The organism is Brevundimonas sp. PAMC22021 (assembly GCF_019443405.1).
Classification (GTDB): Bacteria; Pseudomonadota; Alphaproteobacteria; order Caulobacterales; family Caulobacteraceae; genus Brevundimonas.
In genome coordinates this window covers 453059-674950 of sequence record NZ_CP080376.1, presented here as the reverse complement: position 1 = coordinate 674950, position 221892 = coordinate 453059, and the positions used below count along the sequence as shown (strand labels likewise).

Here is a 221892-nt window from a genome sequence, read left to right as displayed (position 1 = left end):
CCAGACGCTGGTGCTGGTGAATGAATGCACCGGCTGGACCGAGGTCGGCTCGCTGTTTCTCAAGGCCGACCGGCGCAAGGGCGGCGCAGGGCGGCTGCTCAGTCAGTCGCGCTACATGCTGATCGGCGCCCAGCCGGACCTGTTCGCCGACACCGTGCTGGCCGAGTTGCGGGGCGTCTTCACCCCCGACGGCGCCTGCCCCTTCTGGGACCACGTGGCGCACAAGTTCTTTCCCATGGCGTTCGACGATGCCGACCGGATGACGGGCTCAACCGACAAGCAGTTCATCCTGGACCTCGCGCCCCGCCACCCGATCTATGTCGAACTGCTGCCGGAGCCCGCCCGCGCGGTGATCGGCAAGGTGCATCCGCAAGGCGATCCCGCCATGGCGCTGCTGGAGAGCGAGGGCTTCCGCCCCAACGGCCTGGTGGACATCTTCGACGCCGGCCCCACCGTCTCCTGCCCGCGCGATCACATCCGCACGGTGCGCGATGCACGCGTGCTGACCGTCGAGATCGCGGACGCCATCGACGCGGAACTGCCGGCGCTGATCTCCACCGACAGCATCGCCGCGTTTCGCGCCGTTCGCGCCCGGGCCGACATCCACGGCGACACCGTCCGCCTTGCCTCCGACACGGCGGCGGCGCTCAAGATCAGCCCCGGCGACATCGTGCGAGTGAAATCATGACCGTGTTCCAGTCCATCGACCCCGCCAGCGAAGAGATCGTGTGGGAGGGCGAAGCCGCCTCTCCAACCGAGGTTCAAGCCGCCGTGGACCGCGCCCGCGCCGCGTTCGAGCCCTGGGCCGACCGCCCCCGCGCCGAGCGCATCGAGGCGGTAAAACGCTACCAGGCCGTGCTCAAGGACCGCACGCCGCAGATGGCCGAGGCGATCAGCCGCGAGACCGGCAAGCCGCTGTGGGAAACCACCGCCGAACTCGGCTCCATGGTCGGCAAGGTGGACATCTCCATCCGCGCCTATGAGGCGCGCACGGGCGAGCGGGCGGGCGACACCGCATTCGGCCGCGCGGTCTTGCGCCACCGTCCGCACGGGGTGGCGGCGGTGCTGGGACCGTTCAACTTTCCCGGCCACCTGCCGAACGGCCACATCGTGCCGGCGCTGCTGGCCGGCGACACCGTGGTCTTCAAGCCGTCGGAAGAGACCCCCCTGACCGGCCAGCTGATGGCCGAGGCGTTCGAGGCGGCGGACTTGCCGACGGGCGTGCTGAACGTCGTGCAGGGCGGGCGGGAAACCGGCGCCGCGCTGCTGGACGCCGGCATCGACGCCCTGATGTTCACCGGCTCGGGCGCGGCCGGCGCGCACTTCCGGCGCAAGTTCGCCGACGATCCGCACGTCATCCTGGCGCTGGAGCTGGGCGGTAACAATCCGCTGGTGGTCTGGGACGCGGCCGACGCCGAGGCCGTGGCCGGCATCATCGTGCAGTCCGCCTTTGTCACCACCGGCCAGCGCTGCTCCTGCGCGCGCCGTCTGATCGTGCCGGAAGGCGCGCAGGGCGATGCGATCGTGGAGGCGGTGGCCGCCCTGTCGGACCGCCTGACGTTCGCGCCCTGGAACAGCGACCGCGAGCCCTACGCCGGCCCGCTGATCTCCGCCCGCGCGGCGGCCGGCGCGCTGGAGGCGCTGCAGCAGCGGATCGATGCGGGCGCCAGGGTGATCCGCCCCTCCGGTCCCGTCGCAAACCTGCCCGGCGCCTTTGTCCGGCCGGCGGTCATCGACGTCACCGGCGTGGACGTGCCGGACGAGGAGATGTTCGCCCCCTTCCTCCAGGTGACCCGTGTCGCCGCCTTCGACCAGGCGGTGCAGGCGGCGAACGCCACCCGCTACGGTCTGTCGGCAGGCCTGGTCAGCGACGATCCGGCGCTTTGGGACCGCTTCATCCGCCGCATCCGCGCAGGCGTGGTCAACTTCAACCGCCCGACGACCGGCGCGGCCGGCGACATGCCGTTCGGCGGCCTGGGCGCGTCGGGCAACCACCGGCCCAGCGCCTACTACGCCGCCGACTACTGCGCTTATCCGGTGGCCAGCTTCGAGGCGGCTTCGGTGAAGAGCATAGAGGGCGAGATCAGGGGTCTGCGATGACCCATGCGGTCGAGGCCAACGCCGACGGCTTGATCGGGCCGACGCACTCCTACGCCGGGCTGTCGCCGGGCAATCTCGCTTCCAGCCTGAACCGGGGCGAGGCCTCCAACCCGCGCGCGGCGGTGCTGCAGGGCCTGGACAAGATGAAGCGGCTGGCGGACCTCGGCCTGCCGCAGTTCGTCCTGCCGCCGCACGAGCGGCCGAACATCCCTTTCCTGCGCACGCTGGGCTTTGCCGGCTCGGACGACCAGGTGCTGGAGCGCGCCTGGACGGACGCGCCGTCCTTCGCCGCCGCCGCCTGCTCGGCCTCGCCCATGTGGGCCGCCAACGCGGCGACGGTAACGCCGAGCGCGGACTCTGCCGACGGCCGCGTGCACTTCACGCCCGCGAACCTTCACACCAACCTTCATCGCTCGCTCGAGCATGAACAGACGAAGCGCGCGCTGAACGCCCTGTTCCCCGATCCCGACCGGTTCGCCGTCCACGACGCCCTGTCCTCCGTCGCCCATCTGGCCGACGAGGGCGCGGCCAACCACGTGCGCCTGTGCCGCGACCATGGCGAGCCGGGCGTGAACCTGCTGGTCTGGGGTCGAGAGGCGTTTCAGCCCTGGGAAGGTCCCTTCCCTGCTCGTCAGACGCGTGAGGCCTGCGACGCTGTCGTCCGCCGCCACGGCATGGGTCGGTCGGTATTGGCCCAACAGGGGCGGGCCGCCATCGCCGGCGGGACCTTCCACAACGACGTGGTCTGCGTCGGATCGCTGGACACCCTGTTCCACCACGAGCTGGCGTTCGAGGACACGGACGGGACGCGGGATACGATCCGTCGCGCCGCCGAGGGCCTGTTCGATCCGATCTTTGTGGAGGTCGCCTTGTCGGATCTGGCGCTGGCCGACGCCATCTCCTCCTATCTGTTCAACTCCATGCTGGTCCGCGTTCCAGGCGAGGATCGGCTGACGCTGATCTGTCCGACCGAGACCCGCGACAATCCCCGCGCCCATGCAGTGGCCGAAGGCGTCGCCTCATCCAACGGTCCGATCGGCCGGGTCGACTATGTCGATGTGCGCCAGTCGATGCGCAACGGCGGTGGGCCGGCCTGCCTGCGTCTGCGCGTCGTGCTGACGGATGCGGAGCTGGCGGCGGCCAACGCGGCCATGCGCCTGACTGACGAACTGCACGGCGCGCTCAGCGTCTGGGGCGCCACCTGGTATCGCGATCGCCTGACGCCCGCCGACCTCGCCGATCCGCAGCTGCTAGTCGAGAGCCGGGGCGCGCTGGACGAGCTGACGCAGATCCTGGGGCTCGGCGGCGGCTTTTATCCGTTCCAGCGCGGATAGAAGCGCTCAGGTCAGGCGGCGAAGCGGCCGCCCCGCGCGGCATAGCTCTGGGTCCCGCGCGTGATGACCCGGTCGCCCGGCAGCACGGCGTCGACGGCGATCTCGCCCTGCCCCTTCAGCGCGTCGTACACGGGCCCGAAGTCCTTCAGCGTCTCGGCCTTCAGCGCCTCCAGGCTGTCGATGACGAAATAGACCTGCTGGAAGTCGTCGATGCGGTAGAGGGTGCGCATCACCCGCTCCAGATCAAAGCCAATGCGGTTCGGCGACGGATCGTCCAGCGCGAACACGCTTTCGGTCGCCGAGGACACGATGCCCGCGCCGTAGATGCGCAGGCCCTCCGCCTCCTGCATCAGGCCGAATTCGACCGTGTACCAGTAGAGCCTGGCCAAGTTCGCCAGCATGCCCAGCGACGCCGCGCGCTGCCCGCCCTTGCCGTAGGCCTCCATATAGGCGGCGAAGTCGGGGTCGGTCAGCATCGGCACGTGGCCGAAGACGTCGTGGAAGATGTCCGGCTCCTGCAGGTAGTCCAGTTGATCCGGCTTGCGGATGAACTGGCCCGAGACGAAGCGGCGGTTGGCCAGGTGGTCGAAGAAGACGTCGTCCGGAACCAGGCCCGGCACGCACACCACGCTCCAGCCGGTCAGGGCTTGAAGCTTCGGGTTGATGACGTCGAAATCGGGAATGCCGCCGGCGTTCAGGTCCAGCGCGTCCAGCCCCCGCAGAAAGGCGTCGCAGGCGCGGCCCGGCAGGATGGTCATCTGTCGTGCGTACAGCGTGTCCCAGGTCTGGTGCTCGACCTCGGTATAACCCTGCCAGTTCTGCGGGATGGTCCAGTCGGCGGCGGCGCCTTCAGGCGGCTTGTCGAACACGTGCTCGAAATCGGACATGGGAACTCCCGAGGCTCTGCTGGCGGCGCTTGCCCGCGCCTTGTCCTCTCACCTTAGCGCCGCCCGGCCGCATGGGCCAAGTCGGTCAGTGGCCACCGGTGAGTGGATGGGCTGATCCATCGGCGCGTGATGGCCGGCGGCATCGACGCTGAACCAGCGGCGCTGATCCGCCTCGGACAGAGTCAGGGCGTGCGAGGCGTCGCGCAACGCCGCCTCGGCTGCATAGGCGACGAAGCCGCCGTTCTCGCCGATCGCATAGACGCGGTAGAAGGGCTGATCCGGCGCGATCAGGCCCTCCTGCTGAACGGAGCCGTCATAGACCGGATCAACATCCAGAACCGCGCCCTGGAAGGCGCCGTCATAGTGCCGAACGATCTGACCGATGTGAAAACGGGCGTTGCGGAACTGAGCCATGCCCGGAAGGTACGACCCCGATCCTGAGCAGGACGCCAACGCCGCCGTTCATCTTCGTGACAGATTGGCTTGGCGCGGAGCGAACCGGCGGGCTAGAGTCTTGGGGAACGGGCGCCGCTTTGGACCGCCCAAAGGACGACACGGCCATGCCGGAGACCCGCGGCGCGCCAGCAGGGCGCGACGAGCGGTCCCCCGCTTCCTCCCCGACCGGTCGGTCGGGCGGCCGGGAAGCATCGGGTCGGGAGGCGCCGCTGTATGGCGCGCTCGACCTCGGGACCAACAACTGCCGCCTGCTGATCGCCAGGCCGGCGCGCGACGGCGGCTTTCGCGTCGTGGACAGCTTCAGCCGCATCGTGCGGCTGGGCGAAGGTCTGACGCGCACCGGCCGGCTGGATGAACGGGCCATGGACCGGGCCTATGACGCCTTGGCCCTGTGCGCCGAGCGCATTGCGCGCAAAGGCGTGGACGCCGGCCGCCTGTCCGCCGTCGCCACCCAGGCCTGCCGCGCCGCCGAGAACGGCGAGGCCTTCGTCGAGCGCGTACGGCGGGGCACCGGTCTCGCTCTTCGCATCATCGACCCGGCCGAAGAGGCGCGGCTGGCGGTCGAGGGCTGCATGAACCTGATCGATCCGTCGGCCGAGGCGGTGCTGGTGATCGACGTGGGCGGCGGCTCGACGGAAATGTCCTGGCTGACCCGCAAGGCCGAGGGCTGGAGCGCCGCGGCCTGGATGTCGGCGCCGCTGGGCGTCGTCAGCCTGGCTGAGCGACATCCTGAGCCGAGCGGCGGCGGCGGGGCCTGGTACGAGGCCATGGTGGCCGACATGGGCGCGGCGATCGCGGCGGGCGGCATCGACGATCCGGCGCTGAAGACGCTGTTCGCCGGCGAGCGGGTTCACATGGTGGGTACATCGGGCGCGATCACCAGCCTGGCCGGCATTCACCTGAAGCTGCCCCGCTACAATCGCGACCGCGTGGACGGTCTATGGATGACGCGCGCGGACTGCGAGGCGGCGGCCGACCGGCTGAAGGCTCTGGGTCCCGACGGGCGCGCCAAGGAGGCCTGCATCGGCCCGGATCGCGCCGATCTGGTGCTGGCCGGCGCTGCGATTCTGGAGGCGGTGCAGCGGGCCTGGCCGTGCGAGCGGGTGCGCGTCGCCGACCGGGGCCTGCGCGAAGGCCTGCTGCTGCAGCGGATGCGCGAGGACCGACGCCCGCCCCGCCGACGCCGGCGACGCGGACGCGGTGTCGGACGCACCGCTCAGGGCGCGGCCTGAGCGGTCTCCTCGACCGGAACCTCGATGTCGCACGGCGAGAAGTCGGCGCCCCTCGCCTGCCGCGCCTGATCGACCAGGGCGCGAAAGGCGGGCGAGCGCGTATCCATGACGCGGATCGCCGGCCGCTCCGCTTGCGGCAGGTCGGACGCCACCCGCACCCGGGTCATGCGGTCCGGCTCGCTGACGATGCCGTCCGGATTGGGACTGGCCTTCAGCGCGCGCACCACCGACAGCCCCGAGATCACCCGGCCCCAGACGGTGTATCGCTTGTCCAGCGACGGATAGGCCTGGCGCATCAGAAAGAACTGGCTGTTGGCGCTGTCGTTCGGCTCGTCGCGAGCCATGCCGGCGACGCCGGGGCAGTAGAGGCCCCAGCCGTGAACCTTGCCGTCGGTGGTGCCCGGCATCAGTGCATCGGGCTGGGTCTGCACCGGCAAGGCGCCCATGAAGCCCACGACCGCGCCCGCCGGCTCGGCCACTCCGGCAAAGGCCGAACCCGGCCCGCGCCGGAAGGTGAACTCGGCCTTCAGGTCCGGATACCAGCTCTGGCCGTCGCCGGTGCCCAGCGGATCGCCGGTCTGGGCCATGAACCAGTCGATCACGCGGTGCCAAGCCAGGCCGTCGTAGAAGCCCTTGCCGGCCAGCAGCCTGATCCGCTCGACATGCGCCGGCGCGATCTCGGGCGACATCTCCACCAGGATGCGGCCGCGCGTGGTGTCGATCACCAAGAGATCGGCGGCGTCCGGCGTGCGCCATTCGGCGGCAGGCGGTGCGGGCGGAGGCGGCGTCTCCTGACGCGCGAACGCCGGCGCGGCGCTGAACAGCATCAGGACGGCCCCCGCCGCCGCCATCTGGATACGCATGGTCCCCCCCCTCTTCTTGCCTGCAGATCAGGCGCCGGAAACCTCCGCCGCCGGCTGGACGTCGCAGATGTTGAAGGCTGAGCCCTTGGCGGCGCGCGCCTCGGCCAGCGTCTGGGCGAAGGCCGGCCCGCGCGGGTCCTGCACGCGCACCGTCGGCGCCTCGCCCGCAGGCATCGTCGAAGCCATGCGTGCGCGCGTCATCACGTCCGGATCGATCACCGCGCCGTCCTGGCTTTCGGCGCCGGGCTTCAGCGCGCGCACCACGTCCAGACCCGAGACGATGCGGCCGAAGGCGGTGTAGATCCCGTTCAACCCGTCGTTCCGACCGGTCATCAGATAGAATTGGCTGTTGGCGCTGTCGGGCGAGGACGAGCGCGCCATGCCGAACACGCCGGGGCAGAACAGGCCGTGGGCGTCGACCTTGAAGTCGGCGGTGATCATCATCTGGGCGTCCGGTTGGGTCTGGACCGGCAGGGTACCGACCAGCCCGACCAGGCCTGCGCCCGCGTTCGGCACAGGCATGAAGCCGGCGTCGCGGCCTCGGCGGAAAGTGAACTCGCCCTTCAGGTCCGGCAGGTCGCTGCCGCCCTCGCCGGTGCCCTGCGGATCGCCCGTCTGGGCCATGAAGTTCGGGATCACGCGGTGGAACTTCAGCCCGTCATAGAAGCCCTGATTGGCCAGGGTGCGGACGCGCTCCACGTGGTTCGGCGCAGCGAGCGGCGACAGCTCGACCAGGATGCGTCCCTTGGCCGTGTCGATGACCATGAGGTTCTCGGGCGAAACCGTGCGCCAGTCCGACGCCGCCTGGGCTTGAGCCGGAGACTGCGCGAACGCCCCCGACACGCCGGTCGCCGCCACAAGCACGGCTGCCGCCGCCATCACCGAAAGACGCATACCCTTACTTCCCGTTCTTGACCTTGGAGCGCACCCGCGCGGCGACGGCCGGGCTGACGAAGCTGTCGATCGCGCCGTCCAGACGTGCGATTTCCTTCACCAGCCGCGAGGCGATCGCCTGGTGCCGCGGATCGGCCATCAGGAACACGGTCTCGATGTCCTGATTGAGGCGCTGGTTCATGGCCGTCATCTGGAACTCGTACTCGAAGTCCGCGACCGCGCGCAGGCCCCGGATGATGACGTTGGCGTGCAGTTCTTCGGCGAAATGCATCAACAGGGTCGAGAACGGCTGCACCACGATCTCGCCGGGGATGTGCGACACGGCCTCGCGCAGCATCTCCACCCGTTCGTCGGTCGAGAACAGCGGTCCCTTGTCGTCGTTCTTGGCCACGCCGATGACGACGCGGTCCACCAGCTTGGCCGCGCGCGCGATGATGTCGGTATGCCCGTTGGTGACCGGATCAAAGGTGCCCGGATACAGCCCGATGCGCATCTGCGGCGTCTCTCCCCCAGCCTGTCCGGCGCGACGTCCATGGGCGTTTAGCAGGTGGGAAAGCCGAGGCCTAGCGGCGAGCCCGCATCAGATCGGCTGCGGCGGCTGGGCGGTCCAGCAGGCGCGGATAGGATCCATCAGCAGAGGGTCAGCGTCGAACCGCTTGCCGTCGATGGCGGCGATGGGGCAGACCGGCGTCGCGCTGTTGCAGAGAAAGGCGGCGTCGAAACCGGCGATGTCCTGCGCCGCGATGGGCCGGGTTTCACAAGGCAGGCCCGCGGATTGCAGGCCGCGCTCGATCAGCGCCTGGGTCACGCCGCACAGCATCGCCGCCTGAGGCCAGACGATACGATCGCCCGAGATGAAGCCTACGTTCCACAGGCTGCCTTCGGAGATGCGGCCGGCCGCGTCCGTGAACAGGGCGTCGTCGAACCCAGCCACACGGGCGGCGCGACGCGCGCGGATCAGGCCGAAGATCGCGGTGTGCTTCAACTCGGGCGCCTCGCGCTCGTAGGGTTGGACCGTCAGCCGGACCGATGCGGCAAGCGGCGCGACCGGGTCCGCCGTCATTGTCAGGACGCGAGGCCGGCCCGACCATGACGGCGATCGCGGCCAGACCTCCGGCGAGAACAGGCTGACGCGCAGCCAGGCGGCGGTGCGCCCTTCGACGGCGCGCCGCATCAGGCGGCGCAGTTCCTCCTCGTCCGGCGCTTGCCCGAACAGCGCCTCGGCCGAACGCGCCAGCCGATCCAGATGCAGGTCCAGCCCGCGGACCGCCCCGCCCTCGACGGCGAAGGAGGTGTAGGCGCCGTAGTTGACCAGGGCCAGATAGGCCAGATCGTCGGCCAAGGCCGGCGCCCCGTCGATCAGGATCTCGGCCATGGGCTTGCGCGACGAGGCGTCAGCCCTCGCCGCCCTCCTCGACATCCGGCGATGCGTCCGAGACAGCGTCGTCGCCGCTTTCGGGCAGACGCTCGACCGAGACCACGCGCTCATCCCCGCTTGTGCGGAAGATGGTCACGCCCTGGGCGGCGCGTCCGGCCACGCGCACCTGTCCGACGCGCGTGCGGATCATCTGGCCACCCGAGGTGACCATCAGCAGGTCGTCGCTTTCCTCAACCGGGAAGGCGGCGGCCAGACGCGTGCCGGCGCGACCGCCCAGACCGTGAGCCGTCAGCCCCTGCCCGCCCCGGCCGGTGCGGCGATACTCATAGGCCGAGGATCGCTTGCCGAAGCCGGTGTCGGTGACCGACAGGATGAACTGCTCGGCCGCGCCCAGTTCCGCGAAGCGGTCGGGCGAGATCGGCGCATCGGCATTGGCGTCGTCGCCGACCTCCTCCTCGATGGCCTCGGGCGCCGCATCCTCGATGCTTTCGCCGGTGGCGCGACGGTTGGCGACCGCCAGCTTCAGATAGGCGGCGCGCTCGTCCGGCGTTGCATTGACCCGGCCCAGCACGGCCATGGAGATGACCTGGTCGTCGCCGTTCAGGCGGATGCCGCGCACGCCGGTCGAGTCGCGGCCCTTGAACACCCGCACGTCGTCCGCCTTGAAGCGGATCGCCCGCCCGTTGCGCGTGGTCAGCAGGATGTCGTCCTCGGCGGTGCACAGGCCCACGCCCACCATGTGGTCGTTGTTTTCCAGCTTCATCGCCATCTTGCCGGCACGGTTGACCGTTGCGAAGTCGCTCAGCTTGTTGCGTCGCACATCGCCCGAGCGGGTGGCGAACATGATGTCGTAGTTCCCCCAGTCCGCCTCGTTCTCCGGCAGGGGCAGGACGTTCATGATGCTGTCGCCCGGCTCGATCGGCAGCAGATTGACGAACGCCTTGCCGCGCGATTGCGGATTGCCCAGCGGCAGGCGCCACACCTTCAGCTTGTAGGCCTTGCCGTTGGTGGCGAAGAACAGCACCGGCGTGTGGGTCGAGGCGCTGAACACGCCGGTGATGGCGTCCTCGTCCTTCATCGACATGCCGGACTTGCCCTTGCCGCCACGGTGCTGGGTCCGATAGGCGTTCAGGGCGACGCGCTTGACGTAGCCGCCGTGGGTGACGGTGACGACCATGTCCTCGCGCGGGATCAGGTCTTCGTCCTCCATCTCGGCGTCGCCTTCGCCGATCAGGGTCCGGCGGGGGACCGCGAACTGGTCCTTCACCGCGATCAGGTCATCGCGGATGATCGCCAGGACGTTCTTGCGATCCGACAGGATGGTCAGGTGGCCCTGGATGGTGTCGGCCAGACCCCGCGCCTCGCCAAAGATGTCGTCGCGGCCGAGACCGGTCAGGCGCGCCAGCGTCAGCGCCAGGATGGCGCGCGCCTGCTCGTCCGTCAGCCGGATCTTGTCGCCCTCGACGATCACCGTGCGGGGGTCGGCGATCAGTTCGACCAGCGCCATCATGTCGCCGACCGGCCAGGGCTTGGCCTGCAGCCGCTCGCGCGCCTCGGCCGGATCGGCGGAGGAGCGGATGATGTGGATCACCTCGTCGATGTTGGCGACGGCGACGGCCAGGCCGACCAGCACGTGGCCCCGGTCGCGCGCCTTGTTCAGCTCGAACTTGACGCGGCGGACCACCACCTCTTCGCGGAAGTCGAGGAAGACCTCCAGCAGCTGACGCAGGCCCATCTGCTCGGGCCGGCCGTGGTTCAGCGCCAGCATGTTGACGCCGAACGAGCTTTGCAGCGCCGTCCAGCGATACAGCTGGTTCAGGATCACGTCGCCCGAGGCGTCGCGCTTCAGCTCGATCACCATGCGCATGCCCTGGCGGTCGGACTCGTCGCGGACGTCGGCGATGCCTTCCAGGCGCTTTTCGCGGACCATCTCGGCGATGCGTTCGATCAGGGTCTGCTTGTTCACCTGGAAGGGCAGTTCGGTGACGATGATCGCCTCGCGGTCCTTGCGGATCTCCTCGATGGAGGCGCGGCCGCGCACCACCACCGAGCCGCGACCGTCCCTCAGCGCATTGCGCGGCGCGGTACGCCCCATGATCTCGCCGCCGGTCGGAAAGTCCGGCCCCGGCACGATGTCCAGGATGGCGTCGTCCGAGATGTTCGGATCGTCCAGCAGGGCGACCGCCGCGTCGATGATCTCGCCCAGATTATGCGGCGGAATGTTGGTGGCCATGCCGACCGCGATGCCGCCCGCGCCGTTGACCAGCAGGTTCGGGATGCGGCTGGGCAGGACGACCGGCTCCAGCTCCTTTTCGTCGTAGTTCGGCTGGAAATCGACGGTGTCCTTGTCGATGTCAGCCAGCAGCGCGACCGCAGCCGGCGCCATGCGCGCTTCGGTGTAGCGCATGGAGGCCGGCATATCGCCGTCGACCGAACCGAAGTTGCCCTGGCCGTCGACCAGCATCAGCCCCATCGAGAAGGGCTGCGCCATGCGAACCAGCGCCATGTAGACCGACGCATCGCCATGCGGGTGGAACCGGCCCAGCACGTCGCCGACCACGCGGGCGCACTTCGAATACGACCGATCCGGCGTCATGTTCAGGTCGTGCATCGAATACAGGATGCGCCGATGCACCGGCTTCAGCCCGTCGCGCGCGTCCGGCAGGGCCCGACTGACGATCACGCTCATGGCGTAGTCGAGGTACGAACGCTTCAGTTCGTCCTCGATGGTGATGGTCGAAATGTCGCCCGAGGCGCCGCCCGGCCCGGCCGGGGGTGCGGCGTTTGTGTAGCTGTCGTCGGTCAAGGAAGCGTGGCTCTATTCGCCGGAATCGGAACGTGATCCGCTGCTGCGGTTTCTAGCATCCGACACCCCGGACGCCAAATCGACAGCCGCCCGACAGGCCGTCAGTACAAGGACATCCCCATGCGCACGCTTCTTCTCGCCGCCCTCGCCTCGACCGTCGCCGGTTCAGCCCTGGCGCAGACGCCGGCCCCCGCCCCCGCGCCCGCGCCCCAGCCGGTTGGCAGCGCCATGCTGAAGACGGCGGACGGCGGCGACGCGGGCATGGTCACGGCCTACCACGGACCGCTGGGCGTGGTGTTCAAGGTCGAAGGCAAGGGCTGGCCTGAAGGATGGCACGGCGTCCACCTGCACGCGGTCGGAACCTGCGAGGGACCCAAGTTCACCTCGGCCGGCGGCCACGTGAACCATGCCGACCAGGCGCGGCCGCACGGCCTGCTGAACGCCAACGGCGGTCCCGACCTCGGCGATCTTCAGAACGTCTACGCCCACGCGGACGGCACGGCCAACGCCGAGGTCTATCTGGCGGCGGCCGGCCTGAACATGCAGCCGCAGGATCTGCTGGACAGCGACGGCCTGTCGTTCCTGGTGCACGTCAACCGCGACGACCACGTCAGCCAGCCGATCGGCGGCGCGGGCGATCGCATCGCCTGCGGCGTGTTCCAGGCCGCTCGGTAGGCTCTCTCGTCAGGCCTTGGCCGCGCCGGCCCGCAAGCCGCGCTCGGCCAGGGCGACGATGGCGACGCCGCTCATCGCCACGGCCGCGCCGATCAGGATCTGGGACGTCAGGATGTCGCCCATCAGGCCCCAGCCGATCAGGATGGACACCACGGGCGTGGCCAGCAGATAGGGCGTGACGCGTCCGGCCTCGCGCCGCTGCACCAGCCAGAACAGCAGGGTCGTCGCCAGGACCGAGGACACGATTCCGGCCCAAAGCAGCGACAGCCAGACCAGCGGCGTCGCGCCTCGCATCGCCTCCCATTGGCCGTGCTCGAACACGGCCGAGCCAAAGGCCATGATCGGCAGGGTGGCGGCGGCCAGCAAGCCCTGCATCTTCAGCGGCGGAATGGAGGTGGTCCGTCTGGCCACCACCGTGGTCAGAGCCCAGGCCGCGCCCGCCGCGATCGCCACCAGGATGGCCCGCCAGTCCTCCAGAGCATGCGCATCCAGCGTCATCCAGGCCACGCCGCCAAAGGCCACGGCCATGCCGGCCGCCGCGGCGCGACTGAGCCGCTCGCCAAGCAGCAGAAAGGCGAACAGGCTGGTCAGCGGGATCCAGAGCTGGTTGGCGACCGTGACCGGCGTCACGTCCTGCGCCAGCCAATAGGCCACATACAGCAGGCCGTACTGCAGGGCGCCGCCCACCAGCACGATCAGCAGCAGGCTCTTCCAGTCGGGAAACGGGGGCCGAACGAAGCCGACAAGGCAGACGGTCGCGATGGCGAACCGCAGGGCGCCGACCAGCAGCGGCGGCAGGCTTTCTGTCGCCAGCTTGCCCGCCGCATTGTTGACGCCCCACACCACGATGATCGCCAAGATCGCGCCGATCTCCAGCCGCGTCAGGGCGTGGGGCTTGAACGTGGCGGGATCAGGGGCGGTCATTCCCCTGCTATGCCACGGCGCGGCCGGCGGGTCGGCTCACTTCGCGTGACCCGAGGTTTCCACGCCTCAGAATGGAATGTCGTCGTTCAGGTCGTAGCTCTCGCGCGGTCCGGACGGCTTGTTGGCGCCGCCGGTGGAGAAGCCGGACGAATAGTCGTCGTCGTTGCCGCGACCGCCGCCATAACCGCCACCCTGGCCTGAGCCTTCACCGCGTCCGCCCAGCATGGTCAGTTCGCCCTTGAACCGGCTGACGACGATCTCGGTGGAGTATTTCTCGACGCCCTGCTGATCGGTCCATTTGCGCGTCTGCAGCGCGCCTTCGATGTAGACGGTCGAGCCCTTCTTTACGTAGTTCTCGACCACCTTGACGATGTTGTCGTTGAAGACGACGACGCGGTGCCACTCGGTCTTTTCCTTGCGCTCGCCCGAGGACTTGTCGCGCCAGGTCTCGGAGGTGGCGATCGAAAGATTGGCGATGCGATCGCCGTTAGGCATGGAACGAATTTCGGGGTCGCGCCCGAGATTGCCGATGAGGATGACCTTGTTGACGCTGCCGGCCATGGCTTTCTTCCTTTTCGTCGTTCGCCGCCGAGGGGCGATCAGGGTCGTGGTCGATGAGGGTTCGGAGAGCCTAGCTCAACGAGAACAGAATGTGAACGTCCATTCAGATGTGGATCACTGAGGCGCCGGCGGCGCGGCCACCGCGACCGGCGCGCCGTCGATGCCGCGTTGGATCGCGCCGGGGATCGCCAGCCGTCCGTCGCCGGTCCGCGCCAGGGCGAAGAAGCGGGCGCCGTTCAGCGACTGGGCGAAGCTGACGCCCTCGCGGTTGATGAAGATGTAGCGGCCCTGATAGGCGCCGGTGATGTCCTGCTTGGAGCCGCCCATGCGCAGGAACTGCACCCGCATCTCCTCCAGCCGCGCCGCGCAGTATTCGATCTGCGGCTGGTCGCGCACCAGGATGTTGTAGGCCAGCTCGGCCCCCGTCTCCTGATTGACGTGGTAGCAGACGCCCGGCTCGAAGTCGGGCTCGTTCGAGCTGGCGCAGGCGGACAGGGCCAGCGGAGCCGAAAGCAGCAGGGAAGCGAGAAGAAGCGCGCGCATGGGTCCTTACAGGCTCGGGAACTGACAGTTGCGGTCCTGTTCGGCCAGGGTGCGGAACCGGACGTTGTCTCCGGATTGTTCGACCCGGCCCGGCACCAACCGCAGGGTTGAGCCGCCCCAGCGGCCGTACTGCGCGTCGCCCGGCCGCACGCACATGCCCGAATACAGCGCCTGGACACAGGCGTTCAGGCTCATGCCCGACGAGATCTGGCGCCAATCCGAACCCGTGTGACGCAGGCACTGCTGACCGGCCGAGGCGGGCTGCGCCTGGGGCTGAGGATTGGATGGACGGATGGGGTTTTCCTCGATGGGCGCAGGCTCCATCTCGTCGATCTCGACGCTGGGCAGCTCCGGCGGAGGCGCAAAGGCCGCCGTGGGCGCCGCCGCCAGCGCGCCGGTCGCATCCAGCCCCACATCGAGAGCGTCGGTGGCCAGGCCGTTGCGCTGGGCGCAGTCGGCCAAGGTGGCCATGCCCACGAACTGGCCGTCGACGAAACACCGAAGTTCGCGCGTCGGCTCCAGGCTCGGCGCCTCGGCCAGGTCCACCGTCAGGCCGCCGCGAGAGGCCGGCGGCGCTTCCGGCGTCTGGTCTCCCCCGCCGCTGAACACCAGCGCCAGCACGATGGCGGCGATGATCACAAGGCCGGCGCCGATGGCGATAATGATGCGGTTGTCGTTGGGGCTCGCCATGGGGCTCAATAACCCCGGCCAAGGCTGCGCCGTCAAACGAAAAGGGGCGGCTCGGCCGTTACGCTGTCAGCCGGCTGAGCGCCGCCTGATAGGCCGAGGCCTTGCTGTTCCAGTAGGCGGCGCCGGCGCTGCTGCCCGTCGCGATGCTGGTCGGGGCCGTGGCGCTTTGCGGCGCCAGCGAGCGATAGGCCGAACGGATCGAGGACAGGGCCGCGAGGATGGCGTCGGACGCCGACTTCACCGCCGCCTCGTCATCCAGGCTCAAGGTGTTCGGCAGGTTGAGACCAAAGGTTTCGATCGCATCCTTGTCGTCCAAATCCTTCAAGCCGACATAGCCGGCCTTGAGACCCAGGCCTGCGAGCGCGTCCTTGCCCGCCGGTCCCGAGGTGATGATCGCACCGCCCTTGTCCGCAAGGCCGGTGATCGACAGGCGCTGCACCGGCGGGGTCACCGTGCTGTCGGTGGTGACCGCGACCTTGACCTGACGCCCCGCCGCCGTCTCGATGCGCCGGGCCAGGGTTTCCAGCGTGTCCTTGGCGGTGATGGTGAGGGTCGTTGCGCGACCCCGCCCGTCGCCGCGGGCGACCGAGAACTGGTCTCCCACACGCAGCGACGTCGCCAGGGTCAGGTATTTGGGATCGGACTGGGCGATCTGGCCGCTGGGAAGGCCAAGGCGGTCCAGCACGCTGGCGCCATCGGCCACCACGGCCAAGGCGCTGGGCGTCGCCTGATCACCCTCGCCCCGCCAGGTCCGACTGTATTCGATCGTACCGGTGTCCGGGTCGATCCGGGCCAGATAGGCGCGAGTCGGATCGGTCGTCTTTGCGGTCGCGGCGCGGTCAGCGACGCCCGTGATCCAGACCTTGCCGTTCGTGATCTTCACGTCGGCGGCCGTGTCGTCGCCGGCCCCGCCGTAGTAGGTCAGCCGGTCCGTGCTCGCGGCCTGGAGGTCCGTCGACAGGCTGGCGACAAAGGCGTCCGAGCCGCCGGACGCCGCCTTGGTGATCGTGCCCGCATCCAGTGCAGGGTTGGTCGTGGCGCCGGCGACGATCAGGCGACCGGTCTCGACCGCGAGCCCCGCGATCTCGCCGCGCATCTGTCCGAGATCGCGCATGGAGGCCAGCGTCGGACGACCCGCCTCGTCCAGCGTGAAACGGCGCACCACCGCGCGTCCGTTCTCGACCCCGGCCGTGTAGAGGTCGGAACCGCTGACGGTTATCGCCTGGACCGAGTCGTCGCCTGTGGAGCCGAACTGGCGCGTGGCGATGTTGGTGGCGGTGACCGGCGCCAGAGCATTGGCCTGTCTCGACGAATAGGCCTGCACATAGCCGTCCCAGCCGCCGATGGCCGAGGCCCCGCTCATCGCCGACTTGGCGCGCCCGGCGACATAGACCACGCCGTCGGCGCCGAACGAGACCGCCGTCGCCTCGTCTGCTGCACGCGCGCCGCGACGTTGGGTCCATTGTTCCTTGCCGCTCGCATCGAACACGGTGACGAAGCTGTCGGCCACGCCGGCCGCATCGCCGCTCTTGCCGTCGTCCAGCGCGCCGATCACCGATCCGGCGACGGCCACCCGACCATCCGGCGCCACAGACAGGGCGTAGCCGTTGGCCTGGCTGGCGGCGCCCAGCACCTGGCTGGAGATCACCTTGCCGGCCTTGTCGACCTTCAGCAGGGCGACATCGCTCTGTCCCTTGATCGGCTGGGCGCCCAGGCCCTGATCGAGGTCCGCCACCATCCAGATCGAGCCGTCCGGCGCCGTGGCGCTGGCGCGCACGGCCGTGACGCCTTCGGGCAGGTCGGTCCGGCCCGACTGCCCTTCCACCCAGAAGGTGGAGTTGACGCCGGCCTGCGCCGGGTCGGCCGTTCCGCCGTCCGCCTGGAATTTGACGACCTGCTGCGTCCCGCCGGCGCCGGCCTTTTGCACCACATAGACGGCGTCGCTGGTCTCGGGGGCCGACAGGGTCAGGGTTTCGCCGATCACGCCGTTGATCTTCAGCGCCCATTGATCCGGCCCGGCCGGCAAGGTGATGGTCTGCGATCCGGCCGCGATCGTACGCGGCTCGGCCTTGATCTGCTGCTTGGCGAGACGGGTGGCCACGCCGGTTTCGGCCAGCCTGGCGTTGATATGGCCGATCACCGCATCCATCGTGCGCGGCTTGTCGCCAAGATTGGCCAGGTCGATGTCCAGCGTCTTCAACCCGCCGACCGTCTTCAGCGACAGGGTGAAGCGCACGTCGCCCTCGAACGCCTTCACCGGCTCGCTGGCCGAGCCCTTGTGGATCGGCGCGCCCTGATAGACGGCGTTGGCCTTTTCCACGCCTGCGGTAGTCTTGCTGGAGGTGGCCGACAGCCCCTGCACCAGCCGCACCTCCTTCATGGAGGCCGCGCCGACGTAGGCGGAGGCTTCGGCCAGCCCGGAGGCGAACCGCTTTCTGAGCTGGGCCAGTTCGGTGGAAGTCACCCCCGCCTCGCCGGCGCGCGTAGCCAGCGCCGACAGGCTGGTCAGGCCCTTATAGAGGGCGAACAGCTTGCTGTAGTCGGACGAGGCGCCTTTGACGTCCAGATCGACTTCGGATTCGGAGATCAGGCTGCGCGAGCGCAGGGCCTCGCGCACCAGTTCGCTCTGCTCGGTCTTGACCACCGTCGTGGACCAGGGCGCGGTCGGCTGCCGCTTGGCGGCCGCCGCGAGGACGGCCGTGGACACGGAGGCGCCGGCGCTGGTCGAAACGCCGAACAGGCCCAGAACATAGCTGTTGCTGATCATCGGGCGGCTCCTGCGGCGACGCTAGGGGACGACCTCTAACAACAGCTTAAGCGTTGGGCTTAGTTCTGGAACAGCGACAGGATCGTCTGCGGCGCAGCGTTTGCGATCGACAGCGCCTGCACGCCCAGCTGCTGCTTGGTCTGCAGCGCGGTCAGACGCGCGCTTTCCTTGGCCAGGTCCGCATCCACCAGATTGCCGATGCCGGTTTCCAGACTGTCGGCCAGCTTGCTGGTGAACAGCAGCTGGTTGTCCAGCGACTTCGAGCCGGTGCCCAGCTTGGTCAGCGTGCTGGTGACGTAGTTGATGGAGTCGTCGACCTGCTTCATCAGCGCCGACCATTCACCGGCGCGCGCCGTTTCGTCGGCCACGGCGTTCGCGGGCGTGGTCACCGCATCGTCGCTGTGGACCTTCGCCGAGGCGCGACGGACTGTGAACGAATCGGAGGCGACCTTGATGCCCGTGGCCGCGCCATTGCTGGCCGAGCCGGCGGCGCCCGCCCCCGTCACCGTGCCGGCCGTCGTGGTCGTGCCCGCGTCCTTCTGAGTGGTGTACAGGCCGAAGTTGACGCCGGCGACGTTGATGGTGGTCTTGCCGTCGGCGCTGGCCAGCGCCTTCAGCGACTTGCCCGTGGCGGTCTCGGTGGCCACCGTCGACTTGCCGACAAGCGCGCCGTTGGCGTCCAGGTTGGCGATCATGTTGACGCCGTTGAAGCTGGCGCCCTGGATCGTGGTGTTGATCTGCGTCGCCAGGTTCTTGAAGTCTTCCTCATAGGCGTCGAGGCTGGCCTTGTCGGCGCTGGGATCGGAGGCCGCGAGCACCAGGTTGCGCATCTGGCTGAGCAGATCCTTGACCGTATCGCCCGCCGCCATGGCGACGTCGATGGTCGATTGCCCCCGCTGAAGCGACTGCTTCACCGGTTCCAGCGCGTTCATCTGGTTGGTCTGGTTCTGGGCCACGGCCCACAGGGCGCCGTTGTCCTTGGCGCTGTTGATCACCTTGCCAGTGTTCACGCGGCTCTGCGTGTCGTCCAACTGCCGATTGGTGGCGTTGAGGTTCTGCAGTGCGACGAGCGCCGAGCGGTTGGTGTTCACGCTGTTGGTCATGGTCCGGCCCCTAGCTTCGTAGGGCGACCGTTAACCACGAAATATGTGCAGATGGTTAACGCGAGGAAACCATCGGCGTCAGCGTTGGTCCGATCAGACGTCGGCGACGATGATGCGGCCCTGGCGATAGGTCGGATCGTCGGCCAGCTTTTGCACCTCTTCGCGAGGCCACTGGCGCACCACCTCTCCGGTCTGACGATCCACGGTCTTGTAGACAAAGCCGTCGTTCGCCGCCTCGATCACCAGGCGATAGCGCGCGGCGTCGGCCGAGGCGGATGCGGCAGGCGAGATTGCCTGAACGGGAGAAGCCGGGATGTTTGCGGGCGTTACGCTGGGTACTGGAGCGACATGATCTGACATCATCCTCCGCGCGACCAGGCCGCGCCCCCTTGAGAGATTGGGAAGAAGAGGGAGACGGGCGAACCCGCCTCCCCCTCAAAGGCCTTAGCGGAACAGGCTGAGCAGAACCGAGCTCGACGAGTTCGCGATCGACAGAGCCTGCACGCCCAGCTGTTGCTTGGTTTGCAGGGCCGTCAGCTTGGCGCTTTCCTTGGCCAGGTCGGCGTCCACCAGGTTGCCGATCCCCGTTTCCAGGGTGTCCTGCAGCTTGGAGGTGAAGGTCAGCTGGTTGTCCAGCGCCTTCGAGCCGGTGCCCAGCTTGGTCAGCGAGCTCGTCACGTAAGTGATCGAGTCGTCGACCTGCTTCATCAGGTTCGACCATTCCGCCGTGCGGGCCGTTTCGTTCGCGGCGGTGCCGAGGCCTGCGTCGGAGTGGACCTTCGCCGCGGTGCGAGCCGCCGTGAAGGAGTCCGAAGCGACCTTGACGCCCGAAGCGCCGGCGTTGGTGGCGCTGCCGGCGGCGCCCGCGACAGTCGCGGTGCCCGCAACCGTGCCGGTGCGGCCATCGGCCGTGTACAGGCCGAAGTTCAGGCCGGTCACTTCAATGGCGTTCTTGCCATCGGCGCTGGCCAGAGCCTTCAGCGACTTGCCGGTGGCGGTCTGGGTCGCGGCGTCCGACTTGTTCACCACGACGCCGTTGGCGTCCAGGTTGGCGATCATGTTGACGCCGTTGAAGTTGGCGCCCTGAATGGTCGTCGTAATCTGCTTGGCGAGGTTCTTGAAGTCCTCCTCGTACGCGTCCAGGCTGGCCTTGTCGGCGCTGGGATCCGAAGCCGCCAGAACCAGGCTCTTCATCTGGCCCAGGACGTCCTTGACCGTCTCGCCGGCCGACATCGCGACGTCGATGGTCGACTGACCGCGTTGAAGCGATTGCTTCACCGCATCCAGCGAGTTCATCTGAACCGTCTGCGATTGAGCGATCGACCAGATCGCGCCATTGTCCTTGGCGCTGGTGATCGCCTTGCCGGTGTTGATGCGGCCTTGGGTGGTTTCCAGAGCGCGATTGGTCGCGTTCAGGTTCTGCAGCGCAACGGAAGCGCCATAGTTGGTGTTGATGCTGTTAGCCATCGGTAGTCATCCTTCTGGATCAATGGCGCCGTTCTGACGCCCCGAGCCTTATGCTCGCGCCGACCGTTTCAAGCGGCGCGCCATGTCGCCGGTACGGAAACCTTCGCCTTTTCAACAATGGTGATGACTGACCGCTCGGCAAGTTTCGGCGACGCTCGGCAAAAGGCGCCGCCGCCCGGCAGATCTTGCCGACCTCAACACGCGTCAGTGTCCGTCCGATCTTGGCCGCCACCGACGGGAGGGCTTGTTCGTCTCGGCTGACCAGGCGTCCATCATGGATCGTTCGGCCAGCAGCGTCTCGACCGCCAGTCGCCGTGCGCCGTCGCACCGCACCAGTTGCTCGCCTCGCTGAACATAGGCGGTCTCGAGATCGGCAAGGGTGGCGGCGTCGGGCACCACGGCCATGTCGCACGGCCGGCTTGCCGCCTCAGGCAGGACCAGGCGCGGCGCAGCCATCGACATCGGGGGCGAGGCGGCACAGCTCGCGGTCATGCTCGCGCAGACGGCGAAGGCGATCGGGATCAAGGGGCGTGTGTGCATCGTCGGCGCTCCGGGCCTGAGTGACGGCGGTCGCGGTCGCGCGCGCCGCCTGGGTCGTGGTGTCGTTGAAGATGTCCAAGCGGCGCTGCTGGGTGGCTTCGCCTTGCTGCTCGAGGCGTCGCGCCGTCTCTGCTGCGCGACCCGCCGCCGCCTGCGCCTGGGCTGTGTCGAGTCGCCTCCGGTCCAGCCCCAGCGGGTCCCACCTAAAACCGAGCCCGCCCGCCAGCACCGCAACAACCAGGATCCCGCCAATAGCCAAGGCCAGCCATCCGAGCGGCGTCAGCATCCTCAGCCCGGCCTTCATGGATAGTCCTTTCGACTGAGTTCGAAATGCGGGCCGTCGCGCAGGCGCGGCCAGTCGCCTCCCCAGATCAGCGACACGCCAAGCTCGAGAGCCGCCGCCTTGAAGGTCTTGGCGATGCGCGGATACAGCGGCCAGTCCCAGCGCACCTGCCCATCGACCAGGGCGGCGATATCCACCGCATGGCCGGTCAGGTGCCGCGAGTTCAGTGTGCGGCTGGCCCCGGCCTTGACCAGCTGCGCCTGGCGCGCGGCGGTCCGCAGTCCCTCCGTCACCATAAAGTCGATGTCGGAGCGGCCGATGGCGCCCTCGACCACGGCGATCAGATCGGAATGGACGCCCTTCAGGCGCTGGCGCGAACGAAGAGAGAGACGAAAGCTCATGCCCCTCCTCCCTGCGCAAGCCGGAGCCGCAGGTTGGCCGAGAGGGCCACCAGTTGCTGCGCCGTGGGCGCCACCAGATAAAGCACCAGCATCAGCGCCAGCAGCGTCATCAGCCCGTGCGCGATCTCCGCCATCTGCTCGGGTCCCGCGCGCTCGACCAGCCGATCCAGCAGCCGCCACAGGCCAAAGCTGGCGACGAACACATACAGGCGGCGCCACAGCCATTGCGCCTCGGGCACGGCGGTCATCGGCCGTCCTCCTCGTCATGGCGGTCGCGCGGCGAGGCGAAGCCCGTGACGGCCCAGCAGTCGTCCTCGGTCAGGTGGTCGGGAGCCTCCCAGGCGTCCTCGTCCAGGAGGGCGAAATCCTCGTCGGCGATCATGGGCGGCCCTGCCCGCCGACCATCATGCCTGCAAGGCGCAGGTCGCCATCGTCGCCGTCGCTCGCCGACAGGCGGGGTGGGCCCATGCGGGCGCTGATATCGTCTTTCACGCGTGATCTCCGTTGATGTCGGAGATCAGTCTGGGTCAGCCTCGAACCCCGGCGAGCCGATAGGGCACCAACGCCCGCAAAGGCGGGAATTTACCGGGATTGGCGGGTCGAACTGCGCAGGCGTGGCGCCTGAACCGTGCAGAGGGGAAGCGCGGGGAGACCAGGTGGAAGGGCTAGGTCGGCCTCCCCGCGTGACAGGACCCGGCTGTCAGGCGCCGCACGCACCGAGTGAGGTCAAATGCGCGCGAGAGCCCTGTCGATTCCTAGCTACGAGGCATGGCTCCGCGCGGATGCGAGAAATGTGCGTCAGAGCGTCTGGATGTCGCCCGAGGCGACCACGGGACCATCCGGCTTGTTTGGCGCAGGCGTATGGCCGGGCGCCTCCATGGAGATGGCGAGTTGAGCCACCTGGCCGATCTGCGCCGACAGGTCCGGCGCGACCAGTTGGCGCGACGGCTGCTGGCCGTTGATCGCGCCCACCAGCTGGACCCCGCCGTCCGGCAGCATCAGCCACAGGTGCGGCACGCGCGCATCCTGCTGCGCCGAGCGCAACGGCGCCAGGTAGACCGTCTCTGTGGCGCTGTCGTAGACGACGGTTGCGAACGCCTGCCCCCCTGGGGTCGACAGGGTCGCGATGCGCGCGATCTCGGGCGCCTGCACGGCTTCGGGCGCGGCAGGCGGCGCAACGGGCGGCGAAACGACCGGCTCAGGGCGAGTCAGCATCACCGCAAAGGCCGCGATGCTGGCGGCCAGGAGGCCCGTGGACGCCACGGCCCAGCGCCGCCAGAACACCAGCCTGCGATTGTCGTTTGCCGGCGCGACCAGGCCAGCCTCGATCCGCGCCCAGAGCGCGGTCGACGGCTGCACCGGCGCGATTTCGCCAAACAGGCCGGCGAAACGCACGTTCCACGCCTCGACCTCCGCGGCGAAGGCCGGATCAGCCTCCTGACGCGCGCGCGCCGCCGCCTCGGCCTCGCGGTCCAGTACCCGCAGCGCCAGTTCCGCCGCCAGCAGATCGCCGCCATCGATGTCCACGGCGTCGGTCATCGGTCCAGACAGTCCCGCAGCCGCATCAGCCCACGGCGAATCCAGCTCTTCATCGTCCCGAGCGGGGCCGCCTCGCGCTCGGCCAGCACCTCATAGGTCGCGCCTTCAAAGAAGGCTGTGCGGATCACGCGCCGCGTGCGGTCGTCCAGGTCGTCCATGCAGGCGTTCAGCCGCGCGGCGTCTTCGCTCCGCTCGACCTGCGTAGACGCCAGTGGCGCCGCGTCCGGCACGTGGGTCGCTGCATCCACCGGCACGGCGCGGCGATCGCCGCCCATAGCCCTCAGCCGATCGATCGCGCGATTGCGGGCGATGGTCGCCAGCCAGGTAATCGGGCTTGCCCTTGCGGGATCGAACCGATCCGCCTTGCGCCACACTGTGAGATAGATGTCCTGCAACACGTCCTCGGCCAACTGACGATCAGCCAAGATACGGAGGCAAACGCCCAACAGTTTCGCCGAGGTGGCCTCATAGACGATTCTGAACGCCGCGCGGTCGCCCTCGCCGGCCCGTCCCAAGGCGTCCGCCAGTTCGTCGCGGGTCAACGTCGCGCTCATCCAGGCCCCTGTTTCAGCCAAAGTGGGAATTGCGGGCGCCCGCGCATGTGCGTCAAGTCAATCATGCAGATAGACGATCCGTCGCAGGGCCGGATCGAGACGGACGGTCTCCTGATGTCGCTCGTGATCGCCGGTCGCGCGGGCGTTGGCCTCGCTGTCTTCGACCCAGTGGGTGCTCTCGATCTCCTTTTGCAGCGCCTTGGCCGCCAGCAGTTGGCCCGGGAAGAAGGTGTCCACGATGTCCCCGAACAGCGGCACCGAGCCCGTGGCGGTGTCCACTCCCATATAGGCCGCCATCTTGGCCAGGGTGGAACGCGAAGCGCCGATCCTCAGCGCCTGAACGATCAGCCATCCGCCGGTCCCGACGGTGTACAGCGTGCCCGCCACCGGAATCCAGGTCAGCAGGGCGTCCATGCCGACGCCGAAGGGTCCGATCGAGATGGCGCGGTCCGACAGCTTCTTGACGCCCTCGACATCAGACCAGATCTTTTCGATATCCTGCAGACTGCGTCTGGCCATGCGTCGTTCCTCAAGCGTCGCCTTAACGCGTCATCGCTTCCTGCGTTCACCCCTATCGAGGTCGAGGCCATCTATGCTCAGGCTTGCGGCCAATTTGCTGGCGGGCGCCGCCTTTGTCGGTTTCGGCGCGATCGGCTTGGCGGCGCTGAGCCGCATCGGGCATCGCTGGGTGGACATTCTGGCCCAGTTCACCGCCCCCGCGCTGGCGGCCGTGGCGATCATGGTCCTCGTCTGCCTGGTTCTTCGGCTCTGGCCGGCCGCATTGATCGGCGCTGGAGCCGCCCTGCTGCTGCTCCTGGCCGCCTGGCCGCAATGGGCGCCGCCGCGCGGCCGGGCCGATCCTCAGAGCGCGACCATTCGGCTGTATTCGGCGAACCTTTGGGCGTGGAATGAGCAGGTCGAGGACATCGCCCGCTCCATCCAGGCCGCGCAGGCGGACATGGTGATCCTGGTGGAGCTGGGCGATGCGCCCGCGGCGCAGATCGATCAGTTGCTGGCCGCTTATCCGCACCGGATCTCCACTCCGCGCGTCGATCGGCCGACCGGCGCCGCGCGCACGGTGATCGCCTCCCGATGGCCGATCCTGCGCACCATCGAAGACAAGCCGGACGGTCTTCACGCCATCGGCGCGGTGATCGACAGTCCGCTCGGGCCGCTGAACCTGGTCGCCGTTCACCTGACGCGCCCTTGGCCGTATCAGTATCAGTGGGGCCAGATCACCCAGGTCATGGCGCTGGCCGAGGTGCGCGCAAGCCTGACAGGGCCCGTCATCGTGGCGGGCGACTTCAACAGCGTGTCCAGCGCCCGCATCGGTCGGCAGGTCCAGTCGCAGATCGGCCTGATCCCCGCGCCCGGCTTTCCAGGCACCTGGCCGACGCGCCTTCCGGCCTTCGCCGGCATGACCATCGACCAGGTGTATCGCTCGCCCGACCTGGCGCTGGTCAGGCGCGGCCTTGGCGCGCCCACCGGCTCCGATCACCGCCCGGTGGTCACCGAGTTTCGGTCGGCCCTGCGCTGATCGCCGCCACCAGCGCGTCCAGGCGCGCCGCGTGTCCGGCGTCGGGGAAATCGTCGGTGATCCAGCCTTGTTCGAACGCCTTCAGCAGCCGCCCTGTCGCCGGCCCGGGCGCAACGCCTCGCGCCGCAAGATCGCGCCCGCCGACCGGCATCGCCGGCGGGGTCCAGGCTCGCGTCGCCTCCAGCAGGGGCGCGGGGTCGCCCCCTTGCCGTGCGGCGGATTTCAGCAGGCGATCCTCGAACGTCTGGCGGCCGAGGCGGTAGACGCCCGCGCGCGCCGCCTTATTCCCCATCGTTGAACTGATCTCGCCGGAAGGATCAGCTGCGGCGACCAGCCTGTCCCGTTGCGCGTTCGACAGGCGCAGGCGAGCCGCCGCCGTCGCCGCCTCGGCGTCGGACAACAGCATCGACAGCCGCAGCAGCGGGTCGGGTGTCAGGCGCGTCAGGGCGTCGAACGCATCCAGGTCGGCTTCGCTGTCCGTCAGCCGTGCGAGTATCCCGGCCCTAGCCATGGCTCGCGCCGCCGCGCGCGGATCAGGGGCGGCCAGCAGCTTCAACAGCTCCTTGGACACCCGTTCGGCCGACAGCCACTCCACCCCTTCCGCCAGACGCGCGCAGGCCGCCAAACCGTCGGCGTCCGGCTCGCCTCGGCCGTACCAGGCAAAGAAGCGAAAGAAGCGAAGGATACGCAGATAGTCCTCCCGGATGCGCGCCTCCGGTTCGCCGACAAAGACGATCCGCCCCGCCGCCGCGTCGGACAGGCCGCCGCCGGTCGGGTCGAACACCCGCCCCACCGCATCAGCGTAGAGGGCGTTCAGGCGGAAATCCCGGCGCGCCGCGTCTTCCGCCCAGTCTTCGCTGAAGGCCACCACGGCGCGCCGTCCGTCGGTCTCCACGTCGCGCCGCAGGGTGGTGATTTCGAACGGACGTCCGTTCGCCACGGCGGTCACCGTTCCATGTTCGATCCCGGTCGGGATCGCCTTCAATCCCCGCGCCTTCAGCGCCGCCATTGTCGCCTTGGGCTGCAGCCGGGTCGCGATATCGATGTCGTCGACGTCTTGGCCCATCAGGCTATTCCGCACGCAGCCGCCGACAAAGCGCGCGCAGCCGACCCCTCCGGCAGCCTCCAGCGCCGACATGACCGCGTGCGTTGCCGGCAGGGTCAGCCAAGCCGCGGCCAGGGTTGCGCTCACGACGCTTCTCTGTTCGCCGCGGCGCCGTACATCCGCTCGTGCAGCCCCTTCAGCATGCCCGCCGTCGCGCCCCAGATGTAGCGCTCCTCCCATGGCATCGCCCAGAACCAGCGGGTCATCCCCTCGTGCACCAGCGAGTCCCGCCGGTGGTTGGCGACGTTCATCAGGAAGTCCCAGGGCGTCTCGAACACGTCGGCCACCTCTTCCGGCGACGGCCGCAGGATCGGCGCGGTTGCGATCCAGCCGACCACCGGCGTGATCAGGAAACCCGTCCCGCTCTCATAGGCGTCGGACAGGCCCAGCACCTCGACCTCGTCGGGCGGCAGGCCGATCTCCTCCCACGCCTCCCTCAGCGCCGCATCCACCGCGGTCTCGCCCGGATCGAGCCGTCCGCCCGGAAAGGCGATCTGACCGGTGTGGCTGGTCAGGGTGTCGGCCCGCCGGGTCAGCAGCACGGTCGCCCCCTCGTCCCTCGCCATCACGGAGACCAGCACGGCCGCCTGCCTCAGCGAGCGTTCGGGCCGCGCCGCATCGGGATTGAGATCGAAGTCCGAGCGGGCGGCGCCGGCGTCGGCCCGCCAGTCGGTTGCCGGGATAAGGCGCTCCGTCAGTCGGCGTCGCAGGGCGGACAGATCCACGCCTCAGGCCTCGCCCAGCACGAACGCCGTTCCGGCCGACCGTACAACAAGGAGCTCCGAGGCGGGCTCCGCCATCTCGACCAGCTCGTAGAAGACCGGCCTTGTGATCCGCGCCCACAGGTCGCTGCGCACCCGCACGGCCGGCTGCGGCTCGCCGGTGACAGAATTGGTCTCGACCACGATCGGATGGTCGGCGTCGGCCGCCACCTCGTCACCGACATCGGTGGTGAAGACCAGCGTCTGGCCCTGTCGTTCGACGGCTGTGGCGCGGAACGGCAGATCCTCGACCTGGATGCGCATCTTCTCGCCGGGCGTGACCAGGTGATAGCCGTCCGGGTCCTTGCGCAGGATGGTCGAAAACAGCCGCACCAGTTCGGTCCGGCCGATGGGTGAGCCTTCGTGCATCCACACGCCGTCGCGCCCGATCACGATATCGATGTCGCCGCAGTGGGTGGGATGCCACAGATGCACCGGCGCGGGTCCGCGACCAGGCGCCTGGCGCGCCGCCTGCGCCACGCCTTCCAAGCCTGTGGTGTTGTTCTCGTCGCCCTGATCCATCGCCGCTGAACCTAGGCCGGCAGGAGGCGATGCGGAAGGCGTCAGCCCGCGCGAACCGCGCCGGCCGCCGAGGCTTGCGTGACGGGCGCCCACAGCACGCGGCGGCGATCCACCGGTCCCGGCAGCGTCACGTCCGGCGCGGCGACAAAGCCGAACCGCTGAAAATAGGGCGGATCGCCGACCAGCAGCACGCCGCTGGCGTGCGTCGCTCGGGCATGATCCAGACAGGCCTGGACCAGAGCCGCGCCCTGCCCGTCGCCGCGTCGCCCCGCGTCCACCGCGATCGGCCCCAGAAACAGCGCCGGCGTCTCGCCCACCACGATGGGCCATAGCCGCACCGCGCCGGTGACCTCGCCCTGGGTTTCGACAACGAACCCTGCCGTCGGACGCGAGCCTTCGCGCAGACGTTCCGCCGTCTTGGCGTAGCGGCCAGGACCGAAGGCGGCCTCGACCAGGGCGTCCACCGCGTGTTTGTGGCGCGCAGCCTCGGGCTGGACGGGCGTATCGACAGGGAGGGCGGGGGCGGCTTGCAGCATGGGCGCGCGCACCTAGGCGCAACGGGCCGGCAGATCAACCGCCCTTGGAGAAGTCCGGCGCGCGTTTCTGGCTGAAGGCCATGAATGCCTCCATCGCCTCGGGGCTGCGCATCTGTTCGGAGAACTGCGCGCCTTCGCGTTGCATCAACGACCAGATGCCCTCCGCGTCGCGCATCAGGGCCTTGGTCTTGCGCAGGGAGTTGGGGGCACGAGCCGCCAGCTTGTTGGCCAGTTCCGCGGCTGTCGCTTCCACTTCGTCGGATCGGACCGCCCGATTGACCAAGCCCCAGGCCAAGGCCGTTCGACCATCCACCGCTTCGCCCAGCGCGAACAGCTCGAACGCCCGCTGGTGCCCGATCACGCCCGGCAGCAGCAGCGACGAGGCCGCCTCGGGCGTCAGGGCCAGGTTGACGAACGGCGCGGACATCAGGGCGTCCTCGGCCGCGACCACCAGGTCGCAATGCAGCAGCAGCGTCAGGCCGATGCCGACCGCCCTGCCCTTCACCGCCGCCACCGCCGGCTTGTCCAGATCGGCCATGGCCTTCAGGAAGCGGAACACCGGCATGTCGGAGGGCGCGGTTCCGCCCGCCCCCAGCGCCGCGAAATCGGCGATGTCGTTGCCTGCCGAAAAGCTGTCGCCCTCCGCGCGGAACAGCAGCACGCGCACGGCGTCGTCCGCAGCGGCGCCTTCGACCGCCTGCGCCAGCGCGGCGTACATGGCCTGGGTGATGGCGTTCTTCTTCTCGGGCCGGTTCAGCGTGATCGTCAGCACGCCCGCTTGAAGTGTCGTCAGAACCTGTTCGCTCACCGTCGTCTCCCGCCGCCGCCCGCCACGCGGGTTCACGATCGCAACGATCCATAGCGGTCGATTGTCGGGGCCGTCCACCGCGCGACGCCTTGACGCGGCCACACACGCGATCCAAGGCTCCGCATCCCCCGCTTCCAGGAGGCATCATGCCCAGCACGTTTCCGGCTCTGAGCGACGCCCTGAAGGGCGCTCTGGCCGCCATTCTCGTGGCCGCGCCGGCCCTGTTCGGCGCCGCCGTCCCCGCCGCCGCGCAAGATACCCAGTCGCAGATCCAGCGCAACAATCTCGGCCGTCAGCAGGACACGGAGCGCCAGGAGCGCGGAAACCGCCGCGATCGCCGCGCCGCGCCCGCCGCCGCGCCCACCCAGACGCCGGAAGAGGCCAGGGCGGGCGCTCAGGCCGCGCTGACGGCCGCCGGATCGTCCTGCCAGGTCACGGAGGCGACGCTGCGCGGGCAAACCGCCGACAAGACCAATGTGTACGAAGCCATCTGCGCTGCGGGTCCTGGTTTCATCGTCGTTACGTCCACGCCGCCGCAGGCGTCGGACTGCGTGCTGCTGGCCGCGTCGGCCGAGGCCGTCCGCGCCAAGGACCCGGCCGCCGACGTCGGCACCGTCTGCACCCTGCCGGCCAACCAGAATGCGCAAGCCGTGATTTTCGGCTACGCCAAGGAAGCCGGCGTCTCCTGTCAGGTCGATCAGGGCGTGCTGCGCGGCCAGTCTTCCGCCGGCAAGCCCATCTATGAGATCGGCTGTGTGGGTTCCGACGGCGCCTGGATCGAACAGACCGCCGACAACGGCTGGGACGTGACGCCCTGCCTGCAACTGGGCGCCAGCGGTCAGACCTGCAACTTCACCACGGCCGACGAGCAGAACGCGGACGTGAAGAAGCTGCTGGCCGGCACGCCCGGTGAAGCCTGCGACGTGCAGCAGATCCGCCTGATGGGTCAGAACGCGCGCGGGACCTTCATGGAGGCCAAGTGCGCGGCGGCGGACACCGGCTATGTGGTGCGCGTCAGCGAAGGCGTGGTTGGGGACGTCTATACCTGCGCCGAGGCCGCCCACATCGGCGGCGGTTGCACCCTGACCACGGCCGCCGCAGCCGCTCCGGCCACGACCGAAAACTAATCGTCTTACGGGGCTGCTGATGAAGACGCCGTCCGTTCGCGGGCGGCGTCTTTGTTTTTGGGGCGACGCAGCCTAGCCTGCTGCGCCATGCGCATCGCCACCTGGAACGTCAACTCGGTCAACGCCCGCCTGCCCACCATCCTTGCGTGGATGGAGGCCGCCCAGCCCGACGTCGCCTGCTTTCAGGAGATCAAGTGCGTGGACGAGAAGTTCCCGCGCGAGGCCTTCGAGAGCCTGGGCTACAATGTCGAGACCCACGGCCAGAAGAGCTACAACGGCGTTGCGCTGCTGTCGAAGCACCCGCTGTCGGACATCCGGCGCGGCCTGCCTGGCGACGAGGCGGACGAGCAGGCCCGCTACATCGAGGCGGTGGTCGAGGGGCCCCGTCCCGTGCGCGTCGCCTCCATCTATCTGCCGAACGGCAATCCGATCGGCACCGACAAGTTCCCCTACAAGCTGCGGTGGTTCGAGCGGCTGAACGCCCATGCGCGCAGCCTGCTCGCCTTTGAGGAGCCGCTGGCGCTGTGCGGCGACTACAACGTCATCCCCGAGCGGCACGACGTGCGAAACCCGGAAGCCTGGACCGGCGACGCCCTGTTTCAGCCGGAAAGCCGTCGCGCGTTTCGCGCGCTCAAGGCCATCGGTCTGGCCGACGCCAGCGTGCTGGGCAAGCAGCCGCCGGGCTCCTTCACCTTCTGGGACTATCAGGCCGGCGCCTGGCCGCGCGATCTCGGCATCCGCATCGACTTCGCCCTGCTGTCGCCCCAGGCGGCCGACCGCTTCCGTGCGATCGAGACGCATCGCGACGCACGGGACATGGAAAAGCCCAGCGATCACGTGCCGGTCGTTGTCGATCTGGACCTGGAGGCCTGATCCGTGGGCGAGGCGTTTCGGGTGGTCCTGCTGGTCGGGCTGGTCGCGGCGCTTCTGACCACCGGGGCGCTGGGCCTGTCCTGGTGGATGGAGCCGGACCGCCGCATCCGCCGCGCCTTGTCCAAGGCGCTGGGCGGCGTTCCCGAAGCGGAAGCCGTCTCGGTCGGCGAGGGCAAGGCCTGCGCCCTCAACTTCAGCGGCGGTCAACTGGTCGTGCTGTGGGGCCTGGGCGCTCACGGTCTCGCCTACGACTTCAACGAGGTCGAGGGCGGCGAGATCATCGTCGACGGCCATGTGGTGGCCCGCGTTCGCCGCGACGAGGCGCGCAAGTCACTGGATGTCATGGTCCCCGACGCAGAGCAGATCGTGCTGCGCCTGATGTTCGACGACGCGCGCCATCCCGAGTTCGAGCTGGCCCTGTGGGACGCCGCTGCGCCCGCACCCACCGGCTCGCCTGCCGAGGCGATGCGGCTGGGCCGGCGCTGGCTTTCGCATGTCGAGGCCCTGCTGAAGGACTGAGGGCCTCTTCCGCACCTCGACGCGGGACGCTACAAGCCCCACCTCTCCTGCAACCGACCACCGCCTTGCCAAAGGAGGCCGCCATGGCCCGCCTTTTCGACGCCTATGTCGTCGCCGACTGGACCGCCGCCGAGACCAAGAAGACCGGCGAGAACTCGCTGTGGATCGGCGTGGCCAAGCGCGACGTGCGCTTCCGTCTGTATTCGGAGACGCATAACGTCGCCACGCGCGCCGAGGGCGAAAAGCTGCTGTCTTCGATCCTGGCCGACCACAGGAAGCGCGGCGACCAGGTCCTGGTCGGATTCGACTTCAACCTGGGTTATCCGGCCGGTACGGCCGCGCGGCTGAAGCTGGACGGCGAACAGGCGCCCTGGCAGGCGATGTGGAAGTTCATCGCCGCCAATGTCGTCGACAAGGCGGACAACACCAACAACCGCTATCAGGTCGCGGCCAAGATGAACCGGCTGATGACCGACGAGGCCTGGCCGCTGTGGGGCGCGCCGGCCAAGCAGGCGCAGCGTTGGCTGACCACCACCAAGCCGCCGCAAGGCGCTGGCGACATTCCCGAGTTCCGCGCGACCGAGAACGCGGCGCGCAAGGGCAAGCTTCAGCCCAAGAGCGTGTGGCAGATGCACGGCGCGGGTGCGGTCGGCGGCCAGACCCTGGTGGGCGTGCCGGCCGTGCGTCGCCTGCTGGAGAGCCTTGGTCCCGCCGGCGCCGTGTGGCCGTTCGGGACAGGCTGGCGCGAGCTGACGCCCGCCGATGTCGAGCCGCTGTCGGTGCTGGCGGTCGAGGTCTGGCCGTCGATCTTCAACGCCAAGCCCAATCCGGGCGAGATCAAGGACCAGGCCCAGGTCCGCGTCGCCGCCGAAACCCTCGCCCAGATGGACGACCGGGGCGAGCTGGCCAAGGCCTTCGCCCCTCCGAAGGACGCCTCGCCCGAGCTGGTCGCCCAGGTCGAGGGCGAGGAAGGCTGGATTCTGGGCGTCTGAGGCGTATCAGCCGAGCACGTCGTTGTAGTCCGGGTGGCGCTTGTGCCAGGCGACCGCGTATCCGCAGCGGGGCTGGAGCTTCAGCCCCTCCCCCCGCGCATGCTCGGCGAGGCTCTGCATGAAGCGCCCGGCAGCGCCTGATCCGCGCAGCGCCGGATCGGCCTCGACATGCAGGATCACGCGCCGCTCGCCTTGCGACGCATAGTCGGCCCACACGGGCTTCTCCTCGCCGCCGGCGTCGAACCCCTGCTCGAACCGCTGTTCGGCGGCATTGTCTTTGAACGCGCTCATTGGCTGGTCTCCTTCGGCAGGATCAACCGTCGGCGCCCGGCCGTGTTCCGCTCAGATCGGCCGATCGCCCAGCAGCGCCAGCAGGCCCAGCACGCTCTTCACCGTGAACCAGATGCTGAGCAGGAACCACATCAGCAGGAACAGGAAGAAGAACGGAATGCCGATCAGGATCAGCGACGCCAGGCCGCTGATGGCCATTCCGATCCAGGCCACGATGGTCCACCAGAACACCGACCAGAACAGGCGGATCTGCGCTTCGATGTGCTGGCGTGCGACGCCGCTCGACGAGCCCCGCGCAACATAGGAAACGACCAGCCCCACCAGCACCAGCACGTTGGCGCTGGGGATCGACAGGATGAACAGCACCCAGGCGGCCATCGCCGCCAACTTGCCCTGCGAAGGTCCGGGGCCAGTCGCGTTGTGGTGCAGGTCTCTATCGCTCATGGTCTCGTTTCCCTCAGATCAGCCAGGTTCCGGGTCGATTGATCGGCTGCCCGGCCTTCAGCTTGAACACGCCAAAGGCTCCCCGCACCAGCACCCACACGGCCGCCAGAAACAGCACGATCACGCCCACATTGACGATGATCAGGACCACGCCCAACGCGGCCGCCGCCGCCGCGATCCACAGGGTGCGCCGCTGAAAGACGAAGTGGCCGGCCTCCAGCGCATTATCCGGCATGGACCGGTTCCTCACCGCCAGCAGCCCGATGACCGCCGAGACGCCGATCGTCGGCACGGCCAGCAGGATCAGGATGTAGACGGCGTACAGTTCCGGCGACACGCCCGCGGCGGTCGTCGCCCGCACGCCGAGATCACGCACGCTCGGCCTCGGGTGGCGACCTGCCGTCGGGACGAGCCCTGGAGCCTGCGTCCGCGCGTCCTCGCGCTGCTGTCCACGCAGCGAGGCGGCCGAGGCGAAGCCGATCTCGGCGTCGTGATCGTGATTGTCGCCGGGCTCGGCCATTCGAAGGAAGGTGCTTCTTTGCTGGCGCCGCTCACGGGCGGCGGAGGGTTCGGGGGACAATGGCGGCGCCGGCGGCGGCGCGCAACCGTCTCAGCGGGACAGCACCACCTCGCAGCCCGGCGAGGCGTGGCCGCCCAGAGCCCCCGGCTTGTCGATCCGCACCGTCGCGCGCCGCACCCGCTCGTCTTCCAGGCACGCGCTCGCCAGCCGGTCGGCAAAGGTCTCCACCAGGCCGACATGCCCATCGGCGGCGATGGCGCGGGCGGCCTGCGCCACGGTTTCGTAGTTGATGGTGTCGGACAGGCGCGTGATCGACTGCGGCTGCAGTTCCAGAGTGACCTCGATCACCAGCGTCTGCAATCTGCCATGCTCGTGATCATAGACGCCGATGCCCGCCTCGATCCGCAGGTCGCGCACGAAGACGCGCAGAGCTTCGCGCCGAAAGCCGTCGCTGGTCTGAGGGGACATGACGGCTACTCCAGGATGTCGGGCGTGCGCCAGGCCAGGTGCTGACCGCCATCGACGGCGATCATCTGGCCCGTCACCATCTCGGCCTGCGTCAGCCACAGCACGGCCTGAGCTACGGCTTCCGGGCTGCCGGGGCGCGCCAGGGGGATGGCTGCGGCTTCGGCTTCGAACTCGGCGGACGTCTGGTGGACGGAAGCCAGCGTCGGCCCCGGCCCTACGCCGTTCACCCGCACGCGCGGCGCCAGCGCCTGCGCCAGGGTGCGCGTCGCCCACCACAGGGCGTTCCGCGACAGGCTGTAGGAAAAGAAGCGCGGATCGGGCTTCAGCACCCGCTGGTCCAGCAGGTTGACCACGGACGCCCCGTCCTGCGCCTGTTCCGCGAACGCTTCGGCCAGCACGATCGGCGCGCGAACATTGGTCTCCATGTGCCGATCCCACAGCGCGCGGCTCAGGGCGCCGACGCGGTCGTCCTCGAACACGGAAGCGTTGTTGACCAGCACGCTCAGCGGACCCGCCTTGGCGACCGCTTCCGGGATCAGGGCGCGAACAGCCGCTTCATCCGACAGGTCCGCGCGCACCACCGCCGCGCGCCGACCGAGAGCTCTGACGTCGTCCGCCAGCGCTTCCGCCGCCTCGACCGACGCGTGGCAATGGATCGCGATGTCATGGCCGGCGCGCGCCAGCTCAAGGCAGATGGCCCGGCCGATTCGCTTGGCGCCGCCAGTGACCAGCGCCGCGCCCGGCCCGGCCTCAGTCAACCCGACCGAACTCGAAATAGTTGATGGCGGCGAGAACGGCGACGAAACCGAGAATGATCGCGAGGGCCAGCATGGCGTGCTCCTGTGAAGGCCTACGGCATAAGGTGCCGATCGTCCGCTCGCAAGCGGCGCGCGCCGTCGCCGTCTGCTAGGATCGGGCGATGAACCCCGCGATTCTGCCGATCCTCGTCGTTATTCTGGCCGGAGGCGCGACCGCGCTCCAGGCGCCGACCAATGCGCGGCTGGCGACGGCGGTCGGATCGCCGGTGAATGCGGCCTTTGTGTCTTTCGCCGTAGGCACGATCGCACTGGCGGTCGCCGCCGCCGTCCTGCACGCGCGGCCGGACGTGACGGCGACCAGGGCCCTGCCCGCCTATGCGTGGTTCGGCGGACTCTACGGCGCTTGCTTCGTGGTCGCAGCGGCCTGGGGCGTGCCCCGGCTGGGCGCCGCCATGACCATCACCCTGATGGTGGCGGGCCAGCTGGCGCTCAGCCTGCTTCTGGATCACTTCGGCGCCTTGGGCGTGCCGCGCCAGCCGCTGAACTTCGGCCGCATCGCCGGGGTCGCCCTTGTGTTCGCCGGCGTCCTTCTGGTCCGGCGCTCCTGATCCTATATCCCGCCCGATGACCGAGGAGACCCTGAGCGCGCCGTCCGGCAGCGACCTGAAGGCCGCCGCCCTGATCCGCGACGAGGCCAATCGCGCGCCGGACAAGCCGGGCGTCTATCGCATGTACGGCGAGGACGGCGCCTGCCTCTATGTCGGCAAGGCGCGCTCGCTGAAGAAGCGCATCCTGCAGTATGCGCAGGGCCGCTTTCACACCCAGCGCATCGGCCACATGGTGTCGCTGACACGCTCGATGGAGCTGGTTGTCACCGCCTCAGAGCGGGAAGCCCTGCTGCTCGAATCCAACTTCATCAAGAAGCTGAAGCCGCGCTTCAACGTGGTGCTACGCGACGACAAGTCGTTCGCGGAGCTGATGATCCGTCGCGACCACCGAGCGCCGCAGGTTCGCAAGCATCGCGGCGCGCACACCGTGCCCGGCGACTACTTCGGGCCCTTCGCCTCGACCTGGGCGGTGAACCGGACGCTGAACACCCTGCAGAAGGCGTTTCTGCTGCGCTCCTGCTCGGACAGCGTGTTCGAGACCCGCACCCGGCCCTGCATGCTGCACCAGATCAAGCGCTGTTCGGCGCCCTGCACCGGCCTGATTTCGCTGGAGGACTACAGCGCCCTGGTGACGGAGGCCGAGAGCTTCCTGCGCGGCAAGTCGCGCGCGGTGATCGGCCGCTTGTCACAGGACATGACCGCCGCCGCCGAGGACATGGATTTCGAACAGGCCGCGCGCATCCGCGACCGCATCCGCGCCTTGTCGGCCATCGCCATGGAGAACTCGGTCAGCGCCGAGGGCGTGGCCGAGGCCGATGTCTTCGCCCTGCACACCGATGGCGGCCAGGCCTGCGTGCAGGTGTTCTTCTATCGCGCGGGCCAGAACTGGGGCGGGCGCGCCTACTTCCCGCGCGTGGACCGGGCCGACACCGACCCGGAAATCCTCGCCGCCTTCCTGGGCCAGTTCTACGAAGACAAGCCGATCCCGCGCCTGATCCTGTCCAGCGTCCGTCCGCACGAGCTGGAGCTGCTGGAAGAGGCCTTTTCGATGAAGGGCGACCGCAAGGTCGAGATCGCGCGGCCCCTGCGCGGCGACAAGCTGTCGCTGGTGGATCACGCCCTGACCAACGCCCGCGAGGCGCTGGGTCGCCGGTTGGCCGAGAGCTCGGCCCAGGGCAAGATCCTGGACGAGGTGTGCGAGGCCTTCGGCCTGGAGGGCCGGCCCGAGCGGATCGAGATCTACGACAACGCCCATATCCAGGGGACCAACGCCGTAGGCGGGATGGTGGTCGCGGGGCCGGAGGGGTTCCGCAAGAACCAGTACCGCAAGTTCAACATCCGGGGCGAAGACCTCGCGCCCGGCGACGACTACGGCATGATGCGCGAAGTCATGCGCCGCCGCTTCTCGCGCCTGGTCAAGGACGAGGAGGCGGGCGAGGAGGTCGAACGGCCCGACCTGCTGCTGATCGACGGCGGCGCGGGCCAGCTGGCCGAGGTGCTCAAGGTCATGGCCGAATTGGGGGTTCACGACATCTCCGTGGTCGGCGTGGCCAAGGGACCGGACCGCGACGCGGGGCTGGAGAAGTTCTTCATGCCGGGCAAGCCGCCCTTCATGCTGCCGCTGAAGTCGCCGGCGCTCTACTACCTGCAGCGCCTGCGCGACGAGGCCCACCGCTTCGCCAACGGCGCCCACGCCAAGCGCCGTTCGATGGACATCAAGAAGAACCCGCTGGACGAGATCGAAGGCGTCGGCCCCGGCCGCAAGAAGGCCCTGCTGCACGCCTTCGGCTCGGCCAAGGGCGTCGGCCGCGCCTCCGTGGTCGATCTGGTCAAGGTGGCCGGCGTCAACCAGGCGCTGGCTGAGCGCATCCACGCCTTCTTCCACAAGGCCTGACGCGGCCTCGCCTCACCACTCCAGCAGGGTCAGACCGGGTATGTCGCGGAAATCGTCACCGTTCATGGTAACCAGCACCGCCTCGTCCACGATCGCTTGAGCGGCAATCATTCTGTCGAGCACCTTGCGACGGGAGAAGCCCGCCTCCCTCACAATCCGGCCGTATGCCGCAGCGTCTCGTCTGTCAAAGGGGCGAACCTCGACGGTCTGGAGCAGAGCCTCCAAGCGAAGACTTCTGAGATCAGCCTCCTTGCGCGACAAGCCGGCTTCAAGTTCGACCACTGTGACGATCGAGAAGGCGAGCGTGTCAGAAGTCGCCCTGATCAGCTCGCCGATCCTCTCGTCGCCATCTCGGAGATGGATGGCGACGTTCGTATCCAACATCAGCAAACGCTATAGCCCCTTGCGGATCGGAGCGATGAATGGCGGCCGCTTACCGACGCTGGAGGGTTTCGGAAGCGCATTCAGCTTGTCCATCATCTCTCTTACGGTTGGCCGCTTAAGGACCATGGTCACCACGTCGCCCCTACGTTCGATCTCGACCTCGACGCCGGGACCGAAGGAGATTTCCTTGGGCAGGCGTACGGCGTCGCTGTTCCCGCTGCGGAATGTTCGGCTCACGATCGGCATGACCACCTCCTTGTATATACGCGTATACACCATTTCTCCGACGCGCGCGAACGGCTAAGGCGGAATCATGACCGACGACATCGACGAACTGACAGCCGGCTATCGCCGCTTTCGCGCCGAGACTTGGCCGGAGGCGCGGGCTGAATACGGGGCCTTGGCTTCCGAGGGGCAGAAGCCGCACACCCTGATCGTCGCCTGCTCGGACAGCCGCGCCGATCCGGCGTTGATCTTTGACGCCGCGCCGGGCGAGCTGTTCGTGGTGCGCAACGTCGCCAATCTAGTGCCGCCCTATGAGCCGGACGGCCAGCTTCACGGCGTGTCGGCCGCCTTGGAGTTCGGCGTCAAGGTGCTGAAGGTCCGGCGCATCGTGGTCATGGGCCATGCCTCCTGCGGCGGCGTGGGCGCGATGCTGAAGGGTGCGCCCGAGGACTGCCCCGATTTCGTGGCGCCCTGGGTCGCCCAGGGCACGCCGGTGGTCCAGCACGTGGCGGAAACCGTCGAGCCCGATCAGGTCGTCCGCGCCGCCGAAGAAGCCATTGTTCGCCTGTCGATCCGGAACCTGCGCACCTTTCCCTGGATCGCCGAGCGGGAGGCGGCCGGCCAGCTGACGCTTAACGGATTGCATTTCGGCATCGCCGATGGCGTCCTGACCCGCCTGACCCAGGCGCCGCGTTTCGAGCCGCTGTCGACGGACTGAAGACGTGGACGTCTTCTTTATCAACCTGGATCGGGCCGCCGACCGTCGCGCCTTCATGGAGGCGCAAGGGAAGGCGCGGGGCGTTCGGCTTCAGCGGCTGCGCGCGACCGAACCCAAGGACTTGGCGCCGGGCGAATACGAGCGGTTCGCCGACGCCTGGGAGCGCAAGCTGACGCCCAACGAAATCGCCCTGCTGCGCTCGCATGCGGCGCTGTGGCGGATGGCGCTGGATCGTCCGGGAGGGCTGGTGGTGCTGGAGGACGACGCGGTGCTGTCGCCGCGGTTCGCCGGCGTCGTTCAGCGGCTTCCGCAAGGCTATGACCTGATCAATCTGGAAGATTTCGGCCGCGCCAAATTCTTCGCCCGCCGGCCGGGCGAGGTGCAAGCCGACTTCAGCATCACCCGCGTCATCCGCGACAAGACCGGCTCGGCCGCCTACCACGTTTCGCCCGCCGGAGCCGCCAAACTGCTCACGCTGATGGAGACCACCGCCGCGCCGTCCGACGCCTTTCTGTTCGCTGTCGCGCGGCTGAACATGGCGCAGGTAGAGCCGGCCCTGGCGCGTCAGGCCCACATCCTGACCGAGCGCGGCTTCGATCCCGGCATCACCATCGCCACCTCCATCTGCAAGGAGCGGATCGGCGCGCCAAAGGAGCGCAAGCGGCCGATCTTCAGAGTTCGCAGGGTGGCGACGCAGTTTCGTCTGGCGGGGCTGCATCTACGCCGCCTATTTGATGTGGTGCTGCGGCCAGTCGCCTTTGACGATGACGAGTTCCGCGCCATCCTGCCGATCCGGATCGATCAGGCCTGATCCCAGAGGCGGCGATAGACGGCGTTGAGCCCCTCGGCCTCCGCCTCAAGCGAGAAGTGAGCTTCCACCCGCCTGCGCGCCGCCTCGCCCGCCGCCGTCCTTCCCGCTTCGTCGTCGAGCCACCGCGCCACCGCCGCCGCCATGGCCTCCACGTCGCCCGGCGGGATCAGCGAACCGGTCTCGCCCTCGATCACCAGCTTTGGGAAGGCGCCGACGGTGGTGGCGACCACGGGCGCGCCGGACGCCATCGCCTCCAGCGGCGTCACGCCGAAGCCCTCCCAACGCTGGGGCGCGACGTAAAGAGATAGTGCGCGGTAGTAGGCCGGCGTCTCCAGCGGCCCCACCTCGCCGGGGAAGAGGATGCGGTCGCTAAGCCCCGCCGCCGCCACACGCGCCTTCAAGGCGTCCAGAAATCCCTGGTGCTCGCCCGTCGCGCGACCCAGCACCACGGCCTTGACGTCCGGACGATCAGGCAGGACCCGGATCATGGCGTCGATGAAGACGTCCGTGCCCTTCTGCCGTCGGATGCGCCCGAAGCAGCCGACCAGGCGACCGCTGGGCGGCAGATCGGCCGGACGCGCCTCGCCGTCGAAGGCTGGCCGGAACACCCCTGTGTCGATGCCGTGCATCACCACAGTTGACGATCTCTGCAGATAGGCGGCGGTGAATTCCGACACCGACACCACCGCATCCATCCGCCCGATCAGAAATCGGCTCCAGCCGGTGTGCTTCCTTTGCGAGGCGCTGGTGAAGACCAGCTTCATCGGAAATCGCAACAGGTCCCGCAGGACCACGCCCGCCAGCATCTCGACGTTGCGGCGCGCATGCCAGATGCGGAACGGCCGGTCCGCCGGACGCCTCGCCAGGCGCGGGAGGTCGCGAAAGCGTATCTGCGGGATTTCGCCCGGCACGACCGGCCCCAGCACGGCGAGCCGCAGCGACCGGGCCTGCACGGGCGCCACGCGGAACAGGGTCGTGGTCACGCCTGACAGCCGCCGCTTGAAGTTGGGCGCGATCACCTGCGGATCGGGAACAAGGGTCCTCATGTCCCATGCCTAGCGAAGATGCGGCAACGCTGCATAGGGAAGACTTGCGACGATCCGGCGGCTAGAAGCGTTGGCTTTACAGTTCATCGCTGTTTTCTCGAGGCCGACCGTGACCCCGACCCGCCCCAATCCGATCCCCAACATCCTGACCGCGATCCGGCTGGCGGCCGGGGTGGTGATGTTCACCATGCTGGCGGGGGCGGCGCCTGGCGCGCTGGATGCGATCCTGTCGCCGCAGGCGCAGCAGGACTTCGGCGTCTGGGCCTTTTGGATTTTCGTGATCGCGGCCTCGACAGACTGGGTCGACGGCTTTCTGGCGCGCCGCTGGAACGCGGTCAGCCGCTGGGGCGCGATCCTGGACCCCATCGCGGACAAGGTGCTGATCACCGGCGCCATCCTGGGCGTTCTGGCCTCGGGATCCCTGCCCGGCATCGCCCTGCCCTGCGGTCTGATCCTGTTCCGGGAGTTTGCGGTGTCGGCCCTGCGCGAGACCACGGCCGGCCGTGTTCAGTTGCCAGTCACCCTGTTGGCCAAGTGGAAGACCACGCTGCAGATGGTGGCCCTGGCCGCGCTTCAGCTGACGCTGCTGTGGCCGGCGTTCGGCTTGCAGCAGGCGGACGGATCGCCGCTGTCATGGCAGCCGGCGTTCGAGTCGTTCGCCGTCTTCCTGATCTGGTTCGCCGCCGTGATCACCGTCTGGACCGGCTGGCAGTACTTCCGCGAGGCGCGCCGCCAGATGGGCGGCGTCTAGGGTCGCAGCGTCAGGCCGGCCGGCGAGGCCTCGAAGCGCGACAGCCGTCCCAGATAGCTCATGCCCAGAAGCGAATGGGCCAGACCCTCTTCCACCACCAGGGCCTCGACCTTGCGCACCGTGGCGCCGGCGACGGACACCGACGCCAGCGTGACGGAAGCGGCCTTGGCTTCTCCCGACGCCGTCTGCACCGCGCGATCGAAGTCATCCGGCGTGACCTTCAGGCCCAAGCGCTGGGCGTCCTGACGCGTCAGAGCCACCACCGTGGCGCCGGTGTCGACCAGCACCCGCACCGCGCGGCCGTCGATCTCGGCCTCGGCCCAGTAGTGGCCGTCGGCGCCGCGCACCACCTGGGCCGCCTGTCCGCTGGCCGGCGGCGACATGGCGGGCGCCGTTGTCGCCACCGCGGCCTGCGCTTGGCCGCCCGAGGACAGGTGGTTCAAGCCATAGGCGGCGCCCAGCGACGCCAGCAGGGCCGCGCCGAGGACGAATGACGACTGAATGGCCTTGTCGAACATGAGAACCCACACAGGATGATCGCCGGTCGTGCGACCATCTCGGGTTCTAAGGGCTTACGGTTGGTGTGGGATGAAGCGACGTGCCTGACGAAAGGTTACGGCTCAGCCGGCGTCGGGAGAATGGCGAGCCCGGCGCGACGGCAGTTCGGCCATTACCCGGGCGCGGCCTTCCTCGCCGAGCGCCCGCCAGCCGCCGATCTCCTGCAGAGTGCGATAGCAGCCAAGGCACAGGCCGGACGCGCCATCGACGGTGCAGACCTGTACGCAGGGGCTGGCGATGGATCTGGGCGGACCGGGCGACCTGCTGCTCACCGCCAACGAGCCAATTTCATCCGTTTCTTGCATTTATGTCGCAAACCTGTCATATAGAAGCCGACGCGAAACGACTGAAGCGGGTGAGATCCCCCCACAAGCACGACGCGTCTCTTTTCATCGTTCTGCGAAAGGAGACGCCAAGATGAACGATAAGGAGCGCAACCTCCAGCACGCCATGATGTCCTTCGCCCTGTGGGGCGGGATGCTGGTGAACACGCGGCACATGCCGTCCAACGCGGGTCGGGTGGTCAGCCACCCCTCGAACTTCGTGCCCATCGAGATCAAGAAGCGCGGCTGAACGCGGCCTCTTGATCCGCAAACAAAGCCCCGGCCGTTGCGCCGGGGCTTTTTGCATCCGGGCCTTGCCTGACGCGACGGCGCGGGTGGATGACGGGGGTTGGTCTCAGGAGAAAACGCCCATGCCGCTGATCGCCGAGGAACGCCTGGACGGTGAGGACGGCCCGATCCTGCTCTGGACGCTGGACCGCGAAGCACGGTTGAACGCCCTGCCCGATCTCGGTGACGGCAAGGAGGTCGCGGCGGCGTGCGAGCGGGTCAACGCCGATCCTTCGGTACGCTGCGTGGTGCTGACCGGCGCTGGCCGCGCCTTTTCGGCCGGGGGCGACCTGACGGCCATGCGCGACCGGCGCGACCTGTTCGAGGGCAATGGCGTCCAAGTCCGGGAACGCTACCGCCGCGTCGTCCACCGCATCGTGCGGTCCCTCTATGGGCTGGAGGTTCCTTTGGTGGCGGCCGTGAATGGACCGGCCATGGGACTGGGCTGCGACATTGCGGGTCTGGCGGACATCCGCATCGCTTCGGAGCGCGCCATCTTCGGCGTGCCGTTCCTGAAGCTGGGCATTATTCCGGGCGACGGCGGCTCCTGGCTGTTGCCGCGCAACGTCGGCTATGCCCGCGCGGCCGAGATGCTGTTCACCGCCCGCTCCATCGACGCGGAAACCGCCGAACGGTGGGGCCTGGTCAACCGCGTCGTCGCGCACGAGCAGTTGATGGATGAGGCCACATCCGTCGCGCGCCAGATCGCGAGCCAGCCGCCGCAGGCGCTGCGCATGGCCAAGGCCCTGCTGCGGCAAGGCCGAGACGCCAACTTCGATCAGATGCTGGAGATGTCGGCGGCCCTGCAGGCGCTGGCTCACCTGACCGACGACCATGCCGAGGGCGTCGACGCCGTCCTGAACAAGCGGCCGGCGAACTTCACCGGCCGCTGAGCGGTCCTGTCGATTACGCCGCCGGCTTCATTGCGCGGTCGGGACCAATGCCCGCCGCGGCGGCGCGCGGCGCGCCGGCGGTCTCGCCCGGCTTCATGAACTTGACCAGCACTCGCTGACCGATCAGCAGCGGCGCGTCGCCGGCTGAGACCACGACCTCGACCACCCGCTCATCCGTGCGTTGCGAGGGATCGTCCGAAGCCAGCTTGCGGGCGCCGAACACGGCGGCGCGGCGCATCACCGATCCGATATAGACCTTGCTGGCGTCGCCCTCTGGCGAAATCTCGACCGCCTGACCGTCGCGCAGGTTGGGCAGGTCGCTTTCCACCACCTCGGCGCGGATGATGCGCGGCGCGTCCGGCTCCAGGTCGAACATGGTGGAGACGTTCAGGGTCGATGCGCCCGCGCCCGGATTGGCGTAGCGGCGAACGATGCGGCCGGACATCGGCGCGCGGATCACCGTCAGTTCCTGGTTGTAGCGAGCCTGGTCGTACTGGGCGCGCGCGGTCTGCACCGCCGCCTGCTGGGCTTGCATCTGGGCCTGGGCGGTGGAGATGGCGTCCTGCGCCTGGTCCATGCGCTGGGCGGCGACGAAGTTGGTGGCGACGAGACGGCCCAGCCGCTCATGCTCGCGCTGAGCCGTGCGGATGGCGACGCGGGTCTGGGCCATCTGGCTTTCGGCCTGCGACACGGCGGCGGCGGCGCTCTGGACGGCCAAGCGGGCTTCGTCGTCCTCCTGGCGGGCCAGGATCTGGCCGGCGGTGACGCGTTCGCCTTCCTGCACCAGCACCTCGCGCACCACGCCGCCGCGTCGCGCCGCGACCTGGATCAGGCCGCCCTCGATGTCCACGCGCCCGTTGGCGATGGCGGCATAGGGGCTCTCGACCTTGGTCTGGGCGGCCTTGTCCAGCTCGGCCTTCTTGGCCTTGCCGGCCGCCTGCAGGCTCATGAATCCCACGATCACGACGATGACCAGCAGGATGCCGATCCAGAAGCGCTTCTTCTTCAGCAGGGCAGGCATGGGCGTTCGGTCCTAAAAGTCGATCGTTTCAGTGGTGCGACGCCAGAACGGCGTCCGGATTGGGGATGCGGCGCTGGTCGTCCAGGATCTTGCCGTCCTCGATGTGGATGACCCGGTCGGCCCAGGCCTCCAGGCGGGGATCGTGGGTCACGCAGATGACGGCGGCGCCGTGCTCGGTCGCCGCGCGGCGCAGCAGGCGGATCACGACCTGGCCGTTCTCGCCGTCGAGCGCCGAGGTCGGCTCGTCCGCAAACAGGATCTTGGGGTCCTTGGCCAGGGCGCGGGCGATCGCCACGCGCTGCTTTTCACCGCCGGACAGGGCCGCCGGGCGTTGATGCAGGCGGTGACCGAGCCCGACTTCCTCCAGCGCGACGGTGGCGCGCTTCCTGGCCTGGCCGGACGTCAGCCCCTGAAACTTCAGCACCGTCTCCACCTGTTGCAAGGCGGTCAGCGAGGGGAACAGGTTGAAGCCCTGGAAGATGAAGCCGCAGTTATCCAGGCGGAACTTGTCGATCCTGCCCGAGGAGAATTTCCACAGGTCGTCGACATCCAGCACGTCCACCCGCCCCTCTTCCGGCTTCAACAGGCCCGACAGCGCCGCGATCAGCGTCGACTTGCCCGAACCGGACGGCCCCATGACCATGGTCAGATCGCCGTGCTTGGCGTCGAAATCGACGTCCTTCAGCACCTCGACCCAGGCCTTGCCGGACTTGAACCGCTTGACCAGACCCTTGGCTTCGATCGCGAAGTCGCCGTGCTTGCCGTGAACTTTCGTATGGATGTTCATCGCAGCAGATCCGCAGGCTGGCTCTTCTTCAGGATGCCGAGCGAAAGCAGGCCCGAGCCGACCGCGATCAGGATCAGGCCGCCGCCCACGATCAGCAGCAGCAGCAACGGCATGGCGATGACCACCGCTCCGGCGCGTGCCGCCAGCGACAGCAGCCAGGTCAGGGCGACAGCGGCGATCACGCCCACCACCCCGACCCAGAAGCTCAGCTCCACCACGATCCGGCGCAAGGATCCCATGCCGACGCCCAGTGCTCTGAGCGAGGCGAACTCCTTGATGTTGGCCATGATCGCGCCGCGCAGCGTCTGCCAGGTGATGGCCACGCCGATGATGACGCCAAGGACGGCGCAGCCGCCGATGATGATCATCAGGATGCCTTCCTCGAACATCGCGCCCTGATTGGCTTCGGCCAGCTGCGCGCGCGTCCAGGCTTTCCATTGCCCGTTTCCGGCTGCGTTCAGCTGCGTCGCGACCACGTCGGATTGAGCGGGATCACGCAGCTTGACCATCAGCGGCCCGACGCGCGGCCCCGTGTCGGCCTGTCCAAGCATCCGCAGGGTGTCGCGCGACATCACGATCGTCGGCTGCATCATGTTGGGATAGCCGCGCATGATGCCGACCACCGTCACCGTCTGACCGTTGAACAGGGCCTTGTCGCCAAGCTTGACGCCCAGCGGAACCAGAGCCGTCTCGTCGATCGCGACGGTGTAGGGTTGGCGCAACGCATCAACCAGTTCGTCCGAATAATCGACCGGGATGGTGACCGAGCCTGGCGCCGTGTCGATGATGTTCACCAGCACCTGCTTCTGGCGCGGCGCGCCTTGGCGGGCGCGTTCGGCCTGCGTCGCCGTGGGATCGACCTCGCGGATGTTCTGGAAATTGCCGCCCGTCATGTCGAGCGGCTTCACCTCGACCACTTCCGGGTGGTTGTAGGCCAGGGGGATGAAACGGCGCGGCACACCCGAAGGGCCGCTGAACAGCGCCTTGGCGCCCGGCTGCATGATGAAGATGTCGGCGCTGGATCGCTCGATGGCGGCCGTGAAGCTCTTGCCGATGCCGATGAAGACGCCGGTCATGGCCAGCACCAGCAGGCCCGACAGCGCAAGCGCCATCACCGCCGCCATGTAGCGGCGCCACTCGAACAGCAGCGTGGAAAGCGCAAGCGACATCAGCGTCATCGTCCCCCGATCACGGTTCTCATGTGCGGCCATCCTCGCCGGGGGCCAAGTTAAATCGGGGTAAGCTTGCGCGACCGAAGGGCCGATTGTGCACACGCCACAGCGGCGCTAAGGGCGAAGGGGCTTGGCGCGGCCGGCATGGCGGCGTTAGTTATGAAATAACAGCAGGGGCAATCCAGCTCCTCGCCGGGAGATCCGCACCAGATGTCGCTTCGCTCCATTCGCCTGTCCGCCTCGCTCGCAGCCCTGGGCGCCGCGACCGCCGTCCTGTCGCTTCCCGCCGCGCCCGCCCGCGCCGACGAGGGCATGTGGACGTTCGACAACTTCCCCGTCGCGACGGTGAACGAGAAGTACGGCACGAACATCGACCAGGCCTGGCTGGACCGCGTCCGCAACGCTGCGGTGCGCCTGCAGGGCTGCTCGGCCTCCATGGTCTCGAACGAAGGCCTGATCCTGACCAACCACCACTGCGTGGTGTCGTGCGTGCAGGACCTGTCCACGGCCGAGAACGACTACGTCAAGAACGGCTGGATGCCCGCCACGCGCGAGGAAGAAAAGAAGTGCCCCGGCCAGACGGCCGAAATCCTGACGGACATCGTCGATGTGACCGACCGCGTCACGGGCGCCGGCCAGGGCCTGGAAGGCGCCGCCTTTGTGCAGGCGCGCGCGGCCGAGATCGACCGCATCCAGAAGGAGACCTGCGGCGACGATCAGAAGCTGACCTGCCAGGTGATCAGCTTCTATCGCGGCGGCCAGTACAAGCTCTACAAGTTCCGCAAGTACGACGACGTGCGTCTGGTGTTCGCGCCCGAGTTCCAGGCGGCCTTCTTTGGCGGCGATCCCGACAACTTCAACTTCCCGCGCTACGCGCTCGATGCGGCCTTCCTGCGCGCCTATGAGGACGGCAAGCCCGTCTCCTCGCCCAACTTCCTGAAGTGGAACCCGAACGCGCCGAGCGAAGGCGACGTGACCTTTGTGGCGGGCAATCCCGGCACCACCCAGCGCCTGCTGACCGTGGCGCAGCTGGAGGCCCTGCGCGACCAGCAGCTGCCGCTCAGCCTTATCCAGACCTCCGAACTGCGCGGTCGCCTGCTCGAGTATTCGACCACGGGCGAGGAGGCCAAGCGCGTTTCGGTCGATCCGATCTTCGGCCTGGAGAACGGCTTCAAGGTTCAGTACGGCCAGCAGGGCGCCCTGACCGACCCCGCCTTCATGGCGACCAAGCGCCAGGAGGAGGCGGACCTGCGCCAGCGCGTCGCCGCCGACCCGGCCCTCGCCCAACGCATCGGCGACCCGTGGGCCGATCTGGAGCGCGTGTCCGCGGCCCAGCGCGACCTGTTCCTGCCCTATCGCCAGCTGGAAGGCGCGGCCGGTCAGCGTTCGTCGCTGTACAGCTACGCCAAGGCCATCGTGCGCGCCTCCAAGGAGCGCGCCAAGCCGGCGGCCGAGCGCCGCGCCGGCTATGGCGAGGCCGACATCGCCAATCTGGGTCGCCGCCTGGCCACCGAGACGCCGATCTCCAACGATCTGGAAAAGATCTATCTCGACTTCTGGCTGGCCAAGACGCGCGAGTACCTGACGGTCGACAACGCCGATGTGAAGGCGCTGCTGGGCAAGGAAAGCCCCGAGCAAATCGCCACGCGTCTGGTGGACGGCACCAGGCTGGGCGACCCCGCCTTCCGCGCCCAGGCCCTGGCCATGACGCCGGAGCAGCTGGCCGCGTCGGGCGATCCGATGATCGCCTTTGTGCTGGCCAACGACGACGCGGCCCAGGCCGTTCGCACCCAGTGGGAATCGGCCGTGTCCGGCCCCACCAGCCGCGCAGGCGAAAAGATCGCCCAGGCCCGCTTCGCCGCCTACGGCACCAACCTCTACCCGGACGCCACCTTCTCGCTGCGCCTGTCCTATGGGGCGGTGAAGGGCTGGACCCATCGCGGCGTGACGGTCGAGCCCTTCACCAAGATCGGCGGCCTCTATGAGCGCAACACCGGCGCCGAGCCGTTCAACGCGGCCGAGGACTGGCTGGCCGCCGAGGACCGGATCAACAAGGACACCGTCTACGACTTCGTTTCGACCAACGACATCATCGGCGGCAACTCGGGCTCGCCCGTGATCAACGCCAAGGGTGAAGTGATCGGCGCAGCCTTTGACGGCAACATCCACTCGCTGGGCGGCAGCTTCGGCTACGACGGCGAACTGAACCGCACGGTGACGGTCTCCACCGCCGCCGTCACCGAGGCCCTGCGCACCGTCTACAACCAGCCGCGCCTCCTGGAAGAACTGGGCGTGCGGTAAGACGACCTGCTCTCCTCCCCATCGTCCGCGATGGGGAGGGGGACCGCGAAGCGGTGGAGGGGTTCTTTCCGCCGCACGAACGATCGTGGTGTATCGAAGAACCCCTCCGTCACGGCGCAGACGCGCCGCGCCACCTCCCCGCTCTCTTCGCGAGCATGGAGGAGAAAAGGATTTCCCATGCGTCTCGCCCTCGCCGCTTCCGCCGCCGTTCTCGCCCTCGCCGCCGCCGCCTCGGCCAGCGCGGAAGAAGGCATGTGGACGTTCGACAACTTCCCCATCGCGCGCGCCAACCAGACGCTGGGGACAACCATCGACCAGGCCTGGCTCGACAAGGTGCGGATGTCGTCGGTGAAGTTCGGCGGCTGCTCGGCGGGCCTCGTGTCCGGCGAGGCGCTGGTGATGACCAACAACCACTGCGTGGCCACCTGCGTCGCCAACCTGTCCACGCCGCAGGTCAACTACGCCGAGACGGGCTTCACGCCCAGGACACGCGAAGAGGAGCGCCGCTGCCCCGGCGCCTCCGCCGAAATCCTGACCGACATTTCCGACGTGACCGAGCGGATGCAAAAGGCCGGCGAGGGTCTGTCCGGCCAGGCCTTCACCCAGGCGCGCGATGCGGAGGCCGGCCGGATCGAGAGCGAAGGCTGCGCGGGCGATGCGAAAGTCCGCTGCCAGGTGGTCAGCCTGTATCGCGGCGGCCAGTTCAAGCTCTACACCTTCCGGCGCTACACCGACGTGCGCCTAGCCTTTGCGCCCGAGGATCGCGCGGCGACCTTCGGCGGCGACCTGGACAACTTCTCCTTCCCGCGCTTCGCCATCGATGCGGCCTTTATCCGCCTGTACGAGGACGGCAAGCCGGTCGAGACGCCCGTCCACTTCACCTGGAACGCCGAGCGGCCGACCGAGGGCGAGCCGGTGTTCGTGTCCGGCAATCCCGGCGCGACCCAGCGCCTTCTGACCCAGGCGCAGCTGTCCACCGTGCGCGACGTGGTCCTGCCTATGGACCAGCTGATCGCCTCCGAACTGCGCGGCCGGCTGATCCGCTTCTCGGAAGAGAGCGAGCAGAACGCCTTTATCGCAATGGACCCGATCGTGGGCCTGGAGAACACCTACAAGCGCGGACGCGGACGCCAGGCCGCCCTGATCGACGCCGCCTTCACCGGCCGCCTGGCCGAGGCCGAAACCGATTTCCGTCAACGGGTCGCCGCCGACCCGGCACTGGCCTCGTCTGGCGATCCCTGGGCCGCGCTGGAGGCCGTGCAGCCGATCCAGCGCGAGCTCTATCCGGCCTACAGCCTGCTGGAAGGACGCGCGGGCGGCGGCTCGTCGCTGTACGGGGCCGCCGTGACCCTGGTGCGCGCCGCGCAGGAACGCGCCAAGCCCAGCGCCGAGCGCCTGGCCGAGTTCGCCGACAGCCGCCTGCCCGCGCTCGAGCAGCGCATTCTGGCCGAACGCCCCGTCTATCCGGCGCTGGAGCAGGTGCAGCTGGAATGGTGGCTGTCCAAGACGCGCGAATGGCTGACCGTCGATGATCCGCGCGTGCGCGGCCTTCTGGGCCAGGAGAGCCCCGAAGCGCTGTCGGCGCGGCTGGTCGAAGGCTCGACCCTCGGCGATCCGGCCGCGCGCCGCGCCCTGTGGGAGGGCGGCCTGCCCGCCATCCAGGCCTCGAGCGACCCGCTGATCCAGCATGTGCTGCGGACTGACGCCGCGGCCCGCACCGTTCGCGCCGAATGGGAGGAAAAGGTCCAGGCCCCGACCGACCGCGCCTCCGAACAGCTCGCCGCCGCCCGCTTCGCCGTCTATGGCGACAGCGTCTATCCGGACGCCACCGGCACCCTGCGCCTGACCTATGGCCGGATCGAAGGCTCGGACGTGCCCGGCCAGCGCTGGGGCGCCTTCACCACCTTCGACGGCCTGTGGGACCGCGCGACGGCCGCCGCGCCCTTCGACGTCGCGCCCAAACTCCTGGCGGCCAAGGACCGGATCGACGGCGACACGGTGCTGAACATGGCCCTGTCCACCGACACCATCGGCGGCTCGTCCGGCTCGCCGGCCATCAATGCGCGGGGCGAGATCGTCGGGGCCAACTTCGACTCGACCGTGCTGAGCCAGCGCAACGCCTATGGCTACGACCGGGCGGTGAACCGCAGCGTGATCGTGACCACGGGCGCGGTGACGACGGCGCTGCGCGACGTCTACGGCATGGATGGCCTGGTGCAGGAGCTGGGCGTCCGGCGTTGAGCCCCCTCGCCTTTCGCCCGGCCACGGCAGGCGACATCGCGCGCCTGCACCCGCTGAGCGAGCGGGCCTATCGCGGCGAGACGGCGCGCGCAGGCTGGACGCACGAGGCCGACCTCTTGGACGGTCAGCGCACCGACGCGGCCGAGCTGGCGGCCCTGATCGCCGATCCGGCGCGCGTGCTGCTGATGGCCGAAAAGGACGGCGACGTGATCGGCTGTGTCCAGGTCGTGGACTTGGGCGCCGGCCTCGCCTATCTCGGCATGCTGACGGTCGATCCCGACCGTCAGGCCGGCGGACTGGGTCGTCAGGTGCTGGCGGCGGCGGAAGACCTGGCCCGCGCCGCCTTGCGCGCTCGCCGCATCGAGATGACCGTCATCGCCCAGCGCCGCGAACTGATCGCCTGGTACGAGCGGCGCGGCTACCGCCTGACCGGAGAGAGCCGCCCCTTCCCGATGAACGATCCTCGCTTCGGCCTGCCGCTCGAGCCGCTGTCCTTTGTGGTGCTGGACAAGCGGCTCTAGCCAAACTGCTGTGGCTCGCCGGCGCTGTCCCGGGCGCCTGCGCCGAAGGCGCAGTGCTGGGGTGCGGCGCTGAACGCGGACGACTGCGGCCCTTCATGTAAGCCGCCGCGCGTCTTTTTCGCTGCGACAGCAGGCCGCACCCTTGCGAAACGGACATGGATGTCCACTTTGTTTTGCATGAGCCGCCCCGCCCGCAAGGATGTTGTCCAGAACCGCACCGCCCTGCTGCACGCGGCAAGGGATGTGCTGGCCGAACAGGGGCTGGAGGCGCCGCTGGACCTCATCGCGGAACGTGCAGGCGTAGGCCGCGCAACGCTCTATCGTCACTTCGCGGACCGGACCGAACTGGTGCTGGCCGTGCTGATCGACGGCGTCGAGGACCTGCATCGCCGTACAGTCGAGCAGGGCGATGCGCCGGAAGTCTTCTTCTGGTTCCTGGACGAGCTGGCCGCGCTGCTGATCCGGAACGCCGGCCTGTCCGGCGTGTTGCGAACGGTGCGGTCTCCTGACGCGCTGACGCCGCTTCGATCCAAGCTGGCGGAGGCAGGCGCAGCCCCTCTTGCACGCGCACAGGCCGCCGGGCTCGTGCGAAAGGATCTGGGTCCCATGGACGTGCGGCTGATCGCGACGCTTCTGGCCTCCGGCTTCCAGAACGCGGACGCCGCCGAGCGAGAGGCGGTTAGCCTGCGCACTCGCGCCATCATCCTAGACGGCCTCCGCGCGAGGCCCCAATGAAGCCGCGCCACGACCCGGCCTGGGAGGCCTACGCCGCCACCCTGCAGCCGCACGAGATGCCGATGTTCCCCGGATCGCCGGCGACGCCCGCGCATCCGACACGCCGGCGGCTGCAATACGCCCTGACCGGGCTGCTAGTCGCCATGACTGGCAGCTTCGGCAATGCGGCGGTGACCGCCAATCTGCAGAATCTTCAAGGCGCCCTCGGCATCACGCCGTTCGAGGCGGCCTGGCTGCCGGTCGTCTTTGTGATGACCAACGCCTGCATGAACCTGATCCTGGTCAAGTTCCGCATGCAGTACGGCCTGCGCCTGTTCACCCAGATCGCGCTGGCGCTGTTCGTGCTGGTGACCTTCGCCTCGCTGTTCGCGCACGATTACGGCTGGGCGCTGGCCAGCCGGGCAGCGGCGGGCATAGCGGCCGCGCCGCTGACCAGTCTGGGATTTCTTTATCTGATCCAGGCCTTTCCTCCGGCCCATCGGCTGAAGGGACTGATCCTCGGCATCGGCCTGGCGGGTTTCGCCGTGCCGCTGGCTCGCCTGACGGTTCCGCACCTGCTGCAGATCGGCGAATGGCGGGCGGTGTATCTGCTCGAGATGGGCCTGGCCCTGATGTGCTGGGCCGCGACGATCCTTCTGAAGCTCCCGCTGTCGCAGCGGTTCAGAGTGTTCGACCGGCTGGACTTCGTCACCTTCGCCCTGTTCGCGCCGGGCGTGGCGCTGCTGTGCGCGGTGCTGGGCCTCGGCCGCATCGTCTGGTGGACGCAGGCCGCCTGGATCGGCTGGGCGCTGGTCGGCGCCATTGTGCTGCTGACGCTGGCGGTGATCGTGGAGCACAACCGGCGTACGCCGCTGATCAACACCCGCTGGCTGGCGGGCGCAGACCTGTTGCGGTTGCTGGGCGCCGTTCTGCTGCTGCGCATCGTCCTGTCCGAACAAACGGCGGGCGCGGTGGGCTTTCTTCAGGTGGTGGGGCTCGGACCGGATCAGCTGCACGGCCTGTTTGTCGTTATCCTGATCTCGGTCGCAGCGGGCACCCTGGTCAGCGCCTTCACCCTGAACCTCAACAAGCTGAACAAGCCGATCGCCATCGCTCTCGCCCTGATCGCCGTCGGCGCCTTTATCGACAGCCATTCCACCGGGCTGACGCGGCCGGTGAACCTCTATTTCAGCCAGGCCCTGATCGGCTTCGCCTCGGCCATGTTCATCGGACCGGCGCTGATGATCGGCATCACCAAGGTGCTTCAGCAGGGCAAGCAGCACTTCATCAGCTTCATTGTCATGTTCTCGCTGCTTCAGAACGTGGGCGGGCTGGCCGGCTCGGCCCTGACCGGAACCGTTCAGGTCATGCGCGAGAAGTTTCACTCCAGCCAGTTGGCGGAAGGGATCACCCTGACGGATCCTCAGGTGGTGCAGCGCCTCCAGCAACTGTCGGCCGCCTATGGCCGCACCCTGACCGACCCCGCCCTGCGTCAGGCCGAGGGGGTGCAGCTGTTGAGCCAGCAGGTGGCGCAGCAGGCCAATGTCCTCGCCTACAACGACGTCTTCCTGATGATCTCGGCGCTGGCCGCCTTGGGATGCCTGTGGGTGACGATCAACCATCTGCGTCCGCGCTGGAAGGCGCGACGCGCCGCCCGCAACGACGAGGCCGCGCAAGCCGCGGCCGTCGCCGCCGCCGACTGAACGAGCCCGCCATGACCGACACCGCCCCTCCTGCTCCCGCTCCTGCCGCCACCACGCCGGAACCGAAAAAGCGCATCCTCTGGACCGCCATCATCGCCGGCGTGGCCGTCGTTGGCGTCCTGCTGGTGCTCTACGCCTGGAAGCTGCCGCCCTTCGCCAGCGGGGTGCAGACCACCGACAACGCCTATGTGCGCGGCCAGGTGACGCTGATCAGCCCGCAGGTCGCCGGCTATGCGACCGAGGTGGCGGTTCAGGATTATCAGGTCGTGCAGGCGGGTCAGGTGCTGGTCCAGATCGACGACCGCATCTATCGCCAGCGGCTGGAGCAGGCGCAGGCCTCGCTGCATTCGGCTCAAGCCGCGCTGTCCAACTCGGCGCAGAGCCAGGCCTCGGCGCGCGGCTCGGTGGCCCAGCAGCGCGCCTCCATCGCCGGGGCCGAGGCGACGCTGGCGAGAGCCCAGGCCGACGCCAACCGCGCCCGCACCCTGAAGGCCGGCGGCTGGGTCGCCCAGGCCAATGTCGACATCGCCGAGGCCGCCCTGCGCTCGGCCCAGGCCCAAGTCGCCCAAGCTCGCGCCGCCGAAAGCATCGCAGAGACCGGCGTCACCTCGGCCGTGGTAAGCCGCGAAAGCCTGGTCGCGGCGGTCGAGAACGCGCGCGCCGCCGTGCGCCTGGCCGAGATCGACCTGGCCAACACCCGCATCACCGCGCCCAGAGCCGGCCGGCTGGGCGAAATCGGCGTGCGCCAGGGCCAGTACGTCACCGCCGGGACCCAGCTGATGGGCCTGGTGCCCGACGCGGTCTGGGTGGTCGCCAACATGAAGGAGACCCAGATGCGCAACATCCGCGTCGGCCAGCCGGTCGAGCTCAGCATAGATGCGCTGGGTCGTCAGGCGCTGCGTGGTCGGGTCGAGCGCATCTCGCCGGCGACAGGGTCGGAGTTCAGCGTGATCCGGCCGGACAACGCCACCGGCAATTTCACCAAGGTGGCCCAGCGCATCCCGGTGCGCGTCCGGATCGAGCCGAACCAGCCGCTGGCCGAGCGCCTCAGCCCCGGCATGTCGGTGGTGGCGCGCATCGACACGGCGGCCGAACCGAACTGACGAGCGGCCGCACCAAAGGCGACCTGCGGGCTCTTGCAGCTTTTCAACCGTTGCGGATGTTGGTCGATGTCGATGAAGGTGAGGATCATGCAGCCAAATTCCGAAATCTACCCGGTTTCCAACGAAGCGGCGGCCCGCGCCCACATGGACGCCGCGGCCTATGAGGCGGCGCGGACGGCCGCCCGCAATGCGCCGGACGCTTTCTGGGCCGAGCAGGCGGCGCGGCTCGACTGGATCCAGTCTCCGACCGAGATCAAGGACGTGTCGTTCAACAAGGACGACTTCCGCATCCGCTGGTTCGCCGACGGGATGCTGAACGTCTCGGCCAACTGCATCGACCGGCATCTGCCGCACCGCGCGGACGAGACCGCCATCCTGTGGGAAGGGGACGATCCGGCGGACAGCCGCGCCATCACCTACGGCGAACTGCACGCCCAAGTGTGCCGCATGGCCAATGTGCTGAAACGCCACGGCGTCCGGAAAGGCGACCGCGTCACCCTCTATCTGCCGATGATCTCGGAGGCCGCCTACGCGATGCTGGCGTGCGCGCGGATCGGGGCGGTGCACTCGGTGGTGTTCGGCGGCTTTTCGCCCGACAGCCTGTGCGGCCGGATCGAGGATTGCGGCTCGACCCTGGTGATCACCGCCGACGAGGGCCTGCGCGGCGGCAAGTCTGTGCCGCTGAAGGCCAATGTCGACGCCGCTTTGGAGAAGGTGTCGGTCGACGCCGTGCTGGTTGTCCGCCGCACCGGCGCGGACGTGCCGATGCAGGCCGGACGCGATTTCGACTATGCGGCCGAAGCGGCCGAGGTGGAGGCCGACTGCCCGCCAGAGCCGATGAACGCCGAGGATCCGCTGTTCATTCTCTACACCTCCGGCTCGACCGGAAAGCCCAAGGGGGTGCTGCACACCACCGGCGGCTATCTGTTCTGGGCGGCGTGGACGCACGAGCTGGTGTTCGACTATCGCCCCGGCGAAGTCTTCTGGTGCACCGCCGACGTGGGCTGGGTGACGGGTCACTCGTACGTCGTCTACGGGCCGCTGGCGAACGGGGCGACCAGCCTGATGTTCGAGGGCGTGCCAAACTATCCGACCGTCAGCCGGTTCTGGGAGGTCATCGACAAGCACAAGGTCGATATCTTCTACACCGCGCCCACCGCCCTGCGGGCCCTGATGCGAGAGGGCGACGGGCCGGTGAAGGCCAGTTCGCGCGCCAGCTTGCGCCTGCTGGGCACGGTGGGAGAGCCGATCAACCCGGAGGCCTGGCGCTGGTACCACGAGGTGGTGGGCGAAGGCCGACTGCCCATCGTGGACACCTGGTGGCAGACCGAGACGGGCGGCATCCTGGTCTCGCCCCTGCCGGGCGCCACTGCCCTGAAGCCCGGATCGGCGACCAAGCCGCTGCCGGGGGTGGAGCTGCAGCTGGTCGATGGGGAAGGCGGCGTGCTGGACGGCGCTGCGTCCGGAAACCTCGTCATCACCGACAGCTGGCCGGGCCAGATGCGCACTGTGTACGGCGATCATCAGCGGTTCTTCGACACCTATTTCTCGACCTATCCGGGCAAGTATTTCACCGGCGACGGCTGCCGCCGGGACGAGGACGGCTATTACTGGATCACCGGCCGGGTGGACGATGTGATCAACGTCTCGGGCCACCGCATGGGCACCGCCGAGGTCGAGTCCGCCCTGGTGCTGCACGACGACGTAGCCGAGGCGGCGGTGGTCGGCTTTCCCCACGACATCAAGGGCCAGGGCATCTACGCCTACGTCACTCTGAACACCGGCGTCGAACCGACGGAGGATCTGCGGCGCGGACTGATCGCCCATGTCCGCAAGGAGATCGGCCCCATCGCCGCGCCGGACGTGATCCAGTGGGCGCCGGGCCTGCCCAAGACCCGCTCGGGCAAGATCATGCGCCGCATCCTGCGCAAGATCGCGGAGAACGACATCGGCGCGCTGGGCGACACCTCCACCCTGGCCGATCCGTCGGTGGTGGACGATCTGGTGAAGAACCGCGCGGGGTGACGGCCACGACTTCGGCCCCGCAGCGGCCGAGGCCGGTGCGAGGTTGGAGGGCGGGCGGAGCGCCGGGCCTTCGCCCGGAGTGTGGGTAGTGGTTACCGTTTCGACGAAAGCTGACGCCCCGCGCGGGTGGTTGGCTGCAAGCTCGGGGCGGAGGATGGTGGCGGTCTTATCGCCTAACCCCATAAGCCTGCGGCGGGCAGGCAGCCCTGCGAGGCTGTCCCCGGACCGGCCGAGTATCCCCCCGACCCTCCGACTTCGGGGCGATCCCCGACGCCGGCGGGGTCCGGCCGACAAGACCGAACCCCTCCCGCTCCATCCGCTCCCGCCGCTCGCAAGGTCGCAGGCCAGGCGAGCCCTCCAGTGCGACGAGACCGATGCAGGGTGGCACGAGTTTGAACCCAGGCGGGGAAGTCGGGGAGAGGAAGGCGTAGGCCATTGTTTCCGTGGCGTTCGTCACCGCTGATGCGCTGCCTGCGACTTTATTCCCGTCATCCTCGCCCTTGTGGCGAGGATCCAGACTCCCGGTGCGAACCGGCCGAGACCGGGAGTCTGGACCCTCGGGTGGAGACAAAGCTCGCGTGCGAGCGACGCGACGGCCCGAGGGTGACGGGGAGAGTGGGAGGTATGGGGAGCTTCTCCCTCCCCGTTCGGGGAGGGAGAAGGCTGGTCTCCTCTCCTCCCCATCGGCGATGGGGAGGTGGCGCGGCGCGCTTGCGCCGTGACGGAGGGGGTGGCGCGGCGGCAACAACCCCTCCACCGCTGCGCGGTCCCCCTCCCCATTGCATGGGGAGGAGAAAGACGCCCTACCCCTTCATCCGCCAGGTCGCGCCTTGTGGGCCGTCCATGACGACGACGTTCAGGGCGTTCAGGCGGTCGCGGATGCGGTCGGCTTCGGGCCAGTCCTTGGCGGCGCGGGCTGAGGCGCGTTGCTCCAGCAGCACCTCGACCTCGGCGCGCAGGTCATCGGAGACCTGGCCTTCCAACCAGGCGGCCGGATCGGACTGCAACACGCCCAGGATGGCGGCGCAGGCGATCAGCCGCCCCTTGGCCTCCGCCACCGACGCATGGTCGCCGGCCGTCATGCCGCGTTCGATCTCGCTGGACAGGGCGAACAGGCTGGCCATGGCGCCCGGCGTGTTCAGGTCGTCCTCGACGGATTTCAGGAAGTCGGCCGGCGGACCGACCTCCGCCGCCTGCACGTCCGCCGAACGGTGCAGCGCTCCATACAGCCGGTCCAGCGCCTTGCGGCTCTGGTCCAGCAGAGCCTGGTTCCAGTCCAGCGGCTGTCGATAGTGAGCGGACAGCAGCGCCCAGCGCACCACCTCGCCCGGCATCGCCTGCACCAGATCGTGTAGCAACAGGACGTTGCCGACCGACTTGGACATCTTCTCGGCGTCCACGGTCAGAAAGCCGTTGTGCATCCAGTAGCGGGCGTATTCGTCGTGCGCCTGGTCTTTCGTGGCGCAGCCGTGGGCGCAGACGCCTTGAGCGATCTCGTTCTCGTGGTGCGGGAACACCAGGTCGATGCCGCCGCCGTGAATGTCGATGGGCAGGCCCAGCGTCTGTTCGATCATGGCCGAGCATTCGATGTGCCAGCCGGGGCGACCCTCGCCCCAGGGGGAAGGCCACGACGGCTCGTCAGCCTTGGACGGCTTCCACAGCACGAAATCGTGCGGGTTCTTCTTGTAGGGCGCCACCTCGACGCGGGCGCCGGCGATCATGTCGTCCAGGTTCCGGCCCGACAGCGCGCCGTAGGACGGATAGGAGGAGACGTCGAACAGCACATGCCCCTCGGCCGCATAGGCGCAGCCGGCGTCGATGATGGCCCCGATCTGATCGACGATGGCGGGGATGTAGTCGGTCACATGAGGCGTGATGTCCGGCGGGGACACGTTCAGCCGCTTCATGTCCTCCAGATAGGCCGCCTCGTAGCGGGCCGTGACCTCGCCTATCGGGACGCCCTCGCGCGAGGCCTTTTGATTGATCTTGTCGTCCACGTCGGTGACGTTGCGGGCGTAGATCACCTGCGGATAGGTGCGGCGCAGCAGCCGCACCAGAACGTCGAACACGACCGGCGGCCGCGCATTGCCGATGTGGGCGTAGTCGTAGACCGTGGGGCCGCAGACATAGAGGGTCACCCGGCTCGGATCGCGCGGTTCGAAGGGGCGCTTTTCACGGCGCAGGGTGTCGTGGATGTGCAGCGGCATCGAGGAACGGCTTTGCGTTTTCTTGCGGGACGGAGGCTCTGTCCCATATAGCGGCCTGATAAACAGTCCCGTCGGATTGTGAAACCGCAAGCGGCGGGCGCTTTTTGGGCCCCGCGCGTCTGGATCGTCGCATGACCCCTGTTCCCGCCAAGCCCGTTCTGGTCAGCACCGACAGCCCGGTCCAGCGCCCCACCCGCGAGCAGGCGCTGGAGGCGGTGCGGACGCTGATCGCATGGGCCGGCGACGACCCCGCGCGCCCCGGCCTGATCGACACGCCCAAGCGGGTGGTCGACGCCTATGGCGAATGGTTCGACGGCTATGCGGCCGATGCGGGCAAGGAACTGAGCCGGACGTTCGAGGACGTGCAGGGCTATGACGACATGGTCATCCTGCGCGACATCGAGGTGGAAAGCCATTGCGAGCACCACCTCGCCCCGTTCCTGGGCAAGGCCTATGTCGCCTATCTGCCGGGCGAGAAGGTCGTGGGCATCTCCAAGCTGGCGCGGGTGGTGGAGATCTTCGCGCGGCGCCTGCAGAACCAGGAAACCCTGACCAACGACATCGTGGACGCCATCGAATCGCACCTGCAGCCGCGCGGCGTGGCGGTGCTGGTCGATGCGGCGCACCAGTGCATGACGACGCGCGGGGTGCATCACCGGCATGTCTCGACCCTGACGACGCGCTTCACCGGGGCGTTCAAGGCCGATCCGCAGCTGGCCGACCGGTTCCTGAAGCTGGCGCGCGGCTGAATCTCCGGCGCGGCGACGAGACCGCTTTACAAGCCGGTTAAGGGACGCCAAGACACGGTTCGAGGATTGTTTCAGCGCCAGCCGATCAGGCCGGCCACAGATTTCGGAGACGTCACGACATGGGCGCCAAACTTTCCGGGCCGGGCGGCCAGGGCGGCAAGACCATCCAGCAGAACGCGGACATCAACGTCACGCCGTTCGTCGACATCATGCTGGTGCTGCTGATCATCTTCATGGTCGCCGCGCCGCTGGCCACCGTGTCGATCCGCCTGGACCTGCCGCCGGCCGTGCCGCCGACGACCCCGACCGAGATGAAGGAACCGGTGTACATCACCATCCAGGAATCGGGTCAGATCTACATCGCCCAGGACGAGATCCAGCTCGCCAACCTGCCGCAAGCCGTCTGCGCGGCTCTGGGCGGCGGCGCCTGCCGCGAGGAGCGTGTGTTCGTGCGCGCTCAGCCGGAAGTGAAGTACGAGCAGTTCATGGAAGTGATGAACTCCATGCAGGCCAACGGCTTCTTCAAGGTCGGCCTGCTGAACGAAGACATCGAATAGGCTCTCGCCTCTTCTCCAAGGATCAGGGCCGCGTTCCTTTCGGGACGCGGCCTTTTTCTTTGCCCGCAGCCTTGCCGGAGAGGACGCATCCGGTTCTTGATGGCCCCTTGCCGCCTTGAGGAGCCCGCCATGCATCGCCGCACCTTTTTGTCCGCCCTGCCCTCCAGCGCCCTGGCGGCCGGTGCGCTGTCCACCGGGGCTGCGAAGGCTCAGACGGGACAACCGCCCGCGCCCGGCCGTCCGACCGAGGCCGCACCGGCTCCGGCCCGCCCCGATCCTTACGCCGGCATCGGCATCGGCGACCGGATAACCGGACCGAAGTTCGCCGGTCGCTCCACCGTCTGGGGTGCGAACGGCGCGGCGGCGACCGCGCACCCGACGGCGACGCTGATCGGAATCGACACCCTCCGGCGCGGAGGCTCGGCCATCGATGCGGCCATCGCCATCAATGCGGCCCTGGGCTTTCTGGAGCCCGTGGCCAACGGCATCGGCGGCGACGCCTTCTGCATGCTGTGGGACCCGAAGCTGCGAAAGGTCGTCGGCTTCAACGGTTCGGGGAACAGCCCGCGCGGTTTGAGCCTGGAGACCGCGCGGTCCAGGGCCATCGACGGCTATTTGCCGCGCTACGGCGCCGTCACCGTCAACGTGCCGGGCACGGTGGACGCCTGGTGGAGCGCGCACCAGCGCTACGGCAAGCTGCCGTGGAAGGAGGTGCTGCTGCCGGTGGCCGAGTTGTGCGAACAGGGCGCGCCCGTCCCGCAGGTCATCGCCTACTACCTCGAACGCAACATGGCCGCCTTTGACCGCGGCCGCATCCCGATCGAGGAGAACGACAACCGAAAGCGCGTCTATGCGCCCGGCGGGGCGACGCCCAAGGTCGGGCAGATGTTCGCCAACCCGTTCCTCGGCAAGACGCTGAGGATGATCGCCGAGGGCGGGCGCGACGCCTTCTACGAGGGGCCGCTGGCCGAGCAGATGGAGGGCTACTTCCGCCGCATCGGCGGCTGGCTGACCCGCGCCGACTTGGCCGCACACAGCACCGAATGGGTCGAGCCGATCCGCACCGACTATCGCGGGGTCGAGGTCTATGGGCTGGGACCGAACACGCAAGGGCTGTCGACCAACCAGATCCTGAACATCTGCGAGCAGTTCGACCTGAAGGGCATGGGGTTCCAGTCGGCGGCGTCGCTGCACGTCCAGGCCGAGGCCAAGCGGCTGGCGTTCGAGGACCGCGCCCGCTACTTCGCCGATCCGCGCTTTTCCGACATTCCGGTCGAGTGGCTGAACTCCAAGGCCTATGCGGCCGAGCGGGCGCGGCTGATCCGGCCCGACCGGATCATGGATCGCGTCATGCCCGGCGACGCCCCGCACCACGGGGACACCACCTATTTCAGCGTGGCCGACAAGGACGGGATGATGGTCAGCTGGATCCAGTCCAACTATCGCGGCATGGGCTCGGGCCTGGTTCCGGATGACGGCCAGGGCCAGCCGCTGGGCTTCATGTTCCAGGACAGGGGCGAGCTGTTCGCCCTGACCGACGGTCACCCGAACGTCTATGCGCCGGGCAAGCGGCCGTTCCAGACCATCATTCCCGGCTTCACGGTCAAGGATGGCGAGCCGTGGATGGCGTTCGGCGTCATGGGCGGCGGCATGCAGCCGCAGGGCCAGGCGCAAATCGTCATCAACATGGTGGATTACGGCCTCGATGCGCAGGAGGCCGGGGACGCCCCGCGCTGGCAGCACTACGGCTCGTCCGAACCAACCGGCCAGCCGCAGGAAGGCGCGGGCGTGCTGCACCTCGAGAGCGGCGTGCCGGAAGCGACCAAGGCGCAGCTGCGCGCCATGGGCTGGACGCTGGGACCGCCGGACGGCGGCTTCGGCGGCTACCAGAATGTCATGCGCCAGCAGAACCCGGACGGCCGCTGGACCTACGGCGCCGCCACCGAGATGCGCAAGGATGGGATCGCGCTGGCTTACTGAGTTGCGGGTTGAGGCGGGGAGTATTACCTTCTCGACCGAGAGGTAATACAATGCGCATCACGTCGAAAGGCCAGGTCACCATCCCCGCCGACATCCGCGCACAGGCGGGGCTGCTGCCGCATACCGAAGTGGACTTTCACTACGACGGCAACGTCGTGACCGTGGTGCGCAGCGGCGAACGGACTGGCGGTCGCGGCAGGCGGTTGACCGAGCACATGGCCGGTTTCGGTGACCGGCTCACGATGAGCGCCGACGAAGTCATGGCGCTGACGCGCGGCGAATGAGCGTTCTTGTCGACAGCAATGTCCTTATCGACCTGATCGACCGCACGTCGGACTGGCGGGTTTGGTCGATCGAACAGGTGGAACGACTCGTCGACGGAGGCGAAGTCCTGCTGATCGACCCGATCATCTATGCGGAAGTGTCGATCCCGTTCACCGATCCAGCCGACGTGGACGCCATGCTTGCGCTGTTGGAGCGCGAAGCCCTGCCGTTCGAGGCCGCGTTCGCGGCCGGCAAGGCGTTCCAGACCTATCGTCGCCGAGGCGGCGCCCGCAGCGCGCCCCTGCCCGACTTCTTCATCGGCGCGCACGCGCTGGTCCGCGGCCACCGGCTGCTGACGCGCGACGCAGCACGCTACAGGACCTATTTCCCCGAGGTGGAGCTGATCGCGCCGTGACACGGGACGATGTCCACGCCCTGCTGATGTCCTTTCCGGGCGCGGAGACGGCGGTCTCCTATGGTCATCCCTCGTACAAGGTGCGGGGCAAGTTCTTTACCTGGTTCTGGCCCGACGCGCCCGACTGCCTGGTGGTCCAGCTGGACAGCCTCGACCAGCGCGACATGCTGGCCGAGGCGGAGCCTGACACCTTTGTGGTCACCGATCACCACCGGCCGCATCCTATTCTGCTGGCGCGCATCGAAAGCGTCGATCCCGCCTGGCTGCGCTCGGCGCTGACCCGACGCTGGCGCAAGATCGCGCCTGCGTCGCTGCGGAAAGCGCATCCGGCCCTTACGCCGGAGGAACCGGACGCCTAACTGCACCCTTCCCCGACAAAGGAGCTTTCCATGGCCTATGGCGACCAGCCCACCCTCACCGCCGGCGACGTGCAGATTCCCCTGCTGGGCTTCGGCACCTGGCAGCTGGAGCCGGAGGACGCGCGCCGCATGGTCGCCGAGGCCCTGCGCATCGGCTATCGCCACATCGACACGGCGAAAATCTACAACAACGAGGAAGCCGTCGGCCAAGGCATCCGGGACTCGGGCGTCAACCGCGACGACATCTTCCTGACCACCAAGATCTGGGTCGAGGACTTCGCGAACGGCGATCTGCAGCGCGCGGCGCAAGGATCGGTGGAGCGGCTGGGCTTCACCCCCGACCTGCTGCTGCTGCACTGGCCCAAGGTGCAGCCGTCGTTCGAGGAGACGCTGGAGGCGTTGAACGACGCCCGCGCCCAGGGCCTGACACGCGACATCGGCCTGTCCAACTTTCCGTCAAAGGAGTTCCGTCAGGCGCAGGACCTGTCGGAGTCGAGACTGCTGACCAACCAGGTCGAGTATCACCCCTATCTGAAGCTGACGCCGCTGCTGGAGACGGCCAAGGCGCTGGGCTCGTCGATCACCGCCTGGTCGCCGCTGGCCCAGGGCAAGATCGCCGACGACGCCGCGATCAGCGAGATCGCCCGGGCGCACGGCAAGACCAACGGCCAGGTCACGCTGCGCTGGCTGATCCAGCAGAATGTCATCGCCATTCCCCGCACCACCAAGGAAGGCCGCGCGCGCGAGAATTTCGACATCTTCGATTTCGAGCTGTCGAACGAAGAGGTGGCGCGCATCCATGGCCTGGCGCGTCCCGATGGCCGTCTCGGCGACTGGATTGACCCGGCCTTCCAATGGGATGATGTTGCCGCATAAGGGGCCGTCGCCCGACAGAGCCCCAGCCAGGGAGTGCGGCCATGGGCTCTGTTCTGGGTTTTCCCGGCGTCGATCCGACGGATGCGGCGATCGGCGCGCGGTTGAAGCGATGGCGGGATCAGCGCGGCATGGCGCCCGAGGTCCTGGCGCGCGATCTCGGCGTCACGCCGGAGGCCCTGCGCCGGATGGAGGCGGGACGGGAGCATCTCAGCATGCTCCAGGTCGACGCCGCGACCCGCGCCCTGCATCTGCCGGTCTGGGCGCTGGTGTCGGATACGCGCGCCTACTGACGCGGCGGCGCGCCCGATGAGCGCGCGTATGTATCGCGGGCTGTTCGCCGTTGTCGCCTGGCTGGCGCTGGCCGTTCAGGTCGCGCTTGCCGTCGATGGCAAGGCCGGTTGGGATGTCGCGGCCGCCATCGTCCGGCTGTTCAGCTTCTTCACCATCCTGACCAATCTGCTGGTGGCGCTGGCCTTCACCGGGCCGCTGCTGAGAGACCACCGGCGGCTGGCGCGCTGGAGCGCCAGCGAAGGCGTGCGGGCCTCGGTGGCCATGTACATCACCGTGGTCGGCGTCATCTATCACCTGCTGCTGGCGCCCTACTGGAACCCGACGGGATGGTTGCTGGTGGTCAACGTCGTGCTGCACACCGTCACGCCCACAGCCTTTGTGCTCGACTGGCTGTTGTTCACGCCCAAGGGTCGGCTGAGGTGGATCGATGCGGCCAAGTGGCTGGGCTTTCCGCTGGTCTACGGCGTCTGGACGGTGGCGCACGGCCTCGTCTCCGGCTGGTGGCCCTATGGCTTCGTTGATCCGGACCGGATCGGATGGGGCGGACTGGGCGTCAGCCTGTTGGCCTTCGCCGCCTTCTTCTACGCCCTGGGCCTGCTGATCGTGGCCATGGACCGGGTTCTGTCTCGCCGCGCGAGGCGTGACAGCGCGCCGTCCGCCCTTTAGGCCAGCGACCGAGACCTGGAGCGACCGATGGCCTACCGATCCCTGCGCGAGTTCATGGCGAAACTGGAGGCGCAAGGGGAGCTGGTGCGGGTGTCCGAGCCCGTGTCCACCGTGCTTGAGATGACGGAAATCCAGACGCGGCTGCTGCGCAACGGCGGACCGGCCGTGCTGTTTGAAAAGCCGGTGATGCCGGACGGCTCGATCAGCCCGATCCCGTGCCTGGCCAATCTGTTCGGCACGGTGAAACGGGTCGCCATGGGCGTGACGCTGGAGGGCAAGGATCGCACCACCACCGGCGAACTTCGCGAGGTCGGCGAACTGCTGGCCTTTTTGCGCAATCCGACGCCGCCGCGCGGCTTCGCCGACGCCATGGAGATGCTGCCGCTGGCCAAGACGGTGATGTCGATGCGGCCCAAGACCGTGGGGCGTGCGCCGGTGCAGGAGGTGGTGCTGACCGGCGACCGGATCGATCTGACCGCCCTGCCGGTGCAGTCATGCTGGCCCGGAGAGCCCGCGCCGCTGATCACCTGGGGCTTGGTGGTGACCAAGGGGCCGAGCGAGGATCGTGAGGACGACTTCAACCTCGGCATCTATCGCATGCAGGTGCTGGGCAAGGATCGGGCGATAATGCGCTGGCTGGCCCATCGGGGCGGGGCCCAGCACTACGCCCGGCACAAAAAGGTCCGGCCGAAGGAGCCCCTGCCCTGCGCCGTCGTGCTTGGGGCCGATCCGGGCACGATCCTGGCGGCGGTGACGCCGGTGCCGGACACCCTGTCGGAATACCAGTTCGCCGGCCTGATGCGCGGCGCCAAGGCCGAACTGGCCCCGTGCAAGACCGTGCCGCTGATGGTGCCGGCGCAGGCCGAGATCGTGCTGGAGGGCCACGTCCTGCTGGACGCGTTCGAGGACGAAGGCCCCTACGGCGACCACACCGGCTATTACAACTCGGTCGAGAAGTTCCCGGTGTTCCAGGTCAGCGCCGTCACCATGCGCAAGGACCCGATCTATCTGACCACCTTCACCGGCCGTCCGCCGGATGAGCCCAGTGTGCTGGGCGAGGCGCTGAACGAGGTGTTCATTCCCCTGCTGCGCCAGCAGTTCCCCGAGATCACGGACTTCTGGCTACCGCCCGAGGGGTGCAGCTACCGCATCGCCGTGGTGTCGATGAAGAAGGCCTATCCCGGCCACGCCAAGCGAGTGATGCTGGGCGTGTGGAGCTACCTGCGCCAGTTCATGTACACCAAGTGGGTGATCGTCGTGGACCACGACATCGACGCCCGCGATTGGAAGGACGTGATGTGGGCCATCTCCACCAAGATGGACCCGGCGCGCGACATCACCGTGATCGAGTCGACGCCCATCGACTATCTGGATTTCGCCAGCCCGGAGAGCGGCCTGGGCTCCAAGATCGGCCTGGACGCCACCGACAAATGGCCGCCCGAGACCAAGCGGGAGTGGGGCGAGGAAATCCGCATGGACGAGGCGGTGGTTGAGCGGGTCAGCGAGATGTGGGGGCGGCTCGGCTTGCCGGGCGACAGCAAGCCGATCTGGAAGTAGCGCGAAGGTCGCGTTATAACTTTGTTGCAACGGAGACGGCGATGGCCAGCAAGGTCCGAAAGATCGGCAACTCGGCGGGCGTCATCCTGCCCAAATCCGCACTTGCGGCGCTTGGCGTGAGCGAGGGCGCGGCTGTGGAGTTCGTCTATGAGCCGGGCAAAGTCAGCATCACGCCCGCCCGGCGTGAGGTTCGTGAAGGCTGGGCCGACGATTTCGCGGCGCTCGCGGCCGAGGGACTGGCCGTTGAGGATCGGGAATGGCTGGAGGCGGATCTGACGCCCGATTCGCAAGACGAATGGGACGCATTTTCGGAAGAGGACATGGCGCGTATCGAAGCGCAACTTCGCGCCGATGGCGTGGTGAAAGCTTAGGTGGTCAGGCGCGGCGAAATCTGGTGGGTCCGCCTCGACCCGACCATAGGCCATGAGATCCGTAAGACCCGCCCCTGCCTGATCGTTTCGCCCGACCAGATGAACCGGAGCGGAACATCGATCATCGTGCCTCTAACCGGTGGCGGCCATCGGCGCTTCCGATTCCCCACATCCGTAGCCGAAAAGCCGGGAGCCGCCGCGGCGGATCAGGTTCGCACGATTGATCACGCTCGTCTGAGTCGGCGTATCGGCGATGCGGAGCCGAGCATTCTGGCCGGCGTCCTCGCCATTCTGCGCGAAATGTTCGAAGACTGACGCCATGCTCCGCCTCGTCTCACTTACAGCACTCACCGCCTTCGTAATCGCAACTCCGACAATGTCCCAAGACCTTGATCTCGCCTCGCCTGCCGTCCCCAACGCCGCGCCTTGGGACCGGCCGTTTCTGCCGCCGGCGCCAGCCTGGAGCGGCGGGTCGAGGGCGTTGCTGCGCGACGCCAATGACCCGTGGGCGACGGCGTTCGAGGCGGATGCGGCGCATGACTTCAGCCCCGACTACGCCGACACCCGCGCCTGGTTCGAGCGGCTGGACCAAGCCTCCGACCTGATCCGCCTCGAACCGTTCGGCGTCTCGCCGGAGGGGCGGCCCATCCATGCGGTGATCGCGTCAAAGGACGGGACGACCTTTGATCCGGCCAAGCCCGTGCTGATGGTCCAGGCCGGCATCCATCCGGGCGAGATCGACGGCAAGGACGCAGGCATGATGCTGCTGCGCGACATCGCCTTCTACGGCAAGGACGGGCTGCTGGACCGCGTCAACCTGATCCTGATCCCGATCCTGAGCGTGGACGGGCATGAGCGGGCGAGCCGCTACTCTCGCCCCAACCAGCGGGGGCCGCGCATCCAGGGCTGGCGCAACACCGCGACCAACCAGAACCTGAACCGCGACTATCTGAAGCTGGACCAGCCGGAGATGCGGGCTGTGCGCGGCCTGATCCTGAAGTACCGGCCCGATCTCTATGTCGACGTCCACGTCACCGACGGCATGGATTACCAATACGACGTCACCTACGGCTTCAATGGCGAGAACGGGACGTTCAGCCGCTCGCCCGCGAGCTCGCGCTGGCTGGACGCCGTGTTCAAGCCGGCGATGAACACGGCGCTGGAGCGGGAGGGCCACATCCCGGGCGAACTGGTGTTCGGCGTCGACGACAGCGATCCGAAGAAGGGGCTGTCGGATGGAGGTTTGGGCGAACGCTTCTCCAACGGCTGGGGGGCGGCGGCGCACGTGCCGACCATCCTGATCGAGAACCATAGCCTGAAGCCCCACGAGCAGCGGGTGCTGGGGACTTATGTGTTCATGGAAGAGGCCATTCGGCTGCTGGCCGAACGCGGCGGGGATCTGCGTGCGGCGACGCAGAGCGATCTGGCGCTGCGCCCCGCCGAAATCCTCGCGAACTTCGAGGCCGAAGACCGGCCGTCGTCCACGCGCGACTTCAAGGGCATTCTCTACGAAACCTATGACAGTCCGGCGTCGGGACGGCGCGAGATCCGCTGGCTGGGCCGGGCCGATCCCGAAACGTGGCGCATGCCCTTTTACGGCTCGCAGCCGACGCTGACGCTGAAGCGACCGACCGCCTATTGGGTCCCGTCGTATCGCACGGACATCATCGAGCGCCTGCGGGCGCACGGGATCGAGATGGAGACGCTGGCCGAGCCGCGCGTGCAGGCCGTGTCCATGCTGCGCCTGGTCGAGCCCAAGCTGGCGACGCGCCCGAACGAGGGTCATGTGCCGATCTCGGTCGAGACGGTGGAGGTCGAGCGGCGGGACTGGACCTGGCCGGTCGGCTCGGTGCGCGTCTCGACTGACCAGCCGCTCGGCGACATCGCCGTGCTGTTGCTGGAGCCGCAGTCGAGCGAGAGCTTCTTTGCCTGGGGCATGTTCCCCGAGGTGCTGAGCCGCGTCGAATACATCGAGGGATACGCCATCGCGCCCTTGGCCGAGCGGATGATGGCGGCCGATCCTGCGCTGAAGGCCGAGTTCGAGAAGACGCTGGCCGGCGATCCCGCCTTCGCCGCCAACGGCGATGCGCGGCTGCAGTGGTTCTACGAACGCACGCCCTTCTACGACGACCGCTACCTGCTCTATCCGGTGGCGCGCGAGGACTGAGGCCGTTGCGACGGACAGGCGCGTCCGCCATATCGGGGCATGACCGAAACGCTTGACGCCGTTCCCGCCGCCGCCTCCGAGGACCTGCTGAACGATGTGGTGCAGGCGGCGCTGAGGGCGGGCGCCGACGCCGCAGAAGCGGTGTCCGCCGACCGGCGCGCCCTGTCGATCGGCGTCCGCAACGGCAAGCTGGAGGACGTGGAACGCGAGGAGTCCCGCGACCTGGGCCTGCGCGTCTTTATCGGCAAGCGTCAGGCGACGGTGTCGGCCTCCGACCTTTCGGCCGCCACGCGGGCGCGCTTGGTGGAGCGGGCGGTGGCGATGGCGCAGCTGGCCCCCGAGGACCCATTCGCGGGCCTCGCGCCCGAAGAGCAGCTGGCGCGCGGCGCCTTGGCCGACCTGGACCTGTTCGACCCCACCGAACGCAGCGCCGCGGATCTGGAAGCGGTCTCCGTCGCGGCGGAAGCGGCGGCGCTCGGCGTGCCGGGCGTCGCGCGATCCGAGGGCGGGCACGCCTCCTGGTCGTCCAGCGACTGGCGTCTCGTCACCTCGCACGGCTTCGATGGGCGTTATCGCGGCACGGCCTTTTCGCTCGGCGTCGGCGTCATCGCCGAAAAGGACGGGGCCATGGAGCGCGGTGGCGAGAGCCGCACCACCCGCCACATGTCCGACCTGCCGGACGCCGAAAGCATCGGCCTGGAGGGCGGCCGGCGCGCCGTCGCCCGCACCGGGCCGCGCAAGATCGGCTCGACCACCGCGCCGGTGATCTTTGAGAACCGCGTCGCGACCCAGGTGCTTTCGCCGCTGGTCGGCGCCATCGCCGGGCCCTCGATCGCGCGCGGCACCTCGTTCCTGAAGGATCGGCTGGGCGAGCGGGTGCTGCCGCAGGGCGTGGACCTGATCGATGATCCGTTCCGCCTGCGCGGCCTCGGCTCCACCCCCTTCGACGACGAAGGCGTGCGGGTCGAGCGTCGGGCGCTGGTCGAAGACGGCGTTCTGACCACCTGGCTGCTGAACACGGCGTCCGCGGCGCAGCTGGGCCTGCGCTCCACCGGCCACGCCTCGCGCGGCCTCGCCGGTCCGTCCGGCGTGTCGACCCACAACCTGCACCTGGGCCCTGGCGAACGCGATCTGGACGCGCTGATGCGCGATGCGGGCGCGGGGCTTCTGATCACCTCGATGTTCGGACCGTCGCTGAACGGGAACACCGGCGACTGGTCCGCCGGGGTGTCCGGCTTCTGGTTCGAGAACGGCGCCGTCGCCTATCCGGTCTCGGAGGTCACGGTGGCCGGGCGGCTGACCGACCTCTACGCCCGAATGGAGCGCGGGTCGGACCTGCAGTTCCGCGGCGGGTTCAACAGCCCCAGCCTGCTGTTCGACGCCGTCGCCATCGCGGGTAAATGACGGACGCTCACGCTGACCTTGAGCTGATCCGGCAGGCGGCGCTGGATGCGGGCGCCCTGGCGGTGGCCGAGCGCGCGCGGGGGCTGAAGATCCACAACAAGGCCGGCGGGTCGCCGGTCACCAGCGGCGACCTGAAGGTGGACGCCATGCTGCGCGCGCGGCTGCTGGAGGCGCGACCCGACTACGGCTGGCTGTCGGAAGAGACGGCGGACTCGGCCGAGCGTCTGAACAAGCGGCGCATCTTCGTGGTCGATCCCGTGGACGGCACCGTGGCCTATATGAAAGGCAAGCCGTGGTGGTGCGTGCCCATCGCCGTGATCGAAGACGGCCAGCCGATCGCGGCGGTCATCCATGCGCCCGCGCTGAACGAGACGTTTGAGGCGACGCGGGGCGGCGGCGCGCGCCTGAACGACCAGCCGATCCGCGCGTCGCAGACGTGCATGCTCGAGGATGCGCGCGTTCTCGCCGACGCCCGCATCTTCCGCGACGCGCGCTGGGCCGAGCCGTGGCCCGAGATGCGCTACGAAAGCCGCAATGCCTTGGCCTATCGCATGGCGCTGGTGGCGGCGGGCGCGTTTGACGCCGCCCTGGCCTTAGCGCCGAAGTGGGACTGGGACGTCGCGGCGGGCGCCCTGATCGCGGAGGAGGCGGGGGCGGTCGTCAGCGATCATCGCGGCGCCGCCTGGCGCTTCAACCGGGCCGATCCGCGCCAGAACAGCCTGGTCTGCGCGGCGCCGGGCCTGCATGCGGAGATCATTCGACGGTGCGGGGACCTGAGCGGTCAGGCGTGAACCGAGGCGAATAGGCGCGCACGGCGTTGATCCTTTCGCCGTCTGGGCCTATGCCGCCCGCCAAAAGCCCCTCCCCTGCAAGGACGCCTCCGCATGACCGCCCAGAACACCGTTCCCGCCAAGGAGCTCTACATCGTCCTCGGCGGCGAGTTGCGCACCCTGAACGAGAACGTCTTCCGCGACCTGTCGCAGGTGGAATATGTCGGCGTCTACGGCAGCTATGACGAGGCCAAGAGCGTGTGGAAGGCCCGCGCCCAGGCGACGGTCGACAACGCCCACATGCGCTTCTTCATCCTGCCGGCGCACAAGCTGATCGATCCGCACGCGGAAGGCTGATCGGGAACCCGCCGGCCCCGGCGCGCGCTGGGTTCGGATCGACGCCCGCCGGAGACCCTCGCCCATGACCCTGTTCGGACAGCCTATCGACGGCGGCCAGATCATGAGCCTGGTCAGCCTGCTGCTGGTGCTGGTGCTGCTGGTCGCCTCGTTGCGAGGCCACTCCGCCTATGCGCGCTGGTTCAAGCAGTGGGACGGGCGCGCGAAGACACCTGCCGAACGCAAGCCCGCGCCGCCAGAGCCGCCGGTCGATCCGGCGGCGCGCAAGGGACCGTGGGGCTGATGCAGTCATCCTGCGCCGTTGTCGCCACGGGTTGACTTGGACGGCGGACCGTCCGACCGAAGGCCAATGAGTGCGGCTTCTCCTTCAACCCCTGCCGGAACGCCGGCGGACGCGCCCTTGTGGGCGCTGATCGCGCGCATCTGGCGCGAGTATCTGTCCGACAACAAGGCCGCCCTGCTGACCGGCATGGCGTGCGCGGCGGCGGCGGGGGGACTGTCGGCCGCGCTGCTGGGGTTGCTGGAGCCGGCGATCAACGGCCTGTTCGTGCCGGGCGGCGGGTCGGTGCGGCTGTTCAACCTGATCAGCCTGACCGAGAACCAGGCGCTGCTGTGGATCCCTATCGCCATTGTCGGCACGGCGATGCTGAGGACGCTGGCGACGTCGACCCAGGCGCGGCTGGTCAACCGGATCGGCCATGGCATCGTCGGCGACATTCAGGTGCGGCTGTTCGCGGCCATGATCCGGGCCGACTTGGCGCGCCTGCGCAGCCAGCATTCCGGCGCCTTTGTCTCCACCGTCCTTTACGACGCCAACCTGGTGCGAGAGGCGTTTACGACCGGCGTGGTCAGCTACACCCAGCACGGGCTGACGCTGATCGCCGTGCTGCTCTACATGGCGTGGATCGACTGGCGGCTGACGGCGGTGGTGCTGCTGGCCATTCCCGTCGTGTCGCTGGTGCTGCGGACCTTCGGCAAGCGCACCCGCAAGGCCGCCGCGGGCGCCATGGTCGAAAGCGAGGCCCTGTCCACCGCCCTGATGGAGAATCTGGACGGGGTCCGCCTGATCAAGATCGAGAACCGCGAGGCGGCCGAGGAGGCGCGCGTGGCCGAGGTCGTTCGCCGCCGCCAGCGCCACGTCATCAAGGGCGCCAACGCCCGCGCCCTGGCCGGCCCCGTCAGCGACATGGTGGCCTATTGCGTCGTCGCCGCCGTGATCACCTTCGCCGGCTGGCAGGCGCGCCAGGGCGTGATGAACGTGGGCGAGTTCGCCGCCTTCATCGGCCTGCTGCTCGCCGCCGGCCAGTCGCTGCGGCAGGTCACCAACCTGTCCACCATCATGAGCGAGGGCCTGACCGCAGCGCGTCGCCTGTTCGCCTCGCTCGATATCCAGCCCGAAATCCGCGAGGCGGCGGACGCCGCCCCCCTGCCCGCCGGGCCGACCACGGTGAGCTTTGACCGGGTCTCGTTCGCCTATGCCCCGTCAGGCGCGCCGACCCTGAGCGATGTGTCGATCCGCGTCGCGCCGGGCGAGACGGTGGCGCTGGTCGGGCCTTCCGGCGGGGGCAAGAGCACGGTCTTGTCGCTGTTGCCGCGCTTCTACGACGTGACGGACGGGGCGGTGACGGTGAACGGGCGCGACGTGCGCGCGCTGAAAACCGTGGACCTGCGCGACCGCATCGCCCTGGTGACGCAGGAGCCGTTCCTGTTCGACGACACCATCGCGGCCAATATCGGCTATGGACGCGACGGCGCCAGCCAGGACGAGATCGAGGCGGCGGCCCGCGCGGCGGCGGCGCACGACTTCATCACGGCCCTGCCCCAGGGCTATGAGACCCGCGCGGGCGAGGCCGGCGTGCGGCTGTCGGGCGGACAGCGCCAGCGCATCGCCATCGCGCGCGCCTTTCTGAAGGACGCGCCGATCCTGCTGCTGGACGAGGCGACCAGCGCGCTGGACACCGAAAGCGAGGCGCTGGTCCAGGCGGCGCTCGAGCGGCTGATGCAGGGGCGCGCCACCCTGATGATCGCCCACCGCCTGTCCACCGTGCGCAACGCCGACCGCATCTATGTGCTGGAGGCCGGCCGCGTGGTCGAGGAAGGGACGCACGACGCCCTGGTCCTGCGCGGCGGCCTTTATTCGCGCCTGGCGCGCCAGCAGTCGCTGGACGGCGAGCGGCCGACCGTGGCTGTGGTGGCCTGAGCCATGCGGCCGCTGCGCATACGCGCCGTCCAGGCGACGCTGTCCTTTGTGCTGGCCGCATGGATGCGGTTCTGCTTTCGCACCATCCGCTGGACCTACGAGAACCAGGACGTCGCCGAAGAGGTGTGGGCGCGGGACGGCGGCGTGCTCGCCGTGTTCTGGCATTCGCGCATCGGCCTGTCGCCCGCCTGCTGGCCGCTGGACCGAGCGACGCCGGCCAAGGCGCTGATCTCGCTCAGCCCCGACGGGCAGTTCATCGCCAAGGCCGTGGCGCGCCAGGGCTTTCCCGCCATCCATGGCTCAACCGGCCGCAAGGACGCGCCCGAACGCGCCAAGGGCGGCGCGCAGGCCTTCCGCGAGGCGCTGCGCCAGCTGAAGAACGGCGGCCTGGCCGTCACGCCGGACGGTCCGCGCGGTCCGGCCAACCAGATGGGAGAGGGCCTGCCGCTGATGGCGCGGATGTCCAAGGCGCCCGTGCTGTTCATCGGCATGAGCTGTTCGCCCGCGATTCGGCTGAACAGCTGGGACCGCGCGGTGCTGCCCCTGCCGTTCGGGCGCGGCGCCATCGTCTGGGACCGCGACCGCTTTCCCGGGAACGGCGACATGGAGGCGGTGGTCGCCGACTGGACCCGGCGCCTGAACGCGGTCGAGGCGCGGGCCGACGCCATCACCGGGCTGAAGCCATGACGCCGCTGCCGCTGATCGCCTATCGCTGGCTGACGCGGATGCTGGAGCCCTTGGCGCCGCGCCTGCTGGACGCGCGCGTGCGGCGGGGCAAGGAGGACCAGGCGCGGGTGGACGAGCGGCTGGGGATCGCCACGGTCGCGCGACCGAGCGGCGATCTGGTCTGGCTACACGGCGCCAGCGTCGGCGAGACCCTGTCGCTGCTGCCTCTGATCGAGCGGCTGTCGCGCGATCGGCCGGACCTGCGCCTGCTGGTCACGTCCGGCACCGTGACCTCGGCCGCCATCCTGCGCGAACGAATGCCGACAGCGGTCATCCACCAGTTCCCGCCGGTTGATGCGCCGGGCGCCGTGGACGCCTTCCTGGATCACTGGCGACCGTTGCTGGGCGTGTTCGTCGAAAGCGAGCTGTGGCCCAACCTGCTGCTGAGGGCGCGGGCGCGCGGCGTGCGGCTCGCGCTTGTGTCGGCGCGGATCACGCAGAAGACGGCGGACGGCTGGGCGCGCTTTCCGCGGTCGGCGGCCCATCTCCTGGGCGCGTTCGACGCCGTCCTGCCGCAGGACGAGGTCTCGGCCGAGCGCCTGCGGGGGCTCGGCGCCCATGTCGACGGCCTCGCCAATCTGAAGCTCGCCGGCGCGCCCCTGCCCCACGACGCCGCCGTCTTCAGCCGCCTCAGCGCCGCCATCGGCGACCGGCCGGTGGTGCTGGCCGCCAGCACCCATGAGGACGAGGAGGTCGCGATGGTCGAGGCCCTGAGCGCCCTGCCCGGCCAACCCTGCCTGATCGTCCTGCCGCGCCATCCCGAGCGCGGCGCCGACATCGTCGAGACCCTGCGAATGCGCGGTCACCAGGCGGGCCTGCGCTCGCGCGGCGAAGCTATCGAGGGCGCCGGCGTCTACATCGCCGATACGCTGAACGAGATGGGGCTGTTTCTTCGGCTGGCGGATGTGGTGGTGCTGGGCGGATCGTTCGGGCCGGTGCTGGGACGGCTGACGCTGGGCGGGCACAATCCTCTGGAGCCCGCGCGGCTGGGCAAGCCGGTGGTCACGGGGCCGGACGGAGCCAACTGGACGGCGGTGAATGCGGCCATGGTCGAGGCGGGCGGCCTGATCCAGATCGGCGGCTTCGACGACCTGCCCGGCGTCATCGCGCCGCTGCTCGCCAATCCGCCGGCGGCCAAGGCCATGGGCGAGCGCGCCCGGCGTGCGGCGGCCGATGCGGCGTCGGGGCTGGACCGGTTGTGGGCCGTGCTGCAGCCGCTGCTGCCGCCCCCGCCCGCGAGGGGCCGGCTGTGAAGCTGAAGACGCCCGAGTGGTGGTATCGCCGCGACCGCAGCCATGCGCCGGTGACGCGATTTTTGCTGAAGCCGCTGGGCTGGATCTGGGCGGCCGAGACGGCGCGGCGCATCCGGAACGCCGCGCCCATCGATCCCGGTTGCGCCGTGATCTCGGTCGGCAATCTGACGGTTGGCGGGTCGGGCAAGACCCCGATCGCGCGCGAGGTGCTGCGCCTGCTGCGCGAGCAGCGCGTCGAGGCGCAGGCGCTGTCGCGCGGCCATGGCGGTCGGCTGGCGGGGCCGGTGCGGGTCGATCTGCAACGCCATTCGGCCGCCGACGTCGGCGACGAGCCGCTGATGCTGGCGCAAGGATCGCCCGCCTGGATCGCGCGCGACCGGGCGGCCGGAGCGCGCGCGGCGGCGGACAGCGGGGCTGATGTCGTGGTCCTGGACGACGGCCACCAGAACCCGACGCTGAAGAAGACCGTCAGCCTCGTCGTCGTGGACGGCGAGACGCGGGGCGACGAATGGCCGTTCGGCGACGGCTCGGTGTTTCCGTCGGGGCCGATGCGAGAGCCGCTGGCGGCCGGCCTCGCCCGCGCGGACGCTGTGATCGTGATCGCGCCGACGGACGCAGACGAGGTCAGCGGCGAACTGCTGGCCGGCTTCGGCGATCTGCCCGTCTTCGTTGCGCAGCTGCGGGCCGTCGATCCGCCGCCTCCCGGTCCCTTGGTCGGCTTCGCGGGCATCGCCAAGCCCTGGAAGGTCGAGCGGGCGCTGAAGGCCGCCGGCGCCGACCTTGTGGACTTTGTCCCCTTTCCCGACCACGCGCCCTATCGAGGCGAGGACATCGCCTTTCTGCACGACCGCGCGGCTGCGTTCGACGCCGGCCTGATCACCACCGAAAAGGATTGGGTGCGGCTCGATGCCGATCAACGCCAGAGCGTCACCGCCTGGCCGGTCGTGGCGTGCTTCGAAAACGAGCCGGCGTTCATCCGCTTCCTGCTCGCCAACCTGGCTGCCGCACCGCTAAAAACCGCAAAAAGTTCCCCGCTCACGAAAGTTTTATCTGGTCAGCGCCCGGCGTCCGGGATGGCGAGCCCGCCGTATTCGCGCGTCGATGTCCACGCGCGGTGACCTACACCAAAGCCCGGCATTGCTGAGTTTCGGCGTGAGAGGTGTCAGTTCGCTGATCGGAAGCTTCAGCGCAGCATGACGCGCGATCGGCAAGATTGTGACGGTATTCAAGGCCTTGGCGCGCCGACTGGGACTATGGCTCAGGTTGCTCCGTGGGCGACTGTTTGAAACAACACGCCCAAGAACAACCGCAACGAGGGCGTCGCATGCGGCTATCGAGACGAGGGCTGATCCTGGGCGGATCGGCCATGCTGGCGGGCTGCGCCACCGGACAGGCCACCCCGCTGATCACCCAGGCCCAGGCGCCGGTCGCGCCGCCTGTCGTGGTTCCGCAGGCTCCCGCCTCCATCGTCGTCTCGCATACGCCCGCGCCGCCGCTCGACCCGCGTGGACAGGTCCGCAAGGAACTGATGGAGCGCGCGGTCGCCGCCCTGGACGTCCACCACAAGCGCATTCCCCTGCGCGACCGGATGTATCTGGTCGATTTCCAGAAATACTCGGGCGACGAGCGGCTGTACGAGGTCGACATGGTCGGCGGCCAGGTCACGGTGCTGCGCACCTGCCACGGGCGGGGATCGGACCCGGCGCACTCGGGCTACGCCCAGCGCTTCTCCAACACGCCGGACAGCAACATGTCCTCGGTCGGCGCCTTCGCCACCGCCGGCGCCAGTTGGGGTTCGCAACAGGGGCCGAACGTGCTGCTGGACGGCCTGGAGTATTCCAACGACCGCGCCCGCGAACGCGCCATCATCATCCACGGCGCCGACTACGCCGATCCCGGCTTCCTGGCCCGCGAAGGCAAGCTCGGCCGCTCCTACGGCTGCTTCTCCGTCGCCCACGCCGACCTGCCGGCCCTGCGCGAGCGCATGGGCGAAGGCCGATTGCTGTTCGCCTGGGCGTAGGCCGGAGACCGGCCGGGATTGATCTCCGCTGTTCCGGCGAAATGAACCCCGATTGTCAGCCTTGCGGCTCCATGCGACCCTGCCTCGGGTAGCAGGAGAACCGCATGCTTGGCTTCATGGCCGCTCTTGTTCTTGGCGCTTCGACGCAGGCGACGGAAACCCTGCCCCTCGGTGAGGTCAGGAACGCGGACCCCGTTGTACTGGCTCCACGCGTGCTTCCCCCGGACGTGGCCGGCCGGATCACCGACGGATATATCCGCAAGAAATGGAGCCCCGGCCAGAGATACTTCATCGGACTGTGGGAACGCCCTGTCGTACATGCTGCAGGATTGTGCCGGCGTACGGTTCACATCGGTGGTGCGAGCGCCCCCAAGGCTGACACCAACTACGCTCCCGATGACACCTTGCTGCAGCTGGAGACGTTCACCACCACCGCCCATTACGCGCCGACCTACCCTCAGCAAGCGACCGACGAGACCTGCCAGTCGGTCAAGGGATGGATCGGGTCGAGCCACGCCCAGACCGAAGCGACGTTGCTAATGCTCACGCGACTGACGGACGCGATGAAGCAGGCTGCGGGGCGCAGGCGGCTGGGTTTCGAGATCAGCTGCACTTCCGAGACACGCGGCGCCTGCTCCAATCATCGAAGAGCCTTGGCCAATCTGCCGTTGGATCAGCTGCTGGCGATCAATCTGCAGAACACAGTCTTCCGCAATGAGCCCGTGCGCAACGGCGTTCAGGTGCGCACCATGCAGCCCGTCATCGACAATCGCTGGCCGGAAGCGGAGATAAGCTTCGACTATTCCGCGCCGGATGGGCGGTCCTGGATCGTTCTGTTGAAGGGCATCGACAGATTGGAAGCGGTGGAGATGCGCCGCACCATGGTTACGCGACACTGATCATCAGGCAAGCGAGCGCCGTGGACAAGACAGGGAGCGCCGCCGCGTCGTTGGACTGACGCGTTACCGCTCCAGCGCGCGCCAGCCGATGTCGGTGCGGTGGAAGCCGCCGGGCCAGTCGATCTGGCGGATGGCGGCGTAGGCGCGCTGGCGAGCCTCGTCGATGTCCTGCCCTTCCGCGCAGACGTTGAGGACGCGGCCGCCGGCGGCGGCGAGCTGGCCGTCAGAGCGGCGGCGCGTGCCGGCGTGGAAGACTTGGACGTGCGGGCCGAAGTCCTGCTCGGCGCCCCGAATAATGGAGCCTTCCAGCGGGCTGTCGGGATAGCCCTTCGCGGCAAGGACAACGCAGATCACCGTCTGCGGCTTGAACTGGGGCGGCTTCAGGCCCGAGACATCGTCACGCGCGCAGGCCAGCAGATAGGGCACGATGTCGCCGGCCATGCGCATCATCAGCACCTGGCATTCCGGGTCGCCGAAGCGGGCGTTGAACTCGACCACCTTGGGGCCGTCCGCCGTGGCCATCAGGCCGGCGTAGAGCACGCCGCGATAGGGCGCGCCCTCGGCCGCCATGGCGCGCAGCGTCGGCTGAACGATCCGCTCGTCGGCCTGCTGCACCAGGTCGGGGGTGAAGACGGGCGCGGGCGAATAGGCGCCCATGCCGCCGGTGTTCGGCCCCAGGTCGCCGTCGAAGGCGCGCTTGTGGTCCTGGGCGCCGCCGAACAGCACCGCGCGCTGCCCGTCGCACAGGGCGAACAGCGAGCCCTCCTCGCCGTCCATGAACTCTTCGATCACGACGCGCGCGCCGGCCGCGCCGAAGCGACCGCCCAGCATGCGCTCGATCTCGGCCTCGGCGTCACGGCGATCGGGGCTGATGGCCACGCCCTTGCCGGCGGCGAGACCGTCCGCCTTGATGACATAGGGGGGCTGGAACCGGTCCAGCGCCGCCTTGGCGTCCGCCACGGTCTCATGCACGCCATAGCCGGCGGTCGGGATGCCGTGCCGTTGCAGCAGGTCCTTGGAGAAGGCCTTGGAGGTCTCCAGTTGCGCCGCCTTGGCCGTCGGGCCGAAACACGGAATACCCGCCGCCGCAAGCCGATCGGCGAGACCCGCCGCCAGCGCGACCTCCGGCCCCACCACGACCAGGTCCGCCCTGATCTCGCGCGCCAGGGCGGCAAGGCCTTCCGCATCGTCGGCCTTCAGCTCGGGCCGGACCTCGCACAGACGCGCGACGCCGGGATTGCCCGGCGCGGCCACAAGGCGCGTCAGCAGCGGCGACTGCGCCATCTTCCAGGCCAGGGCGTGTTCGCGTCCGCCCGATCCGACAAGCAGGATGTTCATGATCAGCGGCAATGACCGCCCGGTGAGGAGCGGTCAAGCGGCCGACAAGCTTACACCCGCCTTAACCCATCCTCAGCCCTGCGGCGTCCAGGCGGGGAGAGCCTGAAGCTGGGCGGCGGTCAGGGTGGTGGTCAGGTCCTTTTCGCTGTTCTGATCGACCGAACTGACTTGCGCGACGGGCACCACGACCTTGGGATCGCCGGGGCCTTCCAGCTCGACCACGATGCCGGTCAGGGCGCCGTTCGCGTCCAAAACCAGGGTCTCGACATCGCCGAGGTCGGTGTTGCCCTGGGCCGACAACAGGTCGGCGTCCTCCAGCTGCTGGCGGGTCATGCCGAAGGCGACGGCAGCCTGGGTCTGGGCGACCTGGGCCTGGGTCTCGGTGACCGGCTCGGGCGCGGCGCCGGCGGCCGGCGGCTGGACCACGTCGTCCTCGCGGTCGGAGCAGGCGGCGGCGCCCAGCACGGCCAGGGCGGCGACGGCGGTCAGGGTCAGTCGGTTCATGTCACATCCTTCAGCAAGAGGTCAGAACAGGGCCGACACGGCGTAGACGAGCAGCCCCAGCAGCACGATCGCGCCGATCACCAGCCACAGGCTGATCGCCGGCCCGCCGCTGCGGCGCGACAGCTCGCGCTCGCCCGGATCGGGATCTTCGGAATCGCCCCCGAGGGGTGTGTTCGGCGCCATGTGTGATCCAACGGCGCCGCTCGAGGTGCGTTCCCGCGCGCATCGACGCAGGCTATGATCGGACGATGAGCGACGACTATGTCTTCGAAAGCGCCGTGGAGGCGCCGCCCGCGCCCCGCGACAACAATCCGCCCCTGTCGATCTCGGAGCTCTCGTTCGCGCTGAAGCGGACGCTGGAGGATCGCTTCGGCCATGTGCGGCTGCGCGGAGAGATCTCCAAGGTTAATCGGCACGGCTCGGGTCACGTCTATCTGACTCTGAAGGACGACAAGGCCTGCATCGACGGCGTGGTGTGGAAGGGTCAGGCGCGCGGGCTGGGGGTCCAGCCGGAGACCGGGCTGGAGGTCATCGTCACCGGCAAGATCACCTCCTATCCGGCGCGGTCCTCTTACCAGATCGTGATCGAGACCATGGAGGCGGCGGGCGCCGGCGCCCTGCTGGCGCAGCTCGAGCGGCTCAAGGTCCGGCTGCGCGGCGAAGGGCTGTTCGATCCGGCGCTGAAAAAGCCCCTGCCCGCCTTCCCAGCGGTGATCGGCGTCATCACCAGCCCGACGGGCGCGGTGATCCGCGACATCCTGCACCGGATCGAGGAGCGCTGGCCGTGCCGCGTGATCGTCTGGCCGGTGGTGGTGCAGGGCGAAAGCGCCTGCGGTCAGGTGTCGGCGGCGATCCGAGGGTTCGAGACCCTGACGCCCGGCGGGCCGATCCCCCGCCCCGATCTGCTGATCGTGGCGCGCGGCGGCGGCTCGGTCGAGGACCTGTGGTGCTTCAACGACGAGGGGCTGGCCCGCACGGTCGCGGCGGCCACCATCCCGATCATCTCGGCGGTCGGGCACGAGACGGACACCACCCTGATCGACTTCGTGTCGGACCGGCGCGCGCCCACGCCGACCGGCGCGGCCGAGATGGCGACGCCGGTGCTCGCGGACCTGCGATACGCCGTCGGCGACATGGACCGGCGGCTGACGCAGGCGGGCGGGCGGCTGATCGAGGATCGCCGTACGCGTCTGCGCTCGGTGGCGCGAGGCTTGCCGGCTCGACCGGAGGACCTGCTGGCCTTGGCGCAACAGCGGCTGGACGGCGCCTCCAGCCGGCTGGAAGGCGCCTTGCTTCGCAATGTCGCGGTGCACGAACGGCGGGCGACGCTGATCGGCGGACGCTTGAACCCGGCCCTGCTGGAGCGCGCCATCGAACGACGCGGCGACCGTCTGACGAGCGCGGCGGGACGGTTGGCGTCGTCGCTGTCAGCGAACACCGCGGCGCACGAGCGGCGGCTGATCCGCGTCTCCGCCCGTCTGTCTCCCGAGCCGCTGCATCGGCGGCTGGACCAACGGGCCGCGCGCCTGGACGCCGTCGTCGCCCGGCTGACGCCCGTGCTGCCGCGCCGATTGGAGCGGGCGGAGGATCGCCTGGCCTCCCTGTCGCGGGCGCTGACCACCCTGGATCCGGGTCGTCCCAAGCCCGGCTTCGCCAAGGTGGAGGACGCCGACGGCCGCTGGCTGACCTCGGCCGCCGCCCTGGCGTCGGGCCAGTCGGTGCGCCTTGTGTTCGGCGACGGGTCGAGAGACGCCGTGGTCGAGGGCGAGCCTCGCCCCGCCCCGGCCCCCGCCGCGCCTCCCGCCCCGGCCAGGCCCGCGCCGCGCGCCAAGCCGCCGGCGCCCGGCCAGGGCAGCCTGTTCTGATCGCCTCATGCCGCCGCGGCCGCTTGGGGTTGGAGCTTGCCTCCGCTTCCTGCTAAGCGCGCCCATCCGCCGCCCCAAGGCCAAGCCGAGATCGCATGACCGTCCGCCGCACCGCCTATGTCGCCTTCGCGCTCGCTCTTGCGATCATCGTGCTGGACCAGCTGAGCAAGGCCTGGATCATCGGCGGCCTGTCGCTGCAGGAGGTCGGCCGCGTCCCCGTCCTGCCGCCGATCCTGAACTTCTCGTGGGTCGAGAACCGGGGCGTGTCGTTTGGCCTGTTCGGCGGCGGCGAAGCGCGCTGGGTGCTGAGCGTCTTCTCGATCGTCGTGTCCGGCGCGCTGGGCGTCTGGGCGCTGAAGGCGGACCGCAAGCTGCTGATCGCCGCGATCGGCCTGGTCATGGGCGGCGCGATCGGCAACGTCATCGACCGGATCCGCTTCGGCTATGTGGTCGATTTCGTCGATTTCTCGGGCACCGGCGTGTTTCCCTGGGTGTTCAACATCGCCGACAGCGCCATCACGATCGGCGTCGTCCTGCTGATCCTGGACAGCATCCTGTCCGAGCGGGCGGCCAAGGTTGGCGTGGCCCCCGAAAAGTCGTAATCACCCGCTCTTCACTACGCCCATCTTCGCGCCCCTCGCACGGCGCCTGCAAAGCCTGAGCTGACCCATGCGTATCCGAAGCGTCGCCGTCCTGACCCTCGCCGCCTCCACGCTTGCGTTGGGCGCCTGCGGGACCCTGCGTGATCGCGCCGGCCTCGGCCGCGTCACGCCCGACGAGTTCCTGACCGTTTCGACCGCGCCGCTCAGCGTGCCCCCGGAATACGGCCTGCGTCCGCCGTCGCCCGGCCAGCCGCGCCCGCAGGAGCTGGCCCCCGAGAGCGCCGCCCGTCAGATCCTGCTGGGCCAGCGCCAGGCCGTGACCCGCACGCCGGGCGAACAGGCCCTGGTGGCGCAAGCCGGTGGCGAGAACGCGGACCCGCTGGCGCGCTACGTCGTCGATGACGAGTTCGGCGACCTGGCGCACAAGGAAGAAAGCTTCGCCAACCGCATCCTGTTCTGGCGCAAGGACGATGCGGCGACGCAAGCGCCCACCGTCAGCCAGACCGCCGAGGGCGCGGTGACCATCGACCCGGCCAGCGAGGCGGCGCGCCTGCAGGCCCTGACCGGCGGTCAACAGGGCATCGCCATCACCCCGCGCCGCAGCGGCGGCTTCAAGCTGCCGGGCCTCTAAGAACGACGCCGTCGTCCTCCCTGCCCCACGATCGGAACCCTGCCTGATGCGTCGCGTCTCCCATCTCATGATCGCCGCGGCCCTGACGGCGGCGATGCTTCCCGCCGCGGCCGAGGCGCAGTCGTCCAACCGCCAGCAGCGTGAACAAAGCGCCGGCGCTCAGCAGGAGGAACGGAGCGGCCAGTCCCGCGCTCCGCGCATCGCGCCGCTCAGCCGTCGCGCCAACGCCGGCCCCTGCCCCTTCGTCAAGGTGCTGTACGACGCCGCCCGCTATGTGGAGCTGGAAGACAACCGCGCGGCCGTCAGCGCCGTGGGCTACACCGGCGAGATCGAGGGGCTGAACGCCGACTGCACCTATCGCGGCGAAGACCCGATCCGGCTGGACATGAACATCCTGTTCAACCTGGGCCGCGGCGCTCAGGCGACCGACGGGCAGAAGACCTATCGCTACTGGGTCGCGGTGACCGAGCGGAACAAGGCCGTGCTGGCCAAGGAATATTTCGACCTGCCCGTGAACTTCGACGGCCAGCGCACCGCCACGGTGACCGAAGAGCGCACCATCGTCATTCCGCGCGCGGAGGCCACCACCAGCGGCGGCAACTTCGAGGTCCTGGTCGGCTTCGAGATCACGCCGCAGATGGCCGAGTTCAACCGCTCGGGCAGCCGCTTCCGCGTCAACGCCGGCGCGCAGGCCCCGGCGGCCGAAGCCCCCGCCGCGACCCCGCCCGCGCAATAAGATGACCGACCTCAAGACGACCCTCAGCGAAGCGGTCGCCGCCGCCTTCGCCGCCGAAGGCGTGGATGCAGCGCGCGCCGCCGTGACCCCGTCCGACCGCCCGGACCTGGCCGACTTCCAGTCCAATGGCGCGCTGGCGGCCGCCAAGGCGCTCAAGGCCAATCCCCGCGACTTGGCCGCGCGCGTGGCCGAGCGGCTGAAGGACGATGCACGCCTGCTGTCGGTCGAGGTCGCCGGCCCCGGCTTCATCAACCTGAAGGTGGCGGACGACGCCCTATCCGCTCGGGCCCAAGAGATCGCGGCCGATGCGGATCATGCGGGCGCGGCCATCGTCGCTTCTCCGCGCCAGGTGGTGATCGACTACGGCGGTCCGAACGTCGCCAAGCCCATGCACGTCGGCCACCTGCGCAGCGCCATCATCGGCGAAAGCCTGAAGCGCATCTTCCGTTTCCGGGGCGACAAGGTGACGGGCGACGCCCATTTCGGCGACTGGGGCTTCCAGATGGGCCTGCTGATCGTCGCCTGCGGCGACGAGGGCCAGAATCTTCCAGGGGCCGACGCCTTCATGGCCGAAGGCGACGGTCCTTTCCCCGAGGACAGCCCCGTCACGCTGGCCGACCTGGACCGGCTGTATCCGCTGGCGGCCGGACGCGCCAAGGAAGACCCGGCGTTCCGCGACCGCGCGCGCAGGGCGACGGCCGAGCTTCAGTCCGGCCGCGCCGGCTATCGCGCCCTGTGGCGCCATTTCGTGATCGTCAGCCGCGAGGCGCTGGAACGGGAATACGCCGCCCTGTCGGTCGATTTCGATCTGTGGAACGGCGAAAGCGACGCCCATCCCCTGATGGACCAGATGATCGCGCACCTGCGCGACACGGGCCTGCTGGTCGAGGACGACGGCGCCCAGGTGGTCCACGTCGCCAAACCCGGCGAGACCCGCAAGAAGAAGCTGCCGGACGGCTCGGTGATCGAGGCGCCCAGCCCGCCGCCGCTCCTGGTCATCAGCTCGGAAGGCTCGGCCATGTACGGCACGACCGACCTGGCGACCATTCTGGACCGGAAGCAGGCCATCGGCCCCGACCTGGTCCTGTACGTCGTCGACGAGCGCCAGGCGGAGCATTTCCAGCAGGTGTTCCGCGCCGCCTATCTGGTCGGCTATGCCCCGGAAGGCTCGCTGGAGCACCTCGGCTTCGGCACCATGAACGGTGCGGACGGCAAGCCGTTCAAGACGCGCGCCGGCGGGGTGCTGAAGCTGCGCGACCTGATCGACATGGCGACCGACAAGGCGCGCGAGCGGCTGCAGGAAGCCAGGTTGGGCGACGACCTGCCGTCCGACGAGTTCGAAGCCATCGCCCACAAGGTCGCCATCGCGGCCCTGAAGTTCGCCGACCTGTCGAACGCGCGCACCACCAGCTACGTCTTCGACCTGGACCGCTTCACCAGTTTCGAGGGCAAGACGGGCCCGTATCTGCTGTACCAGGCGGTTCGGATCAAATCCCTGCTGCGCAAGGCCGAGGACCAGGGCGCGGCGCCCGGCCCGATCATGATCGCCGACCCAGCCGAGCGTGACCTCGCCCTGACGCTGGACGCCTTCTCGTCCGCCGTAGCCGACGCCTACGACAAGCGCATGCCTCACCTGCTGGCCGAGCACGCCTATCGCATCGCCCAGTCGTTCTCGAAGTTCTACGCCGCCTGCCCGGTCCTGGCCGCGCCGGACGAGGCGACGCGTGGATCGCGGCTGACGCTATCGGCCGCGGCGTTGCGCCAGCTGGAGACCGCGTTGGACCTTCTGGGCATCGAGACGCCGGAGCGGATGTAGCACCCGGCATCTTCGCGTGCTATATTTGATAGCACCAGGAGATCGAAGATGCCGGTTAGCCTCCATGTCCGTAATGTCGAGGATGACCTCGCCGTCGCCCTGAAGAAGCGTGCTCGCCAGAACAATCGCTCGGCCGAGGCGGAGCACCGTGAAATTCTTCGCAGCGCCTTGAAGCCTCGCTTGGACGCGGAGTGGGAACGCCGCGCCGCAGCCCTACGAGAGGCCACGAAGGGCAAGCTCACCACCCCTTCCGAGATTTTGATCCGCGAAGACAGAGATTTCCGTTGATCGTGGTGGATGCGAGCGTGGCGATCAAGGTCGCCTTGCATGAACCCGACAGTCCTATCGCCGTAGCGGCACTGCGCGCGCAGTCTTGGTCGGCGCCCGATCTGATCTTTCCCGAATGCGCCAACATCATCTGGAAGCGACGCCGGATGGGCGACATCACTCACGAGCAGGCGATCCAGGCCGTTGAGTTGATCGAGACGATGAACCTTTATGTCGAGCCTTGCCGAAGGCTGTTCAGTCGCGCAGTCCAGCTTTCGGTCGCTTTTGACCATCCAGCCTATGATTGCTTCTACGTAGCCCACGCCGAACAACTGGACGCCGCTCTCCTGACCGCGGATAGGAAGCTCATCGCCACGGTGCGAGCGTCGGATGCGACGGGCGTCAAAATCATGAGTCTGGGCGATTATGCTCAGGAGAACGACGTATGAGCATCGACATCGGGGCCGACATCGACGCCTTCATCGCCGGCCTGCCGAAGGCGGAGCTGCATCTGCACATCGAGGGTTCGCTGGAGCCCGAGCTGATGTTCGAGCTGGCGCGGCGCAACGGGGTGGAGATTCCGTTCGACAGCGTCGAGGCGGTGCGGGCGGCCTATGACTTCTCGAACCTGCAGGACTTCCTGGACATCTATTACGCCGGCGCGGCGGTGCTGCTGACGCGGCGCGACTTCGAGGACCTGGCCTTCGCCTATTTCCAGCGGGCGGCGGCGGACACTGTGCGGCACGCGGAAATCTTTTTCGATCCCCAGACCCATACGGACCGCGGCGTGGCGATGGCGGAGGTGATCGAGGGGCTGCTGGCGGGCATGGCGCGGGCGGAGGCGGAGCTGGGCGTCACCTCCCGGCTGATCCTGTGCTTCCTGCGCCACCTGGACGAGGCGGCGGCGTTTGCGACGCTGGAGGCGGCCGAGCCGTGGCTGGACCGGATCGCGGGCGTTGGGCTGGATTCGTCGGAGGTCGGCCATCCGCCGTCCAAGTTCCAGCGCGTGTTCGAGCGTGCGGGCACCCTGGGCCTGAAGCGCGTCGCCCATGCCGGCGAGGAAGGGCCGCCCGCCTATGTGCACGAGGCGCTGGACCTGTTGCACATCGACCGCATGGACCACGGCAACCGCTCCATGGAGGACGAGGCCCTAGTGCAGCGTCTGGCGGCCGAGCGCATGACGCTGACAGTGTGCCCGTTGTCGAACCTGAAGCTGTGCGTGGTCGATGACCTGAAGGACCACCCCGTGCCCGAGATGCTGAGGCAGGGGCTGCACGTCACCCTGAACTCGGACGACCCGGCCTATTTCGGCGGCTATGTGAACGACAACTACCGCGAACTGGCGCACGCGGTCGGGCTGACACGCCAGCAGCTGACGCAGATGGCGAAGAACAGCTTCGAGGGGTCGTTCCTGAGCGAAGCGGACAAGACGGCCAGGATCGCGGAGGTGGAAGCCTACGCTCGCGCGGCGGGCTGACGTTCCCCCGCCCTGCCACCGTCACCCTCGGGCTTGACCCGAGGGCCAGATTGTCCGCCGCGAGTGCGAACGGGCAGGCGCACAGTTCGCTGACCGTCCGATCCTCGGGTCAAGCCCAAGGATGACGCGGTCAGGGTCTCAAGCTTCCGCGAAGGCGTCGATCTCCTTGGCCGAGCCCAGCGCCACGGCGATGCGTTGATGCAGTTCGGTCGGCCGGACGTCCAGAATGGGCTGCTTGCCGTCGGTGGTCGCCTTGCCGCCCGCCTGTTCGATCAGCAGGGCCATCGGGTTGCCTTCGTACATCAGCCTCAGCTTGCCCGCGCGGTCCGGCTCGCGCGCGTCCCAGGGATAGAGGAAGACGCCGCCACGCATCAGGATGCGGTGCACGTCCGCCACCATGGCCGCGACCCAGCGCATGTTGAAGTCCTTGCCGCGCGGGCCGTCCTTGCCCTCCAGGCAGCCTTCGATGTAGCGGCGCACCGGCTCGGCCCAGTGCCGCTGGTTCGACATGTTGATGGCGAACTCCCGCGTGTCGGCCGGAATGGCGAGATCCTCGCCGGTGCGCAGCCACTGGCCGTCGACGTCCAGGGTGAAGGCGGCCACGCCCTGCCCCGTCGTCAGCACCAGCATGGACTGCGCGCCGTAGAGGGCGTAGCCGGCCGCGACCTGATTCCGGCCCGGCTGGAGAAAGGCGGCTTCATCGATCTGTCCGGACGACGCCGGCAACACCGAGAAGATGGTGCCCACCGGCGCGTTGATGTCGATGTTGGACGAGCCGTCCAGCGGATCGAACAGCACCAGATAGCCGTGGTCGCCGGTGCGGCCGGTCGGCTCGACCGTATCCAGCTCTTCAGAGGCGACGCCGAACACGGGGGCGCAGGCCGCCAGCGCCTCGCGCAGCATGTCGTTGGTGATGACGTCGAGCTTCTTCTGTTCCTCGTCCTGGACGTTCACCTGGCCCGAGGCGCCCAGCGCCCCGACCAGGGCCCCGCCCGCGACCGTGCGGCTGATCGCGGCGCAGGTTTCGCCCAGCACCGCCAGCACGGCCGGCAGGCCCTCCGGCGTATCCAGCGCGCCGATGTGGTCGTTCAGGCGGACGTGGGCGGTCATCGGCGGCGCTCCATGAGGCGGTGTGCGCCGTTCTTGGCGGGCGAGGCCGCCGGGGGCAAGCCCGGCGGCGGCGTGCAGTCAGATCGGCAGGATGGCCGTGCCGAAGGCGCGCTTCAGCTCGTGCGCGGCGAGGGTCTCGGCGGCGGCGGCGTCCGGCACCACCAGGCCCATGCCGAAGAACTCGTGCGTGGAGCCATGGAAGGTCTTTTGCCGCACCTCCACGCCGGCCTGCTCCAGACGCTCGGCCAGCAGTTCGCCGTCGGTCCGCAGCGGATCGATCTCGGCGCAGATCACGGTGGCGCCAGGCAGGCCGATCAGGTCCGCCTCCACCAGGTTGATCCGAGGGTCGGCGGTCTGGGACGGATCGTCAAAGGTATGCTTCACGAACCATTCCATCATCGGCTTGTTCAACGGCTTGGCCGTCGCGTTCTCGATATAGGACGGCGTCTGCATGTCGGCGCCGGCGATCGGATAGACCAGCACCATGTGGCAGGGCGCCTGCAGGCCCTGGTCGCGCGCGGCGATGGCGGTGGCGCAGGCCAGGTTGCCGCCGGCGCTTTCGCCCATGATGGCGATCCTGTCGGGGTCGCCCTTCAGCGAGGCGGCGTTGTCGACGATCCAGCGCCAGGCGGCCACGGCGTCGTCGTGGGCGGCCGGGAACTTGTGCTCAGGCGCCTGGCGATAGTGAACCGATACCACCACGCAATCGGCGAAGCGGGCGATGCTGCGCGGTCCGGAATCGTAGACGTCGAGGTCGGCGATCACGAAGCCGCCGCCATGGAAATACAGCACCACCGGCTTGATGTCGGCATCATCGCTCTTGGGTCGATAGACCCGCGCCTGCAGCGCCCCCTCGGCGCCAGGAATGGTGATGTCCTGGGTCAGGACGCCCAGCGTCGGATCTTCGCTCTCGCGGCTGGAGCCCAGCAGCGTCTTGACGGCGTCGGCGGGCGTGGGCTGCAGACGCGCCTCTTGCGGGCTCAGCGTCTCGATCGGCTCGGGATTCAGGCCGGCCAGCGCGTCCAGCACCTTTTGCATCGGCGCGTCTGGCTTGGCGGGATGGGTGCGCTGCTTGCCGGAGTCGCCGAAAATCTTGTCGATGATGGACATGGTTTCCTCGTCTATCGGATAGGGGGAGTGACAGCCGTGCCGAAAGCAATCCCCGGTGCGCGGCCTTGTTCCGCTCCGCTTGACTTCGAACAAGAGTCGGGCGCTAAGGTCGCGCGCTCTCGCGGGAGAGATCGGGCGGTTCGCCGACCCGACGCCGAAGGCGCAACCGCCCCGGAAACGCTCAGGCAAACGGACCGCGAAGCACACGGACGCTGGAAAGTCGCCCAGTTCGGGCGCGCCGACGGAGCAAGGCCGCACCAGCGGTCGGAATCTCTCAGGCTTCAGGACAGCGGGGGCGCGAGAACCGGCGGGCGACCGCCCCGAGACGCGACCGCGAAAGGCTCCACCCCATGGCTGAACAGGCCGCCGACGCCCTGAAGACCACGCCGCTGCATGCCGCGCACAAGGCGCTCGGCGCCCGCATGGCGGCCTTCAGCGGCTATGACATGCCCATCCAGTACGAGGGCGTGCTGGCCGAGCACCGCTGGACGCGCGAACACGCCGGCCTGTTCGACGTCTCGCACATGGGCCAGTGCCGCATCACCGGCAAGGACGCGTTTGAGCAGTTCGAGCGGTTCGTGCCAGGCGACTACCAGGCGCTGAAGACCGGCAAGCAGAAGTATTCGCTGCTGCTGAACCAGGACGGCGGCATCATGGACGACCTGATGGCCGGCCGCCCGGACCACGACGGCCTGTTCGTCGTGGTCAACGCCGGCAACAAGGAAGCCGACTTCGAATACCTGAAGAACAATCTGGAGGGCTCGGCCTTCCTGATGCGCCTCGACAACCGCGCGCTGCTGGCGATCCAGGGGCCGGAAGCCGCCGAGGTCATGGCCGCTCACGAGCCGGTGCTGGCCGAGATGGGCTTCATGGAATGCGCGCGGCTGATGCTGTTCGGCTGCGACTGCTTTGTGTCGCGCTCGGGCTACACCGGCGAGGACGGCTACGAAATCTCGGTTCCAGCCGAAGAGGCCGGGCGCATCTGGAATACGCTGCTGGAGGATGCGCGGGTCAAGCCGATCGGCCTGGGCGCGCGCGATTCGCTGCGGATGGAGGCCGGGCTGCCGCTGCACGGCCACGACATCGACGCCTTCACCAGCCCGGTCGAGGCGGCCCTGGGTTTCGCCCTGTCCAAGTCGCGGCGGGAGGCTGCAAACTTCAACGGCGCCGAACGCGTCGCCAGGGACATCGCCGATGGTCCCGCCCGCGTCCGCGTCGGCCTGCACGTCAAGGAAGGCGCCCCGGCGCGCGAAGGCGCCGAGGTCGCCGACGCGGATGGCCAGGTCATCGGCAAGGTCACCTCCGGCGGCCCCTCCCCCACCCTGGGCCGGAACATCGCCATGGCCTATGTCCCCGCCCGCCTGGCGGAGCTGGGCACGGAGCTGAAGGTCATCGTGCGCGGCAAGCCCGCAGCCGCCGAGGTCGTCGCCATGCCGTTCGTGGCCCAACGCTATTACCGGAAACCGAAGGCGTAACATTCATCCCGTCACCCTCGGGCTCGACCCGAGGGCCGGGCCTTCAACCGCTCGTGCGAAGACATCGGCGCACGAACCGCACAACATCCGATCCTCGGGTCAAGCCCGAGGTGACGGCAAAGGAGAGAAGCGCAATGAAGTTCACCAAGGAACACGAGTGGGTCCGCCTCGACGGCGAGGTCGCCACCGTCGGCATTTCCAAGCACGCCGCCGATGCTCTGGGCGACGTGGTGTTCGTCGAAGTGCCCGAGACCGGCAAGACCCTATCGGCGAAGGACAGCTTCGCCGTGGTCGAGAGCGTCAAGGCGGCGTCCGACGTCTACGCCCCCGTGTCCGGCGAAGTGGTCGAGGCCAACGACGCCCTCTCGACCGCGCCCGAGACCGTCAACGCCGATCCGGAAGGCGAAGGCTGGTTCGCCCGCATCAAGGTGTCGGACGCCTCGCAGCTGGACGCCCTGATGGATCAGGCGGCCTACGACGATTACCTGAAGACGCTCTGAGCGCCCCTCTCGTCCGCTCATCCCCGCGAAGGCGGGGACCCAGATCGTTCGCAAGAGCACTGGATGAGCGGCATCGTTATGTCGGCGACATCCGTCGCCCAAAGCACTAGGTCCCCGCCTTCGCGGGGATGAGCGGATCGAAACATGCGCTACCTCCCCCTGACGCCCGACGACCGTACGGCGATGCTGTCCGCCATCGGGGCCCAGTCGATCGACGACCTGTTCGTGGACGTGCCCGAGGCCGCGCGCCTGGACGGCCCCGTGGACCTGCCGCGCGTGCAGGGCGAGCTTGAGGTCGAGCGGGCGCTGTCGGCCATGGCGGGCAAGAACGCGACGGCGGGAACCACGCCCTTCTTCTGCGGCGGGGGCGCCTACAAGCACCATGTGCCGGCGACGGTGGATCACATCATCCAGCGATCGGAGTTCCTGACCAGCTACACCCCCTATCAGCCGGAAATCGCGCAAGGCACGCTGCAGTACCTGTACGAGTTCCAGACCCAGGTCGCGAACCTGACCGGCATGCCGGTGGCCAACGCCTCGCTGTATGACGGCTCGACCGCCATGGCCGAGGGCGTACTGATGGCGACGCGGGTGACGCGCCGCAACAAGGCGGTGATCTCGGGCGGGGTGCATCCGCACTACGTCAAGGCGACCGAGACGGTGGTGCATGCCGTGGGCGTAGAGACGCAGGCGCTCCAGCCCGCCATCGACGCCGAGGCCGCCGTGATCGAAGCCATCGGGCCGGACACCGCCTGCGTCGTCGTCCAGACCCCCAATGTCTTCGGCACGGCGACGGACGTGTCGAAGATCGCCGAAGCCGCCCACGCCGCCGGCGCCCTCTTGATCGTGGTGGTCACCGAGGCCGTGTCGATGGGCCTGCTGAAGTCACCGGGAGAGATGGGCGCCGACATTGTCGCGGCCGAGGGCCAGTCGATCGGCAACGCCCTGAACTTCGGCGGCCCCTATGTCGGCCTGTTCGCCACGCGCGAGAAGCTGATCCGCCAGATGCCCGGCCGCCTGACCGGCGAGACGGTGGACGCCGACGGCGAGCGGGGCTTTGTTCTGACCCTGTCGACGCGCGAGCAGCATATCCGCCGCGACAAGGCGACATCGAACATCTGCACCAACTCCGGCCTCTGCACCCTGGCCTTCACCATCCACATGAGCCTGTTGGGCGAGGCGGGCCTGCGTAGGCTGGCCCTGCTGAATCACGAAAAGGCGGTGGCGACGTGCGATGCGCTGGCGGCCGTTCCGGGCGTCGAGGTGCTGACCCCGCGCTTCTTCAACGAGTTCGCCGTCCGCCTGCCCAGGAACGCCGCCGAGGTGGTGGAGCAGCTGGCCGAGCACCGCATCTTGGCGGGCGTCCCCTACAGCCGCCTGAACCCTGAGGGGGGCATGGACGACGTGCTGCTGGTGGCCGCGACGGAGACGACGCTGGACGCCGACATCAAGATCCTGGCGAAGATGCTGGAGAAGGTGTTGGCGGAATGATTGATGATCTGACTGAAACGCGGGATCGAATCCACAAGCAGGCATCAGCGCACGCTGAGGCTTCCGTTTACTCGCTGAACAACACCTACCTGTCGCGATGGCAGAAGGCTCAGGTTGAAGCCGTCTGGCAGTTTCCAATCGGCATTTTTGCCTATCCGCTGGTAGTAACGGCCCTGGTGTTCGATCAAAATTTTTGGGTCGCTTACGGGGTCGCCACTGCGTTCTCTGCGATCGCTTGGCTGATCGCCAGTCGCGCGCCTGCGAAGCCTCTTGTTGCGGCCAGCTTTCTGTATGCTGGATGGATCGGCATGCTGATCCATATCGCGCTTGCTGTTTGGGCTTTCGTCGAAGGTCGCATTGCAGTCGCGATATTTACCGGGCTCGATGCCATCGGTCTTGCTAGCTTCTTGACCATCGGAATGTGGCTTTGGTCGGCAACAAGCCGTCACATGAACCCAAAGTATGCCATCGCCAAACGACTGTTCGGTATTGAATTCCCGTTCGAGAAAGACTTCGCTCGATGACCAGCACCATGAACACCGTCGGCCGCCCGACCACGCCGAATGTAGTCGATCACGACTACAAGCACCCGACCCTGACGGGCGGGCGCGGCCTGTTGCAGGACGAAAAGCTGATCTTCGAGGGCGAGGGCTGGGGCAAGACCGGCGTCGACCTGCCGGAGCCGAAGACCGATGCGTCCGACTTGGGCGATCTCGTCCGGCGCGACCCGATCGGCCTGCCGGGTCTCAGCGAGCCCGAGGCGATGCGCCACTATGTGCGCCTGAGCCAGAAGAACCACGCCATCGACCTGGCCATCTATCCGCTGGGCTCGTGCACGATGAAGCACAACCCGCGCCTGAACGAGAAGATGGCGCGCTTGCCCGGCTTCTCCGACATCCACCCGCTGCAGCCCCAGTCGACGGTGCAGGGCGCGCTGGAGTTGATGGACCAGCTGGCGCACTGGCTGAAGACCCTGACCGGCATGCCCGCGGTGGCCCTGTCGCCCAAGGCCGGCGCGCACGGCGAGCTGTGCGGCCTGATGGCCATTCGCGCCGCGCATGAGGCCAAGGGCGAGCACGCCCAGCGCCGCAAGGTGCTGGTGCCCACCTCTGCGCACGGGACCAACCCGGCGACGGCCGCCTTTGTCGGCTATTCGGTGGTGGAGGTCGCACAGACCGAGGACGGCCGCGTCGATGTGGCCGACCTTGCCTCCAAGCTGGGGCCGGACGTGGCCGCCATCATGGTGACCAACCCGAACACCTGCGGCCTGTTCGAGCGCGACATCCTGGAGATCAGCCGGCTGACGCACAAGGCCGGCGCCTACTTCTACTGCGACGGGGCCAACTTCAACGCCATCGTCGGCCGGGTGCGCCCTGGCGACCTGGGCGTCGACGCCATGCACATCAACCTGCACAAGACCTTCTCGACGCCGCACGGCGGCGGCGGTCCGGGCGCAGGGCCGGTGGTGCTGTCCGAGGCCCTGGCGCCGTTCGCGCCCGCGCCCTGGGTCGTGTCGGACGGCGAGGGCTACCAGCTGATCGAACGCGAGGAAGGCGACGCCGCGCAGGCGTTCGGCCGTCTGTGCGCCTTCCAGGGCCAGATGGGCATGTATGTGCGCGCCCTGTCCTACATGATGAGCCATGGCTCGGACGGCCTGCGCCAGGTCGCCGAGGACGCGGTGCTGAACGCCAACTACATCAAGGCCCGGCTGTCGGACCTGATGAGCGCCGCCTTCCCCGACGGGCCGTGCATGCACGAGGCCCTGTTCGACGACGAGTGGCTGAAGGGCACCGAGGTCACCACGCTCGATTTCGCCAAGGCGATGATCGACGAAGGCTTCCACCCCATGACCATGTATTTTCCGCTGGTCGTGCACGGCGCCATGCTGATCGAGCCGACGGAGACGGAATCCAAGGCGGAGCTGGACCGGTTCATCGACGCCATGCGCCTGCTGGCCCAGGCGGCCCTGGACACCAAGGACGGCCCCAGCGACGTGGAGCGGTTCAAGGGCGCGCCTTTCCACGCGCCCCTGCGTCGCCTCGACGAGACGCGTGCGGCCCGCTCGCCGCGCCTGCGGTGGACCGCGCCGGAGGGCTCCAACCAGGCCGCGTGAGCCCGGCTGTCGCGCCCGGGCCACAGCGCCCGGTCATTCGGTTGATCATGACCAAAGCTTCACGCCGCGGACATGGATCGGCCATCACGCGGGTGTGAACAGGCGGCTGTGGCGATCGCGTCACGGCCGCCTTTTCGTTGCAACGGCAAGGATCGGGTGGCCGGCGGGATCGTTTGGATCGTCTCCCCTCCCTGTTCTCCTCTGGCGTTCGCCGTGACCTTTGTGAGCCTGCCCTCTATCGCCTCCTCCGCCCCGCGCCCTCGTCTGAGGATCCTGAAGCGCTGGGCCTTAATGGCGGCCGGGTTGGTGGTGGTTCTGCTGGGGGTGCTGATCGCGCCCCTGCCGGGTCCAGGCGGCATTCCGGTGATCGCGCTGGGGCTGGTGCTGATTCTGCGCAGCTCCTTCTGGGCCAAGCGCCAGTTCATCCGCGCCCAGCATGCGCGGCCGCGCTGGGTGTATCCGTTTCGTCGATTGCTGCGAAAGAAGCCGGAGTTCGCCCCGGTCTTCTGGCAGTCCGCGCTGCGGACAGAGCGGATGATGCTGCGCCGCACACATCGCCGTTTGATCCGCACCCGCAAGGGTTTGCGTCGCTATGGCCGGAAGGTCTTCCGCTGATTTCGCGGTTGCGGCTTCGCAAGTGCTAACCACACAGTTGTGACCGCCGTTCGCCGGCGGCGAGCGTATCCTCCCTCTCGCGTTATCAGAGAACCACCTAAGGCGTTGGGAGGCGCTTCGGTCATGATGTCACGCGTAAAAAAGGGTCTTGTGGCGGGTGTGGCCGGGACAGTGGCGGTGTCCCTGCTGGAGTTGCCCAACATCTTCCTGAACTGGTTTGACCCAACGCCTGCGGTCATCGCCCATGTCATCGGCATGGACGGCAACATGGCGGTGGGTTGGGCCCTGCACCTGGCCATCGGCGTGCTGCTGCTCGGCCCCGCCTTCGGCTATCTCTGCCCGCGCTTGCCGACGGACACGCCCGAGACCAAGGGCATCGCCTTCGCGGTCGGCGCCTTTGTGCTGATGATGCTGGTTGTCTTCATGTTCGGCGATCAAAGCACCTTCACCAGCGGCACGGGCTTTGGCGCGGTGGCCTGGATGCTGATCACCAACGTCGTGTTCGGCATTGTCATGGGCAACGTCTATGGCCGCCTGATCCAGCGGGACCGCCAGCGTGCCCGCGCGATGAGCGGCATGGCGGCGGCGCACTAAGTCCAGCACACACCGTCGAGCACGAAAAAGGGCCCCGCGGTGATCCACGGGGCCCTTTCTTCGTCTGCGATAGGCGCACCTCAGTTCAGGCGGCCGCCGATCTGAGCAATGGCCTGGTCGACCAGCGGGTCCTTGGCCTGTCCGGCCAGACGCGCGGCGAGAACGGCCTCGGCCTGCCTGGCGGCCAGGTCAGCGGCGGCGGCCTTGACCTCCGCCGAGGCCTGCGCTTCCGCCTGGGCGATGCGCCGCTCGGCCATCTGCTGGCGGCGAACCAGGGTTTCCTCGAGTCGGACCTTGGTCTCGGCCTCCATGCGGCGGGCGTCGGCCTCGGCCTGAGCCATCATCTCGGCGGCCTGAGCCTCGGCTTCGGCCTTTTCCTGGCGGATCTGGGCCAGCAGGGCTTCGGCCTCGGCGCGCAGGCGGGCGGCCTCGTCCAGGTCGGACTGGATCTTCAGGGCCTTGGCGTCGAGGGCGCGCGCGGCCAGCTTGGGCACGCCGGCGGCGACCAGGATGCCGAGGAAGATCAGCAGACCAATGCCGACCCACAGTTCGGCGTTGGCCAGGTCATAGAGGTGAGCGTCGAAAAAGGCGGGCATCTCAGGCTCCCTTGGCCGTGGCCAGTTCGGCGTCGGTGGCGCCCTGACCCGTCAGGCGCTCGACCATGGCGCGGGCGGTGTCCGAGGCGATGGCGGCGACGTTCGCCATGGCGGCGTCGCGCGTCACCGCGATCTGGCCCTCAGCGTCGGCGATGCGGGCGTCGACGACGGCCTCCTCGGCGGCCTGGCGGGCGTTGGCCTCTTCGGTCACGCGGGCCTTGGCGGCGGCGGCGGTGGCGCGAGCATCGGCGCGAGCCTTGGCGACCTCGGCCTGGGCGGCGGCGGCTTGATCAGCGGCCTCGGCCTGGACCTGCCGCGCCGTGGCGACGGCGGTCGAGATGGTGTCGGCGCGCTCGTCCATCACGCGTCGCAGGCGTGGGGCGAAGACCTTGGACACCAGGAAAAGCAGGATGGCGAACAGGATCAGCAGATAGGCGATCTGTCCGGCCCAGTGCTCAAAGGCGAACTGGGGCAGGCCGCCCTCGCCGTGTCCGGCGACCTCGGCGGCGGTGTTGTTGGGCACGTGCCCGGTTTCGGCCGCGTGTTCGACGGCCTCTTCCACCGGCAGGACCGGGGGCGGGGATGAAGAGTGTGCGGCCATGGTCGTCCGTGGTGAAAGCGAAAGCGGCGGCGCAAGCCCCTCTCAGGGCGCGCCGCCGCGAAGATCAGCGTCTCGGGATCAGCCGAGCCAGATCAGGATGCCGAGCACGAAGGCCAGGATGCCCAGGGCTTCAGCCAGAGCCGCGCCCACGAACAGGTTGCCGACTTGCGAAGCGGCCGCCGACGGGTTGCGCAGGGCGCCGGCCAGGAATTGGCCGAAGATGTTGCCCACGCCGAGGGCCGAGCCGATCATGCCGAGGGTGGCGAGGCCGGCGCCGATGAACTTCGCGGCTTCAGGTTCCATGGTTTTCAATCCTAGTCAGGTGTTGGAAGTCGGGGTGAAGAACTGAACCCAGCCTTAGTGGGCGTGGTCCAGGTTGACCACATCATTGAGGTAGATGCAGGTCAGAACGGCAAAGACAAAGGCCTGGAGGAAGGCCACCAGGAACTCCAGCGCGGTCAGCGCGACCACCATGGCCAGCGACAGGCCGGCCACCGGCAGGGTGGCCAGACCGATGCCGCCATTGGCGAAGGCGTAGGCGCCGAGCGACACCACGAAGCCGGCGAAGATCTTCAGCGCGACGTGGCCGCCCAGCATGTTGCCGAACAGACGAAGCGCCAGCGTCACCGGACGCAGCAGGAACGACAGGAACTCGATCGCGCCGACGATCGGGCGCAGCACCAGCGGCGCGCTGGTCGGCCAGAACAGCTTGAAGAAGCCCAGGCCGTTGCGCGCAAAGCCGACGCCGATCACCAGCACGATGGTCAGGGCGGCGAAGGTCGCGGTGATGGCCAGCTGAGAGGTGGCGGTGAAGGTCAGCAGCAGACCCAGGATGTTCATGCCCAGGATCAGGGCGAACAGGGTGAAGACGAACGGGAAGTAGCGACGCCCCTCGTGGCCGATGATCGAGCCGGTCAGGTTGTCGATCATGCCGAACATCTGCTCGCCCGCCGTCTGCAGGCGCCCCGGCACCACCTTGGGCGACGAGGTCACTGCCGTCAGGAACAGCACAACCACGGCGAAGACGATGGTCATGGCGAGGTGCGAGTTGGTGATCGCCAGGTCCACCGGGCCGAGCACGGGCAGGACCACGTCGGGGAAGTCGACGATCTTCTGGATCTGAAACTGATGAATCGGATCGGCCATGGGCCTATCGGTCCTCGTCTTCCCCGGCTTCCTCGAACGGGATCGGCTTTGCCGTGACCCCCGCCGCCTTCGCCTGCGCCATCAGCCGGTTGGCCGTGCGGCGCGCCATGTAAATCGACAAGGCGAAGCCCAGAAGGACTCCGCCGATGATGCCCCACGGAGTGGTTCCAAGGAACCGGTCCGCGAGAAAGCCCAGCCCCAGGCCCACCAGCACCCCGCCGATCAGGTCGGCGATGATCTTGTAGGCCTCCCCGGTCACCTTGTGGGCGGCCAGATCCGCAGACTCCTGCGGCGCGGTGCGCGCCTCGAGCGAGGATGCGCTTTCGGTGAGGCGCTTGATGGCCTCTTCGCGCGATTCCTGCATCGGGGACATGCCTTTGAACGATCAGCGCCCGACAACCGCCGGGAACGGGTCTGAATTCGGCGCGGAACCTATCCGCGAGGGCGTAGAAGGTCAAGGCTGCGTGATCGGGCGCTAAGTTGTTGCGGCGGCTCGCCTATTTCTTGTGCGATCAAGCGCCGTGGCGAAGGGCCGCGCCTGCGTATCCCTGAGTCGATGCGGATCGGTGGCGGCCGGGCGCGCGAGCGACTAGGTTCGCGGTCATGAACCTCCACGTCCCGCCCCCATCGCCTCGCCGTCCGCTGCATGTGCGGCTGGCCACGCCGCGCGGCTTCTGCGCCGGGGTGGACCGGGCGATCCAGATCGTCGAGCGGGCGCTGGAGAAGTATGGCGCGCCCGTCTTCGTCCGGCACGAGATCGTCCACAACCGCCATGTGGTCGAGCGGCTGAAGGGCTTGGGCGCCGTTTTCGTCAAGGAACTGGACGAGTGCCCGGACGACCGCCCGGTGGTGTTCTCGGCGCACGGCGTGCCCAAGTCGGTGCCGGCGACCGCCCGCTCGCGCGAGATGCTGTTCCTGGACGCCACCTGCCCGCTGGTCTCCAAGGTCCATGTGGAGGCCGAGCGGCACCATGCGGCGGGGCGGCACATCCTGCTGATCGGCCATGCCGGCCATCCGGAAGTGGTCGGCACCATGGGCCAGCTGCCGCCCGGCGCCATCACCCTGGTCGAGACCGAAGAGGATGCGGAGACGGTTCAGCGGCCGGGCGACGCGCCTCTCGCCTACGCCACCCAGACCACGCTGTCGGTGGACGATACAGCCGGCATACTGGCGATCCTGAAGCGGCGTTTCCCCGAACTGCCGGACCCGCACAAGGAAGACATCTGCTACGCCACCACCAACCGGCAGGAGGCGGTGAAGCGGCTCGGCGCCGACTGCGACCTGGTGCTGGTGGTGGGGTCCAAGAACTCGTCCAACTCGGCGCGGCTGGTCGAGGTGGCGATGCGGGCGGGCGCGCGCGACGCCCGGCTGGTCGATGATGCGTCCCAGGTCGACTGGGCCTGGTTCGACGGTGTCGACACGCTGGGCGTCACCGCCGGCGCCTCAGCCCCCGAACCGCTGATCGAGGCGCTGATCGACGCCGTGCGCGACCGCTTCGACGCTACCGTGACCGAAGACGACGGCGCGCGCGAGACCGTGACCTTCAAGCTGCCGCGCGTTCTGACCGCCTAGCGGTCCTCGCCGACGAAGTCCTGGGCGAACTCGGGCGCGTCGTCGGGCTCCAGCGGGTCTTCGTCGGCGTCGCCCATGCGGCCGGGATCGGGCACGTCGAAGCCGGCCGGCATCGACAGGTCCAGAAGTCCGGCCGCCTTCATCTCCGCCAGGCCCGGCATGTCGGAGAGCGCAGCCAGGCCGAAATGCTCAAGGAAGCGGTCGGCGGTGGCGTAGGTCACGGGCCGGCCGGGGGTGCGCCTGCGGCCGCGCAGCCGCACGAACCCCATCTCCAGCAGCACGTCCAAGGTGCCGCGCGACAAGGACACGCCGCGCACGCTCTCGATCTCGGCGCGGGTGACGGGCTGGTGATAGGCGATGATCGCCAGCGTCTCCAGCGCCGCGCGCGAAAGGCGGCGCGGCTCCTCCCGCTGCTCCGTCATCAGGAAGCCGAGGTTCTCGGCCGTGCGGAACCGCCAGCGGCCGGCCACCTGATCCAGCTCGACGCCGCGCCCGGTGTAGCGTTTGCGCAGGGCGGCGATGGCGGCGTCCACGTCGGCGCCGTCCGGCAGGCGGGCGGCGAGTTCCGCCGTGCTGAGCGGCGCAGACGCAGCGAACAGCAGGGCCTCCACCCTGCGCTCGATTTCGTGGGCGGTCGTCACGGCGTCAGCTCCAGCGGCTGCCCCGCTTGCCGCCGCTTCAGCAACAAGTCGTCGAACGGCCGCGACTGGCGCACGTCCATGGCGCCCTCCTTGACCAGTTCCAGGCTGGCCGACAGGGTCGAGGCGACGTAGCTGGCCTGGGTGGGACCGTCCTCTTCGGTGCGCCTGGGCGCGACCCGATCCAGCGGCGTCCAGTCGGACAGGCGCGGCATGACCTCGCGCAGCCAGTCGCGCGCCGCCTCCAGCGCAAAGGCCTCGACCCTGGCGGTCGGGGCGTAGCGGCGCCGGGCCTGCTTCTCGCGCTGTGAGACATAGGCGGTCATCAGCTCATACAGGCTGGCCTCGATCCGGTCGGAGGGCGTGATGACGATCTGCTCCGGATCGCCGCGGGTAAAGACGTCCCGCTTCAGCTGCGGCCGCTCCACCAGGGCGTCGGCCCCGCGCCGGATCGCCTCCAGCTTTCTCAGCCGATAGGCGAGCGCGGCCGCCATTTCTTCGGCCGGCGGCTCCTCGGGCTTGCCGGGCTCGGTGCGGGGCAGCAGCAGGCGCGACTTCAGATAAGCGAGCCACGACGCCATCACGAGGTAGTCCGCGGCCAGGGCGAAGTTGCGCCGGCGCGCCTCATGAACGAACCGCAGATACTGTTCGGCCAGTTCGGTGATCGACAGCTTCAGCAGATCGACCCGCTGATGCCGCGCCAGCTCGAGCAGCACGTGCAGCGGTCCTTCATAGCCGTCGAGATCGACCACGAACGCCTCCTTCGGCGCGGCCTGTTCGGCGGCCGAGAAGTCGAGATCGGGCTGGAACGGCTGCATTCTTCTTTGGCCTACCGCGCGTCGCGCTGCTTGAGGCCGAAGGTGGCCTGCCTCGCGTCGTGCTGCTTGAGGCCGAGGGTGGCCTGCTTCGCGTCGCGCTGCTTGAGGCCGGTCTGGTCGGCGGTCACGCCGGGGCCTCCCCCACGTCCGGGCCGGATGCGGCCTCGGTCCGGCCGACCATGGCCTGGTGGAATCGGGCGTGGGCGGCGGAGGCGTCCAGCGGCTCGGGCGATCGAACGATGCGGGCCAGGGCGGCTTCGGCCCGCGCCCTCGCCCGGCCCTTCAGCTTGCCGACGGACGAGGCCACCGCCTGCATCTCGGCCATGTCGCCGTTGCAGTGCAGGACGATGTCGCACCCGGCCTTTAGCGCCGCATGCGCCCGCTCGTCCAGGCCGCCGGACAGGGCCTGCATCGACAGATCGTCCGACAGGATCAGGCCGGAAAAGCCCAGCCGCTCTCGCATCAGCCGTAGGGCCTTTCTGGACGTGGTGGCCGGGCGTTTCCTGTCGATGGCGGTGAAGACGACGTGCGCGGTCATGGCGACCGGCATGTCCGACAGCGCCCTGAACGGCGCGAAGTCCCAGGCGTCCAGCGTCTCCAGGTCGGCATGCACCACCGGCAGCGCCTTGTGGCTGTCGGCGAACGCGCGCCCATGGCCGGGCATGTGCTTGATCACCGGCAGGACGCCGCCGGCCAGCAGTCCCTCCGCCGCCGCGCGCGCGAGCTGCGCCACCATCGCAGGATCGGACGCATAGGCGCGGTCGCCGATGATGTCGTGGGCGCCGGGCACCGGAACATCGACGATCGGCGCGCAATCCACCGTGACGCCGACCTCGCGCAGGTCATGCGCCATCAGCCGGGCGCCCAGCCGCACCAGCGCGCGGGCCTTCAGCGGATCGTGGGCCGCCTGCAGATAGGCGGCGCCGGGCGGGTACTTCGGCCAGTGCGGCGGGCCCATGCGCTGGACCCGGCCGCCTTCCTGATCGATCAGGACGGGCGCGTCGCGGTCGCCGATCGCGGCGCGCAGGTCGTCGGTCAACGCCCGCACCTGTTCCGGCGTCTCGATGTTGCGCCGGAACAGGATAAAGCCCCACGGTCGCGCCTCGGCGAAAAAGGCGCGCTCGGCCTCCGTCAGCCGAGGCCCGGAACAGCCGTAGACGGCGGCGGTGGTCACCGGACGATGCAGTCGCGGCCCGCGGCCTTCAGCGCATTGCAGAGGGCGGTCGCCCGCTCTCGCGACAGGCCGGAGAAGGTCGTCCGATAGACGGTGGAGCCGTTGGAGGCCGTCACCTCCTGCACCCGCTTCTGCGCGCCGGACGCATAAGAACCGAAGCGTGCGGCCACGGCGGCGTATTCCCGGTCGGCGATGGCGGTCGAGGAGAAGGCGCCGATCTGCACGCCCGACGATCCGGTAGCGGCGGTCGCAGGCGCGGCCTTTTCGGCCGGAGCCGGCGCCGGACGCGGAGCGGTCTCAGCCGGGCGCGCGGGCGCGGGCCTCGCCGGCGCGGCGGCGGGCGGCAGGCCCTGGCCGGTGACCGGCGCCGGAGCAGGCGCGGTCGGGCGCGGCTGGGGCGTCTCGGGCGGAGCCGTGAAGGTCGGGGCCGCGTCGGTCGCTTCGGTCTCGTCGCGATAGACGCGCACGCCCTCGGCCGGATCGACCGGCTGGGCCTCGACCGGCGCAGGGGTGGTCATCTCTCCGACCGGCTGGCCCACGGCCGGCGGCGCGTCGGTCGAGGAGCGCAGGCCCGAGCGATAGAAGAAGATCACAGCCACGATCAGCAGCAGCAGCACCGCCGCGCTGACGATCAGGGTGACGGGCGGCGCCTTGCGCGCGCCGGTCGTATAGCCGCGCTCCTGACGCGGATCGAAGGCGTTGCGGCGAAACGGCAGGTCGTCATCGTCCGTCGGCGGCGTATAGGCGCCCCTTTCACGATCCTGGCCACGATCCTGGTTCCGGGAATTGTCGTCGAATGACATGGTCGCGCTCCGCCTCGATCCCCCGCGCGAATCGGCGCCAGGGGTCACACAGTTTAGCCCGCCATCCCCCGCTTACGAATCACAGATCCAGCGCGAGGTCGAGGCTGAACAGCTTCTTGTGGACCTCGATGGCGTAGCGGTCGGTCATGCCGGCGATGTAGTCGCAGATCGCGCGGGCGCGGGCGTCGCGGTCCTCGGTGCGCGCGGGGTCGCCCCACTCCGGCGGCATGACCTCCGGCTCCTCCATGAACAGCTGAAACAGCTGCGCCAGCATGCGCCGCGCCTGGCTGCGGGTCCGGTTGACGCGGTAATGGCGATACATCCGCTCGAACAGGAAGCGACGCAGCACGCCGAGCTCGGCCTTAAGCGCGGGCGAGAAGTCCACCAGCGTGCGCCCGGCCGTGCGCACATCTTCCACCGAGCCGATGCGGTCTTCCTCGATCCGCCGCGCCGTTTCGTTCAGCACGTCCTCGACCATGACGCCGATCATGCGCCGGACCGCCTCCAGCCGCAGCATCCGGTCGTCGACGCCCGGCCAGTCGCGCCGCACCTCGCTGAGGATCGGGCCGATGATTGGCACGCTCGCCAGCTCGCCCAGGGTGATCAGCCCCGCCTGAACCCCGTCGTCCACGTCGTGGTTGTTGTAGGCGATGTCGTCGGCGATGGCCGCGCACTGGGCTTCCAGCGAGGCGAAGCCGCCCAGCCGCAGGTCCCATCCCGCCGCCCCGCCTTCGACATAGGCGCGCACCGACGACCAGGCCGGCTCGTCCAGCCGCTGGGTGACCGGGCCGTTGTGCTTGATCACCCCCTCCACCGTCTCCCACGACAGGTTCAGGCCGACGAATTGCGGATAGCGGTGCTCGAGCTCGGTGACGACGCGAAAGCTCTGGACGTTGTGGTCGAAGCCGCCGTGGCCCACCATCTGCACCACCAGCTCGTCCTCACCGGCGTGGGCGAAAGGCGGATGGCCCAGGTCGTGCGCCAGGGCGATGGTCTCGGCCAGGTCGTGGTCGAGGCGCAGCGCGTGGGCCAGCGACCGCGCGATCTGCGCCACCTCCAGGCTGTGCGTCAGGCGGGTGCGGTAATGATCGCCCTCGTGCGCCACGAAGACCTGGGTCTTCTCCTTCAGCCGGCGAAAGGCCGTCGCATGGATGATACGGTCGCGGTCGCGCGCGAAGGCGGTGCGGGTGCGGCTGGGCGGTTCGGGGAAACGTCGCCCGCGCGAGGCGTCGGCGCGTTCGGCATAGGGGGCGAGAGGCGTCTGGCTCAAAGGGTCACGCACGCAATGTGATGGCCGCGGGCCTTGGCGCTCGCCCGCCTGCGCCTCATATAGACCGCCGTGAGCAGCGTCCAATCCACAGAACCGTCCACACCCGCCTTCGCCGTCTCCGCACGCGCGCCCGAAGGCATTCGCCTGGCGTCCAGCGCGGCCAGGCGGCTGGCCAAGCTGTCGCAGATCGAGGGCCGCGCCCTGATGCTGCGGGTGGCGGTGGACGGCGGCGGCTGCTCGGGCTTCCAGTACCGCTTTGAGCTGGTCGAGAGCGCCGAGGGCGACGATCTGCGCATTGAAGCCGACGGGCAGGCCGCCCTGGTCGATCCCGTCTCCGTGCCCTTCCTGAAGGGCTCGGAGATCGCCTTTGTCGACGAACTGGCCGGCGCCCAGTTCGTGGTGAACAACCCCAACGCAGCCTCCTCCTGCGGCTGCGGCGTAAGCTTCTCGATCTAGGCCGGCGCCTCCCAGGCTGCAGCGCTAGTCCCTCGGTCGAGCGACGCTTCCACCGGCGCCGCCAAGCCTTGTCTGCCTCGCCTCGTTGTGGTCCGCTCCTGCCGGCAACGGGAGGGTTTGCAATGCTGGGATCGATCATGGCGGCCGTCTTCATGGCGGGGCTCGCTGCCGAAGACATCGTCCTGCCCGCCCAGCCGGCGCCGTTGCACGGGACGCTGCTGACGCCGGACGGCGAAGCCTCGGCCGTGGCGGTGATCCTGCCGGGATCGGGGCCGACGGATCGGGACGGCGACAATCCGCTGGGCGTCCGGGCGGCGACCTATCGCCTGCTGGCCGAGGGCTTGGCGGCGGAGGGAATCGTCAGCCTGCGCATCGACAAGCGTGGGATCGGCGCCAGCGCCGGGGCGGCCAGGAGCGAAGCCGAGCTGCGCTTCAACGACTATGTCGCCGACGCCCGCGCCTGGACGAGCGAAGCCGTGCGGCGGACGGGCCGGCCCTGCGCCTGGCTGATCGGCCACAGCGAAGGCGCCTTGGTCGCGACGTTGGCGGCCGAGAACAATTCCGAGATTTGCGGCCTGGTGCTGCTGTCGGGAGCGGGACGCCCCGCGATGACCGTCATGCGCGAACAGTTCGGCGCGGCGCCCGAGCCGGTGCGCGGTCAGGCGCTGTCGATCCTGGATCGGCTGGAAAGGGGCGAGACGGTCACGGACGTGCCGCCTGCGCTGGCTTCCGCCTTTCGGCCCTCGGTGCAGCCTTATCTCGCCAGCTGGGCGGTGCTGGACCCCGCCGAGGCGCTAAGCCGCTACCGAGGTCCGGTCTTCATCGGCCAAGGCGAGACCGACCTGCAAACCCGGGAGACGGACGCCCAGGCGCTGAAGGCGGCTCGGCCCGACGCCACGCTGGTGATCTGGCCGGGCGTCAACCATGTGCTGAAGACCGCGCCGGCCGACCCTCAGGCCAATATGGCCGCCTATGTCGCGCCCGACCTCCCGCTTGGGCCGGGCGTGGCCGAAGACGTGGCGACCTTTATCCGCGAGCATACGCCCGCACGCTGAGCCTTCAGGCGTCCAGGGTCTCGGAAAAGCGCACCGGCCGGCCGTGCGCCTGGCCGATCAGTTCGCCGTCCTGCATCACCACCCGTCCGCGCACCACCGTCACCATCGGCCAGCCGGTGGCCTCGAAGCCGTCGAAGGGGGTCCAGCCGCAGCGGCTGGCCTGATCCTCGGCCTTGATGGTGCGGCGGGCATTGAGGTCCACGATCGTCAGGTCGGCGTCATAGCCTTCGGCCAGTCGCCCCTTGCCGGCGATGTTGAAGATGCGCTGCGCCCCGGCCGAGGTCAGGTCCACGAACCGCTCCAGGCTGAGCCGGCCGTTCGCCACATGGGTCAGCATGACCGGCACCAGCGTCTGCACCCCGGGCATGCCCGAGGGCGAGGCGGGATAGGGCCGGGCCTTTTCCTCCAGCGTATGCGGCGCATGGTCCGAGCCCAGCACGTCGGCAACGCCGCCTTGAATGGCATGCCACAGGCCCGCGACATGCTCGGCCGAGCGGATCGGCGGGTTCATCTGGGCCAGCCCCTTCAGCCGTTGATAGGCCTCGGGCGCGACCAGGGTCAGGTGCTGGGGCGTGACCTCCACCGTCGCCACGTCCTTGTGGTCGGCCAGAAAGGCGATCTCGTCGGCGGTGGTGACGTGCAGGATGTGGATGCGCCGCCCCACCTCGCGCGCCAGTCGTACCAGGCGGCGGGTGGACTGGATGGCGCTTTCGGCGTCGCGCACCTCAGGGTGGCTGGTCCAGTCGCCGGGGCGGGCCAGTTCGCGCCGCTCGGCCAGACGGTATTCGTCCTCGGAATGGAAGGTGGCGCGGCGTTGGGTGTGCTTCAGCACCTCGCGCACGCCGTCGTCGTCGGCGACCAGCAGGTCGCCGGTGGATGCGCCCATGAACACCTTGATGCCGCAGCAGCCAGGCAGCCGCTCAAGCTCGCCCAGAAAGGCCGCGTTCTCGTGCGTGCCGCCGACGTAAAAGGCGTGGTCGGTCCACATCCGATCTCGGGCGCGGGCCAGCTTGTCCGCCAGGGTGTCCGGATCGGTGGTGTTGGGATTGGTGTTCGGCATCTCGAACACCGCGACCACGCCGCCGAGCGCCGCGGCGCGCGATCCGGTTTCCAGATCTTCCTTCCACTCCAAACCCGGCTCGCGGAAGTGAACCTGGGTGTCGATCACGCCGGGCAGGACGGTCAGGCCGGCGGCGTCCAGCACCTCTCCGGCCGAGGCCTGGGACAGGTCGCCGATCGCGGCGATGCGTCCGTCGCGCACGCCCACGTCCGCCAAGCCGCGCCCCGCGTGGTTCACCACTTCGCCGCCACGAACGATCAGGTCGAATGTCTGGGTCATGCCGTGATCTGTAGCCGCACCCGCGCGTGGCGAGAAGACGCCCCAGAGCCAAAAGGGCTGTGCTAAAGGCCCGCGCCATGGAGCCCCGCCCGTGTCCCTGCCGCTGATCCCCGACCGCACCTGCGGCGGCTGCGTCGAGTGCTGCCGGGTCATTCCGCTGGACCTGCCGGATCTGGCCAAGCCGACGGGCGAGCTTTGCGCCTATTGCGTGCCGGACGCCGGATGCGCGGTGCATGCGATCCGGCCGCAGACCTGTCGCACCTGGTTCTGCCTGTGGCGGGCGGTGGAGCTGTCCGACGACTGGCGGCCCGACCGCAGCGGGATTGTCATACGCCCTGACGGGGTGGAGCACGGCGAAATCACCCTGTTCGTGGTGCGCCGCACGCCCTTCCTGTCGTCCGAAGAGGTGTTCGACACGGTCGCGGCCTGGATCGACAGCGGCATAGCGGTGGCGCTGAGCGTTCCGGGCCCGGTGGGGACCTATCCGGCGCGGGCCGTGGTCACGGACTATCTGCGACCGGCGGTCGAAGCGGGCGACGCTGAGCGGTTCAACCGGCTGGTGGCGCGTTCGCTGGACAAGCTGGCCGAGCATGACTGGCAGGCGGACGGGATCGAGGCGCGCTACCGCGTCACCTGACAGGGGCGTCGCCTGCGCCTATCTAGGCCGCATGACACGCACCGCCCGCTTGGACAGCCGCGCCCTTATTTCCGTCAAGGGAGAGGACGCCAAGCCCTTTCTGCACAACCTGCTGACCCAAGACGTCGAGACGCTGGCTGACGGCGAGCTTCGCTTCGGCGCGCTTTTGTCGCCGCCGGGCCGGCTGCTGTTCGACCTGTTCATCCTGGGCGAGGACGGCGGCGTCGTGCTGGATGTGGCGGCGAACCGGCGTGAGGCGCTGCTGATGCGGCTGTCCATGTACCGGCTGCGAGCCAAGGTGGAGATCGGCGCTGACGAACGCCGGGTGTTCGCCGCCTGGGACGGCGAGGCGGCCGGCTTCCTTGTCGATCCGCGCACGCCGGAACTGGGCGGCCGGGCCTACGGCGGAGAATTCGAGACGAACACGGGTGAAGACGAACATCAGGCCCATCGCCTGACCGTCGGCCTTCCCGATCCGGCGACGGACGCGCCGTCGGACAAGACCTATCCGATCGAAGCCAACTTCGACCTGCTGAACGGCATCGACTTCCACAAGGGGTGTTTCGTCGGCCAGGAGACGACCTCGCGCATGAAGCGGCGCGGTGCCATTCGAAACCGCATGCTGCCGATCGCCTTTGAGGGTCCCCCTCCTCCGTTCGGCGCCGAGGTGCTGAACGGAGAGCTGCGCGCCGGCGAGGTGCTGAGCGGGCGTGACGGCGCGACGATGGCGCTGCTGCGGCTGGACAGGCTGGAGGGTCAGCTGACTGTCGATGGACGGGCGGTCACCCCGCGCCGCCCGGCCTGGATGCCCGAGACCTGAGCTACTGCACCGACTGGCGCGGCTGCTGGCCGGCGTCGCCCGCATTGTAGGGCTGAGGACCGGCGGGCGCCGCCGCAGCCGGCCGAGGCGCGCTTTCCGTCCTGCGAGCCGCGGCCTGCGGACGCGGCGCTGGGCGCGGGGTCTGACGCGCGGCGGGACGTGGCGCAGCCGGTTTGGCCTCGGTCGAGGCGGGCTGGGCGGTCGGCGTCGCAGCCGGAGCCGCGACGGGCGCGGGCGCGGGCTCGGCGGCCTGGGCAGCGGCGGCGCGGGCGGCCATTTGCTGGGCCTGGAAGCGCGCGGCCAGCTTTTCCGTAAGCTCCTTGGCCTGGGCCGGCGACATCTGGGCCATGATGGCGGCCAGGGTGCGCGGACGCATGGCGGCGGCGACGGGCAGGCGCACCCGGTCATCCAGCGAGGCCAGCACGGGCGCCGCCTCCTTGGGCCGCATGGCGGAATAGACCTGCACCAGCCGGTCGATCTCGGCCTTTTCGCGCTCGTCCACCTGACCCAGCAGGCCCTTCATCTCGGCCTTCAGCGCCTCCAGCGCCTTGACCTTGGCGTCGATCTTCTGCTCGGCGGCGACCATCAGCGGCAGGGTGGTGGCGAAGTCCTGATCGCGCGCATCAAGCTCGGTGCGGCGCGCCGACAGCGACTGGATGATCTTCAGCTCGGCGGGCGAAATGCCGGCCTGCTGCGCCAACTGGTCCGGCGACAGGGCGCAGGCGGCCTGTGTCGGCTTGGGCGCGGCGGCGCCGGCGGGCGCGGCCTCCTCGGCCCAGGCCTTGGCGCCGCTGAACAGCTCGGGCGCCACGCCCACCGCGCGCACGGCGACCACCCCGCCGATGGCGATGGCGATCAGGGGCAGCAGGCGGGGAATGCGGGCCATGGCTTCGGTCTCGTGGCGCCCTCAAGCCGCTTCGTCGTCGCGCGGCGAAGCATTGGGCGGGAAAAATGGGTCAGGCGGCGAACAGGTCGTCGTCGAGGCTACGCCGGGCGGCGTTGAGGCTTTGTTTGGCAGATTGGTTAGCGGTCATCGCCTGCAGGATGGCGGCGACGTTGCCGGCGCCCGGCGTCTGCTCCGCATGCGACGTCGCGGCGCGGCGGCTGGTCGCGGGTCCGGCCAGACCCTGAATACGCTCGGCCAGGGCGGCCATGCGGCGCGCGCGGTCTTCGTCCTCGACAGGCGGCGCCGGGTGGGGCGCGGGCTCGGTGCGCGCGACCGGACGATCCTCCGCACGCGCGGCCTGAGCCGCCGGCGCGCGGGCGATCAGGGTCTCCAGCTGCGCCTTGACCTCGCGCGCCTTGATGATGCGGTCGTGCAGCAAGTCCGTTTCCTGGCCCGACGCCCGCAGCGTCGCCAGGGCTGCCTCGGCGCGGGTCGCGGCGGAGTTCAACTCGGTCACGGCGGACGCGAACGCCAGCTGCCCGGCCCGCAACGCCGTCAACTTGCGCTCCAGCTTGATCCCGTAGCCGACGGCCGCGACCAGCAGCAGCATCAGCACGCCGTCCATGATGATCCCGGTCATGCCCTGCTCCTCATGCTTTGCGCGGCCTCGACGCTGATCGGCGCCTCGACGCGGATTGCGATGTGCTGGCCCTTGCGGCCCATCCGACCGGTCGTCAGCGGGATGGAGCCGGCGCGGATCGACACCTCGCTGTCGGGGGTCGCGTTCAGCATCAGGGTGTCGCCCACCTTGAAGTCCAGCACCTTGCTGAGCGGCGCCTGCTGCTCGTCCAGCACCGCCCGGACCTCCGTCTCGGTGGTCCAAAGCTCGGTCGCCAGGTGGCCTTCCCAGATGTTGTCGCGGCCGAACTTCTCGCCCATGAACTGCTGCAGCAGCATCTTGCGGATCGGCTCCAGCGTCGCATAGGGCAGCAGCAGTTCGATGCGCCCGCCGCGGTCCTCCATGTCGATCCGCAGCTTGATCAGGATGGCGGCATTGGCCGGACGCGCGATGGCGGCGAAGCGCGGATTGGTCTCCAGCCGGTCCAGGTTGAAGTGGACGGGGGTCAGCGGCTCGAACGCCTGACGGGCGTCGTTCAGCACCACCTCGACCATCCGCTGCACCAGCACCCGCTCGATGGTGGTGTAGGGCCGCCCCTCGATACGCAGCGCCGCCGTGCCGCGACGGCCGCCCAGCAGCACGTCGACGATCGAATAGATCAGGTTGGAATCGACCGTCAGCAGGCCGTAGTTGTCCAACTCCTCCGCCCGGAACACCGCCAGGATCGCCGGCAGGGGGATCGAGTTCAGATAGTCGCCGAACCGGATCGAGGAGATGTTGTCCAGGCTGACTTCGACGTTGTCAGAGGTGAAGTTGCGCAAGGACGTCGTCATCAACCGCACCAGGCGGTCGAAGACGATTTCCAGCATCGGCAGGCGTTCATACGAGACCAGCGCCGAGTTGATGATGGCCCGGATGCCGGACCGGTTAGAGCCGTCGTCCCCGCCAAGATCGAAGCCCAGCAGGCTGTCGATCTCGTCCTGGTTCAGCACGCGCTCGCCCATCATGGTCGAGGCAGCGTCGCCGCCCATCGCCCCAAAGGCGTCCATGTCGGCCAGGGGGTCGGTCATCGGCTACTGAACCAGCATCTCTTCGATCAGAACGGCGTCGACCTTGCCCGGCTCGGCCAGCAGGTTGACCCGGCGCAGGATTTCGGCGCGCAGCTGGTACGATCCGGCCGATCCGGCTAGGTCCTCAGGCCGCAGTTCGCGCAGGAAGCCCTGGAACATGTCCTGCATGCGCGGGGTCTCTTCCTGAAGATGGGTCGCGACCTCGGCGTCCTTCATCTCCAGCGTCAGCGTCAGCTTCAGGTAGGTGGGCTTGCCGTCCGGCGACTGGATGTTCACCACCATGTTCGGCAGGGTGTAGAAGGTCACGCCGTCCGGGCCATCGGAGATCTTGCCGAGCGCCGGATCGGCCTCGCCTTCCTTGCCGCCGCCGTGGCCGCCCTTTTCTTCCTTCTTTTCCTTGCCGTGGCCCTTTTCGGCCTTCTCCTCGCCGTGCCCGTCTTTGGCCTCTTCGCCGTGCGCTTCGGCCGGCTTGGGCTTCATCAGGATCATGCCCGCCGCCCCGCCGCCGCCCAGCACGACAAGGGCCGCCGGGATGGCGATGAACAGCAGCGGCAGTTTCTTCTTCTTGGGCGCGCCTTCGCCGCCTTCGCCTTCCGCGACGGCGGGCAGGTTGGCGGCGTCGGATGCGCCGTCCTTCTTTTTCTTGCCCAGCTTCAACATGGCCGCACTCGCCCCGCAGGATGTCGCGGCAACACTGGCCCGGTTTGGTTAACGCGCCGTTTAGAAGCGGCAGGATTTGCCGGGCTGCAACCCATCGCTCCGCGACAAAAGCCCGCCACGGCTGGATTAACCCTGTTGGCACGGCGGTTGCGACAAGGCTGGGCGAAGGAGCCGCCCTTTTGGAAAACGCCGCCTACATCGGACTGTCCCGCCAGATGACGCTGCGCCGCGAGCTCGACATCGTGGCCAACAACATCGCCAATGCGGACACCACCGGCTTCAAGGTCGAACAGCTGATGCTGGGAACCGAAGTCGGCGAGCGCGCGCGCAACGACCAGGTGCGGCCGGGCGTCAGCTTCGTGCTGGACAAGGGCGTGGGGCGCGACTTCGGCCAGGGCGCGATGCAGCAGACCGGCCGACCGCTGGACTTCGCCATCGACGGCGAAGGCGCCTTCTTCACCGTCGGCGACGGCGCGAACGGCGAGGCCTATACCCGCGACGGCGCCTTCACCCTGGATCCCGAAGGCCGGCTGACCACCAAGGCGGGCGCCCCGGTGATGGGCGACGGCGGCGAGATCGTGCTGAACCCGGCGCTCGGTCCCGTGTCCGTCGGCTCGGACGGCACAATCACCCAGAACGGCCAGATCACCGGCCGCCTTTCCGTCGTCCGCTTCGAGGCGCTGGGCGTGCTCGAGAAGGGCGGCGACGGCCTGTATCGCAACACCTCCAACGCCCAGACGATGGACGCCCCGGACGCCCGCATCCAGCAGGGCATGCTGGAATCGGCCAACGTCAACGCGTTGATCGAAATCACCAATCTCGTCGAGATCAGCCGCGCCTACGAAAGCGTGACGCGGATGATCGAGAACGCCACCGACCTCAGCCGCCGCGCCGTCGAGCGCCTCGGCCGAGCCGCATAAGGACCCTGACAGATGCGCGCACTCAGAACCGCCGCCTCGGGCATGGCCGCCCAGCAGCTGAACGTGGAGGTCATCTCCAACAACATCGCCAACATGAATACGGTGGGCTTCAAGAAGCAGCGCGCCGAGTTCCAGGACCTGCTGTACCAGAACGTCGAACGCATGGGCGCGCAGTCGTCCAGCCAGGGCACGGTGGTGCCGACCGGCATCCAGATCGGCGCGGGCGTCAAGGCGGGCTCGGTCTATCGCATCACCGAACAGGGCACGCCGACCCAGACCGGCGGTCGCTACGACCTGGCCATCGACGGCAAGGGCTATTTTCAGGTCACCCTTCCTTCGGGCGAGACGGCCTACACCCGGGCCGGCAACTTCGCCGTCAACCAGGAAGGCCAGCTGGTCACCGAGGACGGCTATGCGATCGAGCCGGCGATCACCGTGCCGCAGGACATGGTGGACATCACCGTCTCCAAGTCCGGCCTGGTGCAGGTCACCACCGACGGCGCGACCGAGCCGACCACCGTGGGCCAGCTCGAGCTCGCCACCTTCTTCAACGAGGCGGGACTCGAGGCGGTTGGCGACAACCTGCTGCTGGAAACCGCTGCATCGGGTCCGGCCGCCGTCGGCACGCCCGGCGACGTCGGCTACGGCTCGCTGCTGCACGGCTACACCGAGGCTTCGAACGTCGACGCCGTATCGGAAATCAGCGCCCTGATCGTCGCCCAGCGCGCCTATGAGATGAACTCAAAGGTCATCTCCACCGCCGACGAGATGCTGTCCGTCGCCGCCCAGGTGAAGAACTAGGATCATGGCCAAGCTGCACACGCTCCTTGCGGCCGTCGCCGTGCTCGCCTGCGGTGCGCCGGCCCTGGCCGGCGAAGTCACCCTTCGCCCGAACCCCGTGGACGCCGACGGCCGGGTCACCCTGGGCGACATCTTTGACGGCGCGGGCGCCGCGGCGGACGTGGCGGTGGCCCAGCGCACCGGTCCGTCCGTGGTGCTGGAGGCCGGGCAGCTTCAGGCCCAGGCTCGCCAGGCGGGGCTCGACTGGTCCAACCCCCCAGGCCTGCGCCGCGTGGCCGTGCGCCGCGCCGCCGCCGTCCAGAGCGCCGTCCAGAACACCGCCGAGGCGTCCCAGCCCGCGCCGGTCGCTGCGTCGATCCAGCCCGGGCCGCGCGCTGTGGCGGGCCAGCCGGTGATCGCCCGCAACGACATGGTCCGCGTCACCTACGAGGTCGGCGGCGTGCGGCTCAGCGTCATGGGCAAGGCCCAGCGCAGCGCCCGCGTCGGCGAGCCCGTAGCCGTTCTGAACACTACCTCCAACCGCACCATCGACGCGGTCGCCACCGGGCCGGGCACGGCCATGGCCGCCGGCGCCGCCCAACAGTTCGCGTCCCGCTGAGGATTTCTCGCATGCGCAAAACCGCTTTTCTCGCCGCCCTGGTCGTCTCGGCCGCTCCGCTGGCCGCCTGCTCCACCGCCATCGAGGCGGTGAAGGGGCCGGAACTGGCGCCCATCGGCTATCCCGCCGCCCTGGTGCCCGTCAGCCAGGCCTATCTGCCCGCCAGCGCCGTGCGCTCGGAAGCCACGCCCGCCAGCGCCAACAGCCTGTGGCGCACCGGCGCCCGGTCCTTTTTCGGCGATCAGCGCGCGCGCCACATCGGCGACATCCTGACCGTGCGGATCGACATCGACGATCGCGCCCAGACGCAGAACTCGACCCAGCGCCAGCGGTCCAACGACGCCTCGGCCGGCGTGTCGAACTTCCTGGGCTTCGAATCCAACCTCGGCAAATTCTTCCCCGACACCTTTGATCCCAACCGCCTGGTCGGCATCGAGGGCGAACTGAACGCGTCGGGCTCCGGCTCGGTCAGCCGCTCGGAGAAGGTGTCGCTGACCATCGCGGCGGTGGTCACCGACGTGCTGTCCAACGGCAATCTGGTGATCCAGGGCCGCCAGGAGGTCCGCACCAACCGCGAGGTGCGCGAGCTGACGGTCGCCGGCATCGTGCGGCCAGAGGACATCTCCTCGGCCAACACCATCGCCCACACCCAGATCGCCGAGGCGCGCATCTCCTATGGCGGACGCGGCGACATCAGCCGGGTCCAGGCCTCTCCGGCCGCGCAAAGCCTGGTGGAGCGTTTCAGCCCGTTCTGACGGCGATGCCGAAGCGCCACACCGTTCACGGTCTTCAAGCGTTGCCGTGAACCCCCGACGCGAACCGGCGTTACACACCGGAACGCGAGCGCATCCCCATGTTCAAGGTCCTGATCCCCACCGTCGCCGCCCTCGGTCTGGTCGCCTTCACGGCCCAGACGCAGGAGGCGTCCGCCCCCGCCCAGCCCGGCATGGCCTGGCACCTGGTGCAGGAAGGCGACATGGCCAAGCTGGCCTACGGCATGGCCAATTCCGACCAGTTGGCGATGATGATCACCTGCTCGCCCGGCGATCGGACGGCGGTGGTCTACGGCGACGTGCAGCCGGTCGGCGCGCGCGTTGCGACCTCCGCGCCCACGCCGATGGACCCGATGAGCGGCGGCGATGCGGACGAAGCGCGTATCGCGGTCGACGACGCCAATCTTGCCGACCTGGCGCATCGCGGCGCCCTGCGCGTCAGCGGCGAAGGCGGCGAAACCGTGCTGACGGCCACCACGGCCGAGCGGCGCGGCGTGCGAGGCTTCCTGTCCTATTGCGGTTCGGCCCGCGCCTGATGGATGATCGCCGCGGGCGCGCTCGGGTCGCCTGACCGTGGATGCTCGCATGAAGCCGATCGTTTTTAGCTTCGCCGTCCTGCTGCTCGGCGTGGGCGCAACGCCCGTCTCTGCTGTCAGCCAGCGCCCTGCTGAAGATCGGTGGGTGTGGTCGCTGTATGAAAATGGCGGCTCGTTGGTGCTCGCCAACGAAGTTCCGGACACGGCGCGGCTTAAGGCGACGCTGGAATGCATGCTGGGACGAGGCACGGCCCTTCTATCGCTCTACGATCCCCAAGCGCAGCCCGGCTTCGCCCGCCTGACGGCCGGCGCGGCGACCGGCGCCGTCGAGGTGCGCGCCGCCCGAGGCGGCAAGATCGAGACCGTGCTGCGCCTCGATCATCCCGTGTTCACCACCTTTGTTGCGCAAGGCTCGCTGACGGTCACGGCGGGCGAACGCCAGATCGAGGTGAGCGCCGCGCCCGAGTTCCAGCCGCTGCTGCGCCAGTTCGCGGAACGCTGCGGAGGCGTTCGGCCATGAGGCGGACGCCTTCAATCGCCGTCGTGACGACGCTCGCCTTGCTGGCGCTCGGCGCATGCGCCACCCCGACCATGCGTGCGCCAGAGGCCGGCGCCCCCGCACCCACGCCCGGCCTGGACTGGTTCGACCATCGCGACGGCGGCGATCTGTCGCTGGCCTACGGACGCGAGACCAGCGACGATCTGCGTCTGCGGCTGGATTGCCGAGCCGGCTCGGGAACACTGATGCTGACCGCGCCGGCCCATGGCGCCGAGCCCTTTATTCATCTGGAATCCGGCGGGGACACCGAACGATTCACGGCGAAGGTCGAGCCATCGGGCCTCGGCGACGGCGACCTCGTGATCGCCTCGGACGTCAGCCAGCGACAGCCGGTGTTTCAGCGTTTCCGCTCGCTGGGCTGGATCGCCGCCTGGCATGGAGAAACGCGCGAGGTCTACGCGCCGCAACCCGGCTCCGCCGTGGCCGTTTCGCGTTTCATGGATGCGTGCGAGGCGGGCTGATCGTCCGCTCTTGACGAAGCCTCCTGGCTCGGCTGCTGTCGGCGACCGGAGGGGGATCATCATGAAGATTTCGCAACTGGCCGCGGCGGTCGTGTTCGCGGCGTCATGCGGCGTGGCGGCCGCGGATGCACAGGCCGTGTCCGCCGTCCGGCCGGCCCCAAATCCCGCCCTGGCCGCCATCATCCAGGACTATGAAGCCTATCTGAAGGCGGTCGATCCGGTCTCTGCGGGCCAGGAAGGCGACGTGGAGGCGCAAGGCCGCCTGCCGGACACCTCTCGCGCCTTCGAGCTTGCGCAGGTCCAGCCGATGCAGGCCTTCGTGACGCGGCTGGAGGCCGTTCGCCCGGAGGACCTCAACGATGCCGAGCGTATCGATCACGCCTTCCTGCTGAACACCCTTCGCCACGCCCTGGCCGGGACGCCCTTGGACGCCGGTCGTCTGTCCTTCGATTCCGAAGGCGGGCCGGGCGGCTGGGCGCTCTACATGGGCCAAGGCACGCGGCTGTCCTCCATCGCGGAAGCCCAAGCCTTTGTGCGTCGCATCGCGGCCTTTCCCACCCTCTATCGCAACGCCATCGACAACGCCCGACGCGGTCTGGAGACCGGACTGGTGCAGCCCGCCTCCGTGGTCGACAGCGCCATCGCCTTGGGCCGCAACGACGTCGCGATCGCTCCAGCCGACGAGCCGCTGCTGAAGCCCTTCGCGACCCTTCCCGCGACCATTTCGGCGGCCGATCAGGCGAGGCTGAGGCAGGAGGCGCAGGCCGCCGTCGAGAGCGTGGTGCAGGCGCGCAAGGACTGGCTGGCTTTCCTGACCGACGACTATCGGCCCGAGGCGCCCGAAACCCCCGGTCTTGCGCATCGCAAGGACGGGCGGGCGCTCTACGCCCATCTGGTGCGAGGTCACACCACGACCGACCTGACGCCCGACCAGATCCATGGGATCGGCCTGTCGGAGGTCGCGCGCATTCGCGCCCGAATGGAGACCGAAATGCGCGCGGCGGGCTGGACCGGCGATTTCGCCGGCTTTCTGGCCTTTATGCGCAGCGATCCGCGCTTCCGCGCCGAAAGCCGCGAGGACCTGTTGGAAAAGGCCTCCGAGATGGCCAAGCGCGCCGACGACGGTCTGCCGGCCCTGTTCGGAACGCTGCCGCGCCTGCCGTATGGCGTGCGCCCGGTGCCGCGCGAGATCGAGGACAACTACACCACCGGCCGCTACAATCCCGGCTCCATCGCCAATGGCGTGGCCGGCGGCTACATGGTCAATACCTCTCGCCTGGACCAGCGCCCGCTTTATGAACTGCCGGCGCTGACGCTGCATGAAGCCGTGCCGGGCCACCACATCCAGATCGCCTTGCAGCAGGAGGCGGAGGATCAGCCCTATTTCCGTCGGCAGGCCAACGTCAGCGCCTATACCGAAGGCTGGGGCCTGTATGCCGAGTTCCTGGGCGAGGAGATGGGCTTTTACCGCACGCCCTATGAACGCTTCGGCCGCCTGTCGTATGAGATGTGGCGCGCCTGCCGTCTGGTCGCCGACACCGGCCTGCACTGGATGGGCTGGAGCACCGAGCAGGCGCGCGCCTGTTTCCGCGACAACTCGGCCCTGGCCCCGCACAACATCGAGACCGAGCTTCAGCGTTACATCGGCTGGCCGGGACAGGCCACGGCCTACAAGATCGGCGAGATCCGGCTGCGCGACATCCGCGCCCGCGCCGAGCAGCAGTTGGGCGACCGTTTCGACGTCCGCGCCTTCCACGACGCCCTGCTGGTGGACGGCCCCCTGCCGCTGGACCTGCTCGACCGCCGCATGGACGCCTGGATCGCCGAGCAGCCCTGACGCCTCAATAGCCGATCAGGTTGGGCAGGGTCTGGTAGACGATGCCGATCAGGCCGATGGCGCCGCCCAGCACGCCCAGCTGCAGGCTGAACCGCTCGACCTCCGCCCCCGTCCCGCGACGCAGCGCCATCGCCGGCAGGGCGATGGCCGCACCGCACAAAAGCGCGCAGGCCACGCTGAACGCCACCCCGCCCATGCGCCAGGCGAAGTCGTCGGCCGTGGCGACCACGTCTGCGACGCTGGCGATCAGATAGACGCCGATGAAGTGCAGCGCCCATATGCTCAGGCCCGCCAGCATCAGCACCCACGTCCGGATGGTCATGCGCCCGCTCCGGGGAACAGCCAGACCAGCAGCGTCGCCGCTGCGCCCTGAACGGCCGAAAAGATCACAAACAGGGCGATCAGATCGATCGTCGCGGGGCGGCGCGACGACAGCCGCCCCATGATCCATCTCAGTCCCACGAACAGCCCCATCAGCAGGGCGATGCCCGCCGATTGCGCCTGCCAGGCGATCAGGAAGCCGACGGTCGCGCCCTGGCTGGTCTCGTCCGGTCGAAGGCCGATGGACCACCAGCTGTGGGCCTGCAGCGCGCAGGACGCCGCAAGCGCCACGGTCGCCAGGATCATCAGGGCCGCCGCCCCGCCCCTCGCATCGCGGCGCTCGACCCGCTGCAGACGCGCCGAGAACAAGGCGAACGCCGCCGAAACGGCCAGCAGTCCCAGCGCGCCGAACATCAGCATCAGTTCGGGCGGCGCGACCCACAGGTCCGGTCGCCGGCTCCACAGGAAAACATAGGAGAAGCCCGCCATGACCGCGACCATGCCCGACACGATCAGGGTGATGACCATGGCCCACCAGCCGTGGCTGGTCGGGCCGGCCGCATAGGACGGCAGGATGATCCCGCCGCCGACGTCGACGGCCTCAAGCTCGTTCGGCAGGTCCAGCGTCCACGCCCACTTCATGATGCAGTAGATCGCCAGCACGCCGCTGATCAGCGCGACCACATAGGCCTGCACCGTCAGAATCAGGAAGAAGCCGGCGGTGAACACCGCCCCGGTAAGGTACCAGGACGAAGGCCGCGGCATCTTCAGCACATATTGCGGCTCGGCGTTGATCGGGCTGGTGATAATGGTCTGGCGCTGGTTCAGCGGCGCGCCGGGCAGGAACCAGCGGCCCTCCTCGACCTGCTTGGCCAGTTCGGGCTGGTCCCACACCGGATACAGGCTCTTCACCACCGGAATGGAGCGCAGCGAATAGAGGCCGGCGGGCAGCCACTCCAGGCCCGGCCCGTTGTAGACGTTGCCGGCGTCCTTTCCGAACGGACGGAAGTTGCGGCACATGTCGATGACCCACAGGATCACCGCGATCGCCGTCAGGAACGACCCCACGGTGGAGATGAAGTTCAGCAGGTCCCAACCGCGCCCCGGCAAATAGGTGTAGACCCGCCTGGGCATGCCCATCAGTCCGGTCAGGTGCATGGGCAAAAAGGTGATGTGCATGCCGGCGAACATCAGCCAGAAGATCCACTTGCCCCACCGCTCGCTGAGCGGCCGGCTGGAGCTCATCGGGACCCAGTAGTAGATCGCCGCGAACAGCGGAAACACCATGCCGCCGATCAGCACATAGTGCAGGTGCGCCACGATGAAGTAGCTGTCATGCGCCTGCCAGTCGAACGGCACCATGGCGACCATCACCCCGGTCAGCCCGCCCATGACGAAGATGACCAGGCCTCCGACCGCGAACAGGCCAGGCGTGTTGAACCGCATCTTGCCCGCCGCCAGCGTGGCGATCCAGGCGAACACCTGCACCCCCGCCGGAATGCTGACGGCCATGGAGGCGGCGGAGAAATAGTTGATGCTGATCTGCGGCATGCCGGTCGCGAACATGTGGTGCGACCAGACGCCGAAGGAGATGAAGCCCGTCGCCAGCATGGCCAGCACCACCAGCCGATAGCCGACCAGCTTGGTCTGGGCCGCCGCCGGGATGATGGTCGACATGGCCCCCGCCGCCGGCAGGAAGATGATGTAGACCTCCGGGTGGCCGAAGAACCAGAACAGATGCTGCCACAGCATCGGATCGCCGCCCTTGATCGCGTCGAAGAAGGGCCAGCCGAGCGCCCGCTCCAGCTCCAGGAGCAGGGTCGACAGGATCACCGAGGGAAAGGCGATGATGATCATCACCGCAAAGATCAGCATGGCCCAGGCGAAGATCGGCAGCTTGTCCAGCGTCATGCCGGGCGCGCGCGTCTTCAGCACGCCCACGATGATCTCGATGGCGCCGGCGATGGCCGAGATTTCGATGAAGCCGATGCCGAGCAGCCAGAAGTCGGCGTTGATGCCCGGTGAATAGGTGGTGTTGGTCAGCGGCGGATACATGAACCAGCCGCCGTTCGGCGCCAGGCCCACGAAGATCGAGCAGAAGAACGCCAGCCCACCCACCAGATAGGCCCAGAAGGCATAGGCGCTGAGGCGCGGAAACGGCAGGTCGCGCGCGCCAAGCATCTGCGGCAACAGCAGCACGCCCAGCGCCTCGACCGCCGGCACTGCGAACAGGAACATCATCACCGTGCCGTGCATGGTGAAGATCTGGTTGTAGGTCTCCTGCGCCAGGAAGCCCGTCATCGGCAGGGCCAACTGGGTGCGCATCAGCACCGCCAGCACGCCCGCCAGGATAAAGAACAGCATGGCCGCGCCGACGTAGTAGACGCCGATGAAGTTGTTGTTCAGCGCGGTCAGCCATTCCCAGCCGGTGCGCGGCCCGCACCAGGTTTCCTCCAGCTGCTCCAGCTCGCCTTCGGGCCGGTCTTCGGGTGTCGGGAAACGGTCGTAGAGCTTGGGGTCCCAGCCGGTTTCCGAACTCATTTCAGGCTGTCCAGATAGGCCGCGACGTCACGCAGATCGGCGCCGGTCAACACCGGATAGGACGGCATGCGGTTGCCGGGCTTGATGCCCTGACTGTCCGAAATCCAGCCCGCCAGCGTGCCCTGGTTGTTCGGCAGGATGCCCGCGCCGATGCTCTGGCGCGCGCCGACGTGCGTCAGGTCAGGTCCGGCCAGGCCGTTGTATTCCGTGCCCCGAACCGTGTGGCAGGCGCCGCAGCCGTTGGCGTCGAACACCGCCTGTCCTCTGGCGAGTTGCGGCATGGCGGGCGCAACGGCCGGCCCCGCCTGCTTGGCGCGCCACTGCGCATAGGCCGCCGGTTCATGCGCCACCACGACAAAGCCCATCAGGGCGTGCGGACCGCCGCAGTACTCGGCGCATTGGCCGCCGAACACGCCCGCCTCATCGGCCTGCAGCCGCATGAAGTTGCGCCGGCCGGGGATCATGTCGGTCTTGCCGCCCAGACGCGGCACCCAGAAGCTGTGGATCACGTCGGCGCTTTCCAGCTCGAACACCACCGGCTGGCCGACCGGGATGTGCACCTCGTTGGCGTCCTGGATCACCTCGCGGCCCTGGTCGTCCAGATAGGCGACCCGCCACCACCACATCTCGCCGGTGACCCGCACGCGCATCTCGCCGGGCCGGGGCTCGGCCGTCACGCGCGCGGTGACGTTGAGCCCGTAGATCAGCAGGCCCGTGAGCACCACGACAGGAAACGCCAGGCCGCCGATCCAGACGATCCGTTCGCCGCCCACGCGCCTTCGCCACTCGCGCGGCCCGAACAGGGCGATGCCCAGCGCGATCAGCACGATCGTCAGCACCACCCCGCCCATGATGAACAGCACCCAGGACACGACCTCGATCGGCCCGGCGAACGGGCCGGCGGGGTCAAGCACGGGCGGGGGCCAGCCGGACAGGCCGGGTGCGGTCTCAGTCTTCATCGAGCGTGTACAGATAGGCCGCAACGTCGCGGGCTTGGTCTTGCGTCAAGGGCATCGGCGGCATTCCGGTCGAGGGATCGAGCGACGGCGCATTGATAATCCACTGCACCAATACGTCCGGCTGGTTCGGCAAGCGACCCGAGATCAGGGGCCGAGCGCCGAAACCGGTCAGCGACCCGCCGCTGCGACCTTCCGGCCACGAAATCCCCGGCACGACATGGCACGAGGCGCAGCCGACCCGCTCGGCGATGCGCAGGCCCTCGGCGGCGTCGGCGCCCACGATCTGGCGCGGGGCGTTGGCCTTGTCCGCACAGGCGCACAGCAAGGCGAGCGGAAGCGCCGCCAGCACTCCTCGCCTCACGTCCCGCACTCGACGACTGGATGGGCGCGTCGCATCTCTCCCCCAAGCTTGACCATCAAAGGCGTCGATTGGCCGGCGGTTCCGTCCTGCGGCGTGACGCCACGTCGATTTGCCGGATGGAACCTCTGCCGTAAGCCGGTGTTGGCCCCTCTGTGCGCCTGCTCCTGCCCCTGATCGCCGCCCCCCTAGTCCTGGCCGCCTGCGACACCACGCCGGGCGAGACGGACCGCGCCTTTTCGGCGACCGGAGAGGTCATCGCCCTCAGCGGGGGACCGGGCGGCGCCAATAACGCCTGTTTCACCTGTCACGGCATGCAGGGCCAGGGCGACGGCGTATCCGCCCCGCGGCTGGCGGGTCTCGACCAGGGCTATATGCAGAAGCAAATGGAGGACTACGCCTCAGGCCTGCGTCCGCATGACCAGATGACCTCCATCTCCAAGGCGCTGGATCAGCGCAGCCGCAAGGCGGTCGCCGCCTATTACGCCGCCATGCCGATCCCGGCGGAGGCCATGGCCGACACGGCCGGCCTGCCGCCGCCGATCTATCTGGCGGGCGATGCGTCGCGCGGGATCACGGCCTGCGCCTCGTGCCACGGCCTGAACGGCGAAGGCGGCGGCGCGGGCAACCCGCAGATCGCGGGACAGCCCGCGACCTATACGACCGAGCAGATCCAGCTGTGGCAAAAGGGAGACCGGCGCAACGACGCGCGCGGCGTCATGCAGGCGGCCGTGCAGCGGCTTTCGGACGCAGAAACAACCGCCATAGCCGTTTGGCTGTCGCGGAAACCCGCTTCTCCAGCGCGCGGTAGCGCCGCTGCCAGCGCGTCCGCCGGGGTCGAAGCTGCGGCACAACCGGCAGCATCGCGTGAAACACGTCGTCCCTATCGATCAGATGGTGCTTCAGGGCGGCGCCCGCGTGAATCGGGATCATCAGAAGCAAGGTGATCACCAGCCCCCAGTGCATCCACTCGCCCGCGGCCTCCACGGCCCATAGCTGGGTGTTCGACAGGTTCTGGAACGGCAGCAGCGGCCACGGGATGAACCCGCCGGCGGTCAGCTCCTGATCCCGCGCCGTCGCCGAAATCATGGCCCAGCCGCTCAGCGGCAGGCCGAACAGGCAGGTGTAGAAGACATAGTGGGTGATGTGGGCGGCCGTGCTCTCCCACCCCGGCTTGTCCGCGTCATTGATCAGGTTAGGCGCCATCAGCCGCCAGGACAAACGGCCGATCACCAGGATCAGCATCAGCACGCCGACCGCGAAATGCACGTCATAGGCCGCGACCATGCCGCCGCCCACGCCCTCGCGCACCCGCGCCATCCACAAGCCCCAGCCCAGCTGGAAGAAGACCATGGCGGCCATGACCCAGTGAAACCAAATGCCGATGGGGGAATAGCGCCCCTCGTCATGGTGGCCCGCCGCCCATTCCAGCAGCTGGCGAAAAAGCTTCTCGATCATGCGGCGGCGCCCTCGGCAGGCGGGCTCAACATGCGCCCGAGACGCCACAGCGCGGCGAACAGATAAAGCGCCGCCGCCGGCGCCCACATGATCAGGCCGGCGTTCTGCTGATCCTCCAGCGGCGTCAGGCCGTAGAGCATCGTCGTGCCGAAATGCGGCGCATAGATCGGCGTGCCCGCGAACGTCAGCAGCGCGCCCAGCAGCCCCATCAGCAGCATGGCCGCCAACAGCGCGATCACCGCCGCCGGCGCGCTCGCCGCCCGCGCAGCAGCCCAGAACCACACGCCGGAGCCCAGGATGCTGAGCTGCATCAGCCAGTAGACCGCATCGCTGGACAGGGCCCCGCCATAGGCCTGCGGCGCGTGCCAGGCCCAGAACACTGCGGCCTGCACCGCCGTCGCCCCCGCCAGCGACCCCGTCCTGGCCTTGGGCATGGCGAGCGCGATCAGCGGCGCCGCCACCGCGATCAGCAGCACATGGTGCACGGTCCGCGCCGAGAACAGCGCCGAACTGAGCGCACACAAGGGCGAGACGAAGCCGAGGACCAGAACCGCCAGCGCGAACACGGCCGCTCGCCGCTCGACCACACCCTGCCGCCACGTCCACAGCGCGACGAAGCCCGCCGCCAGCGCCGCGAGCAGCCACGGATCGAGGTTCCAGCTGCGAAGCAAGGCAGAAGGATCGGGCGCTTGGCCGCAGTAGGGCGTCCAGATGACGTCGGCGTTCATGCGATCCCCTGCCCCGCGCCCGAAACGGCGCCTTTCGTCGTCAACGCGCCAGAGCCGAAGCGGTTGACTGCAACCTTCGCCGTGCGGCTCAGGGTCGCGCGATCGATGTCACACCACCTGCCGCTTGGCCAGCTTCCGCGCCAGGGTCCGCCGGTGCATGCCCAGCCTCCGCGCGGTTTCCGAGATGTTGAAGCCGGTGTCGGCCAGGGTCTCGTGGATACGCTCCCACTCCAGCGTCTTGATCGAGGTGGGACGCGCGCCGACCGGCGTGTCGGTGGCGCCCTCGGATCGACCGAACGCCGCCTCGATGTCGTCGGTGGACGCCGGCTTTGCCAGATAGTGGGAGGCGCCCAGCTTGATCGCCTCCACGGCCGTGGCGATGCTGGCGAAACCGGTCAGGACGACGATCACCGTCGCCTCGTCATGCGCATGCAAAGTCTGGATGCACGACAGGCCCGAAGCCCCTCCGAGCTTCAGGTCCACCACCGCGTGGGTCGGCGTCGCGGTCTTCAGCACCTCCACCAAGGCGTCGTGGCTTTCGGCCGTCAGCACGCGATAGCCGCGCCGCTCCAGCGACCGTTTCAGGGTCTTGGCGAAGACGTCGTCGTCCTCGACCAGCACCAGCAGGCGCTCGCCCTCGCTCATCCCGACTTGCCCGGCAGGACCAGCGCCGCCAGCGGCAGACGCAGCGTCACGGCCGCGCCGCCTTCGGGACGATTGCGCGCGGAGGCCTCGCCCCCGAGCTTGCGCAGCACATTGACCAGGAGAAACAGGCCCAGACCCGCGCCGTGTCTCGCCTTGGTCGATTGATAGGGCTGGCCGAAGCGCGCCAGGATGTCAGGGCTGAAGCCCGAGCCGTCGTCGGTCACGGTGATGATCAGGACCTCCTCCGCGGTCTCGGCCAGGACGTCGATCCGTCTTGCGCCCGCTTCCACCGCATTGTCGAGCACATTGACCAGCACCTGCTGCAAGGCGGTGTCCGAGACGGCGGGCCGATCCTCGCCCAGCCGCTGCTGGTATCGAAGATCGACGCCCTGCGCCGGACGCCAGGCCGTAACGATGTCGCCGACCAGGGCGTGCAGGGTGGTGACCACCGGCGCCTCGCCCCTCGCCTCGCCGGCCGACAAGAGGATGCCGGTGACGATCTTCTTGCAGCGTTCGACCTCGGCCTGCATGCCCGCCAGGTCCTCGACCAGCTCGGGGTCCCGGTTGATGGTCGGCATGCGCCGCCAGTCCGACAGGATCACCGACAGCGAGGCCAGCGGCGTGCCCAGTTCGTGCGCGGCGCCGGACGCCAGAAGGCCCATGCGCACGATGTGATCTTCTTCCGCCGCGCGCTGGCGCATCTCGGCCAGATAGGCGTCACGGGCGCGCAGGTTTCCGCCGATGCGCGTCACGAACATCACCAGCAAGACCGCGATCAGGCCGAAGCAGACCAGCCCGCCCTTGATGTAGAGCTCGAAGTCGTGACCCTGCAGCCCGGGCGGCAGCAGCATCGGACGGTAGGCGACGCTGAGCATCAGGGCGCACAGACTAGTCACCGCCACCAGCGCCCAGGTCAGGATCGGCCCCAGCAGAACCGCGCCGAGAACCACCTGCAGCAGAAACAGCGACATGAACGGATTGGTCGCCCCGCCGCTGAGATAAAGCAGCCAGGTCAAGGCGGCGACGTCGGCCATCAAGGCGACGAACAGCTCGATGCCGGACACATTGGCGCTGATGCGGACGCGCGCCATGCTGAGCAGATTGACCGCGATCAGCGCCGCCGGCGCCGCCAGCATCGGCATCAGCGGCAGGCGCACCTCCAGCACCCATTCCACCGCATAGATGGCCAGCACCTGCCCTGCGACCGCCAGCCATCGCAGCTGGATCAACAGCTGCATGTTGCGACCGCCGGCGGCCGAGGCGGCGTCGGCGCTCAACGGCGGCCAGCGGCGCAGCGCACCCAAGGCGGCGGGCCGGGTCACGACGCCGGCGGCTCTCTGCGCCTACGCTCGCGCAGCACTAGAACCATGCCCCCAAGCGACAGCAGCGCCATGCCGAACCATGTCAGGGCGTAGACCAGATGGCTGTTCGGAAAACGGATCACCGTCAGTCCGCCTCGCGGCCAGGCGCTCGGGTCGGGTCCGGCCTCGGCGTCGATGAAATAGGGCGCGACGTCGCCGAGACCCCTCGCCTGCGCGATGGCCTCGACATCACGCGAGCGCCAGCGATCGTTCGCCGGATCATTGGCGCGCAGGAAGCCGCCCTTGGGCTCGGTGATCCGCAGCAGACCCGTGACCGTCTGCTCTCCACCGACCTGCCCGTCGGCGCGGCTGGCGGAGTCGCGACGCTCGGGCGAGACAAAGCCCCGGTTGATCAGGACGGTGAATCCCTGATCCGTTCGCAGCGGCGTCAGCACCCAGTAGCCGGCGCCCAGCGCCGTCGCGGCCTGGGTCAGGGTCTCGCGATCGTGCAGAAAGACGCCGCGCACCTGAACGCGTCGATACTGATCGTCTGCGGCCGAGACGGTGGGCCAGTCCGGCGGTGCGGGCGGCGCGACGGCGTGCGCATGCACCCGCGCATCGACCTGGGCGATCAGGTCCAGCTTCCAGACCCGGCGCTCCAGTTGCCAGACGCCAAGGGCGACAAAGCCCGCCGCAGCCAGCGCGAGCCACGCCAGCAGCACCATCGAACCGAGCGGCGAACGCGGATTTCGCCGCCCGGCCGTCGGCTCTGACGGGTCGGAGGGCTTCAGGGGGCCGCGCTCATCGCGGCCTCGACGTGGCCGGGCATCATGTTGGTGTCGAGGTGGTACATGACCCACAGGGTGCCCACGAGCGAGATCACCACGATGATCAGGGTGAAGATCACCGCCAGCATGACCCAGCCGCCCTCGGACTTGGAGTTCATGTGCAGGAAGAAGATCACGTGGACCACCATCTGCACCGCCGCCAGGGCGACGATGATCAAGCCTGTCGCCTGGAACGGCAGGGCGCCGGTCATCACCAGCCAGAACGGAATGGCCGTCAGCACCACCGAAAGGCCAAAGCCGATCAGATAGCCCTTCATCGATCCGTGGTTGTGGCCCTCGTGACCCAGGTGATCGGCGTCGTGCGAGGCGGCGCTGTGATCGTCCTTGCGGTCGTTGCCGGTGATCGGCGGATGCGCGCTCATCGCAGCATTCCCATCAGATAGACAAAGGTGAAGACGCCGATCCAGATCACGTCCAAGAAGTGCCAGAACAGCGACAGGCACATCAGGCGTCGCTGGTTGGCCTCGATCAGTCCCTTCATCGACACCTGCACCATCAGCACGATCAGCCAGATGATGCCAAAGGTGACGTGCAGGCCGTGGGTGCCGACCAGGATAAAGAAGGCCGACAGGAAGCCGGATCGCTGGGGCGTGGCGCCCTCATGGATCAGGTGGGCGAACTCGTACAGTTCGATGCCGAGGAAGGCGGCGCCGAACAGGCCGGTGATCGCCAGCCACATCAGCGTCTGGCCCTTGGCCTTGCGGTCCATGGCCAGCATGGCGAAGCCGTAGGTGATCGACGAGAACAGCAGCATGGCCGTGTTGATCGCCACCAGGTTCAGGTCGAACAGGTCCTGCGGCCCGGGACCCGCGGCGTAGTTGCCGCCGATCACGCCATAGACGGCGAACAGCATCGCAAAGATGAGGCAGTCGCTCATCAGATACATCCAGAAGCCCAGCATGGTGCTGGACCCCTCGGCGTGATGCGGCTCTTCCTTCAAATAGAAGACCGGCTCTTCGGCCTCGTCGGCGCCCATCGGGGCGTCGGCCGTTGCGACATTGGTGCTCATCGGTTCAGCCCTCCCTCAGCCCTGGGCCGCCAGGGCGCGGGCGCGCGCCTCGGTCTCGGTGACTTCCGACGCGGGGATGTGGAAGTCGCGGTTGTAGTTGAAGGTGTGGAAGATCGCGTAGCCGACGATGCCGACGAACGACAGCACGGCCAGCCACCACATGTACCAGATCAGTCCGACCGCGCAGGCCACCGCCATGATGGACAGGATCACGCCCGTGCCGGTGTTCTTGGGCATGTGGATGTCGCGGTAGCCGCCGTCCGGCGCCTTGTAGCCGCGGTTCTTCATGTCCCACCAGGCGTCGCCGTCGTGGATCACCGGCGTGAAGGCGAAGTTGTAGTCCGGCGGCGGCGAGGAGGTCGACCATTCCAGCGTGCGCCCGCCCCACGGATCGCCCGTGAAATCGCGCAGCTTTTCGCGGTTGATGATGCTGACGGCGAACTGGATCAGCATGGCCAGGATGCCCACGGCGATGATGGCGGCGCCGACGCCGGCGATCACAAACCAGATCTGCAGCGACGGATCGTCGAACACCCGCATCCGGCGCGTCACGCCCATCAGGCCCAAGACGTACAGCGGCGCGAACGCCACCCAGAAACCGACTACCCAGCACCAGAAGCTGACCAGCCCCCATTTGCGATCCAGCTTGAAGCCAAAGGCCTTGGGCCACCAGAAGTTGATGGCCGCGAAGATGCCGAACAGCACGCCGCCGATGATGACGTTGTGGAAGTGGGCGATCAGGAACAGCGAGTTGTGCAGCACGAAGTCGGCCGGCGGCACCGCCAGCAGCACGCCCGTCATGCCGCCGATCACGAACGTCAGCATGAAGGCGATCAGCCACATCATCGGCAGCTCGAACCGTATGCGCCCGCGATACATGGTGAACATCCAGTTGAAGATCTTCGCTCCCGTCGGGATCGAGATGATCATGGTGGTGATGCCAAAGAAGCTGTTCACCGACGCGCCCGAGCCCATGGTGAAGAAGTGGTGCAGCCACACCAGGTACGACAGCACCGTGATCACGACGGTGGCGTAGACCATGGAGGTATAGCCGAACAGCTTCTTGCCCGAGAAGGTCGAGGCGATTTCGGAGAAAACGCCGAACAGCGGCAGGATCAGGATGTAGACTTCGGGGTGACCCCATATCCAGATCAGGTTCACATACATCATCGGGTTGCCGCCGAGATCGTTCGTGAAGAAATTCGTGCCGATGTAGCGGTCGGCGCCCAACAGGGCCAGCACCGCCGTCAGCACCGGGAAGGCGGCCACGATCAGCACGTTGGCGCACAGCGAGGTCCAGGTGAAGATCGGCATCTTCATCAGGCCCATGCCCGGCGCGCGCATCTTGATGATGGTGGCGATCAGGTTGATGCCCGACAGGGTGGTGCCGACGCCCGCGACCTGCAGCGCCCAGATGTAATAGTCGACCCCGACGTCGGGGCTGTAGCCGATGCCCGACAGCGGCGGATAGGCCAGCCAGCCCGTGCGTGCGAACTCGCCCACAAACAGCGACATCATCACCAGGATCGCGCCGCCGGCCGTCATCCAGAAGCTGAAGTTGTTCAGGAACGGGAAGGACACGTCGCGCGCGCCGATCTGCAGCGGCACGATGTAGTTCATCAGGCCGGTGATCAGCGGCATGGCCACAAAGAAGATCATGATCACGCCGTGGGCGGTGAAGACCTGATCGTAGTGGTGCGCGTTGAGGTAGCCCTCGGACCCGCCGAAGGCCATGGCCTGCTGCAGGCGCATCATGATCGCGTCGGCGAAGCCGCGCAGGAACATGATGATCCCCAGGATCATGTACATGACGCCGATCTTCTTGTGATCGACGGTGGTGAACCACTCCTTCCAGAGATAGCCCCACAGCTTGAAGTAGGTGATGGCGCCGACCATGGCGACGCCGCCCAGGACCACCACGATAAAGGTCGCGGCGATGATCGGCTCATGGAACGGCAGCGACTCGAGGCTGAGCCGGCCGAAGATGAACTGCGCGAGAGTGTCAGCGGACATTGGAGACAGTCGGTCCGATCAGGATTGGCCCGCGCCCGCCGGAGCGGTCGCGCGGAACAGGGAAACGGAAGGCGGGGTCAGGCCCGCGCCGGTCAGAGGCGAAGTCTGGGCCAGGGTCAGTGCGCGGGACTGCACGCCGGCCTCGGCGTCCACGCCGTCGACCGGATCGCACAGCGAGGCCAGATAGCTGGGCTGGTCGCCGAACACCGCGCCGCGCCGGCCGTGCTTGTCGTAGGTCAGCGGCAGGGTCATGCGCGCGCTCTCGATGCCCAGGCCGCCCTTGTCGTCCAGCGCCATCATCTCGTGCATGCACATCTTGCCGGGCTCGACGCACATGTTGACCACGGCGTTGAACAGGCCGGGCTCGACCGAGCCGAACAGCATCACCGGCGCGTTTTCGCTGGGGCGCTCCAACTGCAGATAGCCGGCGCGGTCAAGCGAGCCGCCGCTGGCGCGCACGCGAGACACCCAGCTCTCGAAGCCGGCGGGCTCCAGACCGTGGAAGTCGAAGCGCATGCCCGAGAAGCCCGAGCCCGAGTAGTTGGCCGAAAAGCCCTTGTACTCGCCCGGACGATTGATCACCGCGTGCAGCGTCGTCTGCATGCCCGGCATGGCGTAGATCTGCCCCGCCAGCGCCGGCACGTAGAAGGAGTTCATCACCGTGGACGAGGTGATGCTGAACTGGATCGGACGATCCACCGGCGCCGCCAGTTCATTGACGGTGGCGATGCCGTACTCCGGGTAGATGAACAGCCACTTCCAATCCAGCGCCACCACGTTGACCTGCAGCGGGCGCAGCGTCTCGGGCGCGGCGCGGCCCGGCTCGATCCGATCAAGCGGGCGATACGGGTCCAAGAGGTGGGTGCCCGCCCAGGTGATGGCGCCCAGCGCGATGATGATCAAAAGCGGCGCGCCCCAGATCGCCACCTCCAGATGGGTCGAGTGGTCCCAGTCGGGACGGTAGTCCGCATCCTTGTTCGACTGGCGGTACTTCCAGGCGAAGAAGACCGTCAGCGCCATCACCGGAATGATGATCAGCAGCATCAGCAGCGTCGATACGACCAGAAGGTCGCGCTGCTGGGCGGCCACGTCGCCCGAGGGCGCGAGCACCACCGCATTGCACGCGGACAGCAGCGCGAACGCTGGCAGGAGGATCAGCGGCTTGAGGCGCCGCAGGGCGATTCCGAGGGAAGGTTTCGGCATGGTGGCGGCGCCATAATGGGTTCTTCGCGACCGCGACATTGGACAATCTGCCCTATCTCTTTTCTGGACGTTTGGCCGCATCAGGCGCTTTACATACACCACCCCGGCGCGCCCGTCCGCGCCGCATGACGAAAACGGAGCGGTCATCCCATGAGCGCCACAACGGGATCGGCGTCCTCGACGTCGCTCGATCGCGACGCCACGCAGATCAACGCCCGCCACGGCAAGGTGGACGCCGGCGAGATCGCCATCGGCGTCATCATCGGCCGGGCGTCGGAGTTCTTTGACTTCTTTGTCTACGCCATCGCCTCGGTGCTGGTGTTTCCGGCGCTGATCTTCCCGTTCGCGGGTCCGCTGCTGGGTACGCTTTATTCCTTCGCCATCTTCGCCCTGGCCTTTGTGGCCCGGCCGATCGGCACCATCATCTTTATCTGGATCGACGAAGCCTTCGGGCGCGGGGCCAAGCTGACCATCGCCCTGCTGCTGCTGGGCGTATCGACCGTGGCCGTCGCCTTTCTGCCCGGGTATGCGACGCTGGGCGGCTGGTCGATCATCCTTCTGGCCATCCTGCGCATCGGACAGGGGATCGCGCTGGGCGGCACCTGGGAAGGGCTGGCTTCGCTGCTGGCGCTGAACGCGCCGGAGAACCGCAAGGGCTGGTGGGCCATGATCGGCCAGATCGGCGCCCCTATCGGCCTGATCGTCGCCTCGGCCCTTTTCGCCTATTTCGTGTCCCTGCTGTCCCAGGCCGACTTCCTCGACTGGGGCTGGCGCTATCCGTTCTTTGTGGCGTTCGCCATCAACGTCGTGGCGCTGTTCGCCCGCCTGAGGATTTCGGCCACGCCGGCGTTTGTGGAATCGTTCGAAAGCCGCGAGCTGCAGCCGACGCCCGTTCTGCGCACCGTGCGGGCCGAGGGCCGCAACATCGTGATCGGCGCATTCGCGCCGCTGGCCAGCTTCGCCCTGTTCCACATGGTCACGGTGTTCCCGCTGTCCTATGTGCTGCTCTACACCGACGAGCCGCCCGCGCGCTTTCTGGTGATCGAGTTGATCGGCGCGGTGGTGTGCCTGTTCGCGGTGATGCTGTCGGGCGTGCTGGCCGACCGCTATGGCCGCCGCAACCTCCTGGCCATCACCGCCGGCGCCATCGCCGCCTTCAGCGGCTTTGCCCCCACCCTGCTGTCTCAGGGCGAAGTGGGCGGCGTGATCTTCATGATGGTCGGATTTGTGCTTCTGGGCCTGTCGTTCGGCCAGTCGTCGGGCGCGGTGGCGTCGAACTTCACCCAGACCTACCGCTACACCGCCTCGGCCTTCACCTCGGACCTGGCCTGGCTGTTCGGCGCCGGCTTCGCGCCCTTGGTGGCGCTGGCGCTGACGTCGCGGTTCGGCCTCCTGTCAGCCGGCGCCTATCTGCTGTCGGGCGCGGCCGGCACGCTGATCGCGCTGTGGATCAACAAGGAGATGGGCCGCACCCGCCGCGAGGCCGCGCGCGCCGCCCAGACCGAGGCTACCGCGGAATAGCCGCGGCTCCCGTTCTGAACGTCAAAGGCCGCCGCGGTCGTCGCGGCGGCCTTTTTCTTGGGCCTCAGTCGACGCCGATCTCCATCCACATCGACAGGGTCCGACCGGGTTCCAGAACGACCAGGCCGCTGTCGCTGCTGCGACGGGCGTGCACCGCATCCGGCCGGTGCGTCACCGGCTCGACGCAGCAGAACGGCCCCCCCTGCGGCGCATAGACCTGCACCCATCGCGCATTGGGCGAGGCGTCCAGCCGGATCACCCCTTCGTCGCTCGACAGCTCCGCCTCGCCGTTCCACCCGCCGTAGCAGTGATCCACAGCCGGCGCGTCTTCCATCCTCGGATTGGCCGACCAGTCGAACACGGCCGAGGGCGGTCCCACCCGCGCCGGAATGTCCTTGTCGTCCAGCAGCCAAACCGCATCGGTGTTCAGCCGCAGACGCGTCTGCTCGCCCTTCGGGAAATACGGATGAAGCCCCAGCCCCGCCGGCATCGACGCCTCATCCCGATTGCAGACGGACAGGTCGATCCGCAAACCCCGCTCGGACAGGGCGATGGTCTGCACCGCCTGATAGCGCCACGGCCAGGCGTCCGCTTCGTGGTCAAGCACCAGGGTGATCGCGTCTTCGCTCTGATCCTCGATCGACCATGCGCTCAGCCAGCCTTGGCCGTGCAAGGCGTTGGGCGCAAAGGCGTCCAGGACGGGCAAGGAGACGCGGCGTCCCTCGAACTCGAACTCGCCCCCGGCGATGCGGTTGGCGAACGGAACCAGCGGAAAGCACGCGGTCAGCAGCGGGTCGGTTGCGCCCTCCGCCGTCGGTCGCAGAATGGGGCGATCATGCCGGGTCAGACCGGTGATCGCGCCGCCAAGCTCGGGCCGCACGCCCGCGCGCCACTGTCCGGATCGAAGATGGATCATGGCGTCAGTATAGGCTTGGATCCGACAGGCCTCAACGCGAAGCGCGCCGCTCCCTAGCGCAGCCCGCCGCCCAGCGCGATATAGAGAGCCACGGCGTTTCGGAGCTCCTCCGCCCTCAGAGTGGCGATGGCCTGATCGGCGCTGAACAGTTCTCGGCGGGCCTCCAGCACATCCACCGCGGCGACTTCGCCGACATCGAACCTCAGCTGCGCCAGCTCCAGCCGCCGCCCCTGGGCGGCCCGGCTGGCCGCGAGCGCACGGCGCTGCTCGGCCAGGAAGCGCCTCGCCGCAAGAGCGTCCGAGACCTCGCGGAAGGCCGTTTGCACGGTTCGCTCGTACTCCGCCAGCGCCACGCGTCGCCCGGCGTCCTCCGCCGCGATCTGTGCGCGGCGACGACCTGCGTCGAACAGGGGCTGCGTCAGACTGGAGGAGACCGACCAGTAGTCCGACTCCGACGAGAACAGCCGGCTCAACTCCGGACTGGCGAAACCAAGGGCGGCCGTCAGGCTGATGGTGGGAAACAGCGCCGCGCGTGCGGCGGCGACATTGGCCTCGCTCGCGCGCAAGGTCTGCTCGGCCTCCAGGATGTCCGGCCTCGCCAAAAGAAGTTCGGAGGGCAGTCCGGCCGAAACCGTTTCGACAATGCGCTGATCGTCCAATGGCAAGCCCCCCGGCAAGTCGGGTGATGGCGGCGCGCCGACCAGCAGCTGCAGCAGGTTCGCCGCCGCGGCCGACTGGTTGTCGATGTCGGCGAGCTGCGACTGGGCGTCGGTCAGGAGCGCGATCTCCTGCTGCACCTCCAGGTCCGAACCCTCGCCCTCTTCAAACAGGCGTCGCGCGAGATACAGGGAGCGTTCACGGCTGGCGATGGCGTCCAGCGCGAGCCTCCGGCGCTCTTCCAGCTCGCGCCCCGTCAGGTAGGCGTCGGCCAGATCGGCCACGAGGCTCAGCTGAAAGGCGCGCTGGGCTTCGACCGTGGCGAGGTATTCGGCCAGGGCGGCGACTTCCAGGTTGCGGACCCGCCCCCAGAAATCGAGTTCGAAGGCGCTGAGGCCCAGACCCACGCGATACTGCTCGCCGCCGCCGGACTGTCCCGACTGGCCAGAGCCGCCCTGCGCGCCCTGGCCATTGCCGAAGGAGGCTGAGGCGTTGGCGTCGATGGTCGGCACGCGATCGGCGCGGGCGATGCGGCGCAGGGCCGCCGCCTCGTCGATGCGAGCGACGGCGGCGCGAAGATCGCGATTGTTCTCCAGCGCCTGTTCGATCAGGCCGAGCAGGCGCGGGTCGCCGAAGAAGTCGCGCCAGGCGATCTCGGTCGCTCGCGGCCCGTTGCCCGGCTCCGCGATCGGCGCATAGGCGACGGGTACGCCGGGTTTGACGGGCGAGGGCGTGGGAACCTGCGCGCAACCGGCGAGCACCGCGCCGCAGACCAGAAGATGAAGCGGCCTGATCATGACGGCTGTTCCTTCGCCTCTCCGCCGCCCTTGTCATCGCCGCCGCCCTCGCCTTCGCCGTCGGCCTCCGGCGTATCCGCCTCCTGCTGCTCCAGCTCGCGTCGCACGGCCTCGGGATCCGGCGTGAACCGACCCAGCAGCACATAGGCGACAGGCACCAGAAACAGCGTCAGCAGTGTGCCGACCAGCAGGCCGCCGGAGGTGACCACGCCCAGCATCTGGCGCGCCTCGGCGCCCGCGCCGCTTTCCAGCACAAGCGGAACAGCCCCAAGGATCGTCGCCACGCTGGTCATCAGGATCGGCCGCAGCCGCAACGCCGCCGCGCCGGTCGCGGCCTCCCGCACGCTCTTGCCCTCGGTGCGCAGCTGGTTGGCGAACTCGACCAGCAGGATGGCGTTCTTGGCGACCAGTCCCACCAGCAGGATCAGGGCGATCTGGGTGTAGATGTTCAGCGTCAGCCCGAACGCCCACATGGTCAGCACGCCGCCGGCCAGCGCCGTGGGCGCCGACAGCAGGATGATCAGCGGGTGCACGAAGCTTTCGAACTGACCGGCCAGGATCAGATAGACCAGCACCAGCACCAGGCCGAGGATCAGATAGATGGAGGCGCCCGTCTCCTGAAAATCCAGCGCCTCGCCGATGTAGCCGATCTGGGCCTCGGCCGGCAGCTCCTCTTCCGCGATGGTCTCCAGCTGCGACACGGCGTCGCCCAACGATGCGCCCGGTCCCAGGTTGCTCTCAAGCGAAATGGACGTCTGACGGTCGAGGCGGTTCAGCTCCCGTACCGCGCCGCGTTCCTGCAGGGTCACCACGGCGGACAGCGGCACGAGCCGGCCCACGCCACTTGGGTCGTTCGCGCCCGCCACTCCCGCCAAAGGCTGCGCCGCCACGCCGGAGACGCCGCTGGAGTCCGCGCCTTGGGCGCCGGCCGAACCAGCGGAAGACCCGGCCGATGACATGGCGCCGCCGGCGGTGGTGGACCTGACGTAGGTGTTCTCCAGATCGGACGGCAGGTCGCGGTCCGATCGTTGGGCCTGGACCACCACCTCGTATTCTTCGCCCCGCTCGATATAGCGGGTGACCTGAAGCGAGCCGAACATCACCTGCAGGGCGTCGCCGATGGAGGCGGAATCGACGCCCAGCGCCGCGGCCCGGCCCCGGTCGATGGTCACCGCCAGCTCGGGCCGCGTGTCCTTGTAGTCGAGGTCGGGGTTCTGCAACCCCGGCACGCTTTCGGCGCGGCCGAGCAGGGTCTCGGCCCAACCGCGCACCTCCTCGCGCTCCAGCCCGCTGAGCACGAACTGCAGCTGCGGCCCGCGCCTCTGCTGGCCCAGCGTCGGCGGCGAGGTGGCGAAGGCGCGCACCCCCGTGATCCGGCGCAGATCGCCCTGCAGCTGCTGCTCGAAATCCTCCTGGCTCAGGTCGCGCTCGCCCCAGTCGGACAGGCGCAGGATCAGATTGGCGATGTTGGTCTCGACCGAGCCGCCATAGCCGGGCGTGATGATGGCCAGCACCGAGGCGACGGGCCTCTTGCGCGCCTCTTCCTTGTTCTTTTCCTCGTCCTCGCCTTCGGCGCCTGCCGGCCGCGCCATGTATTTGGCCTGGATGATGCGCTCGATCTCGGCGACCTTGGCGGCGGTGTATTCGAAGCTTGCGCCCTCCGGCGCCTCCACCTGGATCCGCAGCGCCGCGCGGTCCTCGTTGGGCGCCACTTCGCGTGAGATGGTCATGAATGCGGTCACGCCGACGCCGATCAGCACGGCGGTGGCGATCAGCGGAACCACCGGTCGCTTGATCGCGCGCTCCAGGACGCGGCCATAACCGTCCGAGGTCTTCTTCAGCCCCTTTCCGGTCCAGCGGGCGATGCGGCCGGGCTTTTCTTCCTTCGCGAACAGCTTGGATGACAGCATTGGCGCCAGCGTCAGGGCGGCGGTGGTCGAAAAGGCCACAATGGCGGCCAGCACCACCGCGAACTCGCGGAACAGCCGCCCCACATTGCCCGAGATCAGTCCCAGCGGCAGGATCACGGCGACCAGCACCGCGGCGCTGGCGAAGGTGGCGAAGCCCACCTGGCGCGTGGCGCGCAGCGCGGCGATCGGCATCGGCTCGCCCTGCTGCTGACGCCGCCGCACATTCTCGACGATCACCACCGCGTCGTCGGTGGTCAGGCTGATCGCCAGGATGATGGCCAGGATCGTCAGGACGTTGATCGAATAGCCCAACGTCCAGGCGATCAGGAAGGCGGGGATGACCGAGGCCGGGATTGTCAGGGCCGGAATGATGGTGGCCTTCCACGACCCCAGGAACAGCCAGATCACCACCACCACCACCGCGATCACCTGGGCCAGGGTGGTCGCCACGTTGCGGAGCGTCGCCGAGATGAAGACGCTTTCGTCGTAGTCGATGGTCATCTGCACGCTGCGCGGAATCGCCTCGCGCACGGCGTCCAGCTCCTCGCGCACGCCGGCGGCGACCTCCAGGGTGTTGGCGTTCGACTGGCGCACCACGCCCAGGGCCACGGCTTCGGCCCCGTTGGAGCGAAGGCCCGTGCGGTACTCCTCGACGCCGACCTCCACGGTCGCGATGTCGCCGAGGGTGACGCGGTCGCCGCCGTCATCCCTCAGGACCAGCTGGCGAAACTCGTCGGCGTCGGCGAAGCGGGTCTCGGCGCGGATGGAGATGTCCTGCTGGCCCGTCTCGATGCGGCCGGCGGGCGTGGCGATGTTTTCGGCCTCCAGCCGCTGGATCACGTCGGTGGCCGTTACGTCGCGCGCCGCCATGGCCGCCCGATCCAGCCAGATGCGCATGGCGTAGGTCTTCTCGCCCCCGATCTGGACGCGGGCCACGCCCGGCACCACCCCGATGCGGTCGGTGATCAGCCGGTCGGCGATGTCCGTCAGCTCCGGCGGCTTCAGCTCGCTGGAGCGCAGGGTGATCCAGATCGTCGGCTGGTCGTCGGCGTTGGCCTTTTCGATGATCGGCTCTTCCACGTCGTCCGGCAGGTCGTTGCGCACCGCCGAGACCTTGTCGCGGATATCGGCGGCGGCGGCGTCGATGTCGGTGCCGGCCACGAAGTCGATGTTGATCGAGGAGGACTCATTGCGGCTCTGCGACTGGATCTGACGCACGCCCTCGATGCCGGACAGGTTGTCCTCGATGACTTGGGTGATCTCGCGCTCGACCACTTCGGAGGCCGCGCCGATGTATTGGGTGCGCACCGACACCGTGGGCGGGTCGATGCTGGGATACTCCCGGATCGGCAGGGCGAAGATGGCGAACAGGCCCAGGGCGACCAGAAGAAGGTTCATCGCCGCGGCGAGGATCGGCCGCTCCACCGACAGGTCGAACGGGCTGCGCTTGTCGCTCATCGACCCGCCTGCTGCGACCCGCCCGCTCCGACGGCTCGCTGGCAGCGTTCTTCGGCCTGCCGGTTCTGCTCCTGCTGGCGACGCTTTTCATCGCCGTCGCCCTTCTTTTTCTGGTCCGCGCCTTCGCCCTTCTTTTTCTGGTCCGCGCCTTCGCCCTGCTGCTCTTGGCCGCCGCCCGGCTGCTGTCCGCGCTCGACGATGGGCTGGCCCGTGGCCAGTTCCTGGAAGCCTTCCACCACCACGGCGTCGCCGGGCTTCAGCCCTTGCAGGATCTCGAGCCGGTCGGCCTCGCGCTGGCCGACCTGCACCTCCACCCGCTCGGCGCAGCCCTGCACGGCGCGATAGACGAACTGCACGTCGCCGCGCACCTGCACCGCCAGCGGCGGCACGGTCACGGGCTGCTCCACCGTCTCCGTGGTGATGCGCACGTCGGCGAGCATGCCGGCCCGCCACAGGCCTTCATCGTTGGGCAACCGCGCCTGCACCTCCAGCGTGCGCTGCGACGCGCCCAACCGGCTGTCGAAGCCGGTCACCTCGCCGCGAAACACGCGGTCGGGATAGGCCGGATTGCGCGCCTCGATCGCCGCGCCCACCCGAACCTGCGAGATCTGCCGCTCAGGCAGGGTGAAGCGCAGCTTGACCGCGCGCGTGTCGTCCAGCGACACCAGTTCGTCGCCCGGCTGCACCAGGGCGCCGGGGCTGACTTCGCGCAGGCCCACCGCGCCCGAGAACGGCGCCCGCACCACCGTGTCGTTCAGCAGGGTCCGCAAGGAGGCCGCGCGCTGGTCCGCCGCCTGGACCTGACGACGCAGGTCGTCGACCTGCCCGCGCGCCACCGCGCCCTCGTCGACCAGCCGCTGCAGTCGCGCCAGCCGCCCGCGCAGTTCGGCCGCATCGGCCTGGGCGGCGTTCAGGTCGGCGGCTTCCTGGTCGGATTCGAGGCGGAACAGCACCTGTCCCCGGCTTACCCGCTGACCGTCCGAAAAGCCCACGGAAACGATGCGCCCGGCGGCCTCGGCGGTGATCACCACCGACTCGGCCGCCTCGACATTGGCTACCGCCTCCACCGTCCGCGCCAGGGGATCGCCCCCGGCTCGGGCCAGCACCACGGTCGTCGGTCCGCCCTGCTCCGCGCCCTGCGCCTCCTCGCCGCCGCCGCGCAGGCGGACCAGCAACAGAACGGCGACGGCCAGCACAAGGAGCCCGCCGACGATCAGCGCCCACCGCCGCCAGGTCCTGCGCCTCATGCCGGAGCCAGGATCGCGCCAAGGATGATCATCAGCCCCTCCGTCATTCCGCCCGAAGCTTGACAACCTCCGTAGGCCGTTTCGGTTTCGGCGGAACGCGAGGTTTCTGTCGCCGACGCCTGCATTGTGACAGGCCTGGCCGGCGTGGCGTCCGCGTCGATGCGGCCGCGTCGCTAGACGATTCCGCCCCGGTCCATGCGCACCACGTCTTCCGCGATGGCGGCGATGTCGCGCGGATCGTGGGACACCAGAATGATGGGCGTCCCGCCGGCGTCCCTCAGCCTGGCGATATAGGGGATCAGGGCGTCGCGACGGCCCGTGTCCAGCCCCGAAAACGGTTCGTCCAGAAGAAGCAGTCGTGGATCGGAGCACAGGGCGCGGGCGATGGCGACGCGGCGCATCTCCCCGCCGGAAAGCGACGCTGGCCAGCGACGTTCGAAACCCTTCAGGTCCAGCATGTCCAGGATGGGGGCGACGGGGACGGGATCAGGAGCGAAGCGTCGGCCGAAGGCGATGTTGTCGCCCACCGTCATGTGCGGAAACAGCCGGCCGTCCTGGAAGACGTAGCCGATCCGGCGCTGGTGCGACGGCGGGTTCAGCCCGGTGTCCGTGTCTATGATCGCGGCGCTGTCCAACCTCAGGCGCAGCCGTTGCGGGGCCAGCAGCCCGGCCAGGGCATGCAGCAGCGTGGTCTTTCCCCCGCCCGACGGCCCGACCAGCGCCAGCACCTTGCGGTCGGTTTGGAAGGTCGCGTCGATGCGGAAGCCGCCCCGCTCGGCCACGACATGGCAGTCGATGCTCATGCCGCCTGACGCGCCCTGTGCAGGCGACGATTGCACGCCTCCGCCGCGAGAATGGCGGCCACGGCCACCGCCACCGAGATCACCGCCAGGCGCACCGCCGACGTCTCGCCTTCCGCGCGCTGCAGCGACGCATAGATGGCGACCGGCAGGGTCTGGGTTTCTCCCGGAATGGAGCCGGCGAAGGTGACGGTGGCGCCGAACTCTCCGAACGCGCGCGCAAAGCCCAAGAACGCTCCGGCCACGATGCCCGGCGCGGCCAGCGGCAGGGTGATGCGCAAGAAGACCTGCCAGGGCGCGGCGCCCAGCGTCGCCGCCGCCTGCTCCAGACCTCGATCCACGGCCTCGAACGACAGGCGGATCGGGCGCACCACCAGCGGGATGGCCATGACGGCGGCGGCCAGCGCCGCGCCCGTCCAGTGAAAGGCCAGGGTCACGCCAAAGGTCTCGCGCATCCAGGCGCCTGCCGGCCCCTGTGCGCCGAACACCAGCAGCAGCACCAGACCCGTCACCACCGGCGGCAGCACCAGCGGCAGGTTCACCAGCGCCTCGACCAGCCACCGGCCCGGAAAGCGCCCGCGCGCCAGCAGCCATGCCAGCCCGACGCCGAGCGGCGCGGTGACCAGCAGGGAGGCGGCGCCGACCCGCAGCGACAGCAACAGGGCCTCGACCTCGAACGGAGTCAGGGGACCGAACACCTTCAGTCGCCGTCCAGGTTCGCCAGTCGCCGCAGCGCCGGTTCGGCCGCCGCCTCCAGCACCGTCTCCAGCTGCTGGAACTCGCGAAGCACCGCCTCGCCCGACGAGGTCAGGCGCGCGCCGCCGCCGCCCACGCCCCCTTGGCTGGTTTCGATCAGCCGCTGTCCGACGGCGCGGCTCGCCTCGTCCAGCAACTGCCACGCGCGGCGATAGGAGACGCCCGCCTTTCGCGCGGCGGCGGACAGGGAGCCTTCGTCGCGCACCGCCTGCAGCAGTCGAACCTTGCCCGGCCCGATCGCGCCGTCCGCGCCGCGCAGGCGAAACCACAGCTCCAGCGGCTGGCCGCTCACCGGGGCGGACCAAAGCCCGCGGCGTCGAACACCGCGCGAGCCTGCGGCCCTTGCAGATAGCCCAGGAAGGCGTCGGCGCCCGGCTTGCCGTCCTTCACCAGGGCGGCGGGATAGACGATGCGCGGCTGCTGCTCCGCCGGCGGCGTCAACACCACCCGAACGCCCGGCGCGCCGATCGCGTCGCTTCGATAGACCACGCCCAGAGCCGCCTCGCCCCGCTCCACGAACGTCCGCGCCGCGCGGACGTCGGCGGCGGTGACGATGTGCGGCTGAAGCGTCTCCCAGCGGCCGACGCCCTGCAGCCAGGTGCGGGCGTAGGCGCCGGCCGGCACGCTTTCGGGATCGCCGATCACCAGCTTGCGGTCGCCGTTCATCACCCACGCCAGGGGATCAGCGATGTCCGGCGCATCGTCGCCCGCGACCACCACCAGGATGTTGCTCAACAGGTCCCGGCGCGTGCCGGGCCTCACGCGACCCGATTGCTCCAGCCTGTCCATCCAAGGTTCGTCGGCCAGGATGACCACGTCGGCGGGCGCGCCGGACTGGACCTGCCTCGCCACGGCGCCGCTTCCGGCGAAGGACAGGCGAACCGATTGACCGGTCTCGCGTTCGTAGCTCGCGGCCACGCTTTCCAGCGCGTCCGTCAGGGATGCGGCGGCGAACACGGTCAGCGGCTCGGCCGGCGTCTCCGCCCTGGGGGTGCAGCCGACCAGCAGGGCGGCGGCGAATAGGCCCAGCAGGGCGCGTCTCTGTGTTACGAAAGAAATGGCTGGGCTCCCCGAAACGGATCGCTATGTTCAATCCAGCATGACGGTGGTGATCTCTTCTGACAAGCCGCGCCCGCGCGGCCTGGGCGCCCAGGCTCTGATCGACCCTTTCGGGCGTGTGATCGACTATCTGCGGGTGTCGGTGACCGATCGCTGCGACCTGCGCTGCACCTATTGCATGCTGGAGAAGCAGACCTTCCTGCCGCGCGCCGAGCTCTTGACCATCGAGGAGCTGGATCGGCTGTGCTCGACCTTTATCGGCCTGGGCACGACGCGGCTGCGGCTCACGGGCGGCGAGCCCCTGGTGCGCAAGGGCTTCATGGACCTGGTCGCCGGCCTGTCGCGGCATCTGCGCGAGGGGCGGCTGAAGGAGCTGACCCTCACCACCAACGGCACGCAGCTGGCTCGCCATGCCGAGGCTCTGGCCCGCTACGGCGTGCGACGGGTCAATGTGTCGATCGATACGCTCGATCCCGACGCCTATCGCCGGATCACGCGCGGCGGCGACCTGGCCGGCGTGCTGCAGGGGCTGGAGGCGGCCAAGGCGGCGGGGCTCCAGGTCAAGATCAACGCCGTGGCGCTGAAGGACGACAACGCCGAACAGCTGGCCGACATGATCGCCTGGGCCCACGCCCGCGACATGGAGATGACGCTGATCGAAACCATGCCGCTGGGAGAGATCGAGGCCGACCGCACCGACCAGTTCCTGTCGCTGGCCCAGGTCCGCAGCCAGCTCGAGCAACGCTGGACCCTGACGCCGATGGTGCGGCGCACGGGCGGGCCGGCGCGCTATGTCCGCGTCGAGGAGACCGGCGGCGTGCTCGGCTTCATCACCCCGCTCAGCCACACCTTCTGCGAGGCCTGCAACCGGGTGCGGGTGACCTGCACGGGAACCCTGTTCCTGTGCCTGGGCCAGGAAGAGCAGACCGATCTGCGCTCGGTGCTGAGGTCCAGCGACGACGACGCCGTGCTGGAGGCCGCGATCCGCGAGGCGATCCGACGCAAGCCGCGCGGGCACGATTTCGAGATCTCCCGCCGCGGGGCCGCGCCCGCCGTGGCTCGGCCCATGTCGATGACGGGAGGCTGAGATGGCCAGGGTGACGCTGTTCGGCGCCTTTCAGGACATGGCCGGCTGGCGCACGCGCGAGGCGCCGGCCCAGACGCTGGGCGGATTGCGCGAGGCCTTGGCAGCCGAATATCCTCCGTTTGCCGAACGCCTGGCGCATCCCAGCACCATGGTGATCATGAACGGGGCCATTGCGCCACGCGGACAGCATGCCGACGACACCCCTTTGTCGCCCGACGACGAGGTCGGGTTCGGCCCGCCGGTCAGCGGGGGCTGAGCGCATGATCCGCCTTGCCGACCGGCCCATCTCGGCCGGCGACCTGCTGAGCGAGTTCTGCGCCGGCCGCACGGACGCCGGCGCCGTGGTCAGCTTCACCGGCCTGACGCGCATGCAGACCGCCGGCGCCACGGTGTCGCGCCTGACGCTGGACGCCTACCCCGGCTTCACCGAGGCGGTAATGGCCGGGATCGAAGCGGAGGCGCGCGCCCGCTTCGACATTCAGGACGTGCTGGCCGTACACCGCTGGGGCGCGCTGGAGGTCGGAGAGCCGATCATCTTCGTGGCCGTCGCCGCAGAACATCGCCGCGCCGCCTTTGAGGCCGCCGACTATCTGATGGACCAGTTCAAGACCCGCGCGCCCTTCTGGAAAAGGGAAGACGGCCCGGACGGCGCACGCTGGATCGAAGCCCGCCCGCAGGATTATGCAGACCTCGCCCGCTGGGCCGAGACGGAGACCGCCGAATGACCTACACGCTCGCCGCTGCCCCCCTGCCCTCGCCGGGCGGCCGGCTGATCGATGCGCCCATCAAGCCGGTGCGCATCGCGGTGCTGACCGTGTCGGACACCCGCGACCAGGACAGCGACACCTCCGGTCAGATCCTGGCTGACCGGGTGATCGAGGCGGGGCACGCCTGCGCCGCCCGCGCCATCGTCGCCGACGATGTCGAGGCCATCCGCGCCCAGGTTCGCGCCTGGACGTCCTCTGGCGAGATCGATGCGGTGATCACCACCGGCGGCACCGGCCTGACCGGGCGCGACGTGACGCCCGAGGCGCTGGAGCCGCTGTTCGACAAGCGCATCGACGGCTTCTCCGTCATCTTCCACACCGTCAGCTACCAGACGGTGGGCCTGTCGACGCTGCAGTCGCGCGCCACGGCGGGCCTGATGGACGGGGTGTTTGTCTTCTGCTTGCCGGGCTCCAACGGTGCGGTGCGCGACGGCTGGGACAAGGTGATCCGCTGGCAGCTCGACAGCCGCCACCGCCCCTGCAACATGGTCGAGCTGATGCCGCGCCTGAAGGAGCGGTGATGGGCGAACTGACCCACATCGACGCGGACGGCCGAGCCCGGATGGTGGACGTCTCCGACAAGGCGACCACGACGCGTGAGGCGCGGGCCGAAGGGCGACTGGTCATGCAGCCCGAGACGCTGGCGCTCGCCCTGTCCGGCGGCGGCAAGAAGGGCGACGTGCGCGCCACCGCCGAGATCGCCGGCGTGATGGCCGCCAAGCGAACCGCCGACCTGATCCCCATGTGCCACCCGCTGATGCTGAGTTCGGTCAAGGTGATGGTCGAGCCGTCCGAGAACGAAAGCGGCCTGACGGTCACGGCGACCGTGCGCACCACCGGTCAGACTGGGGTAGAGATGGAGGCCCTGACCGCCGCCAGCGTCGCCCTGCTAACGCTCTACGACATGCTGAAGGCGGTGGATCGCGGCATGTCCATCGAGGCGGTGCGGCTGCTCGCCAAGTCGGGCGGCGCCTCGGGCGACTGGGTGCGCGCGTGAAGCTGCCGACCGTAGAGGCAGCTCTCGCCCTGATGCTGGATGCGGTGCGGCCCCTTCCGCCCCAAGATACGCCGCTGGCTCAGGCCGACGGCCGCTGGCTGATCGAGGACGTGACCGCTACGCGGGATCAGCCGCCGTTCGACGCCTCGGCCATGGACGGCTGGGCGGTGCGGAGCGACGACGTCGCGTCTGGAGCGGTGCTGGACATCGTGGGCGAAAGCGCGGCGGGACATGGGCTGGACGCCGTGATCGCGTCCGGCCAGGCTGCCCGTATCTCGACCGGCGCCGCCTTGCCGCCCGGCGCCGATCGGGTGGTGATCCAGGAAGAGGCGGATCGACAAGGCGACTGGGTCGTGCTGCGCGCCTCGGCCGACGGTTCCCGCCATGTGCGCGCGCGTGGCTGCGACTTTCGCGAGGGCGAGGTGCTGCTGCGGGCCGGCTTGCGCCTGAACCCCTGGCGCATCGCCCTGGCGGCCTCGGCCGGGCGCGCGATCCTGCGCTGCGGGCCGGCGCCGCGCGTAGCTATCCTCTCGACCGGCGACGAACTGGTCGAGCCGGGCCAGTCGGCCGGCCCGCACCAAATCTACAACTCCGGCGCGCCGTCTCTGAGCGCCTTTGTGTCGCGACACGCGGGCGCCGCTCAGGTGCTGCCCTCGGCCGGCGACGACGTGGAGACCATAGCCCGGACGATCGCCGAGGCGCATTTCGACCTGCTGGTCACGGTGGGCGGCGCCTCGGTCGGCGATCACGACCTGGTCAAGCCGGCGGTGCGGGGCCTCGGGGGCATGCTTGCGGTCGAGGGCGTCGCCATGCGGCCGGGCAAGCCGGTCTGGTTCGCGCGCCTGCCGGACGGCCGCCCCGTGCTGGGCCTGCCGGGCAATCCGGCCTCGGCCCTGGTCGGGGCCGAGCTGTTCCTCGCGCCTCTGCTGGCGGCGCTGCAGGGCGGCCGGGCCGAGAACCGGTTCGAGACCGCCGTGCTGGGCGTCGGCCTGTCCGCCAACGGCCCGCGCGACCATTACGTCCGCGCGGAGGCGAGCCCCGGACCGGACGGCGCCCGGATCGTGCGCCCCTTCGCCGATCAGGACTCCTCGCTGGTCACCGTCATGGCCGCCGCCAACGCCCTGATCCGCAGGCGTCCGCACGCCCCGGCGGCGCAAGCGGGCGAGGTGGTGGAGGTGCTGGGTCCAACGCTGTAGGCCCAAACGTCACGGAAGGCGCGCCAGGTCTTCCGGCCGATCCACGTCGAAGACGACGCCGGGGTCATCGGTGAATACACTGGCCACGCGAGGCCCCAGCGCCGCCAGCAACGACTTCGCGCCCTGATCTTCCGTCAGTTCGCCCAAGGCGTCGAACACGTCTCGCGCAAAGGCGACCGGGTGCGCCGGGCCGTGCGGCGAGACCGTTCGCGCGGCGACATGCGGCCCGTCCAGGGCGTCCAGCAGTTGGTCCGCCAACCCCTCCGGAATGGCCGGCATGTCGCCGAGGAAGACCACCATCTTCTCCGCATCGGGCGGCAGGCTCCGCACGCCTGCGGCCAGCGAGGCGCCCAAACCCTGGGCCCAGTCCGACGCCGGCACGATCCGCAGGCGGGGGTCCCCTGCCGTATCCGCCGCAGCCGTCACCGCCGCCGCATCGGCGCCGACCACCAGCACGACCTCATCCACCCTTGCGGCGAGGGCGCTTCGCACGGCCGCCAGCACCAGCGGTTCGCCTCGCCAGTCGGCCAGCAGCTTGCCGCCGCCGAACCGGCGCCCTGCCCCGGCCGCCAGAACCACCGCATGACGGCCCGTTCTCATCGCAGGCTGGCGATGATTTCGGCCGTCACCGACGCAGCCACTTCGGCAGGCGACCGAGCGCCGATCGCGAGCCCGATGGGCGCCTTGAGGCCCATCAGCGCCGCATCGCCGACGCCGTCCGCGCGCAGCCGCTCCAGCCGTTCGGGCAGTCGCCGGCGGGCGCCCAGCACGCCGACATAGCCGGCGTCGGACAACAGCGCCGTCTTCAGCACCGCGTGATCCAGATCGCCCTCGTGCGTCGCCGTGGCCACGGCCGTCCAGGCGTCCGGCTTGAGGCGCGACAGCAGCCCCTCCGGCTCCTCCCGGCTGTAGGTCACATCGAGCGGCGGTGGAGCCTCGGGTCCCTTGGGTCGGCACAGCACCACCGCCCAACCCTGCGCCATCCCGGCCGCCGCGATCGCGAGCGCGAAGGCGTCGCTGCCGAACACGATCAGCCGTTTGGGCGGCGCATAGGGCCTGCCGCAGCTGTCCGGCCCGGCCTCGCCTTCATCGCCAAAGGTCCTTCGCTGCCCGTCCGAGACATAGACGCCCGCCCGCCGCTGAACCCACGCCTCGCGCAGCGCCGTCAAGGCGCCGTCGTCGGGCGCCAGCCGTTCGACGAGAAGCTCCAGCCGGCCGCCGCAGGGCAGTCGCGCATCCACGAACGGGCTGCCGCGGCCATAGACCAGACGACGGGGCTCTCCGCTGGCCAGGGTCTCGCGCGCATGCAGGGCCACGTCGGCCTCGATGCAGCCGCCCGAAAGAAAGCCGCCCATGTCGTCGGCGGTGACCACCATCTGGGCGCCCACGCCGCGAGGCCCGCCGCCCTCCGCCGCCACTATGGTGACCAGGGCAAAGGCCTCGCCGCGATCCGCCGCCGCGAACATGCGCGGGCGCATGTCGTCTTCCAGACCCGCCGGATACCAGTCGCTCATGTGGATCCAATCATCTTCAAACGGCGCCTTGATGGCTCGCTCCGAAGCTCGGCAAGGAACACGCCTGCATTCCGACCGTTGCCCTTACAGCCACCACCAACGGATTTCACAATGCTGACCGCGCACAAACTGCCCCTGCCCTACGATCCCGCCGACGAGGAGATCGAAAAGGACGAGGCCGAGACCAATCAGGAACTGATCGAGACCATGCGCGAGATCCAGCAAAAGGTGCTGGACGACAGCGGTCATGCCGAACGCAGCGTCCACGCCAAGAGCTACGGCATCATCGAGGGCGAGGTGAAGGTCTTTGACGATCTGGCGCCGATGTATGCGCAAGGCATCTTCCAGCCCGGCGCGACCTATCCCGTCGTCATGCGCATCTCGGCCATTCCCGGCGACATCCTGCCCGACGAGATCACCGCGCCGCGCGGTCTGTCTCTGAAGCTGTTCGGCGTCGAGGGCGCACGCCTTGAGGGGTCGGAAGGCGACACGACCCAGGACTTCGTGATGGTTAACGGCCATCACTTCCAGGTGCCCAGCGCAAAGGCCTTCCTGGCCAATCTGAAGATGCTGGAGAAGACCACCGATCGCGTCGAGGGCGTGAAAAAGGCGGCCTCGGTGGTGAACCGCGCGCTGGAGCAGGTGCTCGAGGCGTTCGGCGGCGAGAGTGCGAACCTGAAGGGTTTGGGCGGCGCCCCGATGACCCACCCGTTGGGCGACACCTTCTACAGCCAGGCCGCCTTCCGCTACGGCGACCATGTGGCCAGGTTCGCAGTGGCGCCGGTCGATCCGGCCCTGGTCGCGCTTCACGACAAGTCCGTGGACATCAAGGGCCGCGACGACGGCTATCGCGAGCTGGTGATGGAGCATATCGCCGCCCATGGCGGCGAGTGGGACATCCGCGTGCAGCTTCGCACCGATCGGGACATGCCGATCGAGGACGCCTCCAAGGAGTGGTCACAGGACGACAGCCCCTACGTTCCCGTCGCCCGCATCACCGTCAAGCCGCAGCCCGGCTGGTCGCAAGCCCGCTCCAAGACGGTGGACGACGGCTATTCCTTCAGCGTCTGGCACGGCGTCGAGGCGCACCGGCCGCTGGGTCGCGTCAATCGCGTGCGCAAGGACAACTACAAGGCCGCGGCCGAATTCCGTGGTCGCGCCAACGGCTGCCCGATGCACGAGCCCCGGTCTTGGCAGGGCCTGCCCGGCTGATCCGCGACTTGGCAGGCAGACAGGAAAGCCGCCGGATCGCTCCGGCGGCTTTCTTCATGTTCAGGCCGCTTCCGTTCGGCTCTGCATGGCCGAGCGGCTGAGGCGAACCGGCACCGCCTTGTAGGCCGGCGTGTGGGCCTTCTTGTCGTGGTGGGCGAGCGGCACCAGAGGATTGGCTTCCGGGAAATAGGCGCCGATGCACCCCTCAGGGATGTTGTAGGGCACGATGCGGAAGCCCTCGATCGTCCGCGTCACGCCGTCGTCGATGGCGGTGGTCAGGTCCACGAATTCGTCCTTGGCGAAGCCCAGTCGGGCCATATCCACCTCGTTCATGAACACCACCATGCGCGTGCCCTTCACGCCCCGAAAGCGGTCGTCGTAGCCGTAGACGGTGGTGTTGAACTGGTCGTTTGAGCGCAGCGTCATCAACTGCAGCACGTCGGCCTTGCCGAAGCTGTCGACGTCGCCGGCGAACATCTGGGTCGGCACGATGAAGTTGGCCTTGCCCGTGCGGGTGTTCCACTTGCGCTCGCGCGCCGCCAGCGGTCGCGCCACGCCGCCCGGATCGAACAGCCTCTCGCTGAAGTTCGGGAAGGTGGCGGGCCAGGTCTTCTCGATCGCCTGGCGCACCAGGCCATAGTCGCCGACCCACTCGTCCCAGGGAACGCGGGCGTTCGGCTCAAGCGTCGCCTTGGCGATGCCGGCCACGATGGCGGGTTCGGAGCGCAGATGGAGGCTGGCGGGTTTCACATGGCCGCGCGAGCCGTGATAGTGCGCCAGGCTGCTTTCCATCGACACGGCCTGACGCCCCGTGGCCTGCTCGTCGATCTCGATCCGACCCAGGCACGGCAGCACATAGGCCACCTGCCCGTGCACCACGTGACTGCGATTCAGCTTGGTGGCGATGGAGACCGTCAGGCGCAGCTTCTTCCAGGCCTCCTCCACCGCGCGCATCTCGGGCGCGGCGCGTATGAAGTTGCCGCCAAGCGCGACGAACGCCTTGACCTCGCCCGAGATCATCTTCTCGCAGGCCGTGACCGTGGTGGTTCCCTCATGGCGCGGGGGTTCGAAGCCGTACATGTCCTTCAGTACGTCGAGCGGCGCCAGTTCCGGCTTTTCGGTGATGCCCACCGTGCGCTGGCCCTGCACGTTGGAGTGGCCGCGCACCGGGCAGACGCCCGTGCCCGCCTTGCCGATGTTGCCGCGCAGCAGCAGCAGGTTAATCACCATCTGCACGTTTTGGACGCCCGCCACATGCTGTGTCAGGCCCATGCCGTAGATGCCCATGCAGCGATCGGCCTTGGCGTAGTCTTGCGCAACCCCTTCGAGCGCCTGCCGCGTCAGCCCCGACACCCGCTCGATCTCGCTCCAGTCCGCCGCGCGGCAATAGTCGGCGAAGGCCTCGAAGCCGTGCGTGTGTTCCTCGATGAAGTCGTGATCCAGCACCTTGCGGTTCTGCTTGTTCGCCGCCGCCGCCTTGATCGAGAAGCCGCTGTCGTCCTCGGTCTCTTCCAGAAGAGCGCCGCGGTCGGTGGCGTGCGCCTCGCCCTTGGCCGCCTCGGCGTCGTCCATGGCGATCAGCGCCTTGCACACGCCGGTCAGGGCCGCGATGTCGCCGCCGGCCCGCACCTGGTGGATCTGCGAGGCGATCTTGGTCTCGCCCAGCGTCAGCATCTGCTTGGGGCTCTGCGGATCGGTGAACCGTTCCAGGCCGCGCTCGCGCAAGGGGTTGAAGCCGATGATCCTGGCCCCGCGATCCACCGCATCCTTCAGCTGGTGCAGGATGCGCGGCGCCGAGGTGCCCGGATTGTGGGCGATGTAGAGCATCAGGTCGGTTTGCTCGAAGTCCTGAAGCGTGACGGTGCCGACCGACACGCCGATGCTCTCCGGCAAGGCCACCGAGGTAGATTCGTGGCACATGTTGGAGCTGTCGGGCAGGTTGTTGGTCCCATACATGCGCGCCATCAGCTGCCACATGTAGCTGGTCTCCAGCGACGCCCGGCCGCTGACGTAGAAGACCGTCTGGTTCGGATCGCCGCCCAGCGCCCGCAGTTCGCGCCCGATCTCCTCGAAGGCGCTTTCCCACGACACCTTTTCGTATTTGTCGGTCTCCGGATTCCACCGCATCGGATGGGTCAGCCGGCCCGCCTCTTCGAGGTTGTAGTCGAGCCAGCTCTCCAGCTCCGACAGGGTGTGCTTGTCGAAGAAGGCCTCGTCGGCGCGGTGCTTGGTCGTCTCCCACGCGGTCGCCTTGATGCCGTTCTCGCAGACCTCCAGCGGGTGCGGCTTGGCCGGTTTGCCCCAGGCGCAGGACACGCACATGAAGCCGTCCGCCTTGTTCTGGTGCAGCGTCGTCTCCGAGCCGCTGAGCGGCAGCTGCTCGCGCATCAGGATTTCGGCGACCGACTTGGCCGAGCCATAGCCGCCGGACGGGCCCTTGTACGGCTTGATGGTCGGGTTCTTGCTGGGTGCGGTCATCAGGGGCTCCTGCGAAGGTCTGGATAGAACAGGCTGGGCGGGTCGAGGATGCAAGCCTGTCGCCTGATTTCTTCGCCCTCGTCCGGTTGGATGTCGCGGCCTAGAGTGGCGCCATGACGCTTGCCGCCGCCGAAGAAGACGCCGAGGCCGCACCGGTGCTTGCCTGGAGCCGGAACGCGCCCCGACGTCGCTGGAGCCCCGCCGGATTCGAGAACGGCGAGCGACGGCTGGCCGAGGAAACCGCCGTGGCCATCGTGCACGACGCCTCGACCACCGCCGTGCTGATGGCGACGCCGCACGACATCGAGGATCTGGCGCTGGGCTTCAGCCTGACCGAAGGCGTCATCGACAGCCTGGATCAGGTGCGCGGGGTCGAGGTGGCGCAGTCGGACCTGGGGGTCGAGGCGCGTCTTTGGCTGACGCCGGATTGCGCCGGACGCCTGGCCGCACGGCGGCGGCGTATCGCCGGCCCGACGGGATGCGGTCTGTGCGGCATCGACAGCCTGGGCGAAGCGATCCGACCGCCTCCGCGCGTTACGCGGGACCTGAAAGTGACGCCCGATCAGTTGCTCGCGGCCATGGAGGATCTGTCGCAGGCGCAGGCGCTCGGCCGCGACACCCGCGCCGCCCATGCGGCCGGCTTCTGGACGGCGACGTCGGGCCTCGTCGCCGCGCGCGAGGATGTCGGCCGGCATAACGCCCTGGACAAGCTGGCCGGCGCGCTTGCCCGCATGGAGGCGGCGCGCGGCGGCGTCGTGCTGCTGACCAGCCGCGTCTCGGTCGAGATGGTGCAGAAGACGGCGGCCATAGGCGCGCCGGTGCTGTGCGCCGTGTCGGCCCCGACGGCGCTTGCCGTGCGCACGGCCGAGGCGGCGGGCGTGACCCTGGTGGCGGTGGCTCGCCATGACGGATTCGAGGTTTTCACGGGCGGCCAGAGGATCGCCTGGTGATCGTCGGACTGCTGCTTGCGGGCGGCCGATCCAGCCGCTTCGGCTCGGAAAAGGCGGTGTTCGATCTCGGCTCCGGCCTGATGATGGACGGGCCGCTCTCGGCCCTCGGCTCCGTCTGCGCCGCGACCGCCGTCTCGGCCCGACCGGGTTCGGGCGCACAGGCGCAGGCGGACATGCGAGGCCTCCCCTGTCTCCATGACCGGCCGGACGATCCGGAGGGGCCGCTCGCCGGCTTTCGCGTCGGACTGGAATGGGCGTCGGCCCAGGGCGCGGCCTGGCTGATGACCGCGCCCTGCGACAGCCCCCGGATCAGCGCGCGCGACACGCACGCCCTCCTCGAGGCGGTGCGAAGCGGAGCGGGCGCCGCCGTCGCCCTGTCGCCGCGCGGCCTTGAGCCGTTGCTGGCGATCTGGCCAGCGTCCCGGTCGCTCGACATCGTCGCCGCCGTGCTCGACGCGGGCCGCCATCCGCCCGTCCGCACGATGTTGGAGATGCTGGACGCGGTTCCGGTCACCGGCCATGACGGCCTGAACGTCAACAGGCGCGAAGATCTGCACGCCCGCTGATCCACACAGGTCCCTCGCCCTCCGCTCAGAACGTCAGGCCGACGCGCACGAACATCGACCGTCCGCTGAAGCCGAACGGCGAAATGGCGTTGTAGGGCTGCGTTCCTGCGTTGTCGGCGCCGTTCGACCCCGCCGCGACCGTGGCGACGGTTGAGGCGATGTTTTCGTCAGGATAGACGTCGAACAGGTTCTGCGCCCCCAGGCTGAGACGAACGGCGGGCGTGAGCTCCCAGCTGACTTCGAGGTCGGTCAGCCACTCGGCGCCGAACGTCTGGATCAGATCCGCATTGCCCGCCGCTCCGACCGGGACGCTTCGCACATCGTAGCCGGGCGTGAGCACGGCGATCTGCGCCGGTGTCCGGTTGGTCAACGCCACGGTGGACACCGCGCCGTAGCGCGTGTTGGTCAGCGAGATTCCCAGCGGGCCTCGAACGTAGTCGAGGTCCAGGGTGATCTTGTCGCCAGGCAGACTGTCCGAGAACCGCAGCTGCTGGGTCAGATCAAAGAGCGGCGTGGCGATGCCCAGCGCCGCGAGCGGTGCGGGCGTGCCGGCGATCCGGTCGAACTCGGTCTGGGTGTAGTTGCCCGCCAACGTGCCCGTCACGCGGCCTCCGTCGGCGAAGGCGCGCCTGTAGGCGATGACCAGATCCACGCCCTCCGTCGTCGTATCCACCGCATTGGTGATATAGGAGATGGCGCTGAAGTTGCCCTGTCCGTTCGCGGCCAGAAAGGCGGTCAGGCGCGGATCCTGGAAGGTCGAGGAAATCGCGATCCGGTCCTCGACCGCGATGCGATAGGCGTCGATCGTCGCCGTCAGCCCGCCACGATCGAACACCAAGCCGGCCGACAGATTGCGCGAGGTCTCCGGCTTGAGGTCGGTCGCGCCGACAAGGCGCGCGGCGGGACTATCGACGGCGGCGACACGAACGATCGCCTGTTGACCGTTCAGGATCAGGGTGTTCGAGGCGTTGTATCCCGACTGAGCCAGCGCGGGCGCCCGAAAGCCGGTGTTCCAGGAGGCGCGTCCAGCCAGCCCGCCAAACAGCTCCAGACGGCCCGCGATCTTGTAGTTGGTCGTGTCGCCGAAGTCGGAGTAGCGTTCGTGGCGAAGCGCGGCCTGGAGCAGCAGCCGGTCGCCGAACGCCTTCTGCACCTCACCGTAAAGTGCATGGCTGTGGCGATCGAGCGAGGCCGTGTCGTCTGGGCCGGCCGAGGGTCCCGGCTGGGCGCCGATCGGGGCTGGCCTTCCCGCGTTCGGTCCGTCGAGAATGGCGACGCCGCCACTTCGGAACCCGTCGAGGTCGCCGGACTGCAGGCCGTAGCTCTCCTGACGATATTCGACACCGAGCGCCAGTTCGACGGGCGCGCCCGAGCCGATGGCGATCTCTCTCGTCAGGTCGAGATTGGTCGTCCACTGGTCGAAGTCGGACGCAAGCCGATGGAACCGGGACGGCGACTCCGTTCCCAGGGAGACGTTGACGCTGTTGTCGTAATAAAGGTCCTGGGTGTTCCGCCCGAAGACGCTGGACAGGTCCCAGCCGAAGCCGATCAGGTCCTCGCCCCGGGCGCCGATGGCGACCGAGATGTTCTCCATTCGCGTGTCCAGCAGCGGCCGATATCCGTCGGGATAAACGGCGCGCAACGTCTCGTCCTGGCCGGCGCGGCGGAAGAAATACTCGATGTCGCCGTCCAGCCGATTGTAGCCCCCGAACGAATAAAGCTCCAGGCCGGGGGTCGGCAGCATGAGATTGTAGAAGACTTGGCGGTTGGTGTTCGGCTGGTCGCCAAAGCGGAACACGCGCCGATCAATCGTCGCCTCGCGCGGGTCCAGCCTGCCGTTCGAAGGGGTCAAACCGACGCCTGATCCATAGTTGCCCGAGATCGCGGTCGGCAAGCCGTTCGCGCCTGTCCCGAAATACTGCTGCCGGGTGTCCGGACGCGATCGATCCGTTCCCTCGTGCTCCTGCAGGGACGCGGTCAGGCGCAGCACGCCGCCATCGCCGATCTCGAAGCCCGACGACACGCTCGTTTCCCAAAAGGCGCCGTCGCCCTCGGAGGTGACGCCCGTTGTCGCCTGGGCCCGGCTTCCAACCGAGCCGTCCAGTATCAGGTTGATCACGCCCGAGATGGCGTCCGACCCGTACTGGGCGGAAGCGCCGTCGCGCAGCACCTCGGCGCGTGACAGCGCGAAAGAGGGAAGGGCGTTGAAATCGACCGAGATGTCGCCCCGCCCCACCCCGTTGCTGGCGTTGAGGTCCGCGGAAGTATGTCGCCGCTTGCCGTTGAGCAGCACAAGCACCTCGCCCGGTCCAAGGCCTCGCAGCGAGGGCGGCGTCAGATAATCGCCGACACCCGAACCCAGCGGCCGCGGGGTGTTGAAGCTCGGCACCTGCACCTTCATCATCTGAAGCAGGTCCACGCGACCGCTCTGTTGCAGGGCTTCGCGTGAGATCGCGTCGACGGGCGTGGTCGATTGCGTCGCGGTTCGGCCACCGAAGCGGCTGCCCGTCACCACGACCTCGTCCAGCGCGGCTTCGGCTTGATCACCGGCGACCGATGGCGCGACGTCCTGCGCGCTCGCGATACCCGTCATACAGGCAAGGGACGCCACGGAGGCGGGCAGCATCGTTCGAACAAGCATGAGGAAATCTCTTGATTACAGAGGGCTTACGCGGCGCAGACGCGAGACGGCCCAGAGCGTCAGAATGAGGGTCACGAGCGCGAGCCACAGCACGGGAAAGAGCGACAACGCGGGGGTCGGCGGCGGCGCAAATCTCGGCAGGGCGTCGAACGTCGCGGCGGCGACCGGCCTTCGCCCAAGCGCGGCGTCGGCCAAGGCAGCGGCCAAGGGCTCGATGTGCGCCCCCGCCGCGCGACGTTGCTCGGCGTAGAATCCGGCATCGGTCCGCGACACCCTGCTCAAGGCCTCCGCGCTCACGGCCGAGGGCGACAGCAGTTGGGTCCAACCCAGCAGTCGCCGCTGAGCGGAGGCCCGCGCCTCGTGACGCGCCACTGCGGGGGCCAGGGCGTCGGAGATCGCCCGGCGAACCTCGACGCCTTTAATCACCGTCGCTCGACGGCCCTGCAGGGTGGCGGAAGACAACTCGGGATGATCGTCGTCGTATTCGCGGCTCGCCCGCACTTCGGTCGAACGCGCGGCCGCGATCTGCTCAAAGCGCGACGGCAAGGGGTTGAGCAGGTCCGCGACGGCCGTGCTTGCGATCGGAACAACAAAGACGAGCACCGTCCAGAGCCCGATCAGCACAAGGGCCGCCGTCTCGGCCGCGCGCGCAAACGCGTTGACCAGCAGGATGACGGCCCACCAGAACAGCAGGCCAAGAAGAGCGATGCCCAACCAGACGGCTACCGGCATGGCTCGCTCGGCCATGTGCGGCCCGGCTAGCCATAGAACCCCTGCCGCAAACAGGATCGGCGCGAACACGATCGTCAAGCGATTAAGGCTGCGGATGGCCAGCAGCCCCAACGGCGAGCCGGCCTGAGCCAGCCAGAGACGGGCCAGACCGCTTTCGCGGTCGCTCGTGAACACGCCGTAGCCCAGCCCGATCAGCAGAAGCGGCGCGAGCACGGTGGCGACAAAGGCGAGATCGATCTCGCCGCGAAACGCGGCCTCCGCATTGCCCACCTGATAGCGGGTGAACAGCGCGTCCGGGCGGCTTGTCAGACGAACGTTCGCCCCTGTCGGCTCCAGCCTCGATCGTCCGGCGCTGAAATCCGGCAGAACCGGCCGGGCGAGATGAAGGGGAACGACCAGACGTGTCGGCAGGAGCACCGCCTCCGCGGCCGGACCGGCTTCGGCCTTCGCCCACGCGGCCCGCGCTTCAAGCCTCGCGACCCCCGCCTCCTCGACACCCAAGGCCCTGTCGCTCGCCAGGCCCAGCAGCCGGCCGTGACCCGCAAGCGCCGCGAAGGCGCAGACCAGCAGTCCCACCACAAGGATCGCCGTGGCTATCCGGTCCCGGCTGAGGGCGACTGCATCAAGTTGCAGCAGGCGCCTCACGACTTCACCTCGACGCTCAGCGTGCGTGCGCTCCAGCCGGCCAGGAGCATCGCTCCGATCAGCCAGGCGAACAGGATCACGGCGTCAAGCCAGACAGCGGACAAGGCATGGGCCACCGGCAGGGGCCGGACCTCGAAGCTGTCCAGGGATCGCCAAAGACGCTCATCCGCCTTGTAGGCGGGATTGCCGGCTCCGTTGATCATCAGGTCACGGTTCAGCGCATTGACGACCCGCCGCCGCTCCGCCTCCGCCTGTTGGGTGAACGCCCGCTGGTGAAGGTTGTCGGTTCCCGCCGCTGCAGTCGACAGGTTCTGCACGGCGATGATGGGCGAGATCAGCGCAAAGACGCGCATCACGGCGCGCTGGCGATCCTCGATCTGATGCAACACCGCCCACCGACGCTCGAACACACTGTTTCCAAACCGTTCGCTGGCGTCCAGGCTCGCGCCGCGGAAGCTGATCGGCAGAGCCTCGACGGTCTCCACGCCGTACTGCTCCAGCAGGCCGGTTCTAAGGGCGGCCGTCCGCGCCTCGGCGGACCCGCTGCCATCGAAGCCATTGCGAATCTCGTCCTGCACGCCGGCCCAGAAGCGTTCGCCCGAGGGCATGGGGGCGACGGCCTCTGCCGCGGTGGCGGCGACGCGCGGGATTAGTGGAACCGCCATGACCCAGACGCCGATCGCCAGCGCCAGGGCCGCCGCCGCGCTTTTCGCGCGAACGGACAGGGCGACGCCCCCCATGACGGTGATCACGAGCAGGACGGCATGGACCCCGCACCAGAGCATTGTCCGCAACGCGATGTCGGCGCTTAAAGCCATGGGCGCCCAGATTACCGCCCCCGCCGCCGCCAGCAGCAGCGGCGCCGCCACCAACGCCCCCGCCCCCAAGGCCGCGGTCACCTTGCCCTGGACGATGGCGCGCGGCGACGAGGCGGTGGCCAGCAGCAGGCGCAGCGTTCCGCGCTCGCGTTCGCGCGCCACGAGACCCGCCGTCAGGACCATCAGCAGCAGGGTGGCCAAGACCTGGATCACCCAGGCGGCGCTGAACTCGCCGAGGTCCAGCGCGACGGTCTGATCCTCGACCGCCCGCAAGGCGGCCGGGTTGCGGGCGTGCGCCTCCATCCAGACCGCCGATCCGGCATGCGGCCGCGTTCCTGGATCGAGCAGGTTCGCGGCGGTCAGCGGGCGGAACGTCCATTGCGAGAAGTGCGCGGCCGAGTGCGGATCACGCGGCCCCTGGCTCAGCCAGCTGTCGCTCTCCATGGCGATGGCGGCGGCTCGGTCGCGTTCGTACGCCCGAACCTGGACATAGGTGGTCAGCACCGCCGACAGGGCCAGAACAAGCGTCAGCGATGCGGCCAGCACCAGCCGCTTGTCCCGCCAGAGTTCGATGGCGTCCTTGCGCGTGACGACGCCGGCGACCGAAGGCCTCATGCGGCGCGCTCCGCCATATGGGTGAGATAGAGCTGCTCCAGTTCGGCGGCGGACAGGTCGCTGGTCGCGCGTCGATCGACCATGCGACCGTGCGCCATGATCCCGATCCAGTCGGCGACCTCCTTGGCCCGGAAGATGTCATGCGTGGAGATGAGAAGGCCCACGCCCTCCTTCGCGACGCGCTGAAGCACCCGCACGAGATCGTTGGCCGCCTTGGGATCGAGCCCGGATAGCGGTTCGTCCAGAAGGATCGCACGCGCGTTGCGCGCCACCGCGATCGCCAGCCCCAGTTTCTGACGCATGCCTTTGGAATAGGCGCCGGCTGAGCGGTCGAGCGCCGCGCGCGGGAAGTCGAGGGCGTCCAGCAGCGCGTCTCGGGCCGTCGTCGTCAGCTCCGGCGCGCCGGAAAGACGGTGAAAGAAGGTCAGGTTCTCCGCCCCGGTCAGCGAAGGATAGAGGCTGACGATCTCCGCCACATAACCCAGCGCGGCGCGGGCCGCCGCGCGGTCGTCTCCGACCGCTCGACCCAGCACAAGGGCCTGGCCTGCGCTCGGCTCAAGGAAGCCGAGGAAGAGGTTGATCGTGGTGGTCTTGCCCGCGCCGTTCGCACCGAGCAGGCAAACCACTTCGCCGGCGTGGACCTTCAGATCGAGCTCGTGGAGAGCCGATGTCGGACCAAACCTCTTGGTAAGGCCACGGGCCTCCAGAACGACGGCGGGTGCGCGGATGTCGGACATGGCTCATCAGGGTCAACAGCGAAGGTGACACTTGATAACGCCCTTGTTTGTTATTGTATACCGTTTCATTGTCGCGGCGCACCGGGCGGCTTAACCTTCCGGGAGGGCAGCGGGAGCGGATCACGGAAGACGGCCCCTCACCCGCTGAAGGGCCCGCCGCGAATTGTCGAAGGTCCGGAACGCGCTTGATGCAGTGGTCGCGTGTTCACCGTTGGTCGCGTGTTGGTCGTTTCGATCCCGAGCGGTGTTTGGGTGCGGGAGCAGGATTTGAGCAGAACCTCACACCAGTTTTGAGCTTCACTGTGTGACTTGAAGGGTCCGCTACGCGCTGCAAAGGCAAGTGCACGCTTAAGCTTCAAGACCATCGATGGCGACCGTAGTCCCGATCGTCGTCGCCGCCGAACAGTCGGCTATCCTCAAACTGCGCTTCTAGTGCTGTCGGTGACAGTCTAGCCATCCGGGCCGCTAGTGTCGCATCGGCCCATGCCAGGAAGGTCGCCACCCGCGGCTCAGTCGGCTCGGCTTGCTTCCCGCGGAGCGCCCCGATCAATCGCCGCAGCCTATCGACGCTTTCCATGTCCACGAGAATAGCATCGAGCGCCTTGGCGCGCCGTTCCCCGATATACGCCAGACGCGCCGTCTGTTCCCGGCTGTCCTGCTCGGTTTGCCAAGCCCGCTGCCGCGCATCCTGCTCAAGCCGCACCTGCGTTTTGGCGGCAGCCAGAACAGCCAGACCGACGGCTATGTCGCTCACCATCGCTTCCAGGGTCTGCGTTTTGCCGTCCCGAAAGACGCGGCGGATGGGCCAGTTCACGCTTCAACCGCTCCTGATCCGCTCCAAGCTTCTCGAGATCGTCGTTCAGGATCTCTCGAGCGAAGGGACCCGGCTTCAGGCGGTACTGCTCGCGGATGGACTCGATCTCCTCGTTGACCGCCGCCAACCGGTGCTGGGCAAGTGTCCGGCGCTCGTTGGCCGCGTCGGTGGCGGGACGCGGGCGCGTGAGTGCCCTGGCTTCCGCTGACGTCGACGTCCTCGACCACGCCGACGAGGCTCCAGCCGATCGCGGACACGATGGCCTTGCTCGCGCCGCACTGGGCGCCGGCTGAGATCTCGCGCTGGGGCCCCGCGGCGCTGCGGTCACAGATGGCGTAGGACTTCTTGATCATCTGGTTTCCTTCAAGAGGGCTACTGGCGCGGTCGCGGGCTGATCGAGGTGATGTGGAAGCGGTCGGGATCGCCTTCGTCAGGCTTGATCGTCACCTCGAACTCGTCGGCGGACGGATCCTACAGGCGCTGAAGGGCGTTGGCGGGAGCGCTGGTCGAGCGCTCCCGCTCGTGCGGCGGGTCATCGGTCTTCTCGGTCATGTGGACTCCTTGGTTGAAGGTCTGGCGATGTGGATCTGGGCAGGATGCTAGTTGGGCTGGCAGCAGACGCCGAAGGTCGTCACGTGCAGGTGACAGCCGGTCTGGTCGCAGACGATGTTGAGGAGGGTGTCGTCGCCACAGACCTCGGCCAAGCGCGCGTGCAAGGCGACCACCTCGGCGAGGTCGTGGCGCTGGCTGAAGTCGCTGATGATGGCGCCGACCAGGGGCGTCAGCGGGTTCTCGGATTCCTGGGGCGGATCGTGGTCGTTCATGGCAGGCCTTTCAGGACATGGGGGCTCATTCGGACGCATGGGTCCGTTGAAGCGAATGGGCTTGGGGGAGCGGGATCGCTGGAGATCAGCCGTCGGCGATCAGGCGACGGACCAGGCTGCGGATCAGAGGGTGAAGAGCGGGGTGGAGGCCTTCGGCGCCGTCACGCAGATTCTCCAGGGACTGGACAGCCGTTCCGCGCCAACGGCTGCGGCGTCCCGGAGGATAGGCGAGACAGATCGCCTGGCTATTCGTCGAGGTCGACAACGCAGTCGATCCGGTTGGTCGGGATCAGGATAGCACGCTCCATGACCTGATCGGGATCGTCGACCTCGAAGACGCCCATCAGGAAGCGGTCCCGGATCATGCCGCGCGCGATGTCTTCGAAATCATCGGCGAACACCTTCAGGCTGATGCGACGGCCGCCGGCGATGTGGACTTCGGCGCGGCGCGGCGGATCGCCTACGGTGCTGGCCGAGGGCGGAAAGTAGCGCATGGGCGGTCTTCCTTGATCAAATCGTGATCAATGGTACGCGGCACCACACTCTGGAGTCGATGCCTTGATCAAATCTCTCCTAACGGTACTCCGGCGAGCGCGTACCACGCCTGATAACCTTCGTTGGACGATCAACGGCGCTCTTCAGCGCCAGCAGGAGGTCTGCTCCAATCGTAAAGGTCCCCACGTTGGTGGCCGTCGGTGCATCCAGAAACCTGTCAGTCGGAGCGACGTAGAACTCGTGGAAGGCGTCATCTTCCACCGTGCGCGTCCAGGGCCTCCCCATATGGATCTCGGCGCCGAATCCTGCGTGGTAGAAGATGACCTGCACCGGGCGCACGATGCTCGGCGTCAAGGGCGCCATCGCCCTCTTCGCCTGCAAGGCCAATCGCTCCATGTCGAAGCCGCTGTGCCCATCGGCATCGGATCGGTCGCTGCGTCTGATATAGTCCGCCTCCCAGCGCGCGACCTCGTCGGCGTGCCGGATCATCGTCTCAAGGGCGACGCCGAACGTCATCTCGGGCTTCATGAACCCTAACTCGTCCGACAGGTCCTCGCGCTTCATCTCGTCGATGGCGTCCCAAGGACTGTGGACGAGAGAACGGAGATTGGAGACAGCCTGCTCCGCGCTTGCCGGGCTGGCGGCGCCTCCCACAGCCATCAGGAGCGTGGCGGCATCGGCATAGGTCATGTCCGCCGCGCCGGTGCCCGTCTTCTCCGACAGAATTAGCTTCGCCGTCCGAACCGTCTTGCCGAAATGCCAGATAAGGCTTCTGGGGCGATAGTCATGCTGGGCGATCGCTTCGACCAAGGCTGGCAGACGAGCCATAGGGATATCCTCTTCGTTCCGTAGCCCAGATACCTGCTACCGCTTCGTTCGGAAAGATTGTATCAACGCTGCATACGCATTGCGGCCTACACCCGGCGGTCCTCGGACCTGCAGAACGAAAGCTCGACGGTCGACCAATTGGCCGCGATCAAGCGCAAGTTCGTGGGTAGGACGGATGTCCCGATCATCCACTTCACCGACGAGGGCATCTCCGGCTCGGCCATCGCTAATCGCCCCGGCATCCGCGCCATGATGGCGGCGGCCGCGCGCGGGGAGATCGACCTCGTGGTGACCGAGGCCCTGGACCGCCTGTCGCGCGACCAGGAGGGCAGCGCCCATCTGTTCAAGCGGCTGACCTACTACGGCGTCGGCCTGGAGACGCTTTCGGAAGGTAAGATCTCGGAGTTGCACGTCGGGCTCTCCGGCACGATGAACCAGCTGTTCCTAGTCGAGCTCGGCCGCAAGACGCGGCGCGGCCTGATCGGCCGGGTGAAGGCCGGCTTCTCCGGCGGCGGCCTCTGCTACGGCTACCGGATCGCCGACAAGGGCGTGCTGGAGATCGACGGCCACCAAGCCGGCATCATCCGCAGAATCTAAAAGGCCTATTCCGAGGGCGTCTCCCCCCGCGCCATCGCACACCAGTTGAACGCCGAAGGCGAGCCCGGTCCGCGCGGCGGCGAATGGATGCCGTCGACCATCAACGGCGACCGCCGGACCCAAGACGGCATTCTCCATCAGGAACTCTATATCGGCGTGCGCGTGTTCAACCGCCGCCGCTATCGCAAGCACTCTGACACGGGCCGCCGCTCCTCGGTCCTGAACCCTCCCGAGGACTGGCTGCGCGAACCCGTGCCGGATCTGCGCATCATCGACGACGAGACTTGGCAGGCGGTGCAGGCGCGCAAGGCGGCCCCGGCCGACAAGCCGGCGGCCTATGCTCGCAAGCCCAAACGCCTGCTGTCCGGCCTGATGAAGTGCGCCCTGTGTGGATCGGGCATGACGTTGAACGGCGGCAAGTACGCCTGCAGCGCTGCGCGCGAGCGCGGGACGTGCAGGAACAACAAGATCATCGCCGCCCGCACGGTCGAGGACCGGGTGCTCGCCGGCGTGCGCCGACACCTGCTGTCGCCCGAAGCGATCGCCAGCGCCGTCCGGATATTCCATGAGGAGCAGTCCGCCCGCCACCTGGAGGCGCTCGCCGCGCGAGCCCCGGCCGAGCGCGAACTGTCCGAGATCGGCCGCAAGCTGGAGCGGGCGCAGATGATGTTCATGGAGGAGATGATCACCATGGACGAGCTGAAGGCCCGCACGGCGCCGTTGACGTCGCGCCGGACGGAGCTCGAGGCGCTGATCGCCACCTCCCCTTCCCCGGTCTTCGTGCAGCTTCACCCGGGCGCAGCCGAAGGCCATCGGCGTATGGCGGAGCACCTGCACCTGGCGATCGAGGGGGACGCCGGTGAGGACCTGCGGCGCGACTTGCGCAAGCTGATCGAGGTCGTGGAGTTCGTGCCGCTGGAAGCGGCCGGGCAGGTTCGAGCTGAACGTGCGCGGCCAACTGGTCGGTCTGCTGCGCCAGGATCCGAAGGCCCGGAACGGCAAAAACCCCGCCGTTTCGGGCGGGGTTTCTGAAGTGTCTCACGGGTGTGAGGTATTAGTGGGTGCGGGAGCAGGATTTGAACCTGCGACCTTCAGGTTATGAGCCTGACGAGCTACCGGGCTGCTCCATCCCGCGGCAAACGGTAGGCGTGAGGGAAGAACGGTTCGAGGGGCCTCGCCTCAAGTCGGCCGAAGGCCACAGGGCAAGTATCGTGCGCAATCGTTCTGTCCGCCGGGTAGACCCGGCGGCGACCTACTCTCCCGCGCCTTGAGACGAAGTACCATTGGCTCTGGAGGGCTTAACGACCGAGTTCGGAATGGGATCGGGTGGGGAACCTCCGACATAGCCACCGGGTCAACCAGGCGGACAGAAGGATTGCGAAGAAGACATTGTCTGAGATGATCTTGGTCTGTGATCATCATCGAATGAGTTTTGCTGAGAAACGATCAAACCGATCGGATTATTAGTACCAGTAAGCTTCACGCGTCGCCGCGCTTCCACACCTGGCCTATCAACGTGGTAGTCTTCCACGATCCTCAGCGAAGCCTTGTTTTGAGGTTAGTTTCCCGCTTAGATGCTTTCAGCGGTTATCTATTCCATACTTAGCTACCCTGCTGCACAGCTGGCGCCATGACAGGTCCACCAGAGGTATGTCCATCCCGGTCCTCTCGTACTAGGGACAGATCCTCTCAAGCTTCGAACACCCACGGCAGATAGGGACCAAACTGTCTCACGACGTTCTGAACCCAGCTCACGTACCACTTTAAATGGCGAACAGCCATACCCTTGGGACCTGCTCCAGCCCCAGGATGTGATGAGCCGACATCGAGGTGCCAAACTTTGCCGTCGATATGGACTCTTGGGCAAAATCAGCCTGTTATCCCTAGAGTACCTTTTATCCGTTGAGCGATGGCCCTTCCACGCGGGACCACCGGATCACTATGGCCGACTTTCGTCTCTGCTCGACTTGTCAGTCTCGCAGTCAGGCGAGCTTATGCCATTGCACTCGACGAGCGATTTCCGACCGCTCTGAGCTCACCATCGCGCGCCTCCGTTACACTTTGGGAGGCGACCGCCCCAGTCAAACTACCCACCACGCCATGTCCCGGGACCGGATAACGGCCCTCGGTTAGACGTCAACGACAGTAAGGGTGGTATTTCAAGGATGACTCCACCAGAGCTGGCGCCCCGGTTTCATAGTCTCCCACCTATCCTACACATACGGTCGCTAACGCCAAGGCGAAGCTATAGTAAAGGTTCATAGGGTCTTTCCGTCTGACCGCGGGAACCCCGCATCTTCACGGGGAATTCAATTTCACTGAGCCTATGCTGGAGACAGTGGGGAAGTCGTTACGCCATTCGTGCAGGTCGGAACTTACCCGACAAGGAATTTCGCTACCTTAGGACCGTTATAGTTACGGCCGCCGTTTACCTGGGCTTCAGTTCGACGCTTTCACATCTCCCTTTAACCTTCAGGCACCGGGCAGGCGTCAGACCCTATACGTCGCATTGCTGCTTCGCAGAGCCCTGTGTTTTTGCTAAACAGTCGCTACCCCCTGGCTTGTGCCACTCAGTCCTGCTTGCGCAGGGTGAGTCACGCTTATTCCGAAGTTACGCGTGCAATTTGCCGAGTTCCTTCAGCATAGTTCTCTCAAACGCCTTGGTATGCTCTACCTGACCACCTGTGTCGGTTTCGGGTACGGTCTCTGCTGGAGTTATTTCCTGGGACAACGCCCCCGCACACACAATCCAATAAGTGGGTACGAGTTAAGCCATCCGTCACTTCCAGCTGGTGCAGGAATATTTACCTGCTTCCCATCGACTACGCTTTTCAGCCTCGCCTTAGGGGCCGACTAACCCTGCGCAGATTAGCTTTACGCAGGAACCCTTGGTCTTTCGGCGAGAGTGTCTCTCACACTCTTATCGTTACTCATGTCAGCATTCTCACTTCCGATACCTCCAGCCAGGCTCACGCCTGACCTTCACCGGCTTACGGAACGCTCCGCTACCGCTTGCAGTAAACTGCAAACCCATATCTTCGGCGCACGGCTTGAGCCCCGTTACATTTTCCGCGCAGGATCGCTTGATCAGTGAGCTGTTACGCTTTCTTTAAAGGATGGCTGCTTCTAAGCCAACCTCCTGATTGTCAAAGCAATCCCACATCGTTTCCCACTTAGCCGTGACTTGGGGGCCTTAGATGATGGTTAGGGTTGTTTCCCTTTTCACGACGGACGTTAGCACCCGCCGTGTGTCTGCCCGATAGTTCTCTTGGGTATTCGGAGTTTGGTTAGTATTGGTACCGCTCGCGCAGCCCGCAACCATCCAGTGCTCTACCCCCCAAGGAATTCGTCGGACGCTCTACCTAAATAGATTTCGCGGAGAACCAGCTATGTCCAGGTTTGATTGGCCTTTCACCCCTATCCACAAGTCATCCCAGAATTTTTCAACATTCACGGGTTCGGTCCTCCAGTTGGTGTTACCCAACCTTCAACCTGCTCATGGATAGATCACCTGGTTTCGGGTCGTCATACGTCGAACTTAGCGCCCTATTCAGACTCGCTTTCGCTGCGCCTACACCTAACGGCTTAAGCTTGCTCGACACATGAAGTCGCTGACCCATTATACAAAAGGTACGCCGTCACCGCGCTTGGCGGCTCCGACTGCTTGTAGGCTTCCGATTTCAGGATCTGTTTCACTCCCCTTGTCGGGGTGCTTTTCACCTTTCCCTCACGGTACTTGTTCACTATCGGTCGTAGAGGAGTACTTAGGCTTGGAGGGTGGTCCCCCCATGTTCAGACAGGATTTCACGTGTCCCGCCCTACTCGAGTCTTCTGCTGTTTGACGGCTACGGGGCTGTCACCCGCTATGGCCGACCTTTCCAGGTCGTTCGCCTTTATGTCACAGAAGCACTGGCCTGGTCCCGGTTCGCTCGCCACTACTACGGGAGTCTCGGTTGATGTCCTTTCCTCCGGGTACTGAGATGTTTCAGTTCCCCGGGTTCGCTTAATGAAGCCTATGTATTCAGCTCATTATACCTTTCAACGATCCGCCAATCGCCGCCCCGACCAACCTACAAGAGATTGGGCCGGAACAGAGTTGGAAGACCGTAAAGGTGGGTTTCCCCATTCGGAAATAACCGGATCAAAGGGTGCTAGCGCCTCCCCGGTTCTTATCGCAGCTTGCCACGTCCTTCATCGCCTCTCTACGCCAAGGCATCCGTCAGAAGCCCTTCAACGTTTGATCGTTTCTCAGCAAAACTCATGCGTGGTTTATTCCACCCGACTGGAAAGAATGCCGGGCGACCACGCCTGATTTTGTCAGACAATGTCTTCTTCTCGAACAGTGACCTGAAAGCCTATGAGGGGCCGGTCGCGTTCTTCCTTCACGATTTCAATGCCAGTCGGCGAGCGCCGACGGGCAATTCTTGATGCGATCTGCGAGCTTGGACGCCGTGCGCCACCGCTTCCAAAGCAAGGGCCTCGGGTCTATTCCCTGGCCGCGGGCGCGGCCTGGTGGAGCCAGACGGAGTCGAACCGACGACATCCTGCTTGCAAAGCAGGCGCTCTACCAACTGAGCTATGGCCCCTTCTCAGGGTGTAGCCAGGAGAACTGTCATCGACCCAAGCTGCGCTCAAGCAGCGCAGGCCCGCGGCGTGCGCCTTAGCGCCACCAACATGCTGCTGGTAGGCCCGGGCAGACTCGAACTGCCGACCTTACGCTTATCAGGCGTACGCTCTAACCACCTGAGCTACGGGCCTAGGGCAGCGCGACAGCCGGGACATCCAGGCTCGCGATCGCGTCATCTTCGATCACAACCCGTATGGCTGCGTCGATGATGACGAAAGTGGAAAGAGAAACGGAGACGGCGGCGTTCCGCATGATGTGCTCGGCGCTGTGAAGCGCTTCGCTATGCGGAGCGTCAATAGAGCCTCGTGAGAGGCGCTGGAGACGCATCCTTAGAAAGGAGGTGATCCAGCCGCAGGTTCCCCTACGGCTACCTTGTTACGACTTCACCCCAGTCGCTGACCCTACCGTGGTCGCCTGCCTCCTTGCGGTCAGCGCAGCGCCTTCGGGTAGAACCAACTCCCATGGTGTGACGGGCGGTGTGTACAAGGCCCGGGAACGTATTCACCGCGGCATGCTGATCCGCGATTACTAGCGATTCCAACTTCATGCCCTCGAGTTGCAGAGGACAATCCGAACTGAGACGACTTTTAAGGATTAACCCTCTGTAGTCGCCATTGTAGCACGTGTGTAGCCCACCCTGTAAGGGCCATGAGGACTTGACGTCATCCCCACCTTCCTCCGGCTTAGCACCGGCAGTCCCATTAGAGTTCCCAACTGAATGATGGCAACTAATGGCGAGGGTTGCGCTCGTTGCGGGACTTAACCCAACATCTCACGACACGAGCTGACGACAGCCATGCAGCACCTGTGTCCCAGTCCCCGAAGGGAAAGCCAGATCTCTCTGGCGGTCCGGGCATGTCAAAAGGTGGTAAGGTTCTGCGCGTTGCTTCGAATTAAACCACATGCTCCACCGCTTGTGCGGGCCCCCGTCAATTCCTTTGAGTTTTAATCTTGCGACCGTACTCCCCAGGCGGATTGCTTAATGCGTTAGCTGCGTCACCGAAATGCATGCATCCCGACAACTAGCAATCATCGTTTACGGCGTGGACTACCAGGGTATCTAATCCTGTTTGCTCCCCACGCTTTCGAGCCTCAGCGTCAGTAATGAGCCAGTGTGTCGCCTTCGCCACTGGTGTTCTTCCGAATATCTACGAATTTCACCTCTACACTCGGAGTTCCACACACCTCTCTCATACTCAAGACACCCAGTATCAAAGGCAATTCCGAGGTTGAGCCCCGGGATTTCACCCCTGACTTAAATGTCCGCCTACGCTCCCTTTACGCCCAGTAATTCCGAGCAACGCTAGCCCCCTTCGTATTACCGCGGCTGCTGGCACGAAGTTAGCCGGGGCTTCTTCTCCGGGTACCGTCATTATCGTCCCCGGTGAAAGAATTTTACAATCCTAAGACCTTCATCATTCACGCGGCATGGCTGCGTCAGGCTTTCGCCCATTGCGCAAGATTCCCCACTGCTGCCTCCCGTAGGAGTTTGGGCCGTGTCTCAGTCCCAATGTGGCTGATCATCCTCTCAGACCAGCTACTGATCGTCGCCTTGGTGAGCCATTACCTCAACCAACTAGCTAATCAGACGCGGGCCGCTCTAAAGGCGATAAATCTTTCCCCCGAAGGGCACATTCGGTATTAGCACAAGTTTCCCTGAGTTATTCCGAACCTAAAGGCACGTTCCCACGTGTTACTCACCCGTCCGCCACTAACCCCGAAAGGTTCGTTCGACTTGCATGTGTTAGGCCTGCCGCCAGCGTTCGCTCTGAGCCAGGATCAAACTCTCAGGTTGAGTTGACTTCTGACCTAAGCTTAAGACCACCGAAATGGCCTTGGCATTAGTTCTACGTATTCTTGACGAGTTCCCACGTCATCGATCCAAAAGGACCGACGCATGGTATCTTCAAAAAGACCGCAGATGTCAGTGTCGATTGACGTTCATTCGAACGTCGCTAGAACACCGCCGCCTGCGTTTCTCTTTCCAGATCAACGATTTCAAAGACCCAGGAACCGGAAACCCGATCCCGCCGTTTATCGCCCGGCTGCGGCGGAGGCGGCGATTTAGTCGCCTCGGTGATCCGTGTCAAGCGGTTCTTTTTGCGAAGACCCTCTTTTCACTTCCCGCCCCGGCCGCCCTCGAAAGAACCACCCGGAACCGGCGGAGGCGGCGATCTACCGACCCTCCATCTCCCCGTCAAGCTGTTCTTTTTACAAAAGAACCTCTCGCCGAAGACCCGACCCGAAGACCGGAAGAGGCGGCGATCTAGCGACCCCCGAACCCCTCGTCAACCGGCTTTTTCAAACCGCCACGAACCCCAGGAACAACGCCCCCAAAGCCCGCAGAAAACCGCCCCGAAACCCAGCCAAAAGACCAAGCCCCAGACAAAACAACAACAGCGATTCCGTCGAAGCGCGGAACCTAGCTGGCGACTATCAAAAGATCAAGAGCGAACCGCTCGAAACCCTCGATGTCGCCGCCCGGTCCCGAGCGAGGCGGCTCTATACGGAGCCGCTTGGACCGCCACAACCTCTTTCTCGCAGAACAGTGACGTTTCTTTGGCGGCTGCGTGAAGGCGCTCAGCCCCTCTTCGCTAATCGCGCCAGAGGTCCGACCGCCAGGATGCCGGCAACAAAGCCCACGGCATGCGCCTCCCAGGCAATGCCGGCGCCCGCCGCGCCGGGTACATAGCCGATCAGGCCGACCACGGCGTTCACCGCCATCCACGCGATCGCCGCCTTGATCACACGGCCGTCGCTCAGCGCCAGCACCTGGCCGTGCCCGCCCATCAGCCGTGTGGCCGCCCCGATCAGGCCGAAGACCGCCCCGGACGCGCCGACCATGGGCTGGATCCCGCCCCAATGGATCAGCCCATACCCAAGCGCCGCCAGGACGCCGCATCCCACATAGAACAGCAGAAACAGCGTCGGGCCCCAACGCACGTCCAGCAGACGCGCGACCGGCGCGCCAAACGCCAGGGCCGCCACCGCATTCATGATGACGTGGGTCCAGCCGCCGTGCAGCAGCATGGAGGTCAGAAGCCCCCCATAGCGCCCCTGCTGCAGGTCGATCGGTGCGAACGCCATGGCGAGGCCGCCGTCCGGCAAGCCCAGTTGCACCATGAACAGCAGCGGCATGGACACTGCGATCAGCAGCGCCATGGGCGGGGCGTTGAACACGCGCTCGCGCGGCCGGTCTGGGTGATCGTTGGCGGACATGGGGTGCAGATGCGCGCGAACCGCCGTGATCTCAAGCGGTTCTTAATAACCCTAATGCAGGGTGGCGGCTGGATCGTGCGCGACGGTCTGGTTTTCGCGCGAGCAGGAAAGCTGTCGACATGACCATGCGCCGGGCCGCCTTGCCCCTTGCCACAGCCCTTCTGCTGTCCGCCTGCGCAAGCCCCGTGGCGGGTCCGTCCGGCCGCTACGCCACGCCTATCGGCAATGCGCCGGTGACATCCAATCCCACGCCCTACTCCACCGCCCTGTTCTGCCTGGCGGACTATGCCCGGCGCTATGACCTGCCGTCTCCGCGCATGGCGGTCGGTCGGATCAGCGACTACACCGGCACGGTGTCCTCGGACGGCGGGCGTCAGATCACCGGCGGCGCCTCCTTGATGGCGACCTCGGCCTTGGCCAAGGCCGGCGCCCGCATCGTCGAGCGGTACGACACCTCGGTGTCCGAGCTGGAGCTGCGCTACGCCAACACCAAGCTGATCGGCGACCTGGCGCCGGACGCCAAGAGCCCCGAAGACACCCAGTACCGCCGAATCCTGGCCGGTCAGGTGCCGGGCTCGGACTTCTACATCGTCGGCGGCATCACCGAGGTGAACTATAACATCCGCTCGGGCGGCTTCGACGTGGCCGGGGCCGAGGCCGACACCGAGACGCCGCTGTCGGGCGCGATCGGCTACCGCACCTTTGTGATGAACATCGCCATGGACCTGCGGCTGATCCAGACCACCACGCTGGAGGTGGTTGATGTGGTCTCCTATCAGAAGCAGATCATCGGTCGGGAAATCTCGGCCGGCGTGTTCGACTTCCTGAACGGCAACGTCTTCGACATCTCGGCCGGCTCCAGCGGGACGGAGCCGGTGCAACTGGCCGTGCGCGCCCTGGTCGAACGGGCCACCATCGAATTCATGGCCAACCTTTATGGCGCGCCGGGACCGGAGATCTGCCTGAACGCCGCCAATGATCCGTTGGGCGACAGCGCGGTCGGCCCGACCGGCGGCTTCTATCCGGCCTATCCGACCCAGGACACCAACAACGGCGCCACGCGCGCCGATCCGAACCGCTGGAACGATCGGCGCGACGGCGCGGTTCGCGCCAGCCGCTACTGAGGGCTGCGCCACAACGGCTGCTTGTTGAAGCGGCCGCCTTCGCCTAACGCTCCGTGACCGCCTTGGGGAGGCGGGTTTTCCGGAGTGTCCGATGCGTCCTGTCCGCCGCCTGCTTCTGCTCGCCGCCTCCAGCCTTGCGCTGACGGCGGCCCTGCCAACGCTATCGATGGCGCAAGCCGCGCCTGCGGCGGCCGAGGCGCCATCAGAGCCCTGGGCGCAGACCGCCAGCGACATCCCCGCCGATCCCGCCGTACGTTTCGGCCAGCTGCCGAACGGCATGCGCTACGCCCTGCTGAAGAACGCCACGCCCCCGGGTCAGGCCTCGTTTCGCCTTCGCATCGACGCCGGCTCGCTGATGGAGCGCGACGACCAGAAGGGTCTGGCGCACTTCATGGAGCACATGGCCTTCAACGGCACGACCAACATTCCGGAAACGGAGATGCTGCGCCGGCTGGAGCGGCTGGGGCTGGCCTTCGGCGCCGACACCAACGCCTTCACCAGCTTCGACCAGACCGCCTATGTGCTGGAACTGCCCAACACCCACGCCGAGACGGTCGACACCAGCCTGAACGTCCTGCGCGAGATGATGTCGGAGGCGCTGATGGCGTCGGACGCCATCGACGCCGAGCGCGGGGTCATCATGGGGGAGGAGCGCACGCGCGACACGCCGCAACTTCGCGTGCTGAAGACCCAGTTGGGTCTGTTGGCGCCCGGTCAGCGCCTGTCCGAGCGCCTGCCGATCGGCGACCTGGAGATCATCCGCACCGCGCCTCGCCAGCGGTTCGTTGACTTCTACAACGCCTACTACCGACCCTCGCGCGCGACCTTCATCGCTGTCGGCGACTTCGATGTCGACGCCATGGAGGCCAAGGTGCGCGGGGCGTTCGAGAGCTGGACGCCCAAGGCGGCGGACGGCGCAGAGCCCGATCTCGGCCAGGTCGCGCCGCGCGAGCCGGAGACCCGCATCCAGGTCGAGGCGGGGGTGCCCTCCTCCATTCAGCTGAACTGGATCACCGCGCCCGACACCGATCCCGACACGGTGGCCGAGCGCGCCGAGTCGATCCGGCGCGGCCTGGGTCTGGCGGTGCTGAACCGTCGTCTGGGCGAGATCGCACGCGCGGACAATCCACCGTTCCTCGGCGCAGGCGGCGCCTACCAGACCCTGTTCGACAGCCTGAGCCTGGGCGTTCTTTCGGTGGCCTTCAACCAGGGCGCCTGGAAACCGGCCCTTGAGCGCGTCGAGCAGGAAAGCCGCCGCCTGGCGCAGTATGGCGTCACCGATGTCGAGCTGCAGCGCGAGATCACCGAGGGCCGCACCGCGCTTCAGAATGCGGTGGCCACCGCCGCCACCCGCTCGACCCCTGCCTTGGCCGCGGGACTTCTGAATGCGGTCAACGAGGACGACGTCTTCTCGACGCCGGCCACCGCGCTCGCAATCTTCGACCAAACGGTCGAGGGCCTCACCGCCGACCAGGTCAACACGGCGGTTCGCGCCGTGTTCGAGGGCGGCGGACCGCTGGTCCTGTTCACCAGCCCCGTGCCGGTCGAGGGCGGAGAAGCCGCCGTCACAGCCGCGCTGGAAGCCTCGCGCGCCACGCCGGTCGAGGCGCCCGCCGCCCAGGCGCAGCTCGAATGGCCCTACTCCGACTTCGGAACGCCGGCCGCACCGGACAGCCGCACCGAGGTCGCGGACCTGGGGCTGACGCTGGTCACCTTCGCCAACGGGGTGAAGCTGACGATCAAGCCGACCGACTTCCGCGACGAGCAGATCCTGGTCACCGCCCGCACCGGCATTGGCGAACTGGCCCTGCCGACCGATCGCGCAACCTCCATGGCCTTTGCCTCGACGGTCATGGGGCCGGGCGGTCTGGGCAAGCTGACGGCGGACGAGCTGAACCGCGTGCTGGCCGGCCGCGTCTTCTCGGTCGGCGCCTCACAGGCCAGCGACGCCTATGTCTTCTCGGGCGCCACGCGGCCCGAGGACCTGCAGCTCGAGATGCAGGTGCTGACCGCCTATCTGACCGATCCGGGCCTGCGCGCCGCTCCGTTCGAGCAGGTCAAGGGCGTCTATCCGCAGATCCTGGACCAGCTGAGCGCCACGCCCGGCGGCGTGTTCCAGCGTGACGTGACGGGTCTGCTGGCCGGCGGCGACAAGCGCGAGACCTCTCCCACCGTGCAGGAGGTCGCCGCCATGACGATCGACGAAGTCCGCGCGGGCGTCCGCTCCGGGCTTGCTTCCGGCCCGATCGAGGTGGCGGTCGTGGGCGATGTCGATGTGGACGCGGTGATCGCCGCCGTCGGCTCGACGCTGGGGGCCCTGCCCGCGCGCGGCGAAGCGCCGGCTCCGCTGGCCGGCTCGGACCAGCGCCGCTTCCCCGCCCCGCCTGCCGCGCCGGTGCGCCTGACCCACACTGGGCCGGGCAATCAGGCGCTGGGCTTTGTCGCCTGGCCGACGCGTGACCAGATCGGCGACCGCACGGAGGCCCGCCAGCTGACGATCCTGGCCGATGTGCTGCAGCTGCGGCTGAACGACGAAATCCGCGAGAAGCGCGGCCTCGCCTATTCGCCCAATGCGGGCTCGACCGCCTCGGATGTCTTCCCCGGCTACGGCTATCTGTCGGTGACGGCCGAAACGCCGCCGGAGGAGTTGGCGACGCTGTTCCAGGCCGTGGACGCCATCGCCGCCGACCTGCGCGACAAGCCGGTGGACGAGGACGAGCTGAACCGCGCCCGCCTGCCTGCGGTGGAGCGCCTGCGCCGCAGCCAGGCCGACAACGGCTACTGGCTGGGCCAACTCAGCCAGGCCCAATCCGACCCGCAGGCGCTGGACCAGATCCGCAGCAATGTGGAGGACCTGCAGGCGGTCACTCCCCCTGACCTCCAGCGCTTGGCCCAGGCCTATCTGAAGCCGGATACAGCCTGGCGCGCCGAGATCGTCTCGTCGCAACCGGCGACCGCCGCGGCGCCTCAGCCCACTGCTCCCGCCGGCGGCTGAGCCTCTAGGCCCAGGCAAGAGAAAGGCCCCGGTCCTGCTGGACCGGGGCCTTTTTCGTGTCGCGCTGGTCAGCAGGACCGGATCAGAACACCCGGCCGCCGACGCCCCCGTCCAGGGTGATGGCGCTGGTGATCACCGCCGTGGTCTCCACCACTTCCTCGCGGTACTCGGTGTATTCCTCCTCGCGGAACATGGTCAGCACCTTCACGCCCGCGCCATAGCGGCGCAGCAGCGAACGCTCGTTGCAGTCGCGCTCCGCCCGCTCGGGCCGGCATTCCAGCTTGCCGCCGGCGCCGTACCACAACGCCTCGTGCTTGCGGCAGGTCAGGCTTTCGCCGCCGTCGAACCGTTCCTCGCCCTGCCAGTCGGCGAAGGTGGCCTGCAGCCAGGTGCCCGCCAGGCAGCGATACAGCTCGCCTTCATAGTCCTCGCCCACGTCGCGGCCGGGGCGCACCTGGGACGCCGGGTGCGGCACCGAACGGTCGTCGATGCAGACGGCGCGAATGATCACCTGCTTCATCTCGCGTCGCCAGGCGGTGAAGGGGGTGCGCACCACCTGCTGGATCGGCGCCTCCACGTTCAGACCCTGCACCGTGGTCGGATAGGGCTGGTCCACCGACACATAGGCTGATCCGCCTCCGCCTCGCCCGAAGCCCAGTCCGGCCGCGTTGGACGACGACCAGCTGCGCGCCGAGGCTCGGGCGCGCGACAGGGCGTTGGCCTGGGCGTTCGCCTCGGCGTTGACCTTCACATTGACGTTCACATTGACATTGTTGGTGTTGCAGCTGCCGTTCATGCAGTCCGCGATCGGCGGAGGCGGCGGCTGGCATCCTTGGTCGCAGGGCTCGGGTTCCGGCTCGGGCGGCGGCGGTTCCGGCTGGCAACCCTGGTCGCAGGGCGGCGGCTCGGGCGGGGGGCAGATCACCGGATCGCCGCACGATTGCGCGGCCGCCGCATCCGCCAGCGCCATGACGGCGAAGCCGGCGGCCAAGCCCAGCAGCCACCTGTTGATCCGCAACCGCATCGGCCGCCCTCCAGACATGCGGGCGCGCCCACGTTGCACGCCGCTCCATCCGGCACCTGACCGCAAAACCCTTGAGTTTCCGTGAAGCCGGCCACAGCGAGGGATGGCGCAGAGCCGCCCGCCTCTGCTAACACCCCGCCATGACCGTGCGCGCCCTCCGCCAGACGATTAGCCGCCCGGCGTAGCGCTTCCGGGCTCCTGGCCCCGCGCTCGCCGGGAGGATTGCAAAAAGCCGCCACGATCCAAACTCACGACGCCGAGACCGCCCCCATGGCCGATTCCGCCGACACCGCCCCCGCCGGCCGCGACTATCGCGACACCGTCTTTCTGCCCGACACGCCCTTTCCCATGCGCGGCGGCCTGCCCAGGAAGGAGCCGGAAATCCTGGCTCAGTGGGGCGACCTCTATGCGACGCTTCGCGCCGAGCGCCAGAAGCAGAACGCGCCGCTGTACGTCCTGCACGACGGCCCGCCCTACGCCAACGGCGACATCCACATCGGCCATGCGCTGAACAAGACGTTGAAGGACTTCGTGGTCCGCAGCCGCTTCCTGCTCGGCTACGACGTCGATTACGTCCCCGGCTGGGACTGCCACGGCCTGCCGATCGAGTGGAAGATCGAAGAGCAGTTTCGCTCAAAGGGCCGCCGCAAGGACGAGGTCTCCAAGGACGAGTTCCGCCGGGCCTGCCGCGACTACGCCGCTGGCTGGATCGACATCCAGCGCGAGCAGTTCAAGCGCCTGGGCATCACCGGCGACTGGACCAACCGCTACGCCACCATGGACTTCACGTCCGAGGCCGCCATCGTCGCAGAGTTCCACAAGTTCAAGAACTCCGGCCAGCTGTATCGCGGCTCCAAGCCGGTGATGTGGTCCCCGGTCGAGCGCACGGCCCTGGCCGACGCCGAGATCGAATATCACGACCACACCTCGCCCACGATCTGGGTCAAGTTCCCGGTCAAGACCTATGACGAGGACCGCTACAGCGTCTCGGACGACGATCGCGGCGACAACGTCTTCCGTCTGGCGCCCAACGACGCCTCGGTGGTGATCTGGACCACCACGCCCTGGACCATCCCGGCCAACCGCGCCATCTCCTATGGTCCGGACATCGCCTATGGCCTCTACGAGGTCGAGACGATGCAGGCCGACCTCGCCTTCGAGCCGTGGTCCAAGCCCGGCGATCGCCTGATCCTGGCCGACAAGCTGGCCGAGGACGTGAAAAAGGCCTCCATGGTCGCCGAATGGCGCCGCGTCTCCGACGTCGACTGCACCGGCATGATCTGCCGCCATCCGCTGTGGCAGCAGGACGAAGGCTTCGGCTACGAGGTGCCGCTACTGGCCGGCGATCACGTCACCGACGATGCGGGCACGGGCTTTGTCCACACCGCGCCCGGTCACGGCGCCGACGACTATGCGGTCTGGCTGGCCAACGGCTTCACCGAGGTGCCGGACACGGTCGATCCGGACGGCGCCTACTATCCGCACGTGCCCCTGTTCGCCGGCCTCAAGGTGCTGGAGACCGAGGGCAAGAAGACCGGCAAGTTCGGTTCCGCCAACGGCGCGGTGATGGACAAGCTGATCGAGGCCGGAAACCTCCTGGCGCGCGGCCGACTGGAGCATTCCTACCCGCACAGCTGGCGCTCCAAGGCGCCGGTGATCTTCCGCAATACGCCCCAATGGTTCATCCGCATGGACCAGCCGATCGAGGGCGGAAAGACGCTGCGCGACACCGCGCTTTCCTCCATCGACGCGACCGACTTCCATCCGGCGGCGGGCAAGAACCGCATCCTTTCAATGGTCGAGGGCCGTCCCGACTGGCTGATCAGTCGCCAGCGCGCCTGGGGCACGCCGCTGGCCATGTTCATCGACAAGGCGACGGGTCAGCCGTTGGTCGACGCCGATGTGGACGCCCGCATCACCCAGGCCGTGGCCGAGCATGGCGCCGACATCTGGTTCACCGCGCCAGACGGCGACTTCCTGGGCGACCTCGACCCAGACGCCTTCGAGAAGGTCACCGACATCCTGGACGTCTGGTTCGACAGCGGCTCGACCCACGCCTTCACCATCGACCCGCGCACGCCTGAGCACGGCTATGCCGGCGACCGCCCGTCGCACTGGCCCGCCGACCTCTATCTCGAAGGCTCCGACCAGCACCGCGGCTGGTTCCAGTCCTCGCTGCTGGAAGGCTCGGGCACGCGCGGCCGCGCGCCCTTCAAGGCGGTGCTGACCCACGGCTTCACCCTGGACGAGAACGGGGAGAAGATGTCCAAGTCCAAGGGCAACACCGTGGACCCCGCCAGCGTCATCAAGGAATCGGGCGCCGACATCCTGCGTCTGTGGGTCGCCTTGGTCGACTATTCGGACGATCAGCGCATCGGCAAGCAGATCCTGCAGACCACCGTCGACGCCTATCGCAAGCTGCGCAACACCGTGCGCTATCTGCTGGGGGCCCTGGCCGGCTTTGGCGAGGCCGAACGCCTTTCGGATTACGGCCAGATGCCGCCGTTGGAGAAGTTCATCCTGCACCGCCTGCATGAGCTGGATGGCCAGGTGCGCGAGGCCTACCGCACCTACCGCTTCCAGGACGTGGTGCGGCCGGTGCTGGACTTCTGCTCCAACGACCTGTCGGCGCTGTATTTCGACATCCGCAAGGACAGCCTCTACTGCGACCGTCCCGACGCGATCCGTCGTCGCGCCGCCCGCACGGTAATGGACGAAGTCTTCGCCCGCCTGACCGCCTGGCTTGCCCCGCTGGTTCCCTTCACCATGGAAGAGGCCTGGACCACGCGCTTCCCTGATCAAGGCTCGAACTGCGCGCGTATCCTGGCGGATGTTCCCGCCGAATGGCGCAACGACGCCGAAGCCGAGCGCTGGGCCGGCGTGCAGAGCGTGCTGGAGGTCGTCACCAACGGCCTGGAGGAAAGCCGGCGCGCCAAGACCATTGGCGGCGCGCTGGACGCCTGGCCCGAAGTTCGCCTGCCCTCGGACGCCGCCGCCCTGTTCGCCGACCTTGATGCGGCGGAGGTGTTCCGCACCAGCGGCGCCGATCTTGTTGTTGAGGACGGTGTGGCGATCTCGGCCATGATCAATACCGCCGACTATCCGAAGTGCGCCCGCTCCTGGCGCCGCGTCCCCGACGTCGGCTCCGATCCCGCCTACCCCGACCTCTCCGCGCGGGACGCCGACGCCGTGCGTTTCCTCGACGCGCAGAAGGCCGGCTGACAATCTCCCCTCCCCACATTGGGGAGGGGATCAGGTAAGGCGGAGAGGATTGTTCCGCTGTACAGACCCCTCCGTCCCGCCGCTTCGCGCCGCGCCACCTCCCCATCGCCGATGGGGAGGAGAGGTGACCAGTCTTCTCCCTCCCCGTCCGGGGAGAGTGGCTGAGCCGCAGGCGAAGCCGGATGGGGGGCGGCCGTGGGATCCGTCGAAGACTTGTCCGCCTTAAAGCCGGCGCGACCCTGCCGGGCCGCCCCCACCCGGTCACTGACGCGACCACCCTCCCCGAACGGGGTGCCTCCCCCTTCTTTCCGTCACCCTCGGGCTTGTCCCGAGGGTCCAGAGTCCCGGTGCTTACCGGCGAAGACCGGGGGTCTGGATCCTCGGGACAAGCCCGAGGATGACGGGAATAGAGGGCCAGACAGCGCATCAGCGGCGGCAAAAGACAGCCAGAACAACCATCTAGCCAAACCTCACCCCGACTTCCCCACCGCACCTCCATCCCGTGCCACCCTGCATCCGTCTCGTCGCACTGGAGGGCTCGTCTGGCCTGCGACCTTGCGAGCGGCGGGAGCGGATGGAGCGGGAGCGGCGGGGTCACACCCGTCGCGCCGGTCTCGGGCATGGCTCGGGGCCGAGAGGGTCGAGGGGGATACTCGGCCGGTCCGGGGACAGGGTCGCAGCCCTGCCCGCCCGCCGCAGGCTTATGGGGTTAGGCGATAAGACCGCCACCATCCTCCGCCCCGAGCTTGCAGGCACAAATCATCCGCGCGGGGCGTCAGCTTTCGTCGAAACGGTAACCACTACCCACACTCCGGGCGAAGGCCCGGCACCTCGCCCGCCCCTCCGACCGGATGCGAAACCGCATCCGGGGCTTTTGCGCGCACCCCCGCGACCCGTTGGCGGCTGACGCGTTTCCGCCTTGATTTTCGCCGGATGCGCCACCAACTGTAACGCTTCCCATCACTGAACCGAGCCCACCTTCCGAAGGAGCGCCGATGCCGCATGCCGACAGCCTGATTCTCACCCTGGTCGGAGGATTCGTCCTCGCCTTCGTGTTCGGCATGTTGGCCAATCGGCTGAAGCTGTCGCCGCTGGTCGGTTATCTGGTGGCGGGCATCGTAGTGGGGCCGTTCACGCCCGGCTATGTGGCGGACACCGAGCTCGCGCCGCAACTGGCCGAGATCGGCGTGATCCTGCTGATGTTCGGCGTGGGTCTGCACTTCTCGCCCAAGGACCTGATGCAGGTGCGAAAGGTCGCCATTCCGGGCGCTCTGGTCCAGATCGCGGCGGCAACGGCGCTGGGCTGGGCGCTGGGTCGCTTTGTACTGGGTTTGCCGGACGTCGAGGCCCTGCTGATGGGTTTCGCCCTGTCGGTCGCGTCCACCGTTGTGCTGATTCGCGCCCTTGAAGAGCGGCGTCAGTCCAAGGGCGACATCGGCAAGATCGCCGTGGGCTGGCTAATCGTCGAGGACCTGGTCATCGTCATCGCCCTGGTCATGCTGCCGCTGATCGTGGTTCCGGCCGGAACCGTGGTCGAGCCGGGCGCCCTGGCGATCAGCATCGGCTGGACCCTGGTCAAGGTGGCGGTCTTTGTCGCCCTTATGCTGGTGGTGGGCGGCAGGGTGCTGCCGTGGTTGCTGGTGCGGATCGCCCATACCAAATCGCGCGAACTGTTCACCCTGGGCGTGCTGGCCATCGCCCTGGGCATCGCCTTTATCGCCTATGAAGTGTTCGGCGCGTCATTTGCGCTGGGCGCCTTTGTCGCGGGCCTGGTGCTGAACGGCACGCCGCTGGGCCACAACGCCGCCGAACGATCGCTGCCGCTGCGCGATGCGTTCGCCGTGCTGTTCTTTGTTTCGGTCGGCATGCTGTTCGATCCCGGCATCCTGCTGCGTGAGCCGGGGGCGGTGCTGGGGGTCCTGCTGATCATCATCGTCGGCAAGTCGGCGGCTGCGCTGGCCATCACCACCGTCTTCAAGCTGGATCGCAAGACCAGCCTCACTGTCGCGGCCGCCCTGGCGCAGATCGGCGAGTTCTCCTTCATCCTGGCGGCGCTCGGGATGGCCCTGGGCGCCGTCAGCCGCGAGACCCACGACCTGATCCTGGCGGGCGCGCTTCTCTCGATCTCGATCAATCCCTTTGTGTTCAAGTTTATCGACCGGATGGGCGCGGCGCCCGATCGCGCCCGCATCGCGCGCGCCGAAGCCGCGGAGCGCACCGACCCGCCGGATCTTGCCGACGCCGACAAGATCAAGGACATCCCGCAGCCCAAGGCCGCCGCGTCGAATCCCCAATGATTCAACGCCAGGCGGAGGCGCGCTCATGGCTCGCTAACCATTGGCTCTCTACCCTTGGTCGATCACCTCAAGAACGCGCTTTCCATGTCCGCCTTCCAGTCGCTCAACGTCCTTCTGGTGGACGATAACCAGCACATGCGCGCCATCGCGTCCGCGGTGCTGCAGTCGGCGGGCATCCGCAATGTGCGCGAGGCGGCGGACGGCACCGCCGCCATGGCCTTGCTGCGCCAGTATCCGATCGACCTGGCGATCGTGGACTTCAACATGTTCCCGATGGACGGCTGCGCCTTTACGCGCCTGGTCCGCACCCGCCCGGACAGCCCCAACGTCTATCTGCCGATCATCATGATGACCGGCCATTCCGAGCGCAGCCGCGTCACCGACGCCCGCGACGCCGGCGTGACCGAGTTCGTGGTCAAGCCGATAACCGCCAAGGCCATCTTGGACCGAATCAACGCCGTGGTGTTCAAGCCCCGGCCGTTCGTGAAGACGGACGCCTATTTCGGGCCCTGCCGCCGGCGGCGAGACGAGTTCGGCTATGCCGGCCCGTTCCGCCGCGCCACCGACGTCAAGCGGGCCTGACTCACCAGGCGATGGTCAGGCCGCCGTCCACCACCAGCGTCTGACCGGTCGTATAGGCCGCCGCCTTGCTGCACAGAAACACGGCTGCGCCCGCGATCTCGTCCGGCTGGCCGATCCGCTTCAAGGGCGCGGGATCGGTGACCTGTTTCAAGAGTTCGGGATTCTCCCAGAGGTAGCGGGCGAAGTCGGTCTGGACGAGGCCCGGCGCGATGCAGTTCACCCGCACATTGGACGGCCCGAACTCCACCGCCAGATTGCGCACCAACTGCATGTCCGCCGCCTTGGACACATTGTACGCGCCGATCAGCGCATTGCCTCTCAGGCCGCCGATGGAGGAGATCACCAGGATCGCGCCGTCGCGCCGCTCCACCATGGCGGGCGCGACCATCTGCACCAGCCAGTGATTGGCCAGCACATTGTTGCGCAGTATCTTTTCGAACTGCTCGTCCGAGATGCCGGCCATCGGCCCCGCATACGGATTGCTGGCGGCGTTGCAGACCAGGATGTCGATCTGCCCGAAGGCCGCGATCGTCTCGTCGACCAGCCGCTGCAGGTCTTCCTTGGAGGCGATGTTCGCCGGAACCGCGATGGCGCGTCCATCGCCGTGCCGCGCATTGATCGCCTGGGCCACCTCTTCGCAAGGCGCGGCCTTGCGCGACGAGATCACGACCCGAGCGCCGTGTTCGGCCAGCCGCTCGGCGATGGCGCGCCCGATGCCCCGCGACGATCCCGTCACGATGGCGGTCTTGCCGGAAAGGTCGAACAGTTCCATGGGCTTTCCTCCTGCCTGGCCGCACGGTTGATTTCCGCGCTGTGCTCGGCTGGGTTCCCTGATACGCTGATCCTCGACCGATTCCATCCGGGAAGGCGGCCGAACCGAGACCGATGCGCAACGTCACCGCCGGCTTTCTGTACTTCGCCTACCTTTTCCTCGGCCTGACCGTGGGCGCCTTTCTGTGGCGGGCGGGGCTGGGGATCGGCGCAGGCGTCGCCGGCGCCTTCGGCGCGCTTGGCCTGCTCGGCGCCTTTCACGCGGTCGTCACCGGCGCCATCGAACGCCGCGCCCTGAAGAAGGAGATCGGCCAGGTCCGCGAGGCGCACCGCCTGCTGGCCGACGCGATGGAGTCCACGCAGGGCGCGCTGACCGAACTGGCCCAGGCCATCGAAAGCGGCGCCATCTCGCGCACCGAGGAGCTGACCTCGGAGGTGCGCATGCTGGAAACGCTGATCCAGCAGATGAGCGAGAGCATCGACGACCGTCTGGCCCAGACGCCGCCCGTCCCGCTTGACGCCTTCCAGGGCCGCCATCACCAGCAGTCGAACGTGCTGCTGAAGACCATCCACGACGCGCTCAGCGAGAACCGCGTCGATCTTTACCTGCAGCCGGTCGTCTCGCTGCCGCAGCGGCGGACCGTCTTCTACGAAAGCTTCACCCGTCTGCGTGACGCCTCCGACCGGGTGATGATGCCGGCGGAATATCTGGCCACCGCCGAGACGGAAGGGCTGGCGCCCGCCATCGACAACCTTTTGCTGTTCCGCTGCGCCCAGATCGTGCGCCGGCTGGCGCGCCAGGACCGCAAGGTCGGCGTCTTCTGCAACGTCGCCCTGACGTCGCTCGGCGACGAGACCTTCTTTCCGCAGTTCCTGGATTTCCTCAGCGAAAATCGCGACCTGAACCAGGCCCTGATCTTCGAGCTGGGGCAGGCGACCTTTGACGCACGCGGCGCCGTCGAGGCCCGCAACATGGCCAAACTGGCCGACCTCGGCTTCCGGTTCTCGCTGGACAAGGTACAGACGCTGGACCTCGACTTCGCCGACCTGCAGCGTTCGGACGTCAAGTTCGTCAAGGTCGCCGCCGATCTGCTGATCGAGCAACTGCTGGACCTGGACGGCGGCGCCCCCCTGCGCTCCATGCCCGACATCCAGGCGGCGGACTTCGCGGCGCTTACCCGCCGCTATGGCGTCGAGATCGTCGCCGAAAAGGTCGAAAGCGAGCGCCAGGTCGTCGACATCCTCGACCTCGAGATCGGCATGGGACAGGGCCACCTGTTCGGCGAGCCGCGCGCCATCAAGGAGCAGGTGCTGGCCGAGACCGATCCGCCCGCCGACTTCCTCCGCTCCACCCTGCGCAGCGCCGAGCAGCGCAGACGGTTCGGCTAGGTCGCTCTTCGACCTCGGGCGACAACCGGCCGCGCCGAGGTCGAAGGGCTTGCGCCTACGCCACCGTCACAGCACCCCGATCATGCTGGCGACCAGGGGGTGTCGCACGATGTCGCGTTCGGCCAGACGCACCACGGCGATGTCGTCCACCGCCTCCAGCCGCGCGGAGATGTCGGCCAGGCCCGAGACGCCGGGCAGAAGGTCCGACTGGTGCGGATCGCCCGTGACCACCATGGTCGAGTGCCAGCCCAGCCGCGTCAGCAGCATCTTCAGCTGGACGTAGGTGCAGTTCTGCGCCTCGTCGACGACGATAAAGGCGTTGTTCAGGGTGCGCCCGCGCATGTAGCCGATCGGCGCGATCTCGATCAGCCCCTCGGCCATCAGCGCCTTGACCCGCTTCATCGAGAGCCGATCCGACAGGGCGTCGTAGAGGGGGCGCAGATAGGGGGCCAGCTTGTCCTCCATGTCGCCGGGCAGAAAGCCGATCGATTCGCCGGCCTCGACCGCCGGGCGGCTGAGGACGATTCGGCCGACCTTGCCCGCCTCCAGCGCCTCAACCGCCTTGGCGACCGCCAGATAGGTCTTGCCGGTGCCCGCCGGCCCCAGCGCCATGACCAGATTGTGCGCGTCGATCGCCTCCATCAGCTCGGCCTGGCCGTCCGATTTGGGCTTCAGCGTCTTCAGATAGGCCTGGTCGCGGTCATCGTTCGACGGATAGGGCGACCAGCCCGGTCGGGCCTCCGGCCCGTGCAGCCGCCGAACCTTCGATTCCTCCATGAACTCACGCGAATCGAGCAGGCCGTGCTCGCGAGACTGACGCCGGGTTGCCGCACGCTTGGTCATGGACGCCTCCAGGGCATGAAAAAAGGCGGGCCCGAACGAGCGCCGCCTTGGATGGACGAGGGGAGGAAAGGCGTGGAAGCAGAGACGCCGCCCGGATCGCCGGGGACGAATCGGCCGGGGGCGAACCCCGGCGGCGAGCCGACCACGAACGGACCCAAATGCGTCACGCACACGCTCCGACTTCAGACCGGACCGGGCTTGATCCGGCTTCGGATCCAGGGCGACGCGAGGTCGCCTCGAATCACATCAACAGGATGATGCTAGCGTGGTTTGCAGACCCTTAAAGCGATATTCCGGTCACAAGCAGGAGACACCGCGATGACGATCTACGCCCTGGACGACCAGCAGCCGCGACTGCCGGCCAACGGCGAGGCCTGGATCGCTCCCACCGCCTCCGTGATCGGCAACGTCATCCTTGAATCGGGCGCCAGCGTCTGGTTCGGCGCCGTGCTGCGCGGCGACAACGAGCCGATCACCATCGGTCCCGACAGCAACGTCCAGGACGGCGCGGTGCTGCACACCGATCCGGGCTCGCCGCTGACGCTCGGGCGCGGCGTGACTGTCGGGCACAAGGCGATGATGCACGGCTGCATCGTCGACGATTACTCGCTGATCGGCATCGGCGCGGTGATCCTGAACGGCGTGCGTATCGGAAAGAACTGCATCATCGGCGCCAACGCCCTGATCACCGAGGGCAAGGTGATTCCGGACAACTCGCTGGTCATGGGCCAGCCCGGCAAGGTGGTGCGCCAGCGCGATCCCGATCAGATCGCCGTGCTGAAGATGTCGGCCGAGCACTATGTCGCCAACTGGAAACGCTACGCCGCTGGCCTTCGTCCTATCGCTTGAGGATGTCGCGGGCCCGGGCCGCGTCGAGGTCGATCTGCGCCTTCAGCGCCTCCAGCCCGTCGAACCGTTCCTCGCCGCGCAGAAAGGCGACGAACTCGGTCTCTACTGTCTGGCCATAGAGGTCTGCGTCGAAATCCAGCAACCAGACCTCCAGCAACGGCGTCTCCAGCGCGAACATCGGCCGCACGCCCAGGCTCGCGACGCCGTCGATGACCCGTCCGTCCGCCAGCCGCGTTCGCGTGGCGTAGACCCCGTAGGCCGGCCGCACATAGTCGCCCAGCGCTATGTTCAGCGTCGGCACGCCGATGGTGCGCCCGCGCTTGTCGCCGTGGATCACCTCGCCTTCGATGGCGAAGGGCCGCCCCAGGATCGCCGCCGCAGCGGCCATGTCGCCGGCCTTCAGCGCCGCGCGCACTGCGCTGGACGACAGCTTAAGCCCGTCCGCGCCGTCGCGGCGCCGAACGCTCGAGACGGAAAAGCCCATCGCATCGCCGTATCGCTTCAGCGCCTCGGGCGAGCCGGACCGGCCCTTGCCGAAGGTGAAGTCGAATCCGACGGCCGCATGGCGGACGCCCAAGCCCTCCGCCAGAACCTGACGCGCGAAGGCCTCGTCGCTCAGCCCGGCCATCTCGGCATCGAACGGCAGCAGATACAGCCGCTCCACACCCTGCGTGGCCAGCGCCCGCGCCATCTGGTCGATGCGCATCAGGCGAAATGGCTCGGCGTACGGCTGGAACCAGCGACGCGGATGCGGGTCGAAGCTGACGACGCCGAGCGGAGCACCAAGCCGTTCGGCCGCCGCCCTCGCCGCGGCGATCACCGCCTGGTGCCCCAGGTGCACGCCGTCGAAGGCGCCGATCGCCACGGCCGCTCCCTTCAGCGCCGAAGGCAGCCCGCGCCAGTCGCGGACGATCTGCATGGTCAGCGGGCGGACGGCTTGCGTCGGCGCGGCACGCGGACGACCGCGACGCCGTCCATGATAAGGGTCTCGCCGACGAAACCCTCGCAGCTCAGCTTCACCCGCGCGCTTTCCGCCTCGATCTCGATCACGGTGATGCGGATGCGCACCTCGTCGTCGATTCGCACCGGCTGGTGAAACGAAAGCGTCTGCGAAATGTAGATCGATCCCGCGCCCGGCAGGATGGTGCCCACCACCGCCGATCCAAACGAGGCGCTGAGCAGGCCGTGAGCGATCCGGCCGCGATAGGCGGTCTTGGAGGCGAAGCCTTCGTCCAGATGCACCGGATTGAAGTCGTCCGACGCCTCGGCGAACAGCCGGATGCGATCCTCGGTGGCGATGACGAGCTTCTCGGCGGCCATGCCGACGTGAAGTTCATCCAGGATATAGCCCCCGGACGGATGCTGCTGAACCAGATCGACCATCCGACAGGCCTTAGCGCCCGTGCGACAAAATGGCGAGCCTTTGCCGTTCGCGACTCACCACTTCAGGTCCAGCGTGGCGTAGCGGGCATAGGCGGTCTCGCCCTGCAGCAACTCGGCCGCCCTGGCCGCATCGAGCGCACCGTCGGCTCCGCGCGCCGCATCGCCATGGATGCCCTGCGCTACGAACAGGCAGTCGAGCCCCTGCGCATTGGCGCCCAGCACGTCCGTGACCACGCCGTCGCCGATGCACAGCACGCGCGAGCGATCGACCGGGCGCGCCAACAGGTCCTCGGCCTCTTTCAGAGCCAACTCATAGATCGGCCCGAACGGCTTGCCGGCCATGATCACGCGCCCGCCGAGGCTTTCATAGACGTCGGCCAGGGCGCCGCCGCAGTAGATGATCTGGTCGCCGCGCTGCACCACGCGGTCGGGATTGGCGCAGATCAGCTCCAGGTCCCGCGCGGCGCCCTCCGCCAGCCGCTCGCGATAATCCTCCGGCGTCTCGGTCGTGTCGTCCACCGGGCCGGTCACGGAGATGAAGGCCGCGTCCTCAACGCCTTGCGCCCGCAGCAGATCCAGCCCGGCGTAAAGCGGCGCGTCGCGTTCGGGCCCGACGATCCAGGCTGGACCGGGCGCGCGGCGTTCAAGCTCCATTCGCGTCGCGTCGCCCGAGGTGACAAAGGCGCGCCAGCTCTCTCGCGGCACGCCCAATGCATCCAGCTGCGCCACCACGTCCCTTGCCGGCCGCGGCGAGTTGGAGATCAGCACCACGTGCCCCGCCTCGCGGTTGAAGCGCGCCAGAGCCTCGCAGGCGTCCGGCCAGCTTTCGCGACCATTGTGGATCACGCCCCACACATCGCACAGCAGGATGTCGTAGTCGGCCGCGATCGCGCCGAGATGAGGCAGGGACGTGGGAAGGGTCATGGGCGTGACGTAGCGATTCACGCCCACAGGCGAAACCCCCTCCTCCCCATGGAATGGGGAGGAGGATCGGCGGCGAAGCCGACGAGGCGGAGGGGTGGGTGCGGCGGAAAGAACCCCTCCACCGCTGCGCGGTCCCCCTCCCCATGTGGGGAGGAGAAGATGATCCTACGCCCGAACCGCCCGCGACGCGTCGACGCCGAGGGCCTGGAGGGCGGCGGCGGCGATGTGGTCGGCGTTGAGGCCGGCCGCAGCGTACATGGCGGCGGGCAGGTCCTGATCCTGGAAGAGGTCCGGCAGGTGCAGGGTGCGAATCTTCAGCCCCGCGTCCAGCGCGCCCTGCTCGGCCAGGAACTGCAGCACGAAAGCGCCGAAGCCGCCCATGGCCCCCTCCTCCACCGTGATCAGGGCCTCGTGCTCGCGGGCCAGGCGCAGGATCAGCTCGCCGTCCAGAGGCTTGGCGAAGCGGGCGTCGGCGACGGTGGCCGAGACGCCGCGCGCCGACAGCAGGTCCGCGGCCTTTAGCGATTCCTGCAGGCGCGTGCCGAAGGACAGGATGGCGACCGAGGTCCCCTCGCGCACGATGCGTCCGCGCCCGACCTCGAGCGGGGCGGCCATGTCGGGGATCTCGACGCCGACGCCGTCGCCGCGCGGATAGCGGAAGGCGCTGGGCCGGTCGTCGATGGCGAGCGAGGTCGAGATCATGGCGGCGAGGTCCGCCTCGTCCGCGGCGGCCATCAGCACCATGCCCGGCAGCGCGCCCATGTAGCCGATGTCGAAGGAGCCGGCATGGGTCGCGCCGTCCGCCCCCACCAGACCCGCCCGGTCCATGGCGAAGCGCACCGGCAGCGACTGGATGGCCACATCGTGCACCACCTGGTCGTAGCCGCGCTGAAGAAAGGTCGAATAGATGGCGCACACCGGCTTCATGCCGTCGGCGGCGAGGCCGGCGGCGAAGGTGACGGCGTGCTGCTCGGCGATGCCGACGTCATAGGTGCGGTCGGGGAAGGCCTGGCCGAACAGGTCCAGCCCGGTGCCGGACGGCATGGCGGCGGTGATGGCCACCACCGACGGATCGGCCTTGGCGTGCTTGATCAGCTCGGTCCCGAAAACCTTGGTGTAGCTGGGGGCGTTGGAGACGGACTTGCTTTGCTTGCCCGAGACCACGTCGAACTTGACCACGGCGTGGAGCTTGTCGGCGCTGCTTTCGGCCGGGGCGTAGCCCTTGCCCTTTTGCGTCACGACGTGGACCAGCACCGGCCGGTCGTCGATGGCGGCGGCGTTGCGCAAGATCGGGACCAGATTTTCCATGTCGTGGCCGTCGATCGGCCCGATGTAGTAGAAGCCCAACTCCTCGAAGAAGGTGCCGCCGGTGACCATGCCGCGCGCATACTCCTCGGCCTTGCGGGCGACGTCGCGGAACGGGCGCGGCAGGTGGTCGGCCACCGATTTTCCGAAGCGGCGGACAGTCTGGTAGGTCCCGCCCGAAACCAGGCCCGCCAGATAGGCGCTCATGCCGCCAACCGGGGGCGCGATCGACATGTCGTTGTCGTTCAGGATGACGACCAGCTGCTTGGTCGTCTCGGCGGCGTTGTTCATGGCTTCATAGGCCATGCCGGCGGACATGGAGCCGTCGCCGATCACGGCCACGACCTTGTTGTCGTCGCCCTTCTGGTCACGAGCCGCACAGAAGCCGAGCGCCGCCGAGATGGAGGTCGAGGCGTGTGCGGCGCCGAAGGGGTCGTATTCGCTCTCGGCCCGCTTGGTGAAGCCGGACAGGCCGCCCGGCTGGCGCAGCGTGCGGATGCGGTCGCGCCGGCCGGTCAGGATCTTGTGCGGATAGCATTGGTGGCCGACATCCCAGATCAGGATGTCGCGCGGCGTCTCGAACACATGGTGCAGCGCGACCGACAGCTCGACCACGCCCAGGCCCGCGCCCAGGTGGCCGCCGGTGACAGACACGGCGTCGATGGTCTCGGTCCGCACCTCTTCGGCCAGCTGCTGCAGCTGCTTGACGGAAAAGTCGCGCGTGTCCGCCGGAACGCGGACGGTGTCGAGAAGCGGGGTGTCGGGCATCAGGCGCCTTGGTTCGGTCGTGTCGAGGCCGCCTTGGATGGCGGGCGTTTCCTTATCAGGACCTGCGTTTTAGCACGAAGTCCACGCTGGCCTTGAGGATTTCGGCGTCGCGGCCGAACGGATCGAGATGGGCGCGCGCCTGGTCGGCCAGGTGTGCGACCCTCTGACGCGCCGCATCAAGGCCCAGCAGGGTGACGAAGTTGGTCTTGCCGAGCGCCGCATCCTTGCCGCCGGCCGCCTTGCCCAACTCTTCGGTCGTGCCCTCGACATCCAGCAGATCGTCGACGATCTGATAGGCCAGGCCGATGTCGTGGGCGAAGCCCAGCAGGGCGTGACGATGGGCGTCGCCGGCGCGCGCTAGGATCAGCGGAATCTCGAAGGCGTAGGCGAACAGGGCGCCGGTCTTCAGCCGCTGCATGCGCGCCACGCCGCCCAGGTCATCGCGCACGCCCAGAAGGTCGATCATCTGCCCCCCGGCCATGCCGCGCGCGCCCGAAGCCAGCGACAGGCGCGCGGCCAGATCGCAGCGGATCTCGGCGTCCTCGTGCGTGTCCTCGTGCAGGATGATGTCAAAGGCGGCGGTCTGCAGGGCGTCGCCGGCCAGCACCGCCGTCGCCTCGTCATAGGCGCGGTGCAGCGTGGGTCGGCCCCGGCGCAGGTCGTCGTCGTCCATGCACGGCAGGTCGTCGTGCACCAGGCTGTAGGCGTGGACGCATTCCAGGGCGCAGGCGGCGCGCAGCACCGGCCGTTCCTCGATGTCGAACAGACGCGACGCCTCGATGGCGAAGAAGGGCCGCAGCCGCTTGCCGGGACCCAGCGCCGCATAGCGCATGGCCTCGGTCAGGCGCGATTCCGGGCCGTCCGCGCGCGGCAGAAGCTCGTCCAGCGCCACGGTGACCAGGTCAGCGACCTCCGACACGCGGTCCAGCACGGCCTGTTCGGGCGAGTTGGCGGCAAGCACGGCGACCATCAGAACAGCCTTCCGCCCAGCGGCGCGTCGCGGTCGACGCCGACCAGCACCACCTCGCCGTCAGCGTCCGGAAAGCCCAGCGTCAGCACCTCGCTCATGAACGGGCCGATCTGGCGCGGAGCGAAGTTGACCACCGCCGCCACCTTGCGGCCCACCAGTTGCTCGGGCGTGTAGTGGCGGGTGATCTGGGCCGAGGAGCGTCGCGTGCCGATCTCCGGACCGAAGTCGATGGTCAGCTTGTAGGCGGGCTTGCGTGCCTCTGGAAAGGCGTCGGCCGCCAGCACCTGGCCGATACGGATATCGACCTTCTGGAAGTCGTCAAACGCGATGCGGTCAGCGACCGGCGCCGCGCCCATCAGCCGAACTCCGCCGGTTGCACGCCTTTCGGCTGGCCGTCGGGACCGACCACGATCTTCTCGACGCGAAGCTGCGCCGCCTTCAGCCGGCTTTCGCAATGCGCCTTCAGCCGCGCCCCCTCTTCATACAGGGTGATGGATTCCTCCAGCGGCGCCTGGCCGGATTCGAGACGTGAGACGATGGTCTCAAGCCGCGCAAGGGCGTCCTCGAAACTCAGGTTGGAAGGCACGGAAGGGGCGGCGTCGCTCATGCCGCGACCCTAGTGGCGTGGCGGCGCAGGTTCAACGAGGATGTGTCGCCGCACCCAACGGCAACGTCTGTCGCGCCGGGGCGTTGGATGATGGCGTGAGCGGAGGCGAGCCGATGGCCCTGGAAGCGACCTGTCACTGCGGGGACACCCGAATCGTTCTGCCCGAGCATCCGACCCAGGCGGCGCGATGCAACTGCACATTCTGCCAGAGGACCGGCGCGGTCTGGGCCTACTATGACGTCGGCCAGATCGATGTGCGCGAGGACCGGAGCAGACAAGACTACGGCACCAACCCGCAGGTGGGACTGCACCACTTCTGCGGACGCTGCGGCATGCACACCTGGGGCGAGTCCGTCGACTGGAGCGGCGGCAAGGCCGCCCCGCAGGACGATGGCGGGGCGCCCCGCTACAGCAAGCACCAGGTCAACCTGAACCTCGTCGATGGACTGGACTGGTCCCGCATCGAGGTGGAGAAGATGAACGGCCGAACCGACTGGTAGGCGGTCTCAGCCCTTTTCGTAGCGGCGTTGAGACCAGTATTTGAAGCCCTGGTTATGCACCAGTCGCCAGCCGGCGGCCTTCAGGCAGCGGCCTACCATGTGGTTGAAATAGCCGTGGGCGAACACCAGCACGCTTTGACCGCCCTCGGCCCGGCGGATCAGCACCGCGGCGGCCTGACGTGCGCGCGCCTCGGCCTCCAGTCGGGTTTCTTGGCCGCCGTGGTGATTGAAGACGTGCCACCAGAAGCGCGACACGCCGCCCCAGTTGCGCGGCGACAGCCTGATCCAGTCCGGAAACGGCGGCGGCGGCAGCGGCGCCTCGATAAACAGGGCGTCGCTCATCACCTCGCGCCCGGCCGCAACGGCGCTGGCCGTCTCCTGCGCGCGCTGGCGGGTGGAGGCGTAGATGGCGCCGGCGCCCTCGGCGGCGGCCAGCAGGGCAGCGGGCGGCGTCTGGCCAGCGCGCAGACCCCCGACTTCGTAACGGCCCCACCATTCGCCGTACTCGCGCGCGCTGAGCCGGCACTTGCGCGACAGGGCGGGCTCGCCGTGCCGGGTCAGGATGATGGCGCCGGTGCGAGGCGCAGGCGGGTTCAGCACGGCCGGGAGCGCCGCTGGCGACGCGGGCGGCTCAGAGGACTGCAGGGACAGAACGGTGCTGGGCATGGCGAACGGACGAAACCTGAGGGCGTCAGGGCCTTGATCGTCCTTTAGTCCTCCCCCAACGCCTCTAAGTGGGCGACCGCCGAACGGCTCAACCCTTCAAGGTCGTAGCCGCCCTCGAGAGAGGAGACAACCATGCCGCCGCAGGCGCGTCGAGCCACTTCCAGCACCGCGCGCGTCGCCCAGGCGAAATCCTCCGGCTCCAGCGACTGATGCGCCAGGGGATCGCGGCGGTGCGCGTCGAAACCGGCCGAGATCAGGATCAGATCGGGGCGGAACGCCTCAAGTGGTCCCATCAGCCCGCCGGCAAAGGTCGCGCGCCATGATTCGCGCGCGGCGTGCGGCGGCACCGGCGCATTGACGATGTTGTCGACGCCGATCTCGTCGGGCGCGCCCGTGCCGGGATAGAGCGGCATCTGGTGAATGGAGGCCAGGAACAGGCTGTCGTCGGCCTCGAACGCCGCCTGGGTGCCGTTGCCGTGGTGCACGTCGAAATCGACCACGGCGACGCGGGCGAACCCCTCCGCCTGGGCGACGCGCGCGGCGACCGCGACCGAGGAAAACAGGCAAAAGCCCATCGCGCGGTCGGGCTCGGCATGGTGGCCGGGCGGGCGAACGGCGGCAAAGGCGCGCTTCATCTCGCCCCGCGCCACGGCCCGCACCGCATCGACGGCGGCGCCGGCGGCCAGCCGGCCCGCGCGCATGCTGCCCGGAGACAGCAGGGTGTCGGCGTCCAGCTGGTTCACGCCCTCAGCCGGCGACGCCTTCAGCAGGCGCGCGACATAGGCGGACGGATGCACCCGCTCCAGGTCCTCGACCGAAGCCTCGCCGGCGAATCGGCGATCCTTGCCGAGCCCTGCGTCGTCGACGGCGTCAAGGACGGCCTTCAGCCGGCCGGGCTTCTCGGGATGTCCCTCGCCGGTCAGGTGTTCCAGCATGTCGGGATGGGTGAACAGGGTCACGGGCATGACGACGACCATAGGGGCGGTGTGGCGGCTTGTCGCGCGCGGCGAGCGCCCCTAGAGCCGCAAGCATGACCGACGCCGCCATCCGCCCCGCCCGCCCCCAAGACGCCGAGGCGCTCGGCGTTCTCGGCCGCGAGACCTTTATCGACACCTTCGTGACGGGCTTCGGCATCCCCTACCCGGAGCCGGACCTGGGTGACTTCCTTCAGGCGAGCTTCAGTCCCCAGGTTGTCGCCACGAAGCTGGCCGAACCGGGCGCCGCCTGGTGGGTGGCCGAGCGCGACGGCGCGCTTCTGGCCTTCGCCAACGCCGGTCCGAACACCCTGCCCCACCCGGACGCCCGTCCCGCGCAGATGGAGCTTCGTCGCCTGTATGTCTCCAGGGCCGCGCAAGGCCTGGGGCTGGGCACGAAGCTGCTGACCCTGTCGCTCGACTGGATGGAGGCGCACACGGACGGCCCGCTGTGGATCGGCGTCTGGAGCGGCAATCTGAAAGCGCAAAGGCTCTACGCCGCCCATGGCTTTGAAAAGGTCGGCGAGTACCAGTATCCGGTCGGCCGCTGGCTGGACGACGAGTTCATCCTGCGGCGCGGATAGACTATGTTGCGCTCATGACCCGCGCCGAACTGCTGGAAAAGCTGCGCGAACTGAAGCCTTGGCTCGAGGAGCAGGGCATCGTCAACGTGCGCCTGTTCGGCAGCTACGCCCGCGACGAAGCCGGGCCGGACAGCGACGTGGACCTCATGGTGGAGATGACGAAGCCGCTGGGCTTTGACTTCTTCGGCATCGAGCGGCAGCTCGGCGACCGCCTTGGCCTGAAGGTCGAAATGGGCACGGAACGCTCCATGCACCGACTAGTGCAGCGCACCGCAGTACGTGACGCCATTGCCATCTAGGATGCTGGACAGGCTCCTTCTTGAGGAAATGATCGCCGCGATCGACGAAATCTCGGCGGAGATCGGCCATCTTCCCGCCGACGGCTGGCGGACGGAGAAGACAAAGGTGGCGGCCGTGTCCATGTATCTGGTTGTCGTTGGTGAAGGGGCGGCCAGATTGTCGCCGGGCATGCGCAGCCTTGCCCCCGACACGCCTTGGGAAGACATCGCCAATCTTCGTCATCGGCTGGCGCACGCCTATTTCCGCTCAGATCCGGAGATCGTCTGGGCGGCGGGACAGGTCCATGCGCCAGTGCTCAGGCAGACCGCCGCTCGGCTCCTTGGCGCCATCGATCAGGCCGACTGATGCTGCTCCCCTTCTTCTTCGCCCTGCGGGAGGCGCGGGTGCCGGTTTCAACCAAGGAGTGGCTGCATCTGATGCAGGCCATGGACCAGGACGTGGCCGGCCAGCGTGTGGAGGCCTTCTATCATCTGTCGCGGGCGGTGCTGGTCAAGGACGAGAAGCATTACGACCGGTTCGATCAGGTCTTCGGGCGGGTATTCGAGGGGATGGAGACGGTCGGGGGCGAGGACCTGACCACCGACCTGCCCGAGGATTGGCTGCGCCTGCTGACGCAGAAGCATCTGTCGGACGAGGACAAGGCGCTGATCGAGGCGCTGGGCGGCTTCGACAAGCTGATGGAGACGCTGAAGCAGCGGCTGGAGGAGCAGAAGGAGCGGCACGCCGGAGGCTCCAAATGGATCGGCACGGGCGGGACCAGCCCGTTTGGCCACGGCGGCTACAACCCCGAGGGCGTGCGCATCGGCGGGCCGGGCCGGCATGGACGCGCAGTCAAGGTCTGGGAGAAGCGCGAGTTCAGAAACCTCGACGACACGGTCGAACTGGGCACGCGCAACATCAAGGTCGCGCTGCGCCGCCTGCGCCGCTTCGCCCGCGAGGGCGCGGCCGAAGAATTGGACATGGACGGCACCATCGACGGCACGGCGCGCCAGGGCTGGCTGGACGTGCGGATGCGGCCAGAGCGGCGCAACACGGTTAAGGTGCTGCTGTTCCTGGACGTGGGCGGATCGATGGACGCCCACATACGGATGACAGAAGAGCTGTTCTCGGCCGCGCGCACCGAGTTCCGGAACCTGGAGTTCTTCTACTTCCACAACTGCCTGTACGAGGGCGTCTGGAAGAACAACCGCCGGCGACACGCAGAGCGCATTCCGACGTGGGATCTTCTGCACCGCTACAACGGCGACTGGCGCGCGATCTTCGTCGGCGACGCCACCATGAGCCCCTACGAAGTGTCGATGGCCGGAGGCTCGGTCGAGCACTGGAACGAGGAGGCCGGCGAGGTTTGGCTGCGCCGCGCGCGCCAGCAGTGGGGGCGATGCGCCTGGTTGAACCCGACGCCCGAGCGGCATTGGAGCTATGCCGCCTCCGTCGGGATGATCCGTCAGATCATGGACGACCGCATGTTCCCGCTGACGCTGGATGGGTTGGACCGAGCGATGCGGGCGCTGACGCGCTGAATGTGCTAGGGGTTTGGCGACACACAGTGCTGGGGAGCCTGTCATGATCGCCGCCGTCCTCGCCGTACTGCTTATGCAGCAGCCCGCCGCGTCTTCCGCCGGTCCGTTGCCGGAGTGGGCCAAAGCCGATCCCTTCGCGTTCGAGCGCGCGCGGTGCAGCGCCCTGGTCCGGGGAGAGACGCCGCTGAACGTGTGCCAGGCCCAGGTGCGGCGCCTGCTGGCCGACAGTCTGGGAGACGACCTTCCGTCGACAATGCGCGTCGCCGGGTCGGTGGACGACTGCCAGCGGCTGAGGGATGCGGCCGGCGGCTCGCCCTATGCGGTGCAATGCGGCGCGCGCCCCGCGACGCTCGCGACGTCGAACCTTCCGGTCGAACGCGAGTGCCGCAGCCGGCCGGATCGCAACGGCGGATTCACGAGCGAATGCCGCCCTATCGGTTCGACCGAGGAAGAGGGAGGGCTGAAGCTGCGCCTGTTCGGCGATCGAGACTGATCAGCATGCCAAAACGCCGCCCGATCGCTCGGACGGCGTTTGTTCAGCAGGCAAACCGGATCAGGTGCGATCGTCGCGCAGCGTGTCTTTGACGCCGCCAACCGCATTCTGGACCTTGCCGCCCATCTGGTCGGCCCGACCCTCGGCCTTCAGCTTCTCGTCGCCGGTGACCTTGCCGGCCGCTTCCTTGACCTTGCCGCCCATGTTCTTGGCGGCGCCTTCGATGCGATCGTGATCGGCCATGAGAAACTCCATTTCCTGGCGTCGCCAGAACAGCGCCGCCTTGTGAGCAGTAAAACGGCTCCGCTCTTCAAGAGTTCCCCGGACGCGCCTGCTGTGACCGAAGCCAGACCAGAACGGCCCAAGCGTGCGCCTCGTGACGAAGACTGGCGGCGGCCTCATTTGGATCGATCCAGACCAGCGTATGATCCGGCTCGGATTTGGCGGCGGGGTCTTCCTTGACGACCGACGCGGTCCAGAAGCCGGCCACATTGTTGACCGCCTCTCCCGTCGTCTTGACGAAATACTGCGACGCTTCCGCGATCCGCTCGGCCGGCGTGATCGTCAGGCCGGTTTCCTCGACGAACTCGCGCGCCAGCGCCTGCGGTTCGGTCTCGTCGCCGTCCAGCGCGCCGCCGGGCAGGTCGAAGTAGGGCCCCTCGCCGCGATCCACGCGCACGCAGGCCAGCTTGCCGTCGCACAACACGACACCAAACGCGGTGGGGCGCGCACGATAGTCGAGGTCGGGTTGTTTCTGGCCGAACTGGAGCATGCGCGCCTAACGCGCGAGCGCCCTAAAGGTCGAAGGCCAGGCGCGCACGCACGCCCTTGTGCGCCGGATCGAACTCCACCGCCGAGCGCAGGCCAGACGCCATGGCCGAGACGATCTTGGAGCCCAGCCCGGTCCCCTTGGGCGCGCCTTCGCCCAAACCGGGGCCGTCGTCCTCGACCGTCAGAATGGCGCGGCTGTCGCCATCGGGATGCAGATGGATGCGGATTTCGCCCATCTTGCCGGGCTCATAGGCGTATTTCACCGCATTGGTGACCAGTTCCGTGACCACCACGCCCAGCGACACGGCCTGGTCGGTGGTGACGTTCATCGGCCGCGCATCCAGCACAAGCCGCGGCGCCTCGCCGTCCCGTCCCAGTGACTTGGACAGTTCGTCCATCAGGCCGTCGAGATATTCGTCCATGGCGACCGTGGACATGTCGCCCGAGGCGTAGAGGCGGCGGTGGACGTGGGCCACCGCCTCGATCCGCGCCTGGGACTCGCGCAGCGCCGCGCGGGCGCCGTCGTCCGACAGGTGGCGCATCTGCAGCGACATAAACGACGACACCAGCTGCAGCGAGTTGCCGACGCGGTGATTGACCTCGCGCAGCATGGCCTCCGCGCGATCGCGGGCGCGGCGGATCTCTTCCTGGGCGGTTTCGTTCTCGCGCTGCAGCCGCCGACGCAGCAGGGCGTCCTCAAGCGCGGCGCGAAGCAAGGCGGTGAAATCCTCGGACACGTCCTTGATGACGTAGTCCGCGGCCCCGGCGCGCAGCGCGGCCACGGCGATGCGGCCTTCCTGCGCCCCGGTGACATAGACCACCGGCGGCGGCGCCGGCAGCGCCATGATGTCGGGCAGGACGTCCAGGCCGTCGCGCATCGGCATGTAGTGGTCCAGGGCGCAGATGTCGTATTCGCCTTCGGCCAACGCCTGAAGCCCCGCGTCGCCATCGGGCGCGCAGGTCACGGCGTAGCCGTGCCGTCCCAGCTCCTTTTCAACGAGACGCGACAGGCCGCGATCGTCGTCGATGTAGAGCAGGCGTATGGGCGAAGGGGCGTCCAAGGGCTGTTCGTTCGTCCCTATTCGATGACCGGCGCCTGCATCACCGACAGGAACAGGCCCAGCTGGCGAATGGCGTCGGCAAAGGACTCATAGTCCACTGGCTTGGTGATGTAGACGTTGCAGCCCAGGTCGTAGCAACGCTGGATCTCGACCTTGTCGTCGGTGGTGGTCAGCACCACCACCGGCGCGCGGCGCAGGCGCTCATCGCCCTTGACCCGTTCCAGAATGTCGGTGCCCGACATGTCCGGCAGGTTCAGGTCCAATAGGATCAGCAGCGGCCCGTTGGTCAGGATTTCCTGGCTGAACAGATAGTCCAGCGCGGCGCCGCCTTCGTCGAAGTGCGCGATCTCGTTGGAGATGTTGGCGCGGCGGATGTTCTTTTCGATCAGCTTGGCGTGGCCATGGTCGTCTTCGACCATGATGATCTTCACGGGTTGCGTCACAGGGCGGCTCCAGAATCCGGCAGGACGAGGCGTTTGGGGAATTTCAGCAGAAAAGTCGAGCCCTTGCCAAGCTCGGACTCCAGATCGATCTGTCCGCCCAGCCGTCGCACGCTGTTGCGCACAAAGGCCAGGCCGAGGCCCTCGCCCGTCCGATCCTGACGTCCGGCGCGGCGGAACAGCTCAAAGATGCGCTCATGATCACGCGGTGCGACGCCGCGTCCGTTGTCGGCGATCCGGTACACGATCCATCCGCCGGGGACGTCTTCGCCGCTGATCTCGATGCGGCCAGGCCGGCCGGCGTCCAGATACTTCACCGCATTGTCGATCAGGTTGCCGAAGATTTGCTCCATCGACAGCCGATCGCTGTCGATCGGGGGAAGCTCGCCCACCAGGATCTCGGCGTCGGCCGCCTCGGTCTGGTGGCGCACGCTGTCGGCGATGCCTTGAGCCATCACCGTCATGTCCAGCGTCTCGATGGCCAGGGTGCGGCGGCCTTCGCGCGACAGCTTCAGAATGGCGTTGATCAGCCGGTCCATCTTGGTGGTGGAGGCGCGGATAAAGCCGATGGCCTCGGGCACGTCCTCGCGCACCGCCTGCACCACCTCGGGATCGACGTCGCGCTCGGCCTCGGCGCGGGCGATGGCTTTGTCGATGGTGCGGCCGGCCTGCTCAAGCTCAGAGGTGTAGCCCATGACATTGACCAAGGGCGCGCGCAGATCGTGGCTGACGATATAGGCGAAGCGCTGGATTTCCTCGTTGGCGCGGGTCAGTTCGCCGGTGCGTTCCCGAACCTTGTCCTCGAGACTGGCGTTGGCGGCGTCCAGCGCCTCTCTCGCCGCCTGCATCTCCATCACATAGCGCCGCACCAGCCAGGCCGAGATGGCCCCCATGACCAGCACCAGCACTGCCGCAAGCGTGTTGATGACAATGGTGATCGCTCCGAGCCGCTCGGACGTCTCGACCCGATGCGCGATGCGCACGGACTTCAACTGATCAAAGGTGTCGATGTCGCTCCGGATCGAATCCATCAGCTGACGGCCCCGATCGCTGCGCACGATCTGGATCGCCGGACCGATGCGCCCCTGACGCGCGAGCGCGAGCGTGGAGTCCATCTCCGCCATCTTGGCGTTGACCGCGGTCTGAAGCCGCTCGATCGGCGCGCGAAGTTCAGCATCCGCATCGCCGCGGTGCAGGATCTCGAGCGCAGGCTCCAGCGTCTGGCGCGCGGCTTCATAGGGCTGCAGATATTGAGGCCGGCCCGTCAGCAGAAATCCGCGTTGCGCCGTTTCGGCGTCGATGACCGCGATCAGCACCGTCCGGGCGGCGCGGCGCATCTGCTGGGCGTCCTCGATCGAGTCGTTCACCTGCGCGGTGCGCCCGATCATCACAAAGGTGGCGACGTTGACCAGCAGCAGCAGCAGAAAGGCCCCGGCCAGGAGCGCACCGACCGATCGGCCCACGCTGGGCGTCCGCACGAAATCAGCGACGAGATGCAGGGCCTTGCGTGAGCGGGGGATCATGGAAGCTGCTTTAGCGGCCGCAAGCGTCGCCGCATAGCGTCATGCGTCAGACCTGCCCCAGGGTGCGCAGGCGCGCCTTGGGGTGGACCTCGTTCTGGCTCATCACCACGGTCTGACCACGGAAGCGTTCGATGATCGAGCGGACGTAGGGGCGGATCATCGGGCCGGTCAGCAGCACCGCATTCTCGCCTGACATGGCGATCCGTTCAAAGGTGTCGCGGGTCGAGCGGATGAAGTCCTGAAGCCGCGACGGGGCCATGGCCAGTTGCTTGTCCTCGCCCGGCCCCACCAGGGCTTCGGCGAAGGCGGCTTCCCAGTCGGGCGACAGGGTGACGATGGGCAGGGCGCCGTCATGACCCTGGTGCTGCCAGCACAGCTGGCGGGCGAGGCGTCCGCGCACATGCTCGACCAGGGTGGAGACGGAGGTGGTGTGCGGCGCGGCCTCGGCCAGGCCTTCCAGGATCGCCGGCAGGTCGCGGATCGACACGCGCTCGCGCAGCAGGCTTTGCAGCACGCGCTGCAGGGTGGTGACGGTGACCACCGAAGGGATCAACTCCTCGACCAGCTTCTTCTCTTCTGCGCCGACTTCCTTCAGCAGCTTCTGCACCTCGGCGTAGGAGAGCAGGTCGGCCATGTTCTCCTTCAGGATTTCGGTCAGGTGGGTGGTCAGCACCGTTGAGGGATCGACGATGGTGTAGCCGCGGAAGGTGGCCTCTTCGCGCAGGCCTTCCTCGATCCAGGTGGCGGGCAGACCAAAGGCCGGCTCCTTCATGTGCTCGCCCGGAAGTTCGACTTGGCGGCCGGCGGGATCCATGGCCATCAGGCAGCCGAGGCGCACTTCGCCCGCCCCGGACTCCATCTCCTTGATGCGGATGGCGTAGCCCTGGGTCGGCAGGCGCATGTTGTCGAGGATGCGCACCTGCGGCATCACGAAGCCGTACTCCTGCGCCAGCGAACGACGCAGGGCGCGGATCTGATCGGTCAGGCGGCGGCCTTCCAGGTCGTTGATCAGGGCCAGCAGCGAATAGCCGAGTTCGATCTTGACCTCGTCGATCGACAGGGCGGCCGAGATGGGCTCCTCCACATCCTCCTTGGGCTTGGCCTGGGCCGCGGCGATTTCGGCTTCGGTGGGCTGGGGCTTCAGCCGGGCCCGGCCGAGACGCCAGGCCATGAATCCGGAACCGAGCGCCAGCGCCGCGAACGGCAGGATGGGCATGCCCGGGATCAGACCGATCAGGCCGGCGGTGCCCGACACCACGCCCAGCGACACCGGGTTGGTGGCCAGTTGCGACACCAGCGCCTTGTCCGCCGTGCCCTCGACGCCCGCCTTGGACACCAGAAAGCCCGCGGCGATCGAGACGATGATGGCGGGGATTTGCGTGACCAGACCGTCGCCGATGGTCAGCTGGGTATAGGTGTTGGCGGCGTCGGCGATCGGCATGCCGTGCTGCAGCACCCCGATCAGCATCCCGCCGATCACATTGATGAAGGTGATGATCAGGCCTGCGACCGCATCGCCGCGCACGAATTTCGACGCGCCGTCCATGGCCCCGAAGAAGGTCGATTCCTGCTCCAGCTCCTTGCGTCGCAGCTTGGCCGTCGCCTCGTCGATGAGGCCGGCGGACAGGTCGGCGTCGATGGCCATCTGCTTGCCCGGCATGGAGTCCAGGGTGAAGCGGGCCGAAACCTCGGCGATCCGGGTCGAACCCTTGGTGATGACCACGAAGTTCACCACCAGCACGATGGCGAAGATGATCACCCCGATGATGAAGTTGCCGCCCATCATCAGCTCGCCGAAGGCGTTGATGACCTGACCGGCCGCGTCGTGACCTTCCTGACCGTGGGTCAGGATCAGCCGGGTGGACGCAAGGTTCAGCCCCAGCCGGTACAGCGTCGTGACCAGCAGCACGGTCGGGAAGATGGCGAAGTCCAGCGGCCGCTTCATCATCACGGCCGTCATCAGGATCAGCACGCTGGAGACGATGGAGATCGCCAGCAGCAGGTCCAGCAGCATCTTGGGGACCGGCACGATCAGCAGCATGATCACGCCGATCACGCCGACCGCCATCATCACCTCGCCGCGCATCAGCCAGCCGGTGACGTCCTGGCGCGTGGGGCGGGCATAGCCGTCCTTCATCAGGATCGGGGCGTCGGTCACGCGGCGGCGCCCTGTTCGACCGGGGCGTCGTCAGGCCCGGCATGGCCGAGCGCCGCCAGCGCGCGCCGCGTCGCCTCGGCGACCACCGCCTCGCGCTCTTCAGCCGCAAGGCTTTCGGGCGCGTCGTAGTAGACGGCGATCCGCACCGGCAGTTCGGTGGCCGCATAGGCGTAACCGACGTCATTGGTCTGGCCGGTCGGCCCCGTCCCCGTCTTGTGCGCCACGGTCCAGCCGTTCGGCACGCCGGCGCGAATGCGTCCGCGGCCTGTCGGACTGTCGATCAGCCAGTCCCAAAGCGGCCGGTGCGGCGACTGGAAGGTGAAGGGGCGGTAGGTTTCTTCCATCCAGTTCAGGTTCTGAACCGTCTGGTTCGCGGTCGTGGTGTCCTTGACGCCATCAGGGACGTTCAGTTCGGGCTCCAGCCGGTCGATGGAGGTGGTCTCGTCGCCCATGGCGCGATACCAGGCGCGCAGCACGTCCAGGCCGCCGATCTCGCGGACCAGAATGTTGGCGGCGGCGTTGTCCGACAGCTCGACCGTGGCCTGGGCCAGTTCGGAGATGGTCAGGGTCCGGCCGACCGCCCCCTCGGTCGTCGGCGAATGGGGCAGGATGTCCCCGGCCGTGACATCGACGGGGCGATCCAGGGTCTCCTGCTCGCGCGAGACCCGCTCCAGCACGCAGGCGGCCAGGAACAGCTTGAACGTCGAGCAATAGCTGAACCGCTCGTCGCCGCGCCAGGCGACCGCGCGCCGTTCCGACGCCGCCAGGCCGATGCGCCCGCCATGCATGCGCTCCAGATCCGACAGGTCGATCACGGCCGGCGGCTGGGGCGGCTGCACCGCCGATTCCCGCCGCTCGGGCGCGCGACGGCAGGCGCCCAGCCCCAGAAGGACGAGGCCGGTCAGCACGCCCCTGCGGTCGGCGCGGTTGGTCATTCGCCTTAAGCCGCGTAGCCGGCGGCGACGCCGGATTGAGGCGCGGGAATGGGCGTGCCCTCGTCGGCGTATTCGTTCAGCTTGTTGCGCAGCGTGCGGATGGAGATGCCCAGGATGTTGGCCGCATGGGTGCGGTTGCCCAGGCAGTGGCTGAGGGTGTCCAGGATCAGGGTCTTTTCCATCGCCGCCACCGTCTGGCCGACAAAGGAACGGGTGACGGCGTCGGCGGCCTGCGCCGCGCGTCCGGCGGGTCCGGCGTCATAGGTGGAGGCGACAGGCTGCGGCGCGGCCGCCGAGCCCGGGATCGTCTGCAACGGACGGCCGTCCGGCAGGCGGATGGCGTCGGCGTCGATCTCGGGCCCGACCGCCAGCAGCACTGCGCGGTGCATGGCGTTTTCCAGCTCGCGCACATTGCCCGGCCAGCGGTGGGCGACCACGGCGCGGCGGGCGTCTGTCGACAGGGGACGCGGCGCAACGCCATTGGCGGCGGCGTATTTCTTGACGAAATGATCGGCCAGCACAGAGATGTCGCCCGGCCTTTCGCGCAGGGACGGCAGGCGCAGGTTGACCACGTTCAGCCGGTACAGCAGGTCCTCGCGGAACACGCCCTCCGAAACGGCCCGGTTCAGGTCGCGGTTCGATGTGGCGATGATGCGGATGTTGACCGACACGGGCTTGGAGCCGCCCACGCGGTCGATCACCCGCTCCTGGATCGCGCGCAGCAGCTTGGCCTGGAGCCGGGCGTCCATCTCGGTGACTTCGTCCAGCAGCAGGGTGCCGCCGTCCGCTTCCTCGAACTTGCCGATGCGACGCGCCACGGCGCCGGTGAAGGCGCCCTTCTCATGTCCGAACAGTTCGGATTCCAGCAGGTTGTCGGGGATGGCGGCGCAGTTGACGCTGATGAACGGCTTTTCCGCCCGGCGCGAGTTCTGGTGCAGATAGCGGGCCATCACCTCCTTGCCGACGCCGCTTTCGCCGGTGATCAGGATGGAGGCTTCCGAGCGCGCGACCTGGTCGGCCAGGCCGATCACCGCCTTCATCGACGGATCGGCCGAGATCATCGGCTTTTCGTCGTCGGCCACCGCCGACAGCACCGCCGCGATCAGGTCGGCGTCCGGCGGCAGGGGGATGAACTCCTTGGCGCCGGCCTTGATGGCGGCGGCGGCCTCGCGGGCGTCGGCGTCGACGCCAAATGCCACCACCGGCACGGTGATCCGCTCATTCTCGTTGGCCGAGATCAGCGAGGCGATATCCAGGCGATAGTCGACCATCAGCAGGTCGGCCCCCTGCCCGCGCCGCAGTTGCTCGGTCGCCTGATCCGCGCGCTCGACATGGTTGACCTGGGCGCCGTGCGCCATGGCCATCTTCACCGCCGTCGCCAGCTGGCCCGAAAGCCTGCCCACCACCAGAAGCCGCATCGGTCTTCCTCCTTAAGCCTTACCGTCGGTCGCCGTCACTTTGCTGCGCAATGCCTGCGCGGCATCGCTTCAGGCGCCCGTTTCCTCGGTCTTGATGATTTCCGTCATGGTGACGCCCAGGCGGTCGTCGATCACGACGACCTCGCCGCGCGCGACCAGGCGGTTGTTGACGAAGATGTCGATGGCCTCGCCGACCTTGCGGTCCAGCTCCAGCACCGAACCCTTGTTGAGCTTCAGCAGCTGGGCGACCGACATGTGCGACTTGCCCAGCACCGCCGAGATATTGACCGGCACGTCGAACACGGGGGCCAGGTCGGCGGCCGTCTTGTCGCCGGGCGCGTCCGTCGTGGCCAGGGCGGTCGAGTCGCCGAATTCTTCCAGGGCGAAGGTGTCGGACATCAGTAGGCGCTCCGGGCGGAGGAAAGCGGTTCGGCGTGGCCGGCCTCGGCGGCCAGCGCCGCCGTCAGGGCTTCGGTCACGCGGGCAGCGGAGGCTGAGGGGTCATGCTCGGCGCGGCCATCCGCCCATTCCAGTTGAAACGCAGCGGCGGACAGGCCGGGCTCGTCACGGAAGGCGATGACGCCGGTGAAGCCTCCGGACGCGGCAGCGTCGGTGATGGTCTCGCGGGCGGCCTCGTCCAGGCCGGAGGCGCGGATCACCAGGCGCGGCGAGGCGTCGATCTCCTGCGCCAGCATCTCCAGCGCGGCCTTCAGCGGCGCCAGCGGATAGCGATCCAGCGCCGAGCCGGCGATGGCGCGCGCGGCGGCGAGCGCCAGGTCGGCGGACTGCTCGCGGTGCGCCTGGGCCGCCGACTGAAGCGCCGGCATGGCCTGCGCCACGCTCTGCGCCACCGCGTTCAGGGCCATGGCGCGCAGGTTCTCGACCTCGTCCAGCGCCTGATGACGCGCCTCCAGCCGGGCTTGCGCGACCAGGGCGTCGACCTCGGCGGGCAGATAGGTGCGCTTGGCTGGCTTCCAGGCGGACGGGGTGACGACCTCGCCGGAGGCGTCGAACTCGGTGTCGAAGATGAAGGGACGAGGGGTCATGTCAGTAGATCAGCTCGTCGTCCTGGCCCTGGCCGGCCAGCATGATGTCGCCGCGCGCGGCCAGGTCCTTGGCGACCTGCACCATGGCCATCTGGGCGTTGTCGACGTCCTTGAGGCGCACCGGCCCCATCGACTCCATGTCCTCGCGCATGATCTTGGAGGCGCGCTCGCTCATATTGGAGAAGAACATTTCGCGCAGCGATTCCGAGGCGCCCTTCAGCGCCAGGCCCAGCTGGTCCTTTTCAACCGCGCGCAGCAGCGTCTGGACACCGCCGGGGTCCAGCTTGGACAGGTCCTCGAACACGAACATCAAGGCGCGGATGCGCTCGGCGGCGTCGCGGTTGCGCTCTTCCAGCGCGCCGATGAAGCGCGCCTCGGTCTGACGGTCGAAGCTGTTGAAGATGTCGGCCATCATCTCGTGGCTGTCGCGCTTGGAGGTGCGGGCCAGGTTGGACATGAATTCGGTGCGAAGCGTCTGCTCGATCTTGTCGAGGATTTCGCGCTGCACCGGCTCCATGCGCAGCATCCGCTGGACGCATTCCAGCGCGAAGTCTTCGGGCAGGGCTGTCAGCACGCGCGCCGCGTGATCGGAGCGCACCTTGGACAACACCACCGCGACCGTCTGCGGATATTCGTTCTTCAGATAGTTGGCGAGAACGGCCTCGTTCACATTGCCGAGCTTGTCCCACATGGTGCGACCGGCGGGACCGCGAATCTCTTCCATCAGGCCGGCGACGCGGTCTTCCGGCAAGAAGGCGGCCAGCAGCCTTTGCGTCTGCTCATAGGAGCCCATCACCGCGCCCGAGCCAGCCAGGCCGGAGACGAACTCGATCATCAGCGCCTCGACGGCTTCCGCCGTGACGGTGCCGAGCGTGGCCATGGCCTGGGAGATTTCCTTGACCTCCTCGTCGTCCAGCCGCTCCCACAGCTGGGTGTGGTCCTCGCCCAGCGCCAGCAGGATCACGGCGGCCTTCTCCGGCCCCGTCAGCTTGTTGGCGTCCTCGACCGCCGCCTTCTTGGTGACGAGCTTGGCCATCAGCCTTCCGCCACCCAGGTGCGCAGGATGCCGGCGGCGTCATCGGGGTTCGACTGGACGAAGTCGGCGACCTTTTTGACCGAGGAGGCCTTCACCTGTCCCTCGATGCGGGCGATGTCGATGCGCTGCTCCATCTCGGAGGCCGGGCCGGGCAGCTGGACCAGTTGCGGCTGGCCGTCAGGGCCGATCACCGTGGTCTGGACCTGAGTGACCGGGACGCCCTTGGCCCCGACCAGGGCCGGGACGTTCGCGCCGCCCGAGGCCGTCTTCAGCAGCGGCCGCAACACAAAGAAGATCAGCAGGAGCCCGGTGACGAACAGCACCAGCAGCTCCACCGCCCGCATGATGTCGTCCTTGCCGAAGTCGAACATCTTGGAGGCGCCGGACAGGTCGCCCTCGATGCCGCTGTCGCGATTGAAGCGCACGTTGACGACCTCGATCTTGTCGCCGCGCGCTTCGTCGATGCCGACGGCGGCGGCGACCAGCGACTTGATCTGCGCGATCTCTTCGGGCGTGCGCGCGGCGTAGGTGGGCTCGCCCTTGCCGTCGGCGGCGGGCGTCCACTTGCCGTCCACGGCCACGGCCACGGCCAGCTTCTTGACCTCGCCCGGCTCGCGCGTCGTCGTGGTGGTGGTGTTGGATATCTCGTAGTTGGTGGTCTCGGTGTTTTCCGAGTTGGTGGAGCCGATCGGCGTCTGCGCCGGCGCCTCGCCGCCGGGGATGTTGTTGGTCGCGGTGACGCCGCCATCGGCCTGGCCGGTCGTGTCCTGGGACTGCGAGCCGTTGGCGGAGGTCGAGCGCACCACCTGACCGTCCGGGTCGAACTTCTGTTCCTGGGTAGTGGAGCGGCTGTGGTCGATATCGGCCGTGACCTGCACGCGGGCGGCGCCGACACCGACTACGCCTTCGACGATGTCCTTGATGCGGGCCTGCATCTGGGCCTCGGTGTTGCCCTTGGCCTCTTCGGCCGACTTGCCGCCGAAGCCCTGGTCCTCGCTGCCGGCGGCAAGCGTGCGATTGGTCTCGTCGGCCACGGTGACCCGATCGGGCTTCAGGTTCGGCACCGAGGAGGCCACCAGGTTTCGGATCGCCCGCACCTGATCGGCCGACAGGTCGCGCCCGCCCAGGCCCACCAGGACGGCGGCCGTCGGGTCGGCGGCGGCGGTGGAGAACATCTCGCGGCGCGGCATGGTGATGTGCACGCGGGCGGCGGTGATGCCGCGCATCGACATGATGGTGCGCGACAGCTCGCCCTGCAGCGCACGCTGCTCGTTCAGCTGCTGCTGGAACTCGGTCTGGCCTAGGATCGACTGGTTGTCGAAGATTTCGTAGCCGACCGAGCCGGAGGTCACGAGCCCCTTGCCGGCCAGCATCAGCCGCGCCTCGCCCACCTGGTCGCGGTTGACCATGATGGTGGAGCCGTCGCCCTTGGACGAATATTTGATGCCGGACTGATCCAGCGCCGAGGTGATCTCGCCGGCTTCCTTCAGGTCCAGGTTGGAATACAGCAGGGCGTCCGGCGCCTGGCCGACGCGCAGCATCACGGCGACCAGCACGGCCGCGACGCCGGCGGCCACGCCCAGCACCGCGGCCAGGCGGCCGATCCCGAACTTCTGCAACGCCGCCGTGAAGCCGCCCACGCCACCCTCAAAAGACTGGCGGGCCGTTCAAGCGCCCCGCTAGGCAGAAACTGCCGCCCGGGTGGTAAATGGCGCGTTAAGGCTGTTTACCTTTGTGGCGAGGCGGGGTCCTCAAGATGCGGCAATACGGGCGTCGCGCCGGACGGCAGGGACCCATCTGGCGCGCGCAGGAAGGCCAGCACGTCGCGATAGACGACCTCGGCCTGAAGGTCCCGGTTCAGCAGGTGCCATCCATCCGGATACCAGGCGGTGCGCAGGGTCGCCGACGCCGGCAATCGCTCCAGCGCCCGCTTCATCGGACCCGGCTTCACGATCTGGTCGTGTGCGCCGTACATCAGGATGGCCGGCGTGCGGATGTCGCCCAGCCGTCTGGAGGCGGTCTCCATCAGGCCGACCAGGCCATAGATGGCGTCAAAGCGCGTCGCCAGGATGCTGTCGGGATCGCGGCCGTTGCGGATCAGCTCCAGCTCATTGTCGGAGGCGCGGATGCGGCGCGCGATGAAGTCGGGCGCCTCGGCCGCATAGCCGCCGGCCATGCGCGCGGCGACCGACAGCGCCGCGCTGTTCAGCCAGCCTTGCGACGACCAGCCCCAGACGCCGGGCGCCAGCAGCACCACCCGGTCGGCGTCCGGCGGCCGGTCCGAGCCGAAGGCGGCGGTCGCCACCGATCCGCCCATGCTCTCGCCGACGACGGCGACGATAGCGCGAGGGTGCGCGGCGCGCGCGAGCGCCACGGCGGTGCGCAGGTCCTCGGTCATTCGCGCTTCGCCCGCCCAGCGGCCGCGTCCGGGCGCCTGGCCAAAGCCCCGCTGATCGTAGGCCCAGGTCTCGACGCCCTGTTCCGCCCACCACGGGCCGGCGAGGCGGAAGGAGGCGTCGTGATCGTTCATGCCGTGCAGCGCGACGATCACCGCCCACGGTTCGCCCTGCGCCAGCGACCAGCGCAGGAGCGGCAGGCGCGCGCCGTCGTCCATGAGGAGGAAGCGGTCGTCCACGCCTGCGCCCGCGAAGTCCTGCGGCGGCGTCAACGGCGGCTGCACATAGGGCGTCGCGCAGGCGGACAAAGTCAGACACAGGGCGGCGGCCGCAAGGATCGGCGCCTTCCTTTTCCGCTCGTCCCCGCGAAGGCGGGAACCCAACGCTTTGGGCGCAAGGCGGCTGCGGAACGATCCGTGCATCAAACCAGGGCTCCGTGTTCGGCCTCTGCTGGGTCCCCGTCTTCGCGGGGATGAGCGGGAAAAAGGATGCGAGCGATGCGCCCGCGGAGATAGGGCAGCACCTCGGCCTCGAACCAGGGATTGCGCTTCAGCCAGGCGGTGTTGCGCCACGACGGGTGCGGCAGCGGCAGGATGTCGGGACCGTAGTCGCGCCAGGCCCTGACCGTCTCCGTCATGTTCGCCTTCGCCCGCCCGCCCAGCGCCCAGGCCTGCGCATAGCCCCCGACCAGCAGAGTCAGCTCCATCTTGGGCAGGGCGTCCAGCAGACGGGGCCGCCATAGCGTGGCGCAGCGTGGCGGCGGCGGATGGTCGCCGCCCTTTGGGGCCGTGCCCGGATAGCAGAAGGCCTGGGCCGCCACCCCGATGCGCGGATCGCCATAGAAGGTCTCGTAGTCGACGCCCAACCAGTCGCGCAGACGGTCGCCGGACGGATCGGTGAAGGGCCGGCCGCTTTCATGCACCCGCCGCCCGGGCGCCTGGCCACAGATCAGCAGCCGTGTCTCGGGCGACACCATCACCACCGGACGCGGCGCGTGCGGCAGGAACCCGGCGCAGGCGCGGCAGGCGCGGATGTCCGACAGGACCGCCTGCAGATCAGACGAGGTCGGCATCGTCCGGTGCGGCGACCGGACGGCGCGCCTGCGCCTCGGCCGTTTCCTGCTCGGTCGGCAGGCGCAGGCGGATCACGCCCTTGAAGTTCTCGGGGTCCACCGCCTTGCCCTTCTTGGTGATGGTCAGCCGGCCCTGCCGCATCAGGCCCAGCGCGGTGGTGCGCACCTTTGGCATCATCCGCTGCCACTGCTCGGGCTGCAGGTCCTTGGCGACCTCGGAGGGGCAGATGCTCTTGCCCGGCTCGCGCGAGGACAGTTTTTCAAAGATTGCGGTTTCGATCGGGTCGCTCATTCGGCCTATATGCTGCACCGCGAGAGCAAGAAGAAGGCGCGACGGCTCATGGCCCGCAAAATCACCGTTCAGGAAGGCGAGTTCGCCGGCTGGCAGACCTACGACCTCCACGACACCTTCGACGTGGTGGTGGGGCCCTTCTACGGCCGGCCCGATCCGGACGGGCGGATGCGCTGCGCGTTTCGCGCCGAACAGAAGCACATGAACGCCGGCGGGCGCATGCACGGCGGCTGCCTGATGACCTTCGCCGACATCGCCTTGTTCCAGATCGCCTATCAGGAAATGGAAGGGGCCTCGGGGGTGACAGTCCAGCTGGACTCGACCTTTATCGACGGCGCCTACGTCGGCGAGTTGATCGAGGCGACCGGCGAGGTGACCAAGGCGGGCAAGAGCCTGATCTTCGCGCGCGGCCAGATCACCACTGGCGACCGAATGCTGATGAGTTTTTCCGGCGTGATCCGGAAGTTCACCCCGCGCGGCTAGGCGAAGGGCAGGAAGGCCAGCCGCTCCCAGGGCCCGCCGAGGTAGCGCCACAGCAGCAGGCCTTCAGCCCGAAACGACCAGGGGACGAACCGAGCGGCGAGTTGGTCGTGGAGAGCGCCGGCCTCTTTCGGATCGACCTTGTTCTGGACCGTGACATGGGCGCGAAAGCCCTGGCGGTCCTGCGGCGTCAGATGCTCGGCGAAGCGGTTCGCCAATCGGCCACGCAGCGCATCCAGCGGCGGCGCATGCAGGCTGTAGGCGACGCCGCGCCCCAGCTTGCGCAGGCCGGTGACACCGACGGAGAAGCGCACCTGAGCGCCCGCCTCAGCCTTCAGCGCGCCCAGCACCGGATCCAGCCGCTCGCCGGGCAGGTGGTGGAACAGGGTCAGGTGCGCCGGGATGTGGTTCAGGCGCTCTGGGAAGTGGGTGCGGCGAAGGGCGTCGAAGTGTTCGAACGCGGCGGGCTCGAAGGCCAGGGTAAGGATCAGCGGCGCCGCGCCCTGGCTCACGCGCCCGCCTGGGCCGCCGGCCGCGCGCGGCAGGCCTCGAGCCAGCGGGCGAGGTTCTCGAACTCGGCCGGCGGGCGGTAGCGCACCAGACGGGCGAAATCGAGCCCGACCACGGCCACGATGTCGGCAATGGTGAAGCGATCGGCGACCACGAACTCGCGCCCTTCCAGATGCCGGTCCAGCGTCTTCATGAAGCGTTCGGCCGACACGCGGTTGTAGTCGGCGACGTGCGGCGACTGCACCGCCTCCAGCGCCGCCAGCGCCGGGTGGCTGTGGCGCACGTTCAGCATCAGGGGATTGGCCAGGTAGAACTCGCAGCGGCGGGTCCACATCTCGATGATCGCCTGCTCGCGGGCGTCGCGGCCGAACAGGTTGGGCTCGGGGTGGATCGCCTCGATGTAGCGGCAGATGGCGACCGATTCCGAGATGCAGGTTCCGTCGTCCAGCTCCAGCGCCGGCAGGTGCGGCACCCCGACCTTGTCGCGATAGGCGGGCTGCCTGTGCTCGCCAGTCAGAATATCGACCTCGACCAGTTCGACGTCAGTGACGCCCTTCTCCGCCATGACCCAGCGGACGCGGCGCGGATTGGGCGCCCGGTTGGAAGTGTAGAGCTTCATCGACAGGTCTCCCTTGGGCGATCCGGACGCTACTGCCCGAACACGGCGGGCGGCAAGGCGCCGACCACCGCCGCCGTCATCAAGGTCGCCAGGAAGCCGGCGAACAGCGCCTTCCACACCAAACCCAGAACCTCTTCGCGGCGCTCGGGGATCAGAACGGACAGGCCGGTCACGGTGATGCCGACCGAGCCGATATTGGCGAAGCCGCACAGGGCGTAGGTCATCAGCATGCGCGTCCGCTCATTCATCGCCTCGGCCGGGACCTGGCCCAGGTTGATGAAGGCCACGAACTCGGTCAGCGTCAGCTTGACGCCCAAGAGCCAGCCGGCGACGCCCGCCTGTGGCCATTCCACCCCGATCAGCCAGGCGATCGGGGCGAAGACGAAGCCCAGGATGCGCTCGACCGTCAGCGCCTCGCCCCCGACCACGAAGCCGCCGAGCATGACGTTGACCAGGGCCACAAAGGCCACGAACACGATCAGCACCGCCGAGATGTTCAGCACCACCATCAGGCCATCTGCCGTGCCCTTGACGATGGCGTCGATGGCGCTGTCGTACTTCAGCGCCGAGTTGTAGTCGGCCACCGCCCCGCCCATGCCCGGCGTCTCCGGGATGATGATCCGGGCCAGCAGCACCCCCGCCGGGGCCGAGACGATGGAGGCCACCAGCACATGGCCGGCCGCGTTCGGCAGCACCGGCGCCAGGATCGAGGCGTAGGCCACCATGGTCGAGCCGGCCACCGTCGCCAGCCCCACCACCATCATCAGAAAGATCTCCGACCGCGTCAGCTTGTCGAGATAGGCGCGGATGACGATGGGGCTTTCGATCATCCCCAGGAAGATGTTGGCCGCGACCGCCAGCGCCGAGGCGCCGCCCAGGCCCATGGTCTTCTGGAACAGAAAGCCGAACGCCAGCGTCAGCCACTTCAGGATGCGCCAGTGCCACAACAGCGCCGACAGGGCCGAGATCACCAGGATAAGCGGCAGGACGTTGAAGGCGAAGGTGAACAGGGCGCCTTGGTTCTGCACCGGATAGGGCTGATCGCCGCCGGCCAGATAGCCGAACACGAACTGCGTCCCCTCCGCCGTCGCCCTGGCCAGACCGTCCACCGCGCCGGTCACCGCCGCCAGCACGCCCTGCGATCCGGGAATGGCGAACAAAGCCAGGATCAGCGCCGCCTGCACCCCGATCGCGCCCAGCGTCAGCCGCCAGGGAAACGCCTTGCGGTTCTCCGAAATCGCCCAGCAGACCGCGACAATGACGACCAGGCCGAGCAGGCTCTGGAGGTTCAGGAGGTTGAACATGAACGGCAATCCCTCGACCGGCGCTGAGGCGTCGCTTGAAGGGCAATGCAGCCCCCGTGGCAAGGGGTCGCAGAGACTCCGACCCTCGCCTTCCTGCGGCGAGGCTAGAGCCGTCGAGCGACATCCATGCTCTGGTGAAGGATGCGCATGACTTGGACCCGGCCGTCACCGAGGCGGAAGTAGATCATGTGCGATCCGACTGCTTGCTTCAGATAACCAGGCCGAACCTCCACAACCCGCCCTGTCCGTGTTCCATCCGCAAGCTCCAGGCAGACATCACGGAGCCCGTCGATGTAGCGGTCGGCCTGGTCCGCGCTCCAGTGTTCGGCCGTATAGTCCCAGATGGCGTCTAGGTCCGCGACGGCGGCCGGCGTGAAGGCGAGCGACTTCACTGTCAACGCGAGGCGCGCTTGCCGGCCTTGAAGGCGTCGAAGTCGAACGGTTGCGGCTCGCCTGAACGCTCTCCTTCAAGCAGCGCCGCTTGAAGCGCCTGGATCCTGGCCTCATGCTCCTCCAGAAGCCGAAGGCCCGCGCGCACCACATCGCTGGCGGAGCCGTAGCGGCCCGACTGAACCTGACCATCGATGAAGCCGGCGAAATGCTGGCCCAGAGACACGGATGTGTTTCGGCTCATGTGCGGCGCTCCTGATGGAGCCTCATGTACCAAGAACGGGTACATCGCGGAAGCCTCTGGCGACTGACCCTCCGTGCCGTCGGCTGCACCGTCGGTTCACCTCCCCACCGCTGAGCGATGGGGAGGAGAGATGATCCTACAGCTGGCGGCGGACCAGCTTGCCGTAGTGCTCCATCAGCTCCAGCGACAGGGCGCCGGGGGTGAAGGTGTAGTCGCCGACCTCACGCACCGGCGTGACCTCGACCGCCGTGCCGGTCAGGAAGCATTCGCTGAAGGTGGACAGTTCTTCCGGCAGGATGTCGCGCACCTGGACTTCGACGCCCTTCTCGGCGGCGATCTCCAGCACCGTCTGGCGGGTGATGCCGTCCAGGATGAAATCCACGCGCGGGGTGTGGATCACGCCGTCGCGCACGAAAAAGACGTTGGCGCCGGTGGCTTCGGCCACATAGCCGCGCCAGTCCAGCATCAGGGCGTCGGCGAAGCCGCGCTTCTCCGCCGCGTTCTTGGACATGGTGCAGATCATGTAGAGGCCCGCCGCCTTGGCGGTGGTCGGAGCCGTCGCCGGGTCGGGGCGGCGCCACTTGGCCCATTCCAGCCGGATACCCTGCGCCTTCACCGCCGGGTCGAAGTAGCTGGGCCAGTCCCACACGGCGATGGCCAGGTGCGGCTTGTTGTTCAGGGCCGAGACGCTGGTCTGTTCCGGTCCCAGATAGGCGACGGGGCGCACATAGCAGTCCGTCAGGCCCATCTTGGCGCAGGTCGCGTTGCAGGCAGCGTCGATTTCGGCCACGCTGTACGGAATATCGAAGTCGAGCAGGTTGGCGGACCGCTTCAGCCGCTCCGTATGGGGCGTCAGCTTGAAGATTTCGCCGCCGTACATACGCTCGCCCTCGAACACCGACGAGCCGTAGTGCAGGCCATGGGTCAGAATGTGCGTTTTCGCGTCCCGCCAGGGCACGAAATCGCCGTCGAACCAGATCCAGCCGTCACGGTCGTCGAAAGGAACGAAGGCCATTGAAGAACATCTCCCGGAAACCTTCAGGGGTTAGAGCCCCGGGCGCCGCCGAGGTCAACGCCTCATGTGAAGGACCCGCCCGATGAGCATGACCGATTCGCGCCCCTACGGCCGCTCGGGTCCGGTCGCCGGGCCGGGCGTGGGCCGTCACCTGCTGATCGTCGACGACGACGACCGCATCCGCGAACTGCTGAAGGAGTTCCTGGCGCGCGAGGGCTATCGCGTCACGGGCGCGGCGCACGCGGCGGCGGCGCGGCGGCTGATGGAGCTGATCGAGTTCGACCTGGTGGTGCTGGACATCATGATGCCGGGCGAGAGCGGCCTGGACCTGACCAGCTGGGTGCGGGGCAAGGCCGAGCTGTCGCGCACGCCCGTGCTGCTGCTGACCGCGCGTGGCGACGCCAACGACCGGATCGAAGGCCTGTCTCGGGGCGCCGACGACTATATGTCCAAGCCGTTCGAGCCGCGCGAGCTGGCCTTGCGGATCGACGCGATCCTGAGGCGCACCGGCGGCAAGCCGATCGGCCCCAAGGAGGTCAGGCTGGGCGCGGCCACCTTTGACATGGAGCGGCTGGAGCTGACGCGCGACGGCGCGCCGCAGCGGCTGACCGAGGCGGAGGCGCAACTGCTGAAGACCCTGGCCCTGCATGCGCACGCGCCGGTCGAGCGGATGAGCCTGTCGCCGGACACCGCCGACATCACCGGCCGGGCGGTGGACGTTCAGGTTACGCGCCTGCGCCGCAAGCTGGAGGCCGACCCGAAGAACCCGCGCTACCTCCAGACCGTGCGCGGGGTCGGCTACATGCTGGCGCCCGACTGAGATGCGGCTGCGCCGGCGGCTGAACCTGTGGCCGCGCTTTCTGAAGCGGCGGCTGCCGACCTCGCTGTGGGGTCGGTCGCTGCTGATCATCGTGTTGCCGGTGCTGGCGATGCAGATCGCGGTCACCTGGGTCTTCTTCGACGCCCATTGGCAGACGGTGACCGCGCGCCTGTCGGAAGGACTGGCCGGCGATATCGCCTGGGCGGTTCAGTCCTATGAGGACGATCCGACGCCGGCCAACATGGCGGTGATCGCCGACCGGGCCGAGCGCGCCATGCAGTTGTCGGTCGCCTACCAGGAAGACCGGACCCTGCCCACAGAGACGCGGCGCGGGGCCATCGGCGTGGTCGATCGGGTGATGGAGCGGGCGCTGCAAGGCCGGCTGGACCGCCCCTACTGGTTCGACACCACCCGCTACCCCGCCTACATCGACATCCAGGTGCAGGAGCCGGGCGGCGTCCTGCGTTTCATCGCGCCGCGAGAGCGGGCGGTGGCGACACAGGCGCACATCTTCGTGCTGTGGCTGACGGTGGCGACCATCCTGCTGATGGGGGTGGCGATCCTGTTCATCCGCAACCAGGTGCGCTCCATCGAGCGGCTTGCCGATGCGGCCGAGGCGTTCGGACGGGGCGAAAGCGTGCCGCGCTTCAAGCCGCACGGCGCGCGCGAGGTGCGTCAGGCGGCGACCGCATTCCTGGCGATGCGGGACCGCATCCAGCGCCACATCGACCAGCGCACGGCCATGCTGGCCTCGGTCAGCCACGACCTGCGCACGCCGCTGACGCGCCTGCGGCTGGAACTGGCGCTGGCTCCGCCCTTCAAGCGCCAGGACGCCATGCGCGGCGACCTGGACGAGATGGAGCACATGATCGACGAATACCTCGCCTTCGCGCGGGGAGAGGCGGGCGAGGACACACAGGCCGTCGCTCTGGCGGATCTGTTGAACGCCGTGGCCGACGATGCGCGTCGGGCGGGAGCCGAGGTGGAGGTGCAGGTTTCGCCGGGGCTGACCGCGCCGCTGCGCCCGCTGGCGTTCAAACGGGCGCTGACCAATCTGGCCGGCAATGCGGCGGCGCACGGCGAGCATGTGCGGCTGTCGGCGCGCCCTCTGCCTTCCGGCGGGCTCGAGATCGGGGTCGAGGACGATGGGCCGGGCATACCCGAGGCGATGTACGAGGACGCCTTTCGCCCCTTTTCGCGTCTGGACGACAGCCGCAACCAAAACCGCAAGGGCGTGGGCCTGGGCCTGGCCATCGCGCGCGACGTGGCGCGTGGTCATGGCGGAGAGATCACCCTGGGCCGCAGCGACCTGGGCGGGCTGAAGGCCGAGATCCGGCTGCCCGGCTGAGCGAGGACTGGCGAAGAGGCGGTCGAAGGCGCATCTCTTACGCAGACAGGGCTTTGTCGGAGATCCACCATGAGACCCCTCGCCTTTCTTGCGCCGGCCGCCGCCGTGATCGCGCTTGCTACCGTCGCCCACGCCCAGACCCAGGCCCAGACCCAGGCCCAGGCCCAGGCGCCGAACGTCACCACCACCCTTGGCCCCAGGTTGCAGGAACAGATCGAGGATCTGGGCCCGCGCGAGGTGCAGGATCAGGCGGATCGCCTGGCTGAAGAGGTGCGCGAGGCCTTGGCGCGCCGCAACGACCTGAACGCCGCCACGGTCAGCCTGGTGCTGACGGACCTGAAGCCGAACCGGCCCACGTTGCAGCAGCTGTCGGACAAGCCTGGGCTGGATCGCATCCGCAGCATCAGCGTCGGCGGCGCGGCCGTGGAGGGCGAGATCGTCACGGCAGATGGCCGCCGCCTGCCGTTCGCCTATGACCGCTTCAACACCAGCCTGGCCGAGGTCTACGGCTTCACCACCTGGTGGGAGGCCGATCGCGTGTTCGACCGGGTGGCGCGCAAGATCGCCGAGGGCGACCTCTAGCCCAAGCCTAGTTCTGGCCCATTTCACGGTTGCGACGGACGGCGGCGGCCACGACCTCTGTCATCAGGGCCTCGATGCGTCCGCCCTCGGCCATGACGTTCAGACCGGCGCGGGTTGATCCGCCGGGCGAGGCGATGCGGCCGATCAGCTCGGTCAGCGGCTCATCACCGGCGCTTTCGGCGGCCGCCACAAACGTCGCCCGGGCCAGGGTGCGGGCCGTATCCGCATCGAGCCCGGCCGCCTCGCCGCCTCGCGCCAGCGCCTCGGTCATGGCGTAGAAGTAGGCCGCGCCCGAGCCGGCGACGGCGGTCGCGGCGTCCATCGCGGCCTCGTCGGGCAGATCGACGGTGACGGCCATGGGTGCGAAAAGCGCGCGCCCCAGCGCCCGCGCCTCGGCGTCGGCGGCATAGACGGTCGCCACACCGCGCCCGCGCGCGACGCCCGTCGTCGGCATCACCCGCACGATGGGCCAGGGACCTACGCCTTCCGCCAGGGTCGGGGCCGTGACGCCGGCCATCACCGAAAGGATCACGGCCTGTTCGCCCAGATGCGGCAACAGCGGCGCAAGCGCCTCGCGCCACATCGCCGGCTTGACGGCGATCACGACGCAGCGCGCCTCGCGCAGCGTCTCCAGCGGCGGATTGATCGTCGCGCCCCCGTCCCGAGCCACTTCGGCCGCGGGCTTCTCTGACGGCGTCAGCACGACGATGTCCGTGGGCGCCACGGCGTTCGTCAGCAGCCAGCCTTCCAGAATGGCCGAACCCAGCCGACCGCAGCCCAGCAGGACCACCGGGCCGTCCGACATCAGGCGGTGCCCACCGTCTCGAACAGGCAGGCGTCGATCGCCTCCTGCGGCTTCCTTGAGCCCCGGATCATGAAGTCGAAGGCGGGATAGTAGCGGTCCGCCGCCTCCATCGCCGCGTCGATCATCGACGCCGCCTGCGCCAGCGTCGGGCGCTCGCCGTGAGGCACCGACAGGGAGTGGCGGAAGACGATCTCGCCGTCCTCGGCCCAGACCTCGAAATGGCCCATCCAGGTGCGCTGATTGATCATGCCGACCAGTTCATAGGCGGCGGTGCGGCGGCTCTTGGTCGCACGCAGGTCCAGCGCGCAGCACAGCTGCAGGCAGTCGCCCTCCGGCCGCCAGGCGAACCAC

General features: G+C 68.2%; 236 protein-coding genes, 3 tRNA genes, 3 rRNA genes, 3 pseudogenes and 2 riboswitches (2 of these 247 only partly in view). Of the genes and pseudogenes, 107 read left to right on the top strand and 138 right to left on the bottom strand.

Annotated features, from left to right (window positions below; genetic code table 11):
* The 3 genes in view from KY493_RS03265 to astB are tightly spaced (each overlapping or abutting the next) and all read left to right on the top strand, a layout consistent with a single transcriptional unit that may run on beyond the window.
* Positions 1-688: the 3' portion of an arginine N-succinyltransferase gene (locus KY493_RS03265; RefSeq protein WP_219897569.1), read on the top strand. It extends 320 nt beyond the left edge of the window; the window shows 688 of its 1008 coding nt (coding positions 321-1008); its start codon lies off the left edge, out of view; the stop codon is at positions 686-688.
* Positions 685-2100: a succinylglutamate-semialdehyde dehydrogenase gene (astD, locus tag KY493_RS03260; RefSeq protein ID WP_219897568.1), complete on the top strand. Its 1416-nt coding sequence runs from the start codon at positions 685-687 to the stop codon at positions 2098-2100. The genes KY493_RS03265 and astD overlap by 4 nt, the downstream gene beginning before the upstream one ends.
* Positions 2097-3434, top strand: coding sequence for an N-succinylarginine dihydrolase (gene astB / locus KY493_RS03255; protein WP_219897567.1), 1338 nt, complete (start codon positions 2097-2099; stop codon positions 3432-3434). The genes astD and astB overlap by 4 nt, the downstream gene beginning before the upstream one ends.
* 11 nt (positions 3435-3445) lie before the next feature.
* On the opposite strand, the gene phhA is transcribed toward astB, so the two are convergent.
* Entirely contained in the window at positions 3446-4321 is an 876-nt protein-coding gene (gene phhA / locus KY493_RS03250; protein ID WP_219897566.1) for a phenylalanine 4-monooxygenase, read from the bottom strand.
* Between the two features lie 48 nt (positions 4322-4369).
* Positions 4370-4735: a heat shock protein HspQ gene (hspQ, locus tag KY493_RS03245; RefSeq protein WP_219897565.1), complete on the bottom strand. Its 366-nt coding sequence runs from the start codon at positions 4733-4735 to the stop codon at positions 4370-4372.
* 146 nt (positions 4736-4881) lie between these two features.
* On the opposite strand from hspQ, the gene KY493_RS03240 reads away from it, so the two are divergent.
* Positions 4882-6009: a Ppx/GppA phosphatase family protein gene (locus tag KY493_RS03240; protein ID WP_219897564.1), complete on the top strand. Its 1128-nt coding sequence runs from the start codon at positions 4882-4884 to the stop codon at positions 6007-6009.
* Here the strand turns inward: KY493_RS03240 and KY493_RS03235 are convergent.
* The 5 genes from KY493_RS03235 to gyrA all read right to left on the bottom strand — a co-directional run bounded on the left by KY493_RS03235 (position 5994) and on the right by gyrA (position 11950).
* Positions 5994-6872 carry a peptidylprolyl isomerase gene (locus tag KY493_RS03235; protein ID WP_219897563.1) on the bottom strand — a complete coding sequence of 293 codons (879 nt, stop codon included), beginning with the start codon at positions 6870-6872 and terminating at the stop codon, positions 5994-5996. The genes KY493_RS03240 and KY493_RS03235 overlap by 16 nt on opposite strands.
* Positions 6873-6899: 27 nt before the next feature.
* Positions 6900-7766, bottom strand: coding sequence for a peptidylprolyl isomerase (locus KY493_RS03230; protein WP_219897562.1), 867 nt, complete (start codon positions 7764-7766; stop codon positions 6900-6902).
* A gap of 4 nt (positions 7767-7770) precedes the next feature.
* Complete coding sequence (coaD, locus tag KY493_RS03225; RefSeq protein WP_219897561.1) at positions 7771-8259, bottom strand: pantetheine-phosphate adenylyltransferase; 489 nt, start codon at positions 8257-8259, stop codon at positions 7771-7773.
* A gap of 87 nt (positions 8260-8346) precedes the next feature.
* Complete coding sequence (locus KY493_RS03220) at positions 8347-9141, bottom strand: aminotransferase class IV (RefSeq protein ID WP_219897560.1); 795 nt, start codon at positions 9139-9141, stop codon at positions 8347-8349.
* A gap of 19 nt (positions 9142-9160) precedes the next feature.
* On the bottom strand, positions 9161-11950 hold the full coding sequence (gene gyrA, locus KY493_RS03215) for a DNA gyrase subunit A (protein WP_219897559.1): 2790 nt from the start codon (positions 11948-11950) through the stop codon (positions 9161-9163).
* A 120-nt stretch (positions 11951-12070) separates the two neighbouring features.
* Between gyrA and KY493_RS03210 the strand changes: the two genes are divergently transcribed.
* Positions 12071-12625 (top strand): superoxide dismutase family protein, encoded by a 555-nt coding sequence (locus KY493_RS03210; RefSeq protein ID WP_219897558.1) that lies wholly within the window; start codon positions 12071-12073, stop codon positions 12623-12625.
* A gap of 9 nt (positions 12626-12634) precedes the next feature.
* On the opposite strand, the gene KY493_RS03205 is transcribed toward KY493_RS03210, so the two are convergent.
* The 16 genes from KY493_RS03205 to KY493_RS03130 all read right to left on the bottom strand — a co-directional run bounded on the left by KY493_RS03205 (position 12635) and on the right by KY493_RS03130 (position 24516).
* Positions 12635-13549: a DMT family transporter gene (locus tag KY493_RS03205; RefSeq protein WP_219897557.1), complete on the bottom strand. Its 915-nt coding sequence runs from the start codon at positions 13547-13549 to the stop codon at positions 12635-12637.
* Positions 13550-13615: 66 nt separating this feature from the next.
* Complete coding sequence (gene ssb / locus KY493_RS03200) at positions 13616-14110, bottom strand: single-stranded DNA-binding protein (protein WP_219897556.1); 495 nt, start codon at positions 14108-14110, stop codon at positions 13616-13618.
* A gap of 114 nt (positions 14111-14224) precedes the next feature.
* Positions 14225-14653: a hypothetical protein gene (locus KY493_RS03195; protein ID WP_219897555.1), complete on the bottom strand. Its 429-nt coding sequence runs from the start codon at positions 14651-14653 to the stop codon at positions 14225-14227.
* Positions 14654-14659: 6 nt separating this feature from the next.
* Positions 14660-15343, bottom strand: coding sequence for a hypothetical protein (locus KY493_RS03190; RefSeq protein WP_219897554.1), 684 nt, complete (start codon positions 15341-15343; stop codon positions 14660-14662).
* A 58-nt stretch (positions 15344-15401) separates the two neighbouring features.
* Positions 15402-18110: a transcriptional regulator gene (locus tag KY493_RS03185; RefSeq protein ID WP_219897553.1), complete on the bottom strand. Its 2709-nt coding sequence runs from the start codon at positions 18108-18110 to the stop codon at positions 15402-15404.
* Positions 18111-18169: 59 nt separating this feature from the next.
* The gene (locus KY493_RS03180; RefSeq protein ID WP_219897552.1) at positions 18170-19213 is read right to left on the bottom strand and encodes a flagellin; all 1044 of its coding nucleotides are present in this window, start codon (positions 19211-19213) and stop codon (positions 18170-18172) included.
* Positions 19214-19306: 93 nt separating this feature from the next.
* Positions 19307-19573, bottom strand: a complete 267-nt coding sequence (locus tag KY493_RS03175; RefSeq protein WP_255568000.1) for a flagellar protein FlaG — start codon at positions 19571-19573, stop codon at positions 19307-19309.
* A gap of 84 nt (positions 19574-19657) precedes the next feature.
* Positions 19658-20680, bottom strand: a complete 1023-nt coding sequence (locus KY493_RS14550) for a flagellin (protein ID WP_219897551.1) — start codon at positions 20678-20680, stop codon at positions 19658-19660.
* A gap of 204 nt (positions 20681-20884) precedes the next feature.
* Positions 20885-21085, bottom strand: coding sequence for a hypothetical protein (locus KY493_RS03165; RefSeq protein ID WP_219897550.1), 201 nt, complete (start codon positions 21083-21085; stop codon positions 20885-20887).
* A gap of 22 nt (positions 21086-21107) precedes the next feature.
* Positions 21108-21524, bottom strand: coding sequence for a hypothetical protein (locus KY493_RS03160; RefSeq protein ID WP_219897549.1), 417 nt, complete (start codon positions 21522-21524; stop codon positions 21108-21110).
* Positions 21521-21904, bottom strand: coding sequence for a M15 family metallopeptidase (locus tag KY493_RS03155; RefSeq protein WP_219897548.1), 384 nt, complete (start codon positions 21902-21904; stop codon positions 21521-21523). The genes KY493_RS03160 and KY493_RS03155 overlap by 4 nt, the downstream gene beginning before the upstream one ends.
* A complete protein-coding gene (locus tag KY493_RS03150) occupies positions 21901-22152 on the bottom strand; it encodes a hypothetical protein (RefSeq protein ID WP_219897547.1) in 252 nt (83 codons plus the stop codon). Before KY493_RS03150 ends, KY493_RS03155 begins: the two co-directional genes overlap by 4 nt.
* Positions 22149-22286, bottom strand: coding sequence for a hypothetical protein (locus KY493_RS03145; RefSeq protein WP_219897546.1), 138 nt, complete (start codon positions 22284-22286; stop codon positions 22149-22151). The genes KY493_RS03150 and KY493_RS03145 overlap by 4 nt, the downstream gene beginning before the upstream one ends.
* Before the next feature lie 416 nt (positions 22287-22702).
* Entirely contained in the window at positions 22703-23443 is a 741-nt protein-coding gene (locus KY493_RS03140) for an anti-sigma factor domain-containing protein (protein ID WP_219897545.1), read from the bottom strand.
* Positions 23440-23997, bottom strand: a complete 558-nt coding sequence (locus KY493_RS03135; RefSeq protein WP_219897544.1) for a sigma-70 family RNA polymerase sigma factor — start codon at positions 23995-23997, stop codon at positions 23440-23442. Before KY493_RS03135 ends, KY493_RS03140 begins: the two co-directional genes overlap by 4 nt.
* 57 nt (positions 23998-24054) lie before the next feature.
* Positions 24055-24516, bottom strand: coding sequence for a DUF4112 domain-containing protein (locus KY493_RS03130; protein ID WP_219897543.1), 462 nt, complete (start codon positions 24514-24516; stop codon positions 24055-24057).
* 73 nt (positions 24517-24589) lie between these two features.
* Between KY493_RS03130 and KY493_RS03125 the strand changes: the two genes are divergently transcribed.
* Entirely contained in the window at positions 24590-25534 is a 945-nt protein-coding gene (locus tag KY493_RS03125) for an endonuclease/exonuclease/phosphatase family protein (RefSeq protein WP_219897542.1), read from the top strand.
* On the opposite strand, the gene KY493_RS03120 is transcribed toward KY493_RS03125, so the two are convergent.
* Genes KY493_RS03120 through KY493_RS03100 form a run of 5 tightly spaced genes read right to left on the bottom strand, consistent with a single transcriptional unit; the run spans position 25506 to position 29266 of the window.
* Positions 25506-26726, bottom strand: a complete 1221-nt coding sequence (locus KY493_RS03120; RefSeq protein WP_255567999.1) for a CCA tRNA nucleotidyltransferase — start codon at positions 26724-26726, stop codon at positions 25506-25508. The two genes, KY493_RS03125 and KY493_RS03120, sit on opposite strands and share 29 nt — an antisense overlap.
* Positions 26723-27364, bottom strand: coding sequence for a CoA pyrophosphatase (locus KY493_RS03115; RefSeq protein WP_219897541.1), 642 nt, complete (start codon positions 27362-27364; stop codon positions 26723-26725). Before KY493_RS03115 ends, KY493_RS03120 begins: the two co-directional genes overlap by 4 nt.
* 3 nt (positions 27365-27367) lie before the next feature.
* Entirely contained in the window at positions 27368-27922 is a 555-nt protein-coding gene (locus KY493_RS03110; RefSeq protein ID WP_219897540.1) for a DUF1285 domain-containing protein, read from the bottom strand.
* Between the two features lie 41 nt (positions 27923-27963).
* Positions 27964-28458, bottom strand: coding sequence for a GNAT family N-acetyltransferase (locus tag KY493_RS03105; RefSeq protein ID WP_219897539.1), 495 nt, complete (start codon positions 28456-28458; stop codon positions 27964-27966).
* A 34-nt stretch (positions 28459-28492) separates the two neighbouring features.
* The gene (locus KY493_RS03100; protein ID WP_219897538.1) at positions 28493-29266 is read right to left on the bottom strand and encodes an enoyl-CoA hydratase; all 774 of its coding nucleotides are present in this window, start codon (positions 29264-29266) and stop codon (positions 28493-28495) included.
* 146 nt (positions 29267-29412) lie between these two features.
* Here KY493_RS03100 and KY493_RS03095 point away from each other — a divergent pair, with 146 nt between their 5' ends.
* The 4 genes from KY493_RS03095 to KY493_RS03080 all read left to right on the top strand — a co-directional run bounded on the left by KY493_RS03095 (position 29413) and on the right by KY493_RS03080 (position 32777).
* The gene (locus KY493_RS03095; protein ID WP_255567997.1) at positions 29413-30393 is read left to right on the top strand and encodes a hypothetical protein; all 981 of its coding nucleotides are present in this window, start codon (positions 29413-29415) and stop codon (positions 30391-30393) included.
* A gap of 87 nt (positions 30394-30480) precedes the next feature.
* On the top strand, positions 30481-31266 hold the full coding sequence (xth, locus tag KY493_RS03090) for an exodeoxyribonuclease III (RefSeq protein WP_219897537.1): 786 nt from the start codon (positions 30481-30483) through the stop codon (positions 31264-31266).
* A gap of 3 nt (positions 31267-31269) precedes the next feature.
* Positions 31270-31785 (top strand): hypothetical protein, encoded by a 516-nt coding sequence (locus KY493_RS03085; protein ID WP_219897536.1) that lies wholly within the window; start codon positions 31270-31272, stop codon positions 31783-31785.
* A gap of 83 nt (positions 31786-31868) precedes the next feature.
* On the top strand, positions 31869-32777 hold the full coding sequence (locus KY493_RS03080) for a cobalamin biosynthesis protein CbiG (protein ID WP_219897535.1): 909 nt from the start codon (positions 31869-31871) through the stop codon (positions 32775-32777).
* Between the two features lie 6 nt (positions 32778-32783).
* On the opposite strand, the gene KY493_RS03075 is transcribed toward KY493_RS03080, so the two are convergent.
* The 5 genes from KY493_RS03075 to KY493_RS03055 all read right to left on the bottom strand — a co-directional run bounded on the left by KY493_RS03075 (position 32784) and on the right by KY493_RS03055 (position 35258).
* On the bottom strand, positions 32784-33068 hold the full coding sequence (locus tag KY493_RS03075) for a GNAT family N-acetyltransferase (RefSeq protein ID WP_219897534.1): 285 nt from the start codon (positions 33066-33068) through the stop codon (positions 32784-32786).
* A gap of 51 nt (positions 33069-33119) precedes the next feature.
* Entirely contained in the window at positions 33120-33512 is a 393-nt protein-coding gene (locus KY493_RS03070) for a hypothetical protein (protein WP_255567996.1), read from the bottom strand.
* Positions 33513-33525: 13 nt separating this feature from the next.
* Positions 33526-34032: a hypothetical protein gene (locus KY493_RS03065; protein WP_219897533.1), complete on the bottom strand. Its 507-nt coding sequence runs from the start codon at positions 34030-34032 to the stop codon at positions 33526-33528.
* Positions 34033-34122: 90 nt separating this feature from the next.
* The gene (gene folB, locus KY493_RS03060; protein WP_219897532.1) at positions 34123-34500 is read right to left on the bottom strand and encodes a dihydroneopterin aldolase; all 378 of its coding nucleotides are present in this window, start codon (positions 34498-34500) and stop codon (positions 34123-34125) included.
* Between the two features lie 5 nt (positions 34501-34505).
* Positions 34506-35258: an SDR family oxidoreductase gene (locus tag KY493_RS03055; protein WP_219897531.1), complete on the bottom strand. Its 753-nt coding sequence runs from the start codon at positions 35256-35258 to the stop codon at positions 34506-34508.
* A gap of 161 nt (positions 35259-35419) precedes the next feature.
* Here KY493_RS03055 and KY493_RS03050 point away from each other — a divergent pair, with 161 nt between their 5' ends.
* Together KY493_RS03050 and uvrC are read left to right on the top strand one after the other, a co-directional pair.
* Complete coding sequence (locus KY493_RS03050; RefSeq protein WP_219897530.1) at positions 35420-35866, top strand: DMT family transporter; 447 nt, start codon at positions 35420-35422, stop codon at positions 35864-35866.
* A 16-nt stretch (positions 35867-35882) separates the two neighbouring features.
* The gene (gene uvrC / locus KY493_RS03045; RefSeq protein ID WP_219897529.1) at positions 35883-37760 is read left to right on the top strand and encodes an excinuclease ABC subunit UvrC; all 1878 of its coding nucleotides are present in this window, start codon (positions 35883-35885) and stop codon (positions 37758-37760) included.
* Positions 37761-37772: 12 nt separating this feature from the next.
* Here the strand turns inward: uvrC and KY493_RS03040 are convergent, their stop codons facing one another.
* Together KY493_RS03040 and KY493_RS03035 are read right to left on the bottom strand one after the other, a co-directional pair.
* Positions 37773-38144 (bottom strand): PIN domain-containing protein, encoded by a 372-nt coding sequence (locus KY493_RS03040; protein WP_219897528.1) that lies wholly within the window; start codon positions 38142-38144, stop codon positions 37773-37775.
* 9 nt (positions 38145-38153) lie between these two features.
* Entirely contained in the window at positions 38154-38390 is a 237-nt protein-coding gene (locus KY493_RS03035; protein WP_219897527.1) for an antitoxin, read from the bottom strand.
* 67 nt (positions 38391-38457) lie between these two features.
* On the opposite strand from KY493_RS03035, the gene KY493_RS03030 reads away from it, so the two are divergent.
* Both KY493_RS03030 and KY493_RS03025 read left to right on the top strand, forming a co-directional pair.
* Positions 38458-39087 (top strand): carbonic anhydrase, encoded by a 630-nt coding sequence (locus KY493_RS03030; protein WP_219897526.1) that lies wholly within the window; start codon positions 38458-38460, stop codon positions 39085-39087.
* A gap of 4 nt (positions 39088-39091) precedes the next feature.
* Positions 39092-39898: a glycosyltransferase family 25 protein gene (locus tag KY493_RS03025; protein ID WP_219897525.1), complete on the top strand. Its 807-nt coding sequence runs from the start codon at positions 39092-39094 to the stop codon at positions 39896-39898.
* Here KY493_RS03025 and KY493_RS03020 read toward each other — a convergent pair.
* The gene (locus tag KY493_RS03020) at positions 39889-40944 is read right to left on the bottom strand and encodes a glycosyltransferase family 4 protein (protein ID WP_219897524.1); all 1056 of its coding nucleotides are present in this window, start codon (positions 40942-40944) and stop codon (positions 39889-39891) included. The two genes, KY493_RS03025 and KY493_RS03020, sit on opposite strands and share 10 nt — an antisense overlap.
* A gap of 109 nt (positions 40945-41053) precedes the next feature.
* On the opposite strand from KY493_RS03020, the gene pgsA reads away from it, so the two are divergent.
* Positions 41054-41695 carry a CDP-diacylglycerol--glycerol-3-phosphate 3-phosphatidyltransferase gene (pgsA, locus tag KY493_RS03015; protein ID WP_219897523.1) on the top strand — a complete coding sequence of 214 codons (642 nt, stop codon included), beginning with the start codon at positions 41054-41056 and terminating at the stop codon, positions 41693-41695.
* Here pgsA and KY493_RS03010 read toward each other — a convergent pair.
* Both KY493_RS03010 and KY493_RS03005 read right to left on the bottom strand, forming a co-directional pair.
* On the bottom strand, positions 41692-42213 hold the full coding sequence (locus KY493_RS03010; RefSeq protein ID WP_219897522.1) for a TIGR02281 family clan AA aspartic protease: 522 nt from the start codon (positions 42211-42213) through the stop codon (positions 41692-41694). The two genes, pgsA and KY493_RS03010, sit on opposite strands and share 4 nt — an antisense overlap.
* 102 nt (positions 42214-42315) lie before the next feature.
* Positions 42316-42525: a DUF1289 domain-containing protein gene (locus KY493_RS03005; RefSeq protein ID WP_370627351.1), complete on the bottom strand. Its 210-nt coding sequence runs from the start codon at positions 42523-42525 to the stop codon at positions 42316-42318.
* Positions 42526-42670: 145 nt separating this feature from the next.
* Here KY493_RS03005 and KY493_RS03000 point away from each other — a divergent pair, with 145 nt between their 5' ends.
* A complete protein-coding gene (locus KY493_RS03000; RefSeq protein ID WP_219897520.1) occupies positions 42671-42826 on the top strand; it encodes a hypothetical protein in 156 nt (51 codons plus the stop codon).
* Positions 42827-42947: 121 nt separating this feature from the next.
* Positions 42948-43757: a crotonase/enoyl-CoA hydratase family protein gene (locus KY493_RS02995; protein WP_219897519.1), complete on the top strand. Its 810-nt coding sequence runs from the start codon at positions 42948-42950 to the stop codon at positions 43755-43757.
* A 13-nt stretch (positions 43758-43770) separates the two neighbouring features.
* On the opposite strand, the gene KY493_RS02990 is transcribed toward KY493_RS02995, so the two are convergent.
* Genes KY493_RS02990 through KY493_RS02980 form a run of 3 tightly spaced genes read right to left on the bottom strand, consistent with a single transcriptional unit; the run spans position 43771 to position 46734 of the window.
* Entirely contained in the window at positions 43771-44778 is a 1008-nt protein-coding gene (locus KY493_RS02990; protein ID WP_219897518.1) for an HlyD family secretion protein, read from the bottom strand.
* A gap of 28 nt (positions 44779-44806) precedes the next feature.
* Complete coding sequence (locus KY493_RS02985; protein ID WP_219897517.1) at positions 44807-45565, bottom strand: ABC transporter ATP-binding protein; 759 nt, start codon at positions 45563-45565, stop codon at positions 44807-44809.
* Positions 45562-46734 (bottom strand): ABC transporter permease, encoded by a 1173-nt coding sequence (locus tag KY493_RS02980; RefSeq protein WP_219897516.1) that lies wholly within the window; start codon positions 46732-46734, stop codon positions 45562-45564. Before KY493_RS02980 ends, KY493_RS02985 begins: the two co-directional genes overlap by 4 nt.
* Positions 46735-46947: 213 nt before the next feature.
* Here KY493_RS02980 and KY493_RS02975 point away from each other — a divergent pair, with 213 nt between their 5' ends.
* The 7 genes from KY493_RS02975 (at position 46948) to acs (ending at position 57345) form a co-directional block, all read left to right on the top strand.
* A complete protein-coding gene (locus KY493_RS02975; RefSeq protein WP_219897515.1) occupies positions 46948-49038 on the top strand; it encodes a S46 family peptidase in 2091 nt (696 codons plus the stop codon).
* A gap of 177 nt (positions 49039-49215) precedes the next feature.
* Positions 49216-51279, top strand: a complete 2064-nt coding sequence (locus KY493_RS02970) for a S46 family peptidase (RefSeq protein ID WP_219897514.1) — start codon at positions 49216-49218, stop codon at positions 51277-51279.
* Positions 51276-51800: a GNAT family N-acetyltransferase gene (locus KY493_RS02965; RefSeq protein ID WP_219897513.1), complete on the top strand. Its 525-nt coding sequence runs from the start codon at positions 51276-51278 to the stop codon at positions 51798-51800. The genes KY493_RS02970 and KY493_RS02965 overlap by 4 nt, the downstream gene beginning before the upstream one ends.
* A gap of 159 nt (positions 51801-51959) precedes the next feature.
* Positions 51960-52535 (top strand): TetR/AcrR family transcriptional regulator, encoded by a 576-nt coding sequence (locus tag KY493_RS02960; protein WP_255567994.1) that lies wholly within the window; start codon positions 51960-51962, stop codon positions 52533-52535.
* A complete protein-coding gene (locus tag KY493_RS02955) occupies positions 52532-54217 on the top strand; it encodes an MFS transporter (protein WP_219897512.1) in 1686 nt (561 codons plus the stop codon). Before KY493_RS02960 ends, KY493_RS02955 begins: the two co-directional genes overlap by 4 nt.
* 11 nt (positions 54218-54228) lie before the next feature.
* On the top strand, positions 54229-55320 hold the full coding sequence (locus KY493_RS02950) for an HlyD family secretion protein (protein ID WP_219897511.1): 1092 nt from the start codon (positions 54229-54231) through the stop codon (positions 55318-55320).
* Between the two features lie 87 nt (positions 55321-55407).
* Positions 55408-57345: an acetate--CoA ligase gene (acs, locus tag KY493_RS02945; protein WP_219897510.1), complete on the top strand. Its 1938-nt coding sequence runs from the start codon at positions 55408-55410 to the stop codon at positions 57343-57345.
* Positions 57346-58148: 803 nt separating this feature from the next.
* On the opposite strand, the gene cysS is transcribed toward acs, so the two are convergent.
* Positions 58149-59552, bottom strand: a complete 1404-nt coding sequence (gene cysS, locus KY493_RS02940; RefSeq protein ID WP_219897509.1) for a cysteine--tRNA ligase — start codon at positions 59550-59552, stop codon at positions 58149-58151.
* Positions 59553-59683: 131 nt separating this feature from the next.
* On the opposite strand from cysS, the gene folE reads away from it, so the two are divergent.
* The 23 genes and pseudogenes from folE to KY493_RS02825 all read left to right on the top strand — a co-directional run bounded on the left by folE (position 59684) and on the right by KY493_RS02825 (position 79433).
* Positions 59684-60301 (top strand): GTP cyclohydrolase I FolE, encoded by a 618-nt coding sequence (gene folE / locus KY493_RS02935; RefSeq protein WP_219897508.1) that lies wholly within the window; start codon positions 59684-59686, stop codon positions 60299-60301.
* 119 nt (positions 60302-60420) lie between these two features.
* Positions 60421-60858, top strand: a complete 438-nt coding sequence (locus KY493_RS02930) for a biopolymer transporter ExbD (RefSeq protein ID WP_219897507.1) — start codon at positions 60421-60423, stop codon at positions 60856-60858.
* A gap of 129 nt (positions 60859-60987) precedes the next feature.
* Positions 60988-62838, top strand: coding sequence for a gamma-glutamyltransferase family protein (locus KY493_RS02925; RefSeq protein WP_219897506.1), 1851 nt, complete (start codon positions 60988-60990; stop codon positions 62836-62838).
* A gap of 50 nt (positions 62839-62888) precedes the next feature.
* Positions 62889-63122 carry an AbrB/MazE/SpoVT family DNA-binding domain-containing protein gene (locus KY493_RS02920; protein ID WP_219897505.1) on the top strand — a complete coding sequence of 78 codons (234 nt, stop codon included), beginning with the start codon at positions 62889-62891 and terminating at the stop codon, positions 63120-63122.
* Positions 63119-63517 carry a type II toxin-antitoxin system VapC family toxin gene (locus KY493_RS02915; RefSeq protein WP_219897504.1) on the top strand — a complete coding sequence of 133 codons (399 nt, stop codon included), beginning with the start codon at positions 63119-63121 and terminating at the stop codon, positions 63515-63517. Before KY493_RS02920 ends, KY493_RS02915 begins: the two co-directional genes overlap by 4 nt.
* Positions 63514-63876 (top strand): MmcQ/YjbR family DNA-binding protein, encoded by a 363-nt coding sequence (locus KY493_RS02910; RefSeq protein ID WP_219897503.1) that lies wholly within the window; start codon positions 63514-63516, stop codon positions 63874-63876. Before KY493_RS02915 ends, KY493_RS02910 begins: the two co-directional genes overlap by 4 nt.
* A gap of 30 nt (positions 63877-63906) precedes the next feature.
* Positions 63907-64752, top strand: coding sequence for an aldo/keto reductase (locus tag KY493_RS02905; protein WP_219897502.1), 846 nt, complete (start codon positions 63907-63909; stop codon positions 64750-64752).
* 41 nt (positions 64753-64793) lie between these two features.
* A complete protein-coding gene (locus KY493_RS02900) occupies positions 64794-65042 on the top strand; it encodes a helix-turn-helix domain-containing protein (RefSeq protein ID WP_219897501.1) in 249 nt (82 codons plus the stop codon).
* Between the two features lie 16 nt (positions 65043-65058).
* Positions 65059-65709: a Pr6Pr family membrane protein gene (locus KY493_RS02895; protein WP_219897500.1), complete on the top strand. Its 651-nt coding sequence runs from the start codon at positions 65059-65061 to the stop codon at positions 65707-65709.
* Positions 65710-65736: 27 nt separating this feature from the next.
* Entirely contained in the window at positions 65737-67266 is a 1530-nt protein-coding gene (locus KY493_RS02890; protein ID WP_219897499.1) for a UbiD family decarboxylase, read from the top strand.
* 41 nt (positions 67267-67307) lie between these two features.
* Positions 67308-67637: an AbrB/MazE/SpoVT family DNA-binding domain-containing protein gene (locus KY493_RS02885; RefSeq protein ID WP_219897498.1), complete on the top strand. Its 330-nt coding sequence runs from the start codon at positions 67308-67310 to the stop codon at positions 67635-67637.
* The gene (locus tag KY493_RS02880; protein ID WP_255567990.1) at positions 67638-67952 is read left to right on the top strand and encodes a type II toxin-antitoxin system PemK/MazF family toxin; all 315 of its coding nucleotides are present in this window, start codon (positions 67638-67640) and stop codon (positions 67950-67952) included.
* Between the two features lie 61 nt (positions 67953-68013).
* Entirely contained in the window at positions 68014-69804 is a 1791-nt protein-coding gene (locus KY493_RS02875) for a M14 family metallopeptidase (protein WP_219897497.1), read from the top strand.
* A gap of 39 nt (positions 69805-69843) precedes the next feature.
* Positions 69844-71208, top strand: coding sequence for a TldD/PmbA family protein (locus KY493_RS02870; RefSeq protein WP_219897496.1), 1365 nt, complete (start codon positions 69844-69846; stop codon positions 71206-71208).
* Entirely contained in the window at positions 71205-71999 is a 795-nt protein-coding gene (locus KY493_RS02865; RefSeq protein ID WP_219897495.1) for a 3'(2'),5'-bisphosphate nucleotidase CysQ, read from the top strand. Before KY493_RS02870 ends, KY493_RS02865 begins: the two co-directional genes overlap by 4 nt.
* Positions 72000-72092: 93 nt before the next feature.
* Entirely contained in the window at positions 72093-72335 is a 243-nt protein-coding gene (locus tag KY493_RS02860) for a DUF4170 domain-containing protein (protein WP_219897494.1), read from the top strand.
* A gap of 64 nt (positions 72336-72399) precedes the next feature.
* Complete coding sequence (locus KY493_RS02855; RefSeq protein ID WP_219897493.1) at positions 72400-72618, top strand: hypothetical protein; 219 nt, start codon at positions 72400-72402, stop codon at positions 72616-72618.
* A gap of 66 nt (positions 72619-72684) precedes the next feature.
* Entirely contained in the window at positions 72685-74535 is a 1851-nt protein-coding gene (locus KY493_RS02850; protein ID WP_219897492.1) for an ABC transporter ATP-binding protein, read from the top strand.
* Between the two features lie 3 nt (positions 74536-74538).
* A complete protein-coding gene (locus tag KY493_RS02845; protein ID WP_219897491.1) occupies positions 74539-75222 on the top strand; it encodes a lysophospholipid acyltransferase family protein in 684 nt (227 codons plus the stop codon).
* Positions 75219-76514, top strand: coding sequence for a 3-deoxy-D-manno-octulosonic acid transferase (locus tag KY493_RS02840; RefSeq protein WP_219897490.1), 1296 nt, complete (start codon positions 75219-75221; stop codon positions 76512-76514). Before KY493_RS02845 ends, KY493_RS02840 begins: the two co-directional genes overlap by 4 nt.
* A pseudogene (gene lpxK / locus KY493_RS02835) lies at positions 76511-77512 on the top strand (tetraacyldisaccharide 4'-kinase); the annotation flags it as partial. The gene KY493_RS02840 and the pseudogene lpxK, both read left to right, overlap by 4 nt.
* A 326-nt stretch (positions 77513-77838) precedes the next feature.
* A complete protein-coding gene (locus KY493_RS02830; RefSeq protein ID WP_219897488.1) occupies positions 77839-78534 on the top strand; it encodes a murein L,D-transpeptidase catalytic domain family protein in 696 nt (231 codons plus the stop codon).
* Positions 78535-78638: 104 nt separating this feature from the next.
* Positions 78639-79433: a hypothetical protein gene (locus tag KY493_RS02825; RefSeq protein ID WP_219897487.1), complete on the top strand. Its 795-nt coding sequence runs from the start codon at positions 78639-78641 to the stop codon at positions 79431-79433.
* Between the two features lie 63 nt (positions 79434-79496).
* On the opposite strand, the gene purD is transcribed toward KY493_RS02825, so the two are convergent.
* From purD to KY493_RS02810, 3 genes are all read right to left on the bottom strand, one after another.
* Positions 79497-80771 carry a phosphoribosylamine--glycine ligase gene (gene purD / locus KY493_RS02820; protein WP_219897486.1) on the bottom strand — a complete coding sequence of 425 codons (1275 nt, stop codon included), beginning with the start codon at positions 80769-80771 and terminating at the stop codon, positions 79497-79499.
* 72 nt (positions 80772-80843) lie between these two features.
* On the bottom strand, positions 80844-81275 hold the full coding sequence (locus KY493_RS02815) for a hypothetical protein (protein WP_219897485.1): 432 nt from the start codon (positions 81273-81275) through the stop codon (positions 80844-80846).
* Between the two features lie 21 nt (positions 81276-81296).
* Positions 81297-81458, bottom strand: a complete 162-nt coding sequence (locus tag KY493_RS02810) for a hypothetical protein (RefSeq protein ID WP_219897484.1) — start codon at positions 81456-81458, stop codon at positions 81297-81299.
* Positions 81459-81523: 65 nt separating this feature from the next.
* Here KY493_RS02810 and xseA point away from each other — a divergent pair, with 65 nt between their 5' ends.
* The 8 genes from xseA (at position 81524) to KY493_RS02770 (ending at position 88669) form a co-directional block, all read left to right on the top strand.
* On the top strand, positions 81524-83140 hold the full coding sequence (gene xseA / locus KY493_RS02805; protein WP_219897483.1) for an exodeoxyribonuclease VII large subunit: 1617 nt from the start codon (positions 81524-81526) through the stop codon (positions 83138-83140).
* A 95-nt stretch (positions 83141-83235) separates the two neighbouring features.
* Complete coding sequence (gene lspA, locus KY493_RS02800; RefSeq protein WP_219897482.1) at positions 83236-83742, top strand: signal peptidase II; 507 nt, start codon at positions 83236-83238, stop codon at positions 83740-83742.
* Between the two features lie 67 nt (positions 83743-83809).
* Positions 83810-84373 (top strand): DUF3035 domain-containing protein, encoded by a 564-nt coding sequence (locus tag KY493_RS02795; RefSeq protein ID WP_219897481.1) that lies wholly within the window; start codon positions 83810-83812, stop codon positions 84371-84373.
* 46 nt (positions 84374-84419) lie between these two features.
* Positions 84420-85109, top strand: a complete 690-nt coding sequence (locus KY493_RS02790) for a Tat pathway signal sequence domain protein (protein WP_219897480.1) — start codon at positions 84420-84422, stop codon at positions 85107-85109.
* A 1-nt stretch (position 85110) separates the two neighbouring features.
* Complete coding sequence (gene argS, locus KY493_RS02785; protein ID WP_219897479.1) at positions 85111-86925, top strand: arginine--tRNA ligase; 1815 nt, start codon at positions 85111-85113, stop codon at positions 86923-86925.
* Positions 86926-86973: 48 nt separating this feature from the next.
* Entirely contained in the window at positions 86974-87213 is a 240-nt protein-coding gene (locus KY493_RS02780) for a hypothetical protein (RefSeq protein ID WP_219897478.1), read from the top strand.
* A 2-nt stretch (positions 87214-87215) separates the two neighbouring features.
* Positions 87216-87641, top strand: a complete 426-nt coding sequence (locus tag KY493_RS02775; protein WP_255568110.1) for a type II toxin-antitoxin system VapC family toxin — start codon at positions 87216-87218, stop codon at positions 87639-87641.
* A complete protein-coding gene (locus KY493_RS02770) occupies positions 87638-88669 on the top strand; it encodes an adenosine deaminase (RefSeq protein ID WP_219897476.1) in 1032 nt (343 codons plus the stop codon). Before KY493_RS02775 ends, KY493_RS02770 begins: the two co-directional genes overlap by 4 nt.
* A gap of 138 nt (positions 88670-88807) precedes the next feature.
* On the opposite strand, the gene KY493_RS02765 is transcribed toward KY493_RS02770, so the two are convergent.
* Both KY493_RS02765 and KY493_RS02760 read right to left on the bottom strand, forming a co-directional pair.
* On the bottom strand, positions 88808-89779 hold the full coding sequence (locus KY493_RS02765; RefSeq protein ID WP_219897475.1) for a class 1 fructose-bisphosphatase: 972 nt from the start codon (positions 89777-89779) through the stop codon (positions 88808-88810).
* 78 nt (positions 89780-89857) lie between these two features.
* A complete protein-coding gene (locus tag KY493_RS02760) occupies positions 89858-90889 on the bottom strand; it encodes an alpha/beta hydrolase (protein ID WP_219897474.1) in 1032 nt (343 codons plus the stop codon).
* Between the two features lie 112 nt (positions 90890-91001).
* A riboswitch (glycine riboswitch) is annotated at positions 91002-91096 on the top strand.
* Positions 91097-91099: 3 nt separating this feature from the next.
* Positions 91100-91181, top strand: a riboswitch (glycine riboswitch).
* Between the two features lie 58 nt (positions 91182-91239).
* Between KY493_RS02760 and gcvT the strand changes: the two genes are divergently transcribed.
* From gcvT to KY493_RS02725, 7 genes are all read left to right on the top strand, one after another.
* Positions 91240-92364 carry a glycine cleavage system aminomethyltransferase GcvT gene (gcvT, locus tag KY493_RS02755; RefSeq protein ID WP_219897473.1) on the top strand — a complete coding sequence of 375 codons (1125 nt, stop codon included), beginning with the start codon at positions 91240-91242 and terminating at the stop codon, positions 92362-92364.
* 134 nt (positions 92365-92498) lie between these two features.
* The gene (gcvH, locus tag KY493_RS02750; protein ID WP_219897472.1) at positions 92499-92864 is read left to right on the top strand and encodes a glycine cleavage system protein GcvH; all 366 of its coding nucleotides are present in this window, start codon (positions 92499-92501) and stop codon (positions 92862-92864) included.
* Positions 92865-93008: 144 nt separating this feature from the next.
* Positions 93009-94355 (top strand): aminomethyl-transferring glycine dehydrogenase subunit GcvPA, encoded by a 1347-nt coding sequence (gcvPA, locus tag KY493_RS02745; RefSeq protein WP_219897471.1) that lies wholly within the window; start codon positions 93009-93011, stop codon positions 94353-94355.
* Positions 94352-94879 carry a hypothetical protein gene (locus KY493_RS02740; protein WP_219897470.1) on the top strand — a complete coding sequence of 176 codons (528 nt, stop codon included), beginning with the start codon at positions 94352-94354 and terminating at the stop codon, positions 94877-94879. The genes gcvPA and KY493_RS02740 overlap by 4 nt, the downstream gene beginning before the upstream one ends.
* Positions 94876-96468, top strand: a complete 1593-nt coding sequence (gene gcvPB, locus KY493_RS02735) for an aminomethyl-transferring glycine dehydrogenase subunit GcvPB (protein ID WP_219897469.1) — start codon at positions 94876-94878, stop codon at positions 96466-96468. Before KY493_RS02740 ends, gcvPB begins: the two co-directional genes overlap by 4 nt.
* 291 nt (positions 96469-96759) lie before the next feature.
* Positions 96760-97083: a PGPGW domain-containing protein gene (locus KY493_RS02730; RefSeq protein ID WP_219897468.1), complete on the top strand. Its 324-nt coding sequence runs from the start codon at positions 96760-96762 to the stop codon at positions 97081-97083.
* A 123-nt stretch (positions 97084-97206) separates the two neighbouring features.
* Positions 97207-97677 carry a DUF6789 family protein gene (locus tag KY493_RS02725; RefSeq protein WP_219897467.1) on the top strand — a complete coding sequence of 157 codons (471 nt, stop codon included), beginning with the start codon at positions 97207-97209 and terminating at the stop codon, positions 97675-97677.
* A gap of 80 nt (positions 97678-97757) precedes the next feature.
* Here KY493_RS02725 and KY493_RS02720 read toward each other — a convergent pair whose 3' ends face one another.
* From KY493_RS02720 to KY493_RS02700, 5 genes are all read right to left on the bottom strand, one after another.
* Positions 97758-98273 carry a F0F1 ATP synthase subunit B gene (locus KY493_RS02720; protein WP_219897466.1) on the bottom strand — a complete coding sequence of 172 codons (516 nt, stop codon included), beginning with the start codon at positions 98271-98273 and terminating at the stop codon, positions 97758-97760.
* Position 98274: 1 nt separating this feature from the next.
* Positions 98275-98874 carry a hypothetical protein gene (locus KY493_RS02715; protein WP_219897465.1) on the bottom strand — a complete coding sequence of 200 codons (600 nt, stop codon included), beginning with the start codon at positions 98872-98874 and terminating at the stop codon, positions 98275-98277.
* Positions 98875-98952: 78 nt separating this feature from the next.
* Positions 98953-99177 (bottom strand): F0F1 ATP synthase subunit C, encoded by a 225-nt coding sequence (locus KY493_RS02710; RefSeq protein ID WP_219897464.1) that lies wholly within the window; start codon positions 99175-99177, stop codon positions 98953-98955.
* Between the two features lie 54 nt (positions 99178-99231).
* Positions 99232-100020: a F0F1 ATP synthase subunit A gene (locus KY493_RS02705; RefSeq protein WP_219897463.1), complete on the bottom strand. Its 789-nt coding sequence runs from the start codon at positions 100018-100020 to the stop codon at positions 99232-99234.
* A 4-nt stretch (positions 100021-100024) separates the two neighbouring features.
* A complete protein-coding gene (locus KY493_RS02700; protein WP_255567988.1) occupies positions 100025-100384 on the bottom strand; it encodes an AtpZ/AtpI family protein in 360 nt (119 codons plus the stop codon).
* Positions 100385-100623: 239 nt separating this feature from the next.
* On the opposite strand from KY493_RS02700, the gene ispH reads away from it, so the two are divergent.
* Positions 100624-101592 (top strand): 4-hydroxy-3-methylbut-2-enyl diphosphate reductase, encoded by a 969-nt coding sequence (ispH, locus tag KY493_RS02695; protein ID WP_219897461.1) that lies wholly within the window; start codon positions 100624-100626, stop codon positions 101590-101592.
* On the opposite strand, the gene scpB is transcribed toward ispH, so the two are convergent.
* From scpB to KY493_RS02670, 5 genes are all read right to left on the bottom strand, one after another.
* Positions 101589-102233, bottom strand: a complete 645-nt coding sequence (scpB, locus tag KY493_RS02690) for an SMC-Scp complex subunit ScpB (protein WP_219897460.1) — start codon at positions 102231-102233, stop codon at positions 101589-101591. The genes ispH and scpB overlap by 4 nt on opposite strands.
* Complete coding sequence (locus KY493_RS02685) at positions 102230-103048, bottom strand: ScpA family protein (RefSeq protein ID WP_219897459.1); 819 nt, start codon at positions 103046-103048, stop codon at positions 102230-102232. Before KY493_RS02685 ends, scpB begins: the two co-directional genes overlap by 4 nt.
* A 124-nt stretch (positions 103049-103172) precedes the next feature.
* On the bottom strand, positions 103173-104222 hold the full coding sequence (gene nagZ, locus KY493_RS02680) for a beta-N-acetylhexosaminidase (RefSeq protein WP_219897458.1): 1050 nt from the start codon (positions 104220-104222) through the stop codon (positions 103173-103175).
* Positions 104219-105025 (bottom strand): SPOR domain-containing protein, encoded by an 807-nt coding sequence (locus tag KY493_RS02675; RefSeq protein WP_219897457.1) that lies wholly within the window; start codon positions 105023-105025, stop codon positions 104219-104221. The genes nagZ and KY493_RS02675 overlap by 4 nt, the downstream gene beginning before the upstream one ends.
* Positions 105026-105104: 79 nt before the next feature.
* Positions 105105-106295 carry a deoxyguanosinetriphosphate triphosphohydrolase gene (locus KY493_RS02670; RefSeq protein WP_219897456.1) on the bottom strand — a complete coding sequence of 397 codons (1191 nt, stop codon included), beginning with the start codon at positions 106293-106295 and terminating at the stop codon, positions 105105-105107.
* A 138-nt stretch (positions 106296-106433) separates the two neighbouring features.
* On the opposite strand from KY493_RS02670, the gene erpA reads away from it, so the two are divergent.
* Positions 106434-106751, top strand: coding sequence for an iron-sulfur cluster insertion protein ErpA (gene erpA / locus KY493_RS02665; protein ID WP_255568109.1), 318 nt, complete (start codon positions 106434-106436; stop codon positions 106749-106751).
* A 122-nt stretch (positions 106752-106873) separates the two neighbouring features.
* Positions 106874-107806: an alpha/beta hydrolase gene (locus tag KY493_RS02660; RefSeq protein WP_219897454.1), complete on the top strand. Its 933-nt coding sequence runs from the start codon at positions 106874-106876 to the stop codon at positions 107804-107806.
* 4 nt (positions 107807-107810) lie between these two features.
* On the opposite strand, the gene KY493_RS02655 is transcribed toward KY493_RS02660, so the two are convergent.
* Positions 107811-109145, bottom strand: coding sequence for a dihydroorotase (locus KY493_RS02655; RefSeq protein WP_219897453.1), 1335 nt, complete (start codon positions 109143-109145; stop codon positions 107811-107813).
* A gap of 91 nt (positions 109146-109236) precedes the next feature.
* On the opposite strand from KY493_RS02655, the gene KY493_RS02650 reads away from it, so the two are divergent.
* Positions 109237-109782, top strand: coding sequence for a hypothetical protein (locus KY493_RS02650; RefSeq protein ID WP_219897452.1), 546 nt, complete (start codon positions 109237-109239; stop codon positions 109780-109782).
* 31 nt (positions 109783-109813) lie between these two features.
* A complete protein-coding gene (locus KY493_RS02645) occupies positions 109814-110602 on the top strand; it encodes a folate-binding protein YgfZ (protein ID WP_219897451.1) in 789 nt (262 codons plus the stop codon).
* A 1-nt stretch (position 110603) separates the two neighbouring features.
* Here the strand turns inward: KY493_RS02645 and KY493_RS02640 are convergent, their stop codons facing one another.
* The 4 genes from KY493_RS02640 to KY493_RS02625 all read right to left on the bottom strand — a co-directional run bounded on the left by KY493_RS02640 (position 110604) and on the right by KY493_RS02625 (position 113837).
* Positions 110604-111488, bottom strand: coding sequence for a MotE family protein (locus KY493_RS02640; RefSeq protein ID WP_219897450.1), 885 nt, complete (start codon positions 111486-111488; stop codon positions 110604-110606).
* A gap of 70 nt (positions 111489-111558) precedes the next feature.
* A complete protein-coding gene (locus KY493_RS02635; RefSeq protein WP_219897449.1) occupies positions 111559-112128 on the bottom strand; it encodes a DUF6468 domain-containing protein in 570 nt (189 codons plus the stop codon).
* Positions 112125-113177, bottom strand: a complete 1053-nt coding sequence (fliM, locus tag KY493_RS02630) for a flagellar motor switch protein FliM (protein WP_219897448.1) — start codon at positions 113175-113177, stop codon at positions 112125-112127. Before fliM ends, KY493_RS02635 begins: the two co-directional genes overlap by 4 nt.
* A gap of 3 nt (positions 113178-113180) precedes the next feature.
* Positions 113181-113837 (bottom strand): flagellar basal body-associated FliL family protein, encoded by a 657-nt coding sequence (locus KY493_RS02625; RefSeq protein WP_219897447.1) that lies wholly within the window; start codon positions 113835-113837, stop codon positions 113181-113183.
* A gap of 179 nt (positions 113838-114016) precedes the next feature.
* Between KY493_RS02625 and flgF the strand changes: the two genes are divergently transcribed.
* From flgF to KY493_RS02585, 8 genes are all read left to right on the top strand, one after another.
* Positions 114017-114757, top strand: coding sequence for a flagellar basal-body rod protein FlgF (flgF, locus tag KY493_RS02620; protein ID WP_219897446.1), 741 nt, complete (start codon positions 114017-114019; stop codon positions 114755-114757).
* A 12-nt stretch (positions 114758-114769) separates the two neighbouring features.
* The gene (gene flgG / locus KY493_RS02615; RefSeq protein ID WP_219897445.1) at positions 114770-115558 is read left to right on the top strand and encodes a flagellar basal-body rod protein FlgG; all 789 of its coding nucleotides are present in this window, start codon (positions 114770-114772) and stop codon (positions 115556-115558) included.
* 4 nt (positions 115559-115562) lie between these two features.
* Positions 115563-116156, top strand: coding sequence for a flagella basal body P-ring formation protein FlgA (locus tag KY493_RS02610; protein ID WP_219897444.1), 594 nt, complete (start codon positions 115563-115565; stop codon positions 116154-116156).
* Positions 116157-116167: 11 nt separating this feature from the next.
* The gene (flgH, locus tag KY493_RS02605) at positions 116168-116911 is read left to right on the top strand and encodes a flagellar basal body L-ring protein FlgH (RefSeq protein WP_219897443.1); all 744 of its coding nucleotides are present in this window, start codon (positions 116168-116170) and stop codon (positions 116909-116911) included.
* A gap of 98 nt (positions 116912-117009) precedes the next feature.
* Entirely contained in the window at positions 117010-117465 is a 456-nt protein-coding gene (locus KY493_RS02600; RefSeq protein WP_219897442.1) for a hypothetical protein, read from the top strand.
* 49 nt (positions 117466-117514) lie between these two features.
* Positions 117515-117985: a hypothetical protein gene (locus KY493_RS02595; RefSeq protein WP_219897441.1), complete on the top strand. Its 471-nt coding sequence runs from the start codon at positions 117515-117517 to the stop codon at positions 117983-117985.
* Entirely contained in the window at positions 117982-118485 is a 504-nt protein-coding gene (locus KY493_RS02590) for a hypothetical protein (RefSeq protein ID WP_219897440.1), read from the top strand. Before KY493_RS02595 ends, KY493_RS02590 begins: the two co-directional genes overlap by 4 nt.
* Positions 118486-118546: 61 nt before the next feature.
* The gene (locus KY493_RS02585) at positions 118547-120322 is read left to right on the top strand and encodes a DUF885 family protein (RefSeq protein ID WP_219897439.1); all 1776 of its coding nucleotides are present in this window, start codon (positions 118547-118549) and stop codon (positions 120320-120322) included.
* Between the two features lie 4 nt (positions 120323-120326).
* Here KY493_RS02585 and KY493_RS02580 read toward each other — a convergent pair whose 3' ends face one another.
* From KY493_RS02580 to KY493_RS02565, 4 genes are read right to left on the bottom strand one after another with little or no spacing between them, the layout of a single operon-like run.
* Positions 120327-120644 carry a hypothetical protein gene (locus tag KY493_RS02580; RefSeq protein ID WP_219897438.1) on the bottom strand — a complete coding sequence of 106 codons (318 nt, stop codon included), beginning with the start codon at positions 120642-120644 and terminating at the stop codon, positions 120327-120329.
* Positions 120641-123184 carry a cbb3-type cytochrome c oxidase subunit I gene (locus tag KY493_RS02575; RefSeq protein ID WP_219897437.1) on the bottom strand — a complete coding sequence of 848 codons (2544 nt, stop codon included), beginning with the start codon at positions 123182-123184 and terminating at the stop codon, positions 120641-120643. The genes KY493_RS02580 and KY493_RS02575 overlap by 4 nt, the downstream gene beginning before the upstream one ends.
* On the bottom strand, positions 123181-124143 hold the full coding sequence (locus KY493_RS02570; protein ID WP_219897436.1) for a c-type cytochrome: 963 nt from the start codon (positions 124141-124143) through the stop codon (positions 123181-123183). Before KY493_RS02570 ends, KY493_RS02575 begins: the two co-directional genes overlap by 4 nt.
* Entirely contained in the window at positions 124133-124492 is a 360-nt protein-coding gene (locus KY493_RS02565) for a cytochrome c family protein (protein WP_255567986.1), read from the bottom strand. The genes KY493_RS02570 and KY493_RS02565 overlap by 11 nt, the downstream gene beginning before the upstream one ends.
* 164 nt (positions 124493-124656) lie before the next feature.
* On the opposite strand from KY493_RS02565, the pseudogene KY493_RS14610 reads away from it, so the two are divergent.
* Positions 124657-125256 (top strand): annotated as a pseudogene (locus KY493_RS14610) (cytochrome c); the annotation flags it as partial.
* On the opposite strand, the gene KY493_RS14395 reads toward KY493_RS14610, so the two are convergent.
* The 9 genes from KY493_RS14395 to cyoA all read right to left on the bottom strand — a co-directional run bounded on the left by KY493_RS14395 (position 125219) and on the right by cyoA (position 133706).
* The gene (locus KY493_RS14395) at positions 125219-125959 is read right to left on the bottom strand and encodes a cytochrome b (RefSeq protein WP_255567985.1); all 741 of its coding nucleotides are present in this window, start codon (positions 125957-125959) and stop codon (positions 125219-125221) included. The pseudogene KY493_RS14610 and the gene KY493_RS14395 sit on opposite strands and share 38 nt — an antisense overlap.
* The gene (locus KY493_RS02555) at positions 125956-126687 is read right to left on the bottom strand and encodes a cytochrome c oxidase assembly protein (protein ID WP_219897433.1); all 732 of its coding nucleotides are present in this window, start codon (positions 126685-126687) and stop codon (positions 125956-125958) included. Before KY493_RS02555 ends, KY493_RS14395 begins: the two co-directional genes overlap by 4 nt.
* A gap of 108 nt (positions 126688-126795) precedes the next feature.
* Positions 126796-127332 carry a response regulator transcription factor gene (locus tag KY493_RS02550; RefSeq protein WP_219897432.1) on the bottom strand — a complete coding sequence of 179 codons (537 nt, stop codon included), beginning with the start codon at positions 127330-127332 and terminating at the stop codon, positions 126796-126798.
* A complete protein-coding gene (locus KY493_RS02545; RefSeq protein ID WP_255567984.1) occupies positions 127329-128654 on the bottom strand; it encodes an ATP-binding protein in 1326 nt (441 codons plus the stop codon). Before KY493_RS02545 ends, KY493_RS02550 begins: the two co-directional genes overlap by 4 nt.
* On the bottom strand, positions 128651-129358 hold the full coding sequence (locus tag KY493_RS02540; protein ID WP_219897431.1) for an SURF1 family protein: 708 nt from the start codon (positions 129356-129358) through the stop codon (positions 128651-128653). The genes KY493_RS02545 and KY493_RS02540 overlap by 4 nt, the downstream gene beginning before the upstream one ends.
* Before the next feature lie 62 nt (positions 129359-129420).
* Complete coding sequence (gene cyoD, locus KY493_RS02535) at positions 129421-129843, bottom strand: cytochrome o ubiquinol oxidase subunit IV (protein WP_219897430.1); 423 nt, start codon at positions 129841-129843, stop codon at positions 129421-129423.
* On the bottom strand, positions 129840-130490 hold the full coding sequence (gene cyoC / locus KY493_RS02530; RefSeq protein WP_370627350.1) for a cytochrome o ubiquinol oxidase subunit III: 651 nt from the start codon (positions 130488-130490) through the stop codon (positions 129840-129842). Before cyoC ends, cyoD begins: the two co-directional genes overlap by 4 nt.
* A gap of 15 nt (positions 130491-130505) precedes the next feature.
* Positions 130506-132503 (bottom strand): cytochrome o ubiquinol oxidase subunit I, encoded by a 1998-nt coding sequence (gene cyoB / locus KY493_RS02525; RefSeq protein ID WP_219897429.1) that lies wholly within the window; start codon positions 132501-132503, stop codon positions 130506-130508.
* An 18-nt stretch (positions 132504-132521) separates the two neighbouring features.
* Entirely contained in the window at positions 132522-133706 is a 1185-nt protein-coding gene (cyoA, locus tag KY493_RS02520; protein WP_255567982.1) for a ubiquinol oxidase subunit II, read from the bottom strand.
* Between the two features lie 150 nt (positions 133707-133856).
* Here cyoA and KY493_RS02515 point away from each other — a divergent pair, with 150 nt between their 5' ends.
* Positions 133857-135227 carry an MFS transporter gene (locus KY493_RS02515; RefSeq protein WP_219897427.1) on the top strand — a complete coding sequence of 457 codons (1371 nt, stop codon included), beginning with the start codon at positions 133857-133859 and terminating at the stop codon, positions 135225-135227.
* A gap of 64 nt (positions 135228-135291) precedes the next feature.
* On the opposite strand, the gene KY493_RS02510 is transcribed toward KY493_RS02515, so the two are convergent.
* The 8 genes from KY493_RS02510 to modA form a co-directional block, all read right to left on the bottom strand.
* A complete protein-coding gene (locus tag KY493_RS02510; RefSeq protein WP_219897426.1) occupies positions 135292-136143 on the bottom strand; it encodes an aldose 1-epimerase in 852 nt (283 codons plus the stop codon).
* A 53-nt stretch (positions 136144-136196) separates the two neighbouring features.
* Positions 136197-137597 carry an efflux transporter outer membrane subunit gene (locus tag KY493_RS02505; protein WP_219897425.1) on the bottom strand — a complete coding sequence of 467 codons (1401 nt, stop codon included), beginning with the start codon at positions 137595-137597 and terminating at the stop codon, positions 136197-136199.
* Complete coding sequence (locus KY493_RS02500; protein WP_219897424.1) at positions 137594-140965, bottom strand: efflux RND transporter permease subunit; 3372 nt, start codon at positions 140963-140965, stop codon at positions 137594-137596. The genes KY493_RS02505 and KY493_RS02500 overlap by 4 nt, the downstream gene beginning before the upstream one ends.
* Positions 140962-142212, bottom strand: a complete 1251-nt coding sequence (locus KY493_RS02495; protein WP_219897423.1) for an efflux RND transporter periplasmic adaptor subunit — start codon at positions 142210-142212, stop codon at positions 140962-140964. The genes KY493_RS02500 and KY493_RS02495 overlap by 4 nt, the downstream gene beginning before the upstream one ends.
* Positions 142213-142385: 173 nt before the next feature.
* Positions 142386-143015 (bottom strand): ATP-binding cassette domain-containing protein, encoded by a 630-nt coding sequence (locus KY493_RS02490; RefSeq protein WP_219897422.1) that lies wholly within the window; start codon positions 143013-143015, stop codon positions 142386-142388.
* Positions 143012-143710, bottom strand: a complete 699-nt coding sequence (modB, locus tag KY493_RS02485; RefSeq protein ID WP_219897421.1) for a molybdate ABC transporter permease subunit — start codon at positions 143708-143710, stop codon at positions 143012-143014. Before modB ends, KY493_RS02490 begins: the two co-directional genes overlap by 4 nt.
* Before the next feature lie 2 nt (positions 143711-143712).
* Positions 143713-144060 carry a winged helix-turn-helix domain-containing protein gene (locus KY493_RS02480; protein ID WP_219897420.1) on the bottom strand — a complete coding sequence of 116 codons (348 nt, stop codon included), beginning with the start codon at positions 144058-144060 and terminating at the stop codon, positions 143713-143715.
* Complete coding sequence (modA, locus tag KY493_RS02475) at positions 144057-144725, bottom strand: molybdate ABC transporter substrate-binding protein (RefSeq protein ID WP_219897419.1); 669 nt, start codon at positions 144723-144725, stop codon at positions 144057-144059. Before modA ends, KY493_RS02480 begins: the two co-directional genes overlap by 4 nt.
* 142 nt (positions 144726-144867) lie before the next feature.
* Between modA and moaA the strand changes: the two genes are divergently transcribed.
* From moaA to glp, 6 genes are read left to right on the top strand one after another with little or no spacing between them, the layout of a single operon-like run.
* On the top strand, positions 144868-145914 hold the full coding sequence (moaA, locus tag KY493_RS02470) for a GTP 3',8-cyclase MoaA (protein WP_255568106.1): 1047 nt from the start codon (positions 144868-144870) through the stop codon (positions 145912-145914).
* Position 145915: 1 nt separating this feature from the next.
* Complete coding sequence (locus KY493_RS02465; protein WP_219897417.1) at positions 145916-146170, top strand: MoaD/ThiS family protein; 255 nt, start codon at positions 145916-145918, stop codon at positions 146168-146170.
* A gap of 4 nt (positions 146171-146174) precedes the next feature.
* Positions 146175-146639, top strand: a complete 465-nt coding sequence (locus KY493_RS02460) for a molybdenum cofactor biosynthesis protein MoaE (protein ID WP_219897416.1) — start codon at positions 146175-146177, stop codon at positions 146637-146639.
* Positions 146636-147202, top strand: a complete 567-nt coding sequence (gene moaB, locus KY493_RS02455; RefSeq protein ID WP_219897415.1) for a molybdenum cofactor biosynthesis protein B — start codon at positions 146636-146638, stop codon at positions 147200-147202. Before KY493_RS02460 ends, moaB begins: the two co-directional genes overlap by 4 nt.
* Positions 147202-147678, top strand: coding sequence for a cyclic pyranopterin monophosphate synthase MoaC (moaC, locus tag KY493_RS02450; protein ID WP_219897414.1), 477 nt, complete (start codon positions 147202-147204; stop codon positions 147676-147678). Before moaB ends, moaC begins: the two co-directional genes overlap by 1 nt.
* Positions 147675-148874, top strand: a complete 1200-nt coding sequence (glp, locus tag KY493_RS02445) for a gephyrin-like molybdotransferase Glp (RefSeq protein WP_219897413.1) — start codon at positions 147675-147677, stop codon at positions 148872-148874. The genes moaC and glp overlap by 4 nt, the downstream gene beginning before the upstream one ends.
* A gap of 9 nt (positions 148875-148883) precedes the next feature.
* Here glp and KY493_RS02440 read toward each other — a convergent pair whose 3' ends face one another.
* Entirely contained in the window at positions 148884-149474 is a 591-nt protein-coding gene (locus tag KY493_RS02440; RefSeq protein ID WP_219897412.1) for an NTP transferase domain-containing protein, read from the bottom strand.
* Positions 149471-150388, bottom strand: a complete 918-nt coding sequence (locus KY493_RS02435) for an XdhC family protein (protein ID WP_219897411.1) — start codon at positions 150386-150388, stop codon at positions 149471-149473. Before KY493_RS02435 ends, KY493_RS02440 begins: the two co-directional genes overlap by 4 nt.
* 111 nt (positions 150389-150499) lie before the next feature.
* On the opposite strand from KY493_RS02435, the gene KY493_RS02430 reads away from it, so the two are divergent.
* A complete protein-coding gene (locus tag KY493_RS02430; protein WP_219897410.1) occupies positions 150500-151600 on the top strand; it encodes a catalase family protein in 1101 nt (366 codons plus the stop codon).
* 60 nt (positions 151601-151660) lie between these two features.
* On the opposite strand, the gene KY493_RS02425 is transcribed toward KY493_RS02430, so the two are convergent.
* A complete protein-coding gene (locus KY493_RS02425; RefSeq protein ID WP_219897409.1) occupies positions 151661-154078 on the bottom strand; it encodes an FdhF/YdeP family oxidoreductase in 2418 nt (805 codons plus the stop codon).
* Positions 154079-154191: 113 nt separating this feature from the next.
* On the opposite strand from KY493_RS02425, the gene fdhD reads away from it, so the two are divergent.
* Positions 154192-155028, top strand: a complete 837-nt coding sequence (gene fdhD, locus KY493_RS02420) for a formate dehydrogenase accessory sulfurtransferase FdhD (protein WP_219897408.1) — start codon at positions 154192-154194, stop codon at positions 155026-155028.
* Positions 155025-155594, top strand: coding sequence for a molybdenum cofactor guanylyltransferase (locus KY493_RS02415; RefSeq protein WP_219897407.1), 570 nt, complete (start codon positions 155025-155027; stop codon positions 155592-155594). Before fdhD ends, KY493_RS02415 begins: the two co-directional genes overlap by 4 nt.
* A 25-nt stretch (positions 155595-155619) precedes the next feature.
* Here KY493_RS02415 and KY493_RS02410 read toward each other — a convergent pair whose 3' ends face one another.
* The 5 genes from KY493_RS02410 to KY493_RS02390 all read right to left on the bottom strand — a co-directional run bounded on the left by KY493_RS02410 (position 155620) and on the right by KY493_RS02390 (position 162596).
* Entirely contained in the window at positions 155620-158187 is a 2568-nt protein-coding gene (locus KY493_RS02410) for a TonB-dependent siderophore receptor (RefSeq protein WP_219897406.1), read from the bottom strand.
* A gap of 63 nt (positions 158188-158250) precedes the next feature.
* Positions 158251-159612 (bottom strand): ABC transporter permease subunit, encoded by a 1362-nt coding sequence (locus tag KY493_RS02405; protein ID WP_219897405.1) that lies wholly within the window; start codon positions 159610-159612, stop codon positions 158251-158253.
* A complete protein-coding gene (locus KY493_RS02400) occupies positions 159609-161045 on the bottom strand; it encodes a DUF3526 domain-containing protein (RefSeq protein ID WP_219897404.1) in 1437 nt (478 codons plus the stop codon). The genes KY493_RS02405 and KY493_RS02400 overlap by 4 nt, the downstream gene beginning before the upstream one ends.
* Entirely contained in the window at positions 161042-161782 is a 741-nt protein-coding gene (locus KY493_RS02395) for an ABC transporter ATP-binding protein (RefSeq protein WP_219897403.1), read from the bottom strand. Before KY493_RS02395 ends, KY493_RS02400 begins: the two co-directional genes overlap by 4 nt.
* Before the next feature lie 355 nt (positions 161783-162137).
* Entirely contained in the window at positions 162138-162596 is a 459-nt protein-coding gene (locus KY493_RS02390; protein WP_219897402.1) for a hypothetical protein, read from the bottom strand.
* Here KY493_RS02390 and KY493_RS02385 point away from each other — a divergent pair.
* Positions 162583-162804, top strand: coding sequence for a hypothetical protein (locus KY493_RS02385; RefSeq protein WP_219897401.1), 222 nt, complete (start codon positions 162583-162585; stop codon positions 162802-162804). The two genes, KY493_RS02390 and KY493_RS02385, sit on opposite strands and share 14 nt — an antisense overlap.
* 391 nt (positions 162805-163195) lie before the next feature.
* On the opposite strand, the gene KY493_RS02380 is transcribed toward KY493_RS02385, so the two are convergent.
* The 3 genes from KY493_RS02380 to KY493_RS02370 form a co-directional block, all read right to left on the bottom strand.
* A complete protein-coding gene (locus tag KY493_RS02380) occupies positions 163196-163420 on the bottom strand; it encodes a hypothetical protein (protein ID WP_219897400.1) in 225 nt (74 codons plus the stop codon).
* Positions 163421-163665: 245 nt separating this feature from the next.
* A complete protein-coding gene (locus tag KY493_RS02375) occupies positions 163666-163914 on the bottom strand; it encodes a hypothetical protein (protein WP_219897399.1) in 249 nt (82 codons plus the stop codon).
* Positions 163915-163993: 79 nt separating this feature from the next.
* The gene (locus tag KY493_RS02370; RefSeq protein WP_219897398.1) at positions 163994-164743 is read right to left on the bottom strand and encodes a hypothetical protein; all 750 of its coding nucleotides are present in this window, start codon (positions 164741-164743) and stop codon (positions 163994-163996) included.
* Positions 164744-164800: 57 nt separating this feature from the next.
* On the opposite strand from KY493_RS02370, the gene KY493_RS02365 reads away from it, so the two are divergent.
* The 3 genes and pseudogenes from KY493_RS02365 (at position 164801) to KY493_RS02360 (ending at position 166372) form a co-directional block, all read left to right on the top strand.
* Positions 164801-165340: a recombinase family protein gene (locus tag KY493_RS02365; protein ID WP_219897397.1), complete on the top strand. Its 540-nt coding sequence runs from the start codon at positions 164801-164803 to the stop codon at positions 165338-165340.
* Positions 165341-165355: 15 nt separating this feature from the next.
* Positions 165356-165637: pseudogene (locus KY493_RS14390) on the top strand (recombinase family protein); the annotation flags it as partial.
* The gene (locus KY493_RS02360; protein WP_255568105.1) at positions 165635-166372 is read left to right on the top strand and encodes a zinc ribbon domain-containing protein; all 738 of its coding nucleotides are present in this window, start codon (positions 165635-165637) and stop codon (positions 166370-166372) included. The pseudogene KY493_RS14390 and the gene KY493_RS02360, both read left to right, overlap by 3 nt.
* Before the next feature lie 26 nt (positions 166373-166398).
* Here KY493_RS02360 and KY493_RS02355 read toward each other — a convergent pair.
* The 9 genes from KY493_RS02355 to KY493_RS02325 all read right to left on the bottom strand — a co-directional run bounded on the left by KY493_RS02355 (position 166399) and on the right by KY493_RS02325 (position 173186).
* Positions 166399-166475 (bottom strand) — tRNA-Met (locus KY493_RS02355).
* 104 nt (positions 166476-166579) lie between these two features.
* A 5S ribosomal RNA gene (gene rrf, locus KY493_RS02350) occupies positions 166580-166694 on the bottom strand.
* An 88-nt stretch (positions 166695-166782) separates the two neighbouring features.
* A 23S ribosomal RNA gene (locus KY493_RS02345) occupies positions 166783-169583 on the bottom strand.
* 267 nt (positions 169584-169850) lie between these two features.
* Positions 169851-169926 (bottom strand) — tRNA-Ala (locus tag KY493_RS02340).
* Positions 169927-170021: 95 nt separating this feature from the next.
* Positions 170022-170098: transfer RNA gene (locus KY493_RS02335), tRNA-Ile, on the bottom strand.
* Positions 170097-170219 carry a hypothetical protein gene (locus KY493_RS14385; protein WP_255567825.1) on the bottom strand — a complete coding sequence of 41 codons (123 nt, stop codon included), beginning with the start codon at positions 170217-170219 and terminating at the stop codon, positions 170097-170099. The genes KY493_RS02335 and KY493_RS14385 overlap by 2 nt, the downstream gene beginning before the upstream one ends.
* A gap of 81 nt (positions 170220-170300) precedes the next feature.
* Positions 170301-171762 (bottom strand): 16S ribosomal RNA (locus KY493_RS02330).
* Together the 16S, 23S and 5S rRNA genes with 3 tRNA genes alongside form the textbook arrangement of a ribosomal RNA operon.
* A 160-nt stretch (positions 171763-171922) precedes the next feature.
* Positions 171923-172057 (bottom strand): hypothetical protein, encoded by a 135-nt coding sequence (locus tag KY493_RS14380; RefSeq protein ID WP_255567980.1) that lies wholly within the window; start codon positions 172055-172057, stop codon positions 171923-171925.
* A 490-nt stretch (positions 172058-172547) separates the two neighbouring features.
* Complete coding sequence (locus tag KY493_RS02325) at positions 172548-173186, bottom strand: rhomboid family intramembrane serine protease (RefSeq protein WP_219897395.1); 639 nt, start codon at positions 173184-173186, stop codon at positions 172548-172550.
* Positions 173187-173305: 119 nt separating this feature from the next.
* Between KY493_RS02325 and hfaB the strand changes: the two genes are divergently transcribed.
* Positions 173306-174310, top strand: coding sequence for a holdfast anchoring protein HfaB (hfaB, locus tag KY493_RS02320; RefSeq protein ID WP_219897394.1), 1005 nt, complete (start codon positions 173306-173308; stop codon positions 174308-174310).
* 91 nt (positions 174311-174401) lie between these two features.
* Positions 174402-177305: a pitrilysin family protein gene (locus tag KY493_RS02315; protein WP_219897393.1), complete on the top strand. Its 2904-nt coding sequence runs from the start codon at positions 174402-174404 to the stop codon at positions 177303-177305.
* 82 nt (positions 177306-177387) lie between these two features.
* Here the strand turns inward: KY493_RS02315 and KY493_RS02310 are convergent, their stop codons facing one another.
* Complete coding sequence (locus tag KY493_RS02310; protein ID WP_255567979.1) at positions 177388-178329, bottom strand: hypothetical protein; 942 nt, start codon at positions 178327-178329, stop codon at positions 177388-177390.
* A 270-nt stretch (positions 178330-178599) separates the two neighbouring features.
* Here KY493_RS02310 and ileS point away from each other — a divergent pair, with 270 nt between their 5' ends.
* The 3 genes from ileS (at position 178600) to KY493_RS02295 (ending at position 184430) form a co-directional block, all read left to right on the top strand.
* A complete protein-coding gene (gene ileS / locus KY493_RS02305) occupies positions 178600-181551 on the top strand; it encodes an isoleucine--tRNA ligase (RefSeq protein WP_219897392.1) in 2952 nt (983 codons plus the stop codon).
* 995 nt (positions 181552-182546) lie between these two features.
* Positions 182547-183848: a cation:proton antiporter gene (locus tag KY493_RS02300; RefSeq protein WP_219897391.1), complete on the top strand. Its 1302-nt coding sequence runs from the start codon at positions 182547-182549 to the stop codon at positions 183846-183848.
* An 84-nt stretch (positions 183849-183932) separates the two neighbouring features.
* Positions 183933-184430 carry a response regulator gene (locus tag KY493_RS02295; protein ID WP_219897390.1) on the top strand — a complete coding sequence of 166 codons (498 nt, stop codon included), beginning with the start codon at positions 183933-183935 and terminating at the stop codon, positions 184428-184430.
* Between the two features lies 1 nt (position 184431).
* Here KY493_RS02295 and KY493_RS02290 read toward each other — a convergent pair whose 3' ends face one another.
* Complete coding sequence (locus KY493_RS02290) at positions 184432-185202, bottom strand: SDR family NAD(P)-dependent oxidoreductase (RefSeq protein ID WP_219897389.1); 771 nt, start codon at positions 185200-185202, stop codon at positions 184432-184434.
* Between the two features lie 113 nt (positions 185203-185315).
* Between KY493_RS02290 and KY493_RS02285 the strand changes: the two genes are divergently transcribed.
* Positions 185316-186590: an EAL domain-containing protein gene (locus tag KY493_RS02285; RefSeq protein ID WP_219897388.1), complete on the top strand. Its 1275-nt coding sequence runs from the start codon at positions 185316-185318 to the stop codon at positions 186588-186590.
* Between the two features lie 66 nt (positions 186591-186656).
* Here the strand turns inward: KY493_RS02285 and KY493_RS02280 are convergent, their stop codons facing one another.
* Positions 186657-187445: a PhoH family protein gene (locus KY493_RS02280; RefSeq protein WP_219898278.1), complete on the bottom strand. Its 789-nt coding sequence runs from the start codon at positions 187443-187445 to the stop codon at positions 186657-186659.
* Positions 187446-187751: 306 nt separating this feature from the next.
* Between KY493_RS02280 and KY493_RS02275 the strand changes: the two genes are divergently transcribed.
* Positions 187752-188282 (top strand): gamma carbonic anhydrase family protein, encoded by a 531-nt coding sequence (locus KY493_RS02275; protein WP_219897387.1) that lies wholly within the window; start codon positions 187752-187754, stop codon positions 188280-188282.
* Here the strand turns inward: KY493_RS02275 and KY493_RS02270 are convergent.
* The 7 genes from KY493_RS02270 to KY493_RS02240 all read right to left on the bottom strand — a co-directional run bounded on the left by KY493_RS02270 (position 188272) and on the right by KY493_RS02240 (position 194239).
* Positions 188272-189201: a bifunctional riboflavin kinase/FAD synthetase gene (locus tag KY493_RS02270; protein WP_219897386.1), complete on the bottom strand. Its 930-nt coding sequence runs from the start codon at positions 189199-189201 to the stop codon at positions 188272-188274. The two genes, KY493_RS02275 and KY493_RS02270, sit on opposite strands and share 11 nt — an antisense overlap.
* Before the next feature lie 2 nt (positions 189202-189203).
* Entirely contained in the window at positions 189204-189665 is a 462-nt protein-coding gene (locus tag KY493_RS02265) for a MaoC family dehydratase (RefSeq protein WP_219897385.1), read from the bottom strand.
* 54 nt (positions 189666-189719) lie between these two features.
* A complete protein-coding gene (locus KY493_RS02260) occupies positions 189720-190589 on the bottom strand; it encodes a TIGR01459 family HAD-type hydrolase (protein WP_219897384.1) in 870 nt (289 codons plus the stop codon).
* A gap of 165 nt (positions 190590-190754) precedes the next feature.
* Entirely contained in the window at positions 190755-192665 is a 1911-nt protein-coding gene (dxs, locus tag KY493_RS02255; protein ID WP_219898276.1) for a 1-deoxy-D-xylulose-5-phosphate synthase, read from the bottom strand.
* 52 nt (positions 192666-192717) lie between these two features.
* Complete coding sequence (locus tag KY493_RS02250) at positions 192718-193632, bottom strand: polyprenyl synthetase family protein (protein WP_219897383.1); 915 nt, start codon at positions 193630-193632, stop codon at positions 192718-192720.
* Entirely contained in the window at positions 193632-193988 is a 357-nt protein-coding gene (locus tag KY493_RS02245; protein ID WP_219897382.1) for a tRNA-binding protein, read from the bottom strand. The genes KY493_RS02250 and KY493_RS02245 overlap by 1 nt, the downstream gene beginning before the upstream one ends.
* The gene (locus KY493_RS02240; RefSeq protein WP_219897381.1) at positions 193988-194239 is read right to left on the bottom strand and encodes an exodeoxyribonuclease VII small subunit; all 252 of its coding nucleotides are present in this window, start codon (positions 194237-194239) and stop codon (positions 193988-193990) included. Before KY493_RS02240 ends, KY493_RS02245 begins: the two co-directional genes overlap by 1 nt.
* Positions 194240-194334: 95 nt before the next feature.
* On the opposite strand from KY493_RS02240, the gene KY493_RS02235 reads away from it, so the two are divergent.
* Positions 194335-194739 carry a GFA family protein gene (locus KY493_RS02235; RefSeq protein ID WP_219897380.1) on the top strand — a complete coding sequence of 135 codons (405 nt, stop codon included), beginning with the start codon at positions 194335-194337 and terminating at the stop codon, positions 194737-194739.
* Positions 194740-194745: 6 nt separating this feature from the next.
* Here the strand turns inward: KY493_RS02235 and KY493_RS02230 are convergent, their stop codons facing one another.
* Together KY493_RS02230 and KY493_RS02225 are read right to left on the bottom strand one after the other, a co-directional pair.
* Positions 194746-195405, bottom strand: coding sequence for a histidine phosphatase family protein (locus tag KY493_RS02230; RefSeq protein ID WP_219897379.1), 660 nt, complete (start codon positions 195403-195405; stop codon positions 194746-194748).
* A gap of 44 nt (positions 195406-195449) precedes the next feature.
* On the bottom strand, positions 195450-196370 hold the full coding sequence (locus KY493_RS02225) for a histone deacetylase family protein (RefSeq protein ID WP_219897378.1): 921 nt from the start codon (positions 196368-196370) through the stop codon (positions 195450-195452).
* A gap of 65 nt (positions 196371-196435) precedes the next feature.
* Between KY493_RS02225 and KY493_RS02220 the strand changes: the two genes are divergently transcribed.
* From KY493_RS02220 to KY493_RS02200, 5 genes are read left to right on the top strand one after another with little or no spacing between them, the layout of a single operon-like run.
* Positions 196436-196963 (top strand): GNAT family N-acetyltransferase, encoded by a 528-nt coding sequence (locus KY493_RS02220; protein ID WP_219897377.1) that lies wholly within the window; start codon positions 196436-196438, stop codon positions 196961-196963.
* A 14-nt stretch (positions 196964-196977) separates the two neighbouring features.
* Complete coding sequence (locus tag KY493_RS02215) at positions 196978-197262, top strand: nucleotidyltransferase family protein (protein ID WP_219897376.1); 285 nt, start codon at positions 196978-196980, stop codon at positions 197260-197262.
* Position 197263: 1 nt separating this feature from the next.
* On the top strand, positions 197264-197608 hold the full coding sequence (locus tag KY493_RS02210) for a DUF86 domain-containing protein (protein ID WP_219897375.1): 345 nt from the start codon (positions 197264-197266) through the stop codon (positions 197606-197608).
* Complete coding sequence (locus KY493_RS02205) at positions 197608-198783, top strand: VWA domain-containing protein (protein ID WP_219897374.1); 1176 nt, start codon at positions 197608-197610, stop codon at positions 198781-198783. Before KY493_RS02210 ends, KY493_RS02205 begins: the two co-directional genes overlap by 1 nt.
* Before the next feature lie 43 nt (positions 198784-198826).
* Complete coding sequence (locus KY493_RS02200; protein ID WP_219897373.1) at positions 198827-199276, top strand: hypothetical protein; 450 nt, start codon at positions 198827-198829, stop codon at positions 199274-199276.
* A gap of 60 nt (positions 199277-199336) precedes the next feature.
* Here the strand turns inward: KY493_RS02200 and KY493_RS02195 are convergent, their stop codons facing one another.
* The 15 genes from KY493_RS02195 to KY493_RS02125 all read right to left on the bottom strand — a co-directional run bounded on the left by KY493_RS02195 (position 199337) and on the right by KY493_RS02125 (position 213424).
* Complete coding sequence (locus KY493_RS02195; RefSeq protein ID WP_219897372.1) at positions 199337-199519, bottom strand: CsbD family protein; 183 nt, start codon at positions 199517-199519, stop codon at positions 199337-199339.
* Positions 199520-199586: 67 nt separating this feature from the next.
* On the bottom strand, positions 199587-200048 hold the full coding sequence (locus KY493_RS02190; protein ID WP_219897371.1) for an NUDIX domain-containing protein: 462 nt from the start codon (positions 200046-200048) through the stop codon (positions 199587-199589).
* 22 nt (positions 200049-200070) lie between these two features.
* A complete protein-coding gene (locus KY493_RS02185; protein ID WP_219897370.1) occupies positions 200071-201108 on the bottom strand; it encodes a sensor histidine kinase in 1038 nt (345 codons plus the stop codon).
* 17 nt (positions 201109-201125) lie between these two features.
* The gene (locus KY493_RS02180; protein ID WP_255567973.1) at positions 201126-201551 is read right to left on the bottom strand and encodes a response regulator; all 426 of its coding nucleotides are present in this window, start codon (positions 201549-201551) and stop codon (positions 201126-201128) included.
* Positions 201548-203071: a CHASE3 domain-containing protein gene (locus tag KY493_RS02175; RefSeq protein ID WP_219897369.1), complete on the bottom strand. Its 1524-nt coding sequence runs from the start codon at positions 203069-203071 to the stop codon at positions 201548-201550. Before KY493_RS02175 ends, KY493_RS02180 begins: the two co-directional genes overlap by 4 nt.
* A gap of 46 nt (positions 203072-203117) precedes the next feature.
* Positions 203118-205208 carry a flagellar biosynthesis protein FlhA gene (flhA, locus tag KY493_RS02170; protein ID WP_219898272.1) on the bottom strand — a complete coding sequence of 697 codons (2091 nt, stop codon included), beginning with the start codon at positions 205206-205208 and terminating at the stop codon, positions 203118-203120.
* 17 nt (positions 205209-205225) lie between these two features.
* Positions 205226-206164 (bottom strand): class A beta-lactamase, encoded by a 939-nt coding sequence (gene bla / locus KY493_RS02165; RefSeq protein ID WP_219897368.1) that lies wholly within the window; start codon positions 206162-206164, stop codon positions 205226-205228.
* Between the two features lie 5 nt (positions 206165-206169).
* Complete coding sequence (locus KY493_RS02160; protein WP_219897367.1) at positions 206170-207582, bottom strand: sigma-54-dependent Fis family transcriptional regulator; 1413 nt, start codon at positions 207580-207582, stop codon at positions 206170-206172.
* Positions 207583-207651: 69 nt separating this feature from the next.
* Complete coding sequence (fliN, locus tag KY493_RS02155; protein ID WP_219897366.1) at positions 207652-207981, bottom strand: flagellar motor switch protein FliN; 330 nt, start codon at positions 207979-207981, stop codon at positions 207652-207654.
* Positions 207981-208628 carry a flagellar assembly protein FlbE gene (locus tag KY493_RS02150; protein ID WP_219897365.1) on the bottom strand — a complete coding sequence of 216 codons (648 nt, stop codon included), beginning with the start codon at positions 208626-208628 and terminating at the stop codon, positions 207981-207983. Before KY493_RS02150 ends, fliN begins: the two co-directional genes overlap by 1 nt.
* A gap of 1 nt (position 208629) precedes the next feature.
* Positions 208630-209664: a flagellar motor switch protein FliG gene (fliG, locus tag KY493_RS02145; RefSeq protein WP_219897364.1), complete on the bottom strand. Its 1035-nt coding sequence runs from the start codon at positions 209662-209664 to the stop codon at positions 208630-208632.
* A complete protein-coding gene (gene fliF / locus KY493_RS02140; protein WP_219897363.1) occupies positions 209664-211304 on the bottom strand; it encodes a flagellar basal-body MS-ring/collar protein FliF in 1641 nt (546 codons plus the stop codon). The genes fliG and fliF overlap by 1 nt, the downstream gene beginning before the upstream one ends.
* A gap of 86 nt (positions 211305-211390) precedes the next feature.
* Positions 211391-212482: an alpha/beta fold hydrolase gene (locus KY493_RS02135; protein ID WP_219897362.1), complete on the bottom strand. Its 1092-nt coding sequence runs from the start codon at positions 212480-212482 to the stop codon at positions 211391-211393.
* Complete coding sequence (locus KY493_RS02130) at positions 212482-213132, bottom strand: uracil-DNA glycosylase family protein (protein WP_219897361.1); 651 nt, start codon at positions 213130-213132, stop codon at positions 212482-212484. The genes KY493_RS02135 and KY493_RS02130 overlap by 1 nt, the downstream gene beginning before the upstream one ends.
* The gene (locus KY493_RS02125) at positions 213116-213424 is read right to left on the bottom strand and encodes a DUF3253 domain-containing protein (protein WP_219897360.1); all 309 of its coding nucleotides are present in this window, start codon (positions 213422-213424) and stop codon (positions 213116-213118) included. Before KY493_RS02125 ends, KY493_RS02130 begins: the two co-directional genes overlap by 17 nt.
* Before the next feature lie 48 nt (positions 213425-213472).
* On the opposite strand from KY493_RS02125, the gene KY493_RS02120 reads away from it, so the two are divergent.
* A complete protein-coding gene (locus KY493_RS02120) occupies positions 213473-213907 on the top strand; it encodes a PaaI family thioesterase (protein WP_219897359.1) in 435 nt (144 codons plus the stop codon).
* Here KY493_RS02120 and KY493_RS02115 read toward each other — a convergent pair.
* From KY493_RS02115 to KY493_RS02090, 6 genes are all read right to left on the bottom strand, one after another.
* Positions 213904-214416, bottom strand: coding sequence for a 2'-5' RNA ligase family protein (locus KY493_RS02115; protein ID WP_219897358.1), 513 nt, complete (start codon positions 214414-214416; stop codon positions 213904-213906). The genes KY493_RS02120 and KY493_RS02115 overlap by 4 nt on opposite strands.
* Positions 214413-215033 carry a glutathione S-transferase family protein gene (locus KY493_RS02110; protein ID WP_219897357.1) on the bottom strand — a complete coding sequence of 207 codons (621 nt, stop codon included), beginning with the start codon at positions 215031-215033 and terminating at the stop codon, positions 214413-214415. The genes KY493_RS02115 and KY493_RS02110 overlap by 4 nt, the downstream gene beginning before the upstream one ends.
* 29 nt (positions 215034-215062) lie before the next feature.
* A complete protein-coding gene (locus KY493_RS02105) occupies positions 215063-216337 on the bottom strand; it encodes a NupC/NupG family nucleoside CNT transporter (protein WP_219897356.1) in 1275 nt (424 codons plus the stop codon).
* A 104-nt stretch (positions 216338-216441) separates the two neighbouring features.
* Positions 216442-216729, bottom strand: coding sequence for a type II toxin-antitoxin system RelE/ParE family toxin (locus KY493_RS02100; RefSeq protein ID WP_219897355.1), 288 nt, complete (start codon positions 216727-216729; stop codon positions 216442-216444).
* Between the two features lie 2 nt (positions 216730-216731).
* Positions 216732-216971, bottom strand: a complete 240-nt coding sequence (locus KY493_RS02095) for a type II toxin-antitoxin system ParD family antitoxin (RefSeq protein ID WP_219897354.1) — start codon at positions 216969-216971, stop codon at positions 216732-216734.
* Positions 216972-217107: 136 nt separating this feature from the next.
* Positions 217108-217986 (bottom strand): branched-chain amino acid aminotransferase, encoded by an 879-nt coding sequence (locus tag KY493_RS02090; protein ID WP_219897353.1) that lies wholly within the window; start codon positions 217984-217986, stop codon positions 217108-217110.
* 82 nt (positions 217987-218068) lie between these two features.
* On the opposite strand from KY493_RS02090, the gene KY493_RS02085 reads away from it, so the two are divergent.
* From KY493_RS02085 to KY493_RS02075, 3 genes are all read left to right on the top strand, one after another.
* A complete protein-coding gene (locus KY493_RS02085) occupies positions 218069-218806 on the top strand; it encodes a response regulator (RefSeq protein ID WP_219897352.1) in 738 nt (245 codons plus the stop codon).
* Position 218807: 1 nt separating this feature from the next.
* Positions 218808-220154: an ATP-binding protein gene (locus KY493_RS02080; RefSeq protein WP_219897351.1), complete on the top strand. Its 1347-nt coding sequence runs from the start codon at positions 218808-218810 to the stop codon at positions 220152-220154.
* A 69-nt stretch (positions 220155-220223) separates the two neighbouring features.
* Positions 220224-220736: a hypothetical protein gene (locus KY493_RS02075; RefSeq protein WP_219897350.1), complete on the top strand. Its 513-nt coding sequence runs from the start codon at positions 220224-220226 to the stop codon at positions 220734-220736.
* 7 nt (positions 220737-220743) lie between these two features.
* On the opposite strand, the gene KY493_RS02070 is transcribed toward KY493_RS02075, so the two are convergent.
* Positions 220744-221541, bottom strand: a complete 798-nt coding sequence (locus tag KY493_RS02070; RefSeq protein ID WP_219897349.1) for a pyrroline-5-carboxylate reductase — start codon at positions 221539-221541, stop codon at positions 220744-220746.
* Positions 221541-221892: the 3' portion of a YbjN domain-containing protein gene (locus KY493_RS02065; RefSeq protein ID WP_219897348.1), read on the bottom strand. Its footprint extends 152 nt past the window's final position; 352 of the gene's 504 nt are visible here — the last part of the coding sequence; its start codon lies off the right edge, out of view; it ends in the stop codon at positions 221541-221543. The genes KY493_RS02070 and KY493_RS02065 overlap by 1 nt, the downstream gene beginning before the upstream one ends.

Bases quoted from the DNA above. Each gene is read 5' to 3' on its own strand.
- astD (WP_219897568.1), top strand. From the start codon at position 685: ATGACCGTGTTCCAGTCCATCGACCCCGCCAGCGAAGAGATCGTGTGG.
- astB (WP_219897567.1), top strand. From the start codon at position 2,097: ATGACCCATGCGGTCGAGGCCAACGCCGACGGCTTGATCGGGCCGACG.
- phhA (WP_219897566.1), bottom strand. From the start codon at position 4,321: ATGTCCGATTTCGAGCACGTGTTCGACAAGCCGCCTGAAGGCGCCGCC.
- hspQ (WP_219897565.1), bottom strand. From the start codon at position 4,735: ATGGCTCAGTTCCGCAACGCCCGTTTTCACATCGGTCAGATCGTTCGG.
- KY493_RS03240 (WP_219897564.1), top strand. From the start codon at position 4,882: ATGCCGGAGACCCGCGGCGCGCCAGCAGGGCGCGACGAGCGGTCCCCC.
- KY493_RS03235 (WP_219897563.1), bottom strand. From the start codon at position 6,872: ATGCGTATCCAGATGGCGGCGGCGGGGGCCGTCCTGATGCTGTTCAGC.
- KY493_RS03230 (WP_219897562.1), bottom strand. From the start codon at position 7,766: ATGCGTCTTTCGGTGATGGCGGCGGCAGCCGTGCTTGTGGCGGCGACC.
- coaD (WP_219897561.1), bottom strand. From the start codon at position 8,259: ATGCGCATCGGGCTGTATCCGGGCACCTTTGATCCGGTCACCAACGGG.
- KY493_RS03220 (WP_219897560.1), bottom strand. From the start codon at position 9,141: ATGGCCGAGATCCTGATCGACGGGGCGCCGGCCTTGGCCGACGATCTG.
- KY493_RS03210 (WP_219897558.1), top strand. From the start codon at position 12,071: ATGCGCACGCTTCTTCTCGCCGCCCTCGCCTCGACCGTCGCCGGTTCA.
- KY493_RS03205 (WP_219897557.1), bottom strand. From the start codon at position 13,549: ATGACCGCCCCTGATCCCGCCACGTTCAAGCCCCACGCCCTGACGCGG.
- ssb (WP_219897556.1), bottom strand. From the start codon at position 14,110: ATGGCCGGCAGCGTCAACAAGGTCATCCTCATCGGCAATCTCGGGCGC.
- KY493_RS03195 (WP_219897555.1), bottom strand. From the start codon at position 14,653: ATGCGCGCGCTTCTTCTCGCTTCCCTGCTGCTTTCGGCTCCGCTGGCC.
- KY493_RS03190 (WP_219897554.1), bottom strand. From the start codon at position 15,343: ATGGCGAGCCCCAACGACAACCGCATCATTATCGCCATCGGCGCCGGC.
- KY493_RS03185 (WP_219897553.1), bottom strand. From the start codon at position 18,110: ATGATCAGCAACAGCTATGTTCTGGGCCTGTTCGGCGTTTCGACCAGC.
- KY493_RS03180 (WP_219897552.1), bottom strand. From the start codon at position 19,213: ATGACCAACAGCGTGAACACCAACCGCTCGGCGCTCGTCGCACTGCAG.
- KY493_RS03175 (WP_255568000.1), bottom strand. From the start codon at position 19,573: ATGTCAGATCATGTCGCTCCAGTACCCAGCGTAACGCCCGCAAACATC.
- KY493_RS14550 (WP_219897551.1), bottom strand. From the start codon at position 20,680: ATGGCTAACAGCATCAACACCAACTATGGCGCTTCCGTTGCGCTGCAG.
- KY493_RS03165 (WP_219897550.1), bottom strand. From the start codon at position 21,085: ATGGCCGTGGTGCCCGACGCCGCCACCCTTGCCGATCTCGAGACCGCC.
- KY493_RS03160 (WP_219897549.1), bottom strand. From the start codon at position 21,524: ATGAAGGCCGGGCTGAGGATGCTGACGCCGCTCGGATGGCTGGCCTTG.
- KY493_RS03155 (WP_219897548.1), bottom strand. From the start codon at position 21,904: ATGAGCTTTCGTCTCTCTCTTCGTTCGCGCCAGCGCCTGAAGGGCGTC.
- KY493_RS03150 (WP_219897547.1), bottom strand. From the start codon at position 22,152: ATGACCGCCGTGCCCGAGGCGCAATGGCTGTGGCGCCGCCTGTATGTG.
- KY493_RS03145 (WP_219897546.1), bottom strand. From the start codon at position 22,286: ATGATCGCCGACGAGGATTTCGCCCTCCTGGACGAGGACGCCTGGGAG.
- KY493_RS03140 (WP_219897545.1), bottom strand. From the start codon at position 23,443: ATGACCGACGCCGTGGACATCGATGGCGGCGATCTGCTGGCGGCGGAA.
- KY493_RS03135 (WP_219897544.1), bottom strand. From the start codon at position 23,997: ATGAGCGCGACGTTGACCCGCGACGAACTGGCGGACGCCTTGGGACGG.
- KY493_RS03130 (WP_219897543.1), bottom strand. From the start codon at position 24,516: ATGGCCAGACGCAGTCTGCAGGATATCGAAAAGATCTGGTCTGATGTC.
- KY493_RS03125 (WP_219897542.1), top strand. From the start codon at position 24,590: ATGCTCAGGCTTGCGGCCAATTTGCTGGCGGGCGCCGCCTTTGTCGGT.
- KY493_RS03110 (WP_219897540.1), bottom strand. From the start codon at position 27,922: ATGGATCAGGGCGACGAGAACAACACCACAGGCTTGGAAGGCGTGGCG.
- KY493_RS03105 (WP_219897539.1), bottom strand. From the start codon at position 28,458: ATGCTGCAAGCCGCCCCCGCCCTCCCTGTCGATACGCCCGTCCAGCCC.
- KY493_RS03095 (WP_255567997.1), top strand. From the start codon at position 29,413: ATGCCCAGCACGTTTCCGGCTCTGAGCGACGCCCTGAAGGGCGCTCTG.
- xth (WP_219897537.1), top strand. From the start codon at position 30,481: ATGCGCATCGCCACCTGGAACGTCAACTCGGTCAACGCCCGCCTGCCC.
- KY493_RS03080 (WP_219897535.1), top strand. From the start codon at position 31,869: ATGGCCCGCCTTTTCGACGCCTATGTCGTCGCCGACTGGACCGCCGCC.
- KY493_RS03075 (WP_219897534.1), bottom strand. From the start codon at position 33,068: ATGAGCGCGTTCAAAGACAATGCCGCCGAACAGCGGTTCGAGCAGGGG.
- KY493_RS03070 (WP_255567996.1), bottom strand. From the start codon at position 33,512: ATGAGCGATAGAGACCTGCACCACAACGCGACTGGCCCCGGACCTTCG.
- KY493_RS03065 (WP_219897533.1), bottom strand. From the start codon at position 34,032: ATGGCCGAGCCCGGCGACAATCACGATCACGACGCCGAGATCGGCTTC.
- folB (WP_219897532.1), bottom strand. From the start codon at position 34,500: ATGTCCCCTCAGACCAGCGACGGCTTTCGGCGCGAAGCTCTGCGCGTC.
- KY493_RS03050 (WP_219897530.1), top strand. From the start codon at position 35,420: ATGAACCCCGCGATTCTGCCGATCCTCGTCGTTATTCTGGCCGGAGGC.
- uvrC (WP_219897529.1), top strand. From the start codon at position 35,883: ATGACCGAGGAGACCCTGAGCGCGCCGTCCGGCAGCGACCTGAAGGCC.
- KY493_RS03040 (WP_219897528.1), bottom strand. From the start codon at position 38,144: ATGTTGGATACGAACGTCGCCATCCATCTCCGAGATGGCGACGAGAGG.
- KY493_RS03035 (WP_219897527.1), bottom strand. From the start codon at position 38,390: ATGCCGATCGTGAGCCGAACATTCCGCAGCGGGAACAGCGACGCCGTA.
- KY493_RS03030 (WP_219897526.1), top strand. From the start codon at position 38,458: ATGACCGACGACATCGACGAACTGACAGCCGGCTATCGCCGCTTTCGC.
- KY493_RS03020 (WP_219897524.1), bottom strand. From the start codon at position 40,944: ATGAGGACCCTTGTTCCCGATCCGCAGGTGATCGCGCCCAACTTCAAG.
- KY493_RS03010 (WP_219897522.1), bottom strand. From the start codon at position 42,213: ATGTTCGACAAGGCCATTCAGTCGTCATTCGTCCTCGGCGCGGCCCTG.
- KY493_RS03000 (WP_219897520.1), top strand. From the start codon at position 42,671: ATGAACGATAAGGAGCGCAACCTCCAGCACGCCATGATGTCCTTCGCC.
- KY493_RS02995 (WP_219897519.1), top strand. From the start codon at position 42,948: ATGCCGCTGATCGCCGAGGAACGCCTGGACGGTGAGGACGGCCCGATC.
- KY493_RS02990 (WP_219897518.1), bottom strand. From the start codon at position 44,778: ATGCCTGCCCTGCTGAAGAAGAAGCGCTTCTGGATCGGCATCCTGCTG.
- KY493_RS02985 (WP_219897517.1), bottom strand. From the start codon at position 45,565: ATGAACATCCATACGAAAGTTCACGGCAAGCACGGCGACTTCGCGATC.
- KY493_RS02980 (WP_219897516.1), bottom strand. From the start codon at position 46,734: ATGTCGCTTGCGCTTTCCACGCTGCTGTTCGAGTGGCGCCGCTACATG.
- KY493_RS02975 (WP_219897515.1), top strand. From the start codon at position 46,948: ATGTCGCTTCGCTCCATTCGCCTGTCCGCCTCGCTCGCAGCCCTGGGC.
- KY493_RS02970 (WP_219897514.1), top strand. From the start codon at position 49,216: ATGCGTCTCGCCCTCGCCGCTTCCGCCGCCGTTCTCGCCCTCGCCGCC.
- KY493_RS02960 (WP_255567994.1), top strand. From the start codon at position 51,960: ATGTCCACTTTGTTTTGCATGAGCCGCCCCGCCCGCAAGGATGTTGTC.
- KY493_RS02955 (WP_219897512.1), top strand. From the start codon at position 52,532: ATGAAGCCGCGCCACGACCCGGCCTGGGAGGCCTACGCCGCCACCCTG.
- KY493_RS02950 (WP_219897511.1), top strand. From the start codon at position 54,229: ATGACCGACACCGCCCCTCCTGCTCCCGCTCCTGCCGCCACCACGCCG.
- acs (WP_219897510.1), top strand. From the start codon at position 55,408: ATGCAGCCAAATTCCGAAATCTACCCGGTTTCCAACGAAGCGGCGGCC.
- cysS (WP_219897509.1), bottom strand. From the start codon at position 59,552: ATGCCGCTGCACATCCACGACACCCTGCGCCGTGAAAAGCGCCCCTTC.
- folE (WP_219897508.1), top strand. From the start codon at position 59,684: ATGACCCCTGTTCCCGCCAAGCCCGTTCTGGTCAGCACCGACAGCCCG.
- KY493_RS02930 (WP_219897507.1), top strand. From the start codon at position 60,421: ATGGGCGCCAAACTTTCCGGGCCGGGCGGCCAGGGCGGCAAGACCATC.
- KY493_RS02925 (WP_219897506.1), top strand. From the start codon at position 60,988: ATGCATCGCCGCACCTTTTTGTCCGCCCTGCCCTCCAGCGCCCTGGCG.
- KY493_RS02920 (WP_219897505.1), top strand. From the start codon at position 62,889: ATGCGCATCACGTCGAAAGGCCAGGTCACCATCCCCGCCGACATCCGC.
- KY493_RS02915 (WP_219897504.1), top strand. From the start codon at position 63,119: ATGAGCGTTCTTGTCGACAGCAATGTCCTTATCGACCTGATCGACCGC.
- KY493_RS02905 (WP_219897502.1), top strand. From the start codon at position 63,907: ATGGCCTATGGCGACCAGCCCACCCTCACCGCCGGCGACGTGCAGATT.
- KY493_RS02900 (WP_219897501.1), top strand. From the start codon at position 64,794: ATGGGCTCTGTTCTGGGTTTTCCCGGCGTCGATCCGACGGATGCGGCG.
- KY493_RS02895 (WP_219897500.1), top strand. From the start codon at position 65,059: ATGAGCGCGCGTATGTATCGCGGGCTGTTCGCCGTTGTCGCCTGGCTG.
- KY493_RS02890 (WP_219897499.1), top strand. From the start codon at position 65,737: ATGGCCTACCGATCCCTGCGCGAGTTCATGGCGAAACTGGAGGCGCAA.
- KY493_RS02885 (WP_219897498.1), top strand. From the start codon at position 67,308: ATGGCCAGCAAGGTCCGAAAGATCGGCAACTCGGCGGGCGTCATCCTG.
- KY493_RS02875 (WP_219897497.1), top strand. From the start codon at position 68,014: ATGTCCCAAGACCTTGATCTCGCCTCGCCTGCCGTCCCCAACGCCGCG.
- KY493_RS02870 (WP_219897496.1), top strand. From the start codon at position 69,844: ATGACCGAAACGCTTGACGCCGTTCCCGCCGCCGCCTCCGAGGACCTG.
- KY493_RS02865 (WP_219897495.1), top strand. From the start codon at position 71,205: ATGACGGACGCTCACGCTGACCTTGAGCTGATCCGGCAGGCGGCGCTG.
- KY493_RS02860 (WP_219897494.1), top strand. From the start codon at position 72,093: ATGACCGCCCAGAACACCGTTCCCGCCAAGGAGCTCTACATCGTCCTC.
- KY493_RS02855 (WP_219897493.1), top strand. From the start codon at position 72,400: ATGACCCTGTTCGGACAGCCTATCGACGGCGGCCAGATCATGAGCCTG.
- KY493_RS02850 (WP_219897492.1), top strand. From the start codon at position 72,685: ATGAGTGCGGCTTCTCCTTCAACCCCTGCCGGAACGCCGGCGGACGCG.
- KY493_RS02845 (WP_219897491.1), top strand. From the start codon at position 74,539: ATGCGGCCGCTGCGCATACGCGCCGTCCAGGCGACGCTGTCCTTTGTG.
- KY493_RS02840 (WP_219897490.1), top strand. From the start codon at position 75,219: ATGACGCCGCTGCCGCTGATCGCCTATCGCTGGCTGACGCGGATGCTG.
- KY493_RS02830 (WP_219897488.1), top strand. From the start codon at position 77,839: ATGCGGCTATCGAGACGAGGGCTGATCCTGGGCGGATCGGCCATGCTG.
- KY493_RS02825 (WP_219897487.1), top strand. From the start codon at position 78,639: ATGCTTGGCTTCATGGCCGCTCTTGTTCTTGGCGCTTCGACGCAGGCG.
- purD (WP_219897486.1), bottom strand. From the start codon at position 80,771: ATGAACATCCTGCTTGTCGGATCGGGCGGACGCGAACACGCCCTGGCC.
- KY493_RS02815 (WP_219897485.1), bottom strand. From the start codon at position 81,275: ATGAACCGACTGACCCTGACCGCCGTCGCCGCCCTGGCCGTGCTGGGC.
- KY493_RS02810 (WP_219897484.1), bottom strand. From the start codon at position 81,458: ATGGCGCCGAACACACCCCTCGGGGGCGATTCCGAAGATCCCGATCCG.
- xseA (WP_219897483.1), top strand. From the start codon at position 81,524: ATGAGCGACGACTATGTCTTCGAAAGCGCCGTGGAGGCGCCGCCCGCG.
- lspA (WP_219897482.1), top strand. From the start codon at position 83,236: ATGACCGTCCGCCGCACCGCCTATGTCGCCTTCGCGCTCGCTCTTGCG.
- KY493_RS02795 (WP_219897481.1), top strand. From the start codon at position 83,810: ATGCGTATCCGAAGCGTCGCCGTCCTGACCCTCGCCGCCTCCACGCTT.
- KY493_RS02790 (WP_219897480.1), top strand. From the start codon at position 84,420: ATGCGTCGCGTCTCCCATCTCATGATCGCCGCGGCCCTGACGGCGGCG.
- argS (WP_219897479.1), top strand. From the start codon at position 85,111: ATGACCGACCTCAAGACGACCCTCAGCGAAGCGGTCGCCGCCGCCTTC.
- KY493_RS02780 (WP_219897478.1), top strand. From the start codon at position 86,974: ATGCCGGTTAGCCTCCATGTCCGTAATGTCGAGGATGACCTCGCCGTC.
- KY493_RS02770 (WP_219897476.1), top strand. From the start codon at position 87,638: ATGAGCATCGACATCGGGGCCGACATCGACGCCTTCATCGCCGGCCTG.
- KY493_RS02765 (WP_219897475.1), bottom strand. From the start codon at position 89,779: ATGACCGCCCACGTCCGCCTGAACGACCACATCGGCGCGCTGGATACG.
- KY493_RS02760 (WP_219897474.1), bottom strand. From the start codon at position 90,889: ATGTCCATCATCGACAAGATTTTCGGCGACTCCGGCAAGCAGCGCACC.
- gcvT (WP_219897473.1), top strand. From the start codon at position 91,240: ATGGCTGAACAGGCCGCCGACGCCCTGAAGACCACGCCGCTGCATGCC.
- gcvH (WP_219897472.1), top strand. From the start codon at position 92,499: ATGAAGTTCACCAAGGAACACGAGTGGGTCCGCCTCGACGGCGAGGTC.
- gcvPA (WP_219897471.1), top strand. From the start codon at position 93,009: ATGCGCTACCTCCCCCTGACGCCCGACGACCGTACGGCGATGCTGTCC.
- KY493_RS02740 (WP_219897470.1), top strand. From the start codon at position 94,352: ATGATTGATGATCTGACTGAAACGCGGGATCGAATCCACAAGCAGGCA.
- gcvPB (WP_219897469.1), top strand. From the start codon at position 94,876: ATGACCAGCACCATGAACACCGTCGGCCGCCCGACCACGCCGAATGTA.
- KY493_RS02730 (WP_219897468.1), top strand. From the start codon at position 96,760: ATGGCGGCCGGGTTGGTGGTGGTTCTGCTGGGGGTGCTGATCGCGCCC.
- KY493_RS02725 (WP_219897467.1), top strand. From the start codon at position 97,207: ATGATGTCACGCGTAAAAAAGGGTCTTGTGGCGGGTGTGGCCGGGACA.
- KY493_RS02720 (WP_219897466.1), bottom strand. From the start codon at position 98,273: ATGCCCGCCTTTTTCGACGCTCACCTCTATGACCTGGCCAACGCCGAA.
- KY493_RS02715 (WP_219897465.1), bottom strand. From the start codon at position 98,874: ATGGCCGCACACTCTTCATCCCCGCCCCCGGTCCTGCCGGTGGAAGAG.
- KY493_RS02710 (WP_219897464.1), bottom strand. From the start codon at position 99,177: ATGGAACCTGAAGCCGCGAAGTTCATCGGCGCCGGCCTCGCCACCCTC.
- KY493_RS02705 (WP_219897463.1), bottom strand. From the start codon at position 100,020: ATGGCCGATCCGATTCATCAGTTTCAGATCCAGAAGATCGTCGACTTC.
- KY493_RS02700 (WP_255567988.1), bottom strand. From the start codon at position 100,384: ATGCAGGAATCGCGCGAAGAGGCCATCAAGCGCCTCACCGAAAGCGCA.
- ispH (WP_219897461.1), top strand. From the start codon at position 100,624: ATGAACCTCCACGTCCCGCCCCCATCGCCTCGCCGTCCGCTGCATGTG.
- KY493_RS02685 (WP_219897459.1), bottom strand. From the start codon at position 103,048: ATGCAGCCGTTCCAGCCCGATCTCGACTTCTCGGCCGCCGAACAGGCC.
- KY493_RS02675 (WP_219897457.1), bottom strand. From the start codon at position 105,025: ATGTCATTCGACGACAATTCCCGGAACCAGGATCGTGGCCAGGATCGT.
- KY493_RS02660 (WP_219897454.1), top strand. From the start codon at position 106,874: ATGCTGGGATCGATCATGGCGGCCGTCTTCATGGCGGGGCTCGCTGCC.
- KY493_RS02655 (WP_219897453.1), bottom strand. From the start codon at position 109,145: ATGACCCAGACATTCGACCTGATCGTTCGTGGCGGCGAAGTGGTGAAC.
- KY493_RS02645 (WP_219897451.1), top strand. From the start codon at position 109,814: ATGACACGCACCGCCCGCTTGGACAGCCGCGCCCTTATTTCCGTCAAG.
- KY493_RS02640 (WP_219897450.1), bottom strand. From the start codon at position 111,488: ATGGCCCGCATTCCCCGCCTGCTGCCCCTGATCGCCATCGCCATCGGC.
- KY493_RS02635 (WP_219897449.1), bottom strand. From the start codon at position 112,128: ATGACCGGGATCATCATGGACGGCGTGCTGATGCTGCTGCTGGTCGCG.
- fliM (WP_219897448.1), bottom strand. From the start codon at position 113,177: ATGACCGACCCCCTGGCCGACATGGACGCCTTTGGGGCGATGGGCGGC.
- KY493_RS02625 (WP_219897447.1), bottom strand. From the start codon at position 113,837: ATGTTGAAGCTGGGCAAGAAAAAGAAGGACGGCGCATCCGACGCCGCC.
- flgG (WP_219897445.1), top strand. From the start codon at position 114,770: ATGCGCGCACTCAGAACCGCCGCCTCGGGCATGGCCGCCCAGCAGCTG.
- KY493_RS02610 (WP_219897444.1), top strand. From the start codon at position 115,563: ATGGCCAAGCTGCACACGCTCCTTGCGGCCGTCGCCGTGCTCGCCTGC.
- flgH (WP_219897443.1), top strand. From the start codon at position 116,168: ATGCGCAAAACCGCTTTTCTCGCCGCCCTGGTCGTCTCGGCCGCTCCG.
- KY493_RS02600 (WP_219897442.1), top strand. From the start codon at position 117,010: ATGTTCAAGGTCCTGATCCCCACCGTCGCCGCCCTCGGTCTGGTCGCC.
- KY493_RS02595 (WP_219897441.1), top strand. From the start codon at position 117,515: ATGAAGCCGATCGTTTTTAGCTTCGCCGTCCTGCTGCTCGGCGTGGGC.
- KY493_RS02590 (WP_219897440.1), top strand. From the start codon at position 117,982: ATGAGGCGGACGCCTTCAATCGCCGTCGTGACGACGCTCGCCTTGCTG.
- KY493_RS02585 (WP_219897439.1), top strand. From the start codon at position 118,547: ATGAAGATTTCGCAACTGGCCGCGGCGGTCGTGTTCGCGGCGTCATGC.
- KY493_RS02580 (WP_219897438.1), bottom strand. From the start codon at position 120,644: ATGACCATCCGGACGTGGGTGCTGATGCTGGCGGGCCTGAGCATATGG.
- KY493_RS02575 (WP_219897437.1), bottom strand. From the start codon at position 123,184: ATGAGTTCGGAAACCGGCTGGGACCCCAAGCTCTACGACCGTTTCCCG.
- KY493_RS02570 (WP_219897436.1), bottom strand. From the start codon at position 124,143: ATGAAGACTGAGACCGCACCCGGCCTGTCCGGCTGGCCCCCGCCCGTG.
- KY493_RS14395 (WP_255567985.1), bottom strand. From the start codon at position 125,959: ATGATCGAGAAGCTTTTTCGCCAGCTGCTGGAATGGGCGGCGGGCCAC.
- KY493_RS02555 (WP_219897433.1), bottom strand. From the start codon at position 126,687: ATGAACGCCGACGTCATCTGGACGCCCTACTGCGGCCAAGCGCCCGAT.
- KY493_RS02550 (WP_219897432.1), bottom strand. From the start codon at position 127,332: ATGAGCGAGGGCGAGCGCCTGCTGGTGCTGGTCGAGGACGACGACGTC.
- KY493_RS02540 (WP_219897431.1), bottom strand. From the start codon at position 129,358: ATGGTGCTGCTGGCGTGGCTCGCGCTGGCTGCGGCGGGCTTTGTCGCC.
- cyoD (WP_219897430.1), bottom strand. From the start codon at position 129,843: ATGAGCGCGCATCCGCCGATCACCGGCAACGACCGCAAGGACGATCAC.
- cyoC (WP_370627350.1), bottom strand. From the start codon at position 130,490: ATGAGCACCAATGTCGCAACGGCCGACGCCCCGATGGGCGCCGACGAG.
- cyoB (WP_219897429.1), bottom strand. From the start codon at position 132,503: ATGTCCGCTGACACTCTCGCGCAGTTCATCTTCGGCCGGCTCAGCCTC.
- cyoA (WP_255567982.1), bottom strand. From the start codon at position 133,706: ATGCCGAAACCTTCCCTCGGAATCGCCCTGCGGCGCCTCAAGCCGCTG.
- KY493_RS02515 (WP_219897427.1), top strand. From the start codon at position 133,857: ATGAGCGCCACAACGGGATCGGCGTCCTCGACGTCGCTCGATCGCGAC.
- KY493_RS02510 (WP_219897426.1), bottom strand. From the start codon at position 136,143: ATGATCCATCTTCGATCCGGACAGTGGCGCGCGGGCGTGCGGCCCGAG.
- KY493_RS02505 (WP_219897425.1), bottom strand. From the start codon at position 137,597: ATGATCAGGCCGCTTCATCTTCTGGTCTGCGGCGCGGTGCTCGCCGGT.
- KY493_RS02500 (WP_219897424.1), bottom strand. From the start codon at position 140,965: ATGAGCGACAAGCGCAGCCCGTTCGACCTGTCGGTGGAGCGGCCGATC.
- KY493_RS02495 (WP_219897423.1), bottom strand. From the start codon at position 142,212: ATGAGGCGCAGGACCTGGCGGCGGTGGGCGCTGATCGTCGGCGGGCTC.
- KY493_RS02490 (WP_219897422.1), bottom strand. From the start codon at position 143,015: ATGAGCATCGACTGCCATGTCGTGGCCGAGCGGGGCGGCTTCCGCATC.
- moaA (WP_255568106.1), top strand. From the start codon at position 144,868: ATGACGGTGGTGATCTCTTCTGACAAGCCGCGCCCGCGCGGCCTGGGC.
- KY493_RS02465 (WP_219897417.1), top strand. From the start codon at position 145,916: ATGGCCAGGGTGACGCTGTTCGGCGCCTTTCAGGACATGGCCGGCTGG.
- KY493_RS02460 (WP_219897416.1), top strand. From the start codon at position 146,175: ATGATCCGCCTTGCCGACCGGCCCATCTCGGCCGGCGACCTGCTGAGC.
- moaB (WP_219897415.1), top strand. From the start codon at position 146,636: ATGACCTACACGCTCGCCGCTGCCCCCCTGCCCTCGCCGGGCGGCCGG.
- moaC (WP_219897414.1), top strand. From the start codon at position 147,202: ATGGGCGAACTGACCCACATCGACGCGGACGGCCGAGCCCGGATGGTG.
- KY493_RS02440 (WP_219897412.1), bottom strand. From the start codon at position 149,474: ATGAGAACGGGCCGTCATGCGGTGGTTCTGGCGGCCGGGGCAGGGCGC.
- KY493_RS02435 (WP_219897411.1), bottom strand. From the start codon at position 150,388: ATGAGCGACTGGTATCCGGCGGGTCTGGAAGACGACATGCGCCCGCGC.
- KY493_RS02430 (WP_219897410.1), top strand. From the start codon at position 150,500: ATGCTGACCGCGCACAAACTGCCCCTGCCCTACGATCCCGCCGACGAG.
- KY493_RS02425 (WP_219897409.1), bottom strand. From the start codon at position 154,078: ATGACCGCACCCAGCAAGAACCCGACCATCAAGCCGTACAAGGGCCCG.
- fdhD (WP_219897408.1), top strand. From the start codon at position 154,192: ATGACGCTTGCCGCCGCCGAAGAAGACGCCGAGGCCGCACCGGTGCTT.
- KY493_RS02410 (WP_219897406.1), bottom strand. From the start codon at position 158,187: ATGACGGGTATCGCGAGCGCGCAGGACGTCGCGCCATCGGTCGCCGGT.
- KY493_RS02400 (WP_219897404.1), bottom strand. From the start codon at position 161,045: ATGAGGCCTTCGGTCGCCGGCGTCGTCACGCGCAAGGACGCCATCGAA.
- KY493_RS02395 (WP_219897403.1), bottom strand. From the start codon at position 161,782: ATGTCCGACATCCGCGCACCCGCCGTCGTTCTGGAGGCCCGTGGCCTT.
- KY493_RS02385 (WP_219897401.1), top strand. From the start codon at position 162,583: ATGGGCCAGTTCACGCTTCAACCGCTCCTGATCCGCTCCAAGCTTCTC.
- KY493_RS02380 (WP_219897400.1), bottom strand. From the start codon at position 163,420: ATGAACGACCACGATCCGCCCCAGGAATCCGAGAACCCGCTGACGCCC.
- KY493_RS02375 (WP_219897399.1), bottom strand. From the start codon at position 163,914: ATGCGCTACTTTCCGCCCTCGGCCAGCACCGTAGGCGATCCGCCGCGC.
- KY493_RS02370 (WP_219897398.1), bottom strand. From the start codon at position 164,743: ATGGCTCGTCTGCCAGCCTTGGTCGAAGCGATCGCCCAGCATGACTAT.
- KY493_RS14385 (WP_255567825.1), bottom strand. From the start codon at position 170,219: ATGCGGAACGCCGCCGTCTCCGTTTCTCTTTCCACTTTCGTCATCATC.
- KY493_RS02325 (WP_219897395.1), bottom strand. From the start codon at position 173,186: ATGTCCGCCAACGATCACCCAGACCGGCCGCGCGAGCGCGTGTTCAAC.
- hfaB (WP_219897394.1), top strand. From the start codon at position 173,306: ATGACCATGCGCCGGGCCGCCTTGCCCCTTGCCACAGCCCTTCTGCTG.
- KY493_RS02315 (WP_219897393.1), top strand. From the start codon at position 174,402: ATGCGTCCTGTCCGCCGCCTGCTTCTGCTCGCCGCCTCCAGCCTTGCG.
- KY493_RS02310 (WP_255567979.1), bottom strand. From the start codon at position 178,329: ATGCGGTTGCGGATCAACAGGTGGCTGCTGGGCTTGGCCGCCGGCTTC.
- ileS (WP_219897392.1), top strand. From the start codon at position 178,600: ATGGCCGATTCCGCCGACACCGCCCCCGCCGGCCGCGACTATCGCGAC.
- KY493_RS02300 (WP_219897391.1), top strand. From the start codon at position 182,547: ATGCCGCATGCCGACAGCCTGATTCTCACCCTGGTCGGAGGATTCGTC.
- KY493_RS02295 (WP_219897390.1), top strand. From the start codon at position 183,933: ATGTCCGCCTTCCAGTCGCTCAACGTCCTTCTGGTGGACGATAACCAG.
- KY493_RS02290 (WP_219897389.1), bottom strand. From the start codon at position 185,202: ATGGAACTGTTCGACCTTTCCGGCAAGACCGCCATCGTGACGGGATCG.
- KY493_RS02285 (WP_219897388.1), top strand. From the start codon at position 185,316: ATGCGCAACGTCACCGCCGGCTTTCTGTACTTCGCCTACCTTTTCCTC.
- KY493_RS02275 (WP_219897387.1), top strand. From the start codon at position 187,752: ATGACGATCTACGCCCTGGACGACCAGCAGCCGCGACTGCCGGCCAAC.
- KY493_RS02270 (WP_219897386.1), bottom strand. From the start codon at position 189,201: ATGCAGATCGTCCGCGACTGGCGCGGGCTGCCTTCGGCGCTGAAGGGA.
- KY493_RS02265 (WP_219897385.1), bottom strand. From the start codon at position 189,665: ATGGTCGATCTGGTTCAGCAGCATCCGTCCGGGGGCTATATCCTGGAT.
- KY493_RS02260 (WP_219897384.1), bottom strand. From the start codon at position 190,589: ATGACCCTTCCCACGTCCCTGCCTCATCTCGGCGCGATCGCGGCCGAC.
- KY493_RS02250 (WP_219897383.1), bottom strand. From the start codon at position 193,632: ATGGTCGCCGTGCTTGCCGCCAACTCGCCCGAACAGGCCGTGCTGGAC.
- KY493_RS02245 (WP_219897382.1), bottom strand. From the start codon at position 193,988: ATGGGCGCGGCGCCGGTCGCTGACCGCATCGCGTTTGACGACTTCCAG.
- KY493_RS02240 (WP_219897381.1), bottom strand. From the start codon at position 194,239: ATGAGCGACGCCGCCCCTTCCGTGCCTTCCAACCTGAGTTTCGAGGAC.
- KY493_RS02230 (WP_219897379.1), bottom strand. From the start codon at position 195,405: ATGCCCAGCACCGTTCTGTCCCTGCAGTCCTCTGAGCCGCCCGCGTCG.
- KY493_RS02225 (WP_219897378.1), bottom strand. From the start codon at position 196,370: ATGCCCGTGACCCTGTTCACCCATCCCGACATGCTGGAACACCTGACC.
- KY493_RS02220 (WP_219897377.1), top strand. From the start codon at position 196,436: ATGACCGACGCCGCCATCCGCCCCGCCCGCCCCCAAGACGCCGAGGCG.
- KY493_RS02215 (WP_219897376.1), top strand. From the start codon at position 196,978: ATGACCCGCGCCGAACTGCTGGAAAAGCTGCGCGAACTGAAGCCTTGG.
- KY493_RS02210 (WP_219897375.1), top strand. From the start codon at position 197,264: ATGCTGGACAGGCTCCTTCTTGAGGAAATGATCGCCGCGATCGACGAA.
- KY493_RS02205 (WP_219897374.1), top strand. From the start codon at position 197,608: ATGCTGCTCCCCTTCTTCTTCGCCCTGCGGGAGGCGCGGGTGCCGGTT.
- KY493_RS02200 (WP_219897373.1), top strand. From the start codon at position 198,827: ATGATCGCCGCCGTCCTCGCCGTACTGCTTATGCAGCAGCCCGCCGCG.
- KY493_RS02195 (WP_219897372.1), bottom strand. From the start codon at position 199,519: ATGGCCGATCACGATCGCATCGAAGGCGCCGCCAAGAACATGGGCGGC.
- KY493_RS02190 (WP_219897371.1), bottom strand. From the start codon at position 200,048: ATGCTCCAGTTCGGCCAGAAACAACCCGACCTCGACTATCGTGCGCGC.
- KY493_RS02175 (WP_219897369.1), bottom strand. From the start codon at position 203,071: ATGATCCCCCGCTCACGCAAGGCCCTGCATCTCGTCGCTGATTTCGTG.
- flhA (WP_219898272.1), bottom strand. From the start codon at position 205,208: ATGAAGGACGGCTATGCCCGCCCCACGCGCCAGGACGTCACCGGCTGG.
- bla (WP_219897368.1), bottom strand. From the start codon at position 206,164: ATGACCAACCGCGCCGACCGCAGGGGCGTGCTGACCGGCCTCGTCCTT.
- KY493_RS02160 (WP_219897367.1), bottom strand. From the start codon at position 207,582: ATGCGGCTTCTGGTGGTGGGCAGGCTTTCGGGCCAGCTGGCGACGGCG.
- fliN (WP_219897366.1), bottom strand. From the start codon at position 207,981: ATGTCCGACACCTTCGCCCTGGAAGAATTCGGCGACTCGACCGCCCTG.
- KY493_RS02150 (WP_219897365.1), bottom strand. From the start codon at position 208,628: ATGACCCCTCGTCCCTTCATCTTCGACACCGAGTTCGACGCCTCCGGC.
- fliG (WP_219897364.1), bottom strand. From the start codon at position 209,664: ATGGCCAAGCTCGTCACCAAGAAGGCGGCGGTCGAGGACGCCAACAAG.
- KY493_RS02135 (WP_219897362.1), bottom strand. From the start codon at position 212,482: ATGCACGGATCGTTCCGCAGCCGCCTTGCGCCCAAAGCGTTGGGTTCC.
- KY493_RS02130 (WP_219897361.1), bottom strand. From the start codon at position 213,132: ATGCCGACCTCGTCTGATCTGCAGGCGGTCCTGTCGGACATCCGCGCC.
- KY493_RS02125 (WP_219897360.1), bottom strand. From the start codon at position 213,424: ATGAGCGACCCGATCGAAACCGCAATCTTTGAAAAACTGTCCTCGCGC.
- KY493_RS02120 (WP_219897359.1), top strand. From the start codon at position 213,473: ATGGCCCGCAAAATCACCGTTCAGGAAGGCGAGTTCGCCGGCTGGCAG.
- KY493_RS02110 (WP_219897357.1), bottom strand. From the start codon at position 215,033: ATGAAGCTCTACACTTCCAACCGGGCGCCCAATCCGCGCCGCGTCCGC.
- KY493_RS02105 (WP_219897356.1), bottom strand. From the start codon at position 216,337: ATGTTCAACCTCCTGAACCTCCAGAGCCTGCTCGGCCTGGTCGTCATT.
- KY493_RS02095 (WP_219897354.1), bottom strand. From the start codon at position 216,971: ATGAGCCGAAACACATCCGTGTCTCTGGGCCAGCATTTCGCCGGCTTC.
- KY493_RS02090 (WP_219897353.1), bottom strand. From the start codon at position 217,986: ATGGCCTTCGTTCCTTTCGACGACCGTGACGGCTGGATCTGGTTCGAC.
- KY493_RS02085 (WP_219897352.1), top strand. From the start codon at position 218,069: ATGAGCATGACCGATTCGCGCCCCTACGGCCGCTCGGGTCCGGTCGCC.
- KY493_RS02080 (WP_219897351.1), top strand. From the start codon at position 218,808: ATGCGGCTGCGCCGGCGGCTGAACCTGTGGCCGCGCTTTCTGAAGCGG.
- KY493_RS02075 (WP_219897350.1), top strand. From the start codon at position 220,224: ATGAGACCCCTCGCCTTTCTTGCGCCGGCCGCCGCCGTGATCGCGCTT.
- KY493_RS02070 (WP_219897349.1), bottom strand. From the start codon at position 221,541: ATGTCGGACGGCCCGGTGGTCCTGCTGGGCTGCGGTCGGCTGGGTTCG.